Origin of the sequence: Eubacterium sp. MSJ-33 (genome assembly GCF_022174665.1) — a bacterium.
Taxonomy (GTDB): domain Bacteria; phylum Bacillota; class Clostridia; order Lachnospirales; family Lachnospiraceae; genus Coprococcus_C.
In genome coordinates, this window is the sequence record NZ_CP076562.1 from 1,913,357 (window position 1) to 2,144,042 (window position 230,686).

197 protein-coding genes, 5 tRNA genes, 1 other RNA gene and 1 riboswitch (2 of these 204 cut by a window edge) are annotated in these 230,686 nt (G+C 42.5%); of the genes, 125 read left to right on the top strand and 78 right to left on the bottom strand.

What is annotated here, in order from left to right:
* The 5 genes in view from KP625_RS09010 to KP625_RS09030 are tightly spaced (at most 12 nt apart) and all read right to left on the bottom strand, a layout consistent with a single transcriptional unit that may run on beyond the window.
* Positions 1-426: the beginning of an LCP family protein gene (locus KP625_RS09010; protein WP_238297396.1), read on the bottom strand. Its footprint begins 645 nt before the window's first position; the window shows 426 of its 1,071 coding nt (coding positions 1-426); it begins with the start codon at positions 424-426; the stop codon falls past the left edge of the window.
* The gene (locus KP625_RS09015) at positions 416-1,435 is read right to left on the bottom strand and encodes a glycoside hydrolase family 3 N-terminal domain-containing protein (RefSeq protein ID WP_238297398.1); all 1,020 of its coding nucleotides are present in this window, start codon (positions 1,433-1,435) and stop codon (positions 416-418) included. Before KP625_RS09015 ends, KP625_RS09010 begins: the two co-directional genes overlap by 11 nt.
* A gap of 6 nt (positions 1,436-1,441) precedes the next feature.
* Positions 1,442-2,152: a CpsD/CapB family tyrosine-protein kinase gene (locus KP625_RS09020; protein WP_238297400.1), complete on the bottom strand. Its 711-nt coding sequence runs from the start codon at positions 2,150-2,152 to the stop codon at positions 1,442-1,444.
* 12 nt (positions 2,153-2,164) lie between these two features.
* On the bottom strand, positions 2,165-2,899 hold the full coding sequence (locus tag KP625_RS09025) for a YveK family protein (protein ID WP_238297402.1): 735 nt from the start codon (positions 2,897-2,899) through the stop codon (positions 2,165-2,167).
* 6 nt (positions 2,900-2,905) lie between these two features.
* Positions 2,906-3,625 carry a CpsB/CapC family capsule biosynthesis tyrosine phosphatase gene (locus KP625_RS09030; protein ID WP_238297404.1) on the bottom strand — a complete coding sequence of 240 codons (720 nt, stop codon included), beginning with the start codon at positions 3,623-3,625 and terminating at the stop codon, positions 2,906-2,908.
* A 379-nt stretch (positions 3,626-4,004) separates the two neighbouring features.
* Between KP625_RS09030 and KP625_RS09035 the strand changes: the two genes are divergently transcribed.
* On the top strand, positions 4,005-6,488 hold the full coding sequence (locus KP625_RS09035; protein ID WP_238297406.1) for a GH36-type glycosyl hydrolase domain-containing protein: 2,484 nt from the start codon (positions 4,005-4,007) through the stop codon (positions 6,486-6,488).
* A 217-nt stretch (positions 6,489-6,705) separates the two neighbouring features.
* Here the strand turns inward: KP625_RS09035 and acpP are convergent, their stop codons facing one another.
* On the bottom strand, positions 6,706-6,939 hold the full coding sequence (gene acpP, locus KP625_RS09040) for an acyl carrier protein (RefSeq protein ID WP_177970264.1): 234 nt from the start codon (positions 6,937-6,939) through the stop codon (positions 6,706-6,708).
* A gap of 154 nt (positions 6,940-7,093) precedes the next feature.
* A complete protein-coding gene (locus KP625_RS09045) occupies positions 7,094-8,773 on the bottom strand; it encodes a putative bifunctional diguanylate cyclase/phosphodiesterase (RefSeq protein WP_238297407.1) in 1,680 nt (559 codons plus the stop codon).
* A 190-nt stretch (positions 8,774-8,963) separates the two neighbouring features.
* Here KP625_RS09045 and KP625_RS09050 point away from each other — a divergent pair, with 190 nt between their 5' ends.
* Complete coding sequence (locus KP625_RS09050) at positions 8,964-9,356, top strand: Fur family transcriptional regulator (protein ID WP_238297409.1); 393 nt, start codon at positions 8,964-8,966, stop codon at positions 9,354-9,356.
* A 181-nt stretch (positions 9,357-9,537) separates the two neighbouring features.
* Here the strand turns inward: KP625_RS09050 and KP625_RS09055 are convergent, their stop codons facing one another.
* Both KP625_RS09055 and KP625_RS09060 read right to left on the bottom strand, forming a co-directional pair.
* Entirely contained in the window at positions 9,538-10,389 is an 852-nt protein-coding gene (locus tag KP625_RS09055; RefSeq protein ID WP_238297411.1) for a M23 family metallopeptidase, read from the bottom strand.
* A gap of 117 nt (positions 10,390-10,506) precedes the next feature.
* Positions 10,507-10,971, bottom strand: coding sequence for a SpoIID/LytB domain-containing protein (locus tag KP625_RS09060; protein WP_177970664.1), 465 nt, complete (start codon positions 10,969-10,971; stop codon positions 10,507-10,509).
* 279 nt (positions 10,972-11,250) lie between these two features.
* Here KP625_RS09060 and KP625_RS09065 point away from each other — a divergent pair, with 279 nt between their 5' ends.
* From KP625_RS09065 to KP625_RS09080, 4 genes are all read left to right on the top strand, one after another.
* Positions 11,251-12,024 (top strand): thiazole synthase, encoded by a 774-nt coding sequence (locus KP625_RS09065; protein WP_238297413.1) that lies wholly within the window; start codon positions 11,251-11,253, stop codon positions 12,022-12,024.
* Between the two features lie 167 nt (positions 12,025-12,191).
* Positions 12,192-13,478 carry a 2-iminoacetate synthase ThiH gene (gene thiH / locus KP625_RS09070; protein WP_238297415.1) on the top strand — a complete coding sequence of 429 codons (1,287 nt, stop codon included), beginning with the start codon at positions 12,192-12,194 and terminating at the stop codon, positions 13,476-13,478.
* A 373-nt stretch (positions 13,479-13,851) separates the two neighbouring features.
* Positions 13,852-14,646 (top strand): thiamine phosphate synthase, encoded by a 795-nt coding sequence (locus KP625_RS09075; RefSeq protein ID WP_238297417.1) that lies wholly within the window; start codon positions 13,852-13,854, stop codon positions 14,644-14,646.
* A gap of 376 nt (positions 14,647-15,022) precedes the next feature.
* Entirely contained in the window at positions 15,023-15,796 is a 774-nt protein-coding gene (locus KP625_RS09080; RefSeq protein WP_238297419.1) for an ATPase, read from the top strand.
* Between the two features lie 504 nt (positions 15,797-16,300).
* Here KP625_RS09080 and KP625_RS09085 read toward each other — a convergent pair.
* Positions 16,301-18,733 (bottom strand): glycogen/starch/alpha-glucan phosphorylase, encoded by a 2,433-nt coding sequence (locus KP625_RS09085; RefSeq protein ID WP_238299930.1) that lies wholly within the window; start codon positions 18,731-18,733, stop codon positions 16,301-16,303.
* A 371-nt stretch (positions 18,734-19,104) separates the two neighbouring features.
* Positions 19,105-22,284 (bottom strand): isoleucine--tRNA ligase, encoded by a 3,180-nt coding sequence (ileS, locus tag KP625_RS09090; protein ID WP_238297420.1) that lies wholly within the window; start codon positions 22,282-22,284, stop codon positions 19,105-19,107.
* 337 nt (positions 22,285-22,621) lie between these two features.
* Here ileS and KP625_RS09095 point away from each other — a divergent pair, with 337 nt between their 5' ends.
* Positions 22,622-23,602, top strand: a complete 981-nt coding sequence (locus KP625_RS09095; protein WP_238297422.1) for a Gfo/Idh/MocA family protein — start codon at positions 22,622-22,624, stop codon at positions 23,600-23,602.
* A 78-nt stretch (positions 23,603-23,680) separates the two neighbouring features.
* On the opposite strand, the gene KP625_RS09100 is transcribed toward KP625_RS09095, so the two are convergent.
* The 33 genes from KP625_RS09100 to dnaA all read right to left on the bottom strand — a co-directional run bounded on the left by KP625_RS09100 (position 23,681) and on the right by dnaA (position 58,761).
* Entirely contained in the window at positions 23,681-24,502 is an 822-nt protein-coding gene (locus KP625_RS09100) for a LytTR family transcriptional regulator DNA-binding domain-containing protein (RefSeq protein ID WP_238297424.1), read from the bottom strand.
* Between the two features lie 63 nt (positions 24,503-24,565).
* A complete protein-coding gene (aroD, locus tag KP625_RS09105; RefSeq protein WP_238297426.1) occupies positions 24,566-25,348 on the bottom strand; it encodes a type I 3-dehydroquinate dehydratase in 783 nt (260 codons plus the stop codon).
* A 24-nt stretch (positions 25,349-25,372) separates the two neighbouring features.
* Positions 25,373-27,886 (bottom strand): DUF6583 family protein, encoded by a 2,514-nt coding sequence (locus KP625_RS09110; protein ID WP_238297428.1) that lies wholly within the window; start codon positions 27,884-27,886, stop codon positions 25,373-25,375.
* Between the two features lie 26 nt (positions 27,887-27,912).
* Positions 27,913-28,950, bottom strand: coding sequence for a hypothetical protein (locus KP625_RS09115; protein ID WP_238297430.1), 1,038 nt, complete (start codon positions 28,948-28,950; stop codon positions 27,913-27,915).
* A gap of 24 nt (positions 28,951-28,974) precedes the next feature.
* Positions 28,975-30,042: a butyrate kinase gene (gene buk, locus KP625_RS09120; RefSeq protein WP_238297432.1), complete on the bottom strand. Its 1,068-nt coding sequence runs from the start codon at positions 30,040-30,042 to the stop codon at positions 28,975-28,977.
* A gap of 235 nt (positions 30,043-30,277) precedes the next feature.
* On the bottom strand, positions 30,278-31,195 hold the full coding sequence (gene ptb / locus KP625_RS09125) for a phosphate butyryltransferase (RefSeq protein ID WP_216507710.1): 918 nt from the start codon (positions 31,193-31,195) through the stop codon (positions 30,278-30,280).
* Positions 31,196-31,231: 36 nt separating this feature from the next.
* The gene (locus tag KP625_RS09130) at positions 31,232-31,450 is read right to left on the bottom strand and encodes a hypothetical protein (RefSeq protein WP_177969823.1); all 219 of its coding nucleotides are present in this window, start codon (positions 31,448-31,450) and stop codon (positions 31,232-31,234) included.
* Positions 31,451-31,498: 48 nt separating this feature from the next.
* Positions 31,499-32,836 (bottom strand): MATE family efflux transporter, encoded by a 1,338-nt coding sequence (locus tag KP625_RS09135; RefSeq protein WP_238297434.1) that lies wholly within the window; start codon positions 32,834-32,836, stop codon positions 31,499-31,501.
* Between the two features lie 99 nt (positions 32,837-32,935).
* Complete coding sequence (gene glmS, locus KP625_RS09140) at positions 32,936-34,750, bottom strand: glutamine--fructose-6-phosphate transaminase (isomerizing) (RefSeq protein WP_238297436.1); 1,815 nt, start codon at positions 34,748-34,750, stop codon at positions 32,936-32,938.
* 327 nt (positions 34,751-35,077) lie between these two features.
* A complete protein-coding gene (locus KP625_RS09145; RefSeq protein WP_177969820.1) occupies positions 35,078-35,221 on the bottom strand; it encodes a cyclic lactone autoinducer peptide in 144 nt (47 codons plus the stop codon).
* Complete coding sequence (locus tag KP625_RS09150; RefSeq protein WP_238297438.1) at positions 35,208-35,792, bottom strand: accessory gene regulator B family protein; 585 nt, start codon at positions 35,790-35,792, stop codon at positions 35,208-35,210. The genes KP625_RS09145 and KP625_RS09150 overlap by 14 nt, the downstream gene beginning before the upstream one ends.
* A 102-nt stretch (positions 35,793-35,894) precedes the next feature.
* Positions 35,895-37,181, bottom strand: a complete 1,287-nt coding sequence (locus KP625_RS09155) for a GHKL domain-containing protein (RefSeq protein WP_238297440.1) — start codon at positions 37,179-37,181, stop codon at positions 35,895-35,897.
* On the bottom strand, positions 37,165-37,893 hold the full coding sequence (locus tag KP625_RS09160; RefSeq protein WP_238297441.1) for a LytR/AlgR family response regulator transcription factor: 729 nt from the start codon (positions 37,891-37,893) through the stop codon (positions 37,165-37,167). The genes KP625_RS09155 and KP625_RS09160 overlap by 17 nt, the downstream gene beginning before the upstream one ends.
* Positions 37,894-37,947: 54 nt before the next feature.
* Complete coding sequence (locus KP625_RS09165) at positions 37,948-39,309, bottom strand: aminotransferase class I/II-fold pyridoxal phosphate-dependent enzyme (protein WP_238297443.1); 1,362 nt, start codon at positions 39,307-39,309, stop codon at positions 37,948-37,950.
* A gap of 1 nt (position 39,310) precedes the next feature.
* Positions 39,311-40,960: an AAA family ATPase gene (locus KP625_RS09170; protein WP_238297445.1), complete on the bottom strand. Its 1,650-nt coding sequence runs from the start codon at positions 40,958-40,960 to the stop codon at positions 39,311-39,313.
* A 442-nt stretch (positions 40,961-41,402) separates the two neighbouring features.
* On the bottom strand, positions 41,403-42,071 hold the full coding sequence (locus KP625_RS09175; RefSeq protein WP_238297447.1) for a Maf family protein: 669 nt from the start codon (positions 42,069-42,071) through the stop codon (positions 41,403-41,405).
* Between the two features lie 23 nt (positions 42,072-42,094).
* Entirely contained in the window at positions 42,095-42,739 is a 645-nt protein-coding gene (locus KP625_RS09180) for a DnaJ domain-containing protein (protein ID WP_177970099.1), read from the bottom strand.
* Positions 42,740-42,969: 230 nt separating this feature from the next.
* Positions 42,970-43,815 carry a DUF5685 family protein gene (locus KP625_RS09185; RefSeq protein WP_238297449.1) on the bottom strand — a complete coding sequence of 282 codons (846 nt, stop codon included), beginning with the start codon at positions 43,813-43,815 and terminating at the stop codon, positions 42,970-42,972.
* Between the two features lie 30 nt (positions 43,816-43,845).
* Positions 43,846-44,241 (bottom strand): hypothetical protein, encoded by a 396-nt coding sequence (locus tag KP625_RS09190; protein WP_238297451.1) that lies wholly within the window; start codon positions 44,239-44,241, stop codon positions 43,846-43,848.
* Between the two features lie 173 nt (positions 44,242-44,414).
* Positions 44,415-44,485 (bottom strand) — tRNA-Cys (locus KP625_RS09195).
* A gap of 45 nt (positions 44,486-44,530) precedes the next feature.
* Positions 44,531-44,602 (bottom strand) — tRNA-Asn (locus tag KP625_RS09200).
* 129 nt (positions 44,603-44,731) lie between these two features.
* Positions 44,732-44,819 (bottom strand) — tRNA-Ser (locus KP625_RS09205).
* Positions 44,820-44,932: 113 nt separating this feature from the next.
* Positions 44,933-46,645 (bottom strand): hypothetical protein, encoded by a 1,713-nt coding sequence (locus KP625_RS09210; RefSeq protein WP_238297452.1) that lies wholly within the window; start codon positions 46,643-46,645, stop codon positions 44,933-44,935.
* Between the two features lies 1 nt (position 46,646).
* Complete coding sequence (locus KP625_RS09215; protein ID WP_238297453.1) at positions 46,647-47,255, bottom strand: Fe-S-containing hydro-lyase; 609 nt, start codon at positions 47,253-47,255, stop codon at positions 46,647-46,649.
* Positions 47,256-47,277: 22 nt separating this feature from the next.
* Positions 47,278-48,924, bottom strand: coding sequence for a DUF4153 domain-containing protein (locus KP625_RS09220; protein ID WP_238297454.1), 1,647 nt, complete (start codon positions 48,922-48,924; stop codon positions 47,278-47,280).
* A 113-nt stretch (positions 48,925-49,037) separates the two neighbouring features.
* The gene (locus KP625_RS09225) at positions 49,038-49,880 is read right to left on the bottom strand and encodes a fumarate hydratase (protein ID WP_238297455.1); all 843 of its coding nucleotides are present in this window, start codon (positions 49,878-49,880) and stop codon (positions 49,038-49,040) included.
* Between the two features lie 61 nt (positions 49,881-49,941).
* Positions 49,942-50,145 (bottom strand): hypothetical protein, encoded by a 204-nt coding sequence (locus tag KP625_RS09230; protein WP_238297456.1) that lies wholly within the window; start codon positions 50,143-50,145, stop codon positions 49,942-49,944.
* 22 nt (positions 50,146-50,167) lie between these two features.
* The gene (gyrA, locus tag KP625_RS09235) at positions 50,168-52,723 is read right to left on the bottom strand and encodes a DNA gyrase subunit A (RefSeq protein WP_238297457.1); all 2,556 of its coding nucleotides are present in this window, start codon (positions 52,721-52,723) and stop codon (positions 50,168-50,170) included.
* Positions 52,724-52,737: 14 nt separating this feature from the next.
* Positions 52,738-54,660, bottom strand: coding sequence for a DNA topoisomerase (ATP-hydrolyzing) subunit B (gene gyrB, locus KP625_RS09240; RefSeq protein WP_238297458.1), 1,923 nt, complete (start codon positions 54,658-54,660; stop codon positions 52,738-52,740).
* Positions 54,653-55,744 carry a DNA replication/repair protein RecF gene (gene recF, locus KP625_RS09245; RefSeq protein WP_238297460.1) on the bottom strand — a complete coding sequence of 364 codons (1,092 nt, stop codon included), beginning with the start codon at positions 55,742-55,744 and terminating at the stop codon, positions 54,653-54,655. The genes gyrB and recF overlap by 8 nt, the downstream gene beginning before the upstream one ends.
* A 24-nt stretch (positions 55,745-55,768) precedes the next feature.
* Positions 55,769-55,993, bottom strand: coding sequence for an RNA-binding S4 domain-containing protein (locus tag KP625_RS09250; protein WP_441316598.1), 225 nt, complete (start codon positions 55,991-55,993; stop codon positions 55,769-55,771).
* A 2-nt stretch (positions 55,994-55,995) separates the two neighbouring features.
* Positions 55,996-57,108 carry a DNA polymerase III subunit beta gene (gene dnaN, locus KP625_RS09255; protein ID WP_238297461.1) on the bottom strand — a complete coding sequence of 371 codons (1,113 nt, stop codon included), beginning with the start codon at positions 57,106-57,108 and terminating at the stop codon, positions 55,996-55,998.
* Between the two features lie 267 nt (positions 57,109-57,375).
* Positions 57,376-58,761 (bottom strand): chromosomal replication initiator protein DnaA, encoded by a 1,386-nt coding sequence (dnaA, locus tag KP625_RS09260; RefSeq protein WP_238297463.1) that lies wholly within the window; start codon positions 58,759-58,761, stop codon positions 57,376-57,378.
* 412 nt (positions 58,762-59,173) lie between these two features.
* On the opposite strand from dnaA, the gene rpmH reads away from it, so the two are divergent.
* The 5 genes from rpmH to jag are packed head-to-tail and all read left to right on the top strand — an operon-like array spanning position 59,174 to position 61,877.
* Positions 59,174-59,308 carry a 50S ribosomal protein L34 gene (gene rpmH / locus KP625_RS09265; protein ID WP_021984100.1) on the top strand — a complete coding sequence of 45 codons (135 nt, stop codon included), beginning with the start codon at positions 59,174-59,176 and terminating at the stop codon, positions 59,306-59,308.
* A 41-nt stretch (positions 59,309-59,349) separates the two neighbouring features.
* Positions 59,350-59,712, top strand: coding sequence for a ribonuclease P protein component (rnpA, locus tag KP625_RS09270; protein ID WP_238297465.1), 363 nt, complete (start codon positions 59,350-59,352; stop codon positions 59,710-59,712).
* The gene (yidD, locus tag KP625_RS09275; protein ID WP_238297467.1) at positions 59,709-59,921 is read left to right on the top strand and encodes a membrane protein insertion efficiency factor YidD; all 213 of its coding nucleotides are present in this window, start codon (positions 59,709-59,711) and stop codon (positions 59,919-59,921) included. The genes rnpA and yidD overlap by 4 nt, the downstream gene beginning before the upstream one ends.
* Positions 59,922-59,961: 40 nt before the next feature.
* On the top strand, positions 59,962-61,233 hold the full coding sequence (locus KP625_RS09280; RefSeq protein ID WP_238297469.1) for a YidC/Oxa1 family membrane protein insertase: 1,272 nt from the start codon (positions 59,962-59,964) through the stop codon (positions 61,231-61,233).
* 14 nt (positions 61,234-61,247) lie between these two features.
* Positions 61,248-61,877, top strand: coding sequence for an RNA-binding cell elongation regulator Jag/EloR (gene jag / locus KP625_RS09285; RefSeq protein WP_238297471.1), 630 nt, complete (start codon positions 61,248-61,250; stop codon positions 61,875-61,877).
* Between the two features lie 230 nt (positions 61,878-62,107).
* Here the strand turns inward: jag and mnmE are convergent, their stop codons facing one another.
* The gene (gene mnmE / locus KP625_RS09290; RefSeq protein WP_370641349.1) at positions 62,108-63,481 is read right to left on the bottom strand and encodes a tRNA uridine-5-carboxymethylaminomethyl(34) synthesis GTPase MnmE; all 1,374 of its coding nucleotides are present in this window, start codon (positions 63,479-63,481) and stop codon (positions 62,108-62,110) included.
* A 397-nt stretch (positions 63,482-63,878) separates the two neighbouring features.
* On the opposite strand from mnmE, the gene mnmG reads away from it, so the two are divergent.
* Both mnmG and rsmG read left to right on the top strand, forming a co-directional pair.
* Positions 63,879-65,837 carry a tRNA uridine-5-carboxymethylaminomethyl(34) synthesis enzyme MnmG gene (gene mnmG / locus KP625_RS09295; RefSeq protein ID WP_370641350.1) on the top strand — a complete coding sequence of 653 codons (1,959 nt, stop codon included), beginning with the start codon at positions 63,879-63,881 and terminating at the stop codon, positions 65,835-65,837.
* A gap of 11 nt (positions 65,838-65,848) precedes the next feature.
* On the top strand, positions 65,849-66,574 hold the full coding sequence (rsmG, locus tag KP625_RS09300; RefSeq protein WP_238297473.1) for a 16S rRNA (guanine(527)-N(7))-methyltransferase RsmG: 726 nt from the start codon (positions 65,849-65,851) through the stop codon (positions 66,572-66,574).
* Between the two features lie 18 nt (positions 66,575-66,592).
* Here rsmG and KP625_RS09305 read toward each other — a convergent pair whose 3' ends face one another.
* From KP625_RS09305 to KP625_RS09315, 3 genes are all read right to left on the bottom strand, one after another.
* Positions 66,593-67,474 (bottom strand): 3'-5' exonuclease, encoded by an 882-nt coding sequence (locus tag KP625_RS09305; protein ID WP_238297474.1) that lies wholly within the window; start codon positions 67,472-67,474, stop codon positions 66,593-66,595.
* 71 nt (positions 67,475-67,545) lie between these two features.
* The gene (locus KP625_RS09310; protein WP_238297475.1) at positions 67,546-68,172 is read right to left on the bottom strand and encodes a hypothetical protein; all 627 of its coding nucleotides are present in this window, start codon (positions 68,170-68,172) and stop codon (positions 67,546-67,548) included.
* Between the two features lie 39 nt (positions 68,173-68,211).
* Complete coding sequence (locus tag KP625_RS09315; protein WP_238297476.1) at positions 68,212-69,627, bottom strand: glycoside hydrolase family 1 protein; 1,416 nt, start codon at positions 69,625-69,627, stop codon at positions 68,212-68,214.
* A 46-nt stretch (positions 69,628-69,673) separates the two neighbouring features.
* Between KP625_RS09315 and KP625_RS09320 the strand changes: the two genes are divergently transcribed.
* A tRNA-Arg gene (locus tag KP625_RS09320) sits at positions 69,674-69,747 on the top strand.
* A 4-nt stretch (positions 69,748-69,751) separates the two neighbouring features.
* Here the strand turns inward: KP625_RS09320 and KP625_RS09325 are convergent.
* From KP625_RS09325 to KP625_RS09365, 9 genes are all read right to left on the bottom strand, one after another.
* Positions 69,752-70,723, bottom strand: coding sequence for an ROK family protein (locus tag KP625_RS09325; protein WP_238297477.1), 972 nt, complete (start codon positions 70,721-70,723; stop codon positions 69,752-69,754).
* A gap of 29 nt (positions 70,724-70,752) precedes the next feature.
* On the bottom strand, positions 70,753-71,628 hold the full coding sequence (locus KP625_RS09330; RefSeq protein WP_238297478.1) for a DUF3881 family protein: 876 nt from the start codon (positions 71,626-71,628) through the stop codon (positions 70,753-70,755).
* Between the two features lie 32 nt (positions 71,629-71,660).
* The gene (serS, locus tag KP625_RS09335) at positions 71,661-72,938 is read right to left on the bottom strand and encodes a serine--tRNA ligase (protein ID WP_238297479.1); all 1,278 of its coding nucleotides are present in this window, start codon (positions 72,936-72,938) and stop codon (positions 71,661-71,663) included.
* 93 nt (positions 72,939-73,031) lie between these two features.
* Positions 73,032-73,598 carry a DUF4446 family protein gene (locus KP625_RS09340; protein WP_238297480.1) on the bottom strand — a complete coding sequence of 189 codons (567 nt, stop codon included), beginning with the start codon at positions 73,596-73,598 and terminating at the stop codon, positions 73,032-73,034.
* Between the two features lie 20 nt (positions 73,599-73,618).
* Positions 73,619-74,539 (bottom strand): ParB/RepB/Spo0J family partition protein, encoded by a 921-nt coding sequence (locus tag KP625_RS09345; protein ID WP_238297481.1) that lies wholly within the window; start codon positions 74,537-74,539, stop codon positions 73,619-73,621.
* Positions 74,540-74,565: 26 nt separating this feature from the next.
* Positions 74,566-75,351 carry a ParA family protein gene (locus tag KP625_RS09350; protein ID WP_238297482.1) on the bottom strand — a complete coding sequence of 262 codons (786 nt, stop codon included), beginning with the start codon at positions 75,349-75,351 and terminating at the stop codon, positions 74,566-74,568.
* Between the two features lie 1,310 nt (positions 75,352-76,661).
* The gene (gene argS, locus KP625_RS09355) at positions 76,662-78,353 is read right to left on the bottom strand and encodes an arginine--tRNA ligase (RefSeq protein ID WP_238297483.1); all 1,692 of its coding nucleotides are present in this window, start codon (positions 78,351-78,353) and stop codon (positions 76,662-76,664) included.
* Between the two features lie 28 nt (positions 78,354-78,381).
* Positions 78,382-79,368 (bottom strand): hypothetical protein, encoded by a 987-nt coding sequence (locus tag KP625_RS09360; RefSeq protein ID WP_238297485.1) that lies wholly within the window; start codon positions 79,366-79,368, stop codon positions 78,382-78,384.
* Positions 79,369-79,543: 175 nt separating this feature from the next.
* Positions 79,544-80,926, bottom strand: a complete 1,383-nt coding sequence (locus tag KP625_RS09365) for a D-alanyl-D-alanine carboxypeptidase family protein (RefSeq protein ID WP_238297486.1) — start codon at positions 80,924-80,926, stop codon at positions 79,544-79,546.
* Between the two features lie 149 nt (positions 80,927-81,075).
* Between KP625_RS09365 and trmB the strand changes: the two genes are divergently transcribed.
* From trmB to KP625_RS09400, 8 genes are all read left to right on the top strand, one after another.
* Positions 81,076-81,720 carry a tRNA (guanosine(46)-N7)-methyltransferase TrmB gene (trmB, locus tag KP625_RS09370; RefSeq protein WP_238297487.1) on the top strand — a complete coding sequence of 215 codons (645 nt, stop codon included), beginning with the start codon at positions 81,076-81,078 and terminating at the stop codon, positions 81,718-81,720.
* 353 nt (positions 81,721-82,073) lie between these two features.
* Positions 82,074-82,146: transfer RNA gene (locus tag KP625_RS09375), tRNA-Lys, on the top strand.
* Positions 82,147-82,235: 89 nt separating this feature from the next.
* Positions 82,236-83,285 (top strand): hypothetical protein, encoded by a 1,050-nt coding sequence (locus KP625_RS09380; protein ID WP_238297488.1) that lies wholly within the window; start codon positions 82,236-82,238, stop codon positions 83,283-83,285.
* Positions 83,286-83,405: 120 nt separating this feature from the next.
* Entirely contained in the window at positions 83,406-83,936 is a 531-nt protein-coding gene (locus KP625_RS09385; protein ID WP_238297489.1) for a histidine phosphatase family protein, read from the top strand.
* 139 nt (positions 83,937-84,075) lie between these two features.
* Positions 84,076-84,216, top strand: coding sequence for a zinc-ribbon domain-containing protein (locus KP625_RS13615; protein WP_305000009.1), 141 nt, complete (start codon positions 84,076-84,078; stop codon positions 84,214-84,216).
* A 27-nt stretch (positions 84,217-84,243) separates the two neighbouring features.
* A complete protein-coding gene (locus KP625_RS13620; protein WP_305000010.1) occupies positions 84,244-84,999 on the top strand; it encodes a hypothetical protein in 756 nt (251 codons plus the stop codon).
* A gap of 106 nt (positions 85,000-85,105) precedes the next feature.
* A complete protein-coding gene (locus KP625_RS09395) occupies positions 85,106-85,912 on the top strand; it encodes a zinc ribbon domain-containing protein (protein WP_238297490.1) in 807 nt (268 codons plus the stop codon).
* Between the two features lie 13 nt (positions 85,913-85,925).
* On the top strand, positions 85,926-86,432 hold the full coding sequence (locus KP625_RS09400; protein WP_177971216.1) for a hypothetical protein: 507 nt from the start codon (positions 85,926-85,928) through the stop codon (positions 86,430-86,432).
* Between the two features lies 1 nt (position 86,433).
* Here the strand turns inward: KP625_RS09400 and KP625_RS09405 are convergent, their stop codons facing one another.
* Positions 86,434-87,279 (bottom strand): prephenate dehydrogenase, encoded by an 846-nt coding sequence (locus KP625_RS09405; protein ID WP_177971218.1) that lies wholly within the window; start codon positions 87,277-87,279, stop codon positions 86,434-86,436.
* A gap of 274 nt (positions 87,280-87,553) precedes the next feature.
* On the opposite strand from KP625_RS09405, the gene KP625_RS09410 reads away from it, so the two are divergent.
* The 3 genes from KP625_RS09410 (at position 87,554) to KP625_RS09420 (ending at position 89,790) form a co-directional block, all read left to right on the top strand.
* On the top strand, positions 87,554-88,315 hold the full coding sequence (locus KP625_RS09410; RefSeq protein ID WP_238297491.1) for a YwmB family TATA-box binding protein: 762 nt from the start codon (positions 87,554-87,556) through the stop codon (positions 88,313-88,315).
* Positions 88,316-88,408: 93 nt separating this feature from the next.
* Complete coding sequence (locus KP625_RS09415; RefSeq protein ID WP_238297493.1) at positions 88,409-88,972, top strand: helix-turn-helix domain-containing protein; 564 nt, start codon at positions 88,409-88,411, stop codon at positions 88,970-88,972.
* Positions 88,903-89,790, top strand: a complete 888-nt coding sequence (locus tag KP625_RS09420; protein ID WP_238297496.1) for an IS3 family transposase — start codon at positions 88,903-88,905, stop codon at positions 89,788-89,790. Before KP625_RS09415 ends, KP625_RS09420 begins: the two co-directional genes overlap by 70 nt.
* A gap of 63 nt (positions 89,791-89,853) precedes the next feature.
* On the opposite strand, the gene KP625_RS09425 is transcribed toward KP625_RS09420, so the two are convergent.
* From KP625_RS09425 to KP625_RS09435, 3 genes are all read right to left on the bottom strand, one after another.
* Positions 89,854-91,932, bottom strand: a complete 2,079-nt coding sequence (locus tag KP625_RS09425) for a hypothetical protein (RefSeq protein ID WP_238297498.1) — start codon at positions 91,930-91,932, stop codon at positions 89,854-89,856.
* Positions 91,933-91,959: 27 nt separating this feature from the next.
* Positions 91,960-92,952 carry an ImmA/IrrE family metallo-endopeptidase gene (locus tag KP625_RS09430; RefSeq protein ID WP_238297500.1) on the bottom strand — a complete coding sequence of 331 codons (993 nt, stop codon included), beginning with the start codon at positions 92,950-92,952 and terminating at the stop codon, positions 91,960-91,962.
* 129 nt (positions 92,953-93,081) lie between these two features.
* A complete protein-coding gene (locus KP625_RS09435) occupies positions 93,082-93,957 on the bottom strand; it encodes a methionyl aminopeptidase (protein WP_238297501.1) in 876 nt (291 codons plus the stop codon).
* Between the two features lie 160 nt (positions 93,958-94,117).
* Here KP625_RS09435 and KP625_RS09440 point away from each other — a divergent pair, with 160 nt between their 5' ends.
* The 9 genes from KP625_RS09440 (at position 94,118) to KP625_RS09480 (ending at position 103,631) form a co-directional block, all read left to right on the top strand.
* Complete coding sequence (locus KP625_RS09440; RefSeq protein WP_238297503.1) at positions 94,118-94,612, top strand: protease complex subunit PrcB family protein; 495 nt, start codon at positions 94,118-94,120, stop codon at positions 94,610-94,612.
* Positions 94,613-94,737: 125 nt separating this feature from the next.
* On the top strand, positions 94,738-96,288 hold the full coding sequence (locus KP625_RS09445) for a DUF3794 and LysM peptidoglycan-binding domain-containing protein (RefSeq protein ID WP_238297504.1): 1,551 nt from the start codon (positions 94,738-94,740) through the stop codon (positions 96,286-96,288).
* Between the two features lie 48 nt (positions 96,289-96,336).
* Positions 96,337-97,203 carry a 4-(cytidine 5'-diphospho)-2-C-methyl-D-erythritol kinase gene (ispE, locus tag KP625_RS09450; RefSeq protein ID WP_238297506.1) on the top strand — a complete coding sequence of 289 codons (867 nt, stop codon included), beginning with the start codon at positions 96,337-96,339 and terminating at the stop codon, positions 97,201-97,203.
* A 139-nt stretch (positions 97,204-97,342) separates the two neighbouring features.
* Positions 97,343-98,011, top strand: coding sequence for a GntR family transcriptional regulator (locus KP625_RS09455; RefSeq protein ID WP_238297508.1), 669 nt, complete (start codon positions 97,343-97,345; stop codon positions 98,009-98,011).
* A 59-nt stretch (positions 98,012-98,070) separates the two neighbouring features.
* Positions 98,071-99,660: a spore germination protein gene (locus tag KP625_RS09460; protein WP_238297509.1), complete on the top strand. Its 1,590-nt coding sequence runs from the start codon at positions 98,071-98,073 to the stop codon at positions 99,658-99,660.
* Positions 99,641-101,227: a GerAB/ArcD/ProY family transporter gene (locus tag KP625_RS09465; RefSeq protein ID WP_238297511.1), complete on the top strand. Its 1,587-nt coding sequence runs from the start codon at positions 99,641-99,643 to the stop codon at positions 101,225-101,227. The genes KP625_RS09460 and KP625_RS09465 overlap by 20 nt, the downstream gene beginning before the upstream one ends.
* 32 nt (positions 101,228-101,259) lie before the next feature.
* Positions 101,260-102,084 carry a stage II sporulation protein R gene (locus KP625_RS09470; protein ID WP_238297512.1) on the top strand — a complete coding sequence of 275 codons (825 nt, stop codon included), beginning with the start codon at positions 101,260-101,262 and terminating at the stop codon, positions 102,082-102,084.
* A 48-nt stretch (positions 102,085-102,132) separates the two neighbouring features.
* Positions 102,133-103,185, top strand: a complete 1,053-nt coding sequence (locus KP625_RS09475) for a D-alanine--D-alanine ligase family protein (protein ID WP_238297514.1) — start codon at positions 102,133-102,135, stop codon at positions 103,183-103,185.
* On the top strand, positions 103,185-103,631 hold the full coding sequence (locus tag KP625_RS09480; protein WP_177970239.1) for a DUF1934 domain-containing protein: 447 nt from the start codon (positions 103,185-103,187) through the stop codon (positions 103,629-103,631). The genes KP625_RS09475 and KP625_RS09480 overlap by 1 nt, the downstream gene beginning before the upstream one ends.
* Positions 103,632-103,707: 76 nt before the next feature.
* Here KP625_RS09480 and KP625_RS09485 read toward each other — a convergent pair whose 3' ends face one another.
* The 6 genes from KP625_RS09485 to KP625_RS09510 form a co-directional block, all read right to left on the bottom strand.
* Positions 103,708-104,610, bottom strand: a complete 903-nt coding sequence (locus KP625_RS09485) for a CPBP family intramembrane glutamic endopeptidase (protein ID WP_238297515.1) — start codon at positions 104,608-104,610, stop codon at positions 103,708-103,710.
* A complete protein-coding gene (locus KP625_RS09490; RefSeq protein ID WP_238297516.1) occupies positions 104,597-105,196 on the bottom strand; it encodes a hypothetical protein in 600 nt (199 codons plus the stop codon). The genes KP625_RS09485 and KP625_RS09490 overlap by 14 nt, the downstream gene beginning before the upstream one ends.
* A gap of 15 nt (positions 105,197-105,211) precedes the next feature.
* Positions 105,212-105,937, bottom strand: a complete 726-nt coding sequence (locus tag KP625_RS09495; RefSeq protein WP_238297517.1) for a lysophospholipid acyltransferase family protein — start codon at positions 105,935-105,937, stop codon at positions 105,212-105,214.
* Between the two features lie 11 nt (positions 105,938-105,948).
* Positions 105,949-107,481 carry a 4-alpha-glucanotransferase gene (malQ, locus tag KP625_RS09500; protein WP_238297518.1) on the bottom strand — a complete coding sequence of 511 codons (1,533 nt, stop codon included), beginning with the start codon at positions 107,479-107,481 and terminating at the stop codon, positions 105,949-105,951.
* Between the two features lie 68 nt (positions 107,482-107,549).
* Positions 107,550-108,737, bottom strand: coding sequence for a pyridoxal phosphate-dependent aminotransferase (locus KP625_RS09505; protein WP_238297519.1), 1,188 nt, complete (start codon positions 108,735-108,737; stop codon positions 107,550-107,552).
* Between the two features lie 513 nt (positions 108,738-109,250).
* On the bottom strand, positions 109,251-109,844 hold the full coding sequence (locus tag KP625_RS09510; protein WP_238297520.1) for a methyl-accepting chemotaxis protein: 594 nt from the start codon (positions 109,842-109,844) through the stop codon (positions 109,251-109,253).
* A 208-nt stretch (positions 109,845-110,052) separates the two neighbouring features.
* On the opposite strand from KP625_RS09510, the gene KP625_RS09515 reads away from it, so the two are divergent.
* From KP625_RS09515 to KP625_RS09525, 3 genes are all read left to right on the top strand, one after another.
* On the top strand, positions 110,053-110,865 hold the full coding sequence (locus KP625_RS09515; RefSeq protein WP_238297521.1) for a TatD family hydrolase: 813 nt from the start codon (positions 110,053-110,055) through the stop codon (positions 110,863-110,865).
* Positions 110,866-110,875: 10 nt separating this feature from the next.
* Positions 110,876-111,727 carry a 16S rRNA (adenine(1518)-N(6)/adenine(1519)-N(6))-dimethyltransferase RsmA gene (gene rsmA, locus KP625_RS09520; RefSeq protein ID WP_238297523.1) on the top strand — a complete coding sequence of 284 codons (852 nt, stop codon included), beginning with the start codon at positions 110,876-110,878 and terminating at the stop codon, positions 111,725-111,727.
* 156 nt (positions 111,728-111,883) lie between these two features.
* Positions 111,884-112,762: a DUF6128 domain-containing protein gene (locus KP625_RS09525; protein ID WP_238297525.1), complete on the top strand. Its 879-nt coding sequence runs from the start codon at positions 111,884-111,886 to the stop codon at positions 112,760-112,762.
* 24 nt (positions 112,763-112,786) lie between these two features.
* On the opposite strand, the gene KP625_RS09530 is transcribed toward KP625_RS09525, so the two are convergent.
* Positions 112,787-113,332: a GNAT family N-acetyltransferase gene (locus KP625_RS09530; protein ID WP_238297526.1), complete on the bottom strand. Its 546-nt coding sequence runs from the start codon at positions 113,330-113,332 to the stop codon at positions 112,787-112,789.
* 93 nt (positions 113,333-113,425) lie between these two features.
* Between KP625_RS09530 and tadA the strand changes: the two genes are divergently transcribed.
* The 4 genes from tadA (at position 113,426) to KP625_RS09550 (ending at position 116,526) form a co-directional block, all read left to right on the top strand.
* Positions 113,426-113,929: a tRNA adenosine(34) deaminase TadA gene (gene tadA, locus KP625_RS09535; protein WP_177969432.1), complete on the top strand. Its 504-nt coding sequence runs from the start codon at positions 113,426-113,428 to the stop codon at positions 113,927-113,929.
* A gap of 98 nt (positions 113,930-114,027) precedes the next feature.
* Positions 114,028-114,290, top strand: an RNA gene (gene ffs / locus KP625_RS09540) — signal recognition particle sRNA large type.
* A 118-nt stretch (positions 114,291-114,408) separates the two neighbouring features.
* Entirely contained in the window at positions 114,409-115,005 is a 597-nt protein-coding gene (locus KP625_RS09545) for an HD domain-containing protein (RefSeq protein ID WP_177969433.1), read from the top strand.
* Positions 115,006-115,113: 108 nt separating this feature from the next.
* A complete protein-coding gene (locus KP625_RS09550; protein WP_238297527.1) occupies positions 115,114-116,526 on the top strand; it encodes a flippase in 1,413 nt (470 codons plus the stop codon).
* A 77-nt stretch (positions 116,527-116,603) separates the two neighbouring features.
* Here the strand turns inward: KP625_RS09550 and KP625_RS09555 are convergent, their stop codons facing one another.
* Complete coding sequence (locus KP625_RS09555) at positions 116,604-117,671, bottom strand: undecaprenyldiphospho-muramoylpentapeptide beta-N-acetylglucosaminyltransferase (protein WP_177969435.1); 1,068 nt, start codon at positions 117,669-117,671, stop codon at positions 116,604-116,606.
* A 32-nt stretch (positions 117,672-117,703) separates the two neighbouring features.
* Positions 117,704-117,946 carry a TIGR03905 family TSCPD domain-containing protein gene (locus KP625_RS09560; RefSeq protein WP_177969436.1) on the bottom strand — a complete coding sequence of 81 codons (243 nt, stop codon included), beginning with the start codon at positions 117,944-117,946 and terminating at the stop codon, positions 117,704-117,706.
* Positions 117,947-118,177: 231 nt separating this feature from the next.
* Between KP625_RS09560 and KP625_RS09565 the strand changes: the two genes are divergently transcribed.
* On the top strand, positions 118,178-118,891 hold the full coding sequence (locus KP625_RS09565) for a hypothetical protein (protein ID WP_238297528.1): 714 nt from the start codon (positions 118,178-118,180) through the stop codon (positions 118,889-118,891).
* On the top strand, positions 118,888-119,952 hold the full coding sequence (locus KP625_RS09570) for a polysaccharide deacetylase family protein (protein ID WP_238297529.1): 1,065 nt from the start codon (positions 118,888-118,890) through the stop codon (positions 119,950-119,952). The genes KP625_RS09565 and KP625_RS09570 overlap by 4 nt, the downstream gene beginning before the upstream one ends.
* Before the next feature lie 276 nt (positions 119,953-120,228).
* On the opposite strand, the gene KP625_RS09575 is transcribed toward KP625_RS09570, so the two are convergent.
* The gene (locus KP625_RS09575; protein WP_178017422.1) at positions 120,229-120,447 is read right to left on the bottom strand and encodes a helix-turn-helix domain-containing protein; all 219 of its coding nucleotides are present in this window, start codon (positions 120,445-120,447) and stop codon (positions 120,229-120,231) included.
* A gap of 143 nt (positions 120,448-120,590) precedes the next feature.
* On the opposite strand from KP625_RS09575, the gene KP625_RS09580 reads away from it, so the two are divergent.
* From KP625_RS09580 to KP625_RS09630, 11 genes are all read left to right on the top strand, one after another.
* A complete protein-coding gene (locus KP625_RS09580) occupies positions 120,591-121,622 on the top strand; it encodes a hypothetical protein (RefSeq protein ID WP_238297530.1) in 1,032 nt (343 codons plus the stop codon).
* 310 nt (positions 121,623-121,932) lie between these two features.
* Positions 121,933-122,094 carry a hypothetical protein gene (locus KP625_RS09585; RefSeq protein ID WP_021984031.1) on the top strand — a complete coding sequence of 54 codons (162 nt, stop codon included), beginning with the start codon at positions 121,933-121,935 and terminating at the stop codon, positions 122,092-122,094.
* 169 nt (positions 122,095-122,263) lie between these two features.
* Complete coding sequence (locus tag KP625_RS09590) at positions 122,264-122,575, top strand: rhodanese-like domain-containing protein (protein ID WP_238297531.1); 312 nt, start codon at positions 122,264-122,266, stop codon at positions 122,573-122,575.
* A gap of 208 nt (positions 122,576-122,783) precedes the next feature.
* Entirely contained in the window at positions 122,784-123,947 is a 1,164-nt protein-coding gene (locus KP625_RS09595; protein ID WP_238297532.1) for a THUMP domain-containing class I SAM-dependent RNA methyltransferase, read from the top strand.
* Between the two features lie 16 nt (positions 123,948-123,963).
* Positions 123,964-125,673, top strand: coding sequence for a lectin like domain-containing protein (locus tag KP625_RS09600; RefSeq protein ID WP_238297533.1), 1,710 nt, complete (start codon positions 123,964-123,966; stop codon positions 125,671-125,673).
* A 618-nt stretch (positions 125,674-126,291) separates the two neighbouring features.
* Entirely contained in the window at positions 126,292-126,882 is a 591-nt protein-coding gene (gene rdgB / locus KP625_RS09605; protein ID WP_238297535.1) for an RdgB/HAM1 family non-canonical purine NTP pyrophosphatase, read from the top strand.
* An 85-nt stretch (positions 126,883-126,967) separates the two neighbouring features.
* Positions 126,968-127,528 carry a metallophosphoesterase gene (locus KP625_RS09610; RefSeq protein ID WP_238297537.1) on the top strand — a complete coding sequence of 187 codons (561 nt, stop codon included), beginning with the start codon at positions 126,968-126,970 and terminating at the stop codon, positions 127,526-127,528.
* Between the two features lie 236 nt (positions 127,529-127,764).
* Positions 127,765-129,192 carry a 23S rRNA (uracil(1939)-C(5))-methyltransferase RlmD gene (gene rlmD, locus KP625_RS09615; RefSeq protein ID WP_238297539.1) on the top strand — a complete coding sequence of 476 codons (1,428 nt, stop codon included), beginning with the start codon at positions 127,765-127,767 and terminating at the stop codon, positions 129,190-129,192.
* 176 nt (positions 129,193-129,368) lie between these two features.
* Positions 129,369-130,166 (top strand): PfkB family carbohydrate kinase, encoded by a 798-nt coding sequence (locus KP625_RS09620; RefSeq protein WP_238297541.1) that lies wholly within the window; start codon positions 129,369-129,371, stop codon positions 130,164-130,166.
* A 130-nt stretch (positions 130,167-130,296) separates the two neighbouring features.
* Positions 130,297-130,785, top strand: a complete 489-nt coding sequence (locus KP625_RS09625; protein WP_238297544.1) for a hypothetical protein — start codon at positions 130,297-130,299, stop codon at positions 130,783-130,785.
* A gap of 11 nt (positions 130,786-130,796) precedes the next feature.
* Positions 130,797-132,134, top strand: a complete 1,338-nt coding sequence (locus KP625_RS09630) for an ATP-binding protein (RefSeq protein ID WP_238297546.1) — start codon at positions 130,797-130,799, stop codon at positions 132,132-132,134.
* A gap of 46 nt (positions 132,135-132,180) precedes the next feature.
* Here the strand turns inward: KP625_RS09630 and KP625_RS09635 are convergent, their stop codons facing one another.
* Entirely contained in the window at positions 132,181-133,023 is an 843-nt protein-coding gene (locus KP625_RS09635; RefSeq protein ID WP_238297549.1) for an AraC family transcriptional regulator, read from the bottom strand.
* Between the two features lie 221 nt (positions 133,024-133,244).
* Between KP625_RS09635 and KP625_RS09640 the strand changes: the two genes are divergently transcribed.
* From KP625_RS09640 to KP625_RS09705, 14 genes are all read left to right on the top strand, one after another.
* Entirely contained in the window at positions 133,245-134,528 is a 1,284-nt protein-coding gene (locus tag KP625_RS09640) for an ABC transporter substrate-binding protein (RefSeq protein ID WP_238297550.1), read from the top strand.
* A 53-nt stretch (positions 134,529-134,581) separates the two neighbouring features.
* Positions 134,582-135,439 carry a carbohydrate ABC transporter permease gene (locus KP625_RS09645; protein WP_370641441.1) on the top strand — a complete coding sequence of 286 codons (858 nt, stop codon included), beginning with the start codon at positions 134,582-134,584 and terminating at the stop codon, positions 135,437-135,439.
* The gene (locus tag KP625_RS09650; protein WP_238297552.1) at positions 135,436-136,320 is read left to right on the top strand and encodes a carbohydrate ABC transporter permease; all 885 of its coding nucleotides are present in this window, start codon (positions 135,436-135,438) and stop codon (positions 136,318-136,320) included. Before KP625_RS09645 ends, KP625_RS09650 begins: the two co-directional genes overlap by 4 nt.
* Positions 136,321-136,335: 15 nt before the next feature.
* Complete coding sequence (locus KP625_RS09655; RefSeq protein ID WP_238297553.1) at positions 136,336-138,513, top strand: alpha-galactosidase; 2,178 nt, start codon at positions 136,336-136,338, stop codon at positions 138,511-138,513.
* Positions 138,514-138,617: 104 nt separating this feature from the next.
* Positions 138,618-139,445 (top strand): zeta toxin family protein, encoded by an 828-nt coding sequence (locus tag KP625_RS09660; RefSeq protein ID WP_238297554.1) that lies wholly within the window; start codon positions 138,618-138,620, stop codon positions 139,443-139,445.
* Between the two features lie 24 nt (positions 139,446-139,469).
* The gene (gtfA, locus tag KP625_RS09665) at positions 139,470-141,107 is read left to right on the top strand and encodes a sucrose phosphorylase (RefSeq protein ID WP_238297555.1); all 1,638 of its coding nucleotides are present in this window, start codon (positions 139,470-139,472) and stop codon (positions 141,105-141,107) included.
* A 27-nt stretch (positions 141,108-141,134) separates the two neighbouring features.
* Positions 141,135-141,275: a hypothetical protein gene (locus tag KP625_RS09670; protein WP_238297557.1), complete on the top strand. Its 141-nt coding sequence runs from the start codon at positions 141,135-141,137 to the stop codon at positions 141,273-141,275.
* 194 nt (positions 141,276-141,469) lie between these two features.
* A complete protein-coding gene (locus tag KP625_RS09675; protein WP_238297558.1) occupies positions 141,470-142,120 on the top strand; it encodes a hypothetical protein in 651 nt (216 codons plus the stop codon).
* 103 nt (positions 142,121-142,223) lie between these two features.
* Positions 142,224-144,047: an indolepyruvate ferredoxin oxidoreductase subunit alpha gene (gene iorA, locus KP625_RS09680; protein ID WP_238297560.1), complete on the top strand. Its 1,824-nt coding sequence runs from the start codon at positions 142,224-142,226 to the stop codon at positions 144,045-144,047.
* A complete protein-coding gene (locus KP625_RS09685; protein WP_238297562.1) occupies positions 144,044-144,634 on the top strand; it encodes an indolepyruvate oxidoreductase subunit beta in 591 nt (196 codons plus the stop codon). The genes iorA and KP625_RS09685 overlap by 4 nt, the downstream gene beginning before the upstream one ends.
* Before the next feature lie 59 nt (positions 144,635-144,693).
* Positions 144,694-145,935, top strand: a complete 1,242-nt coding sequence (locus KP625_RS09690) for a phenylacetate--CoA ligase family protein (RefSeq protein ID WP_238297564.1) — start codon at positions 144,694-144,696, stop codon at positions 145,933-145,935.
* A gap of 131 nt (positions 145,936-146,066) precedes the next feature.
* Positions 146,067-146,357 carry a helix-turn-helix domain-containing protein gene (locus tag KP625_RS09695; protein ID WP_021984474.1) on the top strand — a complete coding sequence of 97 codons (291 nt, stop codon included), beginning with the start codon at positions 146,067-146,069 and terminating at the stop codon, positions 146,355-146,357.
* A 116-nt stretch (positions 146,358-146,473) separates the two neighbouring features.
* A complete protein-coding gene (locus KP625_RS09700) occupies positions 146,474-147,058 on the top strand; it encodes a type III toxin-antitoxin system ToxN/AbiQ family toxin (protein ID WP_238297567.1) in 585 nt (194 codons plus the stop codon).
* Between the two features lie 68 nt (positions 147,059-147,126).
* Positions 147,127-147,666, top strand: a complete 540-nt coding sequence (locus KP625_RS09705) for a cysteine hydrolase family protein (RefSeq protein WP_238297569.1) — start codon at positions 147,127-147,129, stop codon at positions 147,664-147,666.
* Between the two features lie 37 nt (positions 147,667-147,703).
* Here KP625_RS09705 and KP625_RS09710 read toward each other — a convergent pair whose 3' ends face one another.
* Positions 147,704-148,504: a MerR family transcriptional regulator gene (locus KP625_RS09710; protein WP_238297571.1), complete on the bottom strand. Its 801-nt coding sequence runs from the start codon at positions 148,502-148,504 to the stop codon at positions 147,704-147,706.
* Positions 148,505-148,933: 429 nt separating this feature from the next.
* A riboswitch (cyclic di-GMP riboswitch) is annotated at positions 148,934-149,009 on the top strand.
* A 91-nt stretch (positions 149,010-149,100) separates the two neighbouring features.
* On the opposite strand from KP625_RS09710, the gene KP625_RS09715 reads away from it, so the two are divergent.
* From KP625_RS09715 to KP625_RS09840, 26 genes are all read left to right on the top strand, one after another.
* Complete coding sequence (locus tag KP625_RS09715) at positions 149,101-150,846, top strand: hybrid sensor histidine kinase/response regulator (protein ID WP_238297573.1); 1,746 nt, start codon at positions 149,101-149,103, stop codon at positions 150,844-150,846.
* Positions 150,847-151,026: 180 nt separating this feature from the next.
* Positions 151,027-151,803: a carboxymuconolactone decarboxylase family protein gene (locus KP625_RS09720; protein WP_238297575.1), complete on the top strand. Its 777-nt coding sequence runs from the start codon at positions 151,027-151,029 to the stop codon at positions 151,801-151,803.
* A gap of 3 nt (positions 151,804-151,806) precedes the next feature.
* Entirely contained in the window at positions 151,807-153,045 is a 1,239-nt protein-coding gene (rlmD, locus tag KP625_RS09725; RefSeq protein WP_238297577.1) for a 23S rRNA (uracil(1939)-C(5))-methyltransferase RlmD, read from the top strand.
* A 232-nt stretch (positions 153,046-153,277) separates the two neighbouring features.
* Positions 153,278-153,718 (top strand): hypothetical protein, encoded by a 441-nt coding sequence (locus KP625_RS09730; protein ID WP_238297578.1) that lies wholly within the window; start codon positions 153,278-153,280, stop codon positions 153,716-153,718.
* 201 nt (positions 153,719-153,919) lie between these two features.
* On the top strand, positions 153,920-154,225 hold the full coding sequence (locus tag KP625_RS09735) for a helix-turn-helix domain-containing protein (RefSeq protein ID WP_238297579.1): 306 nt from the start codon (positions 153,920-153,922) through the stop codon (positions 154,223-154,225).
* Positions 154,226-154,282: 57 nt separating this feature from the next.
* Positions 154,283-154,519, top strand: a complete 237-nt coding sequence (locus KP625_RS09740) for a hypothetical protein (RefSeq protein ID WP_238297580.1) — start codon at positions 154,283-154,285, stop codon at positions 154,517-154,519.
* The gene (gene rhuM / locus KP625_RS09745; protein WP_370641352.1) at positions 154,483-154,743 is read left to right on the top strand and encodes a RhuM family protein; all 261 of its coding nucleotides are present in this window, start codon (positions 154,483-154,485) and stop codon (positions 154,741-154,743) included. The genes KP625_RS09740 and rhuM overlap by 37 nt, the downstream gene beginning before the upstream one ends.
* A 178-nt stretch (positions 154,744-154,921) precedes the next feature.
* Positions 154,922-155,392, top strand: coding sequence for a hypothetical protein (locus KP625_RS09750; protein WP_238297581.1), 471 nt, complete (start codon positions 154,922-154,924; stop codon positions 155,390-155,392).
* Positions 155,393-155,410: 18 nt separating this feature from the next.
* Positions 155,411-156,319, top strand: a complete 909-nt coding sequence (locus tag KP625_RS09755; protein ID WP_238297582.1) for a hypothetical protein — start codon at positions 155,411-155,413, stop codon at positions 156,317-156,319.
* A 212-nt stretch (positions 156,320-156,531) separates the two neighbouring features.
* Positions 156,532-157,026, top strand: coding sequence for a hypothetical protein (locus KP625_RS09760; RefSeq protein WP_238297583.1), 495 nt, complete (start codon positions 156,532-156,534; stop codon positions 157,024-157,026).
* 85 nt (positions 157,027-157,111) lie between these two features.
* Positions 157,112-157,417, top strand: a complete 306-nt coding sequence (locus KP625_RS09765) for a hypothetical protein (protein WP_238297584.1) — start codon at positions 157,112-157,114, stop codon at positions 157,415-157,417.
* A 209-nt stretch (positions 157,418-157,626) separates the two neighbouring features.
* The gene (locus KP625_RS09770) at positions 157,627-158,565 is read left to right on the top strand and encodes an ORF6N domain-containing protein (RefSeq protein ID WP_238297585.1); all 939 of its coding nucleotides are present in this window, start codon (positions 157,627-157,629) and stop codon (positions 158,563-158,565) included.
* A gap of 15 nt (positions 158,566-158,580) precedes the next feature.
* Positions 158,581-158,868, top strand: a complete 288-nt coding sequence (locus tag KP625_RS09775; protein ID WP_238297586.1) for a helix-turn-helix domain-containing protein — start codon at positions 158,581-158,583, stop codon at positions 158,866-158,868.
* Complete coding sequence (locus tag KP625_RS09780; RefSeq protein ID WP_238297587.1) at positions 158,855-159,739, top strand: KilA-N domain-containing protein; 885 nt, start codon at positions 158,855-158,857, stop codon at positions 159,737-159,739. Before KP625_RS09775 ends, KP625_RS09780 begins: the two co-directional genes overlap by 14 nt.
* Before the next feature lie 40 nt (positions 159,740-159,779).
* Positions 159,780-161,363: a glucose-6-phosphate isomerase gene (locus KP625_RS09785; RefSeq protein WP_238297588.1), complete on the top strand. Its 1,584-nt coding sequence runs from the start codon at positions 159,780-159,782 to the stop codon at positions 161,361-161,363.
* Between the two features lie 359 nt (positions 161,364-161,722).
* Positions 161,723-163,147, top strand: coding sequence for an alanine/glycine:cation symporter family protein (locus tag KP625_RS09790; RefSeq protein WP_238299934.1), 1,425 nt, complete (start codon positions 161,723-161,725; stop codon positions 163,145-163,147).
* 231 nt (positions 163,148-163,378) lie between these two features.
* Positions 163,379-163,813 (top strand): Hsp20/alpha crystallin family protein, encoded by a 435-nt coding sequence (locus KP625_RS09795; protein WP_238297590.1) that lies wholly within the window; start codon positions 163,379-163,381, stop codon positions 163,811-163,813.
* A gap of 169 nt (positions 163,814-163,982) precedes the next feature.
* Positions 163,983-165,497, top strand: coding sequence for a Y-family DNA polymerase (locus KP625_RS09800; RefSeq protein WP_238297591.1), 1,515 nt, complete (start codon positions 163,983-163,985; stop codon positions 165,495-165,497).
* Complete coding sequence (locus tag KP625_RS09805; protein WP_238297593.1) at positions 165,494-165,898, top strand: hypothetical protein; 405 nt, start codon at positions 165,494-165,496, stop codon at positions 165,896-165,898. The genes KP625_RS09800 and KP625_RS09805 overlap by 4 nt, the downstream gene beginning before the upstream one ends.
* Positions 165,899-166,013: 115 nt before the next feature.
* Positions 166,014-166,547, top strand: a complete 534-nt coding sequence (locus tag KP625_RS09810) for a DUF4342 domain-containing protein (RefSeq protein ID WP_238297594.1) — start codon at positions 166,014-166,016, stop codon at positions 166,545-166,547.
* Positions 166,548-166,814: 267 nt separating this feature from the next.
* Positions 166,815-167,495 (top strand): response regulator transcription factor, encoded by a 681-nt coding sequence (locus KP625_RS09815; protein ID WP_238297595.1) that lies wholly within the window; start codon positions 166,815-166,817, stop codon positions 167,493-167,495.
* 10 nt (positions 167,496-167,505) lie between these two features.
* Positions 167,506-168,777 carry a sensor histidine kinase gene (locus KP625_RS09820; RefSeq protein ID WP_238297596.1) on the top strand — a complete coding sequence of 424 codons (1,272 nt, stop codon included), beginning with the start codon at positions 167,506-167,508 and terminating at the stop codon, positions 168,775-168,777.
* A 64-nt stretch (positions 168,778-168,841) separates the two neighbouring features.
* Complete coding sequence (trkA, locus tag KP625_RS09825; protein WP_238297597.1) at positions 168,842-170,239, top strand: Trk system potassium transporter TrkA; 1,398 nt, start codon at positions 168,842-168,844, stop codon at positions 170,237-170,239.
* Positions 170,240-170,263: 24 nt separating this feature from the next.
* Entirely contained in the window at positions 170,264-171,712 is a 1,449-nt protein-coding gene (locus KP625_RS09830; RefSeq protein WP_238297598.1) for a TrkH family potassium uptake protein, read from the top strand.
* A gap of 266 nt (positions 171,713-171,978) precedes the next feature.
* Positions 171,979-174,459 (top strand): glycosyltransferase family 2 protein, encoded by a 2,481-nt coding sequence (locus tag KP625_RS09835; protein WP_238297600.1) that lies wholly within the window; start codon positions 171,979-171,981, stop codon positions 174,457-174,459.
* A gap of 52 nt (positions 174,460-174,511) precedes the next feature.
* Positions 174,512-176,440, top strand: coding sequence for a glycosyltransferase family 2 protein (locus KP625_RS09840; protein ID WP_238297602.1), 1,929 nt, complete (start codon positions 174,512-174,514; stop codon positions 176,438-176,440).
* On the opposite strand, the gene KP625_RS09845 is transcribed toward KP625_RS09840, so the two are convergent.
* On the bottom strand, positions 176,429-177,883 hold the full coding sequence (locus KP625_RS09845; RefSeq protein ID WP_238297603.1) for an AAA family ATPase: 1,455 nt from the start codon (positions 177,881-177,883) through the stop codon (positions 176,429-176,431). The genes KP625_RS09840 and KP625_RS09845 overlap by 12 nt on opposite strands.
* Before the next feature lie 217 nt (positions 177,884-178,100).
* Between KP625_RS09845 and hisA the strand changes: the two genes are divergently transcribed.
* The 7 genes from hisA to KP625_RS09880 all read left to right on the top strand — a co-directional run bounded on the left by hisA (position 178,101) and on the right by KP625_RS09880 (position 189,291).
* On the top strand, positions 178,101-178,874 hold the full coding sequence (gene hisA, locus KP625_RS09850) for a phosphoribosylformimino-5-aminoimidazole carboxamide ribotide isomerase (RefSeq protein WP_238297604.1): 774 nt from the start codon (positions 178,101-178,103) through the stop codon (positions 178,872-178,874).
* Between the two features lie 58 nt (positions 178,875-178,932).
* The gene (locus KP625_RS09855; protein WP_238297605.1) at positions 178,933-181,242 is read left to right on the top strand and encodes a glycoside hydrolase family 9 protein; all 2,310 of its coding nucleotides are present in this window, start codon (positions 178,933-178,935) and stop codon (positions 181,240-181,242) included.
* Between the two features lie 56 nt (positions 181,243-181,298).
* Positions 181,299-184,292 (top strand): GtrA family protein, encoded by a 2,994-nt coding sequence (locus tag KP625_RS09860; protein ID WP_238297606.1) that lies wholly within the window; start codon positions 181,299-181,301, stop codon positions 184,290-184,292.
* Between the two features lie 32 nt (positions 184,293-184,324).
* Positions 184,325-186,091: an ATP-binding protein gene (locus KP625_RS09865; protein ID WP_238297607.1), complete on the top strand. Its 1,767-nt coding sequence runs from the start codon at positions 184,325-184,327 to the stop codon at positions 186,089-186,091.
* Positions 186,092-186,226: 135 nt separating this feature from the next.
* Positions 186,227-187,843, top strand: coding sequence for a phosphoenolpyruvate carboxykinase (ATP) (pckA, locus tag KP625_RS09870; RefSeq protein ID WP_238297608.1), 1,617 nt, complete (start codon positions 186,227-186,229; stop codon positions 187,841-187,843).
* A 577-nt stretch (positions 187,844-188,420) separates the two neighbouring features.
* Positions 188,421-188,945, top strand: coding sequence for a hypothetical protein (locus KP625_RS09875; protein ID WP_238297610.1), 525 nt, complete (start codon positions 188,421-188,423; stop codon positions 188,943-188,945).
* Between the two features lie 16 nt (positions 188,946-188,961).
* Positions 188,962-189,291, top strand: a complete 330-nt coding sequence (locus KP625_RS09880) for a PadR family transcriptional regulator (protein WP_238297611.1) — start codon at positions 188,962-188,964, stop codon at positions 189,289-189,291.
* A 200-nt stretch (positions 189,292-189,491) separates the two neighbouring features.
* Here KP625_RS09880 and KP625_RS09885 read toward each other — a convergent pair.
* Positions 189,492-190,915 (bottom strand): IS3 family transposase gene (locus KP625_RS09885; protein ID WP_238297613.1). Its coding sequence is split into 2 segments (ribosomal slippage): positions 189,492-190,426 and positions 190,426-190,915, totalling 1,425 coding nucleotides; the frame shifts between segments, so codons are not numbered across the junction.
* Positions 190,916-191,002: 87 nt separating this feature from the next.
* On the bottom strand, positions 191,003-192,919 hold the full coding sequence (locus KP625_RS09890; protein WP_238297615.1) for a DUF885 domain-containing protein: 1,917 nt from the start codon (positions 192,917-192,919) through the stop codon (positions 191,003-191,005).
* Positions 192,920-193,149: 230 nt separating this feature from the next.
* Between KP625_RS09890 and KP625_RS09895 the strand changes: the two genes are divergently transcribed.
* The 12 genes from KP625_RS09895 to glf all read left to right on the top strand — a co-directional run bounded on the left by KP625_RS09895 (position 193,150) and on the right by glf (position 210,448).
* The gene (locus KP625_RS09895; protein WP_238297616.1) at positions 193,150-193,878 is read left to right on the top strand and encodes a helix-turn-helix domain-containing protein; all 729 of its coding nucleotides are present in this window, start codon (positions 193,150-193,152) and stop codon (positions 193,876-193,878) included.
* 141 nt (positions 193,879-194,019) lie between these two features.
* Positions 194,020-194,730 (top strand): RluA family pseudouridine synthase, encoded by a 711-nt coding sequence (locus tag KP625_RS09900; RefSeq protein ID WP_238297617.1) that lies wholly within the window; start codon positions 194,020-194,022, stop codon positions 194,728-194,730.
* A gap of 25 nt (positions 194,731-194,755) precedes the next feature.
* Complete coding sequence (gene proS / locus KP625_RS09905; protein ID WP_238297618.1) at positions 194,756-196,192, top strand: proline--tRNA ligase; 1,437 nt, start codon at positions 194,756-194,758, stop codon at positions 196,190-196,192.
* Positions 196,193-196,257: 65 nt separating this feature from the next.
* Positions 196,258-197,643: a CCA tRNA nucleotidyltransferase gene (locus KP625_RS09910; protein WP_238297619.1), complete on the top strand. Its 1,386-nt coding sequence runs from the start codon at positions 196,258-196,260 to the stop codon at positions 197,641-197,643.
* Between the two features lie 77 nt (positions 197,644-197,720).
* Complete coding sequence (locus tag KP625_RS09915; RefSeq protein ID WP_238297620.1) at positions 197,721-198,713, top strand: hypothetical protein; 993 nt, start codon at positions 197,721-197,723, stop codon at positions 198,711-198,713.
* Between the two features lie 59 nt (positions 198,714-198,772).
* Complete coding sequence (locus tag KP625_RS09920; RefSeq protein ID WP_238297621.1) at positions 198,773-200,116, top strand: PEGA domain-containing protein; 1,344 nt, start codon at positions 198,773-198,775, stop codon at positions 200,114-200,116.
* 23 nt (positions 200,117-200,139) lie between these two features.
* Positions 200,140-201,867 carry a phospho-sugar mutase gene (locus KP625_RS09925; protein ID WP_177970275.1) on the top strand — a complete coding sequence of 576 codons (1,728 nt, stop codon included), beginning with the start codon at positions 200,140-200,142 and terminating at the stop codon, positions 201,865-201,867.
* Positions 201,868-201,948: 81 nt separating this feature from the next.
* Positions 201,949-204,648, top strand: a complete 2,700-nt coding sequence (locus KP625_RS09930; protein ID WP_238297622.1) for an ABC transporter ATP-binding protein/permease — start codon at positions 201,949-201,951, stop codon at positions 204,646-204,648.
* A gap of 68 nt (positions 204,649-204,716) precedes the next feature.
* Positions 204,717-205,973 (top strand): nucleotide sugar dehydrogenase, encoded by a 1,257-nt coding sequence (locus tag KP625_RS09935; RefSeq protein ID WP_305000011.1) that lies wholly within the window; start codon positions 204,717-204,719, stop codon positions 205,971-205,973.
* A 9-nt stretch (positions 205,974-205,982) separates the two neighbouring features.
* Positions 205,983-207,752 (top strand): DUF2142 domain-containing protein, encoded by a 1,770-nt coding sequence (locus KP625_RS09940; protein WP_238297624.1) that lies wholly within the window; start codon positions 205,983-205,985, stop codon positions 207,750-207,752.
* Positions 207,753-208,214: 462 nt separating this feature from the next.
* Positions 208,215-209,330, top strand: coding sequence for a hypothetical protein (locus tag KP625_RS09945; protein ID WP_238297625.1), 1,116 nt, complete (start codon positions 208,215-208,217; stop codon positions 209,328-209,330).
* The gene (gene glf, locus KP625_RS09950; RefSeq protein WP_238297626.1) at positions 209,327-210,448 is read left to right on the top strand and encodes a UDP-galactopyranose mutase; all 1,122 of its coding nucleotides are present in this window, start codon (positions 209,327-209,329) and stop codon (positions 210,446-210,448) included. Before KP625_RS09945 ends, glf begins: the two co-directional genes overlap by 4 nt.
* Positions 210,449-210,569: 121 nt before the next feature.
* Here glf and KP625_RS09955 read toward each other — a convergent pair whose 3' ends face one another.
* The gene (locus KP625_RS09955) at positions 210,570-211,625 is read right to left on the bottom strand and encodes a pyridoxal phosphate-dependent aminotransferase (RefSeq protein WP_238297627.1); all 1,056 of its coding nucleotides are present in this window, start codon (positions 211,623-211,625) and stop codon (positions 210,570-210,572) included.
* A 194-nt stretch (positions 211,626-211,819) separates the two neighbouring features.
* Here KP625_RS09955 and KP625_RS09960 point away from each other — a divergent pair, with 194 nt between their 5' ends.
* The 10 genes from KP625_RS09960 to KP625_RS10005 all read left to right on the top strand — a co-directional run bounded on the left by KP625_RS09960 (position 211,820) and on the right by KP625_RS10005 (position 228,205).
* Positions 211,820-215,386, top strand: a complete 3,567-nt coding sequence (locus tag KP625_RS09960; protein WP_238297628.1) for a DUF5717 family protein — start codon at positions 211,820-211,822, stop codon at positions 215,384-215,386.
* Positions 215,387-215,450: 64 nt separating this feature from the next.
* Positions 215,451-216,704 (top strand): DUF5716 family protein, encoded by a 1,254-nt coding sequence (locus KP625_RS09965; RefSeq protein WP_238297630.1) that lies wholly within the window; start codon positions 215,451-215,453, stop codon positions 216,702-216,704.
* Positions 216,704-217,537, top strand: a complete 834-nt coding sequence (locus tag KP625_RS09970) for a hypothetical protein (RefSeq protein WP_238297632.1) — start codon at positions 216,704-216,706, stop codon at positions 217,535-217,537. Before KP625_RS09965 ends, KP625_RS09970 begins: the two co-directional genes overlap by 1 nt.
* Before the next feature lie 5 nt (positions 217,538-217,542).
* Positions 217,543-218,823 (top strand): hypothetical protein, encoded by a 1,281-nt coding sequence (locus tag KP625_RS09975; protein ID WP_238297634.1) that lies wholly within the window; start codon positions 217,543-217,545, stop codon positions 218,821-218,823.
* Between the two features lie 85 nt (positions 218,824-218,908).
* A complete protein-coding gene (locus tag KP625_RS09980; protein ID WP_238297636.1) occupies positions 218,909-221,587 on the top strand; it encodes a valine--tRNA ligase in 2,679 nt (892 codons plus the stop codon).
* Between the two features lie 45 nt (positions 221,588-221,632).
* Positions 221,633-223,681, top strand: coding sequence for a DHH family phosphoesterase (locus KP625_RS09985; protein ID WP_177969503.1), 2,049 nt, complete (start codon positions 221,633-221,635; stop codon positions 223,679-223,681).
* A 39-nt stretch (positions 223,682-223,720) separates the two neighbouring features.
* The gene (rplI, locus tag KP625_RS09990) at positions 223,721-224,167 is read left to right on the top strand and encodes a 50S ribosomal protein L9 (protein WP_177969502.1); all 447 of its coding nucleotides are present in this window, start codon (positions 223,721-223,723) and stop codon (positions 224,165-224,167) included.
* An 18-nt stretch (positions 224,168-224,185) separates the two neighbouring features.
* Positions 224,186-225,532 (top strand): replicative DNA helicase, encoded by a 1,347-nt coding sequence (gene dnaB, locus KP625_RS09995; protein ID WP_177969501.1) that lies wholly within the window; start codon positions 224,186-224,188, stop codon positions 225,530-225,532.
* Positions 225,529-226,941, top strand: coding sequence for a hypothetical protein (locus KP625_RS10000; protein WP_238297638.1), 1,413 nt, complete (start codon positions 225,529-225,531; stop codon positions 226,939-226,941). Before dnaB ends, KP625_RS10000 begins: the two co-directional genes overlap by 4 nt.
* A gap of 76 nt (positions 226,942-227,017) precedes the next feature.
* Complete coding sequence (locus tag KP625_RS10005; protein ID WP_238297640.1) at positions 227,018-228,205, top strand: Card1-like endonuclease domain-containing protein; 1,188 nt, start codon at positions 227,018-227,020, stop codon at positions 228,203-228,205.
* Positions 228,206-228,361: 156 nt separating this feature from the next.
* Here KP625_RS10005 and trpS read toward each other — a convergent pair whose 3' ends face one another.
* Complete coding sequence (trpS, locus tag KP625_RS10010) at positions 228,362-229,426, bottom strand: tryptophan--tRNA ligase (RefSeq protein WP_238297642.1); 1,065 nt, start codon at positions 229,424-229,426, stop codon at positions 228,362-228,364.
* Between the two features lie 185 nt (positions 229,427-229,611).
* Here trpS and KP625_RS10015 point away from each other — a divergent pair, with 185 nt between their 5' ends.
* Positions 229,612-230,686 carry the 5' portion of a glycosyltransferase gene (locus tag KP625_RS10015; protein WP_238297644.1) on the top strand. The gene runs 8 nt beyond the window's last position, so 1,075 of the gene's 1,083 nt are visible here — the first part of the coding sequence; its start codon is at positions 229,612-229,614; its stop codon lies off the right edge, out of view.

Below are 230,686 nucleotides of genomic sequence, written 5' to 3' on the forward strand. Positions count from 1 at the left end.
CGGTGTCATCGCATTTCTGTGAATCGAAATAATTGACACACTCTGGGTTGCTGTATCTACTACCAGCAGGAACATCGCATCGGACTGTCCGCCGCTTATGCTGTCTTCCGCCTCGGTAACCTTGCCGGAACGGTCAATTCCCATGAACAGATACGTCTTGAGGTCCATGTTGTAGCGGTAAACCTTCCCGTTATAACGCACGTCTCCTTCCTGCCATTTCTCCGTGGTAGGTGCCTGTGTCGTAGATTCTTCTTTTACAACCGAACCGGATACCTGCGCATCCGTACCGGTAGCAACCTTATTCTTCGCCTGTATGCTCCGATATGTGATTATTCCAACAACCGCAACGATCAGCGCCAGCAATGTCACAACTGTGACAATCACCGCAACATGATTGGATTGTTCTTTTTCTTCTTTATTCTTCATTTCCCTCACCTGTCTCGGTTCCTGACCAATATCCGATCTTCTCCATATACGTCAGTACTCTGCCAGCCGCCTTATCAATATCCTCTTCAGATAATTCACCTTCGCCAACCGCCTGTACAACTGCAGTAAACGCCTCTTCAAAATTCTCTGGCTCGTATATCATATCCACGCCGGCCTTGATTGCCTGTACCATAGCCTCCACAGCTGTATACTGCCCCGTGACAGCCGCATCATCCATTCTGCCAGTCATGATGATCCCATAATATCCATGTGCCTTGCGATAATCCGTTACCGTCTTTGCAGACAGACATGTCAATGTATCGTCATCGCCTTTCACTGTCTCAAAAATCACCGGACCGGCATCCTCTGAAACTGCATCTGCTGTCGGATATTGAGTAATCACATGGACGGATGTGCTCTGTTTTGCATTCTTCACGCCATCTTCTGTGATAAGTGTTCTTCGAAGACCACTTAAATCCTGACTGGATGCATTTACGATTGTTCCATCGCTGTCATCTCGTGCGAACATCAACGGCTGATATGGCATCAGTTCTGCTGTCATCGTCTGTGTGTTATCAAGGAGATCCTTGATCTGTGTATCATCTTCATAATTCATGTGGCTGTAAGATAATCCTCCCACATGATACCGGCTCAGATAATTACGGGTCTTATCTCCGGCGATTGTAACCCGGTCCTCACTTGTCAATGTCTCCGGAGATACGACAAAAAGCAGTGATACTTTCTCTTCGAGTGTCATATTCGACAGTTGATCTTTGATTGCCTTCGATGGCTCCGGCTCCTGCACTGCCGCTTCTGTTGTTGTCTCTGTCGCTGCATCCTCCGGTGTAGCCTCCTGCTTGATTGCTTCTGTCATTGCCTCCGTTGTCTGGATTGTCCGCGTATCCACAGTCGGCTTCATAAGCTTCAAAATGCCAAGCACCATGATGACTGCAAGTGCTGCAATCTCAACTATTACCAAACAAGTTAATCCCGTAAATCGTTTCTTCATATAGCATCAATCCCCGTAATATTTTCCATAGTATTTGCCATAATGGCTTCCATAATATTTACCGTAGTATCCCTTTTCTGCCTTCACTTTATTGAGTACCGCACCCAGCAGTTTTACCCCGGCTACGTCCAATTGTTTCTTCGCCTCTAATACCATACGCCGGTCGGATGATCCCTGCGCCATCACAAGCACTGCACCGTCACAGTATTTGGAGACAACCGCTGCATCAATCGCAGCCCCAATCGGAGCACAGTCAATCAGCACATAATCGAAGTTCTTCCTGGCGAATGTAATCAAATCTTCGAAATATTTCTTATCCAGAATCTCAGTTGGATTCGGCACGGATGGTCCTGCAAATATCATGCAGAATTTTGGCATCTGTGTCAGATATACAACATCCGGCAGTCCTTTCTGCCCGGACAGATAATGTGACAATCCACATACCTGCTTATCTTCGGTTGCCTTCGCCTTGAGACGACCCATCAGGACAGATTTACGCATATCTGTATCGATCACCAGCACACTTTTCCCGGACTCTGACAGTGATCTTGCAAGATTCACCGTCACTGTGCTTTTGCCCTCGTTTGGAATCGCACTTGTAAACATAATGACCTTCACATCATCTCCACAAAACTGGATATTCGTTCGAAGCGTACGAAGGGATTCCTTCATTGCGTAGCTAAACGTTGTTAAGTTTCTTAATACGACTGATTTCACAAGGCTTCCCTCCTATTCTTTTTCTTTTGCTTTTTTTGACTTCTTGGTATTTCCGTCATATTCGGTCTCATCCATCGGGATGCTTGCAAGCACCGTCATACCAAGCTTCTTCTCGATATCATCGGTTGTCATGATCGTGTCATTCAATAAGTAAGAAACAATCACAACACCCATTGCCAAAATGGCTCCTATAAGCGCTCCTAATACTGTGTTTTTCACCGTGTTTGGTGTGACCGGTTCGCCATCATCATAACCATACTGTGTAACGGTCGGTGCCGCCTGATCCATCTTAATCGAGATAAATGATTTGGATACATCCGCAAGCTCATCTGCAATCGCTTTCGCCATCTGTGGATTCGGATCACGTACCGTTATCTTCAGCAATCGTGTATTCGTCGGATTGTCTGTAGACACCTTCTTTTTCAGTGACTCAAAGGTCTCTTCTTTTAATCCCAGATTCTGAATCACCTGCTCGATAATCGGACGACTCGTTACTACCTCTACATAATCGTTCGTCAGGCTGGAACCCATCTGGATATCTGCCAGACTTGTAATGGATGTACTCTTCGAAAGCACATACAATACCGATGTCGATTCATACTGCGGCGTAATCAGAAATGCACTGATCAGATACCCGCATAATCCCGTCAATACAAGCGACAGCACGATAGTCTTCCATTTGCCAAGCAGCACATAAAATAGCTCCAGCAAATCAATTTCATTTTCTTCTTGTGTTTTTTCCTGCATAGTCTGTTATCTCCCAATATCTGTAATTCGTTTCGGATTCTTATAAAAAAGATCTGTGGCATAGCGCTCGCCGAATTTCCTGCTCACATACTGATAACAACGGTCCATATGATTCACTCGTTCTTTCATCCCATGTGCATCACTCGCAATGATATCCGCTATTCCGAGCTTCAAGAGTTTCTTGCATACTTTCTCCAGATATTTCCCATCAATTCCAAGCGTACTGTCTGCATTGATCTGAATCAGCGCTCCCATGTCTGAGAGTTCTCCTGCAAGCTGCGGTTTTTTCGCAATACACTCATATCGTTCGATATGTGCGATCACCGGCTGATATCCTGCCGCAATCAGATCATGTGTATACCGCTTCATATCTGTATAGTTAGAACTGTGACTATACTCGGTCAGTACATACTCCGTGTCTGCGAGTGTATGGACTCTTCCTTCCTGTATATGCTCAAAAATATCACTATCTACGTGATACTCGCATCCCAGATACAGACGGACATTTATTTGATTTTCTTCCACCTGCTTTAAAAGCTCTGCAAAATTCCGCTCAATCTCGTCAAGTTCGTACCGAAACATCCCATGTCGGTAATGCGGTGTGAGGATTATCTCACGGATTCCCTGCAAATCAGCTTCCCTCAGCATGTCTAAAGATTCCTGTATGTGATTTGGACCATCATCCACTCCGAACAGTGTGTGGTTGTGAATATCGATATATTCCAAGGAAATCCCCTTCTCCCTATCTGTGATTCTCTTCTTCAGCAAAATAGGCGCTCAGCCGACTATAGTATACTTTTTTTATATTTCACAGTCAATAGTCTGTTCATTCAGGCAATTAGATACTATAGTATAAAAATTTAACATTTGCAACCGTTTATGCAAAAACAGCATGTTTTTCGTCAAATTTAAATATAAATATTTAAGCGTTACCTTTTTCGTGCATTTTCCGTCATATGCACTGCTCTTGAAGAAATAGTTCTTCCTTATATAATACACTTCGTTTTTTGTATAATTTGTTGTCGCAAGCCAAGAATTTTTGTTGTGCTTTGGGCAATTTTATTATATAATGAAGGCAGTGTTTTATGAAAGGAAGGTATTTTACATGAAATTTGGTTACTTCGATGACGCAAATCGTGAATACGTCATTACGACGCCTAGGACTCCATATCCATGGATCAACTACTTAGGCACACAGGGATTCTTCTCTTTGATTTCTAACACTGCAGGAGGATACTCTTTCTACAAAGACGCTCGTCTTAGAAGAATCACTCGTTATCGTTATAACAATGTACCTATCGATATGGGGGGACGTTACTTCTATATTAATGAGAACGGTACAATCTGGAATCCGGGCTGGTCTCCGGTAAAGACAGAGCTTGATTCTTACGAGTGCCGTCATGGTATGGGATATACGGTCATCACCGGTAAGAAGAATGATTTAAAGGCAGAGGTTACTTTCTTTGTTCCGCAGAATTACGATGGTGAAGTTCAGCAGGTAGTTCTGACAAACGAAAGTGACAAGGAAAAGACATTCTCATTCTTCTCATTTGCCGAGTGGTGTCTGTGGGATGCGCAGGACGACTGCACAAACTTCCAGAGAAACTTCAGTACCGGACGTGTAGAGGTAAAGGATTCTACCATCTACCACAAGACAGAGTACAGAGACAGACGTGATCATTATGCCTTCTATACTGTCAATGATACAATTGATGGTTATGATACAGACCGTGATGCATTTATCGGTCTTTATAACGGATTCCACAATCCACAGGCAGTAGAAGCTGGTGTGGCAAACAACTCTTTCGCAGATGGCTGGTCACCAATCGCCTCTCACTACAAGAAGATCACACTTGCTCCGGGCGAGTCTAAGACACTCATCTTCATCCTTGGCTACGTTGAGATGCCTGTTGATGAGAAGTTCGAAGCAGATGGCAAGACAATTAATAAGGTAAAGGCTCTCGCTATGATGGACAAGTACAACACACCTGAGAAGGTTGCTGCCGGTCTTGCAGAGCTTAAACACACATGGGATAATCTCCTTGGAATCCTGAGTGTTGATACACCGGATGACAAGGTTAACCGTATGGTTAATATCTGGAATCAGTATCAGTGTATGGTTACATTTAACCTGTCACGTTCTGCTTCTTATTTCGAGTCAGGTATCGGTCGTGGAATGGGATTCCGTGATTCAAATCAGGATATTCTCGGTTTCGTTCACCAGATTCCGGACCGTGCAAGAGAGAGAATTATTGATATCGCTTCTACTCAGCTTGAAGATGGCGGCTGCTACCATCAGTATCAGCCACTGACCAAGAAGGGTAACTCCGATATCGGTGGTGATTTCTCCGATGATCCATTGTGGATGATCCTTTCTGTTTCCGCTTACATCAAGGAGACAGGCGACTGGGGTATCCTCGACGAGATGGTTCCTTATGATAATGATGAGTCTAAGGCTAAGCCAATGCTTGATCACCTGAAGGTTTCCTTCTACAAGATCGTAAATAACCTTGGACCTCACGGACTTCCACTTGCAATGCGTGCAGACTGGAATGACTGTATCAACCTGTCATGCTACTCTGATACACCGGGTGAAAGCTTCCAGACATATACAAACCCTAAGTTCGCTGCAGAAGGCGGTTACTCTAAGGTTGCCGAGTCTGTTATGGTTGCAACACTTTTCACATATGCAGGTCCAAACTATGTATCTATCCTGAAGCACCTTGGCAAGGATGACGAAGCTGCGGCTGCCCAGGCTGAGATCGATAAGATGAAGGCAAACGTTATGGAATCCGCTTGGGATGGTGACTGGTTCCTTCGTGCTTATGATGCAAACGGCGAGAAGATGGGTTCTAAGGAATGTGAAGAAGGTAAGATCTTCATCGAGCCACAGGGCTTCGCAATCATGTCTGAAATCGGTAAGGATCAGGGCTGTGATATGAAGACACTTGCAGCAATCGATGAGAGATTGAATACAAAGCATGGTCTTGTACTGAACAACCCGGCTTATACAAAGTATTACATCCAGTATGGTGAGATCTCTACATATCCGGGCGGATACAAGGAGAACGCTGGTATTTTCACACATAACAATGCATGGATTATCTGTGCTGCAGCTTACGCAGGTCAGGGTGATCAGGCATTTAAGTATTACTCAGAGATCGCGCCTGCATTCACAGAAGAGACATCTGATATCCACAAGACAGAGCCATATGTATATGGACAGATGATCGGTGGTAAGGATGCCGGTTCTGATATCGGTCAGACAGGCAAGAACTTCGGTCAGGGAAAGAACTCATGGCTGACAGGTACTGCTGCTTGGAACATGGTAGCTATTTCCCAGTACATCCTTGGTGTACAGCCTGACTTCGACGGCTTGAAGATTGATCCTTCTATCCCTTCTGCTTGGGATGGCATGAAAGCAACACGCCAGTTCCGTGGCGACACATATGATATCGAGGTTAAGAACCCTGATCACGTATGCAAGGGTGTTAAGAGCATGACTGTAGATGGCAAGGCTGTCGATGGAAATGTAATTCCTGTTGCCGGCGATGGTAAGGCACATAAGGTTGAAGTTGTTCTTGGTTAATCTCTCATGATTGACATACAGAAACTTTCATAAATAATGATAACAGTGACTGCATAACATGCTGTCACTGTTATTTTTTTCAGATTAATCACCGGACATAGTGATAATCTAATCCAGAGATATACTTTATATAAAAAGAAGCACTACCATTCAGGCAGTGCTTCTTTTTATGTAGAAACAATGTTCTATATATTAGAAATCCGGTTCAGATTTTCGATTACTCTTCAATACCGTTGTTCTTAAGGTAATTAACAACATCCTCTACAGTTGCCATAGCTGCTACATCATCTGCAGGGATTTCACAACCATACTCCTCTTCCAAAGCCATAACAAGCTCATAAAGATCCAAAGAATCTGCTCCAAGGTCATCCTTGAAAGATGTTGAGAGTTCGATCTCGCTCTCATCAACGCTAAGCTGGTCTGCAATAATTTCCTTTAACTTTTCTAACATACTATTAATCTCCTTTATTTACATTTTATAACTTCACTTGCATATCGGCTAAGTGGCTTTCTCACAATGAAATATACAACAGCCTTATAGTGTATGTCAAGCGTATATTCATGATTTATTGCTTTTCCTTGCACACATGTATGTAAGGTTCATTTTAAAAGGCAATTCGCTCAAATTCCGGTACCGGCATCGGCTTCGCAAAATAAAATCCCTGTGCCACATCGCAGTTTGAACTCTTCAGAAAATCTACATGTGCTTTTGTCTCCACACCCTCTGCAATTACCTGCAAATGCAGATCCTTTGCCATACCTATTGTATGGTTCACCACGATTTTTCCTTTCTCCGAAGCAATCTCACTGTCCAGAAATTCCTTATCAATCTTGATCGTATCAACTGAGATATTCCGTATCAGATTCAAAGATGAGAATCCAGAGCCGAAATCATCCACTTCAAGCTTAAACCCAAGCTTCTGCAGACGCTCTAACACACGGTTTAACTCCTCCGGTTTATCCAGAAACAATGACTCTGTAATCTCAAGGTTCAACATTTCCGGTGTCAGATCATACTTTTGAATCAGGCTCATCAATGCTTCTTCCAGATTGTTGTGTTGTATATGATAACGTGATATATTCACTGAGATCGGAACAACTGCATGTCCCTGATCCAGCCAGCGTCGAATGTTCTTGCAGGCTTCTTCCCACATGTACTCATCCAGCTTCAGAATAAATCCATTCTTCTCAAATAACGGAATAAAATCATTTGGCGGAATCAGGCCTTTCTCCGGATGCAGCCATCTGCACAATACCTCTGCACCGCACAAACTGTTATCTTTCAACCGGTATTTTGGCTGCAGATACATCTGATACTGATGCTCTGTCAACGCCTTCTCCATATCCTGTTCAATCTGTCCTGCCCGCAGCATCTCCTCACGATAATGCTCATCATAAAACGCACAGAACTTCATGATATTGCCCTTCACTGTCCGCTCTGCCATCATCGCACGGTCGCACATCAGATTAACCGGTGTACTTCTGTCATCCACCAGATAAATACCAAACTTTGTCACGATATCATAATTAAACGGATTGGCACTAATCCTCTTTCGGAGTTTCTCGATCTCCTTGATGATCTCGCCCTTCTTATCGTAACTCATATAAAACACAAACATATCCGAATGCAGTCTTGCATAATTATTCTGCTTACCATACATCTCCTGCAGAACTCTTGCAATATACTTCAAGGCTCGGTCGCCTTCTGCAATTCCATAAATATCGTTGATATTCTTGAATCGTTCAATATCCATTAATATAATTGCATAATTCTTATACAAATCCTGAATTGCAGCCTGTGTCTGGTCATAAAAACGAATCCTGTTTGAGATACCTGTCAGCTTGTCAATCTCATCCGGTGTATGATTCATAAGCTTTACAGCCTGTTCCATCATGTTCTGCACGACAGCCTGCTCATTGTCTCCAAGCGCCACAAGCGTTGCAAGAACCGCATCACGACCATCAAACCATGCAATATCTGAGTACCGCCAGGTAGCCATTCCATCGAGCAGTTCCTCGTAACGCTCCCGTACCAACGGTGCCTGCACTTTGATGTGCTGCATCGGGCAATCCATACACGGTGTTTCCTTCGTGCATAACACCTCATGGCAGATCATGCCAACCCGATTTCCCATCAATTCGATTGCCTTATCATTCTGATATAAAATCTCGAATGAGGAACGATCAATCACGATGCTCGCCTCACATCCTGCATTCAAGATGGAATGAATCACCTGCTTCGTAGCTTCCGTATTCAATTCCCCTGTTACCATTCCGAAATTCATAATTATTAATTTCCTTTTTTCCCTTAAAACAGGTAAATGTTTATTCACAAATTCATATAAAATTACTATAACAATCTTGGAATTTTATGTCAATCGAAAACGGTCAAATATATTAAAAAATAAGGGGTTGACATATGATTCGATCCTTTATATACTGAAAATAAGAATTATTACTACTTCGGAGGTGTGTATGACAACGAGTAAATACAGTCATCAGCGAGAAGCAATTATCAATTTTTTAACAGGAAGAACCGATCATCCAACTGCGGATGTCGTCTATCAATATTTGCGCAATGCCCTCCCAACAATCAGTCTTGGTACGGTCTACCGGAATCTGAACCAGATGGCAGCATCTGGCAGAATCCTGCGATTGCATGTCGATGGGAAAACAGATCACTATGACGCATGCACAGATCCGCATGCTCATCTATTATGTACCAAATGCGGTGCTGTGTGTGATATTCCAATCGACTTTGAGCAGGATCTGATTGCCCAGGCTTCCGAGTCAACCCCCTGTCAGGTAAACGGTGTATCTGTACTTTTCTCCGGTGTGTGCGAAGATTGTATAGACGAGGGAATCTGATTTTCTCTGTCTATTGATGAATTAATAATAACAGCAATTTAAAACTCCCCAACCAGATACGCCAGATAGCGTTTCCGGCTGGGGAATTTTTCTGATTATATTTTATATCTCCCGGTCAACCACACTGAAATCTGGGTTTGATTGGAGAACTTTATTTTTTCGATTGTAAGCTTGTTTCATATTACTGCATCAGAATTGTCGGATTGATTGGTACATCGTTTTTTGTAAGCTCGAAAAATACATGTGTTCCTTCTTCGGTATAATAACTGGTCGGTGGTGCAGCTTCGCCGATATTCTGTGCAGTTGCAATCGTATCTCCTTCTGCAACAGTCACGTTCATCAACTGTCCGTACATCGCTTTGAATCCATTTCCCATGATTACCGTTACGGTTGTTCCATGCTCCTTGTCCTCTGTTACAGACTCCACAACGCCTTCGTAAGCGGCAAGTACATTCTCCCCCTCTTCGGCTGCAATCAGGATGCCCGGATTGCAACGGTATGAACGAAGTGTCTTGAAGTAGATTGTCGTATCCATACTGTACGGCAGGATTACCTTTCCTGCAACCGGCCAAACCAGTGTACCTCCTTCATTGTAAGAATTTGCTACAACAACGCCGTCCGAATTCACAACAACACCGTCACTGTCCGCCTCGGTCGTCTCTGAACTTGCATCTTCTGACGCAGTCTGATTATCCGCCGACTGTGTGCTTTGCTCTTCTGCATCTATCTGTGCGCTATTTGATGCGCTGTCCTCTGCCTGTGCCGCCTTATTATCTGCATCAGTATCTCCCGCAACGGCCTCGTTTGAGTTTACATCTGCCACATCCGGCATTTCTGCCTTTGTATCTGCAATCTGCTCGGTTGTCTCTGTAACCTCCGGCGTATTCAGGTCTACCGCCTGCTTGTCTACGCCAAACTCTCTTTTGTAAGTATTGTAATTATAGATTACCATCAGACCAACGAACGCCAGGACGCCTGTTCCTATCGCAATATACAGTCCCTTCGTCCGCAAAAATTCTTTGAATCGGTCCATACTCTGCCTCCTTTTGGTTTGCTAATGCTAGTATGGACACATTTTTTTCCTTTTATTCAATTATTTACATATATACTTTTGACTGCGTACTTTTTAGGATATTATTTACGATCCCGATTATTTTTGCTCAATCTGTTCACTTTCTTTTTGTTCGATTATTTTTCCTTTGGTGGCAATTACAGCTCTATCATAACGTCCCTTGATGGATTTGTAATTCTCTCTGCCCCATTTTGCAATATAATCTTCTTCTGTATAATACTGAAATTCCAAATCCGATGCCGGAATCACCGTTGCATCGCCCATCGCATAATATATTTTTGTTCGGAGTGCTACCGCCTGTGCCTGCATATAGCTGTCATCCACGCTTGCATCCACGATTCCCGGCATAACATGTGCTATGTATTTTTCCACATCGACAAGCTCATTTCCTGCCTTTGTCTGCACCAGCACATCACGCCCGGTTGAAACATGCTCCAACGATTCTGCAACATCTGTCTGCGTTCCGTTGATACAAAAAGTAACCAGACATGGAATGACAATCGCACACAATACAGTTGTTAATATATATGGAAATACTTTCATATACAATCCTTTTTCCTGTTCGTTTTATTATATGAATAAATGCAGGGCGACATGCTGTGTTTTTAATAAATACAGTTTTGTTCTTTACTTGACATATTACATATAATGCCTATAATAGTTAGCAGAGTGTTTTGTCAGTATGGCTGCGCGAAGGGGCACACCACCACGGGTGTGGTTTTTTCGCGTAGCTTTTTTGATATTACAGGCATTCGTATTTTTTCATTAAATAGTGTATACGGATGCAAACGATACTATATTTCATAAATTGGAGGTTTTTCAATGCAAAATAATAACGATGTTTTCATGCTTGGCGGACATGAGTTTCACTCCCGCTTTATCTTAGGTTCCGGAAAATATAATTCTCATCTGATTCGAGCGGCGGTTGAATATGCAGACGCAGAGATCGTCACACTGGCGCTTCGCCGTGCCAATACCCGACCAGAAGAAAATATTCTGGACTTTATTCCGAAGAATGTAACACTACTGCCAAACACATCCGGCGCAAGAAACGCTGAGGAAGCAATCCGTATCGCACGTCTGGCACGTAAGATGGCTGGTACAGACTTCGTCAAAATCGAGATCATGCGTGATTCAAAATATCTGCTTCCTGACAACCAGGAAACGGTCAAAGCAACGGAAACTCTTGCAAACGAAGGCTTTGTCGTTATGCCTTACATGTATCCGGACTTAAATATTGCACGGGATCTGGCGAATGCCGGTGCCGCTTGTATCATGCCGCTTGCATCTCCGATTGGCTCAAACAAAGGGCTTGCAACGAAGGATTTCATTCAGATCCTGATTGATGAGATTGATCTGCCAATCATTGTCGATGCCGGTATCGGCCGCCCTTCACAGGCATGTGAGGCAATGGAGATGGGTGCCGCTGCCATTATGGCGAATACAGCAATTGCAACAGCCGGCGATATTCCGATGATGGCAAGCGCATTCAAAGATGCAATCATCGCCGGTCGTAAAGCGTATCTGGCAGGACCGGGTCGTGTACTTGACAAAGGTGGTGCAGCCTCTGATCCTCTGACAGGATTCTTACGGTAAATAGTACACTTCCTTTATATAACTATACTGGCCGATTGAAGCTTCTCTGGCTTTTCTGCCTGATTTGCTTCACCCGTTGCTTCACAACCTATATGATGAATGGAGCTTCTCCTGCTTTTCTGCTTGATTTGCTCCTATCGTTGCTATAATAAGGAGGAATATAATTCATGGAACAGGAATATACGATAGATAATTCTTACCTTTCTCCGGAAGCGCAGAAGCGCAAGAAGGACCTAGAGGAAAACCCGGCATCCCGTACCAACCATATGGAATATATGGAGGGTATGGAAATTCTCGATTCTGATATTAAAGATAAAGTACGCGCAGCTATGAAATCCTATGATTACAACGCTTACACCGATGCAGATGTGCGAGTTGCTCTTGCAAATGCCAAGCAGGGACACTGTGGCATCGAAGATTTTAAAGCACTCCTATCCCCTGCCGCTCTTCCACATTTGGAAGAAATGGCATCCTTAGCACAAAAGGAACGACTGGCACATTTTGGCGACTGCGTATATATTTTCACACCATTATATATTGCAAATTATTGCGAGAATTATTGTGTATACTGCGGTTTTAATTGCTACAATCATATTCACCGAAAGAAACTGACCGAAGCAGAAATGGAAGCAGAAATGAGGGTTATTGCTGATTCTGGTATCGAGGAAATTCTGATGCTGACAGGCGAAAGCCGTGCAGCCAGCGATGTAAAATACATCGGTGAAGCATGTAAACTAGCCCGGAAATATTTCCGGAATATCGGTCTGGAGATCTACCCTGTCAACACAGATGAATACCACTATCTGCACGAATGTGGTGCTGATTACATCACCGTCTTTCAGGAGACTTACAACCCAGACAAATATGAGACGCTTCACCTGATGGGACATAAGCGTGTCTGGCCATACCGTTTTGATGCTCAGGAGCGTGCACTCCGAGGTGGCATGCGTGGTGTCGGCTTCTCCGCTTTGCTTGGACTTGATGACTACCACTCAGATGCACTGGCAACGGCACTCCATGTGTATTATTTACAGCGAAAATATCCACATGCAGAGATGTCTATTTCCTGCCCTCGTCTGCGACCAATCATCAACAACGACAAGATTAATCCGAAGGATGTTCATGAAAATGTCCTATGCCAGATCTTATGTGCCTACCGATTATTCCTGCCATTTGCAGCCATTACCGTTTCTTCGCGAGAAGAAGCTCGATTCCGTGATGGCATTATCCGCATCGCTGCAACGAAAATTTCCGCTGGCGTTTCAACCGGAATCGGAGATCACAAAGAGAAATATGAAGCACATGCTGGCTCTAATGCAAATTCAGACGCTGGCGATGAGCAATTCGAGATTGCCGACGGTCGTAGTTTCGAAGAAATCTATGATGCCATTCGTGCACAAGGTATGCAGCCGGTATTAAACGATTACTTATATACTGAAGACTACCACAATTAGGATTTGGAGCAATCTTGTTTTTTTCCACTTTTTGCTCCTATTAACTTGAACTGTGGAGTTCTGGTGTTGGAGTAATCTTGTATTTTACCACTATTTACTCCTATTAATTTGAGTTGTAGGATTTGGGTGTTGGAGTAATCTTGTATTTTACCACTATTTACTCCTATTAATTTGAGTTGTAGGATTTGGGTGTTGGAGTAATCTTGTATTTTACCACTATTTACTCCTATTAGTTTGAGCTGCAGGATTTGGGTGTTGGAGTAATCTCGTATTTTACCACTATTTACTCCTATTAGTTTGAGCTGCAGGATTTGGGTGTTGGAGTAACCCTGCTATTTATTATAGAATTACTACAAAAGGATATACGACGAACATGAAAATAGAACAAATTGCAGTAACAAATCGAAATATATGCTATGAATTATACCAGCAGGCAGGCTTAGCAAACGCAGAGGATACACCTATCACCTGCTTAGCGCGCCAGATGCATACACTTATGAACCTTAACTCCTATGATAAGATTCTGGTTCGTGAGAAGGATCTAAGCGAGAAAGAATATCGGAAATTTATAACTGATATTTTTTCTTCGCAACACTTAAACCTAAACTCACCCGTAAATGATAGTGCATCCATTGCTGCTATTCCTGTACAAGGAGCATATTCGGACAATTGCAACTCTATAAATTCACGTATTATTTTACATAACTTTCCAACGGTTGCGGAAGAATTTGCTACGGATTTACATCTTCCATTTTCTATTTTTACAAGCCTGTTTAACTTGAACGATACATCTTTCAATTATCAGACTTCCTTTCAACCAAATACATGTATGGCAGATTTCCGCTCCAGATATCCACATATTCAAAGAATCGGAACCTCCATTCACAGTGTTGAAGATGCCATCTTTGCAGAAAAACACGGTGCAAACTATATTACGGCCGGTCATATTTTTGTGACAGATTGTAAGAAAGGACTTCCCGGAAGAGGAATCGATTGGCTTCGCACGATCTGCGATGCAGTTTCTATTCCTGTTTACGCAATTGGTGGAATCTCTGACGCGAATGTTTCCCTGCTTACCGACTCTCCAATTGCAGGATATTGCATGATGTCAGAATCTATGCGCCCAATATTATCTTCAGGTTATTCAACTAGCCGCCTAAGCACATGATATACATCTGAACCTATTACAATCATTAATTTTGAAACACACTAGATGTCTTTTTTTGCAAATAGTCACTATGACATATTTCCTAACTTTATTTGTGCAAATCTTCCAAATTTGACTCTTTCCACAAATAATCCTTTACAAGTCGACATAATTCATGCTATTGTCTTTTTATAGTTAGCTCATAATATTTTTCATGTGAGTCTTCTAAATTCTTATAGTTACCCTTTTATATAAAATAAGAATCATAAAATTTAATATCTAATGTTAATTATTGTTACTAAGATAATTAAAATCATATTTTACATGTAAGTTATCAGGTGCACATGATAACTTATAAAAAGTGCTACCAGCAAAAAAACGAAAGTTGAGGTATCAAATGACTACACAAAAAATTGAAAATAGACTTGACGATCTAACCAATCAGATTTATTGGTTGGAGAAAAAAATCAAAGATTTTCCCGAAGGTAAAATCTATTGCGAGCGAGATGGTCGCTACATTAAATGGTTTATTCGTAACGGAAAGGATAATAAAAAGAAATATCTCCCCAAAAAGCAGCGACGATTAGCTGAACAACTTATTCAAAAGCGCTATTATCAAGCCAGATTAACTGATTGTCAGCACGAAATCGATTATCTATCTTATTCTCTTAAAACAATTCCAACTTTGGATTTCGAAACTTCCAAGCTATTAGCAAAAAACTCCAACTATAACAAATTACTTACTGAGACATTGTTTTATGACAAGAAAAATTGGTCCACAGACTTTGAACCTTGCACCAAGAACCCAGAAAATCTAATTCATAACACCTATTCTGGTATCAAAGTTCGCTCCAAATCCGAAGCCATTATCGTAAATACGCTCTATTCCTGTCATATTCCTTTTCGATATGAGTGCGCGCTGCAGATCGGAAATCTGGTTCTTTATCCTGATTTTACGATTCAACATCCAAAGACGGGCAAGATTTATTATTGGGAACATTTTGGCATGATGGATGATTTTGAGTATGTTGACAAGGTGACAAAAAAGATCTCTTCTTATTGTGAACAAGGCATCTATCCCGATGACAATCTAATTTTAACTTATGAGGCCAAACGTGCTCCGCTTGACTCTGATTGGGTCCGACAAATTATAGAACATTATTTCTTATAATTTTTCATATTAGGAGCAATATCTAATATCTATTCTTCTTTGCTCCTACATACTTTTCTGTTATTTCTTCCGACTTGGAGTAATTTCTTATTATTTCCTTCTGTTACTCCTTGTCACTTTTCTAATATTTCTTTTGACTTGGAGCAAAATTCTTCTTTTTTTCTTATTGCTCCAAGTCAATTTTCTTCTTTCTTTTCTGACTTGGAGCAACCTTCTAAATCCTGCTTGCTTTGCTCCTACTCCCGTCTGGAACAGTTCTTCCTGCTTGGAGCAACCTTTTAAATCCTGCTTGCTTTGCTCCTACTCCCGCCTGGAACAGTTCTTCCCGTTTGGAGCAATCTCCTAAACCTGCTTGCTTTGCTCCAAAAATCCAACCAGTCCCAACATCTCACCTCGTCTGCCGCCTTATTCCATGAAAAAAGCTGCCACCAAACAGTGACAGCCTTCCTCCATATAGCTGGCATATACAAACCGCCTATATGTTATATATTCCTATCTATGAAATTACAATGTAACTTCTACTTTCTCAAGCTTCCAGATATCCTGTGCATACTCTTCGATTGTTCTATCAGAAGAGAACTTACCTGCACAAGCAGTATTCAGCATAACCATCTTAGCCCAGTTGGCCTTATCCTTGTATGCTTTGTTTACACGCTTCTGTGCATCTGCATAAGAATCGAAATCCTTCAATGTGAAGTATACGTCCTTCATTACAAGAGAATCATATAAGTCACGGAACAATTCCTTATCGCCATTTGAGTAAGTACCATCTACCAGCTGGTCAAGAACCTTCTTAACCTTTGGATTTGAATTGTAGATATCCATTGGATAGTATCCGCCATCCTTCTCGTACTTCATTACTTCCTCAGCAGAAAGTCCGAAGATAAATGCGTTCTCCTTACCAACTTCCTCTACGATCTCTACGTTCGCTCCATCCATAGTACCAAGTGTAACAGCACCGTTCAACATGAACTTCATGTTACCTGTACCGGAAGCCTCACGGGAAGCTGTTGAAATCTGCTCCGATACATCTGCTGCAGCGAAGATAATCTCTGCGTTTGATACACGGTAGTTCTCGATGAATACAACCTTGATCTTGCCCTTGATAGACTTATCATTATTGATCACGTCTGCTACAGAGTTGATCAACTTAATTGTAAGCTTTGCTGTCTTATAACCGGCAGCTGCCTTTGCACCAAAGATAAATGTTGTTGGCTCGAAATCCATATCCGGATTTGCCTTCAACTCATTGTACAGATGCATAACATGAAGGATATTAAGCTGCTGTCTCTTGTACTCATGAAGTCTCTTAACCTGAACATCAAAGATAGAGTTTGGATCTACATCGATACCATTGTGTTCCTTGATGTACTCAGCCAGGCGAACCTTGTTCTTGTACTTAATGTCCATGAACTCCTTCTGAGCCTTCTTGTCTGTTGCGTACTTCTTCAGACCTTCAAGTACCGGAAGATCTGTGATCCAGCCGTCGCCGACCTTCTTTGTAGCCCAGTCAGCAAGCAATGGGTTTGCATGGAGAAGGAATCTTCTCTGTGTAATACCGTTTGTCTTGTTGTTGAACTGATCCGGACGCATCTCGTAGAAATCACGAAGCTCACGTTTCTTCAAAATCTCTGTATGAAGTTTAGCAACACCGTTTACAGAGTAAGATCCGGCGATAGCAAGGTGAGCCATCTTAACCTGACCATCATAAAGGATAGCCATGCTGCGAACCTTATCCTGATTACCTGGGTACATATCTTCGATCTTAAGAACGAATCTACGGTTGATCTCATCTACGATCTGATATACTCTAGGAAGAAGCTTCTGGAAGAGGTCGATTGGCCACTTCTCAAGTGCCTCAGCCATGATTGTATGGTTTGTATATGCGCATGTTCTGCATGTGATATCCCAAGCATCATCCCACTCAAGATTCTCCTCATCAACAAGGATTCTCATAAGCTCTGCAACCGTCACAGTTGGATGTGTATCATTCAGCTGGAATGTAACCTTGTTTGGAAGGTCATGGATATCTGCGTTGTTCTCCTTGAACTTCAGGATTGCTCTCTGTACAGAAGCAGATACGAAGAAGTACTGCTGCTTCAGACGAAGCTCCTTACCGGAATAATGGTTATCGTTTGGATAAAGTACCTCAACGATGTTACGGGCAAGGTTTGCCTGCTCAACTGCGTTCTGATACTCACCCTTATCAAATGAATTAAGGTTGAACTCCTGTACCGGCTCTGCATCCCAGATACGAAGTGTATTTACAACATTGTTGCCATATCCAATGATTGGAAGATCATATGGAATCGCACGAACTGCCTGATAATCCTTGTGTACAAAGTAATTCTTTCCCTCTCTGCATTCCGTTGCTACATAGCCACCGAACTTAACCTCTACTTCATACTCCGGACGTTTTACCTCAAATGGGTTGCCGTTTTTGAGCCAGTTATCCGGCTTCTCAATCTGGTAACCATTCTCGATTGCCTGCTTGAACATACCGTAACGATAACGGATACCACAGCCATATGCCGGGTAGTTCAATGTAGCAAGAGAATCAAGGAAACATGCAGCCAATCTACCAAGACCACCATTACCAAGTGCTGCATCCGGCTCCTGATCCTCGATCACGTTCAGATCAAAACCAAGCTCTGCCAATGCTTCCTTCACCTGCTCATAGCATGTGAGGTTGATCATATTATTACCAAGTGCACGGCCCATAAGAAACTCCATAGACAGGTAGTAAACAGTCTTTGCATTCTTCTCCTCGTATGCCTTCTGCGTAGCGATCCAACGATCAATGATATGATCCTTTACCGCGTAGGAAACTGCCTGAAATACCTGTTCCTGTGTCGCTTCATCGATAGTCTTACGGAAAAGGTTTTTGACGTTGTTAATGACGTCCTTCTTGAAGCTTTCCTTATCGAAATCAGCCATCTTCTTCATAAAATTAATCCTCCTTGTTTATGTGTGTATGTGCATCCGAAAATGCCCACACTTATCTTACGTAACACGTCCATATTATCCCCGTTGCTAATCCTCTCATTACCGTTATCATAGCTTATCCGGCATACACACCATCATCCGGCATGCACTCCAAATCCTCTACGCGATACTCTCCCGTCTCAGACATGTCATCCCGCAGGGCTTTTTGACCCTATCTCATCACATTCAGTGTAGCAGACATAATTACACGATACAATGAAAAATGTATTTTTCGTTACATCTGCCCATGAATGTGTGAATTAACAAAAAATTTTATACAATTTGCTTGCAAATCCTCTGTTTGATTTGCATAACTTTACTTATTATTTACTTACTTCCACGCCGATTGTAACCTTCTCACCGTTGATGTTCCACTCTTTTGAGTTGTCGCAGGTTGCATCCATCACAAACGCATCACCAAGTACAACACGCTTGATCTCATCTGCATTCTTCTCCATAACATCTGCAATCTTCGCATTGCCGGTTACATAAACCTTGATGCGGTCTGTTACCTGGAAGTCAGAATCCTTACGCATCGTCTGGATCTTGGAGATTACCTCACGCACATAGCCTTCCTCTATCAGCTCCGGTGTCAGGGTTGTATCGATAACAACGGTTACATAGTTATCGCCCTCTGTCACATAGCCTTCCATCTTCGCTACATCGATCAGCAGATCTTCCTCTGCCAGTGCGATCTCCGTGTCATCTGCTGTGAATTTGATCACACCGTCTGCCTTAAGCTCATTCATCGCTTTGTTGCCATCGACATTTGCAAGGTATTCCTTGATTGCGTTCAGATGCTTGCCATACTTTGGTCCGACGGTACGAAGCTGTGGCTTGAACGAATATGCGGTAAATGCAGACAGGTCTTCCTTGAACTCTACGTTCTTCACATTCAGCTCGTCACGCAGGATATCTACGAAATAATCATCCAATGTCTTTGCAGCCTTGATATACATATTCGCAATCGGCTGACGGGACTTGATGTTCGCGGTATTTCTTGCGGCACGTCCAAATACAACGACCTTCAGTACTTCATCCATGCTTACTTCAAGCTCCGGATCAATCATGGACTCATTTACCTCCGGGAAGTCGCACAGGTGAATGGATTCCGGCGCATTCTTATCTACGCTTCGAACTAAGTTCTGGTAGATATCCTCTGTCAAAAACGGAATCATCGGTGCTGCGGCCTTGCAGAGTGTTACAAGTGCCGTATACAGCGTCATGTACGCGTTGATCTTATCCTGTGGCATATCCTTTGCCCAGTAACGCTCACGGCAACGTCTGACATACCAGTTACTCATATCATCGACAAACTCAGCGAGTGCCTTAGTTGCCTCCGGAATACGATAATTGCCAAGGTTATCATCTACGGACTTCACCATAGAATTAAGCTTTGACAACAGCCACTTATCCATCACGGACAGCTTGTCATATTCCAATGTGTACTTCGTTGGATCAAACGCATCAATGTTCGCATACAGTACATAAAATGCATACGTATTCCAGAGTGTACCCATGAATTTTCTCTGGCCTTCAACTACTGCATCCTCATGGAAACGGTTTGGAAGCCAAGGTGCGGAATTGCTATAGAAGTACCAGCGGATTGCATCTGCACCATATTTGTTCAGTGCCTCCATCGGATCAACTGCGTTACCCTTAGACTTACTCATCTTCTGTCCGTCCTTATCCTGTACATGTCCAAGCACGATAACGTTCTTGTAAGGTGCCTTGTCAAACAGCAATGTTGAGATCGCCATCAGGGAATAAAACCATCCTCTTGTCTGGTCAACCGCCTCACTGATAAAATCAGCCGGGAAGTTGTCCTCGAAGATGTCCTGATTCTCAAACGGATAGTGCCACTGTGCAAATGGCATCGCACCGGAGTCAAACCAGCAGTCGATAACCTCCGGCACACGCTTCATCTCGCCGCCACAATCCGGACATGTGATTGTTACCGCATCAATGTATGGGCGGTGAAGTTCAATATCATCCGGACAGTTCTTACTCATGGATTTCAGTTCCTCGATCGAACCGATTGCGTGGCGCTTGCCACAAGAGCACTCCCAGATATTCAGTGGAGTTCCCCAGTAACGGTTACGTGACAGCCCCCAGTCCTGAACATTTTCCAGCCATGCGCCGAAACGTCCCTTACCGATACCTTCCGGAATCCAGTTTACAGTGTTATTATTCTTCACCAGTCTGTCCTTCACTGCAGACATCTTGATGAACCATGTATCTCTTGCATAGTAGATAAGCGGTGTGTCACATCTCCAGCAGTGTGGATACTCATGCTCGAACTTCGGAGCATCAAACAGAAGCCCTGCCTTCTCCAGATCAACGAGCACCGGCTTGTCTGCATCCTTTACAAAAAGTCCTGCATAAGGTGTTTCCTTTGTCATCTCACCCTTGCCATCGACAAATTGTACGAATGGAAGGTCGTATTTTCTTCCGACGTTTGCATCATCCTCACCAAATGCCGGTGCGATATGAACGATACCGGTACCGTCGGACATCGTTACATAGGAATCGCATGTAATGTAATGTCCTTTCTGCGGAAGCTTCGCAACATACTCCTTTGTACACTCGAAAAGCGGCTCATAATCCTTGCCCTCTAATTCCTTACCCTTGTAAGTCTCAAGGATTTCATATGCAGGTGTACCCTCTGCAATCTTCTCTTCCTTGACAAGCTTCTCTGCCATGCCGCCAAGTACCTTGTCAAGCAGAGCCTCTGCCATGTAATAAGTGTAGCCGTCTGCTGCCTTTACCTTACAGTAGTTCTCATCCGGATTTACACAGAGTGCCACATTACTTGGAAGTGTCCAAGGTGTTGTCGTCCATGCCAGGAAATACGCATCCTCACCGATCACCTTAAAACGTACCACAGCGGAACGTTCCTTGACTGTCTTATAACCCTGTGCTACCTCGTGTGACGAAAGCGGTGTTCCACAACGTGGACAATAAGGCACGATCTTGAATCCCTTATAGAGAAGTCCGTCATCCCAGATCTTCTTCAATGCCCACCATTCGGACTCGATAAATGTATTGTGATATGTGACATACGGATTATCCATATCTGCCCAGAATCCTACTTTGTTGGAGAATTCTTCCCACATACCTTTGTATTTCCATACGGACTCTTTACATTTGCGGATAAACGGATCTAAGCCATACGCCTCGATCTGCTCCTTGCCATCGATACCAAGCTCTTTCTCGATCTCGAGCTCAACCGGAAGACCGTGTGTGTCCCATCCGGCCTTACGGATAATCTTATGTCCCTTCATTGTCTGATATCGTGGAATCATATCCTTGATAACACGTGTCAGCACATGACCGATGTGCGGCTTGCCGTTTGCCGTTGGAGGGCCGTCATAAAATGTATAGGTCGGCAGGTCTTTTTTCTCTTCGATACTCTTCTCAAAGATTTCGTTCTCTTTCCAGAACTTGAGTACTTTTTCTTCCCGGCTGGTGAAGTCCAGCTTTGTAGAAACCTTTTCGTACATACTTCTATATTTCCTTTCTTATTATGTTTGATTTTCATGCATATCTGTATCTGTCATAAAAATAGATTTTCGTCTGATTCACAGACCTATCCAAGTTTTCAGTATAACGCATAACCCACGAAAATGTCAATAAATCCCTTCTTTCTGTGATGAAACAGTTCAGACTTTCCGTGCTATTGTATCTGTTTTAAAATAACCTTCCCCTTTCCGTTTCTTTTCTTCCACATTTTTTAAAAATAAATGACATATGGACATAATTTTGCTATAATGAATCACACAGTCATTCTACTGTGCTTATATACTTATGTCATTTTATGACACGGAAGGAGTTTCATTTATGATTAATTTTAAAGTTGGAATTATGGGTGCCGGAAGAATCGCCGGAACTATCGCCGATACATTAAATGAATTAGATGCTTTTGAAACCTATGCAATTGCTTCCCGCGACGCGGAGAGAGCCGCCGCATTCAGTAAGGAACATCAGGTCAAAAAGTTTTACGGATCTTATGAAGAGCTTGTACAGGATCCGGATGTGGAACTCATCTATATAGCAACGCCACACTCCAATCATGCAGAGCTTGCCAAGCTTTGTCTGAATGCCGGGAAACCTGTTCTTGTTGAGAAAGCATTTTCTTATGACGCAAAGTCAACAGAAGAAGTGCTGAAACTCTCTGAAGAAAAGGGTATCTTCTGTGGAGAAGCCATGTGGATCCGTTTCATGCCGATGTACCGGCTGATGACAGAATATATCCAAAAGGGCGCGATCGGTCATGTAACCAATATCACTTGTTCGCTTGGTTATTATCTGTTAAAAGACAAACGTGTAACCAGTCCGGAGCTTGCCGGAGGCGCTTTGCTTGATCTCGGCGTATATCCTTTGAATCTGATTTCTATGTTCTATGGGCCGGACTCTCCAATGGTTGGTTCTACCTGTGCCAAGCTTGACACCGGTGTAGATGCCCAGGAAACATTGCAGTTCGCATATAAGGGTGGCAAATGTGCAAATGCATTTGTTACTTTGATGTATCAACCGGACAACAATGCAAAGATCTACGGTGACCGCGGTTACATTGAGATCGACAATATCAATTGCCCGGAGACATTCCGCATCTATACATCCAACCATAATCTGGTTTTGGAGACAAAGAAACCGGAGCGCCAGACAACCGGTTATGAGTTTGAATTTATTGCTGCCAGAGATGCTATTATTCAGGGAAGAACTGAATGTCCAGAAATGCCGCATTCCGAGACGCTTCGTATTATGCAGATTTGTGATTCATTGCGCCAGACCTGGCAGATCAAATTCCCAATGGAATAAACACATATATTTAAAAGCCGGATAGATATAGGTTCATCATTCCAGAACCCTATCTATAATCCGGCTTTTATTTTATCTTTATTCACCTATTGTTCTTTCCAGTTTTCTCTGCTTTCTCTGCCATTGTTCCTGAATCGTTGGAAAATGTGCATGCACAGATTTTATAAACGTCGTTCCAATTGATAACTGATCCAGATTTCGCATTGTAATCACACGGTTTGTATAATCTATATTGCGCACATAGTTCGCATTGATAATCCCACTTCTGGAGCATTGCAGAAAATACCACACATCCGCTGCATCCAACAGTTTCTGTAATGTAATATACCGAGTAAAATATTTTTTGCCATTATAAAGACATACTTCCATTTCCCGATTAACAGCCTGAATATGACTGATATGCCGACATTTGACCGGATATAAGACATTTTCGTTCTGAAAATACAACATATGTCCTTCAAGCTTATCCCGGTGTATCGCCACTTTTCCTGCACTTCGTCTGTGTTCAAGCTCCCACACTGCGGCCTCCAGAGAATGTTCTAATCGATTTGCCACAGTCAAAGGATCAATGACTTCTCTGCATTTCAGATTGTGTCTACAATAGTGACTTGGATCCTCCACATCCGTGATCAGTATAATCGGGGTATATTGATATCGTTTTAATTTTCGGGCAGATTCTATAAACCGATATGCCTCCGCCATATTCTGTGGATATTGTTCCGCAGAGGGTCCACACACCATAACGTCAATATTGTTCTCTACGATAATTTTGTATGCCGCTACATAATTATCCACATATTTTACATGATACTCAAATAGAACCTCTTGAATGACGCTGTAACAACCACTCCATATGTGTTCATCCCCCACAACAAATAATACAATTTTCTTCTCCCTCACAAATTTCTCCTCCATAAATTAAGACAGAAAAACATATCCCCTTGTCTTCCTGTCCTTTGTCTTCTAGTTACAATATTTTTCTACCAATGTCAGTGCTTCATCCATCTTCTCCACCGGTATCTGTCCCGGTGCGGATGCCTCCGCAAAGCTGGCAAATGTAATCGCACTGCCAAACACCTGACCACTGATCCGGCTGATCGCTCCCATCTTACCCATAGACATCGCAACGACCGGAACTTCCGCATAAGCCTCCTGCATCATAGCGGTGGCAGCAAGCAGATTTACGACCTGCATTTTATTCTCCGGCATAACTGCGATTTTGACAACATCTGCGCCTAAATCCTGCATACTGCGCAACCGATTTACAATCACTGAAGCATCCGGCGTTGTGTGAAAATCATGATTCGACATAATAATCTTCACACCTTTTTCTTTCGCCCGCTTAATCAGGGAAGACGCCTGATCGGTTCCAGAGAAAAGCTCAATATCAACCATGTCTGCAATTGCAGCTTCTATTACATGCCGATTGATCTCGTAAACTGTCGGTGACGAGAAAACAAGCGGCTGTCCGCCTTCCGCCTCACTTCGGATTGTGAAAAGCAATACTTTCTCCGGCAAAGCCTCTGCTACATCCCGCAGCAGCCGATCCAGTTGTTCATAGTCTGACAAAAAATCCAGATAATCGCCACGAAGCTCTACCATATCAATGGCAGAGCTTCTCTGTGACTGCTTTATCTGATTCGCCTGTATCAGAATTTCTTCTGCCGTTTTACCGACGAGTGGAACGCAGATCTTCGGTCTGTCAAAACCGATGATGCAGCGTTTTATTTTACAATAACGAATCATAGTTTTTCCTCTATTGGTTTTGTTCTAATTCATCTTCTCATAATACTGTGAAGACAGTGCCTGAAGCAAATCATCCACAGAATAATCATCGTCATCAAGATAAATACAGGCACTTATCATCATGTATACACCCGGTTCTACTTCCATAACAGCTGTTATATTCTGACAATTCATATCAAAAGCAACATAAGTCTGTATATTATAGAGAACCTCTTTTCCGTCCACCGTTGCTGTCTGGTTCGTCTGTGTCTCTGTAATCTCATAGCTGTCTATATTTGCGAGATCGTAATATATCATATCCAGAGCAGCCTGTGCATCACTTGCATTCTCTATGTTGTAAGAAAGGGATGAATATTCACTTGTAGAGAATGTAACCGAATATCCGTTAGAATCCGCATAATCAAAATCAAAGCCAGGAATACATCCTTTAATCTTGTATTTACACGCCTCATCTAATGTCTGTACATATGCATTATCCAGTGTTACAGTATCCTGGCTAATATCCTGATCATCGATGTACGCATCCCCATCTGTTGCAATCTCTTCTTCCTCTGCAGAGTCAAACAGATCTGAACTCGTACCAAGCAGACCACTGATCGTATTCCACAGATTCATAAATTGAGAATTATCCTGCAGATTCTGCAGCCATGCAGTCATCAACGGCTCGCTTTCATCCGCAAAAGTACGCATATCTTCCTCTGTCATAGTTGAAAGATCATATACCTTCTTGCTGTCATCCTTCTTCGCAACGGTTGTATTGTTTGTATCTATCTTAATCTCAAAATCACCATTACATATTGTCTGATTTGCAGCTTTTACTTCATAGGAATCAATCACCATAGTATAACCAACACCCTTATTGATATCCTTGATTGCTCCCTTGTAGTTGAGCACATATGTATCTGCACCAATAATATTTGCACTGATTGTATTATCAAAAGTATTATCTGCCTTATTATAATTCTTCTGCCAATCTACAGACAGATAAGAATCAGCGGAAATCTTAAATGTACTTGTTACATTATCTCCGGACTCTACAATGTCTTTTGTGAAGTTCACGTCAATCTCTTTATCTCCATAAAAAGCTGTCACACTACCATTCACATTCTTACCAATATCATGTGCTTCAAACTTGATACCGGCAGAAGTTCCTGATACATCAAAGCTCAAGTTTCCAGACAGATCCTTGTCGCCGGCATCCAGCCAGAAATCATAATCGACCTTCAGAACACCCATCAGATTCACCTGATCTTTACATGTGATTTTGACTGCTCTCTTGCCTTTTATGTAGACCTTTACCTGCAGATCATCTTTGATAATGCTTGGAACCATGGCCTTCAACTGTTCCATAGTATACTCATAATCCGATGCACTCATACCCATCTGATCAAGTGTATCCTCCGATTCTGTTACAACCTCTGTGAGTCCGTCAATCGCAGATATACATGCGTCCTGCAGATCTTCCTTTGACCATGTCACATAATATTCTTTGGCGGTTACTGTTTCACCATTCACAGTAATCTTTGCTTTTCCCTGCTTCTCAAATTCCGCAGCATCCCACACAGTCTCAAGCGCATCAACATATCCGCTTGCAACCGTGGAATCACTCGAGCTTGAAGCAAACATATTTGCACTCATTCCGGAAAATGCAGAAGCATCCAGTCCCATAGACTGTCCAATTGGAGAATTTGCGATTGCTCCCATCGGATCATCAGTCGGACACTGAAGATATCCCTCCAGAATATTCGGCACACCAATCGTCATTGTATCTTCATCTGTAAATAATTCGTATGCATATATGTCTTCCCCGCCAACTGTGATTGATCCATTGGCAGATGATTCTTTATTTTTCTGATCTGTCACCTGATTATGTGTCCATCCAAGTGTATATGCATTTTCACCCTCACCCGCGCTCATCGAAGCCGTAAATGAGGAAGTTCCGCCATTTTCCTGTAAGGCTTTCATAATCTCATCCGTGTCAACAACATCATCCCGCGTATCATTTGAGCTGTACGAAGAAAATGTCTCTTCAATCGCATCTAATACAACTTCTTTATCCGACTTGAAAAGCTTCGGAAGAAAAATCACGCCACATACTACAAGTGCGACTGCTGCCACTCCACCGCCGATAATGCCGGCAAGCTTTCCTTTTGTCATCGGTTTTTTCGACTTCTTCGGTTTCTTGCCTTCCGGCTGCACTGGCTGCTGTCCGTAATATCCTGTCATATCCGGCTGTCCCGGCTGCTGTCCGTAATATCCTGTCATATCCGGCTGTCCCGGCTGCTGTCCGTAATATCCTGTCATATCCGGCTGCACCGGCTGCTGTCCGTAATATCCTGTCATATCCGGCTGTCCCGGCTGCGGGTTCGTATATCCAGTCATATCCGGCTGCACCGACTGCTGCGGGTTTGTATATCCCGTCATATCCGGCTGCACCGGTTGCTGCGGGTTCGTATATCCCGTCATATCCGGCTGCACCGGCTGCTGCGGGTTTGTATACCCTGTCATATTTGGCTGCTGTGTGTTATTCTCGTCCATTTCATCCCTCCTGATTTACTCACTCTTTAATTATAAGCAGACTTTCTTTCCATACATACACTCACGATTGCAAGTACAATACCAAGCATCAAAGCAACTGCACCAATCCCCATAATTGAGAAGAAATGTCTCGAGCAAACCATTAGCCAGATTAAACTTCCCAGAGAAACACCTGCACACACAAGTTTTGGTATCTTCATATTTGCAACACTGAATACGAACAATGCAATTCCCGATACGAGAAGCAGCCACGGGGTCACCGCAAGTGCGACCTTTCCTTTTAACAAAAGATGTGCTGTACCGAACACTTCTTTCTCCGTGCTCTTCCTGATCGGGGCTCCGATCTCGTCCTCTAAATCATCCATTGCACTACTATTTTCTGCTGTCTTCAATGCTGCAGCAATTGAATCGGTTGACATTACATATCCGTAAGAGTATCCATATAATTGGGATGCTAATACACTGACACTATGATCGATTGTGTTACTGAGCTTTGCCATCTCAAACAATGTCAATCCATCTGCTGCCTTTACTTTCAAAACTACATCATCATCTGCAATCGTCTGTTTCATATGAACAGATGCAAAGTTCATAAAAGGCATCATGATCAACAACATAGCACCAATGATTCCGAGCAGACAATGCAGACTGATTCCCATTCTTTTTGCATTTCCGGTAAACTGTGTTTTCACATTTTTAACGCTGTCTGCAAAGCTTTTTCTTGGTTGCGACTGACCATACGCATACGGCTGACCATACCCCTGTTGTGAATATGGCTGGTTATAGCCTTGCTGTTGATATGGTTGTGCATACCCTTGCTGGTATTGTGCACCATACGCTTGCTGATATGATTGTTCTGCATACCCCTGCTGTCCATACGCCTGACTGAAAGATGCCTGCTGTCCTGCGTCATATCCACCTGGTTGCTGCATCTGTCCCTGTTGTACCTGATTGTATGCATCATATACCTGCTGATTATTCGCCGGCTGTGCATTCATCGGCTGATCTGGCATATAAAACTGTGGCTGCTGATTCGCATACACCGTCTTGTCATCGTTTTCCATATAAGTCCTCCCTCTTTATTAGACTTAATATATCTTTGCTTCTTCCTCTCCATTTAATACACGAAGTGCGCCCTGTGCCAGAGCAAGAAGCTCATCCTCGCCACCATATACGGTAACAGGCGCGATAAACTGTACTCTCTTTGTGATCTCTTCTGTTGCATACTTACCATATGCGATACCGCCTGTCAGGATAATCTGATCTACCTTACCGGAGAGAACCGCTGCCTGAGCTCCGATATCCTTCGATACCTGATATAAGAATGCATCGAATACAAGCTGTGCATGCTCATCGCCATTCTTTGCCATAGCCTCGATATCTCTTGCATCGTTTGAACCACAATAAGCATTGAAGCCTGCCTTACCAACAAGCTGCTTAATCATTTCTTTCTCTGTGTACTTTCCTGAATAGCACAGACGAACCAGTTCACCGTTTGGAACACCGCCGGCACGCTCCGGTGAAAATGCTCCATCGCCATCCAATGCATTAAATACATCGACTACCTTACCTCCTGTATGGGCACCAACAGAAACACCGCCACCCATATGAACAACGATCAGGTTTAAATCTTCATACTTCTTACCAACTTCCTTTGCATAACGCTTTGCAACTGCCTTCTGGTTTAATGCATGGAAAATACTTGTTCTAGGAAGCTCCGGATGTCCGGAAAGTCTTGCAACATCCTGTAATTCGTCAACAACAACCGGATCAACGATATAAGCCGGGATTCCAAGCTCATCAGCGAAATCCTTTGCCAGAATACCACCGAGGTTTGATGCATGCTCGCCACGCTTTGCCTCTACTAAGTCCTTTACCAGCTCATCTGTAACTGTGTATGTACCACCCGGAATTGGCTTAAGCAGACCACCACGGCCTACAACAACATCCAGTGTCTTAATATCGAAATTATTCTCTGCTAAAACCTTAGCGATAACATCCTTACGGAAGTCCTTCTGTGCAACGATCGAATCGAACTGTGCAATCTCCTCAGTCGAGTGACGCAGTGTCTCCTCGAACAACAATGTCTCATCCTCAAATACACCAATCTTAGTGGATGTAGAACCCGGATTGATGATCAATGACTTATAACTCATTTTATTATCCTCCTTTATATGTATGCTAATGTGCAATATATGTATATCGGTTGGACATACGGAACTATTCTACGCAGACGCGCTCTCGCTCGGTTCATCACGCAGTGGTACTAAATTCGCGACAAAAACAGTCGCTCATTAAGTGCCAGCGTGCTTCAACGGTCTGCTTAAGAATCAGTTCCGTATGTCCAACCATATCTGCTATATCTTTCTGCACATTTGAATGTGCTTGTAATTACTGGTTCTTCTTTAAGTTCTCAGCTACGATCGCTGCAAGGGCAATCGAATTAACCTTTGTCTCAAATGTATCGGAACGGGATGTCAGGATAACCGGTGCCTTTGTACCTGTTAAGATACAGCCATTCTTAACCTTTGCTGTGTGAACCAGTGTCTTGTATGTGATATTACCTGCATGAATGTCTGGGAACAATAAGATATCTGCATCACCGACAATCTTACGGTTTGTTGCTCCCTTATGCTTTGCAGCTTCCGGATCAATCGCAAGATCCATAGAAAGCGGTCCGTCCACGATACAGCCTGTGATCTTACCCTCCTCGTTCATCTTTGTAAGCTCAGCTGCGTCTACTGTAACAGGCATCTTCGGATTTACTACCTCTACGGCTGCAAGCGGAGCTACCTTTGGACACTCGATACCGCACGCATGTGCAACTGCAACTGTATTGCTGATGATATCTACCTTGTCCTCCAATGTTGGGTATGGAATAAATGCAACGTCGGTCAGGAAGAACATCTTCTCGAAGCCTTCAATCTCAAACAAACATACATGTGACAAAGCCTTACCAGTTCTAAGTCCCACTTCCTTATTGAGTACACTCTTCAAGAATCCCTTTGTGTCAATGAGACCCTTCATGTACATATCTGCCTCTCCATCATGTACAAGCTTTACTGCTGTAAGAGCTGCTTCTGTCGGATCCTTCACGTCAATAATCTCAAAGCCCTCTAAACTCATATCCATGCTTGCAGCGATTTCCTTGATCTTATCAGCATCTCCGACCAGAATCGCATCTGCGATATCCTTGTCCTTCGCTGCCTTTACTGCCTCAAGAACTGCATCATCCTGTGCAACTGCAACGGCAAGCTTCTTCTTGCTGCATGATTTGATCTGCTCAAGTAATCCTTCAAAATTCTTCATTGTTTTGTTCTCTTCCTTTCCTCTTCCATCCTCTTTTTATGAGTCTTTGTTGTTTTTTACGTCCAAGATTGCTGAAACGGTGCACAATGCGATTGCCACGAATCCCATAGCGCGATCGATATGCTTACTCATCTGCCTTCTTCGTTTTTCCTTAAGCTTTCTCTCTTTGCGCGACATACGCTTCGCCGGTTCCCTGTGAAGCGTTTTCGCCGGCTTTGCCTTCTTCGGTTTTTTCGGAGTCTTCAGTCTTGACATCGTTTTCACCTTCTTTGACGTTATTATAATCTTTAAAATTATACCATTTTAAGCGGATTTTCGCAACATCTGTTCTGGCGGCTTCGCGAAATAAGCCACAGTCAGCAGAATCGTCATACAGACCCAGCTGATTGGTTCCGTAAGTGCCACGCCGAAATAAGCAAGTCTCGGCACCAGAATCGTTGCAGAAAGTACCTTGATTGTCATCTCTACAACACTCGAGCACACCGGTATTACCTTCCGCCCCATCCCCTGCAGACTGCACCGCAGGATAAATAGTGGTCCAAGCACATAGAAAAATACAATACTGATCCGGGAATACATCACCGCAGAGTCTACAATTGTCGCATTATCGGTAGACGCAAGCCATGTAAATACCGGCCTGCCAAATGCAAAGCAGATAATTACAAGTACCGTTGTTATTCCCGTTGCCATAACAACGGCATGACGAATCCCTCTGCGAATACGTGCCGGTTCTCCAGCACCCATATTCTGACTTACAAAGGTTGTCATTGCATTTCCCAGACAATAAAGTGATACCGTAAATATATCAAACACTTTTCTTGCCGCGGTATGTGCCGCAACAATCGCTGTTCCAAGTTCGTTAATTGCACTCTGCAGCACAATCGTTCCGAAATTCACGACAAGTGACATAAATCCCATCGCAAGCCCCGTCGTAAGGAGCTCACTGTACTGCCCTTCCACCGGTTTCCACTCGTCCTTCTCCGGTATGATATCCCGGAACTTAAGCAGGATATACCCAAGACAAAGCACCGCAGAAAGTGCCTGCGAGATGATTGTTGCCCATGCAGCGCCCTGGATTCCCATATGAAATCCATTTACAAACAGCAGGTCCAGTCCGATATTGACGAACACGGAGATAATCAGACAATAAAGAGGCGTCCGGCTGTCACCAACCGCGCGCAGTACATTTGCACACATATTATAAACAGACACAAATATGATGCCATATAAAATGATACGCACATACGCAAGTGCCGGGTTCATAATATCTTCCGGTGTTGCCAGAAGTTTCAGGATCGCAGGAATCAAAAGCAAGATTAACACGGTAAGCACAACTGCACCAGCCAGCGTCAATAACACAGTACCGGCCACCATGCGCCGCATACGTTTATAATCCTTTCCTCCGAAACTATTTGCAATCGGAATCGCAAATCCAAGTGTCAGGGAATTCAAAAATCCGATTAAAGTGTTCGATACAACACTTGTGGCACCAACGGCTGCAAATGCTTCGGTGCCAACAAATGTACTTACTATCTTACTGTCTGCTATATTATATAATTGTTGGAATATGCTGCCAAATATCATCGGTATGGCAAATAAAATAATCACCTTTGCCGGGTAGCCTTTTGTCAGATCTTTCATCCTATTTTTTCATTCCTTACAATATAAAAATTCTTTAGTATAAGCACAACACCCCATTCTGCACAAAAGCATGAATGGGGGTTGTATATCTTACATTAATTACTCAACTGTAACGGATTTTGCCAGATTTCTCGGTTTATCCACATCCAATCCCTTTGCTTCGGATGTATAATATGCAACCAACTGCAATACAACCGCCGTTGCAAAGGATGTAAATTCGCTATCCATCTTCGGAAGTCGGATATGCTGGTCACAGATACTTGGATCATTCACTTCCTCATCCATGCTGACAAGCACAACATACGCACCTCTAGCCTTTACCTCACGGATATTGGAAATGACTTTCGCGTAGACATCCTCCTGCGTTGCCAGTGCAATAACCGGAACATTTTCAGAAATTAACGCAATTGTTCCATGTTTGAGTTCTCCTGCCGCATATGCTTCTGCATGCACGTAAGAGATTTCCTTTAACTTCAGTGCCGCTTCTAAGCTCATCGTGTAGTCCAGACCTCTTCCGATATAGAACGTGTCTGTTGCAAACTTGATATGATCCGCCACGCGCTTGATATCATCGGCGCATTTCAAAGTTTCCTCTACGATATTTGATGCATTTGTAAGCTTTGTCATGAAACGTTTTGCATCATGCTCTGTGATAAGTTCCTTCACCAGTCCGATCCGGCATGCAATCAGATACATCGCTGCCACCTGTACCGTATATGCCTTCGTCGATGCAACTGCAATCTCCGGACCTGCATGTGTATATAAAACATAATCGCTCTCTCTTGCAATCGTGCTTCCCTTTACATTGACGATAGAAAGCACCTTGGAGCCACGATTTTTCGCAAGCTTCAACGCCTCTAATGTATCGATCGTCTCCCCCGACTGGGAAAGTACGATTGTCAAAGTCTCCTCATCGATAATCGGATCTTTATACCGGAACTCGGAAGCACAATCTACATGCACCGGAATCCTGAGTTTCTTCTCAATCAGATGCTTTCCAACCATACCTGCATGCATTGCTGTACCACAGGCCACAATAGAAATACGCTTGCAATTCTTAAATATCGCATCATCAATTCCGTCTTCCGTAAAATCAGGAAGCTCTTCGTTGATACGTGGTGCAATCGTGTTGCGGATTGCGTCCGGCTGCTCATAGATCTCCTTGAGCATGAAAAATGGGTACCCGCCCTTCTGCGCACTTGTGATATCCCAGTTTACAGTCAGCATCTGCGGCGTTACTTTATTCCCTTTCAAATCCTGAATCTCGATACCATCCTTCTTCAGTGTCAAAATGTGATACTCCGGTACTACGAAATATTCCTTTGAAAACTCGATTAATGCGGTCAGATCGGAAGCAATGACCGAACCTCTCTCACAGGACGTAGCAACCATCGGACTGACGTTCCGGATCGCATAAATCGTATCCGGGATATCCTGGAACATAATACAAAGTGCAAACGCACCGGACAGTACCTTCACCGTCTTCTTGATTGCCTTGACCGGATCACCCTCGTAGAACTTGTTCATAAGTGCTGCAACAACCTCAGAATCTGTCTCTGATACGAGCTGGTCTGCAAGTCCGTACTCTGTCACGATCTGACGGTAATTCTCGATAATACCATTGTGTATAAGTACAACCTTTCCGACACGGTGTGGGTGTGCATTCACGTCCGTTACCCCACCATGAGTTGCCCATCTTGTATGACCGATTCCGCAGGTAGCAGGCATTTTCTCTGCTGCACAGAGCTTCCGTAACTCCTCTACCTTTCCGGTACGCTTGCGCACCTGAATCTGATCGTTCGACAATAGTGCTAATCCTGCGCTGTCATATCCCCGGTACTCTAACCGTTCCAAGCCGCCGATGATAATATCCTTCGCTGGTTCATTCCCCGTAAAACCAATAATTCCACACATAATATCTACCTCTATTCTATTTTTAATTTTCTATGATTCCATCACTGATTACAGAACTTTGTTTTGCAGTTACCCGCATATTTTTTTCTGTATACGCACTCAGTCGGTGCGGAAACGCATCCGCCGAATCTTTCGATCACGTTTCTCCTCGTCATCCCAAGTTTATTCCGTCCACCCGGGACCAGGCGCTAAGGTTCTTACCTTTCGAGTTCTGTGTCCTCCTTTTCTACACAGTTGCCTTATTCTATCATACAGATTTTTAAAATGCAAACAAAAAGACAGGGCACATTGATATGATATGATGCCCTGTCCTTACTGTATCTTACACTACTTTGTTATCTCTTTCATCAGAAGGGTCCGTGCACTTGCAGGCTCCTTTACCTGATGTGCATGCCATACAGATGCACTGTTCACTGTCTTCTTTGCAGTGTTGTAACCGATCTTTGCGATAAGCTTCTCAATCTTCTTCATACCTTGTTCCTACCTTTCTTTTTCCTAAGATTGCCAACACTGCTACAAATGTAACGGTTCCGATATACACAGTGCCAGCAAACACACATGATCTCCCAAGAAATGCGAACAATGAGCATATACCTAACAATAAGAATCCTTTTTTCTTATTACGTCTTTTCTGCTGTACGGTCAAAGGTTTATTTGCATGTGCAACCGGTCCAAGCATTGCAAATACACACGCATCCAAAACCAACACCCCCCAGAGTATCACCGGAATCTCAGTCCATGCACTTACATTCTTCGTAAGCACCATCACCAGCATCCATCCACCATAACTGATAAGCAGACATAACAGGGATGTGTCGGCATGATACCCTCCAAAGCAGCTTCGAAACAAATGAAAGAATAATAAAAACAGTGTCGTCTCCATAATTGTTCCGGATACAACAGCTAATAATAAAAATCCAAGCACCTGAACAAACTGTTCAAGAATAACCGCATATCCGTATACATAAATCTCTGACTCTTCTTTTTTTATTACTCCCCGCCGCAATAAAAAATCCGTTATTGCATATGCAAGACGCTCCATGGAATTCCTCCTTGTTCTCATCTCTTGACCTAACAATAACGGATTTATGAATTTTTTCAAGACATTTGGCATACTTGGTCATTTAAACGGCACACTTTTTCATTATACGACAATATTTGATATAAAAAAGCCATTTTTTTCTTCTTCGTAGAAAGTTCCTTCCATATCTCGAATCAGTTTTTTCACGCTCTTTCTCCCAAGTCCATGGATGCTTGCATCCGCTTTTTTCGTACGAAGTTCCGGATTTTCCTCCATAACAGAATGACTGATCCGGTTTCGAACTGTAACCAACAGCAAGCCGACCTTCTCATATATCTGAAGCTCAATCAGTTTTTCTTCTTCCTGTTCTTCAGCTTCAATTGCATTTTCCAGAAGATTCAGCAATGCGATGGCAAATTCCATCTGTCCCTCCGGCAGATGTGCACTCACCTCCACATGAAACGGAATATTTTTCTGTCTGCAAATGCTGTCACAATGATTAAGCACAGCATCTAAAATCTCATCACCGGTCATATAGACGCCCTCTGCCTTAAGCTTCGTATTCAACACTTCTTCTACATATCTCCGAGCATCTTCTGTCTTCCCGGAAGCAAGCAATTCCTGAAACAATGTAAAATAATGTCTCAAATTATGCCGAAGGATCTTATTTTTCTCCTGGAGCTGCAGCATCCGTTCCATGCTCTCCTTCTGTTCCTCCTGTGACATCCGAAGCAATTGGTTTTCCATCAACAATTTCTGATTCTTACTGATCTGAAACGTTGCGATATATACAAATATATTGATCATCACAATTCCGAGCATAGCAATCCCAATAGCTGCTTTTCCGCTCTTATCAAGATAATTATAATCCAACATCAGATCCAGAATGAATCCAATCACAATACTAATGACAAAAACGACAACATTCATTATAAGCATGGACGAATTAAGCTGTACTTTCTTCAGTACAAACACCACAATTGCAGAAAGCAGCAAAACCAGAAGCTTAATTCCTATCAGATAATGTATCTTCTGTTCCTGACTCATCTGCCAGATATCCTGGCTGCTGTTCTGATTAAACATCCGGTATAGCGTTGCATATCCAATCTCGCAGAACATAAATAATACATTCCATATTGCGACCGTCAATATTTTCTGGGACAACTTTCCGTTTAAACAGATTAACGCATATACGAATCCCAACCCGATATAGATACAGATATTTGCGGGGCTATCCAAAAATATCGTTTGCAGCAGACAATTCGCTATGCATAGCACAAATCCGATTCCCAAATTTCCCCATACCGGCAGTTTCTTTTTTTTCCCCAGCATAATGGTTAAAAAGACGCCCGCCAAAAAAGCATCCACTATATTTGCACTATTTTCCACCACATCAAACTGACTGCCCATACCAAATTCGCTCCAATAAAATCTTATAGTTTTTCATTAACTCCTCTTTGTAACTGCTTCCAATTGGTATGCATGTACCATTTTCCATATACAATTCTTTTTTGTCTATTCTCTTTATAAACCGTATATTTACCAAATGTGCCACATGTACCCGTAAAAAACCGTACTCCCACAACTCTCTTGTACATTTTGACATGCTGCCCCTTGTCTCAATATCCTCATTTATCATATGAAAGATAAGCTGATGTTTTACGACCTCTATAAACATGATTTCTTCAACCGAAACTTTCATGGTCTCATTTTTTCCTTTTTCAATCAAGAACTGACCATCTATCATCATCTGCTGCATAAGGTCCATCATCGCAGCATTAATCTTCTCCGGATCTTTTTTCGGTATAAATCGAAATGGTTTATATTTCAACATATCATATATCCGTTCATCCCGGTTCGAATAAAATATAATCTTAATCGACGGATACCGATCACTTAATTCCCTTGCTATCGCTTCCCCAGAAATATATGGCATATCAATATCCAAAAAAACGACATCCAAATCATGCTTGTCTGCTACTGTCATAACCTCCTGCGATGTCTTTACGTTGCAAAGCATATATATATTCAGCTCTACATATTGTTCTTTTCCAAACTGTTCTATCCTGCGCTTTGCATTCTGCAAATCCCGCTTATTGTCATCACATACCAGTATATTCATTCTATTTCTCCTTGCTTATTTTTTTCTTCCCCATTATAGTTTTTGACTTTTTGATTATTTTCTTTTTTGATGTATTCCCCGAATATGAAGTCCTGCATCCTGATAGGAACAAAGTTTTTCGACTATCTCCACGGTAAAAATCTCCCCTGTATTTACGATATAGCTTCCGGGTGGATATACATAAACCGGTTCCTTCGCCCGCGTTCCTATCAATCTGACCAACGCTGTATGCCTGTCATACAATGCCTCATACGGACTCACTTCCCCATTTGAAATACCGCTGAGTTTCTGTATCGTATCATATAATTTTTCAAAATCTTCTTTTGTATCCTGCACCGTTGATATCAGCACTACATGTCTTCTGCCCGCCATCTCGCAAACGATGTTTCCCTGCTCAGACAGCATCTCAAGAAGTTCCGGACCCGGTACCGAAGCATAAAATACAAGTCTCGTTTCATCATAACCATATGCCCCGGCAGCCAGCACTTCCTTTTTCTTCAATATATGGATGCTCGATTGCGTCTCAATTGTTTCACAGTTATCTATAAAATTGTGCAGGTTATTCTCATAGTCTGTAAATGCGTGATCTGCCATATAACAGATTGCTGATTCCATATTCAGCATGAAAATATAAGATGGTGATGAACTTAAGAACACCTCTAACGCCTGTTCTACCGGTTTTACCAGTTCTTCTGTACAGACATGAATCACTGCCGTCTGTGTCATCGCCGGAAGCGTCTTATGCAGACTTTGTACAACGACATCCGCTCCCATACGGATTGCCGAATATTCCGGTTTTAAAAATGGCAGATGTGCACCATGCGCTTCATCCACGATCACCCGTACATGATGTGCGTGCGCGGCACGTGCGATACCTGCAATATCCGATATGACACCTTCGTATGTCGGTGATGTCACTACGACTGCTGTAATCTCCGGATGTAGCTCGCAGATTCTCTCGATATCATCCGCATCAATCCAGCCATCTATAAATTCTGTAAATGCACAGTCAGACGCTTCCTTTTTTTTCCATACCGGCTCCACATATATCGTCTGTCTCTGCATCACTGCTGCCGCATTATAGACAGATTTATGACAATTTTTTGCGATCAGGATTGTATCTCCCGGCTTCGTGCATGCCGCAATCGCAGAAAACATTCCACCGGTCGCGCCATTTACCACATAATATGTGCCACAGGTCCGATAGATTTCTTTTAACATGTCAAGTGACTGTCTGATAAATTCTTCCGGCAGATATAGATCATCCGTTCCGGGTACTTCCGTTACATCCCACGCAAGAAACAAGTCCTGAAAATCTCCATAACACGCCTTTCGCTTATGCCCGGGCATATGCCATATAGCATGATTTTCCTGCAGATATTCACTTAGTCCGTCTTTAATCCATTGCTTATGCATGTTATTCCAATTTTTCTGACTGCACATCTGCAAGTGTGAGCTTCGTCAGATCTTCCTCTTTAAAATTATTCTCTGCAATCAACCGATTTGCCTGATTGTGAATCACACGATCCAGATAATTACGAACAGAACGTGCATTACCGAAATTCTCCGGCGGACATGCCAGTATCCGCGTAAATGTATCCTGAACATATTGCACCGCATCATCTGTCAATGTATAATCCAGTGATTTTGCCCGATTGCTCATAATCTCCACCAGCTCAGCCGCATCATAATTCGGGAATTCGATTGTCCGGTTAAAACGGGAACGAAGTCCTGGGTTCGCATCTAAGAAATCCTGCATTTCATCATGGTAACCAGCGGCAATGACAATAAGATCTTCACGATTGTCCTCCATTGCCTTATTCAGGATGTCGATTGCTTCCTGTCCAAAATCACCCTGCTGTCCATTTGCAAGGGCATACGCCTCATCAATAAATAAGATACCACCCTTCGCTTTTTCGATAACTTCCGTTACCTTCTCGCTTGTCTGGCCCATATATCCCGCAACAAGCCCGGACCGGTCCACTTCCACCAGATGTCCTTTGGAAAGAACTCCCAGGCCATGATAGATCTTTGCAAGAATTCTTGCCACTGTTGTCTTACCGGTACCGGGGTTGCCAAGAAATACCATATGATTCGTAACCGGAGGCGTCTGCAGGCCATTTTCCTCACGGATCTTACAGATCTTCAACAGATTGATCATGTTATTGATTTCTGTTTTAACGCTCTGCATGCCCGTCAGATCATTCAACTGTTTTAAAAGTGTCTGTATATCTATCTCTGTGTTAAACTCTTTTTTTCGTTCCTTCTGATCAGACAGTGTCTGTGCAGCCGGCTGTTCCGTCCGCATGCGGAATGATTTTCCTGCCTCTGCGGCATCCTGTGTTCGAAAAGTCTCTTCCGTTTCTGTAGCTGTACGTCTATCTTCTCTTTCCATCGATGTATCTTCCGCAGGATGCTCCGGTGTGGAAATCTTCGTTCGTCGTGTCTCAAATGTATCGGACCAATACGAATAATCTGGTCGTTCTTCCTGCTTGACTTTACTTCCCGGTTTAAATGCGATCGTCGGTTTATATTCCTCCATATCGTCACGCACACGCTCAATCTCCTGCGTAATCAGTTCAATATAGGAAGAAAGTGCCTGTATTTCAGATGCTGCTACCTCTTCGTTACATGCAATCAGGTCATTTCCAATATAATTAAATGTTGTGACATATAACTGCACCAGATCATAATATCCATCCGAAATCTCACCGGTCTCTGCACCGATATTGGAACGGACAAAAGAATTCAATGACCGGGGTGCATGATCCCGTATACTCTCTGTACGCAATCCCCAGCGATCAGCATAATCCCGTATCATCCTCTCATCAAACTGTGTGCCAAATAACAGATTGATATATTTAACTTCTTCTTTATTTATCGAACCATCTGAATATGCCAGATAAATCAGAAAATGAAGCAGATCTGTACGAAATGTATGTGCCAAATCCATGCGTCCATCCGTACGGACATAATCCGCACGCCCAATACTCTGTGCACGACGCATGCATAAATCAAACATACGACGACTATTATCTTTTACTTTTACGGTGTGAAAACCCCACATATGTATATCCTGCTTTCCCTGTAAATTTCGCTGTTCCTATAGTTATTATACGCGCCAAGACATTTCTCTGCAAGAAAAAAGAGCCTGCCCGGCAGACTCTTTTCGTAACCTCCATGGATGATATTCCCTTATGCAACACCCTCTCTTTTGTCACACAAGGAAATACCACTGCTACACGTAACAAGACCTTCACATAACTTCGAGCTCTGATGCTCACGTGTATATAACAACATCACACTTCGTATCCCTTCCCCCTGTACAAAGCTATGACGCTGTATTGCGAAAATCAAGCAACAACCCAACTTGTTGCTACATGTATTAGTGTAGCACTTTTAAATATTTTTTCAATGGCAAAACAAACAATATTTTTAGCTTTTTTTAGTCACAATGACTATATTTTTGTCTATTTTTTCTATTTTTATCTATTATCAATCTTTTTTCATCATAAATTTATTGTAAGATTTGATAATTTCTCGTTCAAAACATGATAAATTTTTGACAAAGGTAATCCAACCACGTTCAGATAATCCCCTTCGATTCCCTGAATATATTTTGCAGCACCACTCTGGATACCATAAGCACCAGCCTTATCCATACAGTCTCCGGTTGCTGCATATTGTTTGATTTCCTGTTCTGTCATCGGATAGAAGGTCACTTTTGTTTGACAATGAAATATATTGCCCTGTATCTGCTGCGATGTTTTCGGATTGGTCCATAAAATACACACACCGGTAAATACATCATGCGTACGCCCTGACAATAATTCCAACATCTGCTGCGCGTCCTCTTCTGTCCTTGGTTTTCCAAGCACACGTCCATCCACTGCAACTACGGTATCAGCACCAATCACGGTAATTTCATCCACAAAATCTGCTATCTGCTCATCATTGATGCCTGATTGCTCCATATCCTGATTATAAATTCTACAGTACACATCCTCTGCCTTCACACGTGCCAGTCTTTCGACCAGTTCCTGCGGTTTCAGATTCTCTAATTCCGCTGGTGGAATCTGCTCCTCCGCCGAAGAAACACACACCTCATATTCATATCCTCCCAGCGACAGAATTTCCTGTCTGCGCGGAGACTGTGATGCCAAAATGATTCTTTCCATCGTTTCTCCCCTTAAATTTATAGTCAGCATGGTGTACAACAATTGCACAGCAAATTTAACAGACACATATCCATACACCAGTTATCGGATCGCACATCCGGCATTCCGTACCCCATGCCTCGCTGCACATACCAGTTGCTGCCACCCTGCATCCGCTGTTTCATCTGTTTATATTCCATATTATTCGGCTCCATCGCGATTGCACGATCGATATGCTCCATCGCCGTTGCCTGATTTCCGGCACCTAAATTTGCAACTGCACTTAGATAATACCACCTGCCTGTGCGGTCGTCTATATCCTCCAATGTGCGAAGTGCCTCTGTAAACATCCGGTTCATAATGAAATTCTGTGCCGCAGCAAGATGCGATTCATCCTGACTCATACCACCGCCTTCATTTCTGGCACGACGAAATGCATCCGAACCGAATCCTCCGAATCCATCAAACCCACCATAACTGCTGCCACCATACGAAGAACCTGTATTTCCATCCATGATGCTCTTGTATGCTGCCTGCACTTCCTTAAACTTCTCTTCTGCCTGTGCGGCATTTGGATTATTAATATTGGCATCCGGATGGTATTTGCGGCTTAGATTTCGATATGCTTTTTTCACTTCTTCCTCTGTGGCACCATGCGGAAGTCCCAGAACTTCATACGGATCTTTCATACTAATTCCTTTCTCAATCAGTAACTGTGAAACATATATACATCTGTGGTACAGTTTACACATGAAACATATTCAACGCAGACATGCTCTCGCTCGGTTCATCACGCAATGGTACTAAATTCATGACAAACAAGTTTGCCATTCATTAAGTACCAGCGTGCTTCAACGGTCTGCTTTAGAATTATGTTTCATGTGCAAACTATACCCACTTCTATGAATTGTTTCACAAATTACTTCTTTCCCATATCATTTTGTTTCGTCATGAACCTTACCCAGATTCCGGAATAGATAATATTGCGGAGGAGGGCTGTCTCTTCGACGATTGGCAGGCATTCATAGATTTTCGCCATATCAGTAGCAATCATCATGAGGATTTCCTTCACATAACTGTCGAACTGCTCTTTCGACAGCTCATGATATAACTCCTTTAATGGATTAAACCGGTTCTTCTCGATATCCTCCTGTACGTCATCATATGCGTCGAGAATATAGATGAATTTGCCGAGCTGGTATCCGAGTCTCCGCAACTCCTCCGACCAGTCAATTCCGCGTGTCGATTTATATGCCAGGATCTCTGCCATGATATCACCAAAGGTTCCGGCAAGCAAATCCAGATTCGTCACATTCTTTCTCTCACAGGCAGATAATGTCCGCAGAGACTCCCGGATTTTCGCCAACTTCTCCGGATAGACCTGACCGATCTTGCGCACACGTTTCCGTATAAAACTGCTATAACAAAGTCTGGTGAATTTTCGGTCATCCGCCCAGTCATCGAGACATTTGTAGTAGGTTAGAATGAGATTCATATCTGCAATATACTGTATAACCTCATTCTCCAGATATTTTTTCTTTCCAACCGGATGCACCATGCACGTTGCTTCTTTCATCTGCGTATCCGGCTCATATAAAGCGGTCAGAAGAACCGCGGCAAACGTCGAATCATACGTAAGTGACATCTGTCCCATCGCACCATCCGTATTTCGGAGTGCATGACAGACACCACAATAATACATGCGATACCGTTCATAATCTTTGACTTTCATCTCCGGTTTGTTCACAGTCACATATCCAAACATCGTCCCCACCTCCGATTCCTGCTACTAATATTAACTATTCTTTATAAATCGTGCACTGCATTTTGGACATCGTATCTCAATCTTCCCTTTTCCGCGTGGAATACGAATCCGCTGTTTGCACTCCGGACAACGATATATATGATGTGTCTTCCTCATCGTCATGTGACTTCTTTCTTTTCTGCCCCACATGCGTAATTTATATGTCTTGTTTAAAAACCATGTATTTTCATCTCTGCGTTTGCTTATATTCTTTGAAAATATACGGAAATACGAAAAAATAAATGTCACAAATGCAATCGTACTTAAGATGTTACTTCTAATAAATATATCCATAAATACTAAAATACATGCAATCCACATCATACACATGGAAAGCTGATCGGTTCCATTTCTACCGCGCATAAAATCCATCAATTTGCGTCTCATAAACATCCTCCATATCTATATCTGATTTATATCTGATTCTGATATCCATTACTCTTCTTCATTTTTTCGAGTTGTGAAGTATTTTAACACGAGGGAAAACTCCGTCAATGACTTTCACAGAGTTTTCACAAATTAAAAAATCCCTGATACATCTTGTATCAAGGATTATAGAGAGGCGCGAGCCGGATTTGAACCGGCGGTGAAGGTGTTGCAGACCTCTGCCTTACCACTTGGCTATCGCGCCATATATCATAAGGGGGGACCCACGCAGTGGAGAATTCCTTATCAACTCCCCGAGTAGGGCTCGAACCTACAACAACTCGGTTAACAGCCGAGTGCTCTACCATTGAGCTATCGAGGAATATATCGTCATTCCGAAGGAATGATGCAAAAGCGTTTATCTATTTCTATCTAAACGCAAAGTAGATTATATGAAATAATTCCAATCAAGTCAAGACCTATTTTAAATATTTCATCCGCAATCTACAAACGGAGATGGAGGGATTTGAACCCTCGCGCCGCGCGAACGACCTACACCCTTAGCAGGGGCGCCTCTTCAGCCACTTGAGTACATCTCCAATGCCTAAAAAACACATTTTACCAATCGGTGTTATTTAGTTCCGCGTCAACACGCTAAAATAGAATATCAAATATCACACCAAATGTCAAGGGGCAAATATCAATCAATTATTTATTCATAAGAAAGAAGCGTATTCACACCATCATCACCTTCCATATAATGAACCGTAATCACATCACCGTCCTCAATCTTAATCAGGCTTTCATTTTCTGCAAAATTCTGTTTGTAGACAGAACGATCTTTCGCTGTAATATACACATATGTCTCATTTTCTACTGTGATGTACCGGATCTGTGTGACTGTAATCTTCTTACTCAATGTATCCTCGCTGACATCGTTTGCACTTGTCGTGATGCTGTTTTCGGCAAGCAGCTTCCGGTAACTTGCAAGTGCTTCCTTCTGTGTCGCACCGGTTGCTACGATGCTGTACTTTTCCACATTGACAAGTGCATACATCTTTACAAGTCCTGCATTATCTTTGAGCACCATGATATAAGTTGGTACATTTCCAATGTTGATTAGAGACGGGAATGATGACGTGTACCCGAGGTTCTGTACCTGTCCTTCCGCAGAAGACATCGCGGAATGTTCTTCCGCACCTGCGATTGCAAAATACTTACTCTCTGCGGTTCTTGAATTCATCAACACGAATCCGATATTCGACTGGTCTCCATTGACGGATGTCACACCTGTGTATACCCACACATCGCCACCCATCACCTTGTAACCATAATCGTCGGTCGTCACCTTACAGCCTTTATTTCCAATCTTGCTGTTAATGAATCCACCTGACAGCATACCATACCAGTTATACCGGTCACATAAGAGATCACCATCATACACGCGATCTACCCAATTTGGAATATCACCCAGATCCATATATTCACAATCCCCACTGCATGGATCACAGAGCACAATTCCCTTCACGTCCTTCGCTCCGAATAACCCTGCATTCGGCTTTAATACCGGACAGATATAATATGGATTTCCTTTGTTATCGAGTTCAAAATAATATCCGTTGAAATCATATGTCGGATACGAAAGCTGCACATGCCGCTGCAAATTCTTGCCAAAATATGCAGAGGAAGAATACTGAATCGGTTTTTCAAGCTTCACATAATCTGCTTCATTTTTGACCGGATCAACAAGCACGTATCCCGGAATTCCGGCATCTTTATTGTTCAGATATTTGATAAACCCCGCATATTCAAGCGGTGCAACCTTCATCGGCACACCATTATAATCAATGGTGCTGTATGTCTCACTCACCTGATACTGGCTGACAACATCAGACAGGGAACCAATCGCACGATCACCGATGATTCTTGCACTGTCCGTATCCATTAGTGCTATGTTGTTGATATTCTCACTTTCCGGTACATCCGTTGCAAAATCACCATCCTCAACCTTGATAATTCCTGCATATTTCGATGCACGGATCAATTTGGAAGATGCCAGCCCACCAATGATCAATCCTACAATCAACACAAGGATTGCTGTAAATGAAACCATTACCACCTTTGTTGAACCAACGGCTTCTTTGATATTGCCTTTTTTAGTAATGCGTGTTCCCTTGAAATCAAAGGAGCAAAATCCAATTGCCGCAAGCGTAAGTATCACCCATGTCCAGAATCCAGAGGTATGTACATTGATTGCCGGTGTCAGAAAATAATAAAATAACACTTCCACAACGAGCAGCAACCCATACAGAAGAATGTTTGATCTGCGGATAGCAAATCCTGGTTTTCCGTTTTTCTGCTGTTTCTTCCTGCGCTCCTTTTCCATATCTACATCATATTCGACTTTAACCTTGTTTTTTGCCATATTAATTATGCTCCTTCAGATAATCTGCAACCGCCGTCTCATACAGATTGTGTCCTTCACTGTCGATTACAACGATAACAGGAAGATTCTCGACGCACATCTTACGGATTGCTTCGGTTCCAAGATCATCATAGGCGATCACTTCTGACTCCTTGATACATTTGGATAAAAGCGCGCCCGCTCCTCCAACAGCTGCCATATACACAGCTTTTTCCTTGACGATTGCATCAATCACTGCCTGGCTGCGCTTACCTTTTCCAATCATGCCCTTCAACCCCTTTGAAAGCAGAAGCGGTGTATATTTATCCATACGGCTGCTTGTTGTAGGTCCGGCAGAACCGATGACCTGTCCCGGCTTCGCCGGTGTTGGTCCGAGATAATAGATTGTATTTCCTGTGATATCCAGTGGCAGAATCTTATCCTCATACAGCTTTGCACCGGTATACTCTACTTCCGGATGTTTCTCCTGCTCCACTAAGATGGCATCATACATCCGCTTGTGTGCAGCATCTCTGGCACTGTAAATCGTGCCGGTCAGATAGATATAATCTCCCGCATGAAGCTCCTTTAATTCCTCTTCGCTAAATGGTACTGCAATATGTCGTTCCATTCTCTAATCCTCCGTTATTTTTTTACTTCGTCAGCATATATCCCTTTATAAACATTCTTTTTATCATAGTCTGCTCATCATCGATTTCAAAACTGATATACGTTATAATCAGCTTTTCTGTATCACTAACTTGTATTTCATAGACTATGTCTTTTTCGTTTATCTTCTGATTTTCTCTTTTATCCTCCAGATTCTTATAATATGAAATACAGGAAGTAAAATCTACATTCTTATATTCGCTGTCTCCGACTGTAATCGTTTTATTCTCATAGTTTTCGATTGTGCTTTCCTCGTTCCAATGTGCAGTCATCGTATAGATTTTTGCATATCCATCGATGATGATTCCTTTCTCTTCAATTGGATCTGCATAAAAATATACAGATTTCCATTGGTCACTGCCATACGCATCTCCATCATACATCATACTATGTAATTCATCCTGTTCCGCTTCGGTAAGATTGTTATCCAGATATCGTCTGCCATACGCATTTCCACGCAAATAATCATACGCTTCCGCAGCCACTTCCTTATCCGAAGTTTGATTCTTTACAAGCCTGTTTTTCTGTGACTGATAAGACAGGTAAGATGCATTTCCAAATGGAAGCAGAAGTCCTATGAATAAACATCCCACGAATACAAGGATCAGATTTTCATAATGCCGGTTCCACAGAATATAGATGATCTGAAGCAGTATAAACATGATTGCCGCATATCGCTGCTCCGTCAGTCCATATGCTATAACACGTACCGACATCGAATAGATTTCAAGCAGGATAAACGGTGCATAAATATATTTCGTAATAGAAATAAGTTTCGCATAACGTGAAGTCTTCTCCTCCACGAACCCGGATGCCATCATCCAGATTGGCATACCGATTGCAAAAAGACTTGCACAGATACTGAAGATTTCGTTGCTCGGAATCTCCCGCGTTACGAAGATTTTTACCACATAGAGATATATCACGAACATCGCAATCCACACGCATGGAAGTAGCACATACGATACAAATTTCTTTGTAAATGCCGCGTTATCTTCGCTTGTGTCCGAGACAGCAAGCAGGCAGGTTGGGAAATACGCAAGTGCACTCAGCAATAACTGGATATTCAACTCCACTCTGAACGTATCTATATCCACAAGCAATGCATCTATAATTTCAAGAATCAGGATAACCGCAATATTTAACACCAGATAGACGCCAACTGCCCGAAGCAATGCAAATATGATTCGTCCGATACAATGTGGCAAATCTAATTGTTGCTGCCGGAGCAATACATAGATTGCAAGAAGCACCGTGCATGCAATGTAAAAATACAAGATACTTTCAAATATCAGATTTGGTATATCCGCTTTCTGCGCTTTAAGAATCTCTGACAAATTCTCAAATACAATTGCAATCACAAACGTTACGACATAGCCGATCAGACATTTCCGTTTGTTTTTCTGTGCTTCTTCTGCTGTTTTCTTCCACAGACTCTCAACCAGAAAATTCCCGGCAAGCCAGATAGAACAGACAGTCACGATGGATTCTATATCAAACCCTTTTTTCTGATTTGCTATGATGCTCACAACCGATATAATCAGCGCGCAAAAAATACTCGCAGCATAACGTATGTAAATCTGCTTGAATTTCGCCATATTCTGATTAATATAATTTGAAACCTTTCCCAAGTACATATCTCCTTTCTTTCAGGCACGCATGATTCTCGTTTATAACTTACACATGCATCCATCCAATCTCCTGTACATTTTACTCTATCATTTCTTCCATATTATTTATATTTCTACAACACAACTGTCTTGTGACGGTTTACATGACAGCACATATTGACTGCAAGCGGCATACCTGCGATATGTGTCGCATAAGTTTCAATATTGACGGCGAGCGCCGTTGTCTTTCCTCCAAGTCCACCCGGACCGATACCGGTCTTGTTCACAAGCTCCAATATCTCGTCTTCGAGCTTCGCAATATGTGCCTTCTCCGAATGTGAACCTGCCGGTCTCGTGAGTGCTTTCTTCGCAAGCTTTGCCGCAAGCTCAAAATCACCGCCAAGTCCAACACCGACTACCATCGGAGGACAGGCATTTGGACCCGCATCCTTCACTGCTGCAAGCACAGACTGACGGATTCCTTCTTCTCCGTCTGCCGGCTTCAGCATATAAACCTTACTCATATTCTCACTGCCAAAACCCTTCGGTGCAATCGTGATTTCCAGCTTATCACCCGGCACGATATCATAGTGAATGATTGCCGGTGTATTATCTCCGGTATTTTCACGCAAAAGTGGATCCCTCACGACAGATTTCCTTAAGTAACCTTCTGTATATCCCTGACGGACGCCCTCATTGATTGCATCTGTGATGTTCATTCCCTCGACATGCAGATTCTGTCCGACATTTACAAAGAACACTGCCATCCCGGTATCCTGACAGATTGGTGTCTGATCTTCCCCGGCAATCTCCATATTCTCGATCAACTGATTCAAGATCTGTTTGCCGAGCGTGCTGTCTTCCTCTTTTGCCGCCTGACGTATCTTACCATCCATATCTTCTGCCAGATACAGATTAGCCGAGATACACATTTCCTTCACTGCTTCAATGATTTTGTCTGTGTGTAATGTTCGCATGGTTTACTCCTTTTTAACATACTAAGGCTGCTACATGATTTCTCATATAGCAGCCCTTTTCTTAATCATCCAGATAGTCGTCTTTATCCTTCATATCAATCCCGCGCTTCTTATTCTGTGCATGTACATAAATAGATACAAAAATGTATGTCACAAATAACAATACAAATATAACACCTACCCAGTACATCAGTGCATATAAGAAATTGGATACGCCATCAATTTTTGAAAGACCTTCCAATCCTTCTTTAATACTATCGTTCATCGCTTTTCCCTCTTTTCACGACTTACTTATCTTCCGGACTCTCCGGCTCTTCTACATTACCTTCTTCATTGTCTGCTTCATTCATCTCACGTTCCATGATTTCCAAGGACTCGGATTCATCTGCAGATTTCTGACGTACCTTTGCAATACTTGCAACGGTAATGTCACTTTCCAGATCCATATTGATGAGCTTCACACCGGTTGTAATTCTGCCAAGTGTCGAGATATCCTTACATAAGAGTCGGATTACAATACCCTGGTTTGTAATCAGCATGATCTCGTTATCATCATTGACCGCCTTAAATCCTACAACGGTTCCGGACTTATCTGTAATCTTGTAACACTTCACACCCTTACCGCCACGGTGCTGTGGTGTAAATTCTTCGACAAGTGTACGCTTACCAAGACCATTCTCCGATACGATCAGAAGTGCTTCGCCCTGTGTATCGAGCTGCATGCCGATAACCTCATCATCACCGGCAACACTCATACCGATGACACCCATAGATGTACGTCCGGTTGAACGAACTTCCTTCTCATTGAAACGGATACACATACCCTGCTTTGTGATCAGGATGATATCCTTCGTATTGTTCGTTGCCTTTACCTCGATCAGCTCATCGCCCTCTTTCAGGGTGATTGCAGCAAGTCCGGACTTACGAACATTTGCATACTCAGTAATCTTTGTCTTCTTGATCATACCATTCTTTGTAGCCATGATCAGGTATCTTCCCTCATGGTACTCACGAATCGGAATCACGGCTGTAATCACTTCATCCGGCTGGAGCTGTAAGAGGTTTACGATTGCCGTTCCTCTTGCAGTACGTCCGGATTCCGGAATCTCATACGTCTTCAGACGATATACACGTCCCTGATTGGTAAAGAACATGATGTAATGATGTGTCGTTGTCATGAACAGATTTTCGATGAAATCATCCTCGATTGTCTGCATTCCCTTGATGCCCTTACCACCACGGTTCTGACTCTTGAAGTTATTGATTGTCATACGCTTTACATAGCCAAGCTTTGTCATAGCAATTACAACATTTTCCTTCGGAATCAGATCTTCAACTGTGATATCATCATCCATATCAATGCCGATGGAAGTTCTTCTGTCATCGCCATATTTTGTTGCGATAATCAGGATTTCCTCCTTGATTACACCAAGGAGCAGCTTCTCATCTGCCAGAATTGCCTTCAACTCTTTGATGAGTTCCATCAATTCTCTGTATTCTTTCTCAAGCTTTTCTCTTTCCAAACCGGTCAGCGCACGCAGACGCATATCTACGATAGCCTGTGCCTGTGCATCGGACAAACCGAAACGCTCGATCAATGCAAGCTTTGCATCGGCAACGGATTTGGAACTGCGGATGATATGGATAACCTCATCGATATTATCAAGGGCAATCAATAATCCCTCTAAGATATGAGCACGATCTTCCGCTTTATTTAAGTCAAACTTCGTTCTTCTTGTGACAACCTCTTCCTGATGCTTAATATAATATCCAAGCATTTGAAGGAGATTTAATACCATAGGCTGTCCATCGACCAATGCCAGCATGATTACACCAAATGTATCCTGCATCTGTGTATGCTTGTATAACTGATTCAGTACGATATTCGCATTACAGTCTTTTCGAAGCTCAATCACGATACGCATACCCTCACGGGAACTCTCATCACGAAGAGCTGTGATACCCTCAATCTTCTTATCCTTGACAAGCTCTGCAATCTTCTGAATCAGCTTTGCCTTATTTACCATATATGGAAGCTCGGTAACAACGATTCTCTGCTTTCCGTTAGCCATCGGCTCGATCTCGGATACGGCACGTACCTTGATCTTACCACGACCGGTTCTATATGCTTCATTGATACCGGCTGTACCAAGGATAGATGCACCCGTTGGAAAATCCGGTCCCTTGATGATTTCCATGATTTCTTCGATTTCTGTCTCACGGTCCTCATTGACACGGTTATCAATGATCTTAACAACTGCATTTATGACCTCACGCAGGTTGTGAGGCGGAATATTTGTCGCCATACCTACGGCAATACCCGTAGTACCGTTTACCAGCAGGTTTGGATAACGGCTTGGAAGTACGATTGGTTCTTTCTCTGTCTCATCAAAGTTCGGGATGAAATCAACCGTATCCTTGTTGATATCTGCAACCATCTCCATGGAAATCTTGGAGAGACGTGCTTCTGTGTATCGCATCGCAGCCGCGCCATCACCATCGACGGAACCGAAGTTTCCATGTCCATCGACCAGTGGATATCTTGTATTCCATTCCTGTGCCAGCTTTACGAGTGCCTCGTAGATAGAACTGTCACCGTGTGGATGATATTTACCCATTGTATCACCGACGATACGGGCACATTTACGATGTGGCTTATCCGGACCGTTGTTCAGTTCCACCATGGAATGTAAAATTCTTCTCTGTACAGGCTTCAAACCATCCCGCACATCCGGAAGAGCTCTTGCAGCGATAACGCTCATGGCATAATCGATATACGATTCTTCCATGGTTTTCTTCAAATCCACTTCATGGATTTTATCAAAAATTGTACTATCGTCCATTGTTCTCCTCCTACTTAAATGTCAAGATTCTTAACGAATTTTGCATTTGCCTCAATAAATTCACGTCTTGGCTCTACTCTCTCACCCATCAATGTATCGAAGGTTAAGTCAAGCTCAGACTCACTGTTCTCATCAATTGCTACACGCAATAAAACCCGCTTTTCCGGATCCATCGTCGTATCCCACAACTGCTCAGCATCCATCTCACCAAGTCCTTTGTATCGCTGGATCTTGTTATTCTGGTCACGACCAACTTCATTTAAGATATCCGCCAGTTCTTCATCACTGTATGCATACCATGTCTTCTTGTTTTTCTCCAGCTTGTACAGTGGTGGCTGTGCCAGATATACATGTCCTTCCTTGATCAGATCCGGCATGAACCGGAAGAAGAAGGTTAACATCAAGGTTGCAATATGTGCACCATCGACATCGGCATCGGTCATGATAATGATTTTGTCATAACGAAGCTTCTCAATATTGAAATTCTCACGAATACCAGTACCAAATGCAGTAATCATGGCTTTAATCTCTGCATTTTCCAGAATCCGGTCGATTCTTGCTTTCTCTACATTCAGAATCTTACCACGCAGTGGAAGGATTGCCTGTGTTGCACGGGATCTGGCAGTCTTTGCAGAACCACCGGCGGAATCTCCCTCTACGATATAGATTTCACAGTTCTTTGGATTTGGATCCGAACAATCGGCAAGCTTACCGGGAAGCGCCATGTTCGTCTCAAGTGTACTCTTACGGGCAACATCTCTTGCTTTTCTGGCTGCCATACGGGCACGCTGTGCGACAACTGCCTTACCGACTATAGCCTTTGCTACCTGCGGATTCTGCTCTAAGAAATACGTAAGTTTCTCTGTCACAAGTCCTTCTACCGCGGTTCTCGCTTCTGCATTACCAAGCTTCTGCTTTGTCTGTCCTTCAAACTGTGGCTCCGGAATCTTGATACTTACGATAGCGGTCAGACCTTCTCGCAGGTCATCACCGGACAGGTTTTCTTCTTTGTCACGCAGAATCTTATTGCTTCTTGCATAATCATTGAAGACTTTCGTGATAGCACTCTTAAATCCTGTCAGATGCATACCACCTTCCGGTGTATTGATGTTATTTACAAAGCTCAAAGTAAGCTCATTGTAAGAATCGTTGTGCTGCATTGCCACTTCGACATAGATATCATCTTTGTTACCCTCAATATAGATAATCTTGTCGTAAAGTGCAGTCTTTGTCTTGTTCAAATAAGCGATGAACTCCTTGATACCACCCTCATAGTGGAAGGATTCTCTCTGTTCCTTGCCCTCACGCTTATCTTCAAGATTAATCTTCAATCCCTTTGTAAGGAAAGCCATCTCACGAAGTCTCGTACGAAGCACCTTATAATCAAAGATAACATCATCGAAGATTGTATCGTCCGGCATAAATGTAACCTTCGTTCCGGTCTTGTCGGTCTTGCCAATCTCTTTTAGCTTATACACCACATTTCCACGTTCATAACGCTGCTTATAGACCTTTCCATCTCTGGAAATCTCAACTTCCAGCCAGTTCGAAAGCGCATTTACAACCGATGCACCTACACCATGCAGACCACCGGATACCTTGTATCCGCCACCGCCGAACTTACCGCCGGCATGCAGGATTGTAAATACAACTTCAACAGCCGGAATACCAGCCTTTTTGTGGATACCTGTCGGGATACCACGTCCATTATCGATAACAGTAACAGAACCATCTTCGTTGATTGATACATCGATTTCTGTACAGAATCCTGCCAATGCCTCATCGACTGCATTATCTACGATCTCATATACAAGATGATGAAGTCCCCTTGTTGAGGTACTACCGATATACATACCCGGTCTTTTACGAACCGCCTGCAAACCTTCCAAAATCTGGATTTGATTCGCATCATAGTTACTTTCATTTTGATTACCCATCTAACTCCTCCTGTATCGTTCCGGCAACAACCTTATATACCTTATCGATTGCCAGCCGTTCCTTTATAAAATCATCATATCCTGTACATGTAAGAATTGTCTGGATTCCTTGAATAGAATCCAATAACGCATCCTGACGATTTCGATCCAATTCAGACATTACATCGTCTAACAGTAATATGGGATTATCCTGAATCAGTCTTTTTACTAATTCTATCTCAGCTAATTTCAACGAAAGTGCCACAGTTCTCTGTTGTCCCTGTGAACCAAACTTTCTTACATCCATCCCATCGATCAAAAATGCTATATCATCACGATGTGGACCAATCTGTGTTGTCTGATATCGAAGATCCATCTCCTGTTTTTCATCAAGCACTATGGAAAAATCTTTTTCTTCCACATTTTTTTCATATACCAGATTTAAATGTTCTTTTCCAGATGTCAAATTGTTATGTATAGCTGGAATTATCTCATTTATTAAATCAATAAAATGATTTCTTTTTTTAATTATCTCGATTCCATATTTTACCAGTTGTTCATTCCATACTGGTAGTATATCCATTTTCTTTTTATCGAAACCTATTTGCTTTAATAAATTATTTCTCTGGTCAAGTACCTTTTTGTAATTTGAAAGATGACTGACATAGATTTTATCTAACTGACACAATTCCATGTCCATAAAATTTCTTCTCTCTGCCGGACCACTTTTTATGATTGAAAGATCCTCCGGAGAGAAAAAAACCATATTCATCATTCCAAGCAATTGAGAACTTTTCTGAATAGGAATCATATCAATTGCTGCACCTTTGCTTTTTCCCTTTTTCAGATGCATATCAATTCGCCGGTTCATCTGATTTTTATAGATATCTGCACGTATATGACATTCTTCTGCACCAAACCGAATAATCTCTTTGTCCTTACTGCCTCTATGACTTTTTGTCGTTCCGGCAATATAAATAGCCTCTAAAATATTCGTCTTTCCCTGTGCATTATCCCCATATAAGATGTTGATACCATCAGAAAATGTAATCTTGGCACTCTCATAATTTCTATAATTCATCAGTGCCAGATTTTTTATATACATGATTCCACCTCTTTTGTATTGGAATTACTTCTGAACACTGATTTTGTTATCATCAAAAACTACTTCATCACCATCATATAGTTTTCTTCCACGTCTCTCATCAATCTCGCCATTGACAAGAACCAGTCCCTGCTGAATGATTTCCTTCGCATCAATTCCGGAATCTGCAAGTCCGGTTGCCTTTAATGCCTGTCCTAATTTTATATATTCCTCGCCATCGCGAAGTTTTAAAATATGCATCTCACCCATAATTAATAAGCCCCCGCATTGATATTGACTGGTAATACAACATAGATATAAGTTCCTGCATCATCCCGAATAATACAAGGTGATTTTGCATCACGCATATAGATAAAGATGTCTTCATCATCGATAACCTTTAATACATCCGTTAAGAACTTAGGATTAAATCCAATGATAATCTCTTCACCATCTTTTGTGATGTCCAGTTCTTCATCCATTGTACCCATCATCGTATCTACTTTCATATACATCATGTCATCTTTGATATTTACAATAATCGGTTTCTTGTCAGACTCACGCATCAGAATTGTTGCTCGGTCAATACAATCAAATAATTCTTTATTATTCACACGAACCTTAATCTTGTGATCCATAGAAAGCATCTGTACAATCTTAAAATACTCACCTTCAAGAAGACGGGATACTACCATTGTATTATCAAACTCAAATAAAATATGTCTGTCTGTAAAATAAATCGTCACCATATCATCGACACCACCCGTGATGATTTTAGACAGATCATTCAATGTCTTTCCCGGTACAACGACACTTACATTCGATGCATTTCCTTTCAATGCCAGATTACGTAGGGAAATACGATGTCCATCAAGAGATACTACCTGGAGAACTCCATCCTTCACTTCAAATAATTCACCTGTCATCAGTTTATTGTTTTCATTATCTGAGATAGAAAAGATTGTCTGTCTTATAATCTCCTTTAATGAAAATTGAGACAATTCAATGCTCTTTTCTTTTTCAATCTGTGGAAGCTCTGTAAAATCTTCACCTGATTTTGATGAAATAACAAACTTTGACTTTTCACAACGGATAATTGTTCTATAATCAGGTGTTGATTCAATAAATATATCACTGTTTGGTAATTTTCTTACAATATCGTTGAAGATTTTAGCTTCAATGGCAATTCTTCCCATTTCAATAACTTCACCTTCCAATACTGTTTCAATACCTATCTCCAGATCATTTGCTGTCAGCTTAATACAATCTGCATAAACATCAATTAAGATACATTCAAGAATCGGCATAGTTGTTTTTGTTGAAACTGCTTTCGATACAATGTTAAGAGAATTCAACAAATTAGTTTTTGAACATTTTATCTTCATGTTAGTTAAAACTCCTTTCAAGGCTGCGCCTAGATCATAAATATAGAATATATATTAGTAGTTATAGTAGTAGGGGGTGTGGATTTGTTCAAAACCCTCATAAACCCATATTGTAACTAGCAAAATCAACCTTAATAACCCTGTTGAAAGTCCTGAAATAACCTGTGGATGAACCTTGATAACTTTTGATATCATAGTTTACATAAGAATGATTCAAAAAAGTGTCAACAGGTTATAGGCATATAAACCACAATAGGATGTGTATAATTAAGCGTTTGTGTCCAGTTTTTTAATAATTGTTTCTATCGAATTGCTGAACGCCTGGTCTTCCTTCATTTTTGATTCTACACGGTTAATGCCATTGATTACGGTTGTATGATCACGTCCTCCAACGATGTTTCCAATTGACTGCAAGGACATCACAGTAAGTTTTCTGGACAAGTACATAACAACCTGTCTGGCTGTTGCAATATCCTGGCTTCTCTTTTTAGAACGGATATCTTCCGGTGAGATACTCATATGTTCGGAAACTGTTTTTAGTATTGTTTCACCTGTGATTGTTCCGCTGCTTTCATTATTAATCAAATCCTTCAAAGAATCCTTTGCATTTTCCAATGAGATTTTTTCATGCAAAAGCTGAGAGAAACTTTTAACAGTTTTTAATGCACCTTCCAGATCACGTATATTATTTGTAACATGCTCTGCAATATATTGAAGAACTTCCTCCGGAATATCATTGAGGTTGTACATTTCCAGTTTCGATTTCAAGATAGCCATACGGGTTTCGTAATCCGGTTCATGAATATCAATGGTTACTCCACTTGCAAAACGGGAACGGATACGTTCTTCCAATGGCTGCAGATCTTTTGGTGGTTTATCGGAAGACAGAATAATTTGTTTGTTATTGTTGTAAAGTTCATTGAATGTGTTGAAAAATTCTGTCTGAATACTTTCTCTTTTTATCAGATTCTGGATATCATCAATCAGTAAAACGTCAACATTTCTATATTTATCTCGAAATTCGTTCTGTGTGTGGTTTTTGATAGCCTCAATCAATTCATGTGTAAATGTATCGGAAGGAACATAAAGAACTCTTGTCTTATCATCCTTTTTTAATATGTAATGTGCAATAGACTGCATCAAATGCGTTTTTCCGAGTCCGGAATTTCCATATAGGAACAGTGGATTGTAATCATCTTCTCCTGGGCAGTCCGCAACGGCAAGACAGGCTGCATGTGCATGTCTGTTTCCATCACAAACAATGAAAGTATCAAAAGTATATTTTGGACTCAGGTTACTTCTGCTTACTGCTTCCTGATAGGAATCAGATTCCTGAATCGTATCATTTTCATTCTCTTTATTATCAATCAGATTTTTCTTTTCATCAATCACAATATCAATCATACTGTCGTTTAATATTTCCCGGATAGAGGAAAGTAAGAAAACATCATATTCTCTTCGCTTTATAAACTTTAAAGCATTGACTCCAAGCTTTTCATCTACATAAAAGTATAAAGTGGAGTCTTTTACCTCGTAGATTTTCAGAGAACGAATCCATGTATCAATCATAACATTCGAAATATCGTATTCAGTTTCCAGAAGAGACAGAATTTCTTCCCATTTCGATTCTATTAGTTCTTTTATATCTTTCATATATTGCTCCTCATAAGATGCTTTTGAATATCCGCACACTTGGATTCTATTTTACAATAAAATAAGAATTTTAGCAAGTTTTGAGCTTGGATTTGAGAGATTTTTCAGGCATAAATATTGGAAGACAAATAATAATTCATGAAAATAATGTTATGTAAAGTAAAATATCATTTGACTAAAAAAATGTGTAAAGAAAAAATAGCGTAAAATCAATAAAAAGTGGAAAAATAAACATGAAATATACAGGTTATCAACAAGTTAATAACAATTTGTGGATAACATTATGTAAATTAGTTGGGTATATCTACTTATATTTGTGGATAACTTCTATTGACGTAACCCTGATTTTTCAATATAATAGGCGAGTATGCAGTTTTTGGGCATAAATATGTAGAAAAGGAGGACTTTTATTATGAAAATGACATTTCAGCCAAAGAAGAGACAGCGTTCTAAGGTTCACGGCTTTAGAAAGAGAATGAGCACAGCAAACGGAAGAAAGGTATTGGCCGCAAGACGTGCTAAGGGCAGAAAGCAGTTATCAGCGTAGGTCACAGGTACTGTGACCTTTTTCATTAAGTGGAGAATTGTATGAGACATATAGTTACACTTAAAAATAACAGAGAGTTCGGCAAGGTGTATAACCAAAAAGAATCGTTTGCCAATAAATATTTAGTGATGTATCTGAGGGCCAACAACTTGGATTACAGTAGAATTGGAATCTCTGTTAGCAAAAAAGTTGGTAATAGTGTGGTCAGACATCGATTGACCAGATTAATCAGGGAAACCTATCGTTTAAACCAATACCGGTTAAAACCAGGATATGATCTTGTAGTGGTTGCCAGAATGAACGCGAAGGGAACTTCTTTTCATGAGATAGATTCAGCATTTCTGCATCTGGCAAAAAAACATAAGATTGTTATACAGGATATGGTTTCGGAGGTGACGGAATGAGGAAACTGTGTATTAAGATGATTCATCTTTATCAGAAATACATTTCACCTTGGAAACGATATGGACACTGCAAATATTATCCAACCTGTTCCAATTATGCAATTGAAGCATATCAGAAATATGGTTTTTTTAAAGGAACAGCCCTGACAGTATGGAGAATTCTTCGATGCAATCCATTTTCAAAAGGTGGATATGACCCGGTTCCTTAATAGGTAAGAGAAGTCTTACAGTAAACTTTTGGAGGACAGTATGTTTTTAACACAGTCAGGTGGCATTATTATTAAGCCAATTTCGAGGCTTTTAGGAGCCATTCTTAGTTTGCTTTACCGTGGACTGAATGCAATCGGCGTAGAGTCGATTGGTATTGCGATTATTTTGTTTACATTGATTGTTCGATTGATTATCTTTCCTTTGATGTACAAGCAGAATAAATCCAGTAAAATTTCTTCCATGATTCAGCCGGAAATAAATAAAGCAACAAAGAAGTACAGAGGTAAGACAGATCAGCAGTCAATGATGGAGATGCAGCGAATCACGAAAGAGATTCAAAGCAAGTATGGAGTCAGCATGACAAGTGGATGTCTGACATCCTTACTTCAGCTTCCAATCTTTTTTGCACTTTATCGTGTAATTCAGAATATACCTGCTTATGTACCAAAGGTATATGACATGTATAAGCCAATTGCTGTTGCAATCCAGAATAACACAAAAGCGCAGGAAGCATTAACAACTGTAACCGCAGATGCTGGTAAGCAGGTTGCATTGGCAATGAATTCCATTGATTATAACAATACAAATACCGTTATTGACGTGCTTGCTAATTTTTCCGAGAAAATGTGGAATAATCTGGCAAATGCACTTGGAAATACAGGTGATGTTGTAAATGCAATGCTCATAAATAATAACGTTGACAACATCAATCATGTAAATAACTTCTTTGGATTAAATCTTACAGAAGTTCCAGGTTTTGCATTTCGTGCAGCTATTATTATTCCGGTATTATCACTCATCTTCCAGTTTTTGAGTATGAAGGTAACGAATGTTCAGACTTCCGATGATCCGGCACAACAGGCAACAATGGGAACTATGAAAACCATGATGTATATCATGCCTATCTTCTCATTCTTTGTCTGCGTCAATGTACCTTGTGGTGTTGGTCTTTACTGGGCAGTTGGTGCATTTATTTCATTCATAACAACGATTTGTACAAATGCTTACTTTAAGCATTGTGATATGGATAAGATACTGGAAAAGAGTATGGCAAAAGCTGCAAAAAAGAATGCCAAAAAGAAGAAGAAAAACAAAAAATCCTTTATGGAGAGAATGACAGAAGCTGCTTATGGTGGCGGACAGTCATCAGATGAAGGAAAAGCAACAAACAGTGTTACGAATGCAAGTTTAAAGAGTTATACGTCAAATACTATGAAATCTGGAGATAATTCAGGTACAAAGTATCGTACGGGATCTCTTGCATCGAAAGCAAACATTATGCAGAATTATAATAACGACAAGGATAAGTAATAATAGGAGTAAAGATGGAATATAGAGAGTTTAAGGCTAAGACTGTCGAGGAAGCAATTACACTTGCATCCACAGAACTCGGTTGTGTCAGCTCCGATCTTGAGTATGAAGTAGTGGAGAAAGGTACATCCGGTTTTTTGGGAATTGGTGCGAAGCCGGCAATCATCAAAGCAAAGAAAAAGGAAAGCTTCTTAGATGATATTCAGGAATACCTTGATAATCTGTTCAAGGCAATGGATATTGAAGCAAAGGTTACAATCAATTACGATGAAGCAGAAGCAACCATGGATATTGACGTGGAAGGTCCGGATATGGGTATCCTGATTGGTAAACGTGGACAAACATTGGATTCTCTGCAGTATCTGATCAGCTTGTTCGTAAATAAAAAGAGTGAATCTTATATTCGCGTAAAGCTTGATACAGAGAATTATCGTGCAAGAAGAAAAGATACATTGGAAAATCTTGCAAAGAATATTTCATTCAAGGTTAAGAGAACAAGAAGACCATTTACTCTGGAGCCTATGAATCCTTATGAGAGAAGAATTATCCATTCTGCTCTTCAGAATGATAAATATGTAGCTACCAGAAGTGAAGGGGAAGAACCTTATCGTAAGGTTGTTATCTACTTGAAGAAAAATGCTTAATTATAAAAAGGATAATCGTTGAAAAACGGTTATCCTTTTTTAGTGAGTTGAAATAATTGCAAAACATAGTAGTAGTTGAATGAATTCATATTGAAATATATGAATTCAAGTATTGATTGTGTTTTGCAATTATTAATTTACATTAAGAATATAATTGAAATTTTATGGTTACCTTATTAATTTATTATCTTTATTCTATTATGAATTACCCTTTGTTAGATATGTGTCCCTTATTTACCCATGCAGAATTCAGAGAATATCTTGTTGACGAGATCGTCTTCAAGTTCTTCACCGATGATTTTGCCAAGGCTTGTATAGGCGGACATCAGATCAATTGTGAAGAAGTCCTCTCCCATTCCCAGATCAATGCTTTCTATCACTTTGTTCAGGCTTTCTTTTGTATCATATAGTAATGATTTATGGCGGACATTCGTTATGTATAATTCGTCATTATAATTGATTTCATTGTTGAAAAACATGGATTTCAGGCTTTCATGGAGAAGGTCTTTTCCAGTACCTTCTTTTGCTGATATTTCCAGTATTTTTGTGTCTAATTTTGAAGTTATCCCCAATTTATCCACAATCAGATTTTGATCATTTTTATTGATGAGAGTAATCACTTTTTTACCCTGAATTGCATCCATGATTTTGCTATCATCCTCACTTAATTCACAGGTACCATCAACAATATAAAGAATCAGATCTGCATCAGAAATTGTTGTCATTGCTTTTGTAACACCGATTTTTTCCACGATATCTTCCGTATCATGAATACCCGCTGTATCTACGATATTTAGCGTAATTCCATCAATGTTGACCAGTTCTTCAAGTGTGTCTCTGGTCGTTCCGGCAACCTCTGTTACGATTGCTCGTTCCTCACCTAATAACATATTCAGGACAGACGATTTTCCTGCATTCGGACGACCCACAATTACTGTACGGATACCTTCTTTAATAATACGTCCATTTTCACTGGTTGACAGTAAATGATTTACTGTTATCAACATGTTATCCACAGTGTCATGTAATTGCTGTGGAAAGTTATCCAATGAATAATTTTCCGGGTCATCTAAAGCAGATTCGATATATGCAATGTTATAAAGTAAAGTATCACGCAAATCTGTAATGACGGTCTTTAGTTCTCCGCGAAGTTGGAGGAGAGATGATTTGGCTGCCATATTATTTTTTGCATGAATCAGATCCATAACAGATTCTGCCTGTGACATATCTATTCTTCCACCTAGAAATGCACGCTTTGTAAATTCACCCGGTTCTGCAGGTCTGACACCAAGCCGAATCAATAAATCCAGTACACGTTTTAAAACAGTGATACCACCATGACAATCTAATTCCACAATATCTTCTGTTGTGTATGTCTTTGGTGCATGCATAACGAGTGCAATTGCTTCATCGTAAAGCTCATCTTCATAGATAATCTTCCCGTAAGCTGCGGTATAGCTATCCATATTTAAAATTGTTTTATTTTTATTTGCCGGTTGAAATATCTGATTTACAATCTGTAACGCAGTATCTCCACTAATTCGAATAATTCCAATGCCAGAATCTCCCATCCCGGTTGCAATCGCAGCAATCGTTTCACCCATAATCAAACACCTTTCCATATATTTTCAATAAGGTACCCGCATGTGAATGCATCAACATACGGGAAAATCACAATTTCCTCTATTATACCTTTTCTTTTTCCTTGTCACAAGGTATAATTAATAAGTTAAAATTGTAGTTGAAATATAATTTTAAGAAAACTGTAGATAGCCAATTTTGAAGAAATAACGTATATTCAGAGTCATGCAATATTTACCAATTTATATGCAGACCATTGGAACACGCCGGCACTTAACGAACAGTGTGTTTTTTCACTGTGAGTTTAGTGTCCGCTGCGTGTGGAAGTGAGCGAAAGCGCGTCTGCATAGAATTGTGTAATATTGTATGACTCTATGAGAAAATAAATATTCAAAATTGGCTTTATAAGAGGATTTTATTGTGGAAAAAAAATATATAGAGGAAGAATATGATATTATTGTCGTTGGTGCCGGTCATGCGGGCTGTGAAGCTGCATTAGCTGCATCAAGACTCGGTTTTGAAACCATTCTGTTTACAATTAGTATGGACAGCGTTGCTTTAATGCCATGTAACCCGAATGTCGGTGGAAGCTCCAAAGGACATCTGGTGCGTGAAATTGATGCATTAGGCGGTGAGATGGGTAAAAATATTGATAAGACCTATATTCAAAGTAAGATGCTGAATGTATCGAAAGGCCCTGCTGTTCATTCGTTACGCGCTCAGGCAGATAAAGGTGAATATACAAAACAGATGCGTTTGACATTACAGAATCAGGAACATCTGACACTCCGTCAGGGAGAAGTTGCAGAGCTTTTATATGATACGAAGATTACCGATGAGATGAAGGATCAGAAGATTATCTGTGGTGTTCGTATGTATTCCGGAGCTGTATATCATGCAAAAACAGTTATTTTGTGTACAGGAACCTATCTGAAGGCACGGTGTATCTATGGGGATGTGGTGAATTATACAGGTCCGAATGGATTATCAGCGGCAAATCACTTGTCTGATTCTATGAAGGATGCAGGTATTTTTATTCGTCGGTTTAAGACAGGTACACCAGCGAGATTGGACAAAAAGACAATAGATTTTTCCAAGATGACGGAGCAAAAGGGTGATGAACATATCGTTCCATTTTCGTTTACGAATAAAGAGGAAGATATCAAACGTGATCAGATTTCCTGTTGGCTGACTTATACGAACGAAGAAACACATAAGATTATAAGGGATAATATTGACCGTTCTCCACTCTTCTCCGGATTTATAGAGGGAACAGGACCAAGATACTGTCCTTCTATCGAGGATAAGGTTATGAAGTTTCCGGATAAAGACCGACATCAGTTATTTATTGAGCCGGAGGGTGAATTCACAAATGAGATGTATATGGGTGGCATGTCTTCTTCTTTGCCGGAGGATGTGCAATATGCGATGATTCATACGGTACCGGGTTTGGAGCATGTGGCAATTGTAAGAAATGCATATGCAATCGAATATGATTGTATTGATGCAACGAACCTGAAGGCAAATCTGGAATTTAAAGATATGGATGGATTGTTCAGTGCAGGTCAGATCAATGGCAGTTCAGGATATGAGGAAGCAGCTGCACAAGGTATCATGGCAGGTATCAATGCTGCGCGGAAACTGCAGAATAAACCACCTGTAATCTTAGACCGATCACAGGCATATATTGGGGTTTTGATTGATGATCTGGTTACAAAGGAGACGCAGGAACCATATCGTATGATGACAAGCCGCGCAGAATATAGGTTACTTCTACGTCAGGATAATGCAGATCTGAGATTGACAGATATCGGACATGAGATTGGTTTGATTGACGAAACACGTTATGAGAAATTTTGTGAAAAACGCAGACAAATCAATGCAGAAATCGCACGTATGAATGAAATATCGGTTGGTGCAAATAAACATGTACAGGAATTTCTGGAAAAGCATGGAAGTTCTTCTCTTGGAACAGCTGCAACATTGGCAGAGCTTATCCGCAGACCGGAACTTTCTTATGAGGCATTGGAAGAATTAGATACCGGCAGACAGGAAGCATATCGTATTTTATTAGATATTGATACGACAGATAAGATTACTTTGGATGATGAGGTAGTTGAACAAATTAATATTGCAATCAAATACGATGGCTATATCAGTCGTCAAAGACAACAGGTTGAACATTTTCAGAAGATGGAGAGAAAGCAGATTCCCGATGATATTAATTATGATGATGTTGCAAATCTTCGAAAAGAAGCCAGACAGAAGTTATCAACTATCAGACCGACTTCACTTGGACAGGCATCTCGTATTTCCGGTGTATCACCAGCGGATGTGTCGGTACTGATGATTTATCTCGAGACAAAGAAGCAGGCATAGGAATATAGAATATGGAAAAAATAAAAGATTATGTAGAACAGATTACAGAAGGTCAAGTGCTTTTGACAGATGTACAGCTGGCTCAGTTTGAACAGTATTATGACCGACTGATTGAGAAAAACAAAGTCATGAACCTGACTGCAATTACGGAACGGGAAGATGTCATATTGAAGCATTTTATAGACAGTCTTGCACTTGCCCGATATGTAAAGCTGTGGGAAAAAGAATATAAGATTATAGATGTTGGTACCGGTGCGGGATTTCCGGGTATTCCTTTGAAAATTGCATTTCCAAATCTGCAGGTGACGTTGTTTGATTCCCTGAATAAACGTATCAAATTTTTACAGGAAATGATTGATACATTAAAGTTAAAAGAGATAACAGCGGTACATGGGCGTGCAGAGGAAGGTGCCAGAGATAAGAATATGCGTGAAAAATATGATTTTGCCGTTTCACGTGCTGTCGCGAATATGGCAGTACTTTCGGAATATTGTATTCCGTTTGTGAAAGTCGGAGGATATTTTATTCCATATAAGACCGGAACGGTGGAGGAAGAAATCACACAGGGAAAAAAGGCTATTCAAATTCTTGGTGGTAAGATTGAAAAAATAGAAAAATTGATGCTTCCGGATTCGGATATCAGTCGAAGCTTTGTGTTTATAAAGAAAGAAAAACAGACGCCAAAAGCATATCCTCGGAAAGCAGGAACTGCAAGCAAACAACCCCTCGGCATATAAGCCAAGGGGTTGTTTGTTTTAATTATGACGCTTTGTCTGACGCCTTATCCGAAGTTCGTCCTGTCGTTCTTTTATTGATTCCAGACCTTTTTTATCGGTTGGAATCATTGTTTTAATGACAAATATATTATTGTTTCTTGATTGTTTAAATCGAATCTTGCCACTTACCAGTCCATGATGCCAGCATTTACCAACACAGGTGTAGGAGTTTGGTGTATTTGCAAACCATTTTACTTTTGGTGATAATCTCTTACCGCAGCGATAACAGATCGGAGCCATCAGCTCTATGTCTGAGATTGCCTCCTCTTTGCAATGATATTCTCTGGAGATATGCTCTAAGTAATGCTTATGGTGTGAGATAATTTCATCTTTTTTATCTTTTGGGTTGTTATAGATATCGTAACAATACCGATCTGCGAGATCTCTTGGTGACATTGTTTTTAGTACAAGTCCGGTATAGTATGCATCATTGACTGCACTGTGAAATGGTTTATCCTCTTCTACTTCTATTTTCAGATGTTCCACTGCTTTTTTCAACTTCACAATCTTACCGTCTTCATCATACATATCTGCATAAATCTGCTGTACATTGTAAAACTTTAAAGGAACTGGCATGGGCTTCAAATAATAATAATCCATGTTTGTCTGTAAGATGTTCAGATCCATGGATCCCCATGTTCCAAAGATATAATCTTCACCACACCACTTTATAAATTCGCGGTATACCATATCAAAAGGACGTCCTTTTCGAAGAGTGGATTCGTCATAATTGAGAATTGTTTTGATGTGTGGCTGCAACTTCTTATACAGCTTTGGCTTTATTATACTGGAGTATGTATCAATAATATTAAATTTTTTGTCCAGTTTTACTGCACCGATTTCTATGATTTCAAATGGCATACGGGGATTTTCCATTTCTCTGCCCCCGCAACATTGATTCCATTCCAAATCAAATATAATATAGTTCATGTTTATTCTGCCTTATCCATTATACGAAGGTGAGAATAGTCATTTTCATCTTCAATTTTTCCGTTTCGCTGTTCCAGTTCTTTGCAGATATCATTTAAGATTTCAATCGTTTCGTTGGAAGATCTGGAATTTGCGGTTGCCATTTTTGTAATCAAAACAGCCATTTTTTCCGTGCTGCTTACGACACGGTCTGTATTATCCGCATCTTTCTTTAACTGAATTTTTGTCATCAGTTTATCCTGTTCCATCAAATCCTTCATATGCTTGGAATTGTCATCACGAATTTCAGATAACAATTTAGAATTGTCATCTTTCATTTCAAGCATCATATCAAGAATGGCTGACATACTTTGTGTTCTGGAGACTTCTTCTCTTTTAGCAACCGAATAAATACCCTTTTCGACCTTGGTGAGTTCATTTTGTTTGTCAAGATTCAGAAATGCTATTTCATCAACTTTTGCCAGAATTCCATCTACCAGAAAATAAGTATCCACAACTACAATCAGAGATACTGCGATAATCACCTGAATCATAGAAGGATAAACCAGTATTAAATATAAATCAATCAGCAGCGCCGCAATAAAGGCGACGGCGCTGATTGTAAGTGTTGCGCTTGATTTACGGTTCATATGCGTCCCCCGTTTCTACTATGTTAGTAAATCTAAATATTAATCAGACAGATCTTCTCCGTTTGTCTCGATGACCTTCTTGTACCAGTAGAAGGAATCCTTCTTATATCTTGCAAGATCCTTCAAATCAAATTCATCACGGTTTACATAGATAAATCCATAACGTTTTACGACACCTTCATGGGTAGATACAAGGTCAATCGCTGACCATGGACAATATCCCATTATCTCTACGCCTTCTGAGTATGCAAGCCTGATCTGCTCAATATGCTTTCTTAAGTATTCGATACGATATGGGTCGTGTACCTTGCCATCTTCTGTCAGTTTATCGTAAGCACCAAGACCGTTCTCTGTGACAATCATTGGAAGATGATATCGGCTGTAGATCTCACGCATCGTTGCACGGAAACCATCCGGGTCAATCTCCCAGCCGAATTCCGTGTGAAGCAGATTTGGATTTGGATAAGCTTTATAGACACCCGATTCACTTCCAGCACTTTGCTGATCTGATTTTCCAGTGCTGTCGATGGAAGAGTCGTCCCATTCTACAGTACCGGTTGAGTAGTAGTTAAATCCTATAAAGTCTGGATGTGCACTTGCCATAATATCCATGTCACCATCTTCAATAACAGGTGTAGCATCATGCTCTTCTAAGAATGCCCAGACGAGATTGTTGTAACGACCGTAAACTGCCATATCAAGATACAGCCAGTTACGGATTGCATTGAAGTTCTGTGCTGCTAATACATCCTTAGGTTTACAGCTTGCCGGATAGATCAGGGAGATATTTGGAGCAGGTCCAATCTTTCCATCCGGTACCATTTCATGACACAGAGCCATAGCCTTTGCCTGAGCTAACAACATATGATGGTTTTCCTGATATAATTTTTTGTATTTATTTTCTACGCCATCTAAGTTGCAAGTACCAATCAGATCACCAACTAAGGTAAGCATGTTTTGCTCATTGATCGTCAGCCAGTATTTTACACGATCACCATAGTTCTCGTAGAGAATCTTTGCGAAGTTAACAAATTCCTCAACGCTCTCTCTTCTTGACCATCCGCCTTTCTTTTCAAGAGCTGCCGGAAGATCAAAATGGAACATCGTAACAAGTGGCTCAATGTTGTATTTCAGACATTCATTGATAACATTATTGTAGAAATCAATACCCTCCTGATTGATGGCTCCGGTTCCTTCCGGAAGAATACGGGACCATGCAATGGAAAAACGGAATGTTTTAAATCCCATCTCTGCCATTAATGCGATGTCTTCTTTGTAGTGATGATAGAAATCAGCACACACATCCAATTCACTGGTGCCTTCCGGTACCTTCTTGATATCCTGTACACTTGGTCCTTTTCCATGTGTCAGGTTCGCTCCTTCAACCTGATATGCGCTGGTAGATGCACCCCACAGAAAATCTTTTGGCATTGGTTTTAATTTTTTTAAAATCATGGATATTGACCTCCTATCAAAAATATTATAAAATATATTACGATTTGTTTCCGTAGCTCAGCAGGATAGAGCAACCGCCTCCTAAGCGGTAGGTCGGGCGTTCGAATCGCCTCGGGAACATTTTTTATTGTTTATTTTCCAGGTGCATCTGACGGAATGTGTAGAGTGCACCAAGCAGATTCGAATCATTTCCAAATTTGCAGACATCTACATGAATGAAATTTGAAATCATACTGATCTTCCGCATCTTCTCAACATAACGTTTTACACCTTCTATGAATTTCGGCTGTGCACTGATACCACCACCAAGCAGAATAATATCAGGGTCTACAATAGCATTGATTGCAAAAAGATTTTTTGCGGTCATAAAATAAAAATCTTCCAGCATATCAACAACAACAGGATCTCCTTCTTCTGCTAACTGATATAATTTTTCTCCATCAAATTCTTTCGGGTTAATTCCTTTGGCAACAGCTACCTGATAACAGAAAGCACGTGTGGAAAAAGAAGTTGCCCATAGGAAAGGAAGCTTCTCATATTCTTCCTCCATGTCATGAATGGAATCCAGATCAAAAATTCTATCCACATTTTTTCTTGTCATAAAATCAGAGAAGATATAAGATAATTCTCCGGCACTCAAATCGTTACCACGATGAACACGACCGTTAATGACGATACCTCCACCGATACCGGTTCCGAGAATTACGACCGCCGCATTCTTACAACCCTTGGCATTTCCCATCCATACTTCAGCGAGTGCTGCACATTTGGCATCATTTTCCATGGAAATCCGGATACCATCACAGCGTTTGCTCAGTAGATCACCCAGAGCAACATCTTTTAGATATTTAAGTGCACCACCATTTCTTATAAATCCATGTTCTGTGTCAATCAGCCCAGGCATGGACATGGCAATTCCTTCTACACCTTTTTCTTTAAAGGAGTCGTAGACACGACCAAGTGACTCTACAAATTCTGAAACATCCTGCTTATTTGAATCAGGAGTTGGATATTTTCCTTTTTCCTTGATTTCTCCATCAATTGTCATATACGCATATTTTACAAAAGTTCCACCAACATCAAATACTAAATACATTTGCTTCTCCTTTCGTAACATATAGTTGGTTAAATAGTTACGGTACCCTGCAACCAGATTTCTCCCCGAAACCGCCGTCCAACTTTTGGTTCCCCCTGCAGATCTGCCTCATTGATACCAACATTGATTATAAGTCCATTTGCTTCAATCAATAAATTATATATAATTTCTTTGCTGTACGCATTCTGTAGTTTTTCGACAGAAAGAATATTGCCGATGATCATATAATGATCGCATTCTACACCACAAGGCATAAAGCTTGTATCAATGATAGAGAGAATATCTTCTTTTATTACTCTTGAGGAAATAGATGTATAGGTATTCATCTCATCATAGGTCAGTTGTTCCATGGCATCTGTATCTCCGCCTCTGGCCGCATCGAGCAGCTTATTCCTGCGATTCAAACCTTTGGATTCAATAGCTATCTGATATTTTGAATGATGCATGCCAAGTAAAATTGTTCCTTCGACTGACAAGGCAGAGAATTTTACATTGGTAATCTGTCGGTTTGAGTAATTCAACCATTTGGATTTGGCATAGTCTGCGATATTGATGACATAGAATATAATCGTCATACCAAGATGGTAATCTTCACAGACTCCCGCATAGCTTTCTTTATCTGTCTGCTTCTGAATCGTGATATTCTCAAAATGCATGGATTTTTGTCCTTTCAGATAAGGAAAATAATGTTCAATTGATAAAGCACCTTTGATATCATATTCGCCAATGAGCGAGAGTCCGAAATTCTTACCAAAATCTTTTTCAAACTGCAACAGTGAAGTATCAATACTGATTGTAGTCATAATTTTACGGTTTGGAGTATTCAACGTGTGACGATAAATATCTTCCAATTGCTGTCTGTTTTTACATTGACTAAAGCCAATCGCACGTAGATATGTATGCATACTACCTCCAATTTTTCCGTATGGAAAATAAATTAGCTGATTTTTGTCTTACCACCCATATAAGGCTGAAGTACCTTAGGGATATTGATGCTTCCATCTTCGTTCAGATTGTTCTCTAAGAATGCAATCAGCATACGTGGTGGAGCAACAACTGTATTGTTTAAAGTATGAGCAAAATATTTTCCGTCTTTGCCCTTTACTTTGATGCCAAGACGACGCGCCTGTGCATCACCGAGGTTTGAACAGCTACCAACCTCAAAATATTTTTTCTGACGTGGAGACCATGCTTCTACATCATATGATTTTACCTTCAAATCTGCCAGATCACCAGAACAGCACTCGATTGTACGAACCGGAATATCCATAGAACGGAACAGATCAACCGTATTCTTCCATAACTTATCGAACCACATCTTGCTATCTTCCGGTTTGCAGACAACAATCATTTCCTGTTTCTCAAACTGGTGAATACGATAAACACCACGTTCCTCAATACCATGTGCTCCCTTTTCTTTACGGAAACATGGAGAGTAGCTTGTCAGAGTTTTAGGAAGTTCTTCTTCCGGAGTCATTGTGTCGATGAACTTACCAATCATAGAGTGCTCACTTGTACCAATGAGATAGAGATCCTCTCCCTCAATCTTATACATCATGGCATCCATCTCTGCAAAGCTCATAACACCGGTTACAACGTTACTGCGGATCATGAAAGGTGGTACACAGTATGTAAATCCACGGTCAATCATGAAATCTCTTGCATAGCTGATAACAGCAGAGTGCAATCTTGCGATATCCCCCATCAAATAGTAGAATCCATTTCCAGCTACCTTTCTTGCACTGTCAAGATCAATGCCGTTTAACTTCTCCATAATATCTGTATGATAAGGAACTTCGAAATCCGGAACAACCGGCTCACCAAAACGCTCCAGTTCTACGTTCTCTGTATCGTCTTTACCGATTGGAACAGTTGGGTCAATGATGTTCGGGATAACCATCATTTTCTTCTTCAACTCTTCGCGAACCTGTGGCTCCTTCTGCTCAAGTTCTGCAAGACGAGCAGCATTCTTAGCTACTTCTTTTTTGACTTCTTCTGCTTCTTCTTTTTTGCCCTGTGCCATCAATGCACCAATCTGTTTTGCAATGGCATTCTTCTTTGCACGAAGTTCATCTGCTTCCTGCTGAAGTGCTCTTGCCTGCTTGTCAAGTTCGATAACTTCATCTACTAAAGGAAGCTTCGCATCCTGAAACTTCTTTTTGATATTCTCCTTTACAGCATCTGGGTTTTCACGAACAAATTTAATGTCTAACATAATTGTCGTCCTTTCTTGTTTATAATAATAGTTTAAAATATTCTTTGAAAAATTTATATCAGAAATAGTGCTTTCATATAAAATAAAATGCTTTTATACATCAAAATTCAAATTACCATCACTATCTTCAAATTCTGTTTCCTTTGTCATATCCTGTATTTCTTCTTCTACCGTTTTCGCCTGCTCTAAAGCTTCTTTTTCTTCTGATGACAGCTGGATATAAGATTCACCATTTACAATCTCCTTTGCATACGTGAAACAACCTTCGCGTGAATGCATGGAGTTGAGCAAAATACCAGAATTATCATCATTCAGTAAAGCAATGACAAAACTCAATTTGCCGGCCATCTTGTCAAACGCATCATATTTTACAAGTGCATATTTACTGATACAGGAAGACAGATGCTTTTTAATCTGTCGATGCTCCTTTGATACACGTCTGGCATTTGACTTGATCTGATCCATCTCTTTAAAACGAATTCGAATGATTTTCTCCAGATCCGCTCCTTTTTTTCCACTCATCAGTGCTTCATATTTTCTTGCCATGACATTCATTTTATGAATGATAAAAATGGTTAGAAATATGAGTAAAACCACCAGAATACAAAGGATTGTGACAGCAGAAGACATCTTCATACCCAATATCTTAGCCTCTTCCATGAAGTTCCCTCTTTTCGTTTTTATTGTGCGAGCAACTGTGTAATGCGCTCTAAATCCTCTTGCGAGTAATATTCAATTTCAATTTTTCCTGATTCTCTCGTCTTTGCCTTGATGGTTGTCTTTGTACCAAGAGATTCTTTCAAGCGGTTCTCAATTGCTTTGTATAAGAAAGAAAGCTCAGGATCCTCTTTCTCGGATGATTTTTCTTTTGGTTTTTTATTTAATAATTTTTTGACATAGCTTTCTGTCTCACGTACGGAAAGTTTCTTATCAAAAATATACATCGCTGTCTCATACTGCAGCTGTGGATCCGTAATTGTAATGAGTGCACGGACATGTCCGGTTGAAAGCATATCATCAATCAACATCTGCTGTACTTTATCTGTGAGTTTTAGAAGGCGGAGTGCGTTTGTTACAGTTGTACGACTCTTTGATACACGTTCTGCAACTTCGTCCTGTGTCAGATGAAATTCTTCAATCAGGCGTTCATAAGCATGAGCCTCTTCAATTGGATTTAAGTCTTCTCGCTGAATATTCTCAATCAATGCGATCTCAACAATCTGCTGATCATCGTAATCTTTGATAACGACAGGAACTTCTTTTAAACCTGCTAATCGTGCAGCTCTCCAACGTCGTTCACCTGCAATCAACTCATAGTAGCCTTTGCGCTTTACTACGACGAGAGGTTCGATTACGCCAAACTGTTTGATCGATTCTGCCAGCTCCTGCAATGCATCTTCATTAAATTCTTTTCGGGGCTGATTCTTATTCGGTTCAATTCGATTGATATTTAATGTCTGCTCTACTTTTTTTATGACTTCTGTTTTCGCAGTTGTACTTGCCTTTGCCTGTTTGGATGTCTTTGTGCTGACATCTTCAATTGTATCATCTGTCGGAATTAAATTACTTAGTCCACGACCTAATCCTCGCTTTGGTGCCATTGCGTCCTCCTCTAAAATAGGTGTTTTTATAATTTTGCGTATAGTTTATTGTTGATTACTTCGTCTGCAAGATCCCGATATCCCTGTGCACCGGATGAACGGCTATCATATAGATTGATAGGAAGACCGAAACTAGGGGCTTCTGCCAGTCGTACATTTCTCGGAATAATGGTTTTGTATATAAACTGATCCAAATTATTCTTGACGTTTTCTACGACTTCCAAAGAAAGATTCGTACGCGCATCGTACATCGTAAACACAACACCCTCGATTTCAAGGGATTTGTTTAGCTTCTTTTTAATCAGATTAATCGTGTATATGAGCTGTGACAGTCCATCCAGTGCAAAAAATTCACATTGGATTGGAACCAGAACAGTATCTGCTGCAGTCATGGAATTGATTGTCAACATGCCAAGCGCCGGTGGACAATCAATGATGATAAAATCATATTTCTTCTTTACGCTTTTTAAAAGATTCTTCAGTATATGCTGTGGATCTTCTACATCGACCAATTCTACCTCTGCTCCGGCCAGATCACGATTTGCTGGAAGAACACTTAAATCCAGACCGTGCTCTAATGGATGAACAATCATACATTCTCCAACGTTGATTTCCCCACTCATGGCATGATAAATCGTGTATTCCAAGGTATTCTTATCGATACCGAGTCCGCTTGTCAGATTGCCCTGTGGATCCATATCAACAGCCAATACCTTTTTCCCTTTTTCGGCCAGACATGCAGCAAGATTGATAGATGTTGTTGTTTTTCCTACGCCGCCTTTTTGGTTGGCGACTGCAATGATTCTTCCCATAAAAACCTCCACATATAATAGTTATTATAGCACTACCTGACATCTTTCGCTATATCAAAATATGGGTAAAAATGTTTTGGTGGTACAATATATAGATTTAAGCTCGCGAAACTAACAATATGTATGGAAAATGTGTGAAAAAATTTATGAAAATAGGCTTTAATAAAGAAAAAATTATACGTTATAGTTTGTTTTTGCGTATGAAAATATACTACAAATAACATTTGAACAAAGTTAGACTATATATTGTTTCACGTGAAACATAAAAAGCAAGTTATATGCATGTGAAAAATCAAATATAAAAATGTTTCACGTGAAACAATATGGTAGGAAAATAAATACATTTTATTTAATTTGAATATATCTGATTGGATACGTAAAATCAAAAATTATATTGAAATAAATCTGTTAATATAAAACAAATTTCCGGATCACTAATAACCAATATAAATTCATGTGTCTAAATTATATGAACTATATTTATAATTTTATGAAGAAATAATTGAATCTGCTTTTTATAATGATAATATATAAGTTTTTTGTTATAAGTGTTTTGATAATTATATATCTTTTAATAATTATGAAAATAGAAATATGTTTCACGTGAAACATTGATATATAACGGCTTGTAAAAAATTACTTTAAAATAACCAAATTATATAATTATCAAACTTAAATTCAACAATTTCTAACACTATATAATTTCTTTAATAAATTTATAACTTCATAATGACTCTTTACAAATTTAATTTTCTATAATGTTTCACGTGAAACATTTAGAACTACATCGAAAATAATATTTTATAATTAACTAATATTTGTAATGAAAATGTATACGTATCGTAATTATATAAAATAAATTTATATGTTTCACGTGAAACATATAAAGATAAAAAATATGACATCTATTTCCTTTAGATATTGAATATCAAATGACTTTAATTCATTGTTTCACGTGAAACGAAAGTTATCCACAGTATACAGAAACATTAAATGTGGATAAAATTATAATATCCACCAACTTATACACAAAAATGTGGATAAATCAGCGAGTAGACGCACAAAATTGTTGATAACTTCGCATAAAAACATATATATTGTATTAAAGAATTAACAAGTACAATATAGAGTGGATAGAAACGGATGTGTTTGTTTTGACACACATGTAGACAAAAGTAAAAGCTACTTATTATATAAGAAAAGGGATAGAAACAATTATGGAAAAGAGCCGAATGAAAAACTCATCCGGCTCTTCTCGACTCTTTTCCTGTTATATGTTTGATATTATTTTAAGCAATCATATCAGATTCTTACATCTGTTCCGGGCAATCAATACCAAGCAATTCCATTGCGTCTTTGATTGTTTTCTTTGTGATGTAAACGAGTGTTGCACGTGCGTTACGTACATTTTCTTCCTCTACATGAATACGACATGCGTTGTAGAATTTGTTGAATGCCTGCGCAACATCAACTGCAAATCTGGCAACTGCGGAAGGCTCATACCGTTCAGAGGCGTCTTTGACAACCTTCGGGAATCGGTTAATCTCTTTCAATAATTCCATTGCCTCTACATCTGTCAATACACTGTAATCGATATCTGCGGATGGTGTAAATCCATCCAGCTTTTTCAAGATACTGCAGCATCTTGCGTGTGTATATTGTACATATGGACCGGTTTCACCATCAAAGTTCAGGAGCTTCTCCCATTTGAAGGAGACATCCTTGATACGCTGGTTATAAAGGTCGTTGAACAATACAGCACCAACACCAATTTTCTTGGCTGTCTCATCTTTGTCTGGAAGATCCGGATTCTTTTCGTTGATGATCTCTTTGATCTTCGCAATTGCTTCGAGAAGAATATCTTCTGCATAGATAATATTTCCACTACGAGTGGAAAGCTTGGCGCCTTCTAAGCTGACAAGTCCATAAGGGATATGCACTAACTGGTCCTTTGCCCATTCATTTCCAAGTAATTCTACGACTTTGAATACTTGCTTAAAATGAAGCTTCTGTTCCTGTCCGGTTACATACAGACATTTTACGAAGTTGTATGTTTCTTTACGGTAGAAGATAGCTGCGATATCACGTGTTGCATAGATGGAGCTGCCGTCGTTTTTGAGAATCAGACAAGGGGCCATATCATAAGCGTCTAAGTCCACAATCTTTGCACCTTCGCTCTCTGTCAGCAGATTTGCATCTGTCAGTCGTTTTACGACATCATCTGTCTTATCCCGGTAGAAGCTCTCACCGAGATAGTAGTCGAAGTCCATACCAAGCAGATCATATGTACGCTTGTATTCGATCAGACTGATATCCTTGAACCACTGCCAGATCTTCAACGCTTCTTCGTCACCATGTTCCATCTTTGCGAACCATGCACGGGCTTCGTCGTTTAATTCCGGATTCTTCTCAGCTTCTTCGTGAAACTTCACGTAAAGCTTCATCAGTTCTGCGACGCCGTCCTTCTTGACGGCTTCTTCGCTTCCCCATGCCTTGTATGCGACAATCAGCTTACCGAATTGGGTGCCCCAGTCACCAAGATGGTTGATACGTACAACCTTGTAACCGAGTTTGGAGTAAATCTTGTACAGAGAGTTTCCGATGATCGTTGTACGAAGATGTCCAACATGGAAATTCTTTGCAACATTTGGAGAAGAGTAATCGATACAGATTGTCTGTCCGTTTCCTTCTGTAGAACTTCCGAAATCATCTGCCATAGAAGAAGTTACCATAGTTTCGATAAAAAGTTCCTTCTTTACGAAGAAATTTAAGTATGCACCCTGTACCTGAATTTCCTGCAGAAAATCTACATCGCCGATTGCTTCCTTGATGTCGTTTGCAATCATTTGTGGGGCTTTGCGCATGGTCTTTGCCAGACGGAAGCATGGAAATGCAAAATCACCAAGCTCTGGTTTTGGTGGAATCTCAATCAGGTCTGCAATCTCGGCTGCGGTTAATCCTTCGATATTTGCAGCAATTAATTCTACAATCTTGTTTTTCATAATATATAAACTCCTTTATTGTTTACTTTTATTGTTGAATCGGAAAACTGAATTTCACGGTTGTACCCGACATGACATCCCCGGAGATATCCAGTTTGCCACAGAGCATATACAGAATCTCTTTTGCCTTATGCAGACTGCTGTACCAAGGGCTGTCTTCCAAATAAGTATCTTTGATACCTATACCATCATCGGACAGGATAACTTCAGCCATATTCGGCGTCAGGCTGGCTTTCACAGTTACATTCGATGCTTCTGCATGACATGCAATATTATCAAAAAATATCTGTATTAAGCGCATGAAGTTAATGTTAAACACCGGATGATATGTAATTCCTGCATCGGCTGTTTCCACGGAAGCAGAGATTTGAAGCTTCGGATTTTTCTGCTTGAATTCATTTAAGTAAAGTTCCAGTTGTTCCTTTAAAGGTTTATCTGATGTGGAGAATCGGTTCATGTTTTCTTCAACATCGTCAATCGTATTGGTCAATTGGTGGGTATTGTGAATAATTTCCTGCAGCGTTAGTTTGGCTCTGCCAACATCTGTTCCTATCAGATAGTTTATCATGTCCAATTTGTTGCTGATTGATTCCAATCCCGTTTTTATCTGTTTATCCAGAATCGTTTGTGTTAGTGCGCGGTCATAAGCATCCAGCATGAGGATATTGTAACCATGAGCGGAAATGTCTTCCTTCGCGTCGTCCTGAAGAAATGTAAATCCATAATGATCTGTATGATCGGGATCGTCAGTTGTATAGCGAGGCTCGAAAGAAGAGAGCGCGTCTTCTGCATTATTTAAAGCTTCGAGATATTGACGAAGCTTATTTAATTGAAGTTCCATACTGCGGAGCTTTAACGTCAATGTCTCTTTTACTGATTGCAGATCCTTGATCTGTTCCTGGATGATTTTGTTGCGTTCGGTATCGACACCATCATTTGTGACCGGAGAAAATACACTTTTTCTGGAATTTGTCTTGAATGCATAAATATCCTTCGTCTTGTCTAGTTCATCCATCTTAATGTCTATTTCAAAAATCTGTGTTTTGAGACTCTGAATATCTTCAAGTTGAGACAGGAAGGATTTGTTAAAGTAATCCAGCATCATTTGATTAGCTGATTTAATTTTTTTAAAATTTTCTTTTGATTCTTCCATAATTGAAGTACCTCTTTTCCTGGATGCGGTTCCATGGTTATCGTCTGCGGTTATGTGTATTTCTCTTATTTTGTCTGCGTTTGTCATATACGTTTGCATAGATGAAGAGAATAACGACACCTATGACAACGATACCTGCAATGACAAATTTCAGATAGCTCTTTTTTTCTTTCAGCAGTGCGGGACGAATCGTTCCATTTTCATATGCTTCTGAGACAGCTACGTCATCGTTGGAGTTCACATAGCCGGAATAACTGACGGGAAGCGTAAGACATTCGCTGCCGTCATAGGATACTTTTAAGGTTCCGATATATCCTTCTTCCAGTCGATCAGATGAAGGTGTAAAAATCATTTCCAGTTTTTCTGTATCCGCGTTGTCTGCAAGAAGGAACGGCTGGTTGTTGTCAATCGACAAATGCATCGTGCCAAGATTTTCACAGCCATAGTAATCATTTAAAAATGTCTGTGCAGAAGTTGCCTGCTCCGCATCAAATTCATAGTCGGATAACAATGTTGTTGAAGAATAGTTGTTAAATGTGTAATCAAACAGTGCAATGCTGTCTTTATAATTCGCAACATTATCCGGAGCACCCATTGTGACACAGATAAGCTGCATATCATTTTTTTCAGCCCAGACAACAAGCGTACCGCCTGCATCGTCCGTATATCCGGTTTTACCACCCTGGCATGCGGAGTAGTAGTATTCAGAACTGCTCAGCATCATCCGGTTTCCCTGTGTCAGATATCGTGTCTCGGAGTTTTTGTTTGTGGGTGGAATCTCGTGATAGGTTTCGGCTGCATAGGACCGGAATGTCTCATTCGTAAGTGCCTGTTTTGTGATGAGAGCCATATCATATGCAGTTGTGTAATGTTCCGGGTCATGTAATCCGTTGGCATTTGTAAAATGTGTATCCGTGCATCCAAGGCTTTGAGCAGTATCATTCATTAATTGCACGAAGTTTGCCAGAGAACCGGAAACCTGTTCGGCGATTGCCCAGGCAGCCTCATTTGCGGAGACAAGCATCACTGCATACAAGGCATCGGACATGCTGATTTGTTCCCCAACATCCAGAGCAATATGAGAACTCTGTCGGTCGATTCCCCAGACCGCATCGTTGCTCATAGTGATTGTTGAATTTAAATCACCGTTTTCAATCGCAAGATATGCGGTCAGAATTTTCGTGATACTCGCCGGATACTGACGGGCATGAGCATTCTTCTCGTATACAATCTGCCCGGACTGTGCATCAATCACTATGGCAGAAGTGGATGTAATCTGCGGAAAGCCGTTTTCATCAGCAGCGTCCGTGGCGGTTGCGGTTGATGTTGCAGCTTGTGTTACCTCACAGGGAACATAAATTCCAAAAAGCAACGTACACATTATAATATAAGAAATAATTTTTTTAATTGATTTTATCATGGCCATAATTCCTCTTCATGATAGATTGACATTATCCTCTCAATTATCTTATAAAATTGGGAAAAAAACAAGGGATAAAATGCAACAATCTTGTGAAATTACAAAATAAATGCTAATATAGAACATTATAAATGTATGAGGTAAAAAAGATGAGATTACGAAATGTAAAAGGCTCAAGAGAAATGATTGCCACAAATGATTTTGTCGTGCATGAAGAAGAGACAATGAAGGGAAAATGGCATGAATTTTTCGGAAATAAAAATCCCATTCATATTGAAGTGGGGATGGGAAAAGGTAGATTCATTATAGATATGGCGAAGCTGCACCCGGAGATCAACTATATTGGAATCGAGAAATATTCCAGTGTGTTAGTGCGTGCGATTGAGAAGCAGACGGAAGAACAGCTTCCGAATCTGGTGTTTATCCGCATGGATGCTGAGTCGATTGAAAATGTATTTGAAAAAGGTGAGGTGGATTATATCTATCTGAATTTTTCTGATCCATGGCCGAAGGACCGCCATGCAAGAAGACGCCTGACATCCGTACAGTTTTTGAACCGTTATGTGAATTTCCTGTCAGAAGACGGAGGATTGACATTTAAGACAGATAACCGCCCGTTGTTTGATTTTTCTCTGGAGCAGGTGGAGCTTGCCGGTTGGGAGATGGTGAATTATACATTTGATCTGCATCATAGCGAATATGCAGAGGGCAATGTTATGACGGAATATGAGGAGAAGTTCTCAGCAATGGGTAATCCAATCTGCCGTATGGTTATAAAACCACCAAAAAAGTAGTTGCAAAGATGTGTAAAAAAAGAGATTCCGGTGCATACTATGGTAGTAAGATACTTGCCGGAGTCTCTTATGGGAAGAAAAAAATGTGGCTTTAAGCTTACAAATGCAGTGTACTGTAATCCTTGTCTGAATCGGAAATTAGTGAACCTGGGACGAAATATTCAGATGGTTTGTTGTATTTTAAACCGGATGGAAAAGATCAGTGCATGCAAAAAGTTAAGGAAATAAAGGCTTTGCTTGTACTTTCGAAAAAATTTGAAAAAAATGTGAAAAAAAGCTTGCATTTTGTAAATTAATGTTATATAATCCTTATTGTTCTGATGAACAACACATGGTAAGTGAACATTCACTACGGGCCGCTAGCTCATTTGGTAGAGCACCTGACTCTTAATCAGGGTGTGCGGGGTTCGAGCCCCCGGCGGCCCACTCGTAAAAGCATCGGTTTTGCAGAAGAAGCTGCGGAGTCGGTGTTTTTTTTGTTTTTGTGAAAAAAATTCGATGAAATGCAGATAATCATGCAGAATCGGCAAAAGTATGGGAAAACGGAAAGCACGATGATTTATGAAACAATGATTAAAACTGAAAATTCTGATTCTATGCGGGATCAATGGTCGGAGTATCGACAGGCGCTAACCGAATATATCAGAGATGGAATCGAAAGTTTTTTCCGGAGGGAATATCTGTCGCAGGAAGGATTGCTTCGAGATCATACATTTCGGTTAAAGGAAGTAAAGGAAGGAATACCTTCGGGTAAAAAGCCTATAGTTGCTGTCTGGGGTGCGGGTGGCTGTAATGATCTCGATCTTTTGGCACTTGCTCCTTATGTGGATTTTGTCCTGATTGACCGGGATGTTGATGCGATGCAAAAGGCTGCAAAGCGGTTTGGATTTACTGAAGGGCAATGTCAGTGCGTAGATATTGGTTTTTGGGAAATCTATGAGGAAGAAGAGCGTTTCTTTGATGCTTTGCTTAAAGATGCGGATGATCTGCATCTATCGGAATACCTGCGACAGTTGATGGATTCCGTGCTGAAACAGGAAATGATGCCGGCATCATATGAGAATGCCTTTGATTTCAGTATCGTGTGTGGGATTGCCAGTCAGTTGAATGCTCGGTTTGTGGGACTTGTGCAAGGACATGGAAAAGATCTGAAGTCTTTGCCACAGACTGTTGCTGCTATGCAGGATATGAATGTGCAGGCGGAAAAAAGATTGTATGGAGTCGTGGAATTCATGACACGATGTGCTTTTTTTACGGCGAATGAAATGTGTGCAGCGAAGCCAGAGGCACATGGCAGGTTACAGGAGTATGCACAAATATGGACAGAGGAATGGGAACGTCTGCTGGTGACACAGGCAGGGGTACAGGAGATTCCGATGGAGATGGATGGTATATCCTGTGAGGTGGCAGGAAGCCGCGAGTTTATAGAAGAGATTTTGAAGGCGCAGCGCGAGGGTATGCTCAAAATTCGACACCGAAGAGGGATGGTCTGGCCATTTTCTGCGGAAAAACATTATTTTATGGATGTTTTAACTGCATATTTCGTTAATAAAGAAATTAAATAGAGAAAATTCTTACTTATGTTAAGAAAGTTGTTTTGAAGTCCTCCTTTGTTGAAAAATAATATTTGCTATGGTATCATAACGAAGATTGAAGATAGAAATAGTTGTTCCAAAGAGGTATCTATGAAATTATATGTAACAAGACATGGGCAGACGCAATATAATATAGAGGTTCGTATTTGTGGCAGAGCAAACGTGAGATTGACGGAAAAGGGTGTTTCGCAGGCGCATGCGCTGGCACAGCAGGTGCAGGATATGGATGTTGATTTGATTATCTCATCACCGCTTGTGCGTGCAAAGGAGACCGCCGATATTGTCGGTGACGCAATCGGGGTACCGGTGGAAGTGGATGAGCGCCTGGCGGAGCGCGATTATGGAATTATTGATGGCACATATGAGGGAACCCCCGGCTTTATGGAGCAGTGGGTACAGTTTGGATATCAGTATCCGGAGGGAGAATCTCTGCTCAAGGTTGTGCAGAGAGTATACAACTTCTTAGATGATATCAAACAGCGTTATGCAGATAAAAAAGTTATGGTGATCAGCCATGGCGGTGTGTGCCGTGTAATCAATTCGTATTTTGAAAGTCTGGATAATGAGGATTTCTTTAAGTTTAATCTTGGGAATTGTAAGGTTCTTCAATATGATCTTTGATTGATTAAGAAGAATATGTAAAATATGTAATAAATTCGTCATAAACTAGCATAAATTCCTTGAATGAACAAGGGGTTTATGCTATTATTTTTTTATCACTTCTTTTAAAAATAAGAGGGTTATGTAGGAGGGAAGATTTATGAATTGTACGATTTGCGGAGCAATTGTTCCGGATGGACAGACAAACTGTCCAATGTGTGGAGCTCCAATTCAGGCGGATAAGCCAGCCGATAATGTACAGCCACAGCAGTCAGTAAATGCACAGATGGGATACCAGTAGCCAACAGGCCAGCCGGCACAGCCACAGATGGGATACCAGCAGCCAATAGGTCAGCCGGTACAGCCGCAGATGGGATACCAGCAGCCGATGGGTCAGCCGGTACAGCCACAGATGGGATACCAGCAGCCGATAGGTCAGCCGGCACAGCCACAGATGGGATACCAGCAGCCGATGGGTCAGCCGGTACAGCCACAGATGGGATATCAGCAGCCGATGGGCGGATATTATCAGCCACAGAGTGGTGGTATGAATGCATTTATTAATAACCTGAAGGGTGATTATATGATGATTGCTCGTCTGGCAGGTGCATTCCTGCTTTTGATCGCACCGTTATTCCATTGGTTCTCATTCAAACTTAAATATGATGGAAGTACTGAAAAGCAAACAGCAAATATGTTCAAGCTTGCAGGTGATGGCGGTGTAGGTGTGTATGGATTCTTTGCTGCTATGTTCATCCTTCTGGGACTTGTTCTTATAGCATGGGAGATTGCAGATTATATTCCTGCACTTGCAAATATCAAAGAAAAGATGAAGGTTGTTCCTTATGTAGATCTTATTATCATTGCAGTTGCTTTGCTTTTCGTTATTCTCGCTGCTACAAATGGCATGAAGGGAAATATGAAGGATGCGAAGGATTCTATTAAGCTGATAAAAGAGTGGAGTGATGGTGTTAAGGGTCATTGTAATCATGGTGTAGGTCCAATCATTGGATTTATCGCAGTAATTGCAGCGGCAGCTCCAAGAGTGTTAGACAAGCTTGGCATCAAGATTGGAAACAAATAATACATAGGTATCAAAGTATGGCTGTCGAGCCGGTATGGTTCGGCAGCCATCGTTGTATATGGAATCTCAAGGAATATGAGATGATAGAAGATAGGGGTGATGGAAAATGGTATGCAAGGAATGTGGAAAAGAAATTCCGGAAGGAGCAATGTATTGTGAGGCTTGTGGTGCGCCATTAGAAGAACCAATCGTGTTAAAGGTCACAAAAGAAGATATAAAGCGGGCTGAAAAAGAAGAGAAAATAAAAGCGAAAGAGCGGGCGAAGGTTGCGGCAAAGAATGCTGCGAAACAGGCAGCGCAGCCGCAGACAGAGAAGAAAAATCATCGAAAACCAGCAGATCCTGAGAAGGCAATTGATATTGTTGGATATTTTCAGTCGGTGGGACAAGATGTGAATTTGCTTTTGGCATTTGCCGGAGCAATTATGTTGTATCTTGCACCGTTTTTGAATTGGATCTATGAGAAATATTTTGATATAAAAAGGAAAGCAAGCCTGTTTGAACTGGGTATGAAGAGCTCTATGGTGGAAGAGGATGGAAGCATATTGGCAACGGGAGCAACCATAATCTTAGTGCTGGGTATCGTGGCAATTCTTGTTGGCGTATGGATGCTGCTTCTCTCTGCTTCGGATTATATTAAATGTCTGCGTAGATTTGCAGATAATCCGATTATGCGTTTCGTACCGATTGTTGTCATGATTGTCATATATATCATTGTTATGAAAAATCAGGCATATGTACAATCGCTTCATGCGTTGGAGAGTAATGTCCGCCTGGCAAAACAATTGGGAACATCTGCAAATTACAGTGCAGGTAAAGGTATTGGCCCTGTATTGTATATCATTGGACTTGTCGTATATACGATTGGAACGGTGGGAGATTTTCTTGCGCGAAAACGTAAAATAGAAGGATAGGGGATTTTGGAATATGGATAGTCAGAATCAACAATATCAGCAAACTAAAATCGTGACAGCAAGTATGGTGCTGGGGATTCTCTCAGCCATACTGCTGGCCTGCAGTATGTTTGTACCAGCGATTGATTTCTCGGCATTTCATTCAAGTGTACAAATACGATACAGTATTATGAAGATCTGTGAAAATGTAGGATTGATATCAGATATGTGGAGAGGTATTCCGATTGGAATTCTGATTGCAGCGGTGGGAATGCTTGTATTATCATTTGTCAGGATACCGCCACTGAAGGCGATACCCTGTATGATTGTTCTGTGTATGATAATTCTGGCGATTGTGGATGCAGGAAATGTAGCTGCCTGGATTATGGATAAGGTGGAGTCTTTTACGCAATCCACATCTAATGTGTCTATGATAGATGCCGCATCTGTATGGAAAAGCCTTCAGGCAGGTATCTACCTTTTTGTTGCGGGATTTCTGTGTGGCATCGTCAGTTGTTTTGTATCGAATTATCAGGAGTAACTTATTCCCCTGTAATTCCGTCAATTTGCTCCTTGCAGTGTTTACCATCTGCGAGGAGTTTTTTTAATGTTTCTGCATCATCGTTTTCCATCGCAGTTTTATATTCCTGTAAAGCGGTGATAAAATAGTCAAGTTCTTTGATCAGATGTTTTTTATTCTCTAAAAAAAGCTCCGTCCACATAGTTTCATTTAACCAGGCAACACGTGTCAGATCCTTGTAGCTTCCGGCGGAGAAACCATCGTGATTTTTTGCTGTCGGACTTTTTACATATGCGTTTGATACTACATGTGCCATCTGGGATGTGAATGCAATCATTGCATCGTGGCGGTCGTAATCGCAGATTGTAAATTTGCCGAAATGAATCGGTGAGAGCAATCTTTTTGCGCGTTCAAGAGATTTTGTATCGTTCAGGTCTTCTGGTACAAGCACCATGGAAGCGCCGTTATACATCGTCTTTGTGCTGTATGCATAGCCGGAAAAATGGCGTCCGGCCATCGGGTGTCCACCGATAAAGGTAAATCCGTACTGTCTGGCGATAGGGTAGCAGGATTTGCAAATCAGCTCTTTCGTTCCACAGCAGTCAATCACCATTGTGTCTTTTTGAATGTAAGGCGCCATCTTTGTGAGATAGTCAATACAAAGCTGTGGATAGAGGCACAGCAGGATGAGATCGCAGTCTTTGATATTTCCTTCGTTTAATTCACCGTCGATGGCTTTATCGTTATATGCAGCCTGAATTACTTCTTTACTGCGGTTATAAGCAAGAACCTTGTGTTCATCGTTGTCACTGTATGCTTTTGCAAATGAACCACCGATCAATCCAAGTCCAACAATTCCGATTGTCATAATATACCTCCTGTTTGCAAGCATTTTCTGTAGAGTAAATAAATGCAGTAAATGTTTTATGCTATAGATAAATGTGATGTACGTGGAACATCAGTCATATGCAGTATAACGCGTTAATGCGATAAAGTAAAGTGGAAATTACATGTATAAGATGTGTAAAACATGGCAAGACTTCTAATACGAAACAGATGTAGATGTTCTGTTGTGGAATATTTGGAATATGCAACAGACACAGATGACATGTTGTGGAAATATCTGAAAAAGGGGAAGGATTATGAGCACGAAAAAGAATATATATGTAGTTGTACTTATCTGGGCAGCGGTTGCGTTGCAGATCTTTATTACGAAGCGCATTGACCGGGAAAGTCAGATGGTGACGCAGGTCATGAGTAATGGCGTAGAGAATGTCACTGCGGCAGAGGTGAAATTGTATGCGCATTATGGAGACGAAAAAATGACAGAGGCAGCAAGGGAGAAAATCCTGCTGCAGGTAGGAAGGACGCTTGGAATTGATTCCGGTTATGGACTGCAGACGAATGCCGAGGGGGAAAATATTTCCACAGTATTCATAAAAAAAGGTGAAAATGGAGATACGACACTCCGGTTGATCTCGATGGAACAGACAAATGTGGATGGCACGACTACGCAGGAAAATTATCTGATGACAGAGATTGCATTAAAAAATCAGTCGACAGAGAAGATCTACCGATGCAAGGAACAGTTGGAACAAATCTATGCGGATCTTGGACTTTCCGGCAACAGCAATCTCTATCTGTGCAGCCAGGAAAAAGGGCGGATGACCGAAGATGAGATGCGGAAAGCGACAGCGGATTTCTTGGAGATGATGCATGCAAAGAAACGCAACGAAATTGAATTGCAGGACACCTTGTGTATCTATGGTTATAGTGATAATGTCCCGGAATATATCTACCAGAACGACCACAAGGTAAACGTGAATATTGCTTTCACGTATGATGAAGCGGAAGATATCACGTATATCCATCGCGGACTACCATTTATTGATAAATCATTCTGATAGATAATTGACTTTTTTTATAGAGTTAAAAATAACCCACCGGTGAATGATATGTACCCTCTTTACTGGACAACCAGTAAGGAGGGTATTTTTATGCGTTATAGTTATGAGTTTAAACTGATGTGTGTTGAATTGTATCATTCGGGTTTGTATCCAGATATCCCAGAGGATACGAATCCAGATACTCTCAAAAGACATATACGAGAATGGTCTGGATTGGTTGATTTACATGGTCCAGAAGTTTTAAAACATAAGGTGTTCAATAAAGTGTGGACACCAGAAGAAAAACTTGAACTGGTTTTAAAAGTCATTGCAGGCATACCAAAGAGGAAAGTTGCCACAGAAGCAGGTATTAGCCCAGGAATACTTTATCAATGGATATACAAATATAAATCACAAGGATATAATGGATTAGTAGGAAGTAAAAAAGGACGTTCAACAAAGGAATTAAAAATGAAGAAGTCAACAAATCCATTACCTTTAACAGAATCAGAACGAGAAGAACTGATGCGCTTGAGATCGGAAAACGAATATATCAAAGCGGAGAATGAAATAATAAAAAAACGGATCGCCTTGAGGCAAGAAAAATGGGCTGCGCAACTCAAGGCGAAAAAGCAGCAATCATCAAGGACCTCAGAGAAAAAGGATACCAATTAAAGTATCTGCTTAAAGCAATGCATATGGCTAGATCTACTTACTATTTTGAGATTAGCAGAAACGATGTTGTTGCTGAACGCAATAAGGAAGTACTAGAAGAAATAAAAAGTATTTTTGATGAAAACAAGCGCAGATATGGCGTAAGACGAGTTCATCAGGAACTTATTAATCGTGGATATCGGGTGAACCATAAGAGGGTTCAGCGTCTTATGCATGAATCAGGATTAGCCGGAAAACGACCAAAGGAGAAATATCATTCTTATACGGGTGAAGTTGGTAAGATTGCTGATAACATAATAAATCGAGATTTCAGCACAACATCGCCTTTGCAAAAATGGACTACAGATGTATCACAGTTCAATTTTTCATGGGGAAAGTGTTATCTCTCTCCAGTGCTGGATATGAATACAAATGAAATCATCTCATATGATTTGTCCAAGAGTCCTAATCTTGAACAGATAACGAGAATGCTCAATAAAGCATTTGAAAAATTTCCTTCAATTGAAGGATTGATATTTCATTCAGACCAAGGCTGGCAGTATCAACATGCTTATTTTAGAAATGCCTTACAGGAACATGGCATTATACAATCCATGTCACGAAAAGGTAATTGTTATGATAATTGTATTATGGAGACATTTTTTGGAAGATTAAAAAATGAGATGTATTATGGAAATGAAAAAGACTATTCTTCTTTTGAAGAATTCTCACAAGCAATTGAAGAATATATAGATTATTATAATAACAAAAGAATTCAGGCAAAAACAAAATGGATGCCACCTGTACAATACAGGATAGCATCCATGTGTTCAACCTAGTTCATAAATATGTGTCCAGAATTCTGGGTACATATCAGAACCGGTGGGTTTGAATTGTTTCAATTAAATTCTATAAACTTCAATTCCAGGATAGGTAAGAAGAATTTTAAGGATATTTTCTACCCATGATTTACTGAATTCTTTTACATCGAGATCATCAATTGCATTTCTATATATGATATGATTCTCAGCTATAAATCTTTGCTGATATTTAATCATAATTTCGATCATTTGTTCCTTGTCTTTATCTGTAAAATCATCCCATTGTAGAATTCGGTTAAAAGCCTTTTGTTCTTTTAATGCAAAACAATGAACCACGTTAAGTATTTCACCCACGTATTTAATCATCATTATATCATGAAGCTTATCTTGAATGAGTCTTGAAGAGTCATTAAAAGCCGAAATATTTTCATTTTCTTTGAAGTAGTTTTCGTATGATTTCTCTGCAAGCTTATACACGTCTTCCATACTGATGGTTGTCAGATATTCTCTGCAATACTTATTGCCGGCTTTCTTAAAAGAAGCTTTCACAGAAACGGAAATGCTTTTTCCCTGGGAACCTGTACAATCTACGATGTCATTAATGGACCACAGGAATTTACTGTCATCTCCCGGTGGATAATCACCGGATGCTACATGCCAGGTTGTGCAGTCGTTTTCATCCCAGTCCTTTGTTACATCAGGGTTAATCATATCAATATATCGTTTAATCTTTTTTCCGTTCTTATCCTTCTTGTCTTTATTGATAAGGAATTTTTCCAAAGGACCTGCCACATTAATAGTCTGAATTTTACCGTTTTTAAACGAGATTGCATCATTCTTCTCATCAAAACAGTAATTTGCATTAATACCACCATCCTTGAATTCAAACTCACAATCAAGGGCATGGAACTGTTTCAGAGAAGATTTACCAAACGATGTACGATCCCAGCATTGTAATTCATCACAAAGAATGAGCAAATATGCAAGTGGGTGCTCATCCATTTGCATATGTTCCCTGTTGCTCAATTCAAATTCAAAGAATTTGTTATGCATCGTAATAGCAGTAAGTGCATCCATAACTTCTGTCAGACGGCTGGTATTTGTACAGAATTTTAATCCATAGATATAGATCATCTGCTTGAACAGGCGAATTCCGCTATAGTAAGCATGATCCATAAATACCTGATAGGCGTTTTCACCCTTATCTTTGTTAGGTTCAATTTCGGTTGGCGTGTTTTTCTGACGCAATTTGGCAGCAATCTTTTCCCGGTCAAGATAGTCTCTGGAGATAAACTTTCTTTGGATATGATAAGCAAGAACATCTTCGATATCCTTTGGTAAAAAGGTATCATCTACCAAGGCTTTTGAGCATTTGCTGAGGTGCTCATCCGAATATAACATCTTATTTTTTAATGTCTGTCCATACACACGAAACATACTGGTCAATTCGGTGTATTTGTCCATATTCTTGTACTGCAGATATACATACCGGGTTTCTGCCGGGTTCCCCTTGAAAGAAGAATCACCGTCCTTAAGGCTTATATCAATATAATCAAACTTATTATTTTCCCGAATTTGATTAAATGGAATCTCATACTGGTAACCAATATCATGGAATAATGCAGTTAAGCCCCACAAATCAACGAATTTTGAATAGCATTCATATTCTTTTTTACAGTTTGCAGTATAACTCTTGTTAAAACTTTCACGGAATGCTGTCTGGGTATTAAAAAGCGCCAGACCCAAGATGAATACATAAACAGAATGCACATAATGATCTCTATGACTTTGAACCAGTCTTGCAGCACCATTTTCATAAGATGCAACGAAATTCATCATACTTTCAAGCTGGTCACCTTTATCATTCAGAAACGCACCTGAATAAACACAGTATAAGTCAAATGCATCCAGATGGTTTCCGGTTTCCATAAAATGGTGAATTGCAAAATACATTGCATGTAGTTTATCATTTACAATATATTGATCTCCCTTTGGAACAAACATACCTGCCTTTATAATACATTCCAAAGCATTCTTTTCAAGTTCGGAAATTGGAACTTTTGCACCATCAGAATTTAGAGTCTTCAGGTTCTTAATCCCGTAGTTATTCTTAAAATCCTCATATTCCTGTGTACTAATTATGATAATATCCTTTGCCATGCTATCCTCCTCGTTTATTGTTAATTATTAATAGTATTTATCTTTTACAGTTATTAGTGTTAATAAAGCATCCTTCGCATTTCCAGTAAGATATTGTTGATACATGTCGGAATATAAATGCATATGTTTCCCTATCTTACCTTCTTCAAATTTGTTGGCATAAAAGACCAAAATATATCCCGCTGCATATTCTGCTACAGAAACAGGATAATTCGCTCTTGAAACTATGTCGCAGGTGTTGTTATCAGCCATCAGGCGTTGAAACTCCTGCTTATCTTCTTCAATCTCTGTCTCTGAGTAAGTTTCTTCGAAAAGATATTTTCTCCCTAAACCAAAATATCGTGCATCCTTATACCAGTCGATGACGTTGTTTCGCTTCCAATTGAAATACATTCCGTCTTCGCCGTCTGTTCTCTTTAGAAAATCAACAAGATAAACATAAGAAAAATATTCTGCAAATATTTCATCCAGTATAGTTTCGTAGGGATTACTGCCAAATGTTTTTTGGATTGTGGAGCAATGTCTCATATGTAAAGCGTGGTAAAGTTCATGTGCCAGTGTCAGCCGTAAACGGTTTTTAAAGTATTCGTTTTTTTCATAAGGGATTTGATTGAGGAATTTCTTAACACTTGCATTGGTATTTCCACATTCCGCAAAATTCTTACAGCCAATCCGGATACATGTTTCACATGCATCTCCATCTTCGCCGATAAACTTAACATGAACAAAGAATCGAAGTGTAATTGTGTGTTCCTGATCTGAAGTGTATATTCTGAAATTCTTATCATAAAATTCTAATATATCGTTTACGATGCACTTCATCTCATCCAGAGAAGGCATACTTTCTCTCAGATATTCAAATTTGGCTCTGTTTTTCTCATTTATGATTTTGGAATATTCTTCAAAGAGTTGTTCTAAATTGTTGTCGGTAAACTCAAAATCTGGGAAATATTGATAATTATTTTCTTTTCCCAAACTACTTCTGAGATCTGCAATTTTGTATTCAATATTATAATTCAACTTTATTTCTCCCCGTTTTTATTATATCCATAACATATTTTACACTGTATTTTTTTGTAAAACAAGGTAGAATCAAAAAAACGGTACTGAACATTTGAATTCAGTACCGTTTTTGATGCTATTCATTATTTAGTAAGAAATAATCTCATAACCATCTTCGGTGACAAGAACCTGAATCTCCCACTGTGCAGATGGAAGACCGTCTTCTGTATATACTTCCCAATCATTTGCCTCATCGACGAAGATATCCGGTTTGCCCATGTTGACCATCGGTTCAATCGTGAACATGAAGCCGGGAGCCATAAGCATCTCAGTACCTGCTTTTGAGTTGTAGCTGACCCAAGGCTCTTCGTGGAACTCGATGCCGACACCATGACCACCGATCTCGCGGACAACGGAATAGCCGTTTGCATAAACATGATCGTGTACAGCCTGCCCCATATCACCGAGGAAGCCCCAAGGCTTTACCTGCTCAAGTCCTTTCATCATTGCTTCTTTGGTTACATCGACAAGATTCTTCTTCTCCGGGCTGACATCCCCGATGCAGAACATACGGGATGAATCCGAGAAGTAGCCGTTTAATATCGTAGAGCAGTCTACGTTGATAATGTCACCGGATTTTAAGATAACATCCGGCGATGGAAAACCGTGACAAACTTGATCGTTGACGGAAGTACATACGCTGTATGGGAAACCTTCATAATTGAGAGGTGCCGGAATACCACCCATATCGGTTGTCATATCGTAGACAATCTTATCGATTTCTGCGGTGGACATTCCTTCGTGAATAGTTTTCTGGATTTCATCAAGTACAGCGATATTGATTTTTGCACTTTCTTTGATCTTCTCGATCTGTTCTGCATTTTTTATCAGATTATGAGTTGGAACGATATGTCCCTGATGTGCGATCTTCGCGATCTTATCATCGAACATTTCATGGCAGACTTTGTATTTTCTGCCACTGCCGCACCAACAAGGGTCATTACGATTAATTTTTTTTGACATGATTACGCCTCTTACATTCATATTTGTGGTTTTGCGCATAGGGCGGAAAAAACCACATATATTTTAGCAAAATAGTTTCATTTGCGCAACCTGCGTAGATGAAAGGATTTATCATCTATTTTCACGAAAATGGAAATTGGATGAAGAAATGAGGGCTTTCATGGAAAACTTCAGGAAAGAAAAGTCGACTTTGATCATGAGCAGGGGGCAGATTATGATTTTGGTGTTAGTTGCGCTTGCGTGTGTATCGGCGGGATGTCGAAAGCAGGAGGCAGGAGAAAGGAAGGATCTGGAATTTACTGTGTGTGCAGAGACAGAGCTTCCTGATGATCTGAAGCTGATCATAGAAGAAAAGAAGCTGCGTCCGTTTGAAATCAGTTACACGACGAAGGAGAATTTGTATATTGCGGTTGGATATGGGGCGCATGACAGGGAGAATCTATGTGTAGTTGTGGAAGAACTTTATAAGACTGATCGGGCAATCTATGTTAAGACAGATTTGAAGACGCAGGAAGCCTTGCAGGAGAATCCGTCAGAGCTGACTACGAAAACAGATGCGGACAGTGCAGGTGCATCTGTCGGTCATTCATCTATGTATCCGTATGTTGTAATCCGTCTGCCGCGTCTGAACCTGCCGGTACTAAATGTATCCTGATGGATGCGTTAAATTGCCGCGGTGATTATGAACCGTAAAAAATATTGGAGAGAAAGCATCATAAAATTACGGGAGCCGGAATACATATAAACAGAGGGTATGATTATATTTTTGTGGAGGGAATTATGGAGTTTTCGAAGAAGGAAATACATACAAGCGTGCTGACGCAATCCAAATATTCGCAGATTACTGTCGATGATGATTTTACAATACCGGACAGCAAGGGGGATATGGAGAAAATCGTTGCGAAGGAAGGGCATATTCTGCTTGAATCAATGATCCCGGAGGACGGAAAGGTTCGGATTACAGGATCGGTCTGTATCCGTGTTCTGTATCGGACGGGGGGCGATATTCCGCGGTTATGTCAGTTCCAGAGTGAGATTCCGTTTGAAGATGTAGTGAACTGCGATGGGGTGTCTTCTTCGAGTCAGGTTGATTGTCACAGTCAGTTGGAAGATCTGACGGTGAGCATGATTAATTCCCGTAAGCTTGAAGTACGAGGATTGATTGGAACGCGTGTGAATGTCTATGAGGAAATGTGTGTCGATGCGGCAATGGGACTCGAACAGGGGGAGGGTGTCGATTGCCAGTACCGGGATATTACATATAGTCAGGTCGTGCTTGCAAAGAGGGATGTGTTGAAGGTGCGGGAGGAGTTAGAAATCCCGCAGAATAAACCGAATATTCAAGAGATTTTATGGCAGTGCGTTGCTCTCCGGAATATGGAGACAAAAGCCGGGGATGAGAAGCTGCTTGTGCGGGGCGAGATTGAGATATTTATTCTATATAGGAGCAGTGAGGAACGTCTGCCGGTACAGTCAATCTTTTCTGTACGATCACTATACCGTGAGATCCCTTGTACCGGGGCTGCGGAGGGTATGGTGATCTCTGTTGATTATGTGTTAGGCAAGGGGGAGATTACGATCCGTCCAAATGGAGATGGAGAGGATCGTATGTTTGGCTGTGATTATAATATTGATATGAATATCAAGCTGTATGCGGATTGTGACTGTCGGATGCTGTCAGATGTGTATTCTCCAAATGCGGAGCTTGTGCCGCAATATGAAGTGCTTGATTATGAGAATCTTCTGTTGAAAAATGCGGCAAAGGCGAAGGTGTCAGCCAGAAAGCAGATTGGTGGAGATAAGGCGAAGCTGTTGCAGATCTGTCATGTGTACGGTGATGTGGATATCGACGATGTGGCTGTAGGGGAAAATGGAGCGGAGATCACGGGCGTTGTCAAGTGCTGTGTGCTTTATATTGCAACAGGGGATGATCCGATGAGTTCAGTCGAGATGGAGATTCCATTTTCGTATACTGCGGATACCGTACCGCTTGCACAGGAGGATTCCGTCCGAATCTCTCCATGTATTGATCAGTTGAATGCCGCATTGCTAAACAGTGAGGAAATCGAGATCAAGGCGCAGGTAAACCTGAATATATCAGTTTTTGCCAAAGGGGAAAGCTCAGTTATAACGGATATGCAGATCCTGCCAATCGATGAGGCGAAAAAGGCGGCTCAGCCGGGTATCGTCGGGTATGTAGTACGAAAAGGTGATAGTATATGGAGTATTGCAAAGGAATATTATGCGTCGATTGATTCAATCCGACAGTTAAATAATCTGGAGTCGGATGCCATATCTGAGGGCGACCGGTTATTGATTGTGAAATCATAGAATCCTTGTTATAATAAGTTATTAACACAGATAAAGGGGAAGCGAAACATGAAGAAACTTACGAGAAATGCATATGCAAAGGTCAATCTGGCACTTGATGTTCTGCGCAGACGGGAAGATGGCTACCATGATGTCTGTATGATCATGCAGAACCTGAGTTTATATGATACGTTGACTTTTACAATAGAAGCGGCAGAGACGTTTGAGATCACAATTTCCTGTGACAAGGAGTTTGTGCCATGCGATGAGAGAAATCTTGTCTATAAGGCGGTTGCACTTATGGGGCAGACCTATAATCTGACAGGGAAAGTTCATGTGGATATCGTGAAGCGGATTCCGGTCGAAGCAGGGATGGCCGGAGGCAGTACGGATTGTGCCGCAGCATTCCATGCGATGCGTGAGCTGTATGGATTAGATGTGTCGACGGAAGATCTGATGAAGCTCGGTGTTACACTTGGAGCGGATGTACCATATTGTATTCTGGCGAAGACCGCGCTTTCGGAAGGAATCGGAGAGGTATTGACAGAGGTTCCGATGTTGCCGGATTGTTATGTCGTTGTGGCAAAACCGAACGTATCAGTCAGCACGAAGATGGTTTATGAGAACCTGCATGCAAACGAATTAGAGCGGCATCCGGATGTTGCGGGGATGGTGGAAGCGCTGAAACAGAAAAATCTGGCAGGGGTTGCGGCTCGCATGGAAAATGTGTTAGAGACCGTGACAACGAAATTCTACCCATTGATCGAAGAGATTAAGCAGACAATGAAGGATGCAGGGGCAGAAAATGCGATTATGAGCGGCAGTGGACCAACGGTGTTTGGGCTTTATACAGAAAGAGAAATCGCCGAGGCAGCAGCAGGGAAGATTCGCACGGCATATGGGCTTTCGGAGGTTTATGTGACGCAGCCTTGTTAAGTGAATAAAAAATTACTTGAAAAAAACAACTGTGCATAGTAATGTATATTGTATACACAGTTGTTTTTTGTTGTCTGCACAATATATGATTTGGGGTAAAAGCTATTTTGCGGAACATTACTACAAGGAGGTAGCGGTTATGAAATTAGATATGAATATTGATGAATATCTGCCACTTCGGGAGGTTGTATTTCATACATTGCGTAAGGCGATTATACAGGGAGAACTGCAGCCGGGTGAGCGTCTGATGGAGGTTTCTCTTGCCAATAAGCTGGGTGTCAGCCGGACACCGGTGCGTGAGGCAATTCGGATGCTGGAGCTGGAAGGGCTGGTTGTCATGGTTCCACGAAAAGGTGCCGAGGTTGCAAAAATCACAGTCAAGGACTTAAAGGATGCGCTGGAGGTGCGTATGACGATTGATTCTTTGTCAGTGAAGCTTGCGTGTGAGCGTATCGACGAGGAGGAGAAGCAGGAAATCAAGCAGGCATGCGTGGCGTTTCGCGAAGCGGTGAAGTCAAAGGATGTGAAAGCAATTGTAGAAGGCGATGAGCGCTTTCATAATACGATATACCGTGCATCGAAAAATCAGAAGCTGATCACGATTGCGATGAATCTGCGGGAGCAGGTATACCGATATCGGTTTGAATATGTGAAGGATTTTTCTTATCATGAGAATTTGATCCGTGAGCATGACCAGATTACAGAGGCGATTTTGGCAGGCGATGTGGAAACTGCACAGGAGATTATGAAGCAGCATATCTACAATCAGGAGCAGATCGTGATTCGAAATCTGCAGAAAGAAGATTAACGAGAATAAAAACCTTCAAACCATACATACTAGCTTATGTATAGTTTGGAGGTTTTTTTATGGACTGGAAAGATCTGTATGATGATAAAAATAAACTCAAAGTGCCTTTGCGGAGTAGTCTCGCTGAGAATAAAAAGGTGTTGAATATATTATTTGATAACTGTGGTGATGTGGTACAGAAGTCTTTCGCGATGGAGCGGGCGGAGGGCATGGTGTATATGCACGTCATCTATATCGATGGATTGACCAAGAATGAAATGATTGAGGAGACAATCTTAAAGCCGCTTTCTTACGAATGGCGGGGAAACTCGGCAAGGGATGTCTGGGACAGCATCTTATATCAGGAGGTGCAGACAGCGGATATTGTAGAAGAGACATCGTTTGATAAGATGGTCGGGTCGATTCTGAAGGGAGATACCGCAATTTTAATCGATGGCTACGCGAGAGCCATGATTGTTTCGTCGAAGAAACTGCCCCTGCGTGGAATCTCTGAAAATGACACGGAAGGGGGGATGCGTGGTCCAAAGGATAGTTTCAATGAGGGATTCCGGCAGAGTACCGCGTTGATTCGTCGCCGGGTGAAGGATGCAAAGCTGCGTGTGGAACAAGATACGATCGGGGAGCGCACACGGACGGATTATGCGCTTGTGTATCTGGCAGATGTAGCATCCGAAGATCTGGTAAAGCGCGTGCGTGAGGATATGCATCGCTATGATATTGATGCAATCTATGACAGTGGAATGGCACAGCATCTGATGGAAAACTGGTATTCTCCATTTCCGACATTTCAGTCGACAACCAGACCGGACAAAGTGGCAGCAGGAATCACGGAGGGCAGAGTGGCAATCGTATTTGATAACTCACCGGAGGTGATCCTTGCACCCTGTAATCTGAATATGCTGCTGCAGACCTCGGATGATTATTATAATCGTTGGGCAGTTGGAACATTTGCGCGGATCATCCGGTATATCGCTGCATTTCTGGCGGTGTCTCTGCCGGGATTGTACATCGCGATCACGGTGTATCACAGTGACACCCTGCCGACGAAGCTTTTATATGCGATCGCATCGGCACGAAGCATGGTGACATTTCCGGTGATAGTCGAGATGCTTTTGATGGAGTTTTTGTTTGAGCTTCTGCGGGAAGCGGGGATACGTCTGCCGGGACCGCTTGGCAACACGATCGGTATCGTCGGGGGTCTGATCGTTGGGCAGTCTGCGGTGGAGGCGGGAATTGTGAGTACGATGGTTGTGATTGTGGTGGCTCTTACTGCGATCGCGAGTTTTGCAATTCCAAATGAGGAGTTTGCATCGGTATTTCGTCTGCTCAAGTTCTTCGTGATCATTCCGTCTGCAATCTGGGGATTGTATGGGTATATTTTGGCGCTTTTAGTGATTGTGGTGCATCTGTCCGGGTTAATGAGTTTCGGAATTCCGTATATGTATCCGGTGGTTGCCGGAAATGGAAAGCGGGCATATGCAAATCAGGATTTTGTATTTCGAGCCCCCATCTCGTGGATGCGGAAACGTCCGATCTTTGCACGGGAAGATGCGAGAGTGCGGTTGCGGGAGGATGTGGCTGGAACTAAGGAGAATGGTGGTGAACAGCTGACAGGAGAGGGGGAGAAACATGAATCTGACAGACGGTAAGATCTCAAAACGACAGTGGTTTCGTATGAGTTATCTTGAATGTGTAACGATCAGTATGATGATGATTCCCTATATTACGTTGTCGCTTGCGGGCAAATATCATGTGGCAGCGCTTGTGACCGGACTTGGGCTGGTTGTGTTTTATGGTGCATTGATGCTGTATCTGGCGAAATTTGTTCCATGTGGATATATCAATGCGATTCGTAATCATATGGGGTGGACATCTGGAATTTTGGATGTGTTGTATGCGATTCGTTATCTGATGCGCGCAACGTTGATCGCTGTATTTTTCTCTATGATTCTGCAGAAGTATCTGTTATCCAGTTTTTCGGTATGGTGGATTTTCCTGCCATTTCTTGGAATTACATTGTATGGTGCGTCCAAGACAATGGAAGGCAGGGGACGGATGTTTGAATTGCTGTTTGGCTGGATGGTTGTACCGCTTATTCTCATAGTCGTATTCTCTGTATCGAATATTGATATCGGTGCAATCGTGGCAGGTATTACGTCGCAGTCGCGGGTGTCCGGCGTGTTTAAGGGTGCTTATGCGATCCTTCTTGCACTGTCGCCTCTTGAACTGCAGTTATATAGTCGACCATGTGTCAAAGAGAAGGATAAAATGGGCGCAATCCGGCTTTTGCTGTGGATTGTATTTACGATTGTATTTGCATATCTGTTTATTGTGGCGATTCTTGGATATGGCTGGATGGCAAGTGAGACGACAGCATCGTTCAATGTGATGGAAGCGGCTTCTTTTCCCGGCGGAGCTGTTGCGCGGCTTGATTATCTTGTGATGTCGTTTTGGATCATCGGTGTATTTGCGGTTGTGAGTGGGTATCTGCATCAGACGAGGGACTTTTTATATTCGCTGTGTGAGGTGAAGCATAGAAGTGGACGGGTTATAACATTTGTCGTGATGTTCGTGTTTGCCTGTCTGATTGCATATGGCATGCAGTTTGAGTCAGTTGTGAAATATGGCATGCGGTATTTTCTGTATGCGGATCTTGCAATCGGCATTTTGTTTCCATTGATCGTTATGTGGGTGAAAATAAAGATGCGTGTGAAATGGGGAATCGGATTTGTATGCCTGACCGTGTTAGCTGCAATCGGCAGTGTATTGATCGGGAATGAAAAGCTTGGCAGACAATTTATCCAGAATGATTTTACAGCCACCGAGCAGAAGAAGGAGACTCTCGAGCACCGGGATTATGTGCAGAAAATGCAGGTCGAGACAGGGAAGAAAGGATATGAGTTTACGTTTGTAATTGCGGATATTGCAGGGTACGAAGGGGAAAACAGTATTGGACAGAAACTGTATCATGTGCAGGCGGAAAGTCTGGAGAAGGCAGCGGATCTGTATCGTGAGCAGGAGGAGCGGCAGTTGGATTTTGGACATATGAAGCAGATCGCTGCAGATATGACGAGACAGGAGATTCACCCGCTTTTGTTGGAGATCGGACATCGACCGGGAATCTCAAAGTCGATACCGGTTGTGATGGAAACAGGGCAGAAGAAATATATTTTACGGGAAATGATTAAGGCTGCGTATGGAAGGGAAAACTTGTAACCAGATATCAACTTTCGATGGAGGAATTGGTTATGGGTTATAGGATTCTTAAAGGAGCCATGGTTGGAATTTTGATCGGCGTATGTGGCGGTATCTTTCTTACAAGTGCCCTGCATATAGCAAGTGGGGGCAGTGTACGTGATGTGGTTAGTCTGTTCCGTGAGGGGAATATGAAATTATCCGTTGCAGATCAGGGGGCGCTTAATGCAGAGCTGCAGGAGGTATTTGGAGATAGAGATGCAGCGGCATTCGAAAGCAATCTGATTGGAACGGTGGACCAAAATGTTATTGGTGCAGATGTCTATGAGGATGCATTGAAAAGCCCGGAGGATGTGATCGTGCGGTTTCATGTACGTGCAAATAGTGACAGCGAAGCAGATCTGGAGTTAAAATACGCTGTGCGTGATGCGGTACTTTCCTTGCTTGCGGAGGATCTGCAGAAGGCGGAAAATGACAGCGAGGCAATCCTGTATCTGGCACAGAATCTGTCCGCAATTCGCGATACGGCGCGCACAGTTGTGGAGGATGCCGGGTATGCGTATGAGGTGAAGGCATATATTACGAGAGAGGAGTTTCCCATCCGGGAATATGGCGAGCTGGTGCTTCCGGCAGGAACCTACCGGGCGCTTCGCATAGATATCGGTGAGGCAAAGGGAGAGAACTTCTGGTGCATGTTGTATCCGATGATGTGTTACACGATGGACGCGGGTGCAGTTGTTGATTCGGCAGATACAGAGAAGCTTGCACAGGCACTTGATGAGGAAAGCTACGAGAAATTATTTGTGAAGCGGGACACGAAGCCCGGTGATGTCAAAGTAAAGTTAAAGATTCTTGAATGGTTGCAGGATAGATTCTAAGTTGCTATAATATGGGAAATAAATTATTTCCTATGAAAGGCAAAAACCATGAAAAAGAATCTAGCAGTAATATTTGGCGGCCGCTCATCCGAGCATGAAGTATCCTGCGTGTCAGTTGTTACAATTGTCAAAGCAGTAGATCTTGAGAAATACAACATGTTCCTGATCGGAATTACAAAAGACGGTGAGTGGAAGCTTGTAGAAGATATCGCAAGCATTGAGGACGGAAGCTGGAAGGAAAGTCCTGTTTCTGCAATTATTTCGCCTGATACAAAGGGTGGACTTATTATTTCGCAGGACGATATGATGAAGGTACAGCCAATCGATGTGATCTTCCCTGTATTGCATGGCATGTATGGTGAGGATGGAACGATTCAGGGATTGTTCGAGATGGCAGACATCCCCTATGTCGGATGTGGCGTGTTTGCTTCTGCAGCTTCTATGGATAAGTTTTATACAAAATTGGTGGTTGATACACTTGGAATTCGTCAGGCTGTTTATGTGCCGGTGCTGGCAGAACAACTAGAGGATATGGACGAGGTGACAGCCCGCGTCGAAGCAAAGCTTTCTTATCCGGTATTTGTAAAGCCTTCCAAGGCAGGTTCTTCCAAGGGCGTTTCCAAGGCGGATGACCGTGCAGCATTGGTTGTCGCTTTGAAGGAAGCTGCAAAGCATGATTATAAGATTTTGGTTGAGGAGACGATCGTCGGTCGTGAAATCGAGTGTGCCGTTCTTGGCTATGGTAAGGGTACAAAAGCATCACGCGTGGGAGAAATTCTTGCGGCAGCAGAATTTTATGATTTCGATGCCAAGTACAACAATGCAGAGTCTAAGACTGTAATCGGTGCTGATCTTCCGGACGGAAAAGAGGCAGAAGTGCAGAAGGATGCGGTTGCAATCTTCAATGCACTGGATGGATTCGGTCTTTCACGTGTAGACTTCTTCTTAGAGAAGGATACGAACGAGGTCGTATTTAACGAGATCAACACATTACCGGGCTTTACTTCCATCAGTATGTATCCAATGCTCTGGAAGGATAAGGGATATTCGATTGAGAGTCTGGTAGAGACTTTGATCGAGATGGCAAAGGAACGTCCATAATGAAAGCAGTCATTGAGTTTGAAAATATAGATGTGGAGACCGGTGAAGTGATGCGCTCGCAGGCGACAGCGCTGGCAAGCATGACCGAACAGGGGATGAAGCTTACCTATGTGGAGGATGTGTCCGGGGATGGACACAAGACACGCTGTACGATGTTGTTTTCCGACAACCGCCTTCGTGTGACGCGGAGTGGCGAATTGAATTCGGACTTCGTATATGAGCATGGCTTAACACATCATACAAAATACGCAACCGGCTATGGTTCGATTCCGGTGACCTTGCAGACGAAGCATTTCCTGCATACGGCAGAGGGTATTGATTATGCGGCAGCCGTTTTGGCAGAGGAATTTTCCTTACGCCTTGCACTGCAATATACGATGGAGATGGGAAATGAACTGCCGATGGAGCGGAAGATGAAGGTGCATGTACATAGTTTGGCGGATTAGATATGCCATACAGATGATTAAGTAAGAATAGAAAACCGGATGGATTACAACAAACATGTAAATCCATCCGGCTCTTTTATTTTTCTGTATTTCTCTTTTCTTTCTTCTTTCTCATCTTTCTCATCGCCAACCATACGAACAGCACCGTAAGTACCAGCGCGCCAGCCGTAATGATACTGCATCGTAACGTGTCCTCAAACCATACGGATGGAATGAATAGTACACTTAAGTTGATGCTGAAATGCAGGATCATGCTTGCAAGCAGTGTATCCGCTTTGTAAGCTACAAATCCAAGCAGACATCCTAAGATGCATGCGTAGATACCCTGTACGATATTGCCATGATATAGCCCGAACAGCACACCCTGAAACAGGATTGCGGAAGCACCTGGCATGTAGCGCTTTGCATACCCCATAATCACACCGCGGAAGAACAATTCTTCGCCGATTGGGGCGATAATAAATGTTGCAATAATCATCGGAACCGCCAGGTTTACACCGACAGCCTTTGAGACAAGCTCATAGTAGGCTGCAAAGGTGTCCGGAAACAGGGGACTTACTAAACTCAGGATTCCGTCCACCATAATCTGGATTGCAACACCGGCAAGCAATAAAAATGGAGTCCGTATAGAACAGACGCATGAAAAAATATTTTTCATGCGTCCTTTTGTATTATCTTCGGAAATGTTACTTCCTCGATAAAATATACGGTAATACCAGATTCCAAAGCAGATCAAAAATACAATGTGCTGTGCAAGTACAAGATATGCCTGATTCATGGGCTGGTTATAATCCATTTGTAAAATCTTGCCGATCGTATTGTCGCTGTTTGATTTGGCGTCGGAACGCATATTCTTGATAAAAAGAATCGCTACGTCAATAAAATTTAACACATATTGCGCCAACACAGCGACCAGAAAAGGTGTAAAGGAACCGATAATATCTTTTAAATTTGCCGGTTGCTTCTTACATCTTGTCACTGATCTTCTTCGCTCTTTCTTTCTCTCGACGAAGCTCTTCCTTAGACTTTTCAACTGGTTTGTCTTTGCCCTTGGATTTTGCTTTCTCGAGCATCTCGGTGTTCAACTGCTTCTGCATCTCAACCTGACGTTTCCGCATACGTGTACGCCAGTTGCTCTTCTTTTTCTTCTTTTTTCCAGTCTCTTCTTCCTGAGTCACCTTCTTGCCACGGACGCTCTTTACACTGATGATATAGATTCCGCTGACCATGGCTTTGACTTCGCCCCTGGTTGGAAGTTCATCAAAGATAGCATCGTCACAGATCATGTTCATAATCTGTGGCCCTACTTTAACTTTGGCGATTGGAAGCTTTGCCTTCTGATAACGTTTTGGTGTCTGTTCCATTACCATTTTAGGCAAATTGGCATCTTTTAATGGCAGCATCTTTTTATCGATAATCAGCATATTCATCGGCTGTGCAGCTTCCGCCATCTGTTCTCTCTGTGTATTTTGCTTCTTTTGCAGCTTGTCACCTACTTTGTAGAGCACGAATAAAAGTATCAGTGCCACTACGATGACAATAATCATAATTAACCACCAAGGCATGGTTTAAATCCTCCTCTAAATATTATTTTTATCGTACATATCCTGAATAAGCTGTGGAAATTCAGCATATCGCTCCTTGCGTTCCTTTGGTGGGAGCTCGCAAGGATAGATTGGTTTTCCGAATTCAATCGTTACGTTGTGGCTGCGAATCCGTCTCTTCGGTGCGGATTCAAGCATCAGATCGGAACGACAGATTGATACCGGAACAATCGGGGATTTTGACTTCTCCGCCATCTTATATCCGCCCTCACGGAATGGCAGGAGTGTGTCAGTTTGATTCCTTGTTCCCTCCGGGAATACGACCATCGAATGTCCCTGCTTCATGTATTCGGTTCCCTGCTTAATCACGGATAAGCCTTGCTTGATATCGTCCCTGTCTAAGAACAGACATCCGATATCCCGCATATAAAGTGGGAGAAGCGGAATCTTTTCCATTTCTTTTTTTGCAAGGAAGCCAAGTGGCTTTCCGATTGCTTCATGATAGATCAGGATGTCAAAATAACTGCGGTGGTTGCCAACGAATAACACCGGCCCATCCTGCGGTATATTTTCTTTTCCGATGACGTTCACCTTGCATCCAGACAGCTTTAATTCCAGACGGAAGAAGCCGGATACAAACCTGCGTGCTTTTCCCCATGATTTCTCAGGATTTTTCTTCCATAATTGTTTCATGTAGAGATGGTATGGCAGACAGAAGAACAGTGCCACCATCAATACGATTCCAACTCCCAATGTTTTCATAGATACACCTCTTATCGTCCAAACATTTTACAGGTTTCATATAATCTTGCTTCGAGTTCATGTGTCAGTGCTTCTTCTTTGTATCTCCATGCCCAGTTTCCTTCGCCGACACCCGGTGTGTTCATACGGGCCCAGGAATCTAAGCATAACACATCCTGCATAGGTACGATTGCCATGTTTGCAACAGAGCCAAAACATGCTCGAATCATAATCCAGCAGATATCATTACCATCGGTTGAGAAGTAGCGGCGGAGCTTGTCTTTGGAAGCTTCATATGCGTGCTTATACCAGCCGAGGGTTGTATCGTTGTCGTGTGTACCCGTATAGCAGACACAGTTACGAACAAAATTGTGTGGAAGGAAATCATTTTCTTCCGGATTCTCAAATGCAAACTGCAATACTTTCATGCCAGGCAGCCCGAATTTGTCACGAAGCTCGATAACCGAATCATCGATCTCACCAAGATCCTCGGCGATAATCGGAAGATGGTAACCAAGCGTTGCCTCTAACTGTGTAAAGAAGTTTACGCCCGGTGCCTCTACCCATTTTCCGTTGATTGCAGTTGACTCGCCATAAGGAATGGCCCAGTATTTATCAAAACCACGGAAGTGGTCGATGCGCAGGAAGTCGGAGAGTGTCAGTTGGTGACGGATACGGTTCAGCCACCACTCATAACCGGTCTCTGTATGCTTCTTCCAGTTGTAAAGCGGATTGCCCCACAACTGTCCGGTCGCTGAGAAATAATCCGGTGGAACTCCGGCAACAACGGTTGGGTATCCTTTGGAATCGAGCTGGAACAGGTTCTGGTTTGCCCATACATCCACACTGTCCCAAGCCATGAAGATTGGTATGTCCCCTACGATGGAAATGCCCTTGTCGTTTGCGTATTTCTTCAAAGTTGTCCATTCATAATAGAACAGGAACTGGATGAATTTGTAGTAGCCCATCTCTGTATCAAGCTTCTTCGCCCAGGATGCCTTCTGCTTTTTGGTTGGTTTCTTCAGGTTATCCTCCCACATGTACCAAGGCATGCCCTGATGATAGTCTTTGCCTGCCATGAACAATGCGTAATCTTCCAGCCAGACAGATGTCTCGCAGAAATTATCATATGCCTGTTTCATTTCCGGATTGTCATGGATGCCATCGGATAGCGACTCATCGTGGAACCGGGAGTAAGCAAGTTTCAACAAACCGGTCTTAAACTCGATTAATTCACCATAATTAATCTGCTCAGGATTCCATGCCGGCATATCCCGGAAGTCTTCATCATAAAGAAGATGCAACTCCTTCAGATGATCCAGGCTGATGATAAGCGGCTGTCCCGCAAATGCAGAGAAAGGCTGATATGGAGAATCTCCAAATCCGGTATGTCCGAGTGGCAGTACCTGCCATGTGTTCAGTCCTGAACGTTCCAGAAAATCAACAAATCTATAAGCTCCTGCACCCAGCTCACCGATGCCGTAAGGCCCCGGAAGTGAGGTTGGATGAAGCAGGATCCCCGTGTATTTCTTTGGCTTTTTACTAGTGCCAGCTTCTTTCTCCATAATATTTTTGTCCTCCTAATTATGTATCTCCTATAAACCAAACTTCATTATACCGAAAAAACCGGAAATTATCTATATAATTTGTAAAGTTTTTCAAAGAGTGGAATGGCTTTTTCGACCATATCCGTTGTCACGCAGTAGGAGATCCGGAAATGCCCCGGACATAAGAAGCTGTCACCCGGTACGATAATCAGATTCAACTCTTTGGCTGCGCGCCAGCAGAACTCATTTGCATCTTCCGTCAATGCACGAGGAAACATGTAGAAGGTTCCACCCGGCTCGACGATTTCGTAGCCGATGCGTGTCAGTTCTTTATATAAAAGATTCTTGTTTGTCTCATAGATTGACAGGTCGCTTGTCTGATCAAGCACAGACTCCACAGCCATCTGTATAATGGAAGGTGGGCAGTTATGTCCGGTAAATCTGGAGATCTGACCAGCCATAAGTACCAGAAGCTTCGCATCCTCGCAGGCTGGGTTTACAGCCATGTAACCGATACGCTCTCCAGGCAGAGATACAGACTTACTGAAGGAATAACAGCAGATCGTATTCTCATATAACTTGGAAATGAATGGTGCGTCTACACCGGCAAATACAATCTCACGGTAAGGCTCATCGGAAATCAGGTAGATCGGATGTCCGTATTCCTTCTCTTTTGCACGAAGGATATCCGCCAGCTTCGTGATCGTGGCAGTTGAATACACGATACCGGAAGGGTTGTTCGGAGAGTTAATCAGGATTGCCTGTACATTTGGATTCAGGGCTTTCTCAAACTCTTCAAAATTAATCTGGAATGTGGTGATATCTGCCGGAATTACAGTAAGCTTTGCTCCGGTTCCTGTCACATACGGAACATATTCCGGAAAGTAAGGAGCAAAAGTGATGACCTCATCGCCATCCTTTGTCACGCAGCGAAGCGCATGTGCCAGTGCACTGGCTGCCGCACTCGTCATAAAGATATGATCCATCGTGTAATTCATGCCAAAACGCTTATTCAAAGAATCGGCAACTGCCTGTCTCGTAGATGGAAGTCCAAGCGATGGGCTGTAGCTGTGCAGCTTCACCGGATCTTCTGTTTGAAGTAATTCAATCATACGATCTGTAAATGTCTGCGGAACTGGAACAGAAGGATTTCCGATGGAGAAGTTGTAGATGTTTTCTTTTCCAATTTCTGCGCCCTTCTTGTTTGCATAGTCAAAGAACTGGCGAATAACGGAACCTTTTCCTGTCATATCCTTGTAGAATTCGTTAATCATGGATTTATTTTCCTTTCTTTTTGTTAATTTGCGAAATGTACTTGAATTTGAATATATGCCTGCATCCACTTCGGCAAGTATAAATATGTTTGGAACTTAGAAGTTCTTGATGTTCTGTAAGTATGTAGCAATGGTTGAACACGATGTTCAACCAAGCCGCCACTGAGCCACGGATGGCGAATTGGCGGCGGTTGCGTGCCTGATCAACATGTATGTCAGAACATCTAGTACTTCTTAGTTTCAATACATCATATATTTGCCGAAGTGGATGCAGGTAATATATATACAAATTCAAGTGCATTTCGCAATTATTGAGTTTAAGTGTGAATGAATCGTGATAAACAGAAAACAAGTGGCGAGAAAAACCGGGGAGGGAATTAATTCGCCACTTGTTTGAGGGGAGAGAGGATTCAAATATATGAAAAGCTCTTACAATGCATACTATACCAATAAATTGTGTCTAAAATATGTTCTATTTGTGAAAAAGTTTTCACATCCTCAAATCCCTGCTGTTTATTCAGCTTCAAAGTTCTTGATGGATGCATCAAGCTTCTGTAAAGTCTTCTGAATAGAGTCATTGATAACACCAGATTCATGTGCCATCTTACCAAACTCATGTGCAACAACGGTGAATCCGCGGCCTGCCTCGCCTGCACGTGCAGCTTCGATGGAAGCATTCAGTGCAAGGATATTCTGTTTATTCTCAATCTTCTTTAATCCCTGGGATTTTCCGGCAAGCTCCTTGATCAGGGCAGCAGCACCGTCAATCTCTTCGTTGAAAGAAGCAATGGCTTCTTCGTATTTCTTCTTGTGGTAACCAGCCTCCAACAGATTCTGAACAGCAGCAACCAGAATAGCGGCAGCAGCTTCAACAACTTCTTCATCGGTATCCTCATCCAGAGGTCCTCCAACTACAGTTGCGACTTCGACATCATCTACTTCGATGCTCTCGCTGAATGCTTCTACATTGTTTCTGGAGAAACCGAGCTTGTTAGAGAGGAAGTTTCCTTCGTCATCCAATACGACCGCAATCATGTGTGTAGCGGCAGCCCATTGTTCCAGAATATTGTCAAGTGCTTCCATATCTAAATAATCATTAATAGTCATATAATGCTCCTCCTTGCGTGTACAAATACCTAAATAACATTTTACCGAATTTACAACGGGATTTCAATAGCGGAAGGAAAGAATTTCAGGAATATTATAGAGAATAGGGGCAGATCAGACAGTGGATGCACAGATATTTGTGACTGGGGTTGCATGAATATCCGGTGTAGGGTAAAATAAACGCATTATTATGGTAAGGCAAGGTTAAATGAAGATGATTCATATATTTGATACACATGCACATTATGATGATGAAAGCTTTGATGCAGATAGGGAACAACTTCTGGCAGGATTTGAAGCACAAGGTGTACACGCGGTGACGAACATCGGAACGAATATCAGGGCGAGTGAAGAGACGGTTCGGATGACTGAAAAATACGAGAATATGTATGGCGTGGTCGGTATCTTTCCTTCTGAGGTCGCGGAGCTGGAGAATCCCGACAATGCAGCGCGTTTGAAGGAACTTGCAAAACATGAAAAAATCGTGGCAATCGGCGAGATCGGACTCGATTATCATTACGAAGAAACAGACAGGGTATTGCAGCACAAATGGTTCGCCGGACAGATGGAGATTGCACGGGAATTAAAGCTTCCGATTGCCATTCACAGCCGGGACGCGGCACAGGATACGATTCAGATCATGCGAGCTTCCCGCGCAGAGGAAATCGGTGGTGTGATTCATTGTTATTCTTATTCGAAAGAGAGTGCACGTGACTTTCTGAATATGGGATTTTACTTCGGTATCGGTGGTGTTGTGACATTTAAGAATGCGAAGAAGTTAAAGGAAGCAGTGGCGTATATCCCGCTTTCAAATATTGTGCTCGAGACGGATGCGCCGTATCTGACCCCGGAGCCATTTCGCGGTAAGAGGAATGATTCATCCAAGCTCGTCTATGTGGCACAGGCGATTGCGGATATCAAGCAGATCCCCGTAGAAAAGGTGTATGAGGCAACCTGGAAAAATGCGCATCAGATGTATAACATCCAGGCAAACCAGAATCAGACAAATAAAGAAATGTAGGAGTAACGGCATGGAAAAGTTAAGCAATCCGAAAGTCACAATTGAGATTATACAGAAATATAATTTTGCATTTCAGAAGCGGTTCGGTCAGAATTTTCTGATTGACGGACATGTGATCGAGAAGATCATCCGGGCGGCGGAGATCACGAAGGATGATGTAGTACTGGAGATTGGTCCGGGAATTGGCACGATGACGCAGTATTTGGCAGAGGCGGCGGGGGAAGTGTTCGCCGTGGAGATTGATAAGAATCTGCTTCCGATCCTTGGAGAGACGCTTGCAGAGTACGATAATGTCACGGTTGTAAATGAGGATATTCTGAAGGTGGATATCATGGCATTGACCGGTGGCAGACCGGTGAAGGTTGTAGCGAATCTTCCATATTACATTACAACGCCGATTATCATGGGACTTTTTGAGAACCATATCCCAGCGACATCCATCACGGTTATGGTACAAAAAGAAGTTGCCGAGCGGATGCAGGCAGGTCCGGGCGGAAAGGACTATGGCGCATTGTCTCTTGCCGTGCAGTATTATGCGGAACCTTATATCGTAGCAAATGTGCCGCCGAATTGTTTTATGCCGCGTCCAAATGTCGGCTCGGCAGTCATCCGGCTGACCAGACACGCGGAGCCGAAGATCATCGTGCAGGATGAGAAGTTTATGTTCCGGCTGATTCGTGCGTCATTTAACCAGCGGAGAAAAACACTTCAAAATGGTATCAACAATTCTGCCGAATTATCAATCAGTAAAGACTCTGTTGTGGAAGCACTGCGGGAGATGGGACTCTCTGAGAGTATTCGCGGGGAAGCGCTGACCTTGGAACAGTTTGCAAAGCTTTCCGATTTGTTGAGTGAAAAATAATGTCGAACAAAATTTGTGTTAAATGGACAAGCACCGGCATACATATATAGTACGTATTGTCAGAAGATTGTGAAAATGCACGGTGTATGGGGATATATTTGTGCAGCATGACTTACAATCTCTGCGAAGAAGTATGAAGGGGGAGCGTGGTCTGTGATGCAGCAGAGGAGATGGGTGTCTTATATTTACCGGTATCGTGAGTATGTGAGATGCGAGATTGCCGGATTCATCAAAGTACAGAGAATCAGCAACAAAAATACGGATGTGACAAGAATACGAATGGGGATGAAAATGTATAAGGAATATGCGTGTACGTGTTATGCATATCTGCTGTGGCACGGGCAGGCGAAGCCATTTACGACTGTGCAGTTTGCGGCAGGGGAGCGCGACACGATACTGTCAAGCGTGGAGCTTCCGTGGAACAATCCGCTTGGCGATGGTGTTGCATTCCCGGACTATGATGGCGTGTATTTCGTGTGCGATGATGGCGAGATCTTAGCCGGTATCTGGGTAGCAGAACGCTATGATCTGCGGCAGGTGCAGGTGGCAGACCGGCAGGAGCAGGACGAACTTGTGGAAGAGGAAGAGCCGATGGTCGAATATGCGGGTGCCGGGGCAAAGCCACAGGAGGAGATCTTTGAAGAAATTCCGCAGATTCCGCTTCCTTCGGACACAAATGGATATCAGGAGATGATCGCGACATATCCGAAACTGCCATTATTTGCCGGAAGTCAGATTGTGGATGGTGTGAAGATTGCACCGCAGGATATCGGGAAGCTGGATATGGCGAACTGGAAGCTGGGAGTGAACAGCTTTCTCGCACATGGATATTACAAATATCAGTATCTAATGCTTGGAACAGTGAAGATGAATAAGGCGGAACTGCGAGTGATCGGTGTGCCGGGAATCTTCACGAACAAAGAACGGTACTTGGCGAATATGTTTGGATTTCGTGTATTTATCCCGGTTCGAAAGACAAAGATCCTGACCGGAAACTTTGGTTATTGGGTGTCTGAAGTCGTGGAACGTCAGTGACAGGGATGGATAGAATATAGGTATCTATAGGAGTTTTGTATAACGCATCAGATCAACGTAGTGCCCTAAAATATTGGCACTCTGTGGCTCAAACTGCAACGGGCGGAATCCAAGCTTTGTAGCAAGTGTGATGGACGCAATATTATCCGGATGGATGCGGGCATCCACACGGTGAATCTGGTAGTCGTGTTCAAGTACATAGAGAGCCGCTTCACACGCTTCGTAAGCGATACCATGGTTTTGATAGAGGGCGTCTACTTTGTAGCCGATTTCCGCATAAGGCTCACGGCCTGTGCGGTAGATATTCAGATTGATAGCGCCGATGATCTTATCCGGACGATCTTTCAGGTAGATGTAATAGCGCAGGAAGGTTCCCATGGTATATGCGATGTATTCGCGGTGCAGGGAAGACCAGTGGTAGTCCTGTGTGTAAAAGGATGCCGGGCGTGTTGGTTCGTACTGCTCGAATGGGAGCCGGTTACGCAGATAGAGATCTAAGACCTGTTTGGCCTTTGACTCATTTTCTACGCGTAAGATTAAACGGCTTGTGTATTTGATCAGTGGTCCCATGGCGTCTCCTTTCTGCTGGCTTCATCTCCAAGTCAGTATAGTACATTTTGTGGGAACACACAATAAAAGGAACCAAAATTTACGAGGTACAATATGAGAAAATTAAGCGAGGATGAACGATATATGCGGCAGGCGGTGACACTTGCGAAGAAGGCAGCAGCGAATGGGGATGTGCCGATCGGCTGTGTGATTGTGTATGAAGGGAAAGTGATTGCGCGAGGATATAACCGGCGGAATGTGGACAAGACGACACTCGCACATGCGGAGATCATGGCAATCCGAAAAGCATCCAAGGTGATTGGAGACTGGCGGCTCGAGGATTGCACGCTCTATGTGACGCTGGAACCTTGTCAGATGTGTGCCGGAGCCATTGTGCAGGCGCGGATTCCGAAGGTTGTGATAGGATGTATGAATCCAAAAGCGGGATGCGCAGGCTCGATTCTGAATCTGCTGGATATGAAACAGTTTAATCATCAGGTAGATGTGACAAGAGGTGTTCTGGAAGAAGAATGTTCCACCATGATGTCTGCATTTTTCGCAGAGTTGCGTGCGAAAAAGAAGGAGAAAAGCAGGAAAGAAAATGGTGGGATGTCTTGACTTTACATAATTATTTTTATATACTGTAAAGGTATTTGTCGGTCTGTATCCAAATTATGGGATACGGGACGGATATGCGTGGACTTGTTATAAAATTTCCGTGCAGCCGGGGAGATAGCGGTGCCCTGTACCCTCAATCCGCTACAGAGGGGGTGATGGCTGGTTTCGGGTTGTCTCCTTGTGAGGCTGCCCTCGGTAAGTGGCGTTGATGTTTGGGTCTTGCGCGACAGGAATCTATGAACCGTGTCAGGTCGGGAACGAAGCAGCACTAAGTAGAACCTCCTGTGCGCCGCGAGGCAGCCTGGACTGAGTTAACTGCCCCGGTAACGCTCATGAGAGCTTCACAACACCAGCCGCACGGTAAAAAAAATATAAAATACAGGTAGTAATTTTGGTAAAAAAATGGTATCATTTTAGAGATAGGTAAATGATACCTAACTTTGGGAAGAACAAAAGAATCGGGTGGCAAAAACAAAGGCATGAGTGTAAATTATGCAGAAGTAATTGAATATGTCAAGAAGATGACTTCTGAGAACGGCAGGCCTTCCAACTATCCATTTCGCAGCCGGTTTGAACATACGATGCGTGTGTATCGATGGGCGATCAAGTTACAGTCAAAGCTTGGTGGAGATCTGGATGTGATTGTACTTGCAGCACTGCTTCATGATATCGGATGGGATGATGAACGTCCGCACGGGGAAGTCGGTGCAGAGCTTGCAGTTGAGTATATGGACAGTATCGGAATTGATCCGGATATCATTCGTCGTGTGGGCGAGATTATTATGATTCACGAGGATAAGGATTCGGATGCGGATTTGTCTTTGGAATGTAAGATTGTGATGGATGCGGATCTGCTGGATGAAGTTGGTGCAATCAGCGTTCTGTGGGATTCGATGGCGACTGCGAGTGAAGATGATGCAAGCTATAAGAAAGCGTATTATCGGATCAAGAATTATTATAGAAATAACAAACCAAAGATTCGAAGATGTAAGACAGATGCAGCCAGAGCAGAATATACAAAGCGTATGCAGCTGCTTGACAGTTTCATCTTCCAGTTGGAAAAAGAATTATTTTAAAAGCTGTTACGTTGTGTGACAGCTTTTATTTTTCGGATATTTATGTAAGTATAAAAGGGATAAAATTTGGAAAAGAAGAGATCATTAGGTGTTAATTTTATATTTAATATGATGCGGACTATGATGGGTGTAATCATTCCGCTCATTACATTTCCGTATTCGTCCAGAGTGCTCGGACCTGTGGCGCTTGGCAAAGTTGACTATGCGCAGGCGAACATGACATATTTTACGTTGCTGCAGGCGTTTGGCATTGGTGGATATGCAATCCGTGAGGGGGCGCGTATCCGGGATGACCGAAAGAAGATGGACGAGTTTGCCAGTGATATGTTGTCAATCAATCTGATCACATCCGCAATTGCATATATTCTTTTCTTTGCAGCGCTTGCGATACCAAAGCTGGCTGGATATAGGACGTTGATGCTCCTTTTTTCAACGACGATCATTCTTTCGACGATCGGTGTTGAGTGGCTGTACAATATTTACGAAGAATACCAGTATATTACGATCCGATCATTCTTCTTCCAGATTGTGTCGGTGGTGATGCTGTTTACCTGTGTCAAATCCGAGAATGATTATATGATATATGCGTTGACGATGGTAATATCCAGTGTCGGTTCCAATATCATGAATTTTATCCGTGCAAGAAAGTATGTGACCTTCCGTTTTCATATAAGCAGAGGGTTATGGCAGCATATAAAGCCAATGTCTTATATTTTTCTGCTGGATGTCGCGTCATCGGTATATCTGGTTATGGATCGTTCGATGCTTGGGTATATCACGGGAGACGACGGAGAGGTCGGATTATATGCGGCGGCAATCAAGATTGCTTCGGTGCTGACATCTTTTTTTGGATCGTTAAATGCTGTCATCCGGCCTCGGGTTGCATATATGATGGAACGGGATGAGAAGCAGGCAGAACAGTTGAACGATTTGACGGCAAGATTGATTTTATTGTTCAATATTCCAATGGCAATCGGGATGTTCTGTCTCAGCCGGCAGGTTCTGCATTTATTTGCAGGAAGTAAATATCTGGATGTTACAACGACGATGCAGGTGTTAATGTTGAATGTGATCGTTGCAACCTTCAATGGTTTTTTGATTAATCAGTTGTTTATCGTGCACCGGAAGGATAAATGGGCATCCACGGGAGTAGTGATTGGAGCAGTCACGAATATCTGTCTGAATGCAATCACGATTCCGCTTATGGGAAAATTCGGTGCGGCAATCAGTACCGTGATAGCAGAATGTGCAATCTTCATATATGCAAGTATCAAGGCAAGAGAGATGTATCCGGTTACAAAGTTAGGAAAACAGGTGCTTCAGAGTGTCATCGCATGTGTTCCGATTGTTGGAATCTTTGAACTTTGTTCGGCAAAACAGTTTTCGGATCTTCTGACGGTTGCATTGACCGTTGCAGGTGGTGCAATCGGATATTTTGTGATTATGTTACTGTTTCGGAATCAATTGGTACTGGATGGGATAGAGAAGATAAGAGAACGGTTCTCTCGAATATCAATCTAAAACGATTAATAAAAATAAATCCCCTGAGTTGTGTCTCGGCTAATACCAAGCAGAGATATGTTCAGGGGATTTTTGTTTTATTTATCTGCTAATTCGTCGATCATATCACAGATCATGGTAATGGCATCGGACTTCGTAGAAAGTTCCATCGCCTTGATATAGTGATCGTGATTTTCGTATACCTCATTGACAGCAGCGAGCAGGGAATCATTCGTCAGATCTTCTTCCAGTAATAACTTCGCGTAGCCCCGCTTGTCGAAGGACTGGGCATTTAAGATCTGGTCACCTCGGCTTGCGGCAAGCGATAACGGAATCAGAACACTTGGTTTGCGAAGTGCCAAAAGTTCACAGATTGCATTCGCTCCGGCACGGGAGACAACGATGTCTGCAAGGGCAAGCAGATCGGCTAATTCCTGTTTGATGTAGTCAAACTGCACATAATGTTCGGTGCCAATATAGCTTTCGTCGATATTTCCCTTTCCACAGAGGTGAATGACATTGTATTTCTTCGTCAGTTCCGGGAGACAGGCACGAATAGCCTCATTTACACGGACGCTTCCGGAACTGCCGCCGATGACTAAAAGTGTCGGGCGGACTTCCTTAAAACCACAGAATGTCATTGCCTTCACTGCATCGCCCGCAAATAATTCCTGACGGATCGGAGTTCCGGTTACAACAGCCTTTCCCGCAGGAAGATTCTCCATTGTCTCTGCGAAATTGCAGCAGACTTTGGAAGCTTTTGGAATACTGATCTTATTTGCCAGCCCCGGTGTCATATCGGATTCGTGTATGATACATGGAATCTTTTTTGCGCTTGCTGCAAGTACGACAGGAACAGAGACAAATCCACCTTTGGAAAATACGACATCCGGCTGTAATTCTTTCATGAGTTTCTTTGCTTCGTTCAGCCCCTTGATTACACGGAATGGGTCAGAGAAGTTCCGCATGGAAAAATAACGGCGCAGCTTTCCTGTTGCAATTCCATGATATGGGATGCCCATATCTTCAATTAGTTTTTTCTCCATTCCATCATAGGAACCGATATATTGAATATCATAGCCTCGTTCCTTTAAGGTTGGAATAAGAGCCATATTCGGTGTTACATGACCGGCGGTACCGCCACCGGTTAAGATAATACGCTTCATGAATGGTTGATCCTCCTACTTTAACCTTGAACCTATGCGTGAAGTGCCTGCTTTAATGCCTGTGCGAGCTGATCCGGGCAGGATGTGCTCTTGAATCCGCAGGTCGTTCCTTCCAGTCGGTTGATAACTTCTTCTGCATCCATGCCCTCCACAAGCTGTCCGATGCCTTTTAAGTTTCCGTTGCACCCGCCTGTGAATTTTACATTGTGCACCTTACCATCTGTAATCTCAAATTCTATCATCTGGGAACAGGTTCCCTTTGTCTTATACGTCATGGTGAATCATCCTTTCTCTTGTGTAACTGTATATAGATAAGTATACGCTTAGTAAAAGATATTATAGCATAAATATAAAGTTCCTTAAACCCATATTTTCTGTCACATTTACAAGGATTTTTACGACCGAACAGGGGTTGCATTCTGAAGTTCATCTTCTCTATAATCGCCATCAGACAGTGGAGAGAAGAATGGCTGTCGTTCCAAAAAATCTTAATGGAGGGATTTTGTATGCTGCAAAAAATCATGGAAGTTTCTACCGGAGTCTACATACTGTGGGGGTTAGGAGTGCTGGGAGTGCTTATGAAGATACTGGCAAATGCTTACATGAGTAAAATGGTGCGTGCATCGACAAATCTGGGAGAGACAAAACGAAAGAAGCTTCGTAATATGTGTCGGCAGTATGAAAACAAAAAAGGATTTGGCTTATGCGGGGGCGATGAGGAAGCATATGCAGAAAGCTTTGTGCGGGGACTTCGTTTTCTGACGCGGCCAATGGAATTCTGGAACCGGAGCGGAACCGTGCTGTCACTTGTTGTATGTGGCACACTGGCAGGGGCATATCTATATTATGATCCGAGCTGGAGAGGCAGTCCGGACATGCAGTTTTTCTTAGCAAACAGTATTTTGGTATGTGCATGTTTACTCGTGCTGGATCATATATTGGTAATAAATAATAAAGTGGAAATCCTGAAAGCGAATATTCGAGGGTATCTGGAGCGGATTCCAAAACCGCGGGAGCAGACAGAAAATGTGGTGCGTCCATTTATAGTAAAGCAGGAAATGCCGAAGGGAGCGGAGGAAGGTGCCGGCAAAAAAGAAGAATCGCCACAGCCAGAACCGGATATGGATGGAGCAGCTCCGGATAAGGCGATGCAGGAAAAAGAGAGTGCTGCCAGCGAGGAGACACTCAATCGCTTTTTGGAAGAGTTCTTTTCTTCATGAATAAATATAGAACGGAAAATGAAATAGAAAGTAGTTCGAAACATTTTGGTGGTTGTAGATGGAAGGGAGTGGTCTGCCTTGCAGGGATTCTGATCTGCCTGGTTATCGGCAGTTTCTGTATTCTTACATATGGCGCTGCCACGGCGGAAATTGGTGGAAGTGAATCAGAGCATATGGATACATCCGGGAATCCGACGAGTGATGTGGAAGATGAGTTGACCGGTACAACCGAGGGATGTGCGGAGCAGGAGGATGGAGCGTGCCCGATTCAAAGTATGTTTGACCAGTGCAGAAAGGTTTTCTGCCGGTATCAGACATACTCGATTGAAAATCATGTAAAAGAAAAAGAAGCGTATCAAAATTATAGTAACACGAAGCTTTCCTGGTGGTTCCGGCGGGATATGAACCATGGGCCAAGCGGATGTGATGACACAATCGATATCTCCGAATATGACGCGTACTATTTGGATCAGACTGCCTCAAAGAAGAATGAAAAAGTCGTCTATCTGACATTTGACTGCGGGTATGAGAATGGATATACCGAGCAGATTCTGGATATCTTAAAAAAGGAAGATGTCCCGGCATGCTTTTTCGTGACACAGACGTACATCCGGGATAATGTTGCCATAGCGAAACGAATGAAAGAGGAAGGACATCAGGTGGGAAATCATACCATCTACCATATATGCATGCCGGATAAGTCCTATGAGGAGATTGTGCAGGAAGTGAATGGATGCGCGGAGTATATGAAAGAGGCAACGGGATATGCGATGGACCCGTACTTGAGGCCGCCATGCGGTGAGTATAGCGCACGGACACTGGCAATCACCCAGGACCTTGGTTTCAAAACTATTTTTTGGAGCATGGCATATATGGATTTCGATGTGAATAACCAGCCGGGTGTTGATTTCGTGATCGACCATTTCAATAAATATCATCACAGCGGGGCAATCATTCTGATGCACAACGTATCGTCATCGAATGCTGGGGCGCTGGAAAAGGTGATTGCAAACCTGAAGGCAGAGGGGTATCGGTTTGCAAGTTTGAATGAATTGCAATAAATTGTCAAAACGTACGGATTGCATTTTTGTAGAGGTAGTTCAGGTTGTGGATAATATCTGATTTTCCGCAGACACGCTTGCGCTCGGTTCAGCACGCAGCGGTACTAAATTCGCGCTGCGCACTCATTAAGTACCGGCGTGCTTCAACGGTCTGCGAAAAAATCAATATTATCCGCAACCTGATTTACGTTTGCATAGATGCAATCCTGTATTTGTGATAGGGATTGCAATTCATAAAACTGTGCTTGCCTGAAGTGTAGTAAAAATAAATATGATTTATTTGTCGTTTGTGCTGTCAGGGAGCTGTTCAATTAATTCATTTGCTGGAACGTTTAAAATTTTAGAAATTTTATCTAATGTATCAAAGCGAACTGAAATGGTTTGATTTGTGACTAAACTATTGAAATTTCTATAACACATTCCTAATTGTTTATTTAGCCAATATTTTGTTTTCCCTTGTTCTTTGAGAATTTCCTCAATTCTTAATCTAACCATATAGCTACTCCTTAGAAATATTATTTAGATTATATTGAAAAAAGTGCTTTTACATAATGTGCCTATAACTAAGGTGCGTTGACGCACTAAATAAAAAATGATATAGTATTTTATATTTATTTTTGCCAAGGAGGAGAAAAGATATGGATTATACAAATAAATTTAAAAGTGCGATTAACGATGCGGGTAGAAGGCATGCGAATGAACCCGCTTTTATAAAGGATTTGTTTAGGTCTGTAAATAATGATGGTTATATTGCAACATATGAAAAGGGAATAGGTGTAAAAATAACAAGAGATAATTTAAAATTTAACATTAATACAGAAGGGATAGATGTAGAACCTTATGAAGCACCTTATGATCCAAGGGAAGTATCTTCCTTGTCTAGGGAAGACACATTAAAGTTATTAGATGAAATAAAGAAAAATATGGATTTAGTTGGTAAATTATTAACAGAAAGAGAACGATTAATTTCAAAGTCTTATTATCATGCTTCCTATATAGAGGGGATGCTTATGGCACAAATTCCTGTTGACGAAGCGGATATCCCTAAAATGGGAATAAAGGATGTAATAGGGCCAGTTTTATTTGGTGTATTTACATGGTATTTTATTATAACTATCCCAATGGCCATAAAAATGTATCGTAATAAACAGGACAAGAAATATGCGGAATATACTAGGATACAAAAATCGTTTGCAGATGAGCATCCTGAATTTTTTGAATTACAAAGTCAAATGGCAGAAGATTATTATTTTTTGAATTATGTAACAGTTGTTGAGAAAGCAAAAGAGTATCAAATAGAATTGGAAAAGTATGTTCTTAGTGGGAGAGAGGCATGGGGAATTGATTGTGTTGGAGAAGAATTTTATAATGCTGCGGCAATAGAGGAGATATATGCAATCATAAAAAGCAGAAGAGCAGATAACTTTAAAGAGGCAATTAATTTGTTGGATGAAACAAAATATAGAGCAAGAATGGAAAGTGCGCAGCAGGCAATACTGAATGCATCTGAAATTGCCGCAGAAGAGGCGGTAAAGCAGACAGCATATGCGCGCGAAACGGAGAAAAATACGCATCAAAGTGCTACATATGCAAAAGCTACGGCAAATTATTCACGAAGAGCTGCGTATTATTCTAGGCAGACAGCAGAAAATACTGCAAGATTTCGCTAAGTAAAGGAGGAATGTTTGTGAAATGCCCTAAATGTGGAAGCGTTAATTGTTCAATATCTTCAGAGACAAAGACAACGGGAAAAGATTATTCTGTTGCTGGTGGCCTTTTAGGGGAATTAATATTTGGACCGAGTGGCTTTGTGTGTGGGATGTCAAATAGTCGCACAATGGATGTACAGGCATTTTGGATATGTAAAAATTGTGGAAATAAATTTACGTCTAATTGAATGAAATTCTGTGGGCTGGGTATACTTCTCTATGTAGCAATTACAAATGCAGGGAAACCTGCAAAGCAAAAAGGAGATTAGTTATGGCAGAAAAAAATTATCAGTCAAACGAGCAGAAGAACAAGCAGACAAATTATACAGGAAGCAATCAGACAAACAAGGAAACAGCTTCAAACAGCAAGATGAAGAATAGCCAGAAGAACAGTCAGAAAAATAATTCAAGTAACAGTACAGACTGTTACTAAAACCCCCTCTTTTTAGGCGGCTGCATGAAATGATTCGTGCAGCCGTTTTTATGTGGTCGAAAAACACCGGCAATAGTTCCGGTTTTTTTGGATGTCAAATTTCTGCAATCTTTTAGCATTTCTGTAAGTCGTTGCATATCCTATTAGTAAGAAGAAAGGAGGCGGAGCGATGCGATTTCATAATATAAATATTCGGAACATCCTGAGTGAGGCTCTTAACTATGGAGGAATCATCGTTGACGTTCGAACGAGCGAAGAATTTGCAAAAAGTCACATTCCGATGGCGATAAATCTGCCTCTGGAAGAAATACAGGCAGGCAATATTTCTCTACCGAAGGGAAAGGTGATATTGGTTTATTGCGCGAACGGGGGAGGCAGCACGCTGGCTGCAAAGATATTGACAGAAAAAGGGTATAAGGTCATCAACACCGTTGGGGGAATTTCCGGGTATCGTGGAGCACTGACGAAAAACAGACATTAAATATTGTAATGGCCGTAGTGTGCGGGAAAATTCAAATGTGAAATTCGGTTGAAAAGTATCATGAATGGTGTAACATTTGTAAAAATTTCCTGTGCAAAATGTAAGAATAAAATGCTCGATTTTGTTGACTTCGTACAAAGATAAATTTACAATATAACTAAGTATGTTCAAAAATCGAATCAGGGGAAGAAAGGTCAGAAATACAAGCATGGAAAATATGTATGAATTGATTGCACCGTGCCATTTTGGATTGGAGTCGGTGCTGAAGCGGGAAATATTGGATCTGGGCTATGAGATCGTAACCGTAGAGGACGGAAGAATCACATTCCGCGGGGATGTGACGGCGATTGCCCGTGCGAATATATTTATCCGGACTGCAGAGCGAATATTGCTTAAGATGGGTAGCTTCCGGGCTACGGATTTTGATGAACTGTTTGAAGGGACAAAGGCAATTCCGTGGGAGGAGTTTCTTCCGCGGGATGCAAAGTTCTGGGTGACGAAGGCGACAACGAATAAGAGCGCGCTTTTTTCTGCAAGTGCGATCCAGTCTATCGTGAAGAAGGCGATTGTGGAGCGCATGAAGCAAACATACCGTTTGGAACGGTTCGAGGAAGATGGGGACGAGTATCCGATCCGTGTATTTATCTTCAAGGATCAGGTGTCAATCGGTCTCGATACATCCGGAACTTCACTGCATAAGCGTGGATATCGTACGCTTGTCGGAAAGGCGCCGATTTCAGAAACACTGGCAGCAGCACTTTTGATGTTGACGCCATGGAACAAAGATCGTGTGTTGGTAGACCCATTCTGCGGCAGCGGTACATTTCCAATCGAGGCGGCTATGATCGGGGCAAATATCGCACCTGGCATGATGCGCGAATTTACTGCGGATTGCTGGGGCAAGGTTGTGCCGAAGAAGGTGTGGTACAACGCGTATGATGAGGCGGAAGATATGATCTGCCGTGATGTGCAGATGAATATTCAGGGTTATGATTTAGACCCGGAGATCGTAAAGTGCGCGATGGCAAATGCGAAGGCGGCAGGCGTTGCGGATTATATACATTTTCAGGCGCGGGATGTGAAGGATCTACGTCATCCGAAGCATTACGGTTTTATCATTACGAATCCACCATATGGTGAGCGTCTGGAAGACAAGGAGGCGTTACCGGCACTTTATAGGACGATCGGGGAAAGCTTTGCGAATCTTCCGGATTGGTCGATGTATCTGATTACATCGTATGAAGATGCGGAGAAATATATTGGAAGAAAGGCAGATCGAAACCGTAAGATCTACAATGGTATGCTCAAGTCCTATTTCTATCAGTTTATGGGACCGAAGCCACCGAAGAATAAGGAGCCGAAAGAACAGTAGAAAAGAGCGTTAAGGTTTGAAACGATATTGGATATTTCCGGTGCTGGTTGCAGTGCTGGTGACAATTACATTTTTTCTGGGCAGGAATCCGGTCAAGACGATTGATGAGTCGGATGCGCTCGCGACGTGCAGCGATGCATTTGCAGCAAATATCCGTTCCCGTATGAATGGGGACGATGTGATCATCACAGTTGGCGGCGGGAGTATGGAGGAGTTCGGATATACCTTTTATGTGAGTGACAATATGCATCTCATGGTAGAAGGCGAGTTCCTTAGAAGTCTGCTTTTGTGTTCGGTGCAGCGGTATCCTGACGGGAGTGTTCTCATCATGAAGGGGGACAACAGTATTTCGCTTGCTGTGGGATCGGATAAGGCGACGGTCAATAAGAAGGTGAGTGTGAAGCTGGGAGACGTTGTCTATGTGGATGAGACTACAGACAAGCTTATGATTCCAATCGATGAGATTGCACAATACCTGAGTTATGAGGTTCAGTATAATGTCAGCCAGAAATGGGTCGATCTGGCGCGATTGCCGGATGAAAATCCATTGCCGGAGAAATATGATATGCGCCAGTATGGTCGTGTGTCTCCGGTGCGCGATCAGGGGCGTTATGGTACATGTTGGGCATTTGCGTCGCTCGGGGCTTTGGAGACGACAATCCGACCGATGGAAGGGGATATTTTCTCTGTTGATCATATGTCAATGTGTAACAGTTATGCATTGGATGTAAACAGTGGTGGAGAGCACACGATGAGTATCGCGTATCTGGCGGCTTGGCAGGGACCGGTGCTGGAGAAAGATGATCCATATGGAGATGGCATGAGTGATCCGAATCTCCCGGCAGAGAAGCACCTTGAAGAAGCGTTGATCATCAATGGACGCGAGGATGAGACGATTAAAAGTGCGATCTTCCGGTATGGTGCGATTGAGACATCCATTTATTCGGCGTTGGAATATGTAGACAGTTATTCGATGTATTATTCAAGTGAATATGCAACGTATTATTATGATGGGGACGAGACGCCAAATCATGATGTAGTTGTCGTAGGTTGGGATGACAATTATCCGAAGGAGAATTTTACGATCCAGCCGGAGGGTGATGGAGCCTTTATCTGCAAGAATAGTTGGGGTGAAGGATTTGGTGATGACGGATATTTCTATGTATCTTATTATGATACAAAGATTTGTCGGAAATCTGTCGTATATACGCGGGTAGGAGAGAAAGATAATTACGATAAGATTTATCAGACAGATAAACTTGGCTGGGTCGGTCAGCTTGGGTTCTCCAAAGAAGATGCGTATTTTTCTAATGTGTATGAGGCAGGAAAAGGAGAGAATCTGGCGGCTGTTTCCTTCTATGCAACTGACAAGGATACCGAGTTTGAAGTCTATGTTGTGCGGAATTTCGAGGATGTAGATTCGTTCAAGAACCGGGAGCTTGTGACTTCTGGAAGTATGCAGTATGCAGGGTATTACACGGTGGATTTCCCGGAGGAGATCGAACTTGATGACAATGAGCGTTATGCAGTTATCGTGAAGATCAAGACACCGGGTGCCGTACATCCGATTGCAATCGAGTACAATGCAGATGACCGGACGGCAAGCTTTGATATCAGTGATGGCGAGGGCTACATCAGTTTGTATGGAGAGATGTGGCACCGGGCAGAGACGAGTGAGAAATGCAATGTGTGCCTGAAGGCGTTTACGAACAAGAGGGTGCAGTGATTATGCAAACTGAACCGCAGAGAATATGAAGAGCATGTATTTGTAAATGTATTCACACATATATAATGTATTGCAGCTAAGATATACTAGGTATTCTGATGTATATTCTGGTTGCGGACGAAACCGCCGCCGATTCGACATCCATGTCTCAACGGCGGCTTGTCCAAACATCCGTGTTTGGACATTTCTGGAAATGAACAGAATACCAAGTATATCTAAACTACAAACATATCATATATGTGTGAATACATTTACAAATACATGCATCTACATAGTTTTGCGGTTTGCATGAATGTTGGCTGCAGGCATTGTTGTTCGTGACCTTCAAGGTGTGCTTGGGGAGATGAAGTTGAAGCAAAGCGAGCAGGAAAGGGCTGTTTACTCCAAACAGGAAAGTAATTGGAAAAATGGAGTAGGAGTAAAGCGAGCAGGGAAGGGCGGCTTGCTCCAATCGGGGAAGAAGTAGGAAAAATGAAGTTGGAGCAAAGCGAGCAGGAAAGGGCGGCTTGCTCCAAACAGGAAAGTAGTTGGAAAAATGGAGTTGGAGTAAAGCGAGCAGGAAATGACGATTAGCTCCAATCAGAGATACATAATAGAAGAAAAAGGAGATACAGGCAGATGAAGAAGATTATTTTTGCAACCGGCAATGCGAATAAGATGGTGGAGGTGCGCATGATCTTAGCGGATTGTGGGTATGAGATTGTGTCTATGAAGGAAGCAGGCATAGATATAGACATCGTGGAGGATGGCAAGACTTTTGAGGAGAATGCGATCATCAAAGCGACAGCCATCAGCAAGACAAAGGAGGCCGAGGGATGTGTGGTGCTCGCCGACGATAGTGGTCTGGAGGTTGATTATATGGATGGTGCACCGGGCATTTACTCGGCAAGATGGCAGGGCGAGGATACACCGTACAGTATCAAGAATCAGATGATCATTGATGCGCTTGCAGATGCGAAAGAGGAAGAGCGTACGGCACGGTTCGTATGTGCGATTGCGGCTGCATTTCCGGATGGTACGGTGACGACACGCCGGGGCATAATCGAGGGTATGATTGCGTATCAGCCAGCCGGGGAACATGGATTTGGTTATGACCCAATCTTCTTCCTGCCAGAGTATGGGAAGACAACCGCGGAGCTGGCACCGGAAGATAAGAACAAGATCAGTCATCGTGGACGTGCACTGGAAATGATCCGCGAGGTGCTGTAATGAAGTGATGCCACCCGCTGATATATGACAGAGCGGATGCTGTGTGATGTCACTCACCGATATATGACGGAGTGGATGCTGTGCGATGCCACCCGCAGATATACGGCAGAGCGGATGTGGTGCGGTACTTTACAAGAAGGAGGAAATTATGCTGCGGATTTTGATAATGAGTGATTCGCATGGGCGAAATGAAAATGTGGAGCTTGCAATCGCGCAGGTGCGGGAAGAAATCGGCGAATTCCAGATGCTGATTCATCTGGGCGATGTCGGGGATGCACGGGAGATCGAGTCGCTGACTGGTGTGCCATGCTACATCGTGCGTGGAAATACCGATTATGATGCGAAGCTCCTGAATGCAAATGTGATCGAAGCTGGCGGACATCGTATCTTCGCAACGCACGGACATCTGTATCAGGTGGACATGCGGCTGGATCTGCTGCGGTTTGCGGCATTGGAAAATGATTGCGATATTGCAATGTATGGACACACGCATGTGCCATATCTTGAGGAGGATCCGGACGATATTACGATCCTGAATCCGGGCAGCATTTCGAAGCCGCGGCAGGCAGATCGTCGTTATACATACATGGTGATGGAAATCGACGATGAAGATGAAGTGACATACGAATTAAGGTATGTCGAATGATGATGGTGGAAGGAAGAGAATATGTATATGGAGTTGTAAATAATACACATTGTAAAGCAGACCGTTGAAGCACGCTGGTACTTAATGAACGGCAACTTGTTGACGTGAATTTAGTACCACTGCGTGATGAACCGAGCGAGAGCGTGTCTGCGTATAATGTGTATTGTTTACAACTCATAGAGAAATAAGTTATTCCGCAATCATATGAGAATAAACGAAAATGAGGAGACAGTCGAGTGAAAAAAGGCGATGTATGCGAGGGAATCATCGAGCGTTATGATTTCCCAAACAAAGGAAGCTTTCAGGTGGATGAGCGCAAGGTGACAATCAAGGGCGCCCTGCCGGGACAGAAAGTGAAATATATGGTAACAAAGAAGAAAAGCGGTATGGCAGAGGGAAAGGTGCTGGAAGTCTTAGAGCGGAGTCCGCTGGAGGATGTAGAGCCGACCTGTCCTTATTTTGGTGCGTGTGGCGGATGCGCCTACCAGACGATGTCGTATGACAATCAGTTGAAGCTGAAAGCGGACATGGTAAAAGCATTACTTGACCGCGTGCTTCTGGCGGAGGATTCCAATTCGAAGGATTATGAATGGGAAGGAATCCTTGGTTCGCCGAGCCAGACTGCGTATCGGAACAAAATGGAATTCACATTTGGAGACGCCTACAAGGATGGCCCATTAGCACTTGGATTACATCAGAAGGGAAGCTTCTATGATATCCTGACAGTCGATGGATGTGAGATCATTGGCGCTGACTGGAGCCGCATACTCACGGCGACACTCGCATTTTTCTCCGGGCGAAATGTGCCGTTCTTTCATCGGATGCGCCACGAGGGAATCCTGCGGAATCTGGTTGTGCGCCAGTCGCGTGCAAATGGGCAGTTCCTGATTAATCTGGTAGCATCGACACAGTGGGACACATATGGATTTGATGTAAAACAGCTGCTTCAGGAGTTCGTGGAAATGCTGTTGGAATTAGAGAAGTCCGATGCATTTGCGGGAAGTATAGCAGGTATTCTGTACACGGAAAATGACGCTTTGGGCGATGTCGTGCAGAGCGATCGGATGGAGCTTCTGTATGGACAGGATTACATTGAAGAGGAAATACTTGGGCTGAAATTCAAAATCTCGCCGTTTTCATTCTTCCAGACAAACACAGGTGGCTGCGAGGTGCTGTATGAAAAGGCGCGTGATTATATTATGCGGGGCAGCGTGAAGCTCGATGGCGACAAGACCGTGTTCGATCTGTATAGCGGAACCGGTACGATCGCACAGATGATGGCAGCAGTTTCGAAGAAAGTGATCGGAATCGAAATCGTGGAGGAAGCGGTTGAGGCAGCGAAAGAAAATGCGAAAGCAAATGGACTTTCTAACTGTGAATTCATCGCCGGGGACGTGTTAAAGGCAATTGATCTCGTGGATGAGAAACCAGATCTGATTATTGTCGATCCGCCACGGGACGGGATTCATCCGAAAGCACTGGAGAAAATCCTTGCATTTGGTGTGGATGAGATCGTCTATATCAGTTGCAAGCCGACCTCACTGGCACGCGACTTGGAGACGATTATTCACCGTGGATACCATGTGGATAAGGTGTGCTGTGTCGACCAGTTTCCGAGGACAAGCCACGTTGAGACGGTTGTTCTTTTGTCCCAACTGAAATAAAAGCCGGATGATTATATAAATGTCACGATTGAACTTGATGATGTGGATATAACATCTGCAAAGACTAAGGCAACATGAAATAAAGAGAGCGCAATTGTGGAGGCATTGAAGCATTTTAAGATGATTCAGCAGGAATAAAAGGAGTTTGATAAATCGGAATTTAGGGAGGTACAAGAATGATAAATTTAGTGGCACTTCCGTGCCTCTGTGTAGATGTTTTTGATGGAACAGATGAATTGCGTGCAGGTGGTGAAGCTCTTAATTTTGCAGTTCATGCATCAAAATTTGCGGAGTTTAATGTTTCAATATTGGGTGCGGTTGGACAGGATTCCTACGCAAAATTTATTATGGATTCTGTTTCTGATAAGAGAATAGATGTAAGCCATGTAAGAGTTGAAGAGGATAAAGTAACTGCAAATAATCGTACATATCTTACGGCTGACGGTGACAGATATTACAAAGATGATTCATGGACGGGTGATATTGTTGATAAAATGATATTGAATCAAGACGAATTGGACTTTATAAAAAAATCAGAGGTTGTATTTATACATTTCTGGGCAGGCTGTTTTGAACAAATTATAGATTTAAAAAAGAATAATAACTTCAGATTGGCTGTGGATTTTGTAGAATATCGTAATTTTAAGGAGATGGAAAAATATGCACCATATATAGATTATTTCCTGATTAGTGGAGAGGAATCAATTCTTCCGATATTTGAAGCATTTTCCAAGAAGTATAAAGGACTATTTAATGCATCTTTAGCTGATAAAGGAAGTGTTACATATTATAATGGTGAAAAGTATTTTGTCCCAGCTGATGAAGCTTTAGAAATAGTTGATACTACTGGTTGCGGAGATAGCTACCATGCAGGCTTTGTGTGTTCTCATATGTTAATTGGTGATATTTACGAGGCTATGAGAGTTGGTACAGAATTTGCAACAGAGACATTGTCTCATTATGGTGGCTTTTAATTCGATTTGTAAGGAGAAACAATATGATAGGGTTTATTATATGGTCACTTTTCGGAGTGTTTATAATTGGATTAGGAATAAAAGATAATAAAAATAGATATGAGGATTCATTATGAAATATAACGACGAAATGGATAAAACACAAGAAGAGATACATTTGAAGAAAAAGAAACGGTTTGTAAAACAAAAAATATCAGGAAAGATCTTTGTGATTATGGGACTGTCTATCATTCTGGCTATAGCAGCATACACATTTATTCTGCAAAGTGCCTATACTAAGACCGCACTGGAAACAGAAATCTCCCGTGATCGAGCAAGTGCAGATGCAGTCCATAAACTGGTGGATGGAAAAATTGGATGGGAGGATTTTTCAAAAATCAAGGATCGTTCAGATGAAGAAACACAGTTTTATAAGGATATTTCCTGCTATCTCAATGAGATCCGGACATTGAATTCTACAAGATATATTTACATTGCTACGAGAGATGAAGAGGGAAAACTGATCTATGTAGTGGACGGTTTGGATCCAGATGCCGGGGATGTAAGACATCCTGGGGACCGATTTTCACGGCTTGTTATCCGGTACGTTCAAATCTGGATGGAACGGGAGATATTGTAGGTGCATTCTGTATGGAAATGGATATGCAGTCTGCGTATGGCATGGTAGTGAAAACAAAAAAAATTTCTGCAATCTGTGGCTCGATTGTCGGATTGGTGTTGATGATGATCTGTTTGAGCACCTATTTTATATACCAGAAAAGTAAGGAAGAAGAACGGAAGCAAAAGCAATTATTGTTGGAGGCTGCGGAAAAAGCAGATGCTGCCAGCCAGGCAAAATCTACATTTTTACTTAACATGAGCCATGATATCCGAACGCCAATGAATGCCATCATTGGATTTACCAATATTGCATTGCACCAGAATGTTGTTGCAGATATTCATGGAAGTCTGGAAAAGGTACGGGAAAGCTCAAATCATCTGCTTTCATTGTTGAATGATGTTCTTGATCTCAGTCGTATTGAGAGCGGAAAAGCAGTGTTTTCTCCTGAACCGGTGGATATTACCGGACTGACAGATAATGTTCTGGCAATCATGAAAGGTATTCTTTATAACAGAGATTTGAAGTTTGAAGTATACCGTGATAGACCAAAGAATCCCTATGTTCTTGCAGATGCTGCACGTATTCGGGAAGTTCTGACGAATCTTCTCAGTAATGCTGTGAAATTCACAAAGGATGGTGGAATGATAACCCTGGATATCAGCAGTCATCCGGGAGAGGATGACAAGCATATGATAGTCCGTTATATTGTGAAAGATAACGGTATTGGGATGAGTGAAGGGTTTCAGAAAAAACTATTTAAACCATTTTCGCAAGAAGATGATAGCGGTGCCAGAACACAATATAAAGGTACCGGACTTGGAATGGCCATTACAAAGGAATATGTTCACATGATGGGTGGCAAAATTGACGTTGAAAGCAAAAAGGGTATTGGAACCACTTTCATAGTGGAGATTCCGCTGGAGTTGACAGAGCAGGATATTCATCAAAAGCAAGAAGAACCAGTGTATCGTGATTTGACAGGGGTCAATGTTCTTATGGCAGAGGATAATGATCTGAATGCTGAGCTTGCTACGGTGATGCTGGAGGATGCAGGCATGGTTGTGACACGGGCATCCGATGGAAAGGAAGCGGTCGAACGATTCAAAAATCATCCGCGAGGCACTTACGATATTATTTTGATGGATATTATGATGCCGAACATGGACGGACATCAGGCTGCGAAAACGATCCGGGCCATGGAGAAGGAACGACCGGACGCAAGTTCGATTCCGATTATTGCCTTGTCCGCAAATGCGTTTGCGGAGGATGTCAAGGCTTCCGTGGATTCTGGTATGAATGGACATATTTCAAAACCATTTGACATGGAAGAAGTAACCGCTACCATTGCAAAATACGTCAAACCTTAGAACAATGATAAAACGGTTATGCGGACTTGCGGAGTTTCATGCTATTTTAGTGATTCTGATCCCGCCAGTTTTTGGGGGAGACACCATATATATTTTTAAAAGCTCTTGAGAAATGCAGTTGGTTTGGATAGCCGACTGCATTTCCTATATCTGCAATTGATAGTTTCGTCATTTTCAGCAGCTCTGTTGCTTTGGACATCCGATAGTTTATCAGGAATTCCTGTGGCGTTTTGCCAATGGAGTCATGAAATATCTTTCCCAGATAGCTGCGGTTGATGCCGCAACAGGCAGCTATATCTTCGATAGAGATGTCATAAGGAAAATTCTGTTCTACGAAGTTTATTGCCTCTTTTATATAGTAATCGCTCATTTTACCGGTTTTTATCATCCGGGTAGAGGAGGTGGAACGGATGAGTGCATCCAGAAAAAGGTAGGAATGACCGATCAGGTGAAAAGGCGGTTCATCTGGGTGCTTGGCAATATAGAGCATTTCGTTCATCATGATTTCCCGGTATTCCTTTGCGGTGGCATGATAGATAGGCTGGTCTTTTGAAAAACCGGCAATGTCCAGTGCTTCTTTTACCCGTAATCCATCAAATTCCAGCCAGGCATATTCCCAAGGGTTAGTCTTATCTGCGATATAGGTGCTGATCTGTCCCGGATACAGAAGAAAGCCCTGTCCGCTTTTGATCGAATAATTTCTAGTCTCTCCTTTTTGATCCTGAGCCATTAAAAGTCCAGTTCCGGAGATGACATAATGAAACAGATAGTGGGTTCTGGCAGCCGGTCCGAACTGATGAGCCGGTGTACAGCGTTCCCATCCGTACTGATATAGTCCAAGATCTATAAATTTCTCATTTGGAAATATAGAAAAAAGGTATTCATGCATAAAAAACCTCCTATAATTAAAACAAATACACGATATAAACTCTACTGTTTTCTACTATATACCAAAATGCTAGATAAATGCAACAGTGGGACAAAAATAATGCATTTTGGTATAAAAATAGCGATATTACGATATTTTAACAAGCATTATGATATGTTAAAATGGAAATAACTTAAAAAAGCATATTATAAAAGAAGGTAAAAGAAGGGAGAGATGCATTTATGCTAAAATGGAAAAAACCATTATTTGTACTTACGATGATGACTGGTTTCTGCTTACTGACGGGGTGTGGCAAGAATAACAAAGACGGAAAAACAGTGATCGAACTGGTACAGTACAAGCCGGAAGCAACCTCTTATTTTGAAGAAGTTGAGGAACGGTTTAATGCCAGTCATGATGATGTTGAATTGAAGATCAGTTCTCCGAACGATGCAATGACAGTGTTGAAGACCAGATTTGTTCGTGAAGATAACCCGGATATCATTGGTATTGGCGGTGACATCAATTATTCGAATTTTATTGATGCCGATATGTTGATGGATATTTCTGATTTTGATGGACTGGCAGATATTAAGGAAAATTATCTCACGATCTGTGAGAACCTGAAATTTATTCCAACAGAAGGAACATACAGTGTTCCATATGTGGCAAATGCTGCAGGTATCCTGTACAACCGGGATATGTTTGAGGAGCATGGATGGGAAATCCCGGAAACATGGGATGAGCTTCTTGCATTATGCGATGAGATTGAAGCAGAAGGAATTCTTCCGTTTTATATGGGTTACAAGGATACATGGACCTGTCTTTCTCCATGGAACAGTGCAGTAGCTTCATTGACATCCCCGACCGTATGTAAGGATGTTAATAAGGGAGAAACTACATTTTCCGATCAGTATGTTCAGGTTGCGGAAGAAATGAAAACCCTGCTTCAGTATGGGGAAGCCAATCCGGTTGCATATTCTTATAATGATGCTTGTACAGCATTTGCAAAAGGTGAGTCGGCAATGTATATGATCGGAAGCTACGCTGTACCGCAGATTCAGTCAGTAAATCCGGATATCAATATTGATTCATTTGTATTCCCGGCTTCTAACAATAAGGAAGACATGGTTTTGACATCCGGTGTCGATCTTCAGTTCTGCGTGATGGAAGACTGTCCGAATAAGGAAGCAGCCTATGAAGTCCTCCGTTTCCTGTTAGAAGATGAAAACGTACAGGACTATATCGACAATCAGAATGCAGTACCTTGTAAGAAAGGTGATTTCAAGCTTGCATCTATGTTAGACGGTATGCGGGAATATCTGGACAACGGAATCGTGACAGATTATCAGGATCATTTTTATCCATCTGAGATGGCGGTAGATGCAATGATTCAGACTTATCTGTTAGATGGAGATACAGAAGCGTTTTTGAAGAAATTTGATACGGAATGGAAACGGTACAATCGTGACCTGATCGCAAAGGTTCGCAAATATGAGCAGGAGCATTCCGGAGAGGAGGAATAGAAATGGATACAAAAAAGACAGAAGATATGAAGTTTGTTAAAAAGAAAAAGAAAATGTCCGGAAAATCCAGAACATTTATGTTGATCACAATTCCTATCGTAGCATTATTCTTTACATTCAATACGTTGCCTTTGATTCAGGGTGCGATTTACAGTTTTACCAATTTCCGTGGGTATGGCAGCTATGAGTGGGTTGGCTTTCGGAATTATATTGATCTTTTTCATGATGCCAGAGTTGGTTCATCCTATCTGTTTACATTTAAGCTGGCTATAGTAACAACGATCATCGTAAATGTTGTCAGCCTGATTCTTGCGATGGCATTAAACAGCAAGATTCGCTTTAAGAGCGGTCTTCGTGGACTGTATTTCCTGCCAAATATCTTAGGCGGTCTGGTTGTTGGTTATATTTTTAACTATTTCTTTACTTATATTCTGCCACAGATCGCAATCATGCTCGGTTTTGAGGGAAACAGTATGCTTGCAAGTTCTAAAATGGCCTGGCTCGCAATCGCAGTAGTATGTGCATGGCAGTCGATCGCGATGAATACAATCATTTATATATCCGGTCTTCAGACGGTTCCGGAAGATGTATACGAAGCAGGATCTTTAGATGGTGCAACCGGATTTGCAAAATTCCGTTATCTGACATTCCCACTGATCCTTCCGTTTTTTACAATTAATGTAGTTCTTTGTATGAAGAACTTCCTGATGGTATTTGACCAGATCATGTCGTTGACAAAGGGTGGTCCTGCGCAGAGCACAGAATCTATTTCCTACCTCATCTACAACAATGGTATGAGCGGCGGACAGTTTGGATTCCAGAGTGCAAATGCAGTCGTGTTCTTTATTGTAATCGTAGTGATATCTGTGTTACAGATGCATTTCCTGGGTAAGAAGGAGGAACAGTTATGAAAAAATCGCAGAGACAGATCAGAAAAGAATATAAAGAAAAGGGGATTAAGACAGGAAAAGAACGATATAATATCGGGGTTACGATTCTGTTAATCCTTGGCCTTGTAACCATCCTGTTCCCATTATATATGACGGTTATGATCGCATTTAAGCAGCCGTCTGAGATGACAAATGATATCCATGGAATCTTATCTTTTCCACAGCACTGGAGCCTGAGTAATTTTAAGGAAGCTATGGAGGTGACAGATTTCTGGCATTCTCTTGGTAACAGTTTATTTATCACACTGACAACGATTGCATTATCGATCGTAATACATTCCCTGATCGGTTATGTACTTGGACGAAGCAAGAAAAAGAATCGGATCTATAATGGAATTTATCTTTATCTTGTCAGTGGTATGTTCGTACCATTCGCTATTTTGATGATGCCGCTTGTAAAACAGACAGCAAAAATGGGACTGGCAAATATGGTTGGCGTGGTGTTACTTTATACAGTATTTTATCTTCCGATGAACACCATGTTATATGCAGGATATCTGAATAATCTTCCGCTTGAACTGGAAGAGGCAGCCTATGTTGACGGAACCACGACATGGACGACTTACTGGAAGATTATCTTCCCGAATATGAAACCAATGCATGCAACGGTTGCAATCCTTACAGCCCTTGGTACATGGAATGACGTTATGACACCGCTTGTAATTATGTCCGGTGATCAGAATACACTTCCGCTTGCGCAGTTGAATTTCCAGACTCAGTTTGGAACAAATTACAATCTGGCCTTTGCATCTTATCTGTTAGCGCTGCTTCCGATACTGATCTTCTATATTATTTGCCAGAAACAGATCATAGCAGGTGTGGCAAACGGAGCAGTAAAATAAAAGGAGACCTAATTTATGGCTATTATATATAACAAAGAGAAAAGAATATTTTCACTCCATACGGAGCATACCACTTACCAGATGATGGCCGATGCACATGATTATTTGCTCCATCTGTATTACGGAAAGCGCCTGGATTCGGAAATGGATTATATACTGACGTACTACGATCGCGGTTTTTCGGGAAATCCATATGATCTTGGAAATGACCGTACGTATTCCCTGGATGCACTTCCTCAGGAATTCCCTGTTCTTGGAACCGGTGATTACAGAACAACGGCAGGAAAGATCCGTGAAGCAAATGGCTGTATGGCACTTGATCTCCGCTATACAGGCTATCAGCTTCAGGACGGTAAGTATGATCTCCCGGGACTTCCGGCAGCACATGCGGAAGCTGCACAGACTCTGTGCATATATCTGAAGGATGAAAGAGTCGGCGTAGAAGTGACATTATTATATGGCGTGTTACCTGATTGCGATGTAATAACCAGAAGTGTAAAAGTTACAAATGTCGGAAGAAATGAAATTTATCTGGAGAAGCTTTCCAGCGCATGTCTTGATCTTCTGTATGGAGATTATGATGTATTGACATTTTATGGACGGCATGCAATGGAACGGAATATGCAGCGAACACCGGTATCACATGGCAGACAGGTGATCGGAAGTAATCGCGGTACGTCCGGCCATCAGTATAATCCATATATGATTCTTGCGGAACACGGCACAACAGAGACCGCCGGAGCCTGTTATGGTGTATCACTGGTGTACAGTGGAAGCTTTGAGGGAAGCGTAGAATTAGATCAGTTTGACCAGATCCGTCTGGTTATGGGTCTTCAGGAGGATTTCTTTTCCTATCAATTAAAGCCGGAGCAGACATTTTATGCTCCGGAAGCAGTTCTGTCATATTCCGCGTATGGTATAGAACAGCTATCCAATCAGATGCATCATTTGGTGAGAGAGCATATCTGCCGCGGAAAATATAAAGATCAGATCCGTCCGGTTCTTGTAAATAGCTGGGAAGCCTGTTATTTTGATTTTAATGGTGAAGCAATCGTTAATCTTGCGGAGCAGGCTGCAGCACTCGGGGTGGAGCTTCTGGTCATGGATGATGGCTGGTTTGGCACAAGAGATGATGATAATTCATCCCTTGGTGACTGGATTGTAAATGAAGATAAGCTGGGCTGTTCTCTTGCGGAGCTGACAAAACGTGTTCATGACAAAGGTGTTCAGTTTGGCATCTGGATAGAGCCGGAGATGGTTTCAGAAAACAGTGATCTTTACAGAAAACATCCGGAGTGGGCAATTCAGGTTCCAGGTAAACATCCGGTACATGGCAGAAATCAGCTTGTACTTGATTTTGCAAATCCGGAGGTGGTGGATCATATCTATGGACAGATTGCAGCTGTCCTTAGGCAGGGCGATATCAATTATGTGAAATGGGATATGAACCGGAGCTTATGTGATATATATTCCGACAGCATGGTATGGCAGGGAAATGTAATGTATGACTATATGCTTGGTGTATATGACCTGCTGGAACGACTGACGCAGGCATTTCCGGATATGTTATGGGAAGGCTGCTCCGGCGGTGGCGGAAGGTTTGATATGGGTATGCTGTATTATACACCACAGATATGGTGCAGTGATAACACAGATGCAGTTGATCGTATCCGTATCCAGTATGGTACATCATTTGCTTATCCTTTATCCACGATGGGAGCCCATGTATCTGCGGTGCCGAATCATCAGACCGGCAGAGTGACGGATATGAATACCAGAGGTGTGGTTGCCATGACAGGTGCATTCGGATATGAACTGGATCTCGGAAAGTTATCTGAGGAAGATAAGACGGCAGTCCGGGAACAGATCAAAACCTATCATGAAGCAGCACCGGTTATTTTAAAAGGGGATTATTACAGATTAAGTAATCCGTTTGAGGCGGAATATGGAGCATGGATGTCTGTCGATGAAGGGAAAAAACATGCAGTTGTAGGTGCTGTTTTATTAAATACACATGGTAATTATCCTGTATTTTATATTCGATTGAGAGGGCTTGCGCCGGAACGTTCCTATCGGGATAAGAAAACAGGTGTTGTTTATTCAGGAGCTGCTTTGATGGAACTTGGTATGCCGATTACGATAGTGTCCGGTAATTATCCAAGCTATCAGATCCTGCTTGATGCAGTAGAATAAGAATAAATAAGACTCCCCGGTTTCTGTTTGCAGAGATCGGGGAGTTTGGCAAAAACAATAGAGTAAAAGATATATAAGATGATCAGAAATGAGGTGACGGACAGATGGATACGAAAGAAATTACAGTATCAGATCTGGCACGGGAGCAGATCAGAAACGCAGAACGATTATTTCCGTTGATTCTTGAAAAAACAGAAGAAAGAAAAGAGAAAAAAACAATCATATCGGTATCCGGAGGTTCTGGTGTTGGTAAGACCGGAATGGCTTTCTTACTTCAAAATATGTTTGAAAAACAGGGAAAGAAATCACTTATTATAAGCGGGGACAATTATCCACATCGGATTCCTGTGTATAATGATGCAGAACGAATTGCGAGATTTCGTATGTCCGGATTAAATGGACTTATAACCGAAAAGCTATATACAGACGAAGTAAAAGAAAAACTATTAGAGCTTCAAAAAGCCGGAAGGGATGCAGAAGAACAGGAGGACATGCAGTGGTTATCCATATATCAGAAGTATGGAGACAAGGCTCTTACAGACTACCTGGGTACGGATCAGGAACTCGATTATGAAGCTGTGTCGAATCTTCTCATGCAGTTTCATGGAGGAACCTCACAACTGCTGCTACGTCATATGGGAAGAACCCCGGATGATATCTGGTATGATCGCCGGGATGTATCAGATACAGATATTCTGATCCTTGAATGGACACATGGAAACAGTGCATACCTGCAGGGGGTGGATGTATCTGTTGTATTGATCAGTACGCCGGAAGAAACACTTGAAAACCGAAAAAAGAGGAATCGTGACACTGCCATTGACAGTCCCTTTGTAGCCAGAGTATTAAGAATTGAGCAGAAAAAGATTAATGATGGGCTGGATCGGGCAGATATCATTCAGGATATGCATGGCAGGATTTATACGGAATAGTAAGTGAACAGGAGGCTATAGAATATGAGGAAAACAGAGATAGAAGAAAAAAATATGACAGATATAAATAAAATTGAAAATGGTCCAATGCTGAATCTGTATCCGGACAGTCTTGGCGGAGATCTGGAAGCTGTTGCGGATTTATTTGAAAGACATGGATTTGCAGACGCATTTTCCTCAATATATATACTACCGAGTATTTACCATTCTGATCTGGATCGTGGTTTTTCTGTAATCGACTATGATCTTGAGGAAACATTTCACTCTGAAAAGGCACTATTACGGTTGGGCAGACAGAATATTGATCTGAAGCTGGATTTTGTTTTAAACCATGCGTCTGTACAGTCACCACAGTTTCAGGATCTGTTGGAGAATGGCAGTCAATCGGAATATCGTGACTTTTTTATTGACTGGAATGCATTCTGGGAAAACTGTGGAGAAATGACAGAAGACGGTTATATACAACCGGAACAGAAGTATCTGGATCCGATGTTTTTCCGCAAACCGGGATTACCTCTGTTGATGGTTGAAATGGCAGATGGCAGTCGGATTCCATACTGGAATACGTTTTATCAGGAGATTCGGGATACAGATGATTATCATACCAGATATTTAGGACAAATGGATCTCAATATTAAATCAGAAAAGGTTTGGGACTTTTATCGTGAAACTATAAAAAAACTGGCAGGTTACGGAGCAAAGATAATACGCCTGGATGCATTTGCATATGCCCCAAAAGCACCGGGACGTGCCAATTTCTTAAATGAACCGGAGACATGGGAATTTCTGGAACAGATCCATAAGCTCGCAAAACCATATGGAATCCGTCTTCTTCCGGAGATCCATGCCGGATATAAAGAGAAAAAGTATGAGCTGATAGCACAAAAGGGATATCTGACGTATGACTTTTTCCTTCCGGGATTGATTCTGGATGCTCTTTACAGAGGCGATGGCACTTATCTGGAGCAATGGGCAAAGGAACAGATAAAAGAGAATATTCATACTGTGAATATGCTTGGCTGCCATGATGGAATACCGGTACTGGATCTTGCCGGATTGTTGCCGGACGACAGGATTGAAGATTTGATCCGGCTGCTTGTGGATCGTGGTGGTTTTGTAAAGGATCTTCATGGTAATAAAAAGATGTATTATCAGGTAAATACGACATATTATAATGCACTTGGCGAAAATGAGCAGGCACTGTTATTAGCCAGAGCATTACAGATATTTATGCCCGGAAAACCACAGGTCTGGTATCTGGATCTGTTTGCCGGATCTAATGATTATGAGGCAGTCAAGCGTGCAGGTGCAGGTGGACATAAAGAGATCAACCGGACGAATTTTTCACAAAAAGATATAGAGTCAGGCCTTGAAAAGGAGGTCGTAAAAAAGCAGCTTGAAATGTTAAAATTCCGGAAAGAATTTCCGGCATTTGGATTTGATGCGGAAATGGAAATCCGTACAAAGCCTGCAGCGCAGATTTCTGCTCAGGCAGAAAATGCTTTGCATTTTGCAGAAATACCGGATGATCAGATGTATAACCGCATTTATATCACCTGGAAAAAGGACGGTTATCTTGCCCGCCTGTCTGCAGACCTAAAAGCCCATACCTATCGGATTCAAGCTCTTGATCCATCCGGCAACCTGATCTGGCAGATGTAATGTGTAAATCCCCTTAGGTAGATTGGAATGAACGGTGCGTATCCGGTAAATATCCATGAAGTCACATATACATTCAGCAGCCGGTCAAATGTTGATCGCAGGCAGAGGACTGTGCCGGGCCAGAATAAGCGGAAAACAAGCGTTCCTAAGATGGTGAAGATTAATTAGGATTGACGAATAAAAGGATGTATGATAAGTTAAATATGTATTAATAAATTGACAAGCAGGAAAGGCACCCTGCGCTCCTGTTATGAGGAACCTGAGATGATGGATACGCCGCCCATCCGATTTTATAAATACATTTTTGAGATTAAGCGCAGTTTGAATAGGAACTGCGCTTTTTTATAAGATGAAGGAGAAAAATGAAAAGTACAGGGAAATTTAAGGCAATTATTTTTATCATTTTGTTATCTGTATTATTGACAGCCTGTGAATCTACTGCGAATGTGAATACAGAAACGGCATCCGTGAGTGACGCTGAGGCTGCACATTTATTAGGAATTATCTCGCTGGAAAACGTTCAAGTGAAGATCGAGAAAGATGGCGCAATTACGAGTGATTATGTGAAGGTTACGGGAAACGCATTTGCGGATTACAGTCAGATCTATGGAGATACGAGACTGGAGTATGCGAAGACCGAAGAAGTGAATGGCACAGAATATACGCATACCGTACGCCATGGACTTACCGTTCAGACGGTGGGAGAGGCGATGGAGGTGAATCGTGTATCCGCGGAAGAAAGCAATGTGAGGGTTGCTGCAGAAGGAGAATTCAAAAATGATGCAGGGGTTTCAGTGACATATCAGGTGATTGATTTTTGTGCATGGAATGCAGGAATCTATTATTTTATCCCAGTGACAGATACGATTACCTATACATTGGCTTTTTTTACGACTGCAACCGACGGAAAAACTGCGCTTTCTCAGGATAAACAGGATATTACGGCGGAAGATTTGAAACGGTATAACCAATATTTGGATCATGGATATTATGAAATCTGTGTGGATGAGTGACGGTACGAAAAGCAGGATTGCCGGAAACGAAGAATGAAAAGTAGCTGGTTTGCGCATAGTCTGCTATAATAATACATACTTGAAAGAGGAAGGGAGAAGTTACATGCAGGAATATGTAATGGGAAATGGAGCGATCGCGCTCGGCGCATTGGCAGCAGGTGTCAATCTTGTGTCCGGATATCCGGGAACTCCATCTTCCGAAATTGTGGAAACAATATCCAAATACCCACACGATGGGGTGCATTTGGAATGGTCAGTCAATGAGAAAGCAGCGATGGAGGTTGCTGCGAGTGCGGCATATGGCGGCGCGCGGACGATGGTGACGATGAAGCAGGTGGGTTTGAATGTGGCAGCCGATCCGCTGATGTCGCTCGCGTACGTGGGAGTCAAAGGAGGCATGGTTGTTGTATCGGCGGACGATCCGGGACCGATTTCTTCCCAGACCGAGCAGGATACGAGACGGTTTGCAGACTTCGCGCGGATTCCGGTGTTTGATCCATCTTCACCGGAAGAGGCATATGAGATGATACAGGATGCATTTGCGTATTCGGAGAAATATAAGACACCGGTTCTGTTCCGTCCGACGACACGTGTCTGCCATGCGTATGCGTCGATTGAGAATCCGGTCAACAATGGACCAAAAGCATATGATGGCTTCGTGAAGGATTCAAAGAAATGGGTCATCTTCCCGCGGTTATCATACATGAATCATGCGATGATCGAGCAGCGGAATGTTGAAATCGGAAAAGATCTTTCTACATATAAATGGAATCGTGTGGAAGGCGGAAATTCCAAGAAGGCAGTGATTACATCAGGAATCAGTTATGCCTATGCGAAGGAATATCTGAAAGACCACACCGATATCAAGCTCATCAAGCTTGCAACTGCATACCCGTTGCCGGAGGAGTTTCTGTTACAGGCACTTGAGGGCGTGGAGGAACTGCTCTGTGTGGAGGAGCTTAGCCCATATATTGAAGAACAGATTCTGAAGCTTGTCGGGAAGCATGCGCTTGCCATCAAGGTGTCAGGAAAATTAGACGGAAAGGTGCCGGCAAGTGGCGAGAACAGTTCGAATCTGGTTGCAGATATTTTGAGCGGGTTCCTTGGGACAGAGAAGCTCGCGCGTGGGTATGATGGCAGCGATGCACCAGCCCTTCCGATGCGTCCGCCGGTACTTTGCGCAGGTTGTCCGCATCGTGCATCGTTCTATGCAGTGAAGCAGGCGATGAAGGAAAAGAAAGCGTATTTCTGTGGTGATATCGGATGTTATACACTCGGAAATGCGATGCCGCTTGATATGGTTGACACATGTCTCTGCATGGGTGCCGGAATCACGATGGCGCAGGGCTTCCACTGGATTGACGGGGAAGGCACATGCTTTGGATTCGTGGGCGATTCGACATTTTTCGCATCGGGTATGACGGGTGTCGTAAATGCGGTGTACAATAACGCAGATATGATTCTCTGCGTGCTGGATAATTCGACAACGGCGATGACCGGTCATCAGCCGCATCCGGGAATCGGACGGAATATGATGGGACAGTTTGTGGATAAGGTAGACATCGCGAAGGTGTTAGAGGGCATCGGCGTGCATAAGATTATAACCGTCGATCCGTTGGACCTTGCTGCATCGGTGGCTGCCGTGCAGGAATGCGATAAGCTTCCGGGCGTGAAAGCAATCATCTTCAAATCGCCGTGTATTGCGATTTCCAAGCCAGACGGCAAATGCCGGATCTCGGAGCAGTGTATCAACTGTAAGAAATGTATTCGTGAAATCGGCTGTCCGGCACTTATTACCGTAGATGGAAATGTGACGATCGATGAAAACTTATGTACCGGCTGTGGCTTGTGCAGCCAGATCTGCCCGGTTCATGCCATTGATGGCGGGAAACAGGAATCATCAGCAAAAGGAGGTGCCACATCATGAAGAAAGATATATTGATCTGTGGTGTCGGCGGGCAGGGAACCGTGCTGGCATCCAAAATTATTGCGGCATCTGCGATGGATGAAGGTTCGGCAGTCCATTCGGCAGAAACGATCGGTATGGCACAGCGGGGTGGTTCGGTAACGAGTCATGTGCGTATCGGGGAGGCATATGCACCGCTGATCCCACAGGGGGCGGCAGATATGATTCTCGCATTTGAGCCGGCGGAGGCTGTGCGGAACTTAGGGTATCTGAAAAAGGATGGAATCGTGATCGTGAATCGTGTACCGGTAAAACCGGTGACAGAATCTTTGCAGGATACTGGGTACGACGGTACAGAGATGATTGCGTATCTGGAGAAGAAATGCAGCTGTATCGTAATCGATGCAGAGAAAATCTGTGCACCGTTTGGCTCGTCAAGATATTTCAACATTGCTATCTTGGGCGTGGCAGTTGGAAGCGGACGGCTTGGAATCAGCAAGGAAACCGTGCTCGCAGAGCTTGAAAGACGCGTGCCGTCAAAATACGTAGAGACAAACAAAGCGGCATTTTACGCAGGAGTTGAAGTGGGAAGTGGAAAAACGTTGTGATAGAGGAATAACGTATAATCAGTCGATAATATAAATCGTATTTGGAGGAGGAACCAGTTATGAAATTAACAGAGTTACAGTTGTCACAGGTAGACGCACAGATTAAGCGTCTGATCCGGACAGACAGTTATTATGGAAGAATTTATAAAGAAGCAGGAATCGCAGGAGTTTCAAGTCAGGAGGAGTTTGAGCAGCTTCCGTTCTCCAGCAAGGCGGATCTTCGAAATGCTTATCCGCTTGGAATCCAGGCGGTACCGGATGAGGAGGTGGTACGAATCCATTCTTCGTCAGGTACGACAGGTAAGCCGGTCATCATTCCTTATACAGCAAAGGATGTGGATGACTGGGCGATTATGTTTGCACGCTGCTATGAAACAGCAGGCATCACAAACAAAGATCATATTCAGATTACGGCCGGCTATGGTCTGTGGACGGCGGGAATCGGATTCCAGGCAGGCTGTGAGAAGCTTGGCGCAATGGCAATTCCGATGGGACCGGGTAATACAGATAAGCAGATTCAGATGATGATGGATCTGAAATCGACCGTTCTTACTGCGACATCTTCGTATGCATTGCTTCTGGCGGAGGAAATCAATAAAAGAGGAATCCGCGATCAGCTGTATCTGAAGAAAGGCATTTTTGGTTCCGAGCGCTGGAGTGAGAAGATGCGTGAATACATTAAAAGGGAGCTTGGAGTTTCTCTTTATGATATCTATGGTCTGACGGAGATTTACGGACCGGGCATCGGAATCAGCTGTGATGAAGATGCGGGTATGCATTACTGGGATGATTATGTATATATTGAGATTGTTGACCCGAAGACTCTTCAGCCGGTACCGGACGGAGAAGAAGGAGAGATTGTTATAACAACACTTGTCAAGGAAGGCGCACCGCTTCTGCGATTCCGGACACATGATATCTCCAGAATTATTCCGGGTGAATGTGCATGTGGTAACAAATATCCACGTCTTGATATAATTAAGGGACGTAGTGATGATATGTTCAAGGTACATGGTGTCAATATGTTCCCAAGTCAGGTAGAAGAAATCCTCGGCATGGTGGATGGTGTATCGAGCGAGTACAACATTAACATCGCGCACGATGAGGCACACAACCGAGACATCATCATGGTGACGGTCGAGGCGGAAGGCCGTGTGGACTTCGCGCAGACAGGTCAGACGATCAAGAATCTGTTCAAGTCGAAGATGAGTGTTACACCGAAGATCAATGTTGTGCCGGTTGGAACATTGCCGCGAACAGAGAAGAAGGCGAAGCGTGTGATCGATCACCGTGAGGTGTAGGAAAATATATTGATTGAAAGAAGAGGACAAAGGATTTCTGTTCTCTTCTTTTTTGTGCCAAAAACATATTGACACTCTTCGATAATCATGACATAATAGAGTCAAAATATAAATGGCACACGAGGCAGGATATGATTCAAACATTAGAAGAGGCATTAAAAAAAATCAATGAGTTAGAGCAAAAAAATAAACAATTAGAAGCAGAATTAGAAAAATATAAAAATCGTGCATACGCGGGTCGGAAGAAACACGATAGCGCATGGATGCAGTCTTATAATGCGTTTGTAGTACAGTATGAAAAGGGAAAGACAATTATGGAGATTGTAGAGCAAGGTGATATCAGCAGAAGAACTGCATACCGATATAAAGCATATTACGAGAAATTAAAAGAGAAAGGAATGGCGGTTGACAAACAAGATTAACTTGTTATAATCATAGTCAGATGGAGGGTCCTGCCGATCAGTGGACTTATGAAACAGAGTATCTCCGTTACGACGGGTACTGAAAAGGCTATGTTTATGCATAGCCTTTATTTTTTATGGATAATGAATGGAATTTATATAAAGTGAATATGAAATATATTCGGAATCTAAAAAATGTGGAGCAAAAGGCTACAGGTAGAACAAATACGATTTTATCAGTATCGACTCAGACGCACAAACAAGGCAGACCATTTTTAGGAATTTTGGTATTGGTGAATGAAAGGAAATATTGCATTCCGTTAAGCTCTGTTGAGGAAAAAGAAAAATATAAAAGCATGTCGGAGAATATAACTTGTAGAAAAATCAGAGATGATGATGGGAATGTGATAGGAATTCTGAATATAAATAATATGATACCTGTGAGGGATGAATATCTTACACCATTTGAACTGGAGGAACTGCCAACAGATACTCAAATTCAGCTTTCATATAAACGTAAATGTAGACAGGAATTAAAGTGGTGTCGTCTGCACGGGAATGAAATTCTTCGTTTGGCACAAGAACTGCATAGAATTATTTGCAGTGAAGAGCAATTTGCAAAGAGACATATTTGTCCGGATTTTCTATTATTGGAAAAAGAATGTGACAGGCAACGAGTTGTATCGAAGCGTGATGAAAAAAAGAGGAATAGAAAAAGATAGTTGGTTAATACCTGTAAATATAGTAAGATATTATTTGGATTGATAGCAGAGGAAAAGGAGGTCCACAGATGCGAAACATTTTAATTGTAGTAGATATGCAGAAAGACTTTGTAACAGGTGCACTTGCGTCAGCGGAAGCACAGGCGATTCTGCCGAAAGTAAAGGAAAAAATCGAGGCGTATGATCGTGCTGGTAAGGAGATTATTTTCACGCGGGATACACATGGAGAAGATTATATGCAGACGAACGAGGGAAAACATCTGCCGGTTCCGCATTGTATCAAGGGGACGGATGGATGGCAGATCTGTGCAGAGCTTACCGATGGAATCACTTCGGAATATAAGACCGTTGACAAGCCGACATTTGGATTCTTAGGCTGGAAGGATGTCATTGCGAGTGAGACTGCGGATGGTTCGGATCTGGATATTGAAATGATTGGAGTCTGTACGGACATCTGTGTCGTGTCGAATGCCCTTATACTGAAAGCCTTGTATCCGGAAGCAGCGGTGCGCGTGGATGCAGGCTGTTGTGCAGGTGTGACACCGGAAGCACATGCGGCAGCACTTGTGACAATGCGCGCCTGCCAGGTGGATGTAACCGATAAATAAGGGACAAGAGATGGATAGTGGGGAGAAATGGAATTATTTACAAACATCCCCCACTATTCTCTGAGAAGGGCAGGGCAACCTGCGTGATGTAGTCTTCTGTATGGTCTCCGCGGTTTGGAGGCCCTTCGAGATAGATACAGCGGAATCCGCCGGTTGCCTGAATTTTATTTTCCTGTACATATGCCTGCAGGGCGTCAATCGCGGTATTGATTCCTTCGTAAGCGCCACGATAGTAGATGCACAAGGCAGACATTTCCGCAAACTCCATCCGCTCTTCTCCCGCAAAATCTTCCGAGACAGGGATGCAGCATAGCAGATCGAGTTCCTTGCAGGAGGAACCTGCACGTACAGTAAACATGCGGCTTCCCATGGACATTTTTCCTGTTCTTGCTGCGGCTATATAGGTATCCCGCAGTTTGATGGCGGCGTCCTTGGCATCGGTACACTGGTATCTGCGGCAGAAACACACCTGCCTAGGCAGACGGACACGGTGCACGCTTAAGTCTCCCGGTTTTGCCGCGCGCAGTTGAAGCAGATGGATGTTGCGGTCCAAGGTTGCTCGCAGATCCATGAGGCGGTCAAGATAGCGGTCAAGGTTTTCTGTATCATAGTAATATTCTCTGATTTCCGTCAGCGAAAGTCCCAGTGTCTGCAACGAGCGGATGGCACGAATCTGCGTCATATTATCCGCAGTATAATAGCGGTAGCCGCTTGCTTCATCCTTGACTGCAGGTGTCAGCAGTCCTATCTCTTCATAGACAAGGATTGTCTTCCGTGTCACTCCCAAGATCTTGGCAATCTCGCCGATTTTAAATAGATGCTCACTTTGTTTTCTCATAGAAATCCTCCTGATAAAATCGGTATTTTTTTCTCTGATGATGCGAATCTCTGTCTAAATATAATCCAAATAATCAATCCCATACAATCAAGTCTTTTCTGTAGATAACGCGAATTATTCGCGATTCCTGCCTGGAAAAATCAAATTTCCCATTGACTTGTCCCTTAGGGGACGATTTAAAATTATCATAACAGAATGTTTATAGGTTTACAAGAGGAGGAAAACCCTCAGAAGAAGAATAATTCCTAGTTTGGATGGCAGGCCTGCAGATCGGTGATCTGTGGGCCTGCCGGATATAAGAAATATATAACGCAATTACAGATAGATGATTACCGGATGTTTAAAGATTCATAAAAATGGATGTAAGATTCTAGTAATATTCTACAATTGTAATTAATAATAGTATGTGTTACTATTTCGATAATGTAAGTAAATATTTGGCAAAACAATCGAAAGATTGCGACGCAAAGCTATAGGGCCTGTAAGATGGCAGCCAGTTGCACGGACGTATAACGTAACGTTTATTTCAGAAGCATTGTATTGCCATATAAGGGTAGGTATAATGCTTCTTTTTATTTGATAAGGGTAGAATGTACATGGACAAAAGAGATGATTATAAGCAGACAATAATGAATATGGAGATGGTGCTTGCAAAGCTTCTGACACTGGATCATTCGATGTCAGAGCAGCAGTTGGATATGCAGATTCCGCAGTTACTTGAGCAGATTGGAGAATATACGCAGTCCGATCGTGTGTATATTTTCGACTGTGTATCTCTGGATCACCGGAGCTATCGGAACACGTTTGAGTGGTGCAAAGAGGGCGTGTATTCCCTGCAGGAACGGATGCAGAAGCTCTCTGCGCAGACGATACCGTGCTGGCAAAAACAATTTGAACAGGGAGACAGTGTACTGATTGCCAACATAGATGATGTGCAAAATGAAATGCCATTTGAGTATGAATTGCTGCAGATGAGAGGTGTTCATACAGCAATTGTAGTGCCGGTCATGTCACAGAATCGTCTGAATGGTTTTATGGGTCTTGATAATCCGGGAACAGAGTTCGGACCGCTGGCATCAAAGTTGTTACAGGATGCAGGAACACATATCAGTTATATTCGTGAACATCATAGAACTATGCAGAAAGAGCGCGGGCAGATGAAGCTTTTGGCACAGGCATTTGAGGAGGCACAGAAAGCGCATGTTGCGAAATCGGAGTTTTTATCCCGTATGTCGCATGATATCCGTATGCCTTTAAATGATATCATAGGGATGATGGATATAAGTGAGCGCAGCTATGAAGATATAGAACTCATGAGAGTAACTCGTGTGAAGACAACGACGGAAACGAATTATTTGATGAAACTGCTTGGCGATGCGCTGGAGATGTGTAAGCTGCAGGACGGCTCAGCTGTGCTGGTGCAGGAAGAATTTTATATGGCAGATGTCATTGCAGAGATGATAGCATTTGCACAATCGCGTGGAGAAGGAAAGAAGATAACGGTCGTTTCGGATGTCGCAGAAAATATCAGATATTCCCGCGTGTATGGAAGTCCGATGCATGTGCGCCAAATGTTGGAAAAAATACTTACAAATGCGATTCAGTATAATCATTATGAGGGCATGGTAAAGTTCAAAGCCCGCATAGCGATGGAAAATGTGGCCCGTGTTGTGTATGAATTTACAATTGAAGACAATGGAGTTGGGATGGAGGCAGAGTTTATTGACCATATCTTTGAACCGTTTGTCCAGGAAGCGATGGATGTGCGCAGCAGTTATCAGGGAACCGGACTTGGCATGACGATTACGAAGAGTATTCTTGACCTTATGGATGGGCGTGTCCGTGTGGAAAGCAGGAAAAATGTCGGAAGCACATTTACTGTCACGATTCCTTTCGAGAAGGTTATACGCGATGGGTTCGAAGGAAATATGCCGAAGGGGACGGTGCAGCCGAATATAACAAATATGCGGATTCTACTTGCGGAAGATAATGACATAAACCGGGATGTTGTGAAGTTCATTCTGGAAGATGCAGGTGCGAAGGTGCACGCAGTGTCAGATGGATATCAGGCAGTGGAGGCATATCTTAATGCACCGGAGAATACCTATGATGTGATATTGATGGATGTCATGATGCCGAATATCGATGGATTGGAAGCTACGCGGATTATCCGTGGGCAGAAACGTGCAGATGCGCGCACGATAGGGATTGTGGCACTTAGTGTGAATGTATTTGCAGAAGACGTGCATCGAACCAGAGCTGCGGGAATGAATGAGCAGCTTACGAAGCCATTAAATACGGAGAAGATGCTGCGGACGATTGCGCGGTATCGCAGGTGTTGAATAAAAAGGACAGAGTATTGCTTTTTCGTTTGAGAAAGCAATACTTTTTTTGTGTGTGAAATGTGATATAATCATTATAGTTGGAGGTGCCTGTACATACAGGCATAATACGAGAACTTCATGGAGCCAACAGGCACCGTGGAATAATGAGAGACAGGTTTTTGGGAAGGAGTTGTTACTATGAATTTATATGAGACAGATGCGGAATTTATGGAGCGTTTTGAGCGGTTTGCATTTACGGAGATTGTAAACGAGAACGGAATGAAGCTGGATGACGAGACCCGGTATATGTCAATTCTCGCATCCCTGATCGGATGTCAGGGCGTGGATGCGTATAAGGTAATTGTGGCGAAGGCACTGGATAGTGGTTTGTCACCGATGGTAATTAAGGAGATTGTGTATCAGTCTGTGGATTATCTTGGTATGGGAAGAGTCTGGCCGTTTCTGGTTGCGACGAATGTTGTTATGGAGGCAAAGGGAATCGAGCTTCCGCTTCTCGATTCGACAAGAGCCAAGCAGGGGCGTCTGGGCATGACGAAGCAGGAACGGTTGGAGAAGTCTGTGTCTGATGCAGCAGAGACTGACGGTGCAGGCGGGAAAGCTGTTGATGAGGAAAAGCTTGCGGAACAAGCGGGCATCTTCGAGGAGCATATGAAGGAAGTCTGGAAGGACAGCCACATCAACAAATGGCTGAAGGAAAATTATTTCGGGGACGATTATCCGGGAAGCCGTCTGCCGTTTGCAAAACGGGAACTGGTAACGTTCTGCTTTTTATTCTCACAGGGTGGCTGTGACATGCAGGTGGTCGCACATGCAAAGGGCAACATGAAAATCGGAAATGACAAGGAATTGCTGATGCGTGTGATCTCGCAGAGCCTGCCATACATTGGTTATCCGAGATGTTTAAATGCAGTGAATTGTGTCAATGAAGCCGAACGACAGATGAAGCAGGAGTAAGTGATGACAAAGCAGGGAAGAAGATACAAGCAAAGCGGAGAACAATCCAAGAAGAATATACATGTAAGTGAAAATCAGTGTGCAGGGAAGAAATCCGTCTGTCCCATCTCGAAGAAATGCGGCGGATGCCAGTATATTGACAAGTCTTATGCGGAGCAATTAAAGATCAAGACCGATCAGGTGAAGAATCTGCTTGCTCCGTATGGTTCCGTGGATGAAATTATCGGCATGAAAGAACCGTATCATTACAGGAACAAGGTCAATGCGGCATTCCAGCATAAGCGGAATGGCGAGATTCTGGCGGGTGTATATGAAGAAGGAACGCACCGGGTATTGTCAGTGGACGATTGCAAGATCGAGAATCGTCTGGCACAGGAGATTGTAGAGACGATCCGCGGGTTACTGCGTTCATTTAAGATTACCGTCTACAATGAAGATAGTGGGTATGGATTGCTGCGCCATGTGATGATCCGGACCGGACATGCGACCGGAGAAGTTATGGTTGTGCTTGTGACGGCGTCGCCGATCTTCCCATCGAAGAAGAATTTTGCGAAGGCACTTGTCAAGGCGCATCCGCAGATCACGACGATCGTGCAGAATATCAATGACAAGGATACGAGCATGGTGCTTGGCGAGCGAAATCAGGTGTTGTACGGCAGAGGATTTATCGAGGATAAGCTGTGTGGGAAGACCTTCAAGATCTCGCCGACAAGTTTCTATCAGGTGAATCCGGTGCAGACTGAGCTCCTGTATAACAAGGCGATGGAATATGCAAACCTTACCGGCGAAGAGGTTGTTGTGGACGCGTACTGTGGAACCGGTACGATCGGAATCGTGGCAAGTGACCATGCGAAGCAGGTGATCGGTGTTGAACTGAACAAGGCAGCCGCGAAGGATGCCATCACGAACGTGAAGCGTAACGATTGTAAGAATGTCCGGATCTATGATGGCGATGCCGGGAAATTCATGGTCGGTATGGCAGAAACCGGAACCAATGTGGATGTTGTATTCTTAGATCCACCGCGCAGTGGCAGCACACCGGAGTTCTTTGATTCCGTCTGTAAGCTGGCACCGAAGCGGATCGTGTATATCTCCTGCGGACCGGAGAGTCTGGCACGGGATCTGAAATACCTGAAGAGTAAGCGGTTTTACCAGGTGGAGAAGATTGCGCTTGTGGATTTATTTCCGTGGACGGAACATTGTGAGGCGGTGTGCCTGCTAAGCCGAAAAGCCGCTAACTAAGCGGTTTGCAGGGCAATTACTGCATAGATGTGACTGCGTTTTAACTTGGTTAAAATGTGTAATTGATATTGATTTTTATAGAGGGGTGCAAAAATTTGCTGAGACTTTTGACGTGCGCCGGGATTGTATCGGCAAAAAATGGTTGTCCGCGAATAGTTGCACCCCTAAATAGAGATAAAATCTAATTAAATGAAATAAACAATTGAATTCTTATGCCGTTGGAGGTGAAAATATGAGTTACGAGATAAAACCTGGCTTATCTATTGGACAAATTCAATTAGGAATGGACAGGAATAAGGTAAATGAGCTTATAACAGAACTTGAAGAATGGAAAGATACTCCGTATGGATATAAAAAAGAAGTTATTTATGATTGTAATGATGATTTTCAGATTATGTATGATGATGATTTAAGAGTATCCTTTATTTTATGTACATCACCTGAACTGTTGACTATGCTAGGTAAATGTCTTAATTCAGAACTGTTCTACGAGGATATATTGGAAATGATTAAGGCTCAGGATCCTAGTATTGAAGAGGATGAAGAGGGTTTCATCAGTAATGAATTAGGATTTGGACTTAACTTTGATTATGATGATGACGAGCAAATATTTATTACATGTGTTCAGGTTGCTGTTAAAGATTTCTGGGCAAATGAGCCATGTGAGGAATAAATGTAATTTGTTATCTTTTAGTGCAATGCTATAAGCCCTAACCTCGTAAGCTACGTTTACTATGTCGCTAGACTGAAATAGTTCTTTAGCTCGATTGTTAAATAGTTCCATGATACAATATCCGAAAATGCGGAAATGTAAAAGGGATATTGAACTATGAACATATATGAAAGAATCTTTGATAGACTCGAAGAACTACATATGAGTCAGATTGAATTATCGCGTAGAACCGGCATTGCTACCAGTACGATAAGTGATTGGCGAAAGAAAAAGATTAATCCGCAGGCAGATAAGTTAGTTGCCATATGCAAGGCACTAGATATGCCGCTTGTGGATTTACTTTGTGATGAAGATGATAAAAAGAATAAAGTATTGACTTCGGAATGCGTGACAGATGATGGATTAATGATTGAAACTATAATGAATGCTTCTGATGATATTAAAAGAAGAGTAATCGCTTATTATTACCTAATTTGCGACAAAGATAATAGTGATAAGCAAGGATGAAGCTATATTGATAGAAGATTTATAGATTCTGATTTTCTAGTTAGAGGTTATATTATAATGGTAGTGAAGTATAAAGGGCAAAAATTAAGATATGTAAAAGATTTTCATGGTAAAGAGGTTTTGTGGATTCTCAATCCTGAACAGATTGAAATGCCGGGAATGATATTTGTTGGTGGTTATTCAAACGAGTATTGCATTTTTATGGATACATTGAGTGATGATGAACAAAAGGAAATACGAAAACAGTTGAACAGCAGATGTCAGAATTATTCCAAACTTCTCGAACAAATGTAGTAGAACATATTAAGCATATTTATGAGGAGGGTGAATTAGACGAAATTTCAACCTGTCGGAATTTCCGACAGGTTCGAAAAGAAGGAAATCGTGAGGTGACAAGGCAGATTCCTCATTATAATCTTGATATGATTATCTCTCTTGGATACCGAATTAAATCAGTGATTGCAACAAGATTCAGGCAGTGGGCGACACAGAGATTAAAAGAATACATGCAAACATAGGAAGCTTGTTGATGGATACCGCTGTACATATAAAAGACAGTGGAATGAAGACAGGATAAATGCGGCAGTAGAGGAGATAATTCGTAAATTTGTAAAGAATCCGAAGTTTGAGGAAGAAATCAGAAAGCAGATAGGTGGCAGTATTGATACATCAGAGCTTGACAGAGAATATGATGGTTTGAAAGACAGATTGAGCCAGACAACAGGGGCAAAGAACAAGCTTGCAGACCAGATGGATCATTTATCTGTATCCGATAAGAATTATGACAAAAAATATAATGACATGCAGGAACGTTTGGACAAGCTATATGATGAAATTACGGATATTGAGAATGCCATGGAAGAAGTCACGACAAGGCTTTATAATATAAAGCAGGACAAAATCTCAGAAGATAATGTGTATCAGTTCCTTTTATTTTTTGACAAGCTGTATGATAAATTTACAGATTTGGAAAAGAAGACATTTTTAAAGAGCTTTCTGTCAGATGTATTTATTTATGAGGAAGAACAAAAGGACGGCAGAATATTAAGAGGTCTTCGATTTAAATTTCCGATATATCTGAATGGCAGAAATGTGCTTGGAGTGGATTGGGACAACGAAAGTACAGACGAGGCAGTGTGCCTGCTAAGTAGAGAAAGAAGTTCGTAGTTGGGGGAATAGAATTACATGAGAACAAATCACAAATTTCCATTTGCTATGACTAAGAAATCGTTGGTTGTATATATCGTTTTTACAGTACTTATGGGACTATTTCTGTTTTTTGTCAGAGGAGATATGGTTGGAAAGTGTGCGGCATGTATTGTTTGTCCGATGCTCATTGTATATTTAATCTATGCGTATTGTAAAGAAAGCAAAGCAGATATGAAAGCGCAAGAGACGAAGGCGCAATATATGAATGGCGGCTATTTTGAAAGCCCTGAATGGCATGAGAAATATGTAGCCTATCTTAATGAGCACCCTTTTGAGAAACCTAAATATCAAAACATGAAACGGGATTTATTAAAAAGATTTCAAAGACGGGAATATCTTGTCAAAATGATATTACCATTGTTCCTAATATTTTGCACCTTGTGTCTTATTCCTTTAGGACGTTATTATATGGCTATCATTGGACTTTGCCTGTTCGGATTCTTGTTTTGGCTAGAGTTTTCATTGTATATAGGAATGCCGGTACGGAAGTGGTTGAAGGGCGATATTGATTATGAGGAGCTTGAAGCGTCGTATTTAAAAAGTCAAATGCTTTTCTATAAAACAAATGCTTTAGCATTTGGAACTACACATTTACATGGATTTACAGAGAAAAAAATATATGCAATAGATTATCGGTTGGTGGAAGGAATATCAAGAAAAATAGTACGTCTTAAGAAGTATGAGGATGGAATTTATAATACGGAGGAGTGTCAGCATTTTGCAGTTATTCATGTCAGACTGCCAAGAAGCGGAAACATTTACGATGTTGAGATCGAACTAAATGAGTTTCAGGTTCAAATGGCAATTGATAAGTTATCCACTTGCAAAATTGGTGAAGATTTGATAGGAAATCTTTCTGTAAACGAGCATAAAGAAAATGAATAAAAAAAGAAACGAGTGAGCCGCTTGAGTAAAAACTGTACGGTTGTAAAACTCATTTCTTGGATACATTTTATAACAGAATTAGATGATTTGTCAATCCGAGTATTTGAAAACTTGTCCGCCGGAATATCGGATGTTCCGCGCAAATGCACAGATGGAAGAGAAATCCGCAGACTGCCAACAAAAGAAGATTTGGAATAATTAGGAACAAAGTTATGACGAAATATTATTTGACAAAAATTATTTATAATGGATTAACTTATTTTTTTATATGGTATAGCAACGATGAAGATGGTTTCTTGCTTTTTAATCAACGGCTGTTAGTTTTTTCTAGTGTCGAAGAAGCAAATATATTTGCGGATAAGGAACATATTATTTTTGAAAAAGGAATAACAGTCTTTTATCTATCTAAAATTACCGAGTTAATAGATAATGTAGAAATATCGCAAAATTGTCAAAGTTTAATAGATACATGGCATTTATTTAGTGATTTATCAAAATCACTAAATGAAGAATTTGTAGGAGATTATAATGATGAAGAAATTGTTGATATTTATAATAAGTTATTCTATGGAAGTAATTTGAAACTTCTAAAAAATGAAGAATATCATCCTAGTTTTAATGTTGATGAAAAAAATAAATGTTTGGAGATTTTTCAAAATGGGTTATCAATACTAAACAAATATCTTAATTATGATTTTCGTAAATAAAGATATTATTTTGTTAAATAAAGAATATTGTGGTGACGCAGCTTTTGTCATGAAGAAGAGTCCCTCTGAAAATGGGAGAGAATATATGCCGTATGAAGAGATAAAAGGTATAGTTATTGCGGTGTTTGTTTTGGCGGTAGTGGGGCCATTTGTTGGAGATATCATCTCAAGGCATTCGAAGCATCGGAAACCTGAAAAGCCAATCCCAAAGGGAAGAATTTGGCAATCTAATGATGGTTCGCTGCCGATTCTTACGATAGCGGTGCGATTGGTTGAAAAACAGGAACAGGAAGAACTGGAAGAGGAAGAGGCACTGCAACGGGCGATAGAAGCTGTCTTGGCACAGAACAAACGGGATTACCGTCAGGACATAAAAACTGGAAGGATTTGAATCTGTCCGAAATGTAAGAAGAAAAATGAGAGATACGTTACAACCTGTACCTGTGGCACGCCGAGACCAGAGAAGAAAATATGATATTTAAGTCAGGGACGTTACATAAACCGTCCCTTTTTTAACGGATTGACAGAATCAGATTGACAATGTTGATAAAAAGATTTATTATATAGACAAAATGACAATGGCGATAAGTATATTAAACTATGAAAAGAGGAGTTATGGGGGATACCACAGAATTAAGAACATTAGAATCTATCAAAACACATGTGTATATGATTCGTGGACAACAGGTTATGTTAGATGTTGACTTGGCGGAGATTTATGGTTATGAGCTAAAAGCGATGAATCAACAGGTTAAAAGAAATATTGAACGTTTTCCTGAAGATTTTATGTTTCAATTAAAAAAAGAGGAAATACCAATGGAATGTTTAAAGTCACAATTTGTGACTTTAAACGAAAATGGGAATAAACGTGGTATGCATATTAAAAAGATGCCATATGCTTTTACTGAGCAGGGCATATATATGCTTGCTACAGTACTAAAAGGTGAATTGGCTACTAAGCAAAGTATTTTTATTATGCGGGCTTTTAAGGAGATGCGCCATTTTATTGCCAACAATGCACTTATGTTTGAAAAAATAAATAGTATTGAGTTAAAACAACTGGAATATCAAAAGGAGACTGAGGAAAAGTTTGGAAGAATATTTGAATACATATCCAGTCATAAAAAAGATAATCAAAAGATTTTCTTCGATGGGCAGATTTTTGATGCATTCAGTTTGCTTGCAGAGATCATAGGCCGTGCGAAAAAAGAAATTGTCTTGATTGATGGATACATAGATATAACTACGTTAAATATTCTGGCAAAGAAGAATGTTGGTGTGGATGTTTTTGCATATACGTTTCCAAATGCAAAAATCTCCACACAGGATATCAATAAATTTAATGCACAGTATCCAACATTAACAGTAAAGAAAACGATTGCTTTTCATGACCGTTTTCTCATTATAGATGGCGCTGAAGGCTATCATGTTGGAGCCTCGTTAAAGGATGCTGGGAAGAAATGCTTTGGAATTAACAGAATACAGGGGATTGATGATATTAAGGGAATAATTAAAAAAGCACAGCAGACAAGTGCGTAAACGGAGGAAATAGAGATGGAGAAAAATATCACACTGGAAGATGCAATGAAAAGAATTAAGAAGCTGGAAAAAGAGAATGCAGAACTTAAGGAAGAACTGGAATATTATAAAAATCGGAAAATGAGTGGCCGGCAGAAACATAATGCAAAATGGATGGCAATATACAATGATTTTGTTGTTGGATACGAGAATGGTATGACAATGGTGGAGATTGCAAAACGAAATCACGTCAGTGAACGGACGATTTACAGGTATAAAGCGTATTATGACAAAATGAGGGAAGAGAAGCATGGCGAGGAATAGAATTATAACTGTACAAAATATCCCAATTACTATATCAGAAGCAGATTTAGATGATTATATTTGTATCACGGATATGGCGGCGGCTAAATCAGAAAGTTCCAGAGCAGCGGATGTAGTAAGAAATTGGCTTAGAAATAGAACAACTTTAGAATATTTGTCAACGTGGGAAGAGATATATAATCCGAATTTTAAAGTGTTCGAATCTGAACACTTTAAAAAACAAGCAGGTTTATTGACTTTTACACCAAGTGTGTCTGAATGGGTAAATCAGACCAGCGCAATAGGTTTATTTGTAAAGAAAGGACGCTATGGAGGAACTTTTGCACACAAAGATATTGCATTTGAATTTGCGTCGGCAATAAGCCCTGTTTTTAAATTGTATTTGATAAAGGAATTTCAAAGGCTTAAAGAACAGGAAAATGACATAAAGAAAATTGAATGGAGTGCAAAACGATTTCTCTCTAAAAATAATTATTTGATTCAAACCGATGCTGTAAAAAACTACTTGATTCCTGTATGTAACTATAGAGAAAATTTGCAATGGCTGCCATATGCTGAAGAAGCAGATTTGCTAAATGTTGCTCTGTTTGGATTTACTGCCAAAGCATGGAGAGATGCGAATCCAGAGCTTGCTAAGCATAGTAATATTAGAGACTATTCTTCGATAAATGAATTAACAGTTTTGTCAAATCTTGAAACACATAATGCCCAAATGATTCGCGAAGGAAAAAGTAAGGAGCAACGTTTTAGTATATTAAAGGAGATAGCGGAGTATCAGATAAACATTTTAAATGAAGCTCAAAATATCAGCAATAGAGATGAGCGAATAAAACAAGTGACAAATTCCCCCGAACAGGTTATAATAAAATGAGCTGGCGTCTTACGCCAAATAGATTACGGAGGAAAGAAAAATGACAAATTGGAAAAATCTTGATACTTTGGATTCTTACAAGGCACTCAAAGCTTGTAAGGGCAGTGTAGATCTCACAACTGTTATGGCTGGTGAGAGCGGTGCAGACCGTGCGAAGAATTACAGCGTACCGATGGCAGAGAAGCTTACTTACAACTTCGCTGCAAAGGAAGTAGACGATACAGTTTTGGAGAAGCTTGCAGCCCTTGCCAAGGAAGCAGAACTTGTTGACAAGTTCCAGGAGCTTTACAACGGGGCCGTTATCAATACAGGAGAGAACCGTCTGGTTCTTCATCAGATGACACGTGGTCAGCTTGGCGAACCGGTCAAGGCAGACGGCGTAGACAAGAGAACATTCTATGTAGAGCAGCAGAACCGTATTGCAGAGTTTGCAAATAAGGTACATAATGGCGAGATTACAAATGCAGCCGGAGAGAAGTTCACAACCGTTGTACAGATCGGTATCGGTGGCAGTGACCTTGGTCCTCGTGCAATGTATCTGGCACTTGAGAACTGGGCAAAGAAGAACGGTACATTCAAGATGGATGCAAAGTTCATCAGTAATGTTGATCCGGATGATGCGGCAGCAGTTCTTGCATCTACCGATGTAGCACATTCCATCTTTGTACTTGTATCAAAGTCCGGTACAACCTTGGAGACACTTACAAATGAGTCTTTCGTGAAGGATGCACTTGCAAAGGCAGGCTTGGATGCTTCTAAGCATATGATTGCCGTTACAAGTGAGACATCTCCACTTGCAAAGAGCGATGATTATCTTGCAGCATTCTTTATGGATGATTATATCGGCGGTCGTTATTCTTCTACATCAGCTGTTGGTGGTGCCGTACTTTCACTGGCATTTGGCCCGGATGTATTTGCACGTTTCTTAAATGGTGCAGCCGCAGAAGATGAGACAGCAAAGAATACGGATATCAGGAAGAACCCGGCTATGCTGGATGCATTGATCGGTGTTTACGAGCGTAACGTACTTGGTTACCCTGCAACAACCGTTCTTCCATACTCACAGGCACTGAGCCGTTTCCCTGCACATTTACAGCAGCTCGATATGGAGTCCAATGGTAAGTCTGTAAACCGTTTTGGTGAGCCGGTTGATTACCCAACAGGTCCGGTAATCTTCGGTGAGCCGGGAACAAACGGACAGCATTCCTTCTATCAGTTATTGCATCAGGGAACTGATATTGTTCCATTGCAGTTTATCGCATTCAAGAACAGCCAGATCGGTACCGATGTAGAGATTCAGGGAAGCACAAGCCAGAAGAAGCTCTGCGCAAATGTTGCTGCACAGATCGTAGCATTTGCATGTGGTAAGAAGGATGCAAACAGTAACAAGAACTTTAAGGGTGGTCGTCCATCTTCTATCATCATCGGTGAGCAGGTTGATCCGGAGACACTCGGTGCACTGCTTGCACACTTCGAGAACAAGGTTATGTTCCAGGGATTCCTGTGGAACATTAACAGCTTCGATCAGGAAGGAGTTCAGCTCGGTAAGGTACTTGCGAAGAAGGTACTTGCACACGAGACAGATGGCGCGTTGAAGGTATACAGTGATCTGTTTGGAATCTAAGAGGACAGCACAAGTTTGATATTCGTGTGTGTCAGACTGTATATCAGACGTCAGACGGATATTAGGCGGATGGATGTAAAGCATCCGTGCAGATATACCGATATATATAATAGAAGAAGCAATGACAAAAAGCCGTCGGGCTGGGACATAAGTTTCCCAGTTCGGCGGCTTTTCCGTGGGATCTGTTGACATATAATTTTCCATTCGCAATATAATGAATATAAAACAAACAAAAAACTTTATAAATTGAGGAAAAAATGTTGTCAAAAGCTGGAAAACTGTGTAATATAGAGAACATGTTGTTAAAATAAAACAAAGGAGAGGAAACTGAAAATATGAAATCAGGAATCGTAGGAAACATGTGGGAAGCAATTAATAGCTTTTTGACAAAAGTAGATGATTTCGTCTGGGGTCCGCCGCTTATGATTTTGATCATTGCAGGTGGAATCCTTCTTACCATCCGCATGGGTGTGCTGCAGGTCCGTAAACTGCCACTTGCCCTGAAATGGATGGTGAAAAATGAGGAAGAGGGCGAAGGAGAGGTAACCTCATTCGGTGCACTCTGTACGGCACTTTCAGCGACGATTGGAACCGGAAATATCGTCGGCGTCGCAACAGCGATCGGAGCCGGTGGTCCGGGTGCTCTGTTCTGGATGGTGCTTGCTGCATTCTTCGGAATGGCAACCAAGTATGCAGAAGGACTCCTTGCAGTTAAGTATCGTGTCGTAGATGAAGATAATCATGCACTTGGTGGACCGTTTTACTATATCGAAAAAGGTATGGGTACAAAATGGAAATGGCTTGCGAAGATCTTTGCATTCTTCGGTATCTGTGTAGGATTGTTCGGCATCGGAACATTCTCACAGGTAAATGGTATTGCATCGGCTGTCGAGGGATTCTTCGATCCGAATGAATCATGGAGCGTAGAGATTCCCGGAATCGGTACATATTCGTGGACGGTTGTAATCGCATCTTTGATTTTGAGTGTCTGTGTGGCGCTTGTGCTGATCGGTGGTATCAAGCGTATTGCAAATGTATCCCAGATCGTCGTTCCTTTTATGGCAGTGCTTTATGTTCTGCTTTGCCTGATGCTTCTCATCTGCAATATCAAAGAGATTCCGGATGCGTTCGTAACAATCGTAAAGGGCGCGTTCAATCCAAAGGCAGTGACCGGTGGTGTGGTTGGTACGATGATTGTTGCAATGCAGAAGGGTGTTGCAAGAGGTATCTTCTCAAATGAATCCGGTCTTGGCTCTGCGCCAATCGCTGCAGCCGCTGCAAAGACAAAGGAGCCGGTACGTCAGGGTCTGGTTTCTATGACGGGTACATTTATTGATACAATCATCATCTGTACGATGACAGGACTTTCTATCGTATTGACAGGTGCTTGGCAGCAGGAAGGCTTAGAGGGTGTACAGGTAACAACCTACGCATTCCAGGAGGGACTTCCGATTTCCGAGCAGGTAGCTGCGTTCCTGTTGATGCTGTGTCTGGTATTCTTCGCATTTACAACGATCCTTGGATGGGATTACTATTCGGAGCGCTGTCTGGAATACCTGTCAGGCAAGAACAAGAAGGCAATCCTTGTATATCGCTGGTTATACATCTTAGCCGTATTCATCGGACCATACATGACAGTAAAGGCAGTATGGACGATTGCGGATATCTTCAACGGATTGATGGCGATTCCGAACATGATCGCAATCTTCGCTTTGAGTGGTGTGGTTGTGAAGGAGACAAAGGACTTCTTCAAGCGCCATGCAGAGCAGAATCAGTTTAAGTAAATAACATGATTTTGAAACAGGTGTGCTGTATCGTTGCGGCATGCCTGTTTTTGCGTAAGCAAGACTTCACACTTTTTTCACAATTTTTATTAGCACTCACTATTGACGAGTGCTAATAAGTGTGTTATAGTACATCTAGAACATGAGGGAAGGCCTAGAGAAGGGAACCCGAGTGGGAAGGAAATAAAAACAAACACAGATCATTGTGAAGTATAAAAGGAGGTATGGCTTATGTTAATGCCAAGTTTATTTACAAATAGTTTTATGGATGATTTTTTTGATACACCAAGTTTTGGTGTCTATAAGTACGATGTACCGGCTCAGAATCTGATGAGTACCGATGTGTTCGAGAAGGAAGACGGTTACGAGATTGATATGAACCTTCCGGGATTCAAGAAGGAAGATGTAACCGGAGAAGTAAAGGATGGTTACCTGATCATCAAGGCTTCGACAAAGAACTCTAAGGATGAGAAGGATGCCAAGGGCAAATACATCCGTAAGGAACGTTATGAAGGTTCCTGCAACAGATCCTTCTATGTGGGTGATGCGATTACACAGGAAGATATCAAGGCAAAATTCGAGGATGGTGTTTTGAAGATTACTGTACCGAAGAAAGAAGCAAAACCACAGGTGGAAGAGAAGAAATTCATTGCCATCGAAGGATAATTTAAATAGCTAGTCAGACGATTTTTCGTTTCCCCTCTCTTACTGGGCGACCGCCGTATAAGCGGTCGTCCTTTTTGCTTTTTTGTCTATCATACAATTATATTTACAAAACATACGTTCCGTATTAGAATAAATACATATGGGAAAGCTTGATGTAAGGAGCAGCAATATGCGGCAGTATATAGCAATTGATCTAAAATCGTTTTATGCATCGGTAGAGTGCGTGGAGCGGGGATTAAATCCGCTCACGACGAACCTTGTAGTAGCAGATGAGAGCCGGACAGAGAAGACAATCTGTCTGGCAGTTTCGCCTTCTTTGAAATCCTATGGTATCTCAGGGCGGGCGCGTCTGTTTGAGGTCGTACAGAAGGTGAAGGAGATCAATCGTCAGAGGCTGGCATTTGCACCGGAACGGGAATTTACCGGATCATCATATGAGAATAACAAGGTCAAGGCAGATCCAAGACTTGCACTTGATTACATTGCTGCGAAACCACGGATGGCATATTACATGAAATATAGTACCCGTATTTACGATACTTATCTGAAATATGTGGCATCGGAGGATATGCATGTCTATTCAGTAGATGAGGTGTTTATTGATGCGACAGCATATCTTCATACATATCAGATGACTGCCCGACAGCTTGCGGAGACGATGATTCAGGATGTATATGAGACAACAGGGATTACAGCGACAGCGGGTATTGGAACGAATCTGTATTTGGCGAAGATTGCAATGGATATCGAGGCGAAGCACATGCAGCCGGATGAACGTGGGGCACGAATCGCAGAGCTGGATGAGATGACCTACCGTAAACTGCTGTGGAATCATGAACCATTGACGGATTTCTGGCGGGTGGGGGCCGGTTATCAGAAAAAACTGCACGCACAAAATCTGTATACGATGGGTGATATCGCAAGGTGTTCATTGGGAGAAGAAAATGATTATTACAACGAGGAGCTGTTATATAAGCTTTTTGGTGTGAATGCGGAATTGCTGATTGATCATGCATGGGGGTACGAGCCATGTACAATTGAGGAGATTAAGGCGTATCGGCCGGAGAGCAACAGCATCAGTTCAGGGCAGGTGCTGCAATGTCCTTATACATGTGAAAAAGCGCGCGTAGTCGTGCAGGAAATGACGGAGGCACTGGTGCTGGAACTGGTTCAAAAAGGGCTTGTTACGAATCAGATGGTACTTACAGTGGGGTATGATATCGAAAATCTGTCTGCCGGGGCAAATGGATATTGCGGAGAGGTGACGAGTGACCGGTATGGACGGAAAGTGCCAAAGCATGCACATGGTACGGAGAATCTGGAAGGGTATTCATCTTTAACGAGTAAGATTGAGGCAGCCGTGCTTCGCTTATATGATCGAATCGTAGATGAGAAGCTGCTTGTGCGGCGGATGAATGTCGTAGCGAACCGTGTGATCCGCAAGCAGGATGTGAAGGAAGAATCAAAAGGTTTTGAACAGCTTAATCTATTCACGGACTATGCAGTGTTAGAAAAAGAGAAAGAAGCAGAGAAGGAGAAGGAAGCGAAGGAAGAGCAGATGCAGCAGGCATTGCTTGCAATCAAGCATAAATACGGAAAAAATGCGGTGCTCCGGGGAATGAATTTCCGAGAGGGTGCAACCGCGCGCGATAGGAATAATCAGATTGGAGGGCATAAAGCGTGAGGCGGGATTATAGTGATATTATTAACCGTGAGCGCCCGGTGTCGAAGAAGCACCTGCCGATGGACCGGATGATGCGCGCGGCACAGTTTGCCCCATTTGCGGCCCTTACGGGACATGATGAGGCTGTGCGGGAGACGGCGCGGCTGACGGAGGAGGAGATAGAACTCGATGAGTATGAAGTTGCGGAACTAAACCGGAAACTGCAATGGTTAGCAGAGCATAAAGATGCGGAAGTGTCGATCGTGCATTTTATTAAGGATGCGAAAAAAGAGGGCGGTGCCTACGTGAAGGACACCGGTATTCTGAAGAAAATAGATGAACATACACATACATTGGTATTAGTATGCAAACAGGAAGAAGTGCAGATAGATATATGGAAAATAATAGAAATTTTAATCTGATTTTAATCTTTCCTACCTTATAGATTAATTTTTGTATCGTAAGATATGGACACAATCAAGAACAGCAAAGAACAAATCACAAAACAGCTGTTTCGGAAAATGGAGGATATCAGATATGGATCAATTAGAAAAGGTAGAAAAAATCAGAGAGAAGACAGGTGTTAGTTATGAGGATGCCAAGGGCGCACTCGAAGCATGTAATTTTGATCTGCTCGATGCAATTGTGTATTTAGAGAAGCTTGGAAAAATCAAGGCACCGGAGGTTGGGACTTACACGACCACAACGCAGGAGACATCAAATGAGCTGGCGCAGGCACAGGCAGCCTATGAACAGTCCTGCAAGAAGAAAACATTTGGTGAACACATGGATGAGTTTTTTGCATGGGTCGGCGGTATCATCAAGAAAGGCTGTGAGAAGAACTTTATCATTGAGCGCAATGGTGGACGGTTTATGCGGATGCCAATCATCGTATTTGTATTGCTTTTGATCTTTGCATTTTGGGTTTCGGTACCACTTTTGATCATCGGACTTTTTTGCGATTGTCGGTATCATTTTGAAGGTGACGCGAAAGCAGTACAGGACATCAACAACGCCTGCGACAAGGCATCTGATGCCTGCGCGGGAGTGAAAGAAGACATCAAGAAATAAAAATCTGAAGCATAGAGATAGGAAAATTAAGTAGTGGCGGAAAAACGACAACAGGTAGTTATATAAAGAGATGGACAGAGTACCAATTTTAATGCAGACCATTGGAACATGTCGGTACTTAATGAATTGTGCCAGTTTACTGGTGCAATGAGTTTAGTACCGCTACATGTGGAAGTGAGCGAGAGCGCGTCTGCATGTAATTGCGTACTCTGTCTATCTCGTGGAATATATATAATTTGTCGCTTTTTCGCGGTAGTAGGAGACGATATGAGTAAGATTTTGATTATTGAAGATGAAGCAGGTATTGCCCGTTTCGTTGAATTGGAATTAAAACATGAGGGAAATGAGGTTGAGAAGGCAGCAGACGGCAGAGAGGGCTTGGATAAAGCCCTCTCCGGTTCGTTTGACTTGATTTTACTTGATGTGATGCTGCCGGGATTAAATGGCATGGAAGTACTGCGCAGACTTCGTCAGGAGAAGGACACGCCGGTCATTATGCTCACGGCGCGGGATGCTGTAATGGATAAAGTTTCGGGACTGGATGCAGGTGCCGATGATTATATTACGAAGCCGTTTGCCATCGAGGAACTGCTGGCACGTATCCGTGTTGCATTAAAGAAACATGCACGTACAGAGAATGCACCGATGCATAAGCTGGAGGTGCTGGGCGTCTGCATGGATGAGGATCGTCATGAGGTGACGGTACAAGGAGAAAAGGTGGAACTTACGAACCGGGAGTTTGAGCTGTTGCACACATTGATGCGGAACAAGAACATAGTACTTACCCGCGAGAAGCTTTTAAACGAAGTATGTGGGTATGATTATGTCGGAGAAACAAACATCATTGATGTGTATGTGAGGTATCTGCGGACGAAGATTGATGATCATTTTGGAATCAAGCTGATTCAGACTGTCCGCGGAGTTGGATATTGTATTAAGGAGTCTTAGGAGTAACCGGATGAGAGAAGAACGAACAAATCGGAAGACCACCTCTATCGCCCGGAAGATTCATGTCGGATATTGGTTCCGGCGCTTTTTTGCGTTGCTGGGACTTGATATTGTGATACTTGGAATGCTGTTTGTGGCGGTACTGGTATGGAGGCTTGATACGACAGATACAGATTGGATGTCCGGGGCGAAACCGGTGCATATTACATGGTCCGGTGAATCGTATGCTACATGGACGATGACAACACAGGTCGGTGAGAACACGCAGGATTTTCAGATCCATGATATCGCGGACTATGCGGCATTGCCCCTCATCGTCATTGGTGCGGTGGAGATTATGATGCTTATTTCCGCGGGCTTTGGCACGCGGAATATCAGACGGAAGCTGCGTCCGTTGAATGAACTTGCCGTGCGTGCGGAGGCACTTTCGAATATGAGCGGTGACGAGGTGAATCTGGAGCATCTGGAACAGGCAATCTCGAATGTCTCTGTTGATGCAAATGATATACGGATATCGACCGGGGATAAGGACTTGCAGAGCATCGAGGCAGCGCTGAATAACCTGCTTGCGCGAATGCAGGAGAGCAAGCGGCAGCAGGCTCGGTTTGTATCAGATGCGTCACACGAGCTGCGAACCCCGATTTCCGTGATTCAGGGGTATGTGAATATGCTTGATCGTTGGGGCAAGGAAGATGAGGCTGTATTAAATGAGTCGATTGAAGCACTTAAAAATGAGTCTGATCACATGAAAGATTTGATTGAACAATTGTTGTTCTTAGCACGTGGTGACAGTGGACGTAATACATTGAAGCCGGTGGAAGTTGACTTAAATGACCTTGTACAGGAAGTATATGAGGAGTCGATGATGATCGATGAGACACATCCGTATGATTTTTCGGCCTGTCCGGGCTGTATGGTGCGTGGGGATGTTGCCATGCTGAAACAATCGATCCGTATTTTTGTGCAGAATGCGGCGAAGTATTCGGACAAGGGGGATACAATTCATTTTACAGTCGGACACACGAATCAAGGCGTCTATTATCAGGTACAGGACGAGGGCATCGGTATGCAGGCATCCGAGGTGGTGCACATCTTCGAACGGTTCTATCGTTCGGATGAAGCGCGTAACAGTGAGACTGGCGGCTCAGGACTTGGACTATCCATTGCAAAATGGATCGTGGATGCGCATGACGGAAAGATTGATGTATTGACCAGACAGGATTTTGGAACACGGTTTCGCGTGACACTCCCTTGTAGTACAGATGTAAATATGCTACAATGAAATTTCAGATTTTATGGAACGATAATGGCATGGAAAACATGTAGGGGAGTGTAAAATAAAGGATATGAAATCTTCAAAGAGATCTCAGAAAAAAGAACAAGGATTGAATATTATTATTGTTGGATGCGGAAAGGTCGGCAGTACCCTGGTCGAAAAACTCAGCAAGGAATCTCATGATATTACAGTAATCGATCAGAAGAATGAAGTGGTTCAGCGTATTACCGAGGACTATGATGTTATGGGTTTTACCGGAAATGGTGCGAGCTACAGCATCCAGATTGAGGCGGGTATTCAGGATGCGGATGTTCTGATTGCCGTAACGGAAAGTGATGAGTTAAATCTGCTCAGCTGTACGATTGCGAAAAAGGTCGGCGACTGTGCTACCATCGCACGTGTCAGGAACCCGGATTACAGTATGGAGCTTTCGTATCTTCGAAATCAGCTTGGACTTTCGCTGATCATTAATCCAGAGCTGGAAACTGCACGCGAGATTGCACGTCTGCTGCGCCTGCCGTCGGCTCTTGAGATCAACTCCTTTGCGCGCGGGCATGCGGAGCTTGTGAAGTTCAAGATTCCGAAGGAGAATCTGCTTCACGATAAGCCGATTTCGGCGATGCATGAGTTAAACTGTGATATGCTTGTCTGCGGGGTGGAGCGGGATGGAAAGCTGATTATCCCGGATGGTTCTTTCATCATGCGTGGCGGTGATGCCGTGACATTTCTTGCGACACCGACAAACAGTATGGATTTCTTCAAGAAGATCGGTGTCGATACACATAAGGTCAAAAACTGCATGATTATCGGCGGAGGAAAGACTTCATATTATCTTGGAAAACAACTGATATCGACCGGTGTGGAAGTCAAGATCATGGAGATGGACGAGAAGCGATGCGAGGAGTTAAGTGTATTACTTCCGAAGGCACTGATCTTGCATGGCGATGGCTCGGACGAAGACCTGCTCCGTGAGGAGGGCATCGAGAGTACGGAATCGTTTGTTCCGCTGACCGGACTTGACGAGGAGAATATCCTGCTTACGTTATTTGCGAGAAAATGCTCCGATACGAAGGTAATTACGAAGATCAACCGGAGTACCTTCAGCGATGTGCTCGATGGACTGGATATCGGAAGTATCGTATATCCGCGTTATATCACAGCCGAGAAGATTCTGGCGTATATCCGTGCGATGCAGAATTCGGTCGGAAGCAATATCGAGACATTGTATCATATCTTTGATAACCGGGCAGAGGCACTGGAATTCAAGGTTGAGAAGGATTCGCCGGTCATTGGAAAACCAATTATGGATCTGAAACTGAAGGATAACCTTCTGCTTGCCTGCCTGAACCGGAATGGAAAGGTTATTATTCCACGTGGTCAGGATGTCATCTGCGAGGGCGATTATGTGGTTGTCGTCACAACACATACCGGATTTACCGATGTCAGTGATATTTTGAAATGGCAGTAAGGGAGATTTTTTTGGAGACAGATTATGAACTACTCAGTTGTTATTTATATATTAGGCTGGATCATGGAAATCGAGGCAGCGTTCCTGGCCCTTCCGGGTATTGTATCCGCGATATATGGCGAGTCGGGTGGCTTTGCTTTTTTGTGGGTGGCACTTGGAAGTGCGGTTGTAGGTTCCATGATTATTCTGCATAAACCGAAGAATATGCGGTTTTATCTGCGGGAAGGCTTCGTGACGGTAGCGCTTTCGTGGATTCTGATGTCTGTGATTGGATGTCTGCCGTTTGTGATCAATGGTGATATTCCGCATTTTGCAGATGCGCTTTTTGAGATGATATCGGGATTTACAACAACGGGTGCGACAGTTGTATCGGATGTGGAAGGCCTGACGAAGGGCAGCTTATTCTGGCGAAGCTTCAGCCACTGGATCGGAGGCATGGGCGTTCTTGTATTTCTGCTTGCCATCGTGCCGATGGCGGGAGGCAGCCACATGAACCTGATGAAGGCGGAAAGCCCGGGACCTTCGGTTGGAAAACTGGTACCGAAGGTGCGCCAGACAGCCAAATACCTGTATATTATTTATTTTACCCTGACCATGATAGAGGTAATTTTTCTACTCTTTGGAGGAATGAATCTGTTTGAAGCTCTGACAACGTCGTTTGGAACAGCCGGAACCGGAGGTTTTGCAATCTGGAATGACGGATTCGTCAGTGTCAGCCCGTATAATCAGTGGGTCGTTACGATTTTCATGTTGCTGTTCGGTGTGAATTTCGGATTTTATTTCCTGATTCTCACAGGAAAGCTGCGGGATGCGCTGAAGTTTGAAGAGGTGCGGATTTATTTTATCATCGTGATTGCATCGGCAGTGTTTATCTTTATTAATCTGCGACATTTTGCATTGTATGCGCCGGTGGAAGGCATCCGGCAAGCGTTCTTCCAGGTAGCAAGTATTATCACGACGACGGGATTTGCAAGTGCGGATTTCAATCTATGGCCGGAGACTTCGAGGACAATCCTTGTGCTTTTGATGTTTATCGGTGCCTGCGCCGGAAGTACGGGCGGCGGTATCAAAGTCTCACGGTTTATTATTGCATGCAAGTCATTTATAAAAGAAATTATTTCTTATCTGCATCCGCGTTCCGTGAAGAAGATCAAACTCGAGGGAAAACCACTCGAGCATGAGACGCTGCGGGCGACAAATGTCTATTTTATGACATATATGGTTATTTTCGCGGTATCCGTACTGCTTGTGTCGATTGAGAACAAAGATCTGGTCACAAACTTCGCGGCAGTAGCAGCTACGTTTAACAATATCGGTCCGGGGCTTTCTCTGGTTGGACCGATGGCGAATTTCGGACATTTTACGGATTTTACGAAATATATTCTGATGTTCGATATGCTGGCTGGGCGACTTGAGATATTCCCAATGCTGCTGTTGTTCTGCCCGACGGTATGGAGGCGTCGAAGAGCATAGAAAAAGATTGTTTACAAAAAAGAGGAACCGGATGGGCCGGTTCCTCTTCGTGCGTTATAAGGCTATGGTTAATTACTGAAAGATTGATATAAGAATGGTATTCGTAACAGTAAACCTTATAACACACTTATTATACATGAAAAGTAAAGAAAAATATAGTGAAATTCAAAGATTTCTGTGTGAAAATAGCATTATATATGATATATTCATAATAAGTATGTGAGAAAATAAACGCAAAATCAGGAAAAGAACGGTAGGAGATATCGATGAATCAGGAATATCTGTTTAAGGAATTAAGAAAAGGTGCCACGGCGTCGCGGCAGATCGTTGTGACTGGATATTGCACGGCGGAGTTTATGGATGATAAAACGCTTTCAGCGTGTATTATAAGAAATGGAGCAAAGACGATACTGTCATGCGGATATGAAGTTGTACCGGCACCGTCGTTTCAGGGAAAACACGGCAATGAAAAAAAATATTCCCGTTTATTGACAGTCTGCATTACGGTATCGATGAAGATAGAGCCGAAGGATCAGTTTCAGCTTTTGGCACAGACGGAAGATGGAACACAAATTGTGATGTGTAGTAACAGGGGAGAAACTCTGATTAAAGAATTCCAGAAGATTTATTATTCGATTGATACGGTGAAAGAAGAAGCCGGATATTTTGTGATCCGGGGTTGGGCAATCGACAGTGAAGATGTTACGATTCGACTGCATGATAGAAAGACCGGGGAGATTTTGACGCTTCCCCCGAATATGCCGGAATGGTATATCCGCTCAGATGCCATGCGCCGGTTTACGGAGTGTAAGAAGATGGAGAAGATTGGATTTTCCATGAAGCTTCCGCTCGAGTGGAGTAAGCGGAGTTTGTCGATGGAATTTCAGGCGGGCAAATGTAATGCCAGAGAGAACGTACAGAAATCCGGGCAGGGATTTAGCGGCAGATGTCTGAATAATCTGTATGTGAATGTATTGCGTGTCTATAATAACACGAAGACATTGGGATTGCATAATACCTGTGTGAAGATTAAAAAACATTTACAGGTCGCAACGCCGTTCAGTCATAAAGACTATAACAAATGGGCACGCAAGAAACTGTTGACAGCCAAGCAGGTGGAACAGCAGAAAAAAGAAGAATTTGCATATAATCCAAAATTCAGTATTCTTGTTCCATTGTTTGAGAGTGATGAAAAATTCCTGAAAGAACTGATAGAATCAGTACAGGCGCAGACATATAGTAACTGGGAACTCTGTTTCTCGGATGGCAGCAAAGATTCTTCGCGTCTGGAAGTGTGGATGCAAGCATATCTAAAGTCAGATTCCCGTATAAAGTTTATTGCAAGACGGCAGGGACCGCTTGGAATCTCAGAGAATACGAATCAGGCGTATGAGCTTGCAACCGGAGATTATATTGTGCTTGGCGATCATGATGATCTGTTCACGGTGGACGCATTGTATGAGTGTGTGAAAACCCTGAATGAGAAAAAGGTTCAGGTCATCTATACAGATGAAGATAAAATTGACGAGACGGGAAAGACGTATTTTGCACCGAACTTTAAACCGGATTTTAATATTGACCTGCTTCGTTGCAACAATTATATCTGTCATATGTTTGTCGCTGAGAAAGAACTGGTAGAAAAGGTTGGATTGTTTGATCCGGCATTCAATGGCGCACAGGATTATGATTTTATCTTCCGCTGTGTGGAGCAGGCAGATGGAATCCATCATATTCCACGGGTGCTGTATCATTGGAGAGCGCATACGGTATCGACAGCAGAGATTCCTGAGTCAAAGATTTATGCTTTTGAAGCAGGGAAACGGGCAATCGCAGCACATCTGAAGCGTGTGGGATTGGATGGTGTTGTTGAGGATGGAGATAATCTGGGATTTTATCGTGTCAGCTATCCGGTGAAGGGAGAACCGCTTCTGTCTATCGTGATTCCGAACAAGGATCATATTGAGGATCTGAAGAAATGTATGAAGGCAATTGATGAGCGTTCAACATATCGGAACTTTGAATATATTATTGTGGAAAACAACAGTGAGAAGCAGGAGACATTTGCGTATTATAAGGAACTCGAAGCAAGAAAAAATGTGACCGTGCTGTACTGGCCGGATGAGTTTAATTATTCAAAGATCAATAATTTCGGTGTGGAGCATGCACATGGGGAATATATTCTGCTTTTGAATAATGATACCGAGATGATAAACGATGATTGTCTGGAGCAGATGCTTGGATATTGCCAGAGAGATGATGTGGGTATTGTCGGAGCGAGACTGTATTATGATGACAATACGATTCAGCATGCGGGTGTTGTTGTCGGATATGGTGGTGTCGCCGGACATGCATTTGTGACACTCAATGAAGATGAGGGACTGTATCAGTCGCGGACGAAGGTTGCCTGCGATTACAGTGCGGTGACAGCAGCATGTATGATGGTGAAAAAGAAAGTGTTTGAAGAGGTTGGAGGATTGGAACCGATGTTCCGTGTGGCATTCAATGATGTTGACTTCTGTATGAAAGTGCGGCAGACGGGTAAATTGATTGTCTATGTGCCACAGGCAATGTTGTATCATTATGAATCCAAATCACGGGGACTGGAAGATACGCCGGATAAACAGATCCGTTTTAACAATGAGGTGGAATTGTTTGTAAAACGCTGGCCGGAAATTCTGGCAAACGGAGATCCGTATTATAACGTAAATCTGGCTTTGGATGCAGCAGACTTTTCTATCCGTGTGTAGTGGATATTCAGATAACTTTAGATAGCGCGATGAAAGAATGAGAGGGTGTCCTGTGAAATTCCGAATATCAGATCTGAATGCAGATACAATTAAAAAAGGGTTTGCACATATTCGTTCGAATACGATTCCGGAAGCACTTTCCAAAGCCCGTTCCATGGTGACAGGACTGGATCTTGCATATGATCGTTTTTTTCGGGATACGTTAGAGGCAGATGAAGAGGAGTTGGCAGGACAGAGGCAGCAGACATTTGCGTACCAACCATGTATCAGTATCTTAGTTCCGGTGTATATGACACCGGAGCTTTCTTTGCGTGCTATGCTGGAGTCGGTGCTGCATCAGACATATGGAAACTGGGAACTGTGTCTGGTTGATGGAAGTCAGGCAAAGGGAGAAATGCCGGTTTTGGATGCACGAGTGTCAGAGAACGGTGAGCTCTCGGTGATGGATAAGGTGTACAGTCTGGAAACAGAGCGGATTATCCGGCAGTATATGGAGACAGAGCCTCGTATCCGTTATATCAAGATGGAAGAGAACATGGGCATATCCGGGAACAGCAATCGTGCATTGGCAGAAGCAACCGGAGAATATGTTGCGTTGCTCGACCACGATGATGTTCTGACAGAAGATGCATTATACCGGGTTGTAAGTACACTTCAGGAACAGCAATATGATGTGTTGTATTCGGATGAAGACCGGATGTCTGAAAATGGTGCACATTATTATGAACCGCGGTTTAAACCGGAGTTTGATATTGATCTGCTCCGTGAATATAATTATATCTCGCATTTATTTGTGGCAAAGCGATCTTTGATGCAGATGGATGGAGGATTTCATAGTGCGCTCGATGGTGCGCAGGGCTATGATATGATTCTGCGTTGCTGCGAGGGCAATCGTTCAATCTGTCATATTCCATATGTACTGTATCATAAGAGAATTCATGATGGAACTTCAGAGGAGCGGGAAATTAAGCACGCACAGGAAAATCAGGCGGGAAAAGAGGCACTTGAGGCACATATTGAACGGGAGCATCTGTTCGCACGGGTGATGCTGACGAAGCAACGCAGCGTGTATCAGGTAAAATACGATACGTTGGGGAATCCACTGGTGTCTATAGTTGTAACCGGACATACGGACCGTGCACTGATGAATCGGATGCTGGAGCCATTTTATGAGAAAACTCGATATAGTAATTTCGAAATCATTATTGTGGATCAGGATTCAGAGGATTCAGAACTGCAGAAATATTATCAGGAAATGCAGAACCGCAGGCGGAATATCTCTGTTGTGACGGCGCCGGCAGGGAAAAGTCAAACTGAATACCGGAATCTTGGAAGTATTCGAGCCAATGGGGCATATGTGTTGTTTCTGGATGCAAATCTGGAGATCGGAGACAGCGCAGCACTTGGCGAGATGCTTGGTATTGCGATGCGTGAAGATGTTGGCATCGTGACCGGAACACTCTATGATGACCGGGAGCGGTTGTATGCTGCCGGATTGGAGTTTTCAGGTGCGTATGAAACTGTGGTGCAGAGATGGCAGGCACAAACAGAGCGAATGGTAGATTTGGCAACGGAAAGACAGTTGTATCGTTATCCTTATCGTGGACTGACTGATTTTGAAACATGGAAGGACATGCGCAGAGTACAACGTGATGAAACCGGAGCCATGCGTTATTATGGCATGAACCGGGAATATGAAATTGTACCTGCATATTGTATGCTTGTGAAGAAACAGGCGTTTATGCAATTGGGTGGGTTTTCGGATAAGTTCCGGACAGAATTATCGGTGCTTGATTTCTGTCTGCGTGTGCGGGAGCATGGATATCGGATCGTAAATGCAGCACATGCAAAATGGCAGTTCCACGATCTTCCGGATGCAGTCCGGATGAAATGTGAAGCTGCCAATATAGATGCGCAGGTGGATTTTGCGGAACGTGATCTTTTTGAGATTCTTTGGTCACATGTATTGTCACTCCGTTAGATCGCCTTTTGTTAATGTTTTGAGTTGTTTGTCGCTGACATCTTCAAGCTCCACAATCCGGCTTGCCTGTCTTGCGATGGAACGTTCAAGATAATTGCGGACCTCTCTGGCGTTTGCAAAGTTCTCATCATGCGATTTTGCCCATATATTCAAAAGATCTTTCACATAAGCTTTTCCCTGGGAGTTTGGAATATAATCCTGTTTTTTGCACATGGACAGGAAGATTTCGAAGAGCTCGTCCCCACTGTAATCAGAGAAGTTAATATATTTGTTGAATCTGGAACGAAGTCCCGGGTTGGAATCTACGAATTCCTGCATGAGATCTGTGTATCCGGCAACAATGACAATCAAATTGTCACGGTTATCTTCCATCATTTTAAGTAAGGTGTCAACAGCTTCCTGTCCGAAATCTTTACCGTCTTTTCCGGCCGTAAGAGTATATGCTTCGTCAATAAAAAGAACACCACCCAGAGCACTTTCGACAACTTCCTTGGTTTTAATGGCAGTCTGACCGACATATCCTTCTACCAGATTCGACCGATCCACTTCGACCAGCTGTCCGCCCGGCAATACACCCAGACACTTATAAATCTTCGCAAGCAGACGGGCAACGGTTGTTTTTCCGGTTCCCGGATTCCCGGAAAATACCATATGTAATGACATCTCCGGCTGCTTCATGCCTCGTTTTTCGCGGAGCTTTTTTACTTTTAAAAGATTAATCAGTGATTTGATATCTTTCTTTACTTCGGCGAGTCCTGTGAGTTCGTTTAATTCATTCAACAGATCATCTAATTTGATATCTTCTTCCGGTACTTCCTGTTTATTCACGGCGCCCTTCATTGCGTTGATGGTAGCCTGGGCGGAGGATGTGTTTTTGCCGGATGTATTCGCTGCGGCAGGTTTATTTCCCGGGGTTACCGGATTGTGCTGTGCAGGATTATCTCCCGGTTCAAACAATTTCAACTTGCGAAGATATTCTTCGATCATACCTGTATAGGAAGTCAACGCGGAAATCTCTGTGTCGGTGGTGCGGCTGTTGCAGGAAATATATGCCTGTCCGAGTTCCACATATAAATTGTAGAGATTTCGAGACTTGGTAAATCCTTTTGTCGTACATGCGGAAAGTCCTGACTGGTCTGCCTCGACAAAGTAGGTCAGGGAACGGGGAATTGTTGTGGGAAATTCCGGTGTGGCGGTGCGGTCCTGCTTGAATCGAAGCAGGGATTCCAATGTAAAATATTGTCCAAGATATTCATGCAGAAAACGTGTTTCCGGATAGAGACTGCCATCGGAACTGTCAGTCAGATATACCAGAAACTGTAACAGGTCAAAACGGATCATGTCGTGCATAGAGATATCTGTTTTGGGACCAAACCCCTGCTGGCAGATGATTTCACCATACATATAGCAATCCGTTAGTTCTTTTTTTAAATCATTTATCATAGTTTCTCCTTGCCCCTGCTCAACGATAAACACTTTGCAGGAATACTCGAATTATCATGGATAAATGATAACGCAAAAACACAGTTCCGTAAAGCAAAATCTATTGAACAAGGTAGGGAAATATGGTACGATAAAACCCAATTGAGCTTATAAAGGACCAAAGACAATAGAGGTGGATTCATGACTGCGCAGGCAGCGTGGATAGGAGGAGAGAAATATGCGGTTTCGACCATGCATTGATATACATAATGGTGCGGTAAAACAGATTGTGGGTGGCAGTTTGAAGGACGAGGCTGATTTTGCAACCAACAATTTTGTGTCGGAATTAAAGGCGGATTTTTATGCGGATCTGTATCGCCGGAGTGGACTGGAAGGGGGGCATATCATCCTTTTAAATCCGGTGGGAAGTGCCTATTATAAGGAGGATCTGGAACAGGCAAAGCTGGCACTTGCAGCATATCCGGAAGGGCTGCAGATCGGAGGGGGTATCACTGCGGAAAATGCAGAACAATTTCTTGATATGGGTGCAAGACAGGTGATTGTGACGTCATATGTATTTAAGGACGGAAGAATCAATTATGAGAATTTGACGAGGCTGTCGTCTCTGGTGGGTGCAGAGCATTTGGTACTGGATCTTTCCTGCCGGAAAAAAGATGGCGGGTATTATATTGTCACAGACCGCTGGCAGAAATTTACAGAAGAACAGGTAGTGCCGGAGACATTGGACAGGCTTTCGGAGTATTGCTGTGAGTATCTGATTCATGCAGTTGATGTGGAAGGTAAGGCAGCGGGAATCGAGACGGAGCTTGCACAGATGCTTGGCACATGGGGCAGACAGCCTATGACCTATGCCGGAGGCGTGGGAAATTTTGCGGATCTGGAGAATCTGAAGCACTGTGGCAGAGACCGGATAGATGTGACGGTGGGCAGTGCGCTGGATATATTTGGCGGTAAGCTGCCCTATGAAGAGGTTGTGAAATTTTGTTCGTAGTTGTCGATGATGGGAACTACAATGAAACTATAAAAAGAGAGACAAAACAGGAGGGTTTATGAGAAAATTCAAGAAGACAGCCGCGGTCGTTGCGGCAACCGCGCTTGCGCTTTCTTTATGCGCATGCGGTGGAAAGACAGACACGAAGACAACAGAACAGGCATCTGAGAGCAATGCAACTGTGACAGATGCAGCCGCATCAAATTCTGTGGAAGATGATGGAGATTGGACGACTACAGAACAGGAAGTTGTGGAGGATGACCGGTTTACAACTGTAGAAGGTGCAGATGCGATGGGAATCAACTTTGACAACGGAGAGGCAGCAGGATTCACAAGTTACACGAACAACGGAAAGTTCACGATGTATGTGGAGAATGGAGAACTCGTCTGCGATATTGAGAAGAGTGGACCGCTGGAGCATAGCTGCCAGATTTATTACGATGGATTTACGATGGCAAAGGGATGTGTCTATACGATGAGCTTTGATGTCAGAAGTGACATTGAGCGTGTGATCCAGTGGCGCGTACAGGTAAATGGTGGTGATTATCATGCGTATGCGAGTGATTTTATCACAGTTGGACCAGAGACCCAGACAATCACAAAAGAGTTTACGATGGAAGAAAACTCCGATCCGGCTCCAAGATTTGTTGTGAATATGGGAACGCAGGAAGGACAGACAGAGGTTACCGAAGCACATAAGATTTATTTCGATAATATTTCTTTGTTTGTAACAGACAGTTCGAATGCAGAGAAGATTGTTGGCGCACCGCAGCCGATACAGGTAAAAGTAAATCAGATTGGCTATCAGCCGGATGATACAAAGACCGTGATTGTGACATCCAAGGATGATGAGAAATTCAAGATTGTTGATGCAGAGACAGAGGAGACGATGTTTGTTGGCGCATACGGAGAACTTTCGTATGATAAGTCTGCGGAATCCAATGTAAGACATGGAGATTTTACAGAGTTTAAGACCCCGGGTAAATATAAGGTTATTTCGTGCCCATCCGGTGCATCATATGAATTCTCAATCGGAGATGATTTGTATGATGATATATATAAGGATGTTGTTCTGATGTTATATAAACAGCGTTGCGGAACGGAAGTGACAAAGGATATCGCCGGTGATTTTGCGCATGAACCTTGTCATATGCATGAGGCAACTGTGTATGGGGATACTTCCGGTACAAAGTATGACGTATCCGGAGGATGGCATGATGCCGGAGACTATGGACGTTACGTTGTGTCCGGTGCAAAAACGATTCAGGATCTTTTCTTAGCATATGAAGATTATAATCAGGATGCCGATGATCTTGGAATCCCGGAAAGCGGAAACAAGATTCCGGATCTTCTGGATGAGGCAAAATATGAACTCGACTGGATGCTCAAGATGCAGAATGCAGAAAATGGTGGTGTATATCACAAGGTGACGGCATTGGTATTCCCGGAGACGGTACTTGCGGTGGAAGAGACGGACGATATGGTACTTGCACCGATCTCTTATGCGGCAACCGGAGATTTTGCAGCAGTTATGGCAAAGGCATCTGTATTATATGCAGATTATGATGCGGATTTTGCAAAGACCTGTCTGGATGCGGCACAGAAAGCGTATGCATTTATGGAGGCCAATCCGGATATGAAGGGATATGAGAATCCGGAAGAGATTGTAACCGGTGCATATGATGATAAGCAGCTCAAGGATGAGACACTTTGGGCAAGTGCAGAGCTATATATTGCAACAAAGGATGATAAATACCTGACAGCAACAAAGAATGCTTTGCAGGAGAACTACCAGCCTGGATTTGGATGGGCAAGTATCGGAAGCTACGCACTGTATGATCTTGCCAAGACAGAAGGCGTGGATGCGGATGTAGCGAAGACGGCCAAAGATGCGTTGCTTGCGAATGTGGATGAACAGCTTGCAAAATGTGAAGAAGAAGGATTCTACACAGGACTTGGAATCTCTTATCCTTGGGGAAGCAACATGACAATCGCCAACAATGGAGAGGCGTTCCTTGCGGCAGCAAAGCTGACCGGAGATGCAAAATACATTGAATATGCACAGAAGATGCGAGATTATATCTTCGGCGTGAATCCGACCGGTTACTGTTATGTGACGGGATACGGAACGCTTACACCGAATGCAACACACCACAGACCATCGCAGGTATTGAAAGAAACTATGCCGGGTATGTTGGTTGGTGGAGCCGATAATAATCTGGAGGATCCGTATGCAAATGCTGTATTATATGGAATTGCAGCCGGACGTGCATATGTGGATAATGAACAGTGTTATTCCTGCAATGAGGTTACGATTTACTGGAATTCACCACTCATCTATCTGCTTGCAGGTTTAAAAAATAAGTAAAGGATTAGGATAGTACATTGATTCGTTTTATAAAGAAGATACTTGCCAATGAAAAAATGAGATACTTGATTGCAGGTGGCTGTACCACAGCAGTCAATCTGGTAACATTCTTTCTGTTACGATTAATTACACCGATATCAAGAAATGCATGCAATGCCATAGCAATCGCTATGGCAATTGCTTTTGCATATTTTTCGAACAAATTCTTTGTGTTCCGGAGTAAGAAAAAAGGTTTTTATGCAACCGTTGTGGAGGCAGTTCAGTTTGTCGGTGCAAGACTGGTATCTATGGTCGTGGAGATTTTAGGATTTGCGATTTTGTGTGATACCTTCCGGATGCATGAACTGGGATCAAAATTGGTCGTGCAGGTTATTGTGCTTGTGCTTAACTATATTTTCAGTAAACTGATCGTATTTAAAGAGAAGAAAAGTTTTCGGGAGAATATCCAGGATAACTGGTGTTATTATCTGTCGTTTGCAATCGTTGCGGTGGTCATGCTGGTTGTCTGTATTGCCGAGAAGATTGCACCGTTCGGAGAGAATTCTCTGACACTTGTGGACAGTGTACATCAGTATCTGCCGTTCTTCTCGGAACTCAGGGATAAACTCTTGCATGAGGGAAGCCTGCTTTACACGTGGAATGTAGCGCTCGGATCGAATTTTGTATCTCTGGCAGCTTACTATCTGATGAGTCCGTTTAATTTGATTCTTCTAGTGTTTGGCAAGGAACAGATTGCGGCAGTCACATGTTTCCTGATGTGTCTGAAGATTGCGCTTACCGCAGTAGCAATGGTGCATTTCTTAAGCTGGAAGGATGGAGAGAAAAAGAGAAGCTTCCTGATTGTGGCAGTATCTGTTGCATATGCGTTAAGCAATTATGTAATCGGATACAATTGGAATACGATGTGGCTGGACTGCATCATGATATTCCCACTGATTATGCTCGGGTTTGGGCGTATGCTTGAGTCGAGGGATCCGAAGATGTATGTGCTCTCTTTATTCTATGCGCTCTATTGTAATTATTATATTGGATATATTATTTGCCTGTTTTTGGTGTTATGGTTCTTCGTATATGAACATAAGACATTCAAACGTTTTCTTGCAAATGGTGTCCGGTTTGCTGTGTATTCGCTTATATCAGGAGGAATGGCGGCGTTTATCCTGCTTCCGGCGTATTACGGAATCATGGCGACAGCAGCCGGAGATATGGCACTGCCAAAAGGCACCTGGTATGGAAATATATTTGTAATGCTTCGACAACTGCTGGTATTTACAAAACCGATTACAAATCAGATTTATGATGGTGGCGTGAATCTGTACTGCGGTATGCTGGCGGTTCTCGCATTGTTTTTATATCTGTTTGTGAAGGAACATCCGTGGCAGAAGATTAAGAAATATGCATTGCTTGCAGTGCTGCTGATCAGCTTTAACCATCAGACACTGAACTATATCTGGCACGGTATGCATGATCAGTATGGAATACCAAACCGGTTTTCGTTTGTGTTTATTTTTGTGTTACTGATGATGACGTATGATGCGGTACGGAGGATTACAGAAATTGATATCTGTTTTGTTATTTCTTCGGTGTTACTGGCCGGCGCGTTTGTTTTTGCATGTAAGCAGCAGGCTGGTGAGACGATTGGGAAATATGCGCTTCCGGCAAGTCTTGTGCTTTTGGTTTTGTATGGAGCTGCCTGCTGTCTGAGAAGCAGAAAGAAAATCACGCATGCGACATACATTGCCGCGATTGGAAGTGTCTGTCTTGTTGAACTTGTCGCAAATGCAGCGTACGGGTTCATGGACAATGGTTATTGTCATTATAAGAAATATTACGAGACCAGCCCACAGGTGACAGATGCCAATGTGCGTGTTGGCGAGCTGGCACAGGAAGAACAGGCGGGATTTTATCGTTCGGAGCTGATGAAGTATACAGTGCTTGACGAGGCAAGCTGGCACAATATGCCGAGTGTAAGTACATTTAATTCTACCGTTCTTGGGTCTGTCGTTACAGCGATGGGGCGGCTTGGATTTTATACCGGAGCAAATGAGTTTTTGTACCGTGGATATACACCATTCACCAATGCAATCTTTAATATCCGCTATCTGCTGGAGCGGCCGGGAGATCTGAATAATTTTGATTATACATACAAAGAAACGGTAGATAATGTATCAATCTATGAGACTCCGTATCCAACATCCATTGGTTTTGCGGTAAGCAGTAATGTGAAGGACTGGGATCCAAACCAGTACACGGCATTACCGGCGCAAAATACTCTGGCATATGATATGACCGGAATTGGTGGATTTTTCCAGGATGAGAATCCGGCAATCAGTGTGACAAGCGACACAGCCGCAGTCAGTTATGCGGACAATCGGGTTACTTTCACGCCAAATGTGTCCGGACCGATGTATTTTATGATCAGCTTTACTGCGGATCATGCAGGGGATTACTATGTGAACTGCCGTGGTAATTATGTGACAAAAATCCGGTTTTATAAGAACGGGCAGGAAATCGCCTATGATCGTTATCAGATTCAGGCATTTCACTTAGGACAGCTGGAAGAAGGCGATTATATCTCAATTGAGTATGAATACAGCAATATCAGTGGTCCGGAGGTGGCACCGTTTTATGTGTCAACCTTCCGTAGAGATGTGTTTGAGCATGTCTATATGAAGCTGACAGAGAATCTGTTTGTTGTTGAGACACTGAAGGATGGGTATGTCAGCGGAACAGTCAATATACCGGAAGACCAGACATTATTTACAAGCATTCCTTACGATGAGGGATGGAGTGTAAAGGTTGACGGCAAGAAGGTTCCTTATTACCGGGTGGCTAGCGCTTTTATCGGAGTAGACATGGAACCGGGAATGCATGCGGTTGAATTTTCTTATATGCCAAAGGGGTTGATGGCTGGTATTTTGACTTCCGTAGTCTGTATGATTCTGCTTATGTTTGCATTGCAGGTAGAAAAGAAATTGTCTGTGCGGAAAACAGACGAAAAACTTAAACAAGAGGTCGAGACAGATATTGAAAATCTCGAAAATGTATAGTAAAATATCGATAAATAGGGGGTGTTACGCATATGGAAAAACTAGCAAAATTAGGGTGGCAGAAATTAATTGTCATAGCAGCGGCGGTGGACGTTGTGCTTGGAATTGTATTTGGCGCAATATTTCATGCAATTCCGGCGGGAATTATTGTCGGTGTGTTGGCAGCGGTTGTCACAGGCGTGATTGTATTTGCACTTGGAGGCGGAGAGGTAGCCGGTCACACAAAGGGAGACAAATACAAGAAGCTGTTCATGAATCTTCCGATTGGATTCGCACAGGCGAAGATTATTACAGATTCACTTGGGAACAGCATAGGGTATTGTATTCAGGAAGCGAATGAGCGGTTTGGAAGCTATTTTAACCTGGATGCATCTGATTATCAGGATAAGATTCTTGGTGAGAGTAAGATTGAGGTATTGCAGGATATTAACGCATGGTTTACCGCGTATAATACATCCGGTACCAAAGAGGGCGACTTCATGGATGTTGAGATTACCATGGAGAAACTCGGTAAGGTATTCAATACAGTAATGTATAAGTCCGAAGCCGATTATATCAATATGGTTGTTATTGATATCACCGATCAGAAAGAGACGGAGAATAAGCTTTCTGCAGCGATTGAGGATGCGAATGCCGCATATAAGACACAGGCGGAATTCCTTGCCAATATGAGCCATGAGATCCGTACACCAATCAACGGAATCCTTGGCATGCTACAGCTTACACTGATGGCAGACGATCTGCAGGCTGATTACCGCGACAATCTGCTTACTGCAAAGGGTTGCGCAGATAACTTGCTTCGTCTGATTAATGATATTTTGGATATCAGTAAGCTGGAAGCCGGTAAATATAACCTGAAGGAAGAAATCTTCGATGTGCGTGCGGCCATTGAGGAGACAGTAGCCGCACAGGTACCGATAGCAACAAACAAGGGACTTGCCCTTGACTGTACATTTGGTAACAATATTCCAAAGCTTGTAAAGGGCGATGGACAGAGAATCCAGCAGATTTTGAATTGCCTGCTTTCGAATGCATTAAAATTCACATCTGAGGGAAGTGTAAGAGTAAAGATTGCCGCAATTGATGCAGAAAAAGAAAATATCAACCTGCGAATCGCGGTTGCAGATACGGGCATCGGTATCTCTGAGAAGAATATGGACAAGCTGTTTATCCGTTTTTCCCAGGTTGATGCTTCTGATACAAGAAAGTACGGAGGTTCCGGACTCGGTCTGGTTATCTCGAAGCAGATTGCAGAGCTGATGGGAGGTAACATCAGTGTTCAGAGTAAGGAAGGCATCGGTTCTACGTTTATCGCAGAGATTCCGTTGAAGGTTGTAAAGGCAGCAGAGGTAGAAGCAACCAGAGAAGTGGAAGAAAAGGAAGATGCCGCAGTCTTCTCGATCAATGCACACAGTAAGGCCCGTATCCTTGTTGCTGAGGATGAACCGGTCAACCAGCAGGTTATCGGTAAACTGCTCGGCATGGCAGGGTTCTCCTACGATATTGCTGAGAACGGGGAGAAAGCAATCGAACTGTTCAAGCAGAAAGAATATGATGCAGCGTTGTTTGATGTGCAGATGCCAGTCATGGATGGTATTGCAGCAACACAGCAGATTCGGGAGATTGAGATGCGCGAGCATAAAAAGAGACTTCCGATTATTGCAGTAACAGCGAGAGCAATGTTTGGAGATAAGGAACGTATCTTAGAGAACAAACTCGATGATTATATTGCAAAACCTTATAATCTGAACACAGTAGTTGAGACACTCAACCGATATATCGATAAAAAAGAGGATTAGTGAGTTGTTCACGAAAATTTAAACGTTTTTTAATATATGTTGGTTGACTGTATATCTTTTTAGTGATACAATTTCGGTGGTTTTGGGTGGATATCTGCCCTTAATTAATAAAAAGCAAAGGAAGGAAATTTTAAGATGGCAAACATTGATTTAACCAAGTATGGAATTACTGGAACAACAGAAATCGTTCACAATCCTTCATATGAAGTTTTGTTTGAGGAAGAGACAAAGGCTTCAAACGAGGGTTATGAGGTTGGACAGAACACAGAATTAGATACAGTCAACGTTATGACAGGTGTATTTACAGGACGTTCTCCTAAAGATAAGTACATCGTTATGGATGAGAATTCTAAGGATACAGTATGGTGGACAACAGATGCATACAAGAACGACAACCATCCTATGGCAGAAGAGACATGGGCAGTTGTTAAGGATCTTGCTAAGAAGGAGCTTTGCAACAAGAAGCTTTATGTTGTAGATGCATTCTGTGGTGCAAACAAGGATACACGTATGGCAGTTCGTTTCATCGTTGAGGTTGCTTGGCAGGCTCACTTTGTAACAAACATGTTTATCAAGCCTTCAGAGGAAGAACTGAAGGACTTCGAGCCGGATTTCGTTGTTTACAACGCATCTAAGGCTAAGGTTGAGAACTATGCAGAGCTTGGTCTTAACTCTGAGACATGTGTAGCTTTCAATATCACATCTAAGGAGCAGGTTATCATCAATACATGGTATGGCGGAGAGATGAAGAAGGGTATGTTCTCTATGATGAACTATTACCTTCCACTTAAGGGTATCGCTTCTATGCACTGTTCTGCTAACTGTGATATGGAAGGTAAGCACACAGCTGTATTCTTCGGCCTTTCAGGTACAGGTAAGACAACACTTTCTACAGATCCTAAGAGACTTCTGATCGGTGATGATGAGCACGGTTGGGATGACAACGGTGTCTTCAACTTTGAAGGTGGATGTTATGCAAAGGTTATCGGACTTGACAAGGAGTCTGAGCCTGATATCTACAATGCAATCAGACGTGACGCTCTTCTTGAGAACGTGACTGTTGATGCAGCAGGTAAGATTGATTTTGACGATAAGAGCGTAACAGAGAATACTCGTGTTTCTTATCCAATTGATCATATTGAGAAGATTGCATCTAAGGTAAATGGCGTTTCCGCAGGTCCTGCTGCAGAGAACGTAATCTTCCTTTCAGCAGATGCATTTGGAGTACTTCCTCCGGTATCTATCCTGACACCAGAGCAGACAAAGTACTACTTCCTTTCAGGATTTACTGCGAAACTTGCTGGTACAGAGCGTGGTATCACAGAGCCTACACCTACATTCTCAGCATGCTTCGGTCAGGCATTCCTTGAGCTGCATCCTACAAAGTATGCAGAAGAGCTTGTTAAGAAGATGGAGAAGAGCGGAGCTAAGGCTTACCTCGTAAATACAGGATGGAACGGAACAGGCAAGCGTATCACAATCAAGGATACTCGTGGAATTATCGATGCAATCCTTTCAGGTGATATCAAGACAGCTCCTACAAAGAAGATCCCTATGTTCGACTTTGAGGTTCCAACAGAGCTTCCTGGTGTAGATCCGGCAATCCTTGATCCAAGAGACACATATGCTGATCCTACTGAGTGGGAGACAAAGGCTAAGGATCTCGCTGCAAGATTTGAGAAGAACTTCCAGAAGTACACAACAAACGATGCTGGTAAGGCATTGGTTGCTGCTGGTCCTAAGGCTGAGTAATTTAATAGCTTATAAATAAGAGTACCCCGCGTCGATGACGCGGGGTATTTTTTACCCTGTTTTATATGGAGATGTTCTTAATGGACATTCAAAGCAAGCATCTCTATATGGAATTTCTGGCAATGCAAAATAAAGATGTACTTAAACATATATTTTATTCTCGATTTATTCCATATACAATGTATGAAAGCTAAGAAGCTCTAAATGTTCTGATTTACATGTTAAAAATATACGCCACCGCCGCCGATTCGACATCCATGTCTCAACGGCGGCTTGTTTGAACATCGTGTTCAAACATGGCTACGTACCTGCAGAACATTAAGAACTTCTAAGCTTTCAACATATCGTATATTAGAATGAATCGAGAACAGAATATATGATATGAACACGTTGGAGATTGTAATGCCAGAAATTCTAATAAGATATGTTGTACAGCTTGTTCACAAAATGAACGATTCCAGCACATAAAACATTCGCCACGCCCGATGCCTCAATATGAAACATATCGAAAAACGAAATGTTTGACAAACGATAATATATATGATATATTCAAATAAATTTGAAAGGGGGAATTCCTATGGACAGGGCAAAGCGGAAATATATGAAATTGTTGAGGGACTATTTTCCGTATGGAAGAGCATGCAGGAAAAAGTTTCTGGTATCAATTGCTGAGGATATAGATCATTTCGTTCGGGAACAAGAACATTGCACTTATGAAATGCTGGTGAGAGAGTTTGGAAAACCACAGGAAGTGATCTTGAATTATCAGAAAGAAATTGAAATATCAGAGATATGTAACGTTCGAAAAATAATGATGAAGCATGTTGGATTGACAATAGGTGTGTGTGGCATATTGTTTGGAGCTGTTATGTTTTCAATACCGAATCTAAGAACAGAACGGAAAGACACTGCTGAAGACAACGTGGCAGATACAGTGGGAGAAGACATAGACGAGGGTTATAGTGATTTGGAAAAAGAACTGCTTAGTCATAGTGGAAGCTATTATGACGAGTATGGAAATCAAGTATTATCGGTGTGCGTAAGTAAAAAAGCGGGAACAACATTTACTTCATATATTATACAGAATCGGTTTAATCATTAGGGAGAAAAAGACATATATGGAAAGTAAAAATATGTTTTACCGTGGTTATGTGGAGTTACTTGTGTTGAAATTTCTTTCAGAGAAAGATTGCTACGGTTATGAAATCGTGAAAAGTATAAAGCGGGCTTCCGATGAGAAGATTTCGTTATCTGTAGGAACGTTATATCCAACATTATATAAGCTAATCGATCAGAAGTATATTAGTGATTATAAGAAGCAGACTGGTGAACGAATGGTGAAGGTGTATTATCATCTGGAGAACGCAGGGAGAGAACGATTGAACACCCTAGTAGCAGAGTACCGGGAGTTCTCTCGGGTTATGAATAAAATCCTGAATCTGGAGTAGTTCGGTAATGGTTGGCGGACATCGAGGATGCAACAGACAAGTGTCAGGCGTATCTGGAAATTAAAATTGAAACAGACACATTGAAGTAGAAAAACAGTTAGTACAGAAGTATTGCTAAAAACAAAAAGCAACTCCTTATGAGGTGACCCCCAAAAGTTAGACTTTATTGCGAAGTGGATTTTCCACTTCGCATTTTTCATTTATGCAGCCAAGAGGCGTTTCCTGTATTGTACAGGGCTGAGCCATCCTAGTTTCTCTTTGATACGTTTTTCATTGTAATACTTGATATATTTTTCAATCGCCAATTTAAGTTCATCAAAGCTATAGTATACAACACCATAGTATATTTCCTGTTTTAATAATCCAAAGAAGTTCTCCATAACAGAATTATCATAGCAGTTCCCTTTCCGTGACATACTTTGAAAAATACGATTTTCTCTTAATCTATGAGAGTAAGTCTTCATCTGATATGCCCACCCTTGATCCGAGTGAAATGTTCTCCTAAACCGACAATCAGAAGTGATTGTGATTGCTTCTTCCAGAGCAGTCATTACACTTTGTGCAGATGGTCGTTTATCAATACCAAAGCTTATGATTTCTCCATTATACATATCCATAAATGGGTCAAGATATAACTTCTGCATCACCATTCGTCCTTTTTCATCTATCTCGTAATACTTAAACTCTGTTGTATCTGTTGTAATCTTCTGATGCGGTATATTGGTGTGAAATCGTCGTCTAATTCTATTCGGAGCAACTGTTCCCACTTTTCCACGATAAGAGCTATACTTACGAGATTTTCTAGTGAAAGATGTCACTTGAAGATTTAGTCGTTGCATTAACTTCTGTACTTTCTTTTTATTCACCACGTAGCCTTGATTGCATAATTCTGCCTTCATTCTTCGATAGCCGTAGTCTTTGTGCTCTGCGTGTAGTTCTAGCATTTTAGCCTCTAATTCAGCATCCGGATTTTCTCTATCAAATCGCTTTTGCCAGTACATGTAGGTTGCTTTCGGCATACCTGTATATGAGAGAAGATCTTTTAGTTTGAATTCTCTTCGGAGGCTGTGGATGACTCTTGCACATCTCTCATTTTTGCTTCGTCCTCTAAACGCAGTCTCCTCAGTTCTTTTAAAAAGGCGTTCTCTATCCTTAACTTTAATAACTCATCTTCAAGTTCTTTGACATGTTCTGCGCTGGTATCCACTGCACGCTCTTCAAACGAAGAGGTTTTAGTTTTATGATTGTCTTTTTGATTCAATGTTTTCTTACGACCTTTCTTCTTAGGTCTCAATGCGTCAGGACCAGCAATCCGAAAGCCTTGAACCCATTGAGCAATCATTGCTGCATTATTTATTCCTTGAGACAATGCTAACTCCTGATATGAAACCTCACTTGATAAATATAACTCTACCACATGAAGCTTAAATTCAAAAGAATAATTCTTTTTTTCTCTTGATCGCATCAAACCAGCATCGCCGAATTTATTATAATAGTCCACCCAATTTAACACTTGTCTTTTGTTTTTTACATTGTACTTTTGTGCTAGATAGTTGTACCCTCCTTCGCCGTTCAAATAAGCAATTACTACTTTTTTCTTAAATTCAAAACTATATTTTGCCATAAAAATACCGACCTCCCAATCGTTAGATTTTTGGTCTAACTTTTGGGGGTCGGTACATTATGGAGTTGCTTTTTGTTATATATGCAATTATAAATTATCCTTCACATATTGCTGTACCAGCTTTTCAATTAGGAAGAACTGGGATGGACCTGCATCAAGGACGACCTTATGGAACGCCTGCTCGTCAAACTTGTCGCCAAGAGCAGATTCTGCATAATCGCGAAGCTCCTGGAAAGACTGCCAGCCCATGACGTACATCTGGTAATTGACAGGTTCTGCGATCACGTAATCCATGACGTCCTGTGCACCTTCCGAGTTAAATCCGTTGTTGGACAGATAGGTTTGTGTAGCTTCCAGATCCCAGCCCTCGTAGTTGACGCCGATTTCGATACGGGCGCTGACAAGCAGGTTTAATTCAGAGTTGATACGTTCAAAATCTGCATAACATGCATCCGGATAATCTTTGTACATTTCGTAGCTCATCATTTCCACGTAGGTTGCCCAACCTTCCGAATAGCCATTAAAGTTAAGTAAGGCACGGAGTGGCTCCGGATTCGTGTTCAGATAGTAGGTGAATTGGTACATATGGCCTGGAATTCCTTCGTGAGCCAGTGTAGACCATAAATCCCCGGCGCCATCACTGCCCATATTCAGATAGATGGAGTTGTCATTATATGCATCAATCGGTGTTGTTACATAGAACGCCGGGCTGACGATATCCTCCAGAGATTCGTGCACATTTTCTACTTTGTAATTTACATCCGGCATAGCCGGAAAACGATCTGCAAAACAGTCCTTAAAATAGTTGATCGTTTCAAGTGGATCTTTGTCATCGTACAAACTGCTGTCGGCATCGTTAAAGTACTGTTCATAGGCAGAGTAGTTTGAAAGTGCGACTGTCTGATATTCGGATAAGACATCATCAAGTGCATTGTCGAGCCACGTAATGACTTCTTCCGGTGTTTTATCTGTACCAACTTTGTCCTTTAACAAATATGCATAATATTCTTTTCCGTTTTCATATCCTGCCAGCCCCAGATCGTTTGTTCCGGCATCTTTGTTTGCAGTGAAGAATTTGATTACATTATCGTAGCATGGGATGACAGAATTGATAACAATATCATGGTTTTGGGTAATGTAATTCTGAATCTGGTCTTCGTTTAACCCTTCGACTCCGCGAACTTTATCTTCAAAAGTTGCAATCAGGAGGTTTTGTTCTGGCCTGGCGATGAATTCCTGACACTGGCGAATGACTTCGCTGGCAGAGTGTTCATTCATGAAGAGACCTTTGTCAATTTTAATCTGTTCAAAGTCCAGATATTTGTTATAGTAATCTGGTAATTGCTCCAGCAAAGCCAGATAATCCTGTACGTCATTCTCATTGTAGAATTTATATTCGGACATATTGATCGGCATGTTTGTCTGGAGACCGCTTGTGTAAGCAAATGGTTCGTATAGATAGGTGTAATCGTAGGATTCCAGATTTGTATCCAGATAATCCTTCAACACATCATATGTGTATTTCTGGGAACCTGTCAGCAGATCATAATCAAATTCCTGAAGTTCCGCGAGTTCATCTTCGGTTTCTTTTTTATCGTCTGCAATCGCTTCTTCCGATATCTCTGCATCACCGAAGGTTGCAGTTGGAACTTCCAAGTCATAATCAGCCGGATTGGCAATGGTATAATGTAAGGTCACCGTGTCGCTCGTTACGCTTTCTTTGAAATTATCCATAAGGTAGGTATGGAAGCGTTCCTGCTCTGCCACAGCGTCTGCACCGGTTGGATCCGGCAAAGAATACGCACAATCCTCCAGTGTTGAAGTATCTATAGAAGGCGGGTTTTCACTGGCGTCATCGGTTGCAACGTCTTCGACATTCTCGGCGAGTGATGTTGCACTCCATTTGCGGCTGCCGTCAGTAGTATTTCCACATCCGGTCAGCAGAATCGACATCGCACATATGACTGCTATAGCGGATGCTTTCATATTGTATTTTTTTCTCATAAAATCATTTCCTCCGTTTCGAATTATCATGATATATAGTATTTTCTTTTCTTTTGCAGACAATACAAAATTATCATACCCGATATTTTCAAAAACTGCAATCTTATGATACATATTTCACAAAATGCACAGGAAACAACATGTCGAAAAGACAAGAAATACCGCTATATAAAGTGCACGAAATCAGGTTTCAAGGAAGCATATTTATGTTAAGGTAAGAACGGGAAAAAATGTTTACATTTAAAGGAGAGATGGAAAATATGACGATTAAAGAGGCTGCGAAGAGACTGCATGTGGAGACACATGTACTTCGATATTGGGAGGATGAACTAAGTCTGGACATCAAACGGAATGCGCAGGGACACAGGTATTATGATGAACGGGATATCCGGATGTTTGAGAGCGTGAAGGCGATGAAGGAAGAGGGGCTGATGCTGAAGGATATCCGAAATGCGATTATACGTGCCAGACGGGTGAAATCCGGTGAGATTGAAGCGCATGTATCGGATGAAGAGGAATCTTGTACGGATGACGGACAGACGGCTGCAAAACAGGAGTTGGGGAATGACTGTGAAAAAGTGGAAGAAAAACATTCGGTTGAGCTTCAACCGGTACATACACGGATGGATGAGGACAAAGATTCTATGTTGGAAAGAATGCAACGTATGGTTGGAGATGAAGATAAAGTTGTTGATTTTAAACAGGCGCAGCTTCAAAGCGTGATGAATCGTGTGATTGCAACTGCATTGCGTGAAAATAAGGATATTATCACTACTTCGATTAAAGAAGAGGTGACTGCTGATGTGATGAGGCAATTCGATACGGTCATGCGTGAAAAGGAAGAGCGAGAGGAAGCCAGATATCGAAAGCTTGATATGGTGTTGCGGGAAATCCAGCAGGCAAATGCGGAAGTGGCTGCAACGAAAGCAAAAAAGGGATTATGGAAAAAACATCGGTAAATCGTATGACTTTAGCAGGAAATTCCATTACAGATGTTGAAATTTCTGTCAGTCGTTAGTTGCAAAAAAAGAACAACTCTTGTATAATTCCTATTAGTTATGTGCTAATATAGTGAAGAATAGAAGAAACGGACAGGGATTATGAAACCAGAGATTTTATATGAGGATGCATATCTGATTGCCTGTGTGAAACCATATGGTGTATTGTCACAGGGAGACAAGGGCAATGATGAAGATATGATTACAAAAATCAAACATTACCTGTATGACCAAGATACATCGGAACAGGCAGAAGAACCATACGTTGCTGCGATACACCGGCTGGACCGTCCCGTAGGGGGTGTGATGATATTTGCAAAAACCCCGGAGATTGCAGCAAAACTGTCGGATATGCAGCAGGATGGTGAAATCGTGAAATACTATCAGGCGGTGATAACCGGTGAACTCCCCGATGCAGAGGGGGAGATGGTAGATTATCTTCTGCGGGATGGAAAGACGAATACAACGAAGGTTGTAAAAAAAGGCGAGAAGGGTGCGAAACGCGCGGAATTATATTATGAAGTTTTGGATGCGATGGATACGGATGATGGAACGCTCAGCTATGTGTTGATTGAACTTGTGACGGGCAGACACCATCAGATTCGGGCACAATTTGCAAGCCGTGGCTGTGGCATCTGGGGTGACACAAAGTATAATCCGAAATTCGCAAAGACAAAGCGTAAGTATAAGCAGATTGGTTTATTCTCCTCAAGGATGGAATTTACGCATCCGATTACAGGAGAAGAGATAGTAATCAAGAAGGAACCGGAGGGCGAGGCGTTTACGGTACTTGATTTAGATGAATTCGAATAAAGTGGAAATAGAAAGGACAAGAAAAATGGCAAAGGACAAGAAGTTAGTAGAGCATATTACAGCGATGGATGAGGATTTTGCACAGTGGTATACAGACGTTGTTCGTAAAGCAGAACTGTGTGATTACACAAGCGTAAAGGGATGTATGGTTTTTAAGCCGGCAGGTTATGCGATCTGGGAGTTGATTCAGAAGAATCTCGATGAGCGATTCAAGGCAACCGGTGTAGAGAACGTATATCTTCCAATGTTTATTCCGGAGAGTCTGCTGGAGAAGGAGAAGGATCACGTCGAAGGATTCGCGCCGGAGGTTGCATGGGTAACACATGGCGGATTGAATGAACTGCAGGAGCGTCTCTGTGTCAGACCGACATCCGAGACATTGTTCTGTGATTTCTATTCTAAAGAGATTGAGAGTTATCGTGATCTTCCTAAGGTATATAATCAGTGGTGTTCCGTTGTCCGTTGGGAGAAGGAGACAAGACCATTTCTTCGTTCGAGAGAGTTCCTGTGGCAGGAAGGCCATACCGCACATGCAACTGCTGAGGAGGCAGAGGCAAGAACTATCCAGATGCTGAATGTCTACGCTGATTTCTGTGAGGAAGTACTTGCAATTCCGGTTATCAAGGGACGTAAGACAGATAAGGAGAAGTTTGCAGGTGCAGAGGCAACTTATACAATTGAGTCTCTGATGCATGACGGCAAGGCACTGCAGTCCGGAACGAGCCATAACTTCGGTGACGGATTTGCAAGAGCGTTTGGCGTCCAGTATACAGATAAAGACAATAAGCTTCAGTATGTACATCAGACATCCTGGGGTATGACAACGAGAATGATTGGTGCTATCATCATGGTACATGGTGATGACAGCGGGCTGGTGCTTCCGCCAAAGGTAGCTCCAACACAGATTATGATTGTTCCAATCATGCAGAAGAAGGAAGGCGTGCTGGAGAAGGCAGAAGAACTTCGCAGTGTGCTTGCATCAAATTTCCGTGTGAAGGTTGACGATTCCGATAAGAGTCCCGGATTCAAGTTCGCGGAGCAGGAAGTAAAGGGTATTCCGCTTCGTGTTGAAGTAGGACCAAAGGATATTGAGGCAGGACAGGCAGTTGTTGTCCGCCGCGATACGAGAGAGAAGATCATCGTACCATTTGACACACTGGCAGAGACTTGTGAGGCATTGCTTGCACAGATGCATGATGATATGTATGCAAAGGCAAAGGCACATCGTGATGCGAATACACATGTTGCTAAAAACTGGGATGAGTTCACAGATATTCTGGAGAAAAAGCAGGGATTCATCAAAGCTATGTGGTGTGGAGAAGAAGCCTGTGAGACAGCCATTAAGGATGAAACAGGAGCTACAACGAGATGTATTCCGTTTGCACAGGAGAAGCTTGGCGATGTATGTGTACATTGTGGCAAGCCTGCAAAGCATATGGTTTATTTTGGAAAGGCATATTAAAAATAGGAATTACGACATTTACCCTGCTGGTATCAGCAGGGTAGTTGTTTATCCGGGTGAAATACATGAAAATAGATATTCCGACAGGTGCGGCATATATTTTACGACAATTGAATAAACATGGGTACGAGGCATATATTGTTGGTGGATGCGTGCGCGACAGTCTGCTCGGCAAGGAACCGAATGACTGGGATATTACAACTTCGGCGAAACCGGAGGAGGTTAAGTCGATTTTTCGTCGTACAATCGATACAGGAATCCAGCATGGAACGGTGACGGTTTTGGTTGACCGGGAAGTTCTGGAGGATGGAAGCGGAAGACCGGTTAGTCATATCGATTATGCGTTTGAAGTGACAACGTATCGTGTTGATGGTGTCTATACCGATCATCGGCGCCCGGAATCGGTTTGTTTCACGGCAAGTCTCGAAGAGGATCTGAAACGGCGGGATTTTACAATCAATGCGATGGCATACAACCCGGAGCAGGGCGTGATTGATATCTTCGGTGGACAGGAAGACCTGAAACGCGGAATTGTTCGGTGCGTAGGATGCGCTTCCGAGCGGTTCGATGAGGATGCACTTCGTATTCTGCGTGCTGTCCGGTTTGCGGCACAGCTTGATTTTGTAATTGAGGAAGCAACGCGGACTGCTATGCGGAAGCAGGCAAAATTTTTGCGAGATATCAGTGCGGAGCGTATCTGTACGGAACTTACAAAGATGATTGTGTCGAAACATCCGGAGCGGTTGGAAGAAGCGTATGAGTTGGGCCTGACCGGTATATTTTTGCCGGAGTTTGACCGGATGATGCAGACACCACAGAACAACCCCTATCATCTGTATGATGTCGGACATCATACACTGAAGGTCGTGCAGGCGGTTTCTGCTACAACGGTACTTCGCTATGCAGCGCTGCTGCATGATGTTGGAAAACCGGAATGCAAGACGACAGATGACACGGGGGTGGATCATTTTTATGGACATCAGGAAATTTCTGCAAAGATCGCGCGTACGATTCTGCGTCGCCTGAAATTGGATAATGATACGATCGATCAGGTCTGCAGGCTGGTAAAAAATCATGATTATGGACTTTCCGGGGACGGACCGGGTATGAAGAGCTTTCGCCGGTTTGTAGCACAACTTGGTGCAGAGCATTTCGAAGATTTTCTGGAGATACGCAAAGGTGATATGGCAGGGCAGAGTGGATATCATCTCGAACAGCGCAGGCAGGTGATTGTGCATATGGAAGCAATGTATGCGGAGATCATAGAACAGAAACAATGTCTGAAACTGTCGGAGCTTGCAATCGGTGGAAAAGATCTGATTGCAATCGGTGTAAAACCCGGACCGGATATGGGACGGATTTTGAAAGCACTGCTGGATCGGGTACTTGAAGAGCCGGAATTAAATACAAGTGAACAATTATTGGCGATTGTAAAGGAATCGTATCTATAGATGCAGACAAACAATCGGAATGAAACAGCCTCTCCCGGCATACAATTAACAAGACTGATGTTGGGAGGGGATTTTTTGTGGCTGAAAAAATGTCGGAAGTGTTCGAGATGTACGATGTGAGATTGGATCACATAGGACGGGGGCGGGGAGCGATGGTGCTGTATACGGACAAGGGGGTTCGGCAGGTGCGAGCAGCAGAAGTGAGCGAGAAGAGGCTTCAGGCGGAATATGAATTCAAAGAGAATATGTATGCGGCAGGGTTTAAAAATATTGACCGTCTGGTGAAAAACAACGAAGATGAGCTGATCACCTATGACAGGTATGGAAATCCGTTTGTGATGCGCATGTATTTTGATGGACGGGAAATGAATGTTATGAACAAAAACGAAGTATTACATGCAGTTGACAATCTCATTTTGCTGCATCGAGCGGGACGAGAGGTGTGGCAGGCAGTTGACCGGGATATGCAGATTCGGGAAAAAAATGATGTCAAACGGCGAAACCGGGAGCTGAAACGTGTATATAATTATATTTCGAAGCAGAGTCCAAAGCGGGAGTTCGAAGCTCTGTTTATACGGGCATTTCCGTATTTCTATGAGCAAGGACTGCAGTGTGAGCGGATGTTAAATACAGAGCCAAAAGAATGTCGGCATCTGGGGTATTGCCATGGGTCTTATAATCATCACAGCGTACTTATATGTGGCGGTGGCACGGACCGACAGGCAGCAACAATCAATTTTGAAAAGTATCATGTGGGCAACCAGCTTCAGGACCTGTATTATTTTATACGAAAGACTGTAGAGAAAAATGGATACACCTATGCATTGCTGCAGGCGATTCTGGAGCGGTATCAAGAGGGGATTTTACTGCAACAGGACGATATCGAATACATTCAGGGACTGTATCGATATCCGGAAAAATTCTATAAGTTATCAAATCAGTATATGAATGGTTCTAAGGCAAGAATTTCTCCGAAAATGGTCGAAAAACTGAACCGGATAATAGTGGAGGAAGAAAAGAAGCAGAATCTGTTAGAGAAACTATCTTCATATAATATCTCGAAAAAATGAATATATAATCTTCACATTTGCAAAATAATCTTGTATAATACAGAAGTTAAGGTGGTTTTATGGATAAGCGGAAAATACGATATGGATTCGTTGTGTTGTTACTGGCATTTGTGTTAGCGGGCTGTGGGCAGGAAAAGAAGAATGATGTCAAAGTCTATGAGAACACAGAGGAAGTCACGACTGATCATGCAGAGGCTTCCATGACGGCAATCATAACGAGCATGGACATGGAGAATAATCAGATGCATTTTGTATCAGTGCCGGATGGTGCCGATATAGCATTGCAGTATCATGGCGGTGTGCGTGTGAGCGATACGCAGGGCACAGACATCGGCATTGCGAATATTGCCTGTGGAAGTGTGGTTGATATCGTTTATTATTCCGACACAGAAAAACTAATCAGTATTGCGAAGAATGCAAAAGTGAAAACTTATACGGGCGTGAAAAAATTCGCATATCGCCAGGATAAGAATATCGCTGCATATAACGGAAATAGCATAAAGGTGGCTGATTATACGCAGGTATTTGACGGAGATCAAGCAGTTTCTCTGGCAGATGTCAATACCGAGGATGAGGTTACTTTGTCTGTATGGAACGGAACACTGGTATCGGTTGTGATCACAAAAGGGCATGGTTATGTCCGTCTGCTGAATCAGGGAACATATATTGGTGGATTCGTGGAGATTGGGAAAGATGTGATTGTGCCGGTGACGGCAGATATGCTTGTGGCCGTGGGCGAGGGTGAGTATACACTTCGTATCAGCAAAAACGGATATTCAGGAGAGAAGAGTATTCGTATTACGAAAGACCGGGAGATGAATGTAGATCTCTCGGATGTTGCAATTCCGTCCGGAACGGTGACATTTTCAGTTTCTCCGGATAATGCAGGAGAGGTGATTAAGGTAGATGGGGAGGAAATTGCGAACCGAACCTATACCGGGTTATATGGTGAACACCAGCTTAGTATCACGGCAGATGGATATGATAGTTTCCGTGGAAGTTTTAAGATCACGGAGACAATGAAGACCCTGCGGGTAACTTTGCAGCAGGAGACCACGGAGGAAACAACGGAAACATCTGAGGAAACTACTACACAGGAAGAACAGACGACACAGACAGATCAAACAACGCAAAGTGTGCAGACGACCACACAAGATGGACAGACGACGGAGTCGGTGGAGCAGGGGAATAAAATTACGATTAAAAAACCGGAAGGAGTCGGTGTATATTTCGATGGAGATTATGTCGGGATCGCACCGGTGTCGATAAAAAAGGCAGCGGGAACGCACACGATTACCTTATATAAAGCCGGTTATTTGATAAAAAGTTACACAATACAAGCCGAAGATAACGGCAAAGATGATGAATATAGCTACGCGGATTTGATATCCGTGCTGGACTAAATATTAGGAGGAACATCATGGACATGGATTACAAGAAGGTTTATGAAGAATGGCTGACAAACCCGTTTTTTGATGAAGCAACAAGACAGGAGCTGGCTGCAATCAAGGATGACGAGAAAGAAATCAAAGAGCGTTTTTATACGGATCTTGAATTCGGAACAGCCGGATTGCGCGGTATTATAGGTGCCGGTACAAACCGCATGAATAATTATATTGTTGCAAAGGCGACACAGGGGCTTGCAAATTACATCAAGATGCGTAAGAAGCAGGCGAAGGGTGTTGCGATTGCCTATGATTCCAGACATTGTTCACCGGAGTTTGCAGATGTGGCAGCATTGTGCCTGGCTGCAAACGGTATTAAAGCATATGTATTCGAGTCACTTCGTCCAACACCGGAACTATCTTTTGCAGTTCGTTATCTGGGCTGTGTGGCAGGAATCAATGTAACAGCCAGCCACAACCCACCGGAGTATAACGGATATAAGGTGTACTGGGAAGATGGTGCACAGATCACACCTCCACATGATGCGGGTATTATGCGCGAAGTAAAAGCAATTTCCGTTCAGGATGCTGTTACAATGCCGAAGCAGGAAGCAATCCATGAGGGCTTGTATGAGGTAATCGGCAAAGAAATCGATGATGCATATATGGCAGAACTGAAGAAGCTAGTTCTGCATCAGGAGTGCATCGACAAATACGGAAAAGAATTGAAGATTGTATATACACCATTACATGGCACAGGAAATATTCCGGCAAGAAGAATCCTTCGCGAGCTTGGATTTGAGAATGTATATGTAGTTCCAGAGCAGGAACTGCCGGATGGCGATTTCCCAACTGTAAGCTATCCGAACCCGGAAGCAGCAGAGGCGTTCGAACTTGCGCTTGCACTTGCGAAGCATCATGATGCAGATCTCGTTCTCGCAACGGATCCGGATGCAGACCGTCTCGGTGTATATGTGAAGGATAAGGATGGTGAGTATCACTGCCTGACCGGAAATATGTCAGGAAGCCTGCTTGCAGAATATGAGCTCAGCCAGATCAAGGCGACAAGAGGTCTGCCGAAGGATGGTGCACTGATTAAGTCTATCGTTACAACAAACCTTGTAAATGAGATGGCAAAGAGCTATGGTGTAAAGCTGGTTGAAGTTCTGACCGGATTTAAGTTTATCGGTCAGAAGATGTTAGAGTTCGAGACAAAACATACAGGCACGTATCTCTTTGGATTTGAGGAGAGCTACGGATGCCTGATCGGTACACATGCCAGAGATAAGGATGCGATCGTAGCAACGATGGCGCTTTGTGAGGCAGCAGCATATTACCGATCACAGGGCAAGACGTTGTGGGATGCTATGATTGATATCTACGAGAAGTATGGTTATCATGTGGATGCAATCCATACACTGACCTTAAAGGGTATCGAAGGTCTCGAGAAGATTAAGAGTATCATGGAGCAGTTAAAGTCCCACACACCGAAGGAGATTGCGGGCTTAGAAGTACTCTGGGCACGTAATTATGACAATGATACAGCGACAAATATGAGGAATAAGGCGGTTATTCCAACCGGACTTCCAAAGTCAAACGTTGTATATTACGAGCTTGAAGGTGGCGCATGGCTTTGCGTCCGCCCGTCCGGTACAGAGCCAAAGATCAAGTTCTATTACGGTGTTATTGGTAAGGATTTTGACGATGCACAGCAGAAGTCAGAGGAATTTGGCGAAGCAGTCAATAAGATGATTGAATATATGATGTAAGAGTTTGAAAGCGGTTTCGGGAACCCGAAGGGTGAAGAAATCGCTTTTACTTATAATGAAAGAAAATGAAGGGAAGACGACATGCTGCAACTGAAAAACATAGTAAAGGACTATGGAGAGGGAGATTCAAAGGTACAGGCATTAAAGGGCGTCAGTATTAATTTCCGGGCAAATGAGTTTGTCTCCATTCTGGGTCATTCCGGATGTGGAAAGACGACACTTTTAAATATCGTGGGAGGGCTTGATCAGTACACCGATGGCGACCTGATTATCAAAGGAAAATCCACGAAGAAATATAAGGATAAGGACTGGGATACTTACAGAAATCACAGTGTTGGATTTGTATTCCAGAGTTACAATCTGATTATGCACCAGACCGTGTTGCAGAATGTTGAGCTGGCACTGACTTTATCAGGTGTCTCAAAAAGTGAACGCAGACGCCGGGCGAAGGATGTGTTAGAGAAGGTTGGACTTGGCAATCAGATTCATAAAAAGCCGAATCAGATGTCCGGTGGACAGATGCAGCGTGTGGCAATTGCGCGAGCGCTCATCAACGATCCGGAGATCCTGCTTGCGGATGAGCCAACCGGTGCGCTTGATACAGAGACAAGTGTACAGATCATGGATCTCTTAAAGGAGATTGCGAAAGACCGGCTTGTTATCATGGTTACACATAACCCAGAGCTTGCGGAGCAGTACAGTACGCGAATTGTCAAGCTGTTAGATGGTGAAATCAAGGATGACAGCATGCCGTATTCCGATGAGGAAGCGGCGAAGGAAACATATAAGGAATTAAGCAGGAAGGACTTGAAGCATAAGCGGATGTCGTATTTTACGGCACTTAATCTGTCTTTTAACAACCTGCTTACGAAGAAGGGAAGAACTCTGCTAACCGCATTTGCGGGAAGTATAGGGATTATTGGAATTGCGCTGATTTTATCATTGTCCGATGGATTCCGGAATTATATTAAGGGGGTAGAGGAGGATACACTTTCCACCTACCCGTTGGAGATCACAGATGAGTCGATTGATATGTCTGCGATGATGGGAATTATGCTTGGCACCGAGATGAAGAGTGAAGAAGAGCATGATATGGACAAGGTGTATTCGAACAACTTTGTCGGAAATTACATGAAGAATATGCTTGGGGAGGTCAAGGTCAACGATATGGTATCCTTCAAGGATTATATCGAAGAAGGTGACGGTCAGAAGATGAAAGACTATACCAGCGATATCATGTACACCTATGGCATTACGATCAATGCGTATAAAAGTGATGTGGATAAGGAGGTCTATCAGGTCAATCCAAGCACTGTCTTTGACAGCGTCGGTTTCGGTTCGATGTCAGAGATGGACAATCTTGGCATGACGGGAACGCAGAGTACAACGAATGTCTGGTCAGAAATGATCAGTAATCAGGAGCTGCTTGAGAACCAGTATGATGTCGTGGCCGGGCGTTGGCCGGAGAATTACGACGAAGTCGTGATGGTTGTAACGAAGGATAATGAAATCAGTGATTATGAGCTGTATTCGCTTGGAATCCGGGATGTCAGCGAGATGCAGGAGATGATGCGCGCGGCATTGAAGGGTGAGACAAAAACATATCCGAATACTTCGTACACCTACGATGACCTGCTGAGTCTCACCTATAAGGTAATTCCGTCTTCGGATTTTTACGCATACGATGATTCAGAGAAATGTTATGTCAATAAGAGTGATGATGCGGATTATCTGAAAGATAAGATCCGGAAAGGTCTGGATATCAAGGTTGTCGGCATTGTCCGCCCGAACGAGGATGCAACGGTTCATTCAATCACGACGACAATTGGTTACACCCATGCATTGGTGGAAAAACTGATGGATCTGTCAAAAGACAGCGAGGTTGGAAAGGCGCAGCTTGCAAATCCGGATAAAAACGTATTTACCGGATATGAATTTGGTGCGGATTTGAGCGAAAAGGCACAGAAGGAAGCCGAACAGCAGGCACAGGATGCGATGAGTGAGATGGGAATCGCAGATATGACAGAGGATCAGTTGTATGAATATATGGCGAGCCTTCCGGCAGACCAGTTAAAACAGTTTATGCAGGCGATGACCGAACAGACGCAGAGTGTGTCAAACAGTATGTCGCTTTCGGATTTGAAATCCGCAGAAAATGCAACCTATGATGATAACCTTATCACACTTGGCATTGCCTATGAGGATGATCCGAAGGTTATCCGCATCTATCCAATCGATTTTGAGTCGAAGGAAAAAATCATTGACGCGATTGAACAATATAACGATATGGTGAGAACAAACGGCGAAGATGAGAAGGAAATTTCCTACACGGATATGGTAGGAACGATGATGTCTTCCGTCAGTACAATCATCAATGCAATTTCATATGTATTGATGGCGTTTGTGGCGATTTCTCTTATTGTTAGTTCGATTATGATTGGCATTATCACATATATTTCTGTGTTAGAACGGACGAAGGAAATCGGTGTACTGCGAAGTATCGGTGCGTCAAAGAAGGATATCTCACGTGTATTTAATGCGGAAACAATTATCATTGGTTTTGTAGCAGGTCTGATCGGCATCGGTGTTACTATGATTTTGAATATCCCGATCAACGCGGTCATTCACCATCTTGCGGGACTGACCGGTGTGGCGAAGCTTCCGGTTGTGGGTGGTGTGATTTTAGTAGCAATCAGTGTCGTACTGACCATGATCGGAGGGTTGATTCCGGCCCGTGTGGCATCCAAGAAGGATCCGGTTGAGGCATTACGAAGTGAGTAAATAAGAAAAAATACAGTTTTAAAGGGAAAGATGTTTCGTTTTGATCGAGCGTATGGGAGGAACGAAGTATGAGAGCATTTGAAGATATAAAAATTGCGGTTGCGGGAACCGGATATGTCGGATTGTCACTTGCAACCCTGCTGTCCCAGAATCATATCGTGACAGCAGTTGATATCATCCCGGAGAAGGTGGAGCAGATTAACCATAAAATTTCGCCGATTCAGGATGATTATATTGAAAAATACCTTGCAGAGAAGAATCTGAATCTGTCGGCAACCTTAGATGGGGAAGCGGCATATCGTGATGCGGATTTTGTCATCATTGCTGCGCCCACGAACTATGACAGCCAGAAGAATTTCTTCGATACAACGGCGGTGGAAGCGGTAATTGAGCTTGTGATGAAGGTGAATCCGGAAGCTTTTATGGTTATCAAATCAACGATTCCGGTTGGTTACACCGAGTCTGTACGAAAGAAATATCAGACAAGCAGAATCCTTTTTTCGCCGGAGTTTCTGCGGGAATCCAAGGCGTTGTATGACAATCTGTATCCAAGCCGTATCATTATCGGTACGGATAAGGACGATGCAGAGGTGGACGCTGCGGCGCATACATTTGCACGACTTTTGCAGGAGGGGGCGGAAAAGGAAGATATTGACACGCTGTTTATGGGATTTACCGAGGCAGAGGCGGTCAAGCTTTTTGCGAACACGTATCTTGCGTTAAGAGTGTCGTATTTTAATGAATTGGATACCTATGCGGAGATGAAGGGACTTAATACGCAGGCAATCATCAACGGCGTGTGTTTAGATCCGAGAATCGGAATGCAGTACAACAATCCGAGCTTCGGCTATGGCGGTTATTGCCTGCCGAAGGATACAAAGCAGCTGCTTGCAAATTATGACAGCGTACCACAGAATATGATGACGGCAATCGTGGAGAGCAACCGGACGCGGAAAGATTTTATTGCGAGTCGTGTGCTTGAGAAGGCGGGTTATTACAGCTATGGTGCAAATAACGAGTGGAATGCAGCAAGCGAAAAAGAGGTTACAATTGGCGTTTATCGGCTGACGATGAAGTCGAATTCTGATAACTTCCGCCAGAGTTCCATTCAGGGTGTGATGAAGCGTGTGAAGGCAAAAGGGGCAAAGGTTATCATTTATGAGCCGACTTTACCGGAAGGAACGACATTTTTTGGTTCAAAGGTGGTAAATGACCTGAGCGTGTTTAAGAAACAGAGTGATGCAATTCTTGCAAACCGTTACAATGCGGAGTTGGACGATGTGCAGGACAAAGTATATACGAGAGATATCTTTCGGAGAGATTAAGGAGGAAGTATGGAACAAAGTTTTTCGAAACGATGCCGTTACTTTGTGTTATTGATTTTCTGTGTGACCGGGATGGTTATATTTGATCGTTCTTTGGTGTTTGTGTCTCCACAGATGACCATTCATAAATTGATTGTGATTGCGCTGAATATATTTGTAATCGGAGTTGTACCATTTGCATTTGCATTGATTCCTTGGCTTGCAAGAGCGACGGATGTTGTGTTGCGGTGGTTTATGAAATGTATCGAGAAGATACAAAGAAACTGGAAGAAATTTCTTTTATATATTGGGTTAGGAGTTGCCGGATGGGGTATGGCTTGGTTACTGGAGATTTGTATCATAAGCCGAATGCTCCACGAGGCGGTAAATGACAGTCGGAGAGTATTTGTCTTCGCAATTATTTTGCTTGGAATCGCTGTATACGGATTCCGAAAACGTGCAGGGCAAAAACCGGAGCAGTTTTTTGTTGTTGTAGCACTGATTTTAGGTGGCATGCTGATTCGTATTTCTCCTGCAACATTGGGGATTACAGCCGATGATGAAACACACTATGCCCGTGTTCTTGCAGAAGCCAATTTGTTTGATGGAAGCTGTTTGGATGTGGAACAGAAAATGTTGGATGAGTTTGCGCAATCTGTGTATTATAAATTGGCGTATGATCGAGAATCAAGAGCTGATTATTATGCTGAATTAAATGCAATGTATGAACAAAAAAATGTAATTCATCCGAGCGTTCGATTGCATGGAATATGGTCTCTTTCGTATGTGCCATCGGCGATTGGAACGATCATTGGACAGGGGTTGTCGTTGTCGTTTGTGCATGTGTTTATGTTAGGTAAATTGTTCAATTTACTCTTCTATGTAATGCTGTTTTATTTTGCAATTAAGAAGATACCATATGGGAAAACATTGCTGGCTGTATTTGGGTTAGTACCAACGAGTATTTTTATGGCATCTAATTATTCTTATGATCCGTGGGTCATTGGATTTATAGTGTTGGCATATTCGTTTTTCTTCTATGAGATTCAAAATCCGGACAAGAAGCTGGAAGCAAAAAATGTGGTGTGTATGATCGTATTTTTAATACTTGGATGCATGCCGAAGGCAGTGTATTGTGTACTTGGACTTCCGTTTTTGTTCATGCCAAAGGCAAAATTCAAAGACAAAAAGCAGCGCCTTATGTATTATATGCCCCTCGCAATTGCGGGGGTAGCGTTGCTTGCAACCTTTGCAGTGCCGGCATTGATACAGGGAGTTGGATCCGGGGATTCCCGTGGTGGGGAAGGAATCAATGCAAATGCACAGCTTGCCTATATTCTTTCAGATCCGATTGCGTATGCTAGGGTATTTTTTCACTTTTTAAAGGATTACCTTTCTTTTGGTAATATGCAGAGTTACATGCAGCGGTATTTCTATTTTGGAAATGGTGATTTTTATGTGCCTGTATTTGTGATACTGGTAATCGTTGCATTTTTGGATAAGAAAAAGGCAAAAAATCAGAGAATTTTGGTCCGTATATCCTGTGTTGCTGCCAGTTTGCTGGCTGTAGCAGCTTGTGCAACGGTTATGTATATCGTGTTTACTCCGGTAGGTTCCGAGCAGATTTTTGGCTGTCAGGGACGATATATTCTCCCGGCGATGATACCGTTTTTGGTTGCAATATCACCAGACGTTTTTGATAACAAAATCAAGCCGCAGATATTTACGATTGTGCCGATGATACTTGTTTCATCGACGTTTTTGTACAATGTATATAATATGAGTGTGGCTTTATATTAGTTGACAGGGGAGTATGTGATGAAATTACGGAATAGTATGAGAAGTATACAGGTGGGATTCTATAAAAGCATTTCCTGGTTGTATTTTGGAATGATGCTTGTGATCTTTGCAATTTGTGTTTTTTGCTTTCAAATGTACTTTGGCCGATCAGAGTTTTATCAGAATTATATTCCTGTGTTTGCCTTGCTGCCGTTTGGAATAATTTTTGTTGCCGGATTGAGTTGTGTGGCAGAGCTTGCTGCCTCGCGGATTGCGCGCGCGAACCGATGGATGATAATTATATCTGTAATATTATTACTGACACAGGTGTACGCGTTAAAGTGTTACTTTTTTTCTACAGATTGGGATGCTAGGACATTGATATTTTTATCGCATAGTGTTGCGCATGGGGAAGATTTATCTATATATAAGGAGTATTTTTCGAAATATCCGAATAATCTTTTCCTTGGATGGATTTTCGCAATGATATATAGGGTGGCACACGTGATAGGATTTCATGCATTTGAATATGTTTTAGTTCTGTGCGTGCAGTGTGCATTAAATGTACTGACAGGATTTCTGTTTGCGAAGATACTAAAGAAGTTAGTCAGTGACAATCGATTTGTAGTGCTTGGGTATGCGGTATATGTTTTATTGATTGGAATGTCCCCGTGGGTATCTATTCCATATTCGGATTCAATGGGATTGATATTCCCGGTTTGGATTTTGTATATTTATTTGAATCGAAACAAATGTCGGCTTGTGTTCTTGCCGTGGGCAGCGATTGGCATACTATCCGGATTCGGATATAAAATCAAGCCGCAGATTATAATTGTTCTAATTGCAATTCTAATCGTGACGGTGCTCAAAAAAAGACAAGGGCTGGATTGGAAAAAGATGTTGCAATGTACAGCCGGTGCTTTTGGGGGAATAATTGTGGCAATCTTGCTTGCGGGTGCAGCGGTTCGAAGTATGAATGTGCCTCTTGATACCGAGCGGGAATTTCGTATGCCGCATTATTTTATGATGGGGCAGTGCCCGGAAGGACTTGGTGTCTGGTGCCCGGAAGATGTCGGTTTTTCGGATTCGTATGCAACGGTGAAAGAACGGGATGCAGCAGATTGGGAACGGGCAAGGTTACGCATTCGGGAAATGGGCGTTGGAGGCGTTATAAATCAATTCACACGAAAAACGTTGACGAACTATTATGATGGAACATTTGGCTGGAGTGGAGAAGGCACATTCTTTTTTGAAGTTCGTGAAAATACAGGATCTTTAGGAGAACAGTTTTTTCGCGGATTATACTATACAAGAGATCATGCTTCAGAGGGAAAGTACTACACAGTCTGGTCGAATTTTGTACAGATGTTGTGGATCACATGTTTGCTTTTCAGTATATTTGCAGCTTTTTCAGAGCGGACAGATGAAAAGAATGTGGTCATGTTGAGTATAATCGGGTTATCGATATTTGAGGTATTGTTTGAAGCACGAGCGCGGTATTTGTACATATATGCTCCGTTTTATATACTTCTCGCGGTCTGCGGACTTGCAGTTATTATGAATAAAAAAGGGAAAAATTCACAGGAGGAACAGGAATGAAACAGTATGACTATCTGGTTGTAGGTGCCGGACTTTATGGTGCGGTATTTGCACAGCAGGCAAAGGAAAAAGGGAAAAAGGTGCTTGTAATCGACAAGCGGCCGCATATCGCCGGAAATGTGTATACAGAGGATGTAGAGGGCATCCATGTACACAAATATGGTGCGCATATTTTCCACACAAATAATAAGCGGGTGTGGGATTATATTACAAAATTTGCAGAGTTCAACCGATTTACAAATTCGCCGGTTGCAAATTACAAGGGTGAGCTTTATAGTCTGCCATTTAACATGTACACATTTAATAAGATGTGGGGTGTGGTAACACCGGAAGAGGCTGCTGCAAAGATTGAAGAGCAGAAGCAGGCAGCAGGTATCACAGAACCGAAAAATCTGGAAGAGCAGGCAATCAGCCTAGTTGGAACAGATATCTACGAGAAACTGGTAAAAGGCTATACGGAAAAGCAGTGGGGACGTCCATGTACAGAGCTTCCGGCGTTTATTATCAAGCGTCTTCCGGTTCGCCTGACATTTGATAACAATTACTTCAATGCGCTGTATCAGGGAATCCCGATGGGCGGATATACAAAGATGGTCGAAAACCTGCTTGATGGTATCCAGGTGAAGCTTTCAGCAGATTATTTCGCAAACAAGGCAGAGTATGATGCAATGGCAGAGAAGGTTGTCTACACAGGTGCAATAGACGCATATTTTGATTATAAGCTTGGTGCACTGGAGTATCGTTCGGTCCGGTTCGAGACAGAACTTCTGGATCAGCCAAACTTCCAGGGAAATGCGGCAGTGAACTATACAGATGCGGAGACTCCTTGGACCCGTATTATCGAACACAAATGGTTCGAATTTGGCAAAGACGATTCTGGCAATGATCTGCCAAAGACGGTTGTATCCCGTGAGTATTCTTCCGAGTGGAAGGTGGGGGATGAACCGTATTATCCGGTGAATGATGAGAAAAACGGTGCATTGTATCAGCAGTACAAGGAGCTTGGTGAGCAGGAATCGCATGTGATTTTTGGTGGACGCCTTGGTGAGTACAAGTATTATGATATGGATGCGGTAATCGCATCTGCACTTGTGATGAGCGAGAAAGAACTTGCATAAATATAACAACATGGGATTACTATAACAAAAAGCGGTTGGAAACAGATATGCTGTTCCGGCCGCTCTTTTTCTTCTAAATATTGGTCTGTGTCAAACGATTTATATATTTTATCACATACTGCTATCGCAGCAATTCCAAAATCGTATTTACCATCAGGTCGTTCTGCATCGGATTCATGATGGAGAACCGCACGAAATGAGAATCTAAGCCATGGAAATTCTCACAGTTTCGAAGTACAATGCCTTTCAGGTTGCAATGTGCCAGGAGGGATTTCGCGGTCACATCCTCTTTCAGGATCTGCATTAACACGAAATTCGCACTTGGTTTAAACAACCGCAGATTTTTGTTTGTGCTCATTGCCGAGTAGATCAGATTGCGCTCGGTGAAGATGCGCGAGTGGGATTCCCGGATATAGGAATTATCTTCGAGCATTGCAGTACATGCAGCCGCGGTCAGGCAGGAGATGCTGTTTGGCGTGGCTGTCATGTTGATGATCGTCATATTTGTTTCATTGTTCATAATGGCATAGGCAAGCCGTAAGCCAGGCACTGAGAAAAACTTGGATACGCTGCGGAGAATGATAACATTCTCATAAGTGTTTACAAGGGAAATAGCAGTGCGGCTTTCGTAATTTTCTGTAAATTCAATATACATCTCATCAATCAAAAGCGAAATGCCATGTTCGTTGCAGGCGGTAGCTAATTTCTCAACCTCTGCCCGGTCAATGACCTGTGAAGTTGGGTTGTTCGGGTTTCCCAGAATCACCAGATCAAGGTCATCTGTCAAATGGGATATGAAATCATCCATGTCTAAATGATAATCTTGGTTGATATCCATCTCATAAAAAACGGTTTCGCATCCGTATACAGACAATACATGTTCGTAATCTATAGCGGATGGAATTGGAAGTAATGCTTTTTTGGGGGCAAGCAGCGCGACAAAGAGGCGAAGCAGGTCCGAACTGCCACTGCCGAGTACCAGATGCTCCGGAGCGCAACCGGCGTATGAGGCAATTGCATTTTTTAAAGGTTCATAATAGGTATCCGGATAGCATCCGACTGCATCAATGTTCTCTATGATTGCGCGTGTTACACTCTCCGGAACGCCAAGTGGATTACAGTTTATATCATATCGGACAGTCTCATACTGTTCGATGCGAAGTGGCCCGTTATTCATAAAATCCTCCTATACTAACAGAAACAAACCATTTATAACCCTGTCTTGAAAAAAGAAAGGGGGTTTGTTATAATGTGATATGTGTTAAAAGGGGATAGTGGGTGAACTATACCCTCTTACCGTTAATTATACCTATTAAACAGACGAATGACAAGTAGGATTTCAGTACGAAGCCAAGAAATAAAGGAGATACCATGAAGGCGATAGTAGAGCATTATGCAAAGGGCGAATTTCAGGTAGACCGGCCTGAGGTCGCTATATCGGAAAAGTTTTTAAAACTGAATATTGAATCGGGAACTTTGTATGAGGGTGTCTTCAAGGTAAGTAGTACGAACAGCCATGTCATCAAAGCGATGGTATATGACAGCCGGTATATGCTGCGTTTCAACCAGCACACATTTATAGCAAAAACCTTTGATGTCGGATTCACATTTGATGCAACCTGTCTGGAAGCAGGAAAGAATTACAAAGGACATATCAGTGTCATCACCGATGGCGGTGAATTTAAAATCATGTATGACATTGATATTACAACACCATATGTAAAGTATGGGGGTCAGAAAATTGACGACCTCTTTAAATTTGCAACCCTTGCCGAAAGTAACTGGTCAGAAGCTGCGCGTGTGTTTGTGCGTGATGATTTTAAACGGACATTTATCAATCGTGACCCGGTTATAAAGCAGATTTACAACAGCTTGATGGAAAGCCAGTCTGTGAATCAGGCACTTGAGGAGTTCCTTGTGTATGTGCATAAGAAACGTGCACTTACACTGTCTGTATCGAAGGCAAAGGTAAATCTGGAGTTCCCGGAGGAGCTTTCCAAGATATCGATTAATATTAGTAAGAATACATGGGGATACAGTAGTTCCACGGTTCGCTCTACGGAGGATTTTATCATTCCTGCAAGAAAGGTGATCACAAGTGCGGATTTCTACGGAAATCTGTATTCTCTGGATGTTCTGATTTCACCGGAGAATATTCCGGATGGTGTGACATCCGGAAGAATTATTATTGAAAATGTCTATCAGACCATCGAGATTGAAATTAATCTGTCCAAACCGGCAGAAAAAGAAATCAAGATCTCAAAACCGGGAAGTAAGACACACTTGATCAAGACCAATCAGGTCCGTTTGATCAAGACTTATATGGATTACCGGATGGGACGAATCCAGCTTCGGGAATACATCAGTACGACATTGTTTACATTTAATAATCTGGCACGCTATGTACCGGAAGAGGACCTCTATCGTCTTGGTACAATGCATATGAATATTATGCAGGGAGAGACGGAGAAGGTAGAGCAGGAGTTCCTTCGTATCGAAGCAGATGTTGATAATTCCGGTATGAACAACAAACAGAGTTGCTATTATGCTTATTTAAAGGCGATGGTAAGCAAGGACCATCGGGCAACTGATCAGGCGCGGGAACTGATTCGCCGGAGTTATTGCACAGAGGATGACAAGATTTTTTATTTTTGGCTGTTGTTGTTTGTGGATGATACTTATAACAATGACCAGACCGCATTGTATCGAGAAATAAGGAATCTGTACGAGGGCGGTTACAATAGTCCTTTGATGTACATGGAATTGTGTGAGGTTTTGAACAACAATCCACTTTTGCTGAAACATATCACAGATCTTGAGGTCACAACAATTCGCTGGGGATTGCGCCATCAGTACCTGTCTGATGAGGTAATTGAGGCATTTATCCAGCTTGCAGCATCGTTCCGTACGTTTGATGCGAAGATCTTCGAGATTATGGATAGCATCTATTCCAAGAAAAAGAGTGATGAAGTACTGTCAAGTATCTGTTCAATGCTGATTAGTGCAGGAAAACTGGACAACAAATACCATCGGTTCTACCGGGATGCAGTCGAGCGGAATCTGAAGTTTATCGGATTGAATGAGTGTTTTGTCAAGAGTATGAATTTTTCCAGATACGATCTGATTCCGCAGTCGGTTTTGATGTATCTGAATTATAAGAATACACTTTCGGAAAAAGAGCTTGCGTATTTATATGCAAACGTGATTTATAACAAATCCCAGCATATGAAGGTGTACCATGAATATGCGACAACAATGCAGGATTTCATGGAGAATATGATCATCAGTGGGAAGGTCAGTGATGATCTGACTGTATTATATGATGAATTCTTAGAGCCGGAGACGGTCAGCCCGATGTATGCAAGCAAACTGATCAACATTATTTTCCGGAGAAAACTTGTCTGCTTCAATAAAGGTGTTCGTGCCGTGATCGTCACACATCAGGAGTTAGAAGAGGTCCAGCGTGTACCAATCGTAAATGGTGAAGCGTATGTGGAGATCTTGTCGAATACCGCATCTATCATCTTCGAGGATGGCGCCGGAAACCGTTATGCAGGATCCATTCCGTATCGGTTGGAGCGAATTGTAGACGAGAACGCATATATGGATATCTGCTGCAAATACAGTCCGAGGGATTACCGGGTGTTGCTGCACAATTATGAGCAGCTTGGTGATTTTACTTTTAAGAAGGCAATAGAAGTAAACGCCGCGCGGGATATTGTCAACTGTGATGAGATCTCATACGACTACAAGCAGCAGGCATATCTGAATATTATTGAGTATTACCACGAGAATCTGGATAACGAGGTTCTCACGAAATATCTGGAAAAACTGGACATTGAATACTTAAATCATGCAAATGCGCGTGTGATGATTGCGTACATGGTTGATATGAACATGTTCGATAAGGCATTCCAGGCGGTGAAGTTGTATGGCTTTGATGAGATCGACAGCGAGGAACTGTATCGTCTGGCGGATTATGGTGTGGAGGATAGCAACGGATTCTTAAATGAAGACCTGCTTTCAATTTGTATCCACCTGTATAAATCTGGTAAGGTTAATGAACGGATTCTTGTCTATATCATCAATCATTATAAGGGTGATTTGGAAGAACTGGCAGGTATCTTTAAGACGGTGCGTAATCGTGTCAGGGATATTTCTCTGCTGGCAGAAAATACATTGGCACAGATGATGTTTGCGATGGGAAATGTTGAGTACATCTACGACATCTTTACTGCATACTATGCAGGCAGAAATCGGGGACTTGTTGTGAAGGCGTTCCTGCGTTTTGCATGTTATAATTATCTGATTAAGGATGCACAGATACCAAGCGGTGTCTTTGACTGCCTGTATCAGGAGATACAGAAGGGCAATATTGAAGATGAGATTTCGCGTATGTCGATGCTGCATCATTTCTCTAAGCTGGACCGCTACACAGCGGAGCAGAAGACATGGATCAAGGATGCGGTAGGAAAATTCATGGATGCAGGAAAGCTGCTTCCGTTTTATAAGAGCTTTCAGTCATTTATTAAATTGCCGCAGGATGTCATGTTAAAGACATATCTGATCTATAAGAGTGAACCGGGCAAGCAGGTGACAGTCAAGTATGCATTTGATACCGGATCCAGACAGAATCTGATTTATAAGACAGAGCTTCTGGATGAGATGATTCCGGGTATGTATGTGAAGGAATATGTGGTGTTCCACGGCGAACGTCTGGTATATGAGATTTCGGATGATAAGCAGGGCACTTCTTATGTGGTGGAGAGTGAATCACTGAAGTCCAAAGCGTTTAACCGCAAGGATCGTAACCGTTTCGAGATTATTAACAGTATGCTTGTCAATCAGGAGATGCGTGAGGACAATGAGCTTTTAGAGACATTGGATGTATATTTGAATACGGTACATCTGTTTGAAGAGAATTTGAGTATACTGTAATATCTCAGGGAAACCTGCGTATTGCAAGGCACAGAAATGGATAGAAGTACGAAAGGAAGAAGACATGTCAGAGGCATATTATATAGGTATGGATTTGTGCTCGGATTCCACGCAGATCAGTTTTTATAACGATATCTCGCGGGAACCGGAGACAGTCAACCAATTGAATAATAAAGAAACGTATATGATGCCGAACATCCTGTTCTTCGGGTTAGAGACCGGAGAGTGGTATGTTGGTTCTGAAGCTTCTGAGGCACGATTCAAGGAACAGGGTATTGTATTGGATGAACTGTTTCAGAATGCCCGAAGCGAGGAGACCGTCGAGGTGCATAATACGCGATACAGTTACAGAAAGCTGTTTTTGATGATGCTCAAGATGCATGTCGATTCTTTCCTGTATCGCTATGAAGGGGCGACGGTAAAAAAACTTGTAATTACGATTCCGGAATATAACAAGGATCTGTTCCGCGTGCTTTCAACCTTCTACAAAGAACTTGGAGTGGAGAAGGAACAAGTGGAGATTACAAGTCATCTTGACAGTGGCTTGTATTATATTTTCAATCAGGATGAAAGTCTGAGAACAAACAGTGTTGGATTATTTGATTACAATACAGATGGACTTCATTATTATAGAATCGATATCTCACATGGTCAGGAGCTGAATACGATCAGCGTGACACATGAGGATTATTCCGAGAACTTCAATCTGGCAGCATTTGGTGGGGATAATATCCTGATGGATGTTACATTTGCAAAGATTGTTGCGAACGAGACAAAAAAGACATATATTTCGTCTATTTATCTGACTGGGCTTGGATTTTCGGAGAAGTGGCTGAACAAGTCGCGCGAGCTGCTGACGCAGGGCAGACGTGTATTTGCCGGACAGAATATATATACGAAGGGTGCCTGCTACAAGGCAGTCGGTGGCGAATATGGTGAGTTTTATAAAAAATATTTTGTAGAGACAAAAGAAAATGTGATCTTTGATGTGGGAATTTCTTCGGAGGATGAAGAAGACAGATTTATTCCGATTGCTCTGGGTGGCAGACAGTGGTACAACATCCATGGCAAGATAAGTATTATATTGGATGACACAGATTCTTTGACACTGGTATACAGAAACCGAAAGACCGGGGAGGAAGAACGTGAAGTTGTGAAACTGCATGGAATTCCGAAGCGCCCGAACAAGACGTCAAAATTTTCTGTTGAGGTGGAATTTGAAAATCCGCATCATGGCGCATTTATCATTAAGGATGTCGGGTTTGGAAAATTATTTCCGACCACGAACAAGATTTATCGTAAGGAGTTTGATGTTTAATGTCAAAAATTATCTTATGTACAAGAAAGGAAGCATCGCATCCGTTTATCTTCCTGAATACAAAGGTGGAAATCAACACCTACGAGGAGCTTTGCTTTTATATCTACAATAATACCGTGCTAATCTCGAAATCTTCGCTTTCAGAGAAGCTTTTTGACTGGATTCGGGATGAGCTGGATATGCCGGAGCTTGCAGCAAAGCTGGTGGCACTTTCGAACAAGGCGACATTTGCACAGGATCTGCTTGTGGAAATCCTGAATGCGGGGGATTATTATACGCCGGATGAGATTGCAACTTATGTGGAAGCATGGCAGAAATATCGCAGGCTGACTGCGAGCCAGCGCAAGAAACTGAAAGCGGACAGCTATCTTGGCTATCGCAGATACATTAAGGCAGCATCTATTTATGATGAGATTTTGGACAATCAGCAGGATATTACGGACAAGGTATTCTTAGGAAATGTCTATCATAACCGTGGGGTGGCGGCTGCCAACAACATGGATGTGGAGGATGCAAAACACTATTTCATGAAAGCGTATGAATTGAATGGAAACGAGGAAAGTCTGCGCAGTTATCTGATTGTATTTTCTGCAGGTAATGATGCAACGACACTGAAGCAGGAGATGCGCAAGTTTGACCTCGATGATGATAATTTCGAGAATCTGATGATTGAGATTGGAGATTCCAATGAAGATGTTCGTGAGATGACGATTTTCTCTATGTTACAGCGTGCGGTATATAATCGTATGAATAAGGACATGATTGATTACGATAAAAGAATGGATATTATACTTGGACAATTGAAGGATGAATTCAGAGAGCAGGCGATTTGATGGGAATGTTTCAGAAAATCAAGGCATATCTAGATGAAGACGATGCCGAATATGACGCCTTGATTGAAGAACAGGAACGCATGCGGGAAGAACGCAGAAAGCGGAAAAATCAGTCAAGAGCGGAGCGTAACAAAGAGAAAGCGAAGCGTGCAGCACAAAAGGCTGTGTTGAAGGATCGTGTCGATCCGGAGATTCGAAATGAAGTCAAAGAGACGGTATCTTCAAATAGGGAGAGAAAGACCGTTGGTGATTTCTGTGAGCAGTTGGTTGATGTGAAGTATCACATGGAAGATATGCGGCAGGAGTATAAGCTCGTGACAGATTATCTGGTGGATATTCAACGGATTGAGGAACTGCCGGTGAACCTTGCGGAGGATATTGTGGATACTGCACAGGAAATCGAGAAGCTTGATGGCAATCGAGCCCAATATCAGCAGTCAGAGACTCTGCTTACGACAGAGCAGTATCGTACAATGCAGCGGTTGGAAAAAGAAATTCCTGATACGATTCGCAATCTCAATGATATGGAGATGCGGGATTCCATGCTGAAAAACGATATGGGGTATCTGGAAGGGGAAAAAGAAGATTTGAAGTATTCCCGTGTGGAAGATACAGACCGTGCGGACCGGATTCGCGGAGCGCTGATTGTCGTTTTGGTACTTTTCCTTCTGGTCAGTATTACGTTATTTGTGGTGGCATTGGCATCCAAGCAGGATGTGACGCTGCCCGCAGCAATTGAGGGAACCATAGCGGTTATCTGTTTTGCGGGATGTTATATACGATATGCCAATATCAGCCGGCGCGTGCGGGAGACCGATGCAAAGCTGCAACGTGCAGTATCGCTTTTGAACAAAGTGAAAGCAAAATATGTCAATAATACAAATACATTGGATTATATATATGAGAAATATGGTGTAAATTCCGGGAAAGAACTAATGTTTCAATGGGATTTATACAACCAGATGCAGCGGGATGCGAAAAAATATTCACAGGCAAGTGAAAGTTATTATCTGGCCTGTGACCGGCTGGTAAAACAGCTTTCGGATGTGGGAGTAACGGATCCGATGGTGTGGAAGAATCAGACAAATGCACTGATTGACCGACGAGAGATGGTTGAGATTAAACATGGCTTGAATGTGCGGCGTCAGAAGATCCGCGAGAAGATGGCAAGCTGTGAGAAAATCCGCGAGAATGCCATGACAGCATTGAAGACAAGTATTGCGGCAAATCCTGGTATTGAAAGTTATATTCGGGAACTGCTTGCCACGTATAATCTGGAATTATAAAACAGGGCCGCATATACATTGTATTAAGAAGTTTGATTGTGTAGTTGTACTGCACGATATCATTCATATATGGAGGAAGAAAGAAATGGCTAAGGAATTAGAGAAGAACTACAACCCGGCGGAGATTGAGCCGCGTCTGTATGAAAAATGGGTTGAAAACAAATATTTTCATGCGGAGGTAGACCGGAGTAAAAAGCCGTTCACAATTGTGATGCCACCACCGAATATTACAGGACAGCTGCACATGGGCCATGCGCTCGATAACACCATGCAGGATATTCTTATCCGTTTTAAGCGGATGCAGGGGTACAATGCACTGTGGCAGCCGGGAACCGATCATGCCGCAATTGCAACAGAGGTTAAGGTAATTGAGGCACTGAAAAAGGAAGGCATTGACAAGGAAGACCTTGGACGTGAGAAGTTTTTGGAGCGTGTCTGGGACTGGCGTAGAGAATACGGCGGTAAGATTGTCAACCAGTTGAAGAAGATGGGCTCATCTGCGGACTGGGATCGTGAGCGTTTCACGATGGATGAAGGCAATAATAAGGCAGTTACAGAGGTATTCTGTAAACTGTATGAAAAAGGATATATGTATCGTGGATCCCGTATTGTAAACTGGTGTCCGGTCTGTCAGACATCCATTTCTGATGCAGAGGTTGTGCATGAGGAGCAGGATGGTTTTTTCTGGCATATCAATTATCCGGTAGTAGGAGAGGAAGGCAGGTTTGTAGAGATCGCAACGACTCGACCGGAGACATTACTCGGAGATACTGCTGTCGCAGTAAATCCTGAGGATGAGCGATACAAGGATATCGTTGGCAAGATGCTGAAACTGCCACTGACCGATCGCGAGATTCCGGTGATTGCCGATGAGTATGTAGATAAAGATTTTGGAACCGGATGTGTAAAGATTACACCGGCACATGATCCGAACGATTTTGAAGTCGGAAAACGTCATGACCTTGCGGAAATTAATATTTTAAATGATGATGCAACAATCAATAATCTTGGCGGTAAGTATGCAGGCATGGACCGATACGAAGCAAGAAAGGCAATGGTTGACGATCTTGATGCACTCGGACTTCTCGTAAAGGTTGTACCACATAAGCATATGGTCGGTACACATGACCGTTGTAAGACGACGGTAGAGCCGCTTGTAAAGCCACAGTGGTTCGTGAAGATGAGCGAGATGGCAAAACCGGCAAAAGAAGCGGTTGTAAGCGGCAAGCTGAAGCTGATTCCGGAGCGTATGGACAAGACATACTACAACTGGCTGGATAATATCCGTGACTGGTGTGTATCCAGACAGCTCTGGTGGGGACACCGGATTCCGGCATATTACTGTCAGGATTGTGGTGAGACGATCGTATCGAAGGAAACTGTCTGCACCTGTCCAAAATGTGGAAGCAACAATATAAAGCAGGACGAGGACACACTGGATACATGGTTCTCATCTGCACTCTGGCCATTTTCTACACTCGGCTGGCCGGACAAGACAGAAGATCTGGATTACTTCTTCCCAACAGATGTACTTGTAACGGGATACGACATTATCTTCTTCTGGGTCATCCGTATGGTATTCTCATCGATCGAGCAGACAGGCAAGCTTCCGTTCCACACGGTACTCTTCCATGGTCTGGTCAGAGACGATCAGGGACGTAAGATGAGTAAATCCCTTGGAAATGGTATCGATCCGCTGGAGGTCATCGACAAGTATGGTGCAGATGCGCTTCGTTTCACATTGATTACCGGAAATGCACCGGGTAACGACATGCGTTTCTACTGGGAGAGAGTGGAAGCAAGCCGTAACTTTGCGAATAAGATCTGGAACGCATCCAGATTTATCATGATGAATATTGAGAAGGCTGATATCACAGGTATTGATGCTGCTATGACAGCCGATGTCGATGCAGCTATGAAGCAGTATGGATTCACACTCGCAGATAAGTGGATTTTATCTAAGATGAATGATCTCGTACAGGAAGTGACAGACAACATGGAGAAGTTCGAGCTTGGTATCGCGGTATCAAAGCTTTACGATTTCCTTTGGGAGGAGTTCTGTGACTGGTATATTGAGATGGTAAAACCAAGACTCTGGAATGACGCCGATGAGACAAAGGCAGCAGCACTCTGGACACTCAAAACAGTGCTTACAACCGGTTTGAAGCTGTTGCATCCATATATGCCATTTGTTACAGAGGAGATCTTCTGTACATTGACGGACGAGGAATCAATCATGATTTCCAAGTGGCCGGAATATGATAAGGCATTTGATTTCAAGGCAGATGAAGCAGCCGTAGATAAGATCAAGGAAGCCGTACGCGGTATCCGTAATGTACGTACAGAGATGAATGTTGCACCGAGCAGAAAAGCAAGCGTGTATGTTGTATCTCCAAAGGAAGACATTCGTGCAATCTTTACAGCAAGTACAAACTTCTTCGCTATGCTTGGTTATGCAAATGAAGTACATGTGCAGGCGGATAAGAGCGGAATTGCAGATGATGCGGTATCGGTTGTAATCCATGATGCAGCAATCTACATCCCATTTGCAGAGCTTGTTGATATCGAGAAGGAGATTGAGCGTCTGACGAAGGAACAGACAAAGTTAGAGGCTGAGATCAAGCGTGCATCCGGTATGCTTGCAAATCCAAAGTTTGTAGATAAGGCACCTGCAGCAAAGGTTGAGGAAGAGCGTGCAAAGCTGCAGAAGTATACAGAGACATTGGAGCAGGTAAAGGAAAGACTTGCGAATATCGCAAAATAGTCACTGGGAGAGGCCGTTTGATGAAACGGTGACAGGTGAGAATCGATGAATAACGAAAAGGTCTTAAAAAAGAAAATAGAGCGGTATCTTCTGATGCCGCTGGCACTTACATTGCTTTTGGTTGGTATGGTAATTGTACTGTACGCGTATGACAGGAAAAGTGGTGTGATTGCTGCCGGAGCTGTGGTTATCTTTGTCGTGTGTGAAGTTGTATTTTTTATCGTGATGAAAGCAGCGATTATGCCTGTGGTTTTCCGGTTCGCATTGGAACAGGGGCAGATCCAGAAGGAACTCTTAAAGGAACTGGATATTCCATATGCTTTGCTGGACACAGATGGGAAGATTCTGTGGGGCAATGCGAAGTTTATTGAGGAGATCGGAGTTGGTTCCCCAAAACGTATCCGCAAAAATATTGCGAATTTCTTTCCGGCAATAGACGCGGATGTATTGTCTTCGGAAGAGATACAGATGGATCTGGATTATCAAGACCATATGTATCGCGCGATTCTTCGACGGATTGATTTCACGGAGGCATTGGTTGATTCTGACGAGGATGCAATCGTGGATCACCAGGCGGATGCCATGATTACATTGTATCTTTATGATGAGACAGAGCTTCGGACATATAAGAAGGAAAATGAAGACCAGAAGCTGGTTGCCGGACTTTTGTATATTGATAATTATGATGAGGTAATGGAGAATACCGAGGAGGTTCGTCATTCGCTGGTGGAAGCGTTAGTTGACCGACGAATCAACATGTATCTCTCAACAATTGATGCAATTGGAAAGAAGCTGGAGAAAGACAAGTATTTCTTTGTGTTCCGTCAGCAGTATCTGCCGCAGCTTCGCGAGACAAAATTTGCGATTCTGGATGAAGTTAAGAGTATTAATGTCGGAAATGAGATTCCGGTCACATTGAGTATCGGCGTTGGGGCCGGTACGGACAGCTTTGCGCAGGCATATGAACGTGCTCGTACAGCCATTGGACTGGCGCTTGGCCGGGGTGGCGATCAGGCGGTAGTCAAATACGGTGATAAGACAACGTACTTTGGAGGAAAGAGTGCAGGTACAGAGAAATCGGCAACTGTAAAAGCACGAGTAAAAGCGCAGGCATTCCAGGAATTGTTAACAACAAAAGACAGTGTAATCATCATGGCACATAAACGTCCGGATGCGGATGCGTTTGGTTCTGCTGTAGGTGTTTACCGATTGGTGAAGACATTAAATAAAAAGGCATATATTGTTGTAAATGAAGTGACATCTGCGATTCGGCCAATCATCAGCGGATTCATGGGTAACAGCGTGTATGGAGATGATATGATCATCAACAGTGAACAGGCGATCAGCCGGGTAACCCCGAATACCCTTGTGGTTGTAACGGATGTGAACAAACCAAGCATGACAGAGTGTGAGGAGCTGCTCAGTCTGGCAAAGTCCATCGTGGTATTTGATCACCACAGACAGTCGGATGAAGTGATTGAGAATGCAACCCTTTCCTATATCGAGCCGTATGCAAGTTCGGCGTGTGAGATGATCGCCGAAATCCTGCAATACATCGAGGGCAAGGTGAAGCTTCGTCCAATTGAGGCAGATGCCATGTATGCAGGTATTGTGATTGATACAGATAATTTCTTGACAAAGACAGGGGTACGTACATTTGATGCGGCATCTTATCTGCGTCGAAGTGGTGCAGATGTGGTTCGTGTCAGAAAGATGTTCCGGAGCGATATGTATACCTATCGTCAGTTGGCAGAAGGTGTGATCAATTCGGAGATTTACATGGAACATTTTGCAATCTCTACCGTAGATCCGAAGGAGTCGGATGCACCGACCGTGGTTGCTGCGAAGGTTGCAAACGATCTGCTTAATATCGATGGTATCCGAGCATCGTTTGTCACGACACAGAAGGATGGTACGGTCTATATGAGTGCACGTTCGGTTGACGATGTAAATGTACAGATTATCATGGAGAAGATGGGTGGTGGCGGTCATGCAAATATCGCCGGAGCACAGTTTACAAATAGCTCTAATGAGCTGGTTTTGATTCAGTTAAAGACACTTCTGGATGAGATGTATCGTGAAGGGGATATTTAAGCCAGCCAATCACTCATATCAGGATAGGAGGAATAGAACATGAAAGTTATTTTATTACAGGATGTAAAAAGTCTCGGAAAAAAGGATCAGATCGTAGATGTATCCGATGGGTATGCCAGAAACATGCTGCTTCCAAAGAAGCTTGGCATCGAGGCGACATCCAAGAATATGAATGATCTGAAGTTAAAGAAGGCACATGAAGATAAGGTTGCTGCGGAAGTCCTGGCAGAGGCACAGGCGCTTGGCGCACAGATTGAGAAGGAAAGCGTGATATTACCAATCAAGATGGGTGAAAACGGAAGAACATTCGGATCGATCTCGTCCAAGGAAATTGCAGAGGCGATTAAGTCACAGCTTGGACATGATATTGACAAAAAGAAGATTGTGATGAAGGATGCAATCAAGGCTCCCGGTACACGCACAGTAGGAATCAAATTGCATGCAAAGGTAACGGCGGAATTGACTGTTAAGATTGAGGAAGCATAATTCGAGTAATTTAAAATTATGGATGAGAATACAATAAGACGTATACAACCGCATAATGATAAGGCTGAACAGGGAATTATCGGAGCTATGTTGGTGAATCGGGATGCAATCACAGATCTTGTGGATCTTCTGACGGGAGAAGATTTCTACAACAAGCAGTATGGTATTCTGTTTGACAATATGATGGAATTATACACGGAAGGTGCGAGTGTAGATCCGATTACATTGACTGAACGCCTGCGCATGAAGGATATACCGGAAGAAATTGCGAATGCTGTGACACTGGCACAGTTGGTGCAGTCAGCGCCATTGTATGCCCCTGTAAAAGATTATGCAAAAATAATCAAAGATAAGGCGGCGCTTCGCCAGTTGATCAAGCTCTGTGAGAATACGGAGAAGGATGGATATTTGTCACAGGAACCGGTAGAGCTGATTATGGAACGTGCAGAGCAGAGCATCTTCAAATTGGTTCAGAATCGGAACGGATCGGAAGATACTGTGCCAATTCGTGAGATTGTCATGAACGTCATCCGTGAGATGGAGGAAGCGGCAAGAAACGATGGAAAGGTCACGGGTGTTCCGACCGGATTTCGGGATTTGGATAATATGTTGACCGGTATGCATGCCGGTGAACTTCTGCTTGTGGCAGCCAGACCTGCGATGGGTAAGACTGCATTTGTCCTAAATATCGCACACCATTTGGCGGTGATGAAACACATTCCGGTTGGATTCTTCTCTTTGGAGATGAGTAAGGAGCAGCTTGCAAGCCGTATTCTGGCAGTGGATGCAATGGTAGATTCGAAAAGCATGAAAGTCGGAGATTTGTCGGATGATGACTGGGATAAGGTTATTGAAAGTACCGAGGCAGTTGCTAATTCTCCGTTGTACATAGAGGAAAATTCTTCCGTTACGATATCGGAACTTCGGTCAATTGCGCGAAAATGGAAACAGAACTATGGCGTACAGGTGATAATGATTGACTACCTGCAGTTGATGAGTCCGAGCCGGGCAGTGGAAAGCCGGCAGCAGTTTATTGCAGAGGTTTCCCGTGCTCTTAAGAATTTGGCAAAGGAATTGAAGATTCCGATTATTGCATTGTCGCAGCTTTCCCGGGCGGTAGATGCAAGGCCAGATCACAAACCGGTGCTTTCGGATTTGCGAGAGTCAGGCTCTATCGAGCAGGATGCCGATGTGGTTATGTTTATTTATCGAGACGAATATTACAATCCGGAGACGACGACGAAACCGCAGACAGCGGAGATTATCATTGCAAAACAACGTAGTGGTGAGACCGGCAGCGTAGATTTAAGATGGATTGGAAAATATACGAAGTTCGCAGATCCGGAGAAACACTATAAAGGATGATCTGTGGAGAAAAACAGGGAGGCAGAAGACAGATGGGGAATCGTTATAAGAGAATGGTAACGCTTGGTATGATCAGTTTCACGGCACTTTTGGCGTGGAGCTATTGTATGCTTGCGTATCATTCAAAAGTAGTATATATTGCGGTGATTTCGCTCGTGTTGATTGGAAGTATCTATGCATTGCTTTTGTCTGTAGTAGATATAAAGGTTGCAAAGGAGCAGGCAATGCAGGAGTATGTAACAAAGACCCTGCAGGAATATGCGAAGAAGGATGATACTGAGATCCTGAACGACATGGAACGTCTGGCAAAGGCCTCTTATGTGCAGCAGAGAAAGACAAATACATACCTTTCTTCTCAGGCAGAGCAGTTGGACGAGGCGTTGAAAAAGACGGTTAAGATTCTCATCAATTATGACCGAAAGAAAGAAGAGGAAGCCGCACAGCAGGCGGAACAGATACAGAAAGAACTGGAAATGAAGGAGGCTTTGCAGGCACAGAAAGAGCCGGATCATACTGCTCTGGTGTTAGAAGAGTTAGGAAAGCTGACCAGTGATGTGAAGGCTGTGGTTGCACAGTTGCAGCAGGTGACTATACAGTTAACGGCATTACATGAGACTGTAGATACAATCGAGGTATCAAAGTATGTGGCGGCACCACAGGCAGCGGATGTTTCGACAGAGCCAGCACAACAAAAAACGGTGGATATCGCTGAAACAACAGATACATTTGTAGATGATAGTCTGACTCGGACCGATGCTGTACAAACGGACGAAGAAGCTGCATTAACGGCAGAACCGGAAGTGGCTGTGGCGGAAGCTGCACCAACAGAAGAACCGGAGGCGGTAGTGGCAGAAACTACACCAACAGAAGAACCGGAGGCGGTAGTGGCAGAAACTACACCAACAGAAGAACCGGAGGCGGTAGTGGCAGAAACTACACCAACAGAAGAACCGGAGGCAGTAGTGGCAGAAGCTGCGCCAACAGAAGAGTCAAAGCCCGCATTTGATATGGAGGATTTCTTCTCGCAGTATGGCGGCAGCGCGGACAAAGAGCTAAAAGAAGAGGCAGAATTCAAGGAAGAAGCAGCGAGTACAGGTATGTTGGATCAGAATATGATTGATGCGCTGCTTGGAAATCTGCAGGCAGATAAACCGGTAATTGATGTAAAAAATGCAGATGTGATTCCGTTTCCACAGCAGGAATACACAGATGATGCCACAGAGGAAGCACATGTGGAAGAGGTTGCAGAAGCTGTGCATGAAGCGGAACAGGATATGACGGATACAACGGTCTATGCGGATGCGGAGTCAGAACATTCGGAACCAATGTCGGCTATGCCGGTGGATGACAATCCAAACCGGACGCTGTCACCGGAGGAGATAGCTGCGTTATTTGCATCCATGCAATAGGGAATAAATGATGAAGCATTGCAAAAGTATCAGGGAGTCGGTACTTTTGCAATGTTTTTATAAAGGAGGAGGTTACATGGAGAGAACAAAAGCAATCGTGAAATTCTTCTCACAGGAACCAATCGAGAATGTAATGGTGATGATGAAATATCTACCGGAACGGGTGATATTCATGGGACATAAGGATAATATGATTACGAAACAGATTCGTGATATTGAACAGTTTCGTGATCACAAATGCCCGGATGTGGAGTTGGAGTTTTTGGAGGTTCCAAAGGACGATCTGGATAGTATTATAGGAACTCTGGCTGGCATTATCCGGGAATATCCGGGTATTCGTTTTGCTTTGACGGGCGGCAGTGAGATGCTTTTGATCGCACTTGGATGTATTTCTGCGCGGATGGAAGTAAGTAAGTTGCGTATTGACCCATTTACCGGAAAGGAGATTGATATCGTTGGGTCGAAAGTGATTACGTCCGATTATCATTTTAACATCAGTATCGCGGAAGATATTATGTTGCATGGCGGTCTGCTTACAAAGGAAACCGGAAGTATCTCTGAATGGAAATTCACAGATCAGTTTCGTGAGGACATTCGAATCATGTGGGATCTGTGCCGCAGGTATCGCGGGGACTGGAATAAGCATTGCGGTTTGATCGATGAACTGCGGAAGAACACTCCGGACCAGAGAGAAGGCTGGGAGGAGTTATATATTAATCAGCTTGGCGATGCAATTCACCTGTTGCGTGATTTATATGAGATTGGTATGTTGCGGGATTATGAGGAACATGGAAAGAAAGTTCTGTTCCGATTTAAGAATAATCAAATTAAAAAAATTATTGCCAAAGCGGGAAATATGTTGGAGCTGCATGTGTATGAGGTGGCAACACGAGAAGGATATTTATTCTCGGACGCTGTGATCGGTGCACATATTGATTGGGATGGAGAGGTGCATGACACCGCAAATCCCGGATATGATACGATGAATGAGATCGATGTAATTTTGATGAAGCAGGTGTGTCCTATCTTTATATCCTGTAAAAGTGGAAAAGCGGGAGGCAGTGCCCTGCATGAACTGGAAACGGTATCACGGAAGTTTGGCGGGAAATATGCCAGAAAGGCACTTGTCTTAGCGCGAGCCTGTGACAATACGACCGGAACGATATTTTTCAAACAACGTGCACGGGATATGCATATCTGGATTATTGATGATGTGTTCCGGATGAGTGATGAGCAACTGCTAAATAAATTAAAGAGAATATAAAAAATTGCGATTCCTTCGTTCTTCGTACATTTGAATCGTAACAGACATGTGCATCTTCGGCTGTCGCCTTGCATGTTGCGTATGCCTGTTTATCTTATCCGTCAAATAAATAAGCATCCCTGCCTACAGGCAGAGATGCTTATTTGTTTAACAAAATTATTCTTTTAACAGATTATCATTATCAAAGTAGTCAATCTTCATAGAACGACGAACATCCTCGAGTGTCTTGGAGGCAGTCTCTCTTGCTTTTTTACTGCCCGCTTTCAGGATATCATAGACATCCGGAAGCTTCTGCTCCCACATCTTACGACGCTCACGGATTGGGGCAAGCTCTGCCTGAAGTACATTGTTCAGGAATTTCTTTACCTTTACATCACCTAAGCCACCGCGGGTATAATGCTCTTTCAACTCGTCCATACCGGAATACTCTGGAAGGAACTCTGCAAAATATTCCGGCTTGCTGAATGCATCCAGATAAATAAATACCGGATTACCCTCAACCTGTCCCGGATCTTCGACACGAAGGTGATTTGGATCGGTAAACATCGACATAACCTTTTTCTTGATATCTTCCGGTTCCTCTGCAAGGTAGATACAGTTGCCAAGTGACTTGCTCATCTTTGCCTTGCCATCAATACCCGGGAGACGTAAGCATGCACTGTTTTCCGGAAGTACAATCTTCGGATCAGTCAGTGTCTCGCCATAGACGGTATTAAATTTGTGTACGATTTCCTTACACTGCTCAATCATCGGCATCTGATCTTCACCAACTGGCACATGTGTTGCGCGGAAGGCTGTGATATCGGCTGCCTGGCTGATCGGATAGCAGAAGAAGCCAACTGGAATGCTTGCTTCAAAGTTACGCATCTGGATTTCTGCCTTAACAGTCGGATTACGCTGTACACGGGAAACCGTGACAAGGTTCATATAATAGAAGGTAAGCTCTGTTAATTCTGGAATCATAGACTGAATGAAAATCGTTGCCTTCTCTGGGTCGAGTCCACATGCAAGGTAATCAAGTGCAACCTGCATAATGTTCTGGCGTACCTTCTCCGGGTGCTCTGCATTGTCCGTCAGCGCCTGGGCATCTGCAATCATGATATAGATTTCGTCATAGATGCCGGAATTCTGTAATTTCACACGCTCCTTTAACGAACCTACATAATGTCCAACATGTAAACGTCCTGTTGGACGATCACCAGTTAAAATAATCTGTTTCATAGTATAATCCTCTCTTATTAAAAACCTGTTTCGTTCATAAAATATCACAACATATAGAATACCCATTTTACCGCTGCAGGTCAAGCAAATTTGCGAAAAAGGAACAGGAATCTTGCTTGTCTAACAAGGTGCAAATAGGTATAATAACAATATAAGTGTCGGGACAGGACAGGGAGGTGCGGAAGATGGCAACCATCAGTTTATGTATGATCGTGAAAAATGAGGAAGAGGTTTTGGCGCGGTGTTTGGATACCGTGGCGCATTTGATGGATGAAATTATTATTGTGGATACAGGTTCTACGGATCACACAAAGGAGATTGCTGCGAGGTACACCAATCAGATTTATGATTTCACATGGATCGGGGATTTTTCTGCAGCGCGGAATTTCTCTTTTTCCAAAGCGACAATGGATTATATCTATGCGCCGGATGCAGATGAGATGCTTGATGAAGAGAATCAGCTGCGTTTCCGGGATCTGAAGGAGTGCCTGCTTCCGGAGATTGAGATTGTGCAGATGTGGTATGTCACGCAAAGCTGCAATACAGTTATGAATGCGAAGAAGGAATTACGTCCAAAGTTATTCCGGAGACTTCGGACATTTACCTGGATTGATCCGGTGCATGAAACGGTTCGGTTAGATCCGGTGGTGTTCGACAGTGATATTGAAATAATACATAAACCACTTACCGTTCACGGAGGCAGAGACTTTGAAATCTGTGAGAGAATCTATGCGAGGGATGGGGATTTGTCACCAAAGCTTCGCAAGATGTACGCGAAGGAACTGCTAAAGTGTGGAGAACAGTTGGATTTTGAACGTGCAAGAAAATTCTTTCTTGGAGAATGGGAGAAAAACCCGATGGCAGAAGCAGGCAGAGAAGCTGCATGTGTGTTGGCCCATCTTGCAAGGCTGCAGAACAATGGTGCGGAGATTATGAAATATGCCCTAAGGAATATGCTGGATACGCCATGCGCGGAAATCTGCTATGAGCTTGGCTGTTTTTATAAAGAATGGGGAGATTATGATGAAGCAATCGTCTGGTATCAGAATGCTATTTCGGAAACGTCGTGTATTCTGGATGTCGAAGCCGGTGGGAAAAAGAGTCTGCAGGGGCTTGTGGATTGTTATGCGGTGTTACTTGAACAAACTCGAGGGCTGGAGGCGGCAGAGCTGTCAGAAGAGCAGAAACAGTGCATGGAATTTTATGAGCGTCAGCATGAGAAATATCGGAAGGAACTTGAAAATTGGGAGATGCCGGAAC

Excerpts from the sequence above, each read along its gene's own strand:
- KP625_RS09970 (WP_238297632.1), top strand. The coding sequence starts at position 216,704 with ATGTCAAAAATTATCTTATGTACAAGAAAGGAAGCATCGCATCCGTTT.
- KP625_RS09330 (WP_238297478.1), bottom strand. The coding sequence starts at position 71,628 with ATGCATACATATCTACGTGCGATTGGCTTTAGTCAATGTAAAAACAGA.
- KP625_RS09345 (WP_238297481.1), bottom strand. The coding sequence starts at position 74,539 with ATGGCACCAAAGCGAGGATTAGGTCGTGGACTAAGTAATTTAATTCCG.
- KP625_RS09590 (WP_238297531.1), top strand. The coding sequence starts at position 122,264 with ATGCGATTTCATAATATAAATATTCGGAACATCCTGAGTGAGGCTCTT.
- KP625_RS09460 (WP_238297509.1), top strand. The coding sequence starts at position 98,071 with ATGGACTGGAAAGATCTGTATGATGATAAAAATAAACTCAAAGTGCCT.
- KP625_RS09490 (WP_238297516.1), bottom strand. The coding sequence starts at position 105,196 with ATGCCTTGGTGGTTAATTATGATTATTGTCATCGTAGTGGCACTGATA.
- KP625_RS09160 (WP_238297441.1), bottom strand. The coding sequence starts at position 37,893 with ATGAATATACTGGTATGTGATGACAATAAGCGGGATTTGCAGAATGCA.
- KP625_RS09925 (WP_177970275.1), top strand. The coding sequence starts at position 200,140 with ATGGATTACAAGAAGGTTTATGAAGAATGGCTGACAAACCCGTTTTTT.
- rsmG (WP_238297473.1), top strand. The coding sequence starts at position 65,849 with ATGGAAAAAATAAAAGATTATGTAGAACAGATTACAGAAGGTCAAGTG.
- KP625_RS09350 (WP_238297482.1), bottom strand. The coding sequence starts at position 75,351 with ATGGGAAGAATCATTGCAGTCGCCAACCAAAAAGGCGGCGTAGGAAAA.
- KP625_RS09445 (WP_238297504.1), top strand. The coding sequence starts at position 94,738 with ATGGAGTTTTCGAAGAAGGAAATACATACAAGCGTGCTGACGCAATCC.
- acpP (WP_177970264.1), bottom strand. The coding sequence starts at position 6,939 with ATGTTAGAAAAGTTAAAGGAAATTATTGCAGACCAGCTTAGCGTTGAT.
- KP625_RS09980 (WP_238297636.1), top strand. The coding sequence starts at position 218,909 with ATGGCTAAGGAATTAGAGAAGAACTACAACCCGGCGGAGATTGAGCCG.
- KP625_RS09690 (WP_238297564.1), top strand. The coding sequence starts at position 144,694 with ATGAAATTAACAGAGTTACAGTTGTCACAGGTAGACGCACAGATTAAG.
- KP625_RS09625 (WP_238297544.1), top strand. The coding sequence starts at position 130,297 with ATGGATAAAACACAAGAAGAGATACATTTGAAGAAAAAGAAACGGTTT.
- ptb (WP_216507710.1), bottom strand. The coding sequence starts at position 31,195 with ATGAAGAATTTTGAAGGATTACTTGAGCAGATCAAATCATGCAGCAAG.
- KP625_RS09705 (WP_238297569.1), top strand. The coding sequence starts at position 147,127 with ATGCGAAACATTTTAATTGTAGTAGATATGCAGAAAGACTTTGTAACA.
- jag (WP_238297471.1), top strand. The coding sequence starts at position 61,248 with ATGGAATATAGAGAGTTTAAGGCTAAGACTGTCGAGGAAGCAATTACA.
- KP625_RS09225 (WP_238297455.1), bottom strand. The coding sequence starts at position 49,880 with ATGCGAACATTACACACAGACAAAATCATTGAAGCAGTGAAGGAAATG.
- KP625_RS09830 (WP_238297598.1), top strand. The coding sequence starts at position 170,264 with ATGAACTACTCAGTTGTTATTTATATATTAGGCTGGATCATGGAAATC.
- KP625_RS09820 (WP_238297596.1), top strand. The coding sequence starts at position 167,506 with ATGAGAGAAGAACGAACAAATCGGAAGACCACCTCTATCGCCCGGAAG.
- KP625_RS09960 (WP_238297628.1), top strand. The coding sequence starts at position 211,820 with ATGAAGGCGATAGTAGAGCATTATGCAAAGGGCGAATTTCAGGTAGAC.
- KP625_RS09595 (WP_238297532.1), top strand. The coding sequence starts at position 122,784 with ATGGAAAATATGTATGAATTGATTGCACCGTGCCATTTTGGATTGGAG.
- KP625_RS09455 (WP_238297508.1), top strand. The coding sequence starts at position 97,343 with ATGAAATTAGATATGAATATTGATGAATATCTGCCACTTCGGGAGGTT.
- KP625_RS09575 (WP_178017422.1), bottom strand. The coding sequence starts at position 120,447 with ATGGTTAGATTAAGAATTGAGGAAATTCTCAAAGAACAAGGGAAAACA.
- KP625_RS09360 (WP_238297485.1), bottom strand. The coding sequence starts at position 79,368 with ATGGATGAACTAGACAAGACGAAGGATATTTATGCATTCAAGACAAAT.
- KP625_RS09405 (WP_177971218.1), bottom strand. The coding sequence starts at position 87,279 with ATGACAATCGGAATTGTTGGACTTGGATTGATCGGTGGTTCATTTGCA.
- KP625_RS09025 (WP_238297402.1), bottom strand. The coding sequence starts at position 2,899 with ATGCAGGAAAAAACACAAGAAGAAAATGAAATTGATTTGCTGGAGCTA.
- glmS (WP_238297436.1), bottom strand. The coding sequence starts at position 34,750 with ATGTGTGGAATTATTGGTTTTACGGGGAATGAACCAGCGAAGGATATT.
- rlmD (WP_238297577.1), top strand. The coding sequence starts at position 151,807 with ATGACAAAGCAGGGAAGAAGATACAAGCAAAGCGGAGAACAATCCAAG.
- KP625_RS09115 (WP_238297430.1), bottom strand. The coding sequence starts at position 28,950 with ATGGAAAACGATGACAAGACGGTGTATGCGAATCAGCAGCCACAGTTT.
- KP625_RS09940 (WP_238297624.1), top strand. The coding sequence starts at position 205,983 with ATGGAACAAAGTTTTTCGAAACGATGCCGTTACTTTGTGTTATTGATT.
- KP625_RS09845 (WP_238297603.1), bottom strand. The coding sequence starts at position 177,883 with ATGATAAATGATTTAAAAAAAGAACTAACGGATTGCTATATGTATGGT.
- KP625_RS09985 (WP_177969503.1), top strand. The coding sequence starts at position 221,633 with ATGAATAACGAAAAGGTCTTAAAAAAGAAAATAGAGCGGTATCTTCTG.
- KP625_RS10005 (WP_238297640.1), top strand. The coding sequence starts at position 227,018 with ATGGAGAGAACAAAAGCAATCGTGAAATTCTTCTCACAGGAACCAATC.
- KP625_RS09645 (WP_370641441.1), top strand. The coding sequence starts at position 134,582 with ATGTCCGGAAAATCCAGAACATTTATGTTGATCACAATTCCTATCGTA.
- trkA (WP_238297597.1), top strand. The coding sequence starts at position 168,842 with ATGAAATCTTCAAAGAGATCTCAGAAAAAAGAACAAGGATTGAATATT.
- KP625_RS09470 (WP_238297512.1), top strand. The coding sequence starts at position 101,260 with ATGGGTTATAGGATTCTTAAAGGAGCCATGGTTGGAATTTTGATCGGC.
- KP625_RS09700 (WP_238297567.1), top strand. The coding sequence starts at position 146,474 with ATGGATAATGAATGGAATTTATATAAAGTGAATATGAAATATATTCGG.
- KP625_RS09975 (WP_238297634.1), top strand. The coding sequence starts at position 217,543 with ATGTTTCAGAAAATCAAGGCATATCTAGATGAAGACGATGCCGAATAT.
- KP625_RS09185 (WP_238297449.1), bottom strand. The coding sequence starts at position 43,815 with ATGTTTGGATATGTGACTGTGAACAAACCGGAGATGAAAGTCAAAGAT.
- KP625_RS09415 (WP_238297493.1), top strand. The coding sequence starts at position 88,409 with ATGCGTTATAGTTATGAGTTTAAACTGATGTGTGTTGAATTGTATCAT.
- KP625_RS09555 (WP_177969435.1), bottom strand. The coding sequence starts at position 117,671 with ATGAAGCGTATTATCTTAACCGGTGGCGGTACCGCCGGTCATGTAACA.
- proS (WP_238297618.1), top strand. The coding sequence starts at position 194,756 with ATGGCAAAGGACAAGAAGTTAGTAGAGCATATTACAGCGATGGATGAG.
- KP625_RS09620 (WP_238297541.1), top strand. The coding sequence starts at position 129,369 with ATGATAAATTTAGTGGCACTTCCGTGCCTCTGTGTAGATGTTTTTGAT.
- KP625_RS13615 (WP_305000009.1), top strand. The coding sequence starts at position 84,076 with ATGAATTGTACGATTTGCGGAGCAATTGTTCCGGATGGACAGACAAAC.
- KP625_RS09760 (WP_238297583.1), top strand. The coding sequence starts at position 156,532 with ATGACGAAATATTATTTGACAAAAATTATTTATAATGGATTAACTTAT.
- KP625_RS09810 (WP_238297594.1), top strand. The coding sequence starts at position 166,014 with ATGGATCAATTAGAAAAGGTAGAAAAAATCAGAGAGAAGACAGGTGTT.
- KP625_RS09325 (WP_238297477.1), bottom strand. The coding sequence starts at position 70,723 with ATGTATTTAGTATTTGATGTTGGTGGAACTTTTGTAAAATATGCGTAT.
- KP625_RS09080 (WP_238297419.1), top strand. The coding sequence starts at position 15,023 with ATGACTACACAAAAAATTGAAAATAGACTTGACGATCTAACCAATCAG.
- tadA (WP_177969432.1), top strand. The coding sequence starts at position 113,426 with ATGAGAAAATTAAGCGAGGATGAACGATATATGCGGCAGGCGGTGACA.
- KP625_RS09790 (WP_238299934.1), top strand. The coding sequence starts at position 161,723 with ATGTGGGAAGCAATTAATAGCTTTTTGACAAAAGTAGATGATTTCGTC.
- KP625_RS09495 (WP_238297517.1), bottom strand. The coding sequence starts at position 105,937 with ATGAAAACATTGGGAGTTGGAATCGTATTGATGGTGGCACTGTTCTTC.
- KP625_RS09475 (WP_238297514.1), top strand. The coding sequence starts at position 102,133 with ATGAAAAAGAATCTAGCAGTAATATTTGGCGGCCGCTCATCCGAGCAT.
- thiH (WP_238297415.1), top strand. The coding sequence starts at position 12,192 with ATGGAACAGGAATATACGATAGATAATTCTTACCTTTCTCCGGAAGCG.
- KP625_RS09815 (WP_238297595.1), top strand. The coding sequence starts at position 166,815 with ATGAGTAAGATTTTGATTATTGAAGATGAAGCAGGTATTGCCCGTTTC.
- KP625_RS09935 (WP_305000011.1), top strand. The coding sequence starts at position 204,717 with ATGAGAGCATTTGAAGATATAAAAATTGCGGTTGCGGGAACCGGATAT.
- aroD (WP_238297426.1), bottom strand. The coding sequence starts at position 25,348 with ATGATTCGTTATTGTAAAATAAAACGCTGCATCATCGGTTTTGACAGA.
- KP625_RS09835 (WP_238297600.1), top strand. The coding sequence starts at position 171,979 with ATGAATCAGGAATATCTGTTTAAGGAATTAAGAAAAGGTGCCACGGCG.
- KP625_RS09730 (WP_238297578.1), top strand. The coding sequence starts at position 153,278 with ATGAGTTACGAGATAAAACCTGGCTTATCTATTGGACAAATTCAATTA.
- KP625_RS09715 (WP_238297573.1), top strand. The coding sequence starts at position 149,101 with ATGGACAAAAGAGATGATTATAAGCAGACAATAATGAATATGGAGATG.
- KP625_RS09060 (WP_177970664.1), bottom strand. The coding sequence starts at position 10,971 with ATGAAAGTATTTCCATATATATTAACAACTGTATTGTGTGCGATTGTC.
- KP625_RS09035 (WP_238297406.1), top strand. The coding sequence starts at position 4,005 with ATGAAATTTGGTTACTTCGATGACGCAAATCGTGAATACGTCATTACG.
- gtfA (WP_238297555.1), top strand. The coding sequence starts at position 139,470 with ATGAGGAAAACAGAGATAGAAGAAAAAAATATGACAGATATAAATAAA.
- KP625_RS09895 (WP_238297616.1), top strand. The coding sequence starts at position 193,150 with ATGTTTACATTTAAAGGAGAGATGGAAAATATGACGATTAAAGAGGCT.
- KP625_RS09440 (WP_238297503.1), top strand. The coding sequence starts at position 94,118 with ATGGAAAACTTCAGGAAAGAAAAGTCGACTTTGATCATGAGCAGGGGG.
- KP625_RS09085 (WP_238299930.1), bottom strand. The coding sequence starts at position 18,733 with ATGGCTGATTTCGATAAGGAAAGCTTCAAGAAGGACGTCATTAACAAC.
- KP625_RS09110 (WP_238297428.1), bottom strand. The coding sequence starts at position 27,886 with ATGGACGAGAATAACACACAGCAGCCAAATATGACAGGGTATACAAAC.
- KP625_RS09435 (WP_238297501.1), bottom strand. The coding sequence starts at position 93,957 with ATGTCAAAAAAAATTAATCGTAATGACCCTTGTTGGTGCGGCAGTGGC.
- KP625_RS09510 (WP_238297520.1), bottom strand. The coding sequence starts at position 109,844 with ATGACTATTAATGATTATTTAGATATGGAAGCACTTGACAATATTCTG.
- KP625_RS09280 (WP_238297469.1), top strand. The coding sequence starts at position 59,962 with ATGTTTTTAACACAGTCAGGTGGCATTATTATTAAGCCAATTTCGAGG.
- KP625_RS09015 (WP_238297398.1), bottom strand. The coding sequence starts at position 1,435 with ATGAAGAAACGATTTACGGGATTAACTTGTTTGGTAATAGTTGAGATT.
- pckA (WP_238297608.1), top strand. The coding sequence starts at position 186,227 with ATGGCAAACATTGATTTAACCAAGTATGGAATTACTGGAACAACAGAA.
- KP625_RS09385 (WP_238297489.1), top strand. The coding sequence starts at position 83,406 with ATGAAATTATATGTAACAAGACATGGGCAGACGCAATATAATATAGAG.
- KP625_RS09180 (WP_177970099.1), bottom strand. The coding sequence starts at position 42,739 with ATGAAAGATCCGTATGAAGTTCTGGGACTTCCGCATGGTGCCACAGAG.
- rplI (WP_177969502.1), top strand. The coding sequence starts at position 223,721 with ATGAAAGTTATTTTATTACAGGATGTAAAAAGTCTCGGAAAAAAGGAT.
- KP625_RS09425 (WP_238297498.1), bottom strand. The coding sequence starts at position 91,932 with ATGGCAAAGGATATTATCATAATTAGTACACAGGAATATGAGGATTTT.
- KP625_RS09890 (WP_238297615.1), bottom strand. The coding sequence starts at position 192,919 with ATGAGAAAAAAATACAATATGAAAGCATCCGCTATAGCAGTCATATGT.
- KP625_RS09945 (WP_238297625.1), top strand. The coding sequence starts at position 208,215 with ATGATATATAGGGTGGCACACGTGATAGGATTTCATGCATTTGAATAT.
- trpS (WP_238297642.1), bottom strand. The coding sequence starts at position 229,426 with ATGAAACAGATTATTTTAACTGGTGATCGTCCAACAGGACGTTTACAT.
- KP625_RS09585 (WP_021984031.1), top strand. The coding sequence starts at position 121,933 with ATGGCAGAAAAAAATTATCAGTCAAACGAGCAGAAGAACAAGCAGACA.
- KP625_RS09400 (WP_177971216.1), top strand. The coding sequence starts at position 85,926 with ATGGATAGTCAGAATCAACAATATCAGCAAACTAAAATCGTGACAGCA.
- dnaN (WP_238297461.1), bottom strand. The coding sequence starts at position 57,108 with ATGAAGATAAAATGTTCAAAAACTAATTTGTTGAATTCTCTTAACATT.
- KP625_RS09765 (WP_238297584.1), top strand. The coding sequence starts at position 157,112 with ATGCCGTATGAAGAGATAAAAGGTATAGTTATTGCGGTGTTTGTTTTG.
- KP625_RS09175 (WP_238297447.1), bottom strand. The coding sequence starts at position 42,071 with ATGGAAAGAATCATTTTGGCATCACAGTCTCCGCGCAGACAGGAAATT.
- iorA (WP_238297560.1), top strand. The coding sequence starts at position 142,224 with ATGCAGGAATATGTAATGGGAAATGGAGCGATCGCGCTCGGCGCATTG.
- rhuM (WP_370641352.1), top strand. The coding sequence starts at position 154,483 with ATGTCAGAATTATTCCAAACTTCTCGAACAAATGTAGTAGAACATATT.
- KP625_RS09315 (WP_238297476.1), bottom strand. The coding sequence starts at position 69,627 with ATGATTTTAAAAAAATTAAAACCAATGCCAAAAGATTTTCTGTGGGGT.
- KP625_RS09530 (WP_238297526.1), bottom strand. The coding sequence starts at position 113,332 with ATGGGACCACTGATCAAATACACAAGCCGTTTAATCTTACGCGTAGAA.
- KP625_RS09250 (WP_441316598.1), bottom strand. The coding sequence starts at position 55,993 with ATGGGTGAGATGCATATTTTAAAACTTCGCGATGGCGAGGAATATATA.
- mnmE (WP_370641349.1), bottom strand. The coding sequence starts at position 63,481 with ATGGGTGAAACGATTGCTGCGATTGCAACCGGGATGGGAGATTCTGGC.
- rpmH (WP_021984100.1), top strand. The coding sequence starts at position 59,174 with ATGAAAATGACATTTCAGCCAAAGAAGAGACAGCGTTCTAAGGTTCAC.
- KP625_RS09685 (WP_238297562.1), top strand. The coding sequence starts at position 144,044 with ATGAAGAAAGATATATTGATCTGTGGTGTCGGCGGGCAGGGAACCGTG.
- KP625_RS09565 (WP_238297528.1), top strand. The coding sequence starts at position 118,178 with ATGCTGCAAAAAATCATGGAAGTTTCTACCGGAGTCTACATACTGTGG.
- KP625_RS09395 (WP_238297490.1), top strand. The coding sequence starts at position 85,106 with ATGGTATGCAAGGAATGTGGAAAAGAAATTCCGGAAGGAGCAATGTAT.
- KP625_RS09880 (WP_238297611.1), top strand. The coding sequence starts at position 188,962 with ATGGAAAGTAAAAATATGTTTTACCGTGGTTATGTGGAGTTACTTGTG.
- KP625_RS09065 (WP_238297413.1), top strand. The coding sequence starts at position 11,251 with ATGCAAAATAATAACGATGTTTTCATGCTTGGCGGACATGAGTTTCAC.
- KP625_RS13620 (WP_305000010.1), top strand. The coding sequence starts at position 84,244 with ATGGGATACCAGCAGCCAATAGGTCAGCCGGTACAGCCGCAGATGGGA.
- serS (WP_238297479.1), bottom strand. The coding sequence starts at position 72,938 with ATGTTAGACATTAAATTTGTTCGTGAAAACCCAGATGCTGTAAAGGAG.
- KP625_RS09365 (WP_238297486.1), bottom strand. The coding sequence starts at position 80,926 with ATGATAAAATCAATTAAAAAAATTATTTCTTATATTATAATGTGTACG.
- KP625_RS09785 (WP_238297588.1), top strand. The coding sequence starts at position 159,780 with ATGACAAATTGGAAAAATCTTGATACTTTGGATTCTTACAAGGCACTC.
- trmB (WP_238297487.1), top strand. The coding sequence starts at position 81,076 with ATGAGATTACGAAATGTAAAAGGCTCAAGAGAAATGATTGCCACAAAT.
- KP625_RS10000 (WP_238297638.1), top strand. The coding sequence starts at position 225,529 with ATGATCTGTGGAGAAAAACAGGGAGGCAGAAGACAGATGGGGAATCGT.
- hisA (WP_238297604.1), top strand. The coding sequence starts at position 178,101 with ATGCGGTTTCGACCATGCATTGATATACATAATGGTGCGGTAAAACAG.
- KP625_RS09655 (WP_238297553.1), top strand. The coding sequence starts at position 136,336 with ATGGCTATTATATATAACAAAGAGAAAAGAATATTTTCACTCCATACG.
- KP625_RS09800 (WP_238297591.1), top strand. The coding sequence starts at position 163,983 with ATGCGGCAGTATATAGCAATTGATCTAAAATCGTTTTATGCATCGGTA.
- KP625_RS09215 (WP_238297453.1), bottom strand. The coding sequence starts at position 47,255 with ATGGAACGACATATTGCAGTACCATTTAGCGAAGAGGAATTAAAGGAG.
- KP625_RS09055 (WP_238297411.1), bottom strand. The coding sequence starts at position 10,389 with ATGGACCGATTCAAAGAATTTTTGCGGACGAAGGGACTGTATATTGCG.
- KP625_RS09720 (WP_238297575.1), top strand. The coding sequence starts at position 151,027 with ATGAATTTATATGAGACAGATGCGGAATTTATGGAGCGTTTTGAGCGG.
- KP625_RS09635 (WP_238297549.1), bottom strand. The coding sequence starts at position 133,023 with ATGCATGAATACCTTTTTTCTATATTTCCAAATGAGAAATTTATAGAT.
- KP625_RS09660 (WP_238297554.1), top strand. The coding sequence starts at position 138,618 with ATGGATACGAAAGAAATTACAGTATCAGATCTGGCACGGGAGCAGATC.
- KP625_RS09570 (WP_238297529.1), top strand. The coding sequence starts at position 118,888 with ATGAATAAATATAGAACGGAAAATGAAATAGAAAGTAGTTCGAAACAT.
- KP625_RS09170 (WP_238297445.1), bottom strand. The coding sequence starts at position 40,960 with ATGTGGGGTTTTCACACCGTAAAAGTAAAAGATAATAGTCGTCGTATG.
- KP625_RS09480 (WP_177970239.1), top strand. The coding sequence starts at position 103,185 with ATGAAAGCAGTCATTGAGTTTGAAAATATAGATGTGGAGACCGGTGAA.
- malQ (WP_238297518.1), bottom strand. The coding sequence starts at position 107,481 with ATGGAGAAAGAAGCTGGCACTAGTAAAAAGCCAAAGAAATACACGGGG.
- KP625_RS09505 (WP_238297519.1), bottom strand. The coding sequence starts at position 108,737 with ATGATTAACGAATTCTACAAGGATATGACAGGAAAAGGTTCCGTTATT.
- KP625_RS09860 (WP_238297606.1), top strand. The coding sequence starts at position 181,299 with ATGAGATACTTGATTGCAGGTGGCTGTACCACAGCAGTCAATCTGGTA.
- buk (WP_238297432.1), bottom strand. The coding sequence starts at position 30,042 with ATGAGTTATAAGTCATTGATCATCAATCCGGGTTCTACATCCACTAAG.
- KP625_RS09045 (WP_238297407.1), bottom strand. The coding sequence starts at position 8,773 with ATGAATTTCGGAATGGTAACAGGGGAATTGAATACGGAAGCTACGAAG.
- KP625_RS09900 (WP_238297617.1), top strand. The coding sequence starts at position 194,020 with ATGAAACCAGAGATTTTATATGAGGATGCATATCTGATTGCCTGTGTG.
- KP625_RS09095 (WP_238297422.1), top strand. The coding sequence starts at position 22,622 with ATGATTAATTTTAAAGTTGGAATTATGGGTGCCGGAAGAATCGCCGGA.
- KP625_RS09550 (WP_238297527.1), top strand. The coding sequence starts at position 115,114 with ATGATGCGGACTATGATGGGTGTAATCATTCCGCTCATTACATTTCCG.
- ileS (WP_238297420.1), bottom strand. The coding sequence starts at position 22,284 with ATGTACGAAAAGGTTTCTACAAAGCTGGACTTCACCAGCCGGGAAGAA.
- KP625_RS09610 (WP_238297537.1), top strand. The coding sequence starts at position 126,968 with ATGCCACCCGCAGATATACGGCAGAGCGGATGTGGTGCGGTACTTTAC.
- KP625_RS09145 (WP_177969820.1), bottom strand. The coding sequence starts at position 35,221 with ATGAAGAAGATTGAGAAGCTTATCGCAAAGATCGGTTACAACACTGCA.
- KP625_RS09640 (WP_238297550.1), top strand. The coding sequence starts at position 133,245 with ATGCTAAAATGGAAAAAACCATTATTTGTACTTACGATGATGACTGGT.
- gyrB (WP_238297458.1), bottom strand. The coding sequence starts at position 54,660 with ATGGGTAATCAAAATGAAAGTAACTATGATGCGAATCAAATCCAGATT.
- rnpA (WP_238297465.1), top strand. The coding sequence starts at position 59,350 with ATGAGACATATAGTTACACTTAAAAATAACAGAGAGTTCGGCAAGGTG.
- KP625_RS09740 (WP_238297580.1), top strand. The coding sequence starts at position 154,283 with ATGGTAGTGAAGTATAAAGGGCAAAAATTAAGATATGTAAAAGATTTT.
- KP625_RS09380 (WP_238297488.1), top strand. The coding sequence starts at position 82,236 with ATGCAGAATCGGCAAAAGTATGGGAAAACGGAAAGCACGATGATTTAT.
- KP625_RS09465 (WP_238297511.1), top strand. The coding sequence starts at position 99,641 with ATGAATCTGACAGACGGTAAGATCTCAAAACGACAGTGGTTTCGTATG.
- KP625_RS09770 (WP_238297585.1), top strand. The coding sequence starts at position 157,627 with ATGAAAAGAGGAGTTATGGGGGATACCACAGAATTAAGAACATTAGAA.
- KP625_RS09545 (WP_177969433.1), top strand. The coding sequence starts at position 114,409 with ATGAGTGTAAATTATGCAGAAGTAATTGAATATGTCAAGAAGATGACT.
- KP625_RS09420 (WP_238297496.1), top strand. The coding sequence starts at position 88,903 with ATGGGCTGCGCAACTCAAGGCGAAAAAGCAGCAATCATCAAGGACCTC.
- yidD (WP_238297467.1), top strand. The coding sequence starts at position 59,709 with ATGAGGAAACTGTGTATTAAGATGATTCATCTTTATCAGAAATACATT.
- recF (WP_238297460.1), bottom strand. The coding sequence starts at position 55,744 with ATGTATATAAAAAATCTGGCACTGATGAATTATAGAAATTATGAGAGT.
- KP625_RS09930 (WP_238297622.1), top strand. The coding sequence starts at position 201,949 with ATGCTGCAACTGAAAAACATAGTAAAGGACTATGGAGAGGGAGATTCA.
- rsmA (WP_238297523.1), top strand. The coding sequence starts at position 110,876 with ATGGAAAAGTTAAGCAATCCGAAAGTCACAATTGAGATTATACAGAAA.
- KP625_RS09305 (WP_238297474.1), bottom strand. The coding sequence starts at position 67,474 with ATGCCATTTGAAATCATAGAAATCGGTGCAGTAAAACTGGACAAAAAA.
- KP625_RS09795 (WP_238297590.1), top strand. The coding sequence starts at position 163,379 with ATGTTAATGCCAAGTTTATTTACAAATAGTTTTATGGATGATTTTTTT.
- KP625_RS09630 (WP_238297546.1), top strand. The coding sequence starts at position 130,797 with ATGGAAATGGATATGCAGTCTGCGTATGGCATGGTAGTGAAAACAAAA.
- KP625_RS09525 (WP_238297525.1), top strand. The coding sequence starts at position 111,884 with ATGCAGCAGAGGAGATGGGTGTCTTATATTTACCGGTATCGTGAGTAT.
- gyrA (WP_238297457.1), bottom strand. The coding sequence starts at position 52,723 with ATGGACGATAGTACAATTTTTGATAAAATCCATGAAGTGGATTTGAAG.
- KP625_RS09670 (WP_238297557.1), top strand. The coding sequence starts at position 141,135 with ATGAACGGTGCGTATCCGGTAAATATCCATGAAGTCACATATACATTC.
- KP625_RS09310 (WP_238297475.1), bottom strand. The coding sequence starts at position 68,172 with ATGAACCGTAAATCAAGCGCAACACTTACAATCAGCGCCGTCGCCTTT.
- KP625_RS09230 (WP_238297456.1), bottom strand. The coding sequence starts at position 50,145 with ATGAACGATAGTATTAAAGAAGGATTGGAAGGTCTTTCAAAAATTGAT.
- KP625_RS09865 (WP_238297607.1), top strand. The coding sequence starts at position 184,325 with ATGGAAAAACTAGCAAAATTAGGGTGGCAGAAATTAATTGTCATAGCA.
- KP625_RS09855 (WP_238297605.1), top strand. The coding sequence starts at position 178,933 with ATGAGAAAATTCAAGAAGACAGCCGCGGTCGTTGCGGCAACCGCGCTT.
- KP625_RS09780 (WP_238297587.1), top strand. The coding sequence starts at position 158,855 with ATGGCGAGGAATAGAATTATAACTGTACAAAATATCCCAATTACTATA.
- KP625_RS09580 (WP_238297530.1), top strand. The coding sequence starts at position 120,591 with ATGGATTATACAAATAAATTTAAAAGTGCGATTAACGATGCGGGTAGA.
- KP625_RS09210 (WP_238297452.1), bottom strand. The coding sequence starts at position 46,645 with ATGGCAAAAAACAAGGTTAAAGTCGAATATGATGTAGATATGGAAAAG.
- ispE (WP_238297506.1), top strand. The coding sequence starts at position 96,337 with ATGAAGAAACTTACGAGAAATGCATATGCAAAGGTCAATCTGGCACTT.
- KP625_RS09875 (WP_238297610.1), top strand. The coding sequence starts at position 188,421 with ATGGACAGGGCAAAGCGGAAATATATGAAATTGTTGAGGGACTATTTT.
- KP625_RS09710 (WP_238297571.1), bottom strand. The coding sequence starts at position 148,504 with ATGAGAAAACAAAGTGAGCATCTATTTAAAATCGGCGAGATTGCCAAG.
- KP625_RS09735 (WP_238297579.1), top strand. The coding sequence starts at position 153,920 with ATGAGTCAGATTGAATTATCGCGTAGAACCGGCATTGCTACCAGTACG.
- KP625_RS09135 (WP_238297434.1), bottom strand. The coding sequence starts at position 32,836 with ATGAAAGATCTGACAAAAGGCTACCCGGCAAAGGTGATTATTTTATTT.
- KP625_RS09075 (WP_238297417.1), top strand. The coding sequence starts at position 13,852 with ATGAAAATAGAACAAATTGCAGTAACAAATCGAAATATATGCTATGAA.
- dnaA (WP_238297463.1), bottom strand. The coding sequence starts at position 58,761 with ATGAAAGATATAAAAGAACTAATAGAATCGAAATGGGAAGAAATTCTG.
- KP625_RS09190 (WP_238297451.1), bottom strand. The coding sequence starts at position 44,241 with ATGAGACGCAAATTGATGGATTTTATGCGCGGTAGAAATGGAACCGAT.
- KP625_RS09050 (WP_238297409.1), top strand. The coding sequence starts at position 8,964 with ATGACAACGAGTAAATACAGTCATCAGCGAGAAGCAATTATCAATTTT.
- KP625_RS09650 (WP_238297552.1), top strand. The coding sequence starts at position 135,436 with ATGAAAAAATCGCAGAGACAGATCAGAAAAGAATATAAAGAAAAGGGG.
- KP625_RS09515 (WP_238297521.1), top strand. The coding sequence starts at position 110,053 with ATGAAGATGATTCATATATTTGATACACATGCACATTATGATGATGAA.
- KP625_RS09755 (WP_238297582.1), top strand. The coding sequence starts at position 155,411 with ATGAGAACAAATCACAAATTTCCATTTGCTATGACTAAGAAATCGTTG.
- KP625_RS09965 (WP_238297630.1), top strand. The coding sequence starts at position 215,451 with ATGTCAGAGGCATATTATATAGGTATGGATTTGTGCTCGGATTCCACG.
- KP625_RS09340 (WP_238297480.1), bottom strand. The coding sequence starts at position 73,598 with ATGGAAGAGGCTAAGATATTGGGTATGAAGATGTCTTCTGCTGTCACA.
- rdgB (WP_238297535.1), top strand. The coding sequence starts at position 126,292 with ATGAAGAAGATTATTTTTGCAACCGGCAATGCGAATAAGATGGTGGAG.
- KP625_RS09410 (WP_238297491.1), top strand. The coding sequence starts at position 87,554 with ATGAGCACGAAAAAGAATATATATGTAGTTGTACTTATCTGGGCAGCG.
- KP625_RS09155 (WP_238297440.1), bottom strand. The coding sequence starts at position 37,181 with ATGGGCAGTCAGTTTGATGTGGTGGAAAATAGTGCAAATATAGTGGAT.
- KP625_RS09695 (WP_021984474.1), top strand. The coding sequence starts at position 146,067 with ATGATTCAAACATTAGAAGAGGCATTAAAAAAAATCAATGAGTTAGAG.
- KP625_RS09920 (WP_238297621.1), top strand. The coding sequence starts at position 198,773 with ATGGATAAGCGGAAAATACGATATGGATTCGTTGTGTTGTTACTGGCA.
- KP625_RS09955 (WP_238297627.1), bottom strand. The coding sequence starts at position 211,625 with ATGAATAACGGGCCACTTCGCATCGAACAGTATGAGACTGTCCGATAT.
- KP625_RS09775 (WP_238297586.1), top strand. The coding sequence starts at position 158,581 with ATGGAGAAAAATATCACACTGGAAGATGCAATGAAAAGAATTAAGAAG.
- KP625_RS09130 (WP_177969823.1), bottom strand. The coding sequence starts at position 31,450 with ATGTCAAGACTGAAGACTCCGAAAAAACCGAAGAAGGCAAAGCCGGCG.
- KP625_RS09560 (WP_177969436.1), bottom strand. The coding sequence starts at position 117,946 with ATGACGTATAAGACAAAGGGAACCTGTTCCCAGATGATAGAATTTGAG.
- KP625_RS09150 (WP_238297438.1), bottom strand. The coding sequence starts at position 35,792 with ATGGAGCGTCTTGCATATGCAATAACGGATTTTTTATTGCGGCGGGGA.
- argS (WP_238297483.1), bottom strand. The coding sequence starts at position 78,353 with ATGAAAAACAAGATTGTAGAATTAATTGCTGCAAATATCGAAGGATTA.
- glf (WP_238297626.1), top strand. The coding sequence starts at position 209,327 with ATGAAACAGTATGACTATCTGGTTGTAGGTGCCGGACTTTATGGTGCG.
- KP625_RS09910 (WP_238297619.1), top strand. The coding sequence starts at position 196,258 with ATGAAAATAGATATTCCGACAGGTGCGGCATATATTTTACGACAATTG.
- KP625_RS09165 (WP_238297443.1), bottom strand. The coding sequence starts at position 39,309 with ATGCATAAGCAATGGATTAAAGACGGACTAAGTGAATATCTGCAGGAA.
- dnaB (WP_177969501.1), top strand. The coding sequence starts at position 224,186 with ATGGATGAGAATACAATAAGACGTATACAACCGCATAATGATAAGGCT.
- KP625_RS09675 (WP_238297558.1), top strand. The coding sequence starts at position 141,470 with ATGAAAAGTACAGGGAAATTTAAGGCAATTATTTTTATCATTTTGTTA.